This is a genomic window from Chenggangzhangella methanolivorans (assembly GCF_042648545.1).
In the GTDB taxonomy this organism is placed as follows: domain Bacteria; phylum Pseudomonadota; class Alphaproteobacteria; order Rhizobiales; family Methylopilaceae; genus Methylopila; species Methylopila methanolivorans.
On record NZ_JBHRXS010000003.1, the window covers coordinates 494673 to 717873 of the forward strand.

The following is a 223201-nucleotide window of genomic DNA, read 5'->3' on the forward strand; positions in this document are numbered from 1 at the left end:
GCCTCCCCTCGCCTCGCCGAGGCCGTCCGCGAGGCGATCGGGCGCGGCGCGCCTGTCGGGGCGGCAGGCTCGCGGCTCCTACGCGGCAACCATCCGGAGCACGAGGCGCTGGAGGCGGAGGCAGCCGCCTTCTTCGGCGCGGAGAAAGCGCTCTATTTCGGGGCGGGTTTCTCGGCCAACGTCGCTCTTATCCAGACGCTGCCCCAACGCGGCGACCTCGTCGTCCATGACGAGCTGATCCACGCCTCCGTCCATGACGGCCTGAAGGGCTGCCGCGCCGAGACCGTCGCCTTCGCGCACAACGACGCCGGCGCCGCCGAAGACGCGATCCGCGCCTTCCGGGAGCGCGGCGGGACGGGCGCGCCATGGATCGCGGCCGAGAGCCTCTATTCGATGGACGGCGACCGCGCGCCCGTCGCCGAGCTGATGGCGCTTGCGGAACGCAATGACGGCTTCCTGCTGCTCGACGAGGCGCACGCCACCGGCGTTCTGGGCGCCCGCGGGCGCGGCCTCGGCGAGACCTTCGAGGGACGCGAGGCGCTCGTCTCGACCCACACCTGCGGTAAGGGGCTCGGCTGTTCGGGCGCGCTCGTGACGGGACCCGCGGCGATCGTCGACTTCCTCGTCAACCGCGCCCGCCCCTTCATCTACGCCACCGCGCCCTCCCCGCTCGCCGCCGCCGCCGTGCGCGAGGCGCTCCGCATGGTGGAGGACGAGCCGGCGCGCCGCGCGGCGCTCGCCCGCCGCGTCGCCATCGCCGAAGGCAAGCTCGCCGGGCTCGGCCTTCGAGGTTCTGGCTCGCACATCCAGCCCGTCATCCTCGGCCGCAACGCCCGGGCGCTGCGGGCGGCGCGCGCGGTCCGCGCCGCGGGCTTCGACTGCCGCGCGATCCGTCCGCCGACCGTGCCCGAGGGTACGGCGCGGCTCAGGATCTCGCTCACCCTCAACGTCGCCGAGGCCGACGTCGCCGCGCTGATCGACGCGATCGGCGCGCAGATCCAGGAGGAGGCCGCGTGAGCGCGATCGTCGTCACCGGGACCGACACCGGCATCGGCAAGACCGTGTTCGCCGCAGGGCTGACCGCCGCGCTCGGCGCGACCTACTGGAAGCCGGTCCAGTCGGGCCTCGAGGGCGAGACCGACAGCGAGACCGTGGCCCGGCTCGCGCGCCTTCCCCCGGAGCGCGTGCTGCCCGAAGCGTGGCGGCTGAGGACGCCCGCCTCGCCCCACCTCGCCGCCGAGATCGACGGCGTCGCGATCGACCCCGAGGCGCTCAATCCTCCCGCGGTCAACGGCCCGCTGGTGATCGAGGGCGCGGGCGGCCTGTTCGTGCCGCTGACGCGGGAGACGCTCACCATCGACGTGTTCGCGCGCTGGCGCCTGCCGGTCGTGCTCGTCGCCCGCACGGCGCTCGGGACCATCAACCACACGCTGCTGTCGCTCTCGGCGCTCAAGGCCCGTGGGATTCCCGTGCTGGGCGTCGCCTTCGTGGGCGAGGAGAACGTCGACTCCATCCGCGCGATCGCGACCTTTTCGGGCGCCAGGGTGCTGGGCCGGCTGCCGCCGCTCGCGCCTCTGTCGCCGCGCACGCTCGCCGAAGCCTTCGGCAAGGCGTTCCGCACGCGGGACTTCATCGCCTGACAACCCAAGATGGTACGTAGTCGCCCGAATGGCGACGAAACGGACTTTCATCCATCACGCGCTTGTCCTCTTCTCGGTCAGGAGCGTGCGATGCCGATTGGATCTCTTCGTTCAGCGGCTGCGGCCGCTTTGTGCCTCTGCGGGCTGGCCGCTTCCGCCGTCGCCGCGCCGGACGCGCCGCTTTCGGGACTGCCGATCCTGGTCGACGCGGCCGGCAAGGCGATCGGCCCCTATCTGCCCAACAATGCGGGCACGAATTCGGCGCTGATCTCGGTCGACAAGCGCATCCTCGCCGTTCCGGCCAACAATCTCGGCTTCTTCGAGGCGAGATACATCCTCTACTACAAGACCAAGAACTGCTCCGGCGAAGCGCTCATGAGCGCCAACACGCTGCCGCTCGCCGGCATGCAGAAGGGCGTCCTCTACTACCCTGCCGAAGAACGCGTCGAACCGAAGATCAAAAGCCGGAACGAGTTCGTCCCGAACATGGGCATGTCGCCCTGCGGTCTCATCCAGACCACCGGAGGATCGTTCGCGAAGGTGAAGACGCTGAAAGTCGACGAGCTCGGCTTCAAGGCGCCGTTCTCACTGAAGACGACGCTGCCCTGATCGAAAGACGGCGACCGGGCGCGGGCTCAGAGCCCGCGCTTGGCCCAGCCGTCGGTCATCGCCACGCCGCGGTCGAGATCGGCGGGGAAGTCGAGCTCGCTCCATTCCTTGCCTTCGATCGAACGCACGCCGACGACCTCGCCGTGATAGCGGGCGATGCCGTCGATGGCGGACAGATACCAGCGCTTCAGCCCGTCCTCGGAGCGCAGCAGGCGCTCGATCTCGGCGACGAAGATCTTGGCGCCCTCATCGGTGAAGCGCAGGCATCCGATCGACTCGCCGGTGACGAGGTCGAGCGGCAGCGTCTTGCCGATCGCGAACAGCCGGCCGTCCTTGTCGCGCACCTTCATGTCGTCGCTGTCGTAGTCGCCCTTGCGGTCGATCGTCACCGTGATGGGCGCGACCGGCGGATCGGCCAGAACGGCCTTCGAGATCTCCGGCTCGATCAGCGTGTCGCCGTTCAAGATCAGGAACGGCTGCTTCATCTCGTGGCGCGCGATCCAGCAGCTCGCCAGATTGTCGGCGAGTTCGAAGAACGGGTTGTGGGTCGTGCGCAGGCTGACGCCCGACAGCTTGATGGCGTCGAGCGCCGCGTCGACCTTGGCGGCCTCGAAGCCCGTCACCACCACGATCTCGGTGACGCCGGCGGAGGCGAGCGAGCGAACCTGCCATTCGAGCAGCGGCTTGCCCGAGAACGGGATCAGACACTTCGGGGTCTCGGCGGTCAGCGGCAGAAGGCGGCGCCCCTGGCCGGCGCTGAGGATGATGGCTTTCACTTGGCTGTCCTCCGGATGTCCAGGCGGGCGCGAACTGCGGGCTTCGAGACGGCTCTCCGGGCTTCCTCGGCATGAGGACCGTTTGCGCATCCTCCACGCTCCTCATGCTGAGGAGCGCGCCGCAGGCGGGCGTCTCGACGCACGCAGTTCGCCTTCCCTGGAACCGACTTCAGAAATCAAGATCCGCGTAATGCGGCGCGGGGGCGGTGCCGGGAACGGTCTCGCCCAGCAGCGGACGGAAGGACGGACGCGACTTCACCCGCGCGTACCAGTTGCGCGCCGTCTCGTCCTCCTCCCAAGGCACGTCGCCGAGATAGTCGACGACGGAGAAATGGGCGGCGGCCGCGAGATCGGCGTAGGTCAGCCGGTCGCCCGCCAGCCAGCGGCGCTGGCGGATGAGGTAGCCGACATATTTGAGGTGGTAGCGGATGTTGGCGCGGCCGGCGCGGATGGCCGCCATCTCGGGCGCGCCGCCGCCGAGATTGGTCGGCATGAAGCGCTTGTAGATCTTCTCGGTGACGAGGTGGCTCGAGACCTCCTCGAAGAACTTGCGGTTGAACCAGTCGGTCAGCCGGCGGGTCTCGACGCGGTCGCGGGGCGAGTCCGGCAAGAGCCGCCGGTCGCCGAGCGCGAGGCCACGGGTCTCGTCGAGATATTCGGCGATCACGTCGGCGCCCGGCACGGAAGGCATCGAGGCCTCGACCAGCACCGGGGTGGAGCCCGCTGGGTTGAGCGTCAGGAACGGTTCGCGCCGCTCCCAGATCCGCTCTTCGACCAGATCCGCCTCGAGCCCGTATTCGCTCATGACGAGGCGCACAAAGCGCGAATGCGGGCAAAGCGGGTGGTGGTAGAGGATCGCCATGGATGCCGGGGGGTCTCGCGGCGCTCGGAGAAAGTGTGGCCGGCGCGCGTCGCACGCGCGCGGAACGCCGCGGTTGAGATGGCGCGGCGCGGGCGCCCCGTATAGAACCGCACCGCCCGCGCGACAACACCGAATCGGCCGCGGGCCCTCGGGGGAGACGGGGCGCGATGGATCTGCACCAACTGTTGGAAGCCGCCCTGCTCGGCGTCGTCGAGGGGCTGACCGAGTTTCTGCCGGTCTCCTCCACCGGCCACATCCTGCTGCTCGGCCATTTCCTCGGCTTCGAGTCCGCCGGGAAATCCTTCGAGGTGCTGATCCAGCTCGGGGCGATCCTCGCGATTCTCGCGGTCTATTCCGGCAAGCTCATCAACATCGCGATCCGCCTGCCGCACGATCCGACGGCGCGGCGTTTCGTCATCGGCGTGCTGGTCGCCTTCCTGCCCGCGGCCGTCATCGGCGCGGCGCTGCACGGCTTCATCAAGACGGTGCTGTTCGAGAGCCCGATGACGATCTGCGTCGCGCTCATCGTCGGCGGCCTGGTGCTGCTGTGGGTCGACATGCGCCACCAGCCGCAGTCGATCCCGGTCGGCGCGACCGACGGCCCCGCGCATGGCTGGACAGGCGCGCCACAGGCGGCCGTCGCCTATGACGACGCGATGCAGTTTCCGCTGCGCATGTGCCTCGTCATCGGTTTCTGCCAGTGCCTCGCGATGATCCCGGGCGTCTCGCGCTCCGGCTCCACCATCGTCGGCGCGCTGCTGCTCGGCGCGAGCAAGCGCGCGGCGGCGGAGTTCTCGTTCTTCCTCGCCATGCCCACCATGGCGGGCGCGTTCGCCTACGATCTCTACAAGAACCGCGACACGCTGAAGTTCGACGACCTCGCGCTTGTCGGCGTCGGATTCGTGTGCGCCTTCATCGTCGCGCTCATCGTGGTGCGCTTCGCGCTCGACTTCATCTCGCGCCACGGCTTCGCGCCCTTCGCCTGGTGGCGGCTGATCGTCGGCGCGGCCGGCCTTGCGGGCCTCATGGTCTACGGGTGACGATGAGGTGAGGCCGCGTTCGGCCCGCTGGAGCCTTTGACGCTTGGCCGCGATCGTCGTCACCCACGTCACCCGAACCCTGAGAGGCGGCCGCAAGGCGCTCGACGACGTCTCGTTCGAGGTCCCGGCGGGGTCCTCCTGCGCGCTGATCGGCCCGGCGGGCTCCGGCAAGTCGACGCTCCTGCGCCTCATCGCGCGGCGCGAGAAGCCGGACGCCGGCGTGATCGAGATCGGCGAGGACGTCAGCCAGTCCTGGCGGATCGGACGGCCCGAGCTCGCCGAACTCGTCGATCCGGACGCGCTCGAGCCTGGACGCAATCTCTATGACAACATCGTCCGGGGGCTCGGCGCCCGCGGCCTGAAGCGCAGGGACGCGCAAGAGGCCGCCCTGCGCGCAGCCGACGCCTTCGGCCTCGGCCCATCGCTCGCCCGCCGCGCAGGCCGAGTCTCCTCGGGCGAACGGGCGCGGACCGCGCTCGCGCGCGCCTTCGCGGCCCGGCCGGCGGCTTTGCTGTTCGACGAGCCGTTCCGCGGCCTCGACGCCGCCGAGCGCGCGGCGCTGCGCTTCAAGCTCGCGGCGCTGCGGCGCGAGACCGGCGCGGCCGCGGTGTTTTCGCTGCAGGACCAGGCCGAGGCGCTGGCGCTCGCCGACAGCCTCGTGCTGCTCGACGGCGGCCGGGTCGTCGCCGCGGGCGGCGCCGACGAGCTCTACGCCCGCCCGCCGACGTCGGCCGCCGCGCGCCTTCTCGGGCCCTCGCCCATGAACCTGCTTCCCGTGCGCGCCGAGCGGACCGGCCTGTCGCTCGAGGACGGCACGCATCTTGGCGGCGCAAGCCTGCGGACCGGCTTCGTCTTCGCCGTTCTCGGCGTGCGGCCCGAGGATCTTTTCGCGCCGGGCGAGGGCTCTCTGCCCGCCGCCGCGACGTTTCCCGTCACGGTCGAACTCGCGGCGCGCGCGGGGCGCGAAACCCTCGTGCACGGGCGGGTCGGAGCGTTCCCGTTCCTCGCGCGGCTCACCGGGCCGGTCGATGTTCCGGCCGTCGGCCCTCTCACTCTCGGCGCCCGTCGCGAAAGCCTGCATCTCTTCGACGCGGCGACAGGCGCGCGGCTCTAAGGCGCCCATTGGCGGAAGGTCGCGGTTTTTGGAACAGCTATAAGCTCGTATCCTCGGCTGGCTTCGAAAGAGCAGAACGGTGACGTGCGATGGCATGGGAACCGAAGCCGGAAGTCGTCGAGGTGATGGCGCGCTGGCTCTATCGGAAAGAACATCCCGACGTTCTCGATTAGGAAGCGGACGAACAGGCGGCCGCGCCGAAGCGCCCGGCCTCAACCTCGAAAGACAAGGACGTGCGCACTGATTATGAGGCGCGCGCGCGGCAAATGCTGATCATCGCACGCTCAAACAGCGGCAGCGGCGGGTAGCTGCGGTGCCCCACAAAGGGGGCGGTGCTTTACTCACCGATCATCATCAGCCTATCAGTGACACTAGCAGGCCGGCGGCGCGCCTGCCTTTCGCGTTTTCTGGCGACCTGATCAATGAAGCTTTCGAATGAGTCTATTCGTAACAAAATAAATCGAGGCCAACTTTCCTTTATCGGCTTCGATCAGAAACGGCTTCATAAGCGACTTGAACGAACTCAGAACATCATTGGTCGACCGGAGCGCCGCACCCTTAATTTTGCGCTCGCAGCCAAGAATTCACAATGCCTGCATTCCGAGGATGGCGCACGCCTTGATTATACCGGACGAATAATCATACCGAGCGGATCACTTATTCCAGACGACACGAAAACGACTCTGTTTCGGAAGGCCTACGCTTACTCTCCGGAACGGATATCGACGGACACAGAGTTGGAGATTCACGAGCCGGTTGTTTTCGGCGGCGCTATGATCCATCATTTCGGTCACTTTCTAACCGACACGCTCTCGCGGCTTTGGATCCTTCGGGAACTTCCGCCCGAGATAAGAATTGTCTTTCTGACCCACGCCGGCCAGACGCTCGATTTCTTCCTGAAGCGCGCTTGGATACGCGATACGCTTTCAGCCTTCGGCATCAATCATGAAAGAATTATACTCGTTGATCGTCCAACTATATTTCGTAATATTATTGTTCCTCAACCTGCCATAGAACATGCATTCCGCATCTACAGCGCTTATACCACCTCCTACGAATATGCTGCAGAGCGATTTGAGACAGCTTCCGCAAACGGACCGTATATCTACCTGTCTCGATCTATGCTCGCCTCCGATCCTCGCGGATGCCGATCCGACGAACAGGCGCTTGAGCAACGTTTGGCGGCGAACGGTTTCAAGATTCTTCACCCAGAGACCATGACAATCGCCGAACAGGTTTCAACCTTCAGGTCTGCTTCCGTCGTCGCCGGAATGATTGGCTCTGCATTTCACAACAGCCTATTTGTCGAAAACCCTAATCTACAGATAATATACCTCGCGGAAGAAAATATTTATGAACGATATCTTATCATAGACGGGGCGAAAATGTACAAATCCACTTATGTCAATTGCATACAAAGCGCTCGATTGGGATCCGAGCTAGTAAGAACTCTCGACGTCAATTCAGCATGTCACGAAATATTCGAGCGGATCTAAAAAACACAAAGTGAGATCCGCTCGCCGTTTACATGCACCTTCCGAGAGGCGTCGTCCCGAGTGGGCCGATAACCGTGTTAAAGCTTAGGCTTTACAGCCAGCCTCGGCTCGCCCCGATCCACGGAAGTCGACCTCCGATGACGGCCTCGCTCAAATACGACAATACTATCATAAACGTGGATCGAAATTGTATTCTTTGTAAACTGATCTACACCGCCCGAGTAATTATATCCGTTCAGCGCGTCGATCTTATTTTTGCAGTATTCGATAAAGGTGCCTGGAGCACGAAGCCCACCACCGTAGCGCTCTACGTAGCTCGTGTGCGTATCCTCGACTAAGTAAACGCCCTCTGGCGTCAAACGATTATATAAATGCTCGATGGTCACAACCTGATGATCATTGATATGACTTCCATCATCCAAAATAACGTCGAACGGGCCGAATTCCTCGCAAATCTCATCAAGAAACGCCGTGTCGGCTTGACTCCCGATCCTTACGTAAATCTGGTCCTCTTCAAACTCCTTGCATTTTTCGGCGATATCGACTCCCACGATCGTGGCGTACGGCCCAAGATATCGTTTCCACATCTGCAGGGAACCACCACGATTGACGCCAATCTCCAACATCGTAATCGACCTGTTCTGAAACCGGGCGACATGCCGCTCATATACGGGAATATACTGCGTCCATTTCTGAACACCGCGGCCTTCATGTGTCAAAAATTGCTCCCAAAGAGACATCGCTCTATAGATCCCCTCTGCTTCCACGGGAGATTATCAATATATCTGACGCCTGGCAACAACGAGACCTTTCGCCGCGCGCCTCTTAGAAGCGCGCGATCAAGACGTCGCTTGACAGTCGCGTCACTCTCCTGATGGATCGCTAATCACGGTCGTTCTGGCAAAATGCGGAGCCGTTGCATGAACTTGTTTGAGTTAATTCGCCGTAAGGATCGGAATGCGCTCGTCCGTGGCGAGGTCAAGGCCGTCACCAAGGCGCTGAACGGTCGCAAATGGTTTGGTGTATCCCTTGCCAGTGGAAGCGAAGTCCGAATTCCAAACGCCTCCCGGTTTTTTACTCTGCGGGGATGGCCTGATTTCTGTGGTTGGCATTCGCACGGGTCTTCATTGAGTCCTGATTTAGAGGTCGGTTTTGCTTTGCAGGGAACTGAGGCTTTGATCAGCTCGACCGAGATTCGCAGCGGAACAAGGCTTGTCCCGCTGTTCTTAAACTGGCCGAAGAGCGGGGAATTGGCTGTCGACCTTGTCATCCGCACGACCAAAGCCGAAGAGCCTTCCGACACGGTATTCGTGGCCACTAGCCGCGCCCTTTCACGGGACTGGCTTTACGCGCTCGCAAAAGGACGGGGCGTTGAAATCGGACCGGGACCAGTTCCGCAGATCCTGCCGGCTGACGACGTTCAAGTCTCCTATGTCGAACAGATGCCTCCGGCGGAATGGAGTCGGCTTTACAATCAAGGTGGCAAGTATCCGGAGAATCCAGAACTATGGGACTCATATGTTGTTGGCGATGCCTGCGATCTCCCAGTAGACGACAAATCTCTTAACTTCATTTTCGGTAGCCACGTTTTCGAACATCTTGCGAACCCATATGGGCATCTGCAACGCTGGCATCATAAGTTAAAGTCGGGCGGGCGCATTCTTTGCGTTATTCCCGACCTTTCCGGCACGAAAGACGCGGTGCAGAAGCCAAGTACGCCTGCCGAATGGGCGTCTGAATTCGAACGGGCGATCTGGGAGCCGACGATAGACCATTATGTCCGCCACATGCATCGTAAAGCAGACGATCCACGGCTTCAAAAAGCAATATCAGACAAAGAGTCGATCCATGTGCATTACTACACTAACAGCAATTGCCGTGAGCTGATGGATTGGGCCTGCGCCGAAGGCGGCTTTGCGAAATTTAGCCTCAACTGGACCGCGAACACCAAGGATTTTCACTTCATGCTCCAAAAGGCATGAGCTTAAATTCGACTGGCCAGCAGACTGTAGAACAGCCCTGGCTAGAGCCTGTCCTGCCCGAACGCCCGCCCTTACGGCTCGAGCTCGCTGTCCCAGTAGAGATAGTCGATCCAGCTGTCGTGGAGGTAGTTGGGCGGGAACAGCCGGCCGTTGCGGTGCAGGTCGTGCACCGTCGGCGGGAACGGCTCCTGGGCGGGATGCATGCCGCAGTCGGCCGGCATCTGGCCGCCCTTTTTCAGATTGCAGGGCGAGCAGGCCGCGACGACGTTCTCCCACGTGGTCAGGCCGCCCCTCGACCGGGGGATCACGTGGTCGAAGGTCAGATCCTCGCGCGTGCCGCAATACTGGCAGGAGAAGCGGTCGCGCAGGAAGACGTTGAAGCGGGTGAAGGCGGGATGGCGCGCCGGCTTCACGAAGGTCTTCAGGCACACGACGGACGGCAGCTTCATCTGGAAGCTCGGCGAGGAGACCCGCCGGTCGTAATGCGAGAGAACGTTCACCCGGTCGAGAAAGATGGCCTTGATGGCGTCCTGCCACGACCACAGCGACAAAGGGTAGTAGCTGAGCGGACGGTAGTCCGCGTTGAGCACCAAGGCCGGACACGCTTCAGGCGACACGACGACCGTCACCGCGCACTCCTCATCGGCGCGCCGGCGCATCGGCCTGCGCTTGAGGAATAATCTATCTGTTGTGCGTCAGCCTTGTGAAGATGCTCGAAGACTTGTCCTCCGCGGTTTGAGCGCGCTCGCCACGAAGGCCGCGCCCTGGCGCAAGCCCTCGCCGTCGATGCCGTGGCCGAGCCCCGGCGACAGATGCCACTCTACAGGAATTTCAGCCGCCGCAAGCCCGTCTGTCGCGGCGAACAGCGCATCGACCGGAATGACGTCGTCGCGCTCTCCGTGGATCAGCAGGATCGGCGGGCGGCAGGTCGCCTCCTCCTTCAGCGCCTCCGGGCTCACCAGCATGCCCGAGAAGCCGATGATGGCGGCGGGCGGCGCCTTGCGGCGCAAGCCGGCGTGCAGCGCCATCATGGCGCCCTGGCTGAAGCCGATCAGAACCAGGCGGTCGTCGGAGAGGCCGTGGCGGGCGAGCTCGGCGTCGAGGAAGGCGTCGAGCGTCGGGCGCGCGGCGATCACGCCGCGACGGCGCTCGTCGGGGTCGCGGAACGTCAGCGGAAACCACTGGCGTCCCGTCGGCGCGGCCATGCAGCGCTCGGGCGCGTGAGGAGACACGAAGGCGACGTCGGGCATCGCCCTGCGCCATTCCGCGCCGATCGCGATCAGGTCGTTGCCGTCCGCGCCGAAGCCATGGAGAAACACGACGAGCGCCTTCGGGACTCCGGAGGCGGGGGCGAGGCGCGGGCCGTCGATCGTCGGCAGGCTCATGTCGTCTCCTCGGCGCTTTCCGGCCGGTTGGGGGCTGGCGCGGCGTCCCTGCCGCCGCGCTTGCGCAGGTAATAGGCCCACAAGAGCTGCGCGGCCACTCCCCGTAAAGGCCGCCAGCGTTCGGCGATGCGTTCGGCTTGCGCGCGGTCGGGGCGCGCCTCCAGCGCGAACGCCTCTTTCATCGCCGCCTGAACGGCCACGTCGCCGCCCGGAAAGGCGTCGGCCCGGCCGTGGGCGAAAAGCAGGAACACGTCCGCCGTCCAGGGCCCGACGCCCGAAATCGCGACGAGGCGCGCCCGCGCCTCGTCCTCATCGAGTCGGCTGAGCGCCGCGATGTCGAGCCCGGCGTCGACCGCCGCGCAAAGCGCCCGAACCGTCCGGAGCTTGACCCGCGACAGGCCGGCGGCGCGGAACGTCTCGTCGGGCGCGGCGGAAAGGCTCGCATGGTCGATGACGCCGAGCGCCGCCTGCAGGCGGCCATGGATCGCGCGCGCGGCCGCGACCGAGATCAGCTGCGAATTGACGATCCAGACCAGCCCGGCGAGGTCGGCGGTCAGCGTGCGGAGCGGCGGCTCGGCGGCCTCCCGGCGCAGCGCGGCCATGCGCGGGTCGAGCGCGCAGAGCGCGTCGAGCGCTGCGTCGAGCTCAGGCTTTGTGAGAATCCGGTCGGTCGTCACGGCGACGCGACGCTAGCGCGCGCGCCCGACGAATTGAAGCCGCCAGCCTTGCGCAGCTTGGCGAACGAGGTCCGGCCGCCGACTCAAGCGGCGCGCAATTGGGCGCCCGGCGAGGTTCCCCGCGGCCGCCGCTCTGCTAGATCTGTCGGCGCCCCTCAGAACGCAAAGGCCCGAATGGCCGATTTCCTCCCCGCCCGCTCCTATTACGCAGCCGCCAATCCCGCCCCTGCTTCCCGGCCTCCGCTGGAAGGCGCCGTCCGCGCCGACGTCGCGATCATCGGCGCCGGCTTCACCGGTCTGTCCGCCGCGCTTCACCTCGCCGGGGCGGGGCTCAAGGCGGTGGTGCTCGAACAGGCGCGGATCGGCTGGGGCGCCTCAGGGCGCAACGGCGGGCAGCTTCACACCGGCCAGCGCCACGATCAGGACGAACTCGAACGCGTGGTCGGGCTCGACGACGCCCACAAGCTCTGGGACATGGCGGAGGACGCCAAAGCGCTGCTGCGCGGACTGATCGACCAGCACGACATCGCCTGCTCGCTCGAGACCGGGCTGATCCACGTAGATCATAAGCCGGCTTTTGTTCGCCATTCGCACGCCTACGCCGAGAAGCTCGCGCGCGACTACGACTACCCGCATGTGGAGCCGCTCTCGCGCGAGGAGCTTTATGAGCTGGTGAAGAGCGAGGGCTATCACGGCGGGTCGATCGACCGTCGCGGCGGGCATCTCGATCCGCTCGCCCTCGCCTACGGGCTCGCGCGCGCGGCGGAGACGGCGGGCGCGACGATCCACGAGGGCGCGCGCGTGAGGCGCCTGACGGGCGGCGCCCGGCCGACGCTCGAGACCGAGCGCGGCGAGGTTTCGGCCGAGGCCGTGCTGATCTGCACCGACGGGCTGCTCGAAGGGGTTGAGGCGACGGTCGAGTCCCACGTCATGCCGATCGCGAACCACATCGCGACCACGGCGCCGCTGGGCGAGCGCCTCAACGACGTGCTGGCGAGTCGCGCCGCGGTTTCCGACAGCCGCTTCGTGGTGCGCTATTTCCGGCCGACGCCCGACGGGCGGCTGCTGTTCGGCGGCGGCGAGACCTATTCGACGACCCTGCCGCCCGACGTCGCGCCGATCGTGCGCCGCCACCTGCTCGAGGTGTTTCCGCAGCTCGCCGACGTGCCCATCGAGCACGCCTGGGGCGGGGTGCTGGGCGTCACGCCGACGCGCCAGCCCTTCGTGCGCTCGGTCGCCAGGAACGTGTTCGCGGCGGCCGGGTACTCCGGCCAGGGCGTGCTGCTCGCGCCGATGTTCGGCCGGATCCTCGCGGAGGCCGTGCAGGGCCGGTTCGAGGGCTTCGACCTTCTGTCGCAGCTGCCGGTCCCGTCCTTCCCGGGCGGGACATGGCTCAGGAAGCCGATCCTGGTGGCCGCCATGAGCTATTTCGCGCTCAGGGACCGGCTGTAGAAACGAGACGCTTACCGCTCGCGGAAGATCTCGCGCTTGCCGGCGTGGTTCGCCGGTCCGACGATGCCTTCGTTCTCCATCCGCTCCATCAGCGAGGCGGCGCGGTTGTAGCCGATCTGCAGGCGGCGCTGGATGTAGGAGGTCGAGGCCTTCTTGTCGCGCAGCACGACCGCGACTGCCTGGTCGTAGAGGTCGCCCGACTCCTCGCCGAAGTCGCCGGCGTCGAACACCGCCGCGTCGTCGCCCTCCTCGGCGGCGCCCGCCGCCTCCTCTTCGTCGGCCGTGACGGCGTCGCAATATTCAGGGCGCCCTTGCGTCTTCAGGTGGTCCACCACCTTCTCGACCTCGGTGTCGGACACGAACGGCCCGTGGACGCGCACGATGCGGCCGCCGCCGGCCATGTGCAGCATGTCGCCCTGACCGAGGAGCTGCTCGGCCCCCATCTCGCCGAGGATCGTGCGGCTGTCGATCTTGGACGTCACCTGGAAGGAGATGCGGGTCGGGAAGTTGGCCTTGATCGTGCCGGTGATGACGTCGACCGACGGGCGCTGGGTCGCCATCACGATGTGGATGCCGGCCGCGCGCGCCATCTGCGCCAGGCGCTGGATCGCGCCCTCGATCTCCTTGCCGGCCACCATCATCAGGTCGGCCATCTCGTCGACGATGATGACGATGTAGGGCAGCTGGGTGAGGTCCATGACCTCGTCCTCGAACACGCCCTGGCCGGTCTCGCGGTCAAAGCCCGTCTGCACCTGCCGCGTCACCGTCTCGCCGCGCGCCGTGGCTTCCGCCGCCCGGGCGTTGAAGCCGTCGATGTTGCGCACGCCGAGCTTCGACATCTTGCGATAGCGGTCCTCCATCTCGCGGACCGCCCATTTCAGCGCGATCACCGCCTTCTTCGGGTCGGTGACGACGGGCGTCAGCAGGTGGGGGATGCCCTCATAGACCGAGAGCTCCAGCATCTTCGGGTCGACCATGATGAGCCGGCACTTCTCCGGGGCGTGCCGGTAGAGCAGCGACAGGATCATGGTGTTGATCGCGACCGACTTGCCCGAGCCCGTGGTGCCGGCGACCAGCAGGTGAGGCATCTTGGCGAGATCGGCGATCACCGGCTCGCCGCCGATGGTCTTGCCGAGGCAGACCGGCAGCTTCATCGGCGAGGATTCGAAGCTCTGGTCCTCGAGCAGTTCGCGCAGGTAGACGGTCTCGCGCTTGGCGTTCGGCAGCTCGATGCCGATGACGTTGCGCCCCTCCACCACCGCGACGCGGGCCGCGGTCGCGCTCATCGAGCGGGCGATGTCGGAGGCGAGCGCGGTGACGCGAGACGACTTCACGCCGGGCGCCGGCTCGAGCTCGTAGAGCGTGACCACGGGGCCGGGATTGGCGTCGATGATCTCGCCGCGCACGCCGAAGTCGGCGAGCGTCTGCTGCAGCTTCACGGAGTTGCGCTCCAGCGCCTCCTCGGAGAGCTCGGGAGACGGCTCCTCGGTGGCGGCGGGCGTCAGGAGCTCGAGCGACGGCGGCTCGTACTCGAGCGTGACGGGCGGCCGGGCCGAGGCGACCGCGTGCTGGCGCACCGCCGGCTCGACGCGGTTCGCCGCGGGCGCGGACGGCTGGACATGGACGACCGGCGCCGGCTGCGGCGCGTCGACGTTCTGGCGCTGGCGCTCCGCGCGGGCGGCGGCGCGGGCTTCGGCCGCGAGCAGCGGCTTGCGGGCCGGGACGACAGGCGCAGGGACGACAGGCGCAAGGACCGGCGCGGGTTCGACGGCGACGGGCGCCGGCGCCGCGACCGGCGCGGGAGGCTCGACGCTCTGCGTCTGCTGTTCGCCCCAGCCGAAGGAGGCGCGATAAGTCACCGGCGCGAAGCTGACGAAGGGCTGGCCGAGCGAGCCCGTGAAGCGCGAGCCGACGATCTCGGCGAGCGGCTCCGGCTCGGGCGCGGGCGGCGCGAGCGGGACGTTGTCCTGGTCGACCGGCGAAACCGACAGCTCGCCCACATGGATCGTCTCGGCGAGGCGCTGGATGGTGAGCGGGGCCGGACGGCGCACGACGCGCGCGGCGCCTGGAAACGCCATGCCGGCGATCGCGTCGGCGGCCGCCTCGGGCTCGATCGGCTGCTCGTCCTCGGGCTCGCCCGCGACGCGGTTGCGGCCGCGCAGGATGCTGTCCGGGGTGCGGGTGAAGCGGGTGTTGGGGCCGCTTGCGAACGGCTTCAGCCAGCTCGGCGTCTCGCTCGGCTCCGGCAGCGCCGAGACCGGGCGCTCGACGGTGGCCGACAACGCCTCGTCCAAGCCCGCAAGCCCTGCGCGGCGGGCCTGGAGGACATGGTCGGGCGTGCGGACCGAGCGCACCTCGGACGACGCCGCGGGGCGGTTGGAGGGCTGGCCCCCGCGCGTCGCGTTCGAATCGTCGGAGGCGGGCGGACGGCCTGAAAAACGCATGATCGAAGAACCCCGGAGCCGGGCGGATCCGCCGCCCTGTCGCGCGCTCTCAGTAAGCCGCCGTCAGCGTTAACGAAGGGTGGAGCGGACCCGGTTTTCCCCACCTCAGGGTCCCCCTCGCCGGACCGCTCGACCGCGCGCGTTCGTGAACGCAGGGGCGGACCTCAGGGCGCGTTTGAAGGCGCAAGACCAAGGCTTCGGGCCACGATCGCGCGAGCGACGTCGCGGTCAGCGTCGAACGGGTCTAAACTCGGGAAACGTCGATCGACGCTGTCCCCCTCGAACCGGCGGAGCGCTCGCGCATGACGACCGACCCCCGCGACCTTTCGGCGCTCAACGCCTTCGCCCGCTTCGGCCTTGGACCGAAGCCCGGAGACCTGCGCCGCGTCGCCTCCGATCCGCGCGGCGCGGTGAAGGCTGAGCTGATGAGGCGCGACGTCGCGCTGCTCCCCGACCCCTATCTCGACTCGACCGAGGAGATCGCCCGCTCCTTCATCGAGCGGAAGACGCTGCGCCGCATGCGCAACGGCCGCGAGCTGAAGGGCCGCCGCGAGACGGTGGCCGAGATGATGCGCGCCGAAGGCCGGCTGCCCGCGGAGAAGCCCAAGCCCGTCAGGGCCTCGCCGGACGACGGCGGGATGGCCGGGAACGACATGGGCGGAAACGACATGGGCGGCGGCAAGAAAGGCGGCCGGCGCGACGACAAGGTAGAGCCCATGACCAACATCCCCGACCCCGCCAAGTCGCCGATGCCGGACGAGATCGACGCCCGGATCGTGCGGGCGCGCAACTGCGACATCGGCTTCGTGGAGCGCTGGGTGTCGTTCTGGGGAGACCATTTCACCGTCTCGTCGAAGGGCGGCAAATATGTCGGCTGGCTCGGCGGCGCCTATGAGCGCGAGGCGATCCGCCCGCATGCGCTCGGCCGCTTCTCCGACCTGCTGCTCGCGGCGAGCCGTCACCCGGCGATGCTGATCTATCTCGACCTCGACGATTCGCGCGGGCCGAACAGTCCGGCCGGCGGCAAGAAGGGCAAAGGCTTCAACGAGAACCACGCCCGCGAGCTGCTGGAGCTCCACACCGTCGGGGTCGACGGCGGCTATACGCAGAAGGACGTCACCTCGCTCGCCTACGCCCTCACCGGCTGGCGGACGGTGCGGCGGCCGAAGGCGGAAAATCTCGGAGGCTACGAGTTCGACTCCGACGCCCACGAGCCCGGCGCGCAGACCGTGCTGGGCAAGTCCTATCCCGACACGGGCGCGGAGCAGGGCGCGGCGATCCTCGCAGACCTTGCGAGAAAGCCCGCCACCGCCCGCCACGTCGCGCGGCGCGTCGCGGTGGCGTTCGTCTCGGACGATCCGCCGCCGGGGCTCGTCGCCCGCCTCGAAAAAAGCTTCCGCGACACCGACGGCGACCTCAGGGAGCTCGCGCTCGCGCTGATCTCGTCCGACGAGGCCTGGAGCGCGCCTCGCACGAAGATGCGCTCGGCGAAGGAGTTCGTGTTCGCCTCCGCCCGCGCGCTCGAGCGGCCCGACACCAAGCTCCTGATCAAGGGCCTCCAGGCGCTCGGCCAGCCGATGTGGGGCGCGCCCTCGCCCAAGGGCTTCTCGATCTACGGACGGGACTGGATCGCCCCGGACGCGCAGACCAACCGGCTCGACCTCGCGGTCGACCTCGCCGAGGAGCACGGCCCCCGCATGGATCCGAACGCGCTCGCCGACGACCTTCTGGGCGACGTCATGAGCGACGAGACCAGGACCGCGGTGAAGCGGGCCGGCTCGCGCGAGCAGGCGCTCGCCCTTCTGTTGATGTCGCCCGAAATGCAGCGGAGATGAGCATGACCGACGCCTCCCGCCGCGCCGCCTTTCGCGACGCCCTCGCCTGCCCTGACCGCCGCGGCTTCCTGATCGGCGCGAGTTCGCTCACTGCCGCGCTGATGATGCCGAAGATCGCAAGCGCCGCCCGCGCGCGCGACCCGAGGCTCGTCGTCATCGTGCTGCGCGGCGCGATGGACGGGCTCTCCGCCGTGCCGCCTGTCGGCGACGCCGCCTATGAGGGTTTGCGGCCCGACATTTCGCTGAAGCTCGCGAGCCAGAAGGGCGCGGCGCTGCCCCTCGAAGGGCCGTTCGCGCTGAACGGCGCGATGACGCGCTTCCACGGGCTTTACAAGTCCGGCCAGGGCCTCGTGGTGCACGCGGCCGCGACCGGCTATCGCGACCGCTCGCATTTCGACGGGCAGGACGCGCTCGAGAACGGCACGTCGGCCGCCAAGGCCGTCGACACCGGCTGGCTCAACCGCGCGGTTGCGGCGATGCCTTCGGCCGGGCAGGTCAAGCCGATCCGCGGCCTCGGCATCGGGGCGAACGTGCCGCTGATCCTGCGCGGGCCCTCGCCTACCATGACCTGGGCCCCGCCCCGCCTCGACGCCGCCAAGGTCGACACGATCGATCGGCTCGCCGCGCTCTACGCCGCGCGCGACCCCGAACTCGCCAAGGCCTTCGAGGCGGGCGTCGAGACCGACCGCCTCGCGCTCGCCGGCATGGCGGACGACAAGTCGGCGCCGGGCCTCAGCCGCCTCCAGCAGAATTTCGTGGCGCTCGCGCAAGGCTGCGCGCGGCTGATGGCCGACGACGAGGGGCCGCGCGTCGCCGCGCTGTCGTTCGACGGATGGGACACCCACACCAAGGAGGGCGCGGCCACCGGCCGCCTCGCCGGCCTCCTCGGCGGCCTCGACGTCGCGATCGACACCCTGCGCACGGGCCTCAAGGACAAGTGGAAGGAGACCGCGGTCGTCGTGGTCACCGAGTTCGGCCGCACCGCCCATGAGAACGGCGCCGACGGCACCGACCATGGCACCGGCACCGCCGCCTTCCTCGCCGGCGGCGCGGTGAAGGGCGGACGGGTCATGGCCGACTGGCCGGGGCTGAAACCCAATGAGCTGTTCGAGAACCGCGACCTCGCGCCGACCACGGATCTGCGCGCCGTGCTGAAGGGCGTTCTGGCCGACCATCTCGGCGTGCCGGCCGGCGTGCTGACCGAAAAGGTGTTTCCGGGCAGCGAGACGGTCACGCCGGCCAAGGGGCTGATCGCCTGACGGCCGGAGCGGCTGAGGCCGCTCCGCCTCGTCGCGCGAGCCTCAGTCCAGCGCCGCCGACTGGTCGGGAGCGCTTGCGGCCTTCTCCAGCTTCGCGACGCATTTCTTGGCGTTGGTCTCTTTCAGCGCCGGCAGGATGCGCGGCAGCGGCCCGATCGCGGTCGAGCGGTCGCCGCCCTGCTTGACGCCGCCCTTGATCAGCGCCTTGCGCATCGCGCTCGGGCTGAGCGGATCGAGCTTGCAGGCGAGGCGCACGCCCTGGATCGCGATCGCGGCTCCCGTGACGATCGGCGTCGCGCTCGAGGTCCCGCTGAAGCGCACGGTGTAGCGCTGCCGCTCGTCTGCAGGGTTGAACAGATCGCCATATCCTGTGGTGACGACGTTCTGCCCCCAGCCCTGCACGTCGACGCGCGAGCCGTAGCTCGAGAACGACAGCCGCGAGCGGTCCGTGGAGGAGCCGGCTCCGACGATGATGGCGCCGGAGTCGCGCACGTTCCGGTCGAATTGGCCGGCGCATTCCGGCGCGTCGAGATTGACCGCGCCGTTGCCCGCGGCCGCCAGCACGATCACGCCGCGCGCAGTCAGCGTCGAGACGGCGTCGAACACCTCCTGGAGCGTCTCCAGCGGCCCGTAGCGGTTCTGGCTCGTCGGGTAGCCGCAGACCCAATATTGTTGCTCGATGATCAGCACGTCGCCGCGTCGCAGCGTGCCGCCCGCCGCGACGATGGCGCGGGACGGCGAATAGTTCGACTCGACGGTGTTGGCCGGAGCCACATAGGCGGTCGCCTTCGGCGCGATCCCCGTGACGCCGTATTTGTTGTCCTTGCCCACGATCTCGCCGAGCACCGCGGTGCCGTGATTGGCGTCGTTGAAGGGATCGCGCGGGGTGTCGCCGCCGGTGATCACCCGATCGGCCGGGATCTCGAGATCCTCGTGGTCCAGCCGCCAGCTGTATTCGAGGTCGACGACGCGGATTCCCTCGCCCTCGCCGCCCGGATACTTCTTCGACGACAGCGCGCCGACGCCGAGCTTGTTGTTCTTGAGGTAGCCCTGGTCCTTGAAGAATTTCGGCGTCTTGGGCGCGATGTCGACCGGCAGCGGCGCGGGAACCGGCGCGGGGGCGGCGAACTCGACGAAGGGCAGCGCGTTCAGGCGATCGGCGACGGCGGCGGCGTCCGATCCGGCCGGCAGCGACAGCGTGAAATAGAGGTTGAGGTCGGCCATCTGGCGGCCGCTCTCAGCCTCCGCCTCGGCGCGCTGGCTGTCGAGCGTGGCCTCGGGCAGGGAGTGGAGCCGCTTGAGGTTCGCGTCTGAGACGCCGAGCGTCGCGAGCGCCGCCTTGAGCGCCGAGGCTTCGCCCGACGACAGACCCGAGAGGCCCGCGCTCTGGACGCGGAGCCGGCGGCCTTCGCGGAACTTGACGGTGACGCGGTCGCTCGCGCCCATGGCGCGCATCGACTGGTAGCTTTGCTTGGCGACCGGCGCGCGGGGCGCGAGCTCTGCGGCGACGCCCGGTCCCGCCGCGATCACGGCGAGCGCCATTGCGCCAAGCGTGGCGTGAAGCTTCATCGACGTCCCCGCCCCTATTCGCTCCGGTCGTCACGGACCGGAGCGGCAGCTTGACCTTGGCGTCCGCGCCGTCAACTCACGACACGCGGATGCGTAGTCTTACTTATGGGACAGAGGCGGCCGCAGAGCGCGGCCCAGGGGCGCCGGCAGGTCAGGCGAGCCGATCGACGGTCCCGCCGACGCCGGCCTGGTTCAGCGCCTTGGTGGTCTCGGCGGACTGCGTGACCATGTCGGCGATCATCTGCTGCTGCTGGTTCGCGATCTTGAGAGCCGCGATCTGGAAACCGTCGCGGGTCTGGCTGGCGTTGGATGCGACCGCGCTGGCGGCGAGGGACGAGATCTCCATGGGCGCTTGGCCTCCGGTTGGATCGGACGCCGCGACCATAACCGCCGCTTCTTAAGCTTTGGTCAATGTGATCGATCGATTGCGAGAGACCGGCCTAACGGGTCGGGACCGGGTGTTCGCCGCGATAATCGTAGAAGCCGCGCTGGGTCTTGCGGCCGAGCCAGCCGGCTTCGACATATTTCACCAGCAGCGGGCACGGCCGGTACTTCGGATCAGCCAGGCCCTCATGCAGCACCTGCATGACCGAGAGCAGCGTGTCGAGGCCGATGAAGTCGGCGAGCTGGAGCGGTCCCATCGGATGGTTGGCGCCGAGCCGCATCGCGGTGTCGATGGCGTCGACCGAGCCCACGCCCTCATAGAGCGTGTAGATCGCCTCGTTGATCATCGGCAGCAGGATGCGGTTGACCATGAAGGCCGGAAAGTCTTCGGAGACCGCGACCGTCTTGCCGAGCTTGTCGATCAGGTTCTTGGCGTAGTCGAAGGTCTCGTCTTCGGTCGCGATGCCGCGGATGAGCTCCACGAGCTGCATCAGAGGCACCGGATTCATGAAATGGATGCCGATGAAGCGCTCGGGCCGATCGGTCGAGGCGGCGAGCCGAGTGATCGAGATCGACGACGTGTTGGTCGCCAGCATCGTCTCGGGCTTCAGCAGCGGACAGAGCTCGGTGAAGATCTTGCGCTTCACCTGCTCGTTCTCGGTCGCGGCCTCGATCACGATCTCGCACTCGTCGAAACCCTTCAGGCCCTCGACCGGATGGATGCGGCCGAGCGCGGCCTTGCGGTCCGCCTCGGTGATGGCGCCCTTGCCGGTCTGACGCTGCATGTTGCCGTCGATGATCTTCAGGCCGGCCTCGGCCTTCTCCATCGAGACGTCGCTCAGCACGATGTCGAGGCCGGCGAGCGAGCAGACATGCGCAATGCCGCTGCCCATCTGGCCGGCGCCGATCACGCCGATCTTGCGAATGTCGTCAGCCATGTCTTTCGCCATCTGCGGCCCGTGGGCCGCCTCCGTTGCATGCCAGTCGAAAATGAGCGCCGATCTTACGTACTGCGGCGCACAAAGCCAGCGCCGCCGGCCCTCACCCGACCAAAGTCGGCCCGCGAGCCAAGCCTGCGGGCCGTCCGCCGCTTACCTGCCGACCTTCTTGAGCTCTTCCTGCAGCTCCGGCACCGCCGTGAAGAGATCGGCCACGAGGCCGTAGTCGGCCACCTGGAAGATCGGGGCCTCCTCGTCCTTGTTGATCGCGACGATGACCTTGGAGTCCTTCATGCCGGCCAGATGCTGGATCGCGCCAGAGATGCCGAGCGCGACGTAAAGCTCCGGCGCCACGACCTTGCCGGTCTGGCCGACCTGCTGGTCGTTGGGCGCGTAGCCTGAGTCGACGGCGGCGCGCGAGGCCCCGATCGCGGCGCCGAGCTGGTCGGCGAGCGGCTCGATCACTTCCTTGAACTTTTCGGCCGACCCCATGGCGCGGCCGCCCGAGACGATGATCTTGGCCGATCCGAGCTCCGGACGGTCGGACTTGGTCAGCTCCTCGCCGACGAAGCTCGAGATTCCGGGATCAGCCGCCGCGGCGACGTCCTCGATCGAGGCCGAACCGCCCTCGCCGGTCGCCTGGAATGTGGAGGTGCGGACCGTCACCACCTTCTTGGGCTCGGAGCACTTCACCGTCTGGATGGCGTTGCCGGCGTAGACCGGGCGCTCGAAAGTGTCGGGCGACACGACCTTCTGGATGTCTGAGACCTGCATCACGTCGAGCTTGGCGGCGACGCGCGGCAGGATGTTCTTGCCCGTGGTGGAGGAGGAGGCGACCAGCGCGTCGTAGCCGTCCATCAGGCCGAGGATCAGCGCCGCGAAGGGCTCGGCGAGGCCGTGGGCGTACTGGTCGCCGGAGGCCACCAGCACCTTCTCGACGCCCTCGAGCTTGGCGGCGGCCTCGGCCGCCCCCTTCGGGCTCTTGCCGGCCACCAGAATGTGGACCGGGGTTCCGATCTCCTTGGCGGCGGTCAGCGCCTTCACGGTCGCGTCGCCGAGCGTGTCTTCGTGATGATCCGCGAGCAGCAGGGTCGCCATCACTTGGCTCCTTCGAGACATGTGGCCTGCATCGGCCGAGTGCGTGCTTCGAGACGCCGTCCAGCGGACGGCTCCTCAGCATGAGGGGCGTGGATGGATGGCAGGCTCACACCGTCCTGATGCTGAGGAGCCCGCGCGAGCGGGCGCCTCGAAGCACGCAGTCGGTCTGGCCCAGCCAGAGCCATCAGATCACTCCGGCTTCGTTCTTGAGCTTGCCCACGAGTTCGGCCACCGAGCCGACCTTCGCGCCGGCCTGGCGCTTGGGCGGCTCCTCGGTCTTCACGACCTGGAGGCGGGGGCTGAGGTCGACGCCGAGATCGGCCGCCGACTTCTCGTCGAGCGGCTTCTTCTTGGCCTTCATGATGTTGGGCAGCGAAGCGTAGCGCGGCTCGTTGAGGCGAAGGTCGGTCGTGACGATCGCGGGAAGATTGAGCTTCACGGTCTGCAGGCCGCCGTCGACTTCGCGCGTGACCGAAACGCTGTCGCCTTCCGGAGCGACCTTCGACGCGAAGGTGCCCTGCGGCCAGTCGAGCAGGGCGGCGAGCATCTGGCCCGTCTGGTTGCAGTCGTCGTCGATCGCCTGCTTGCCCATGACCACGAGGCCGGGCTGCTCCTCGGCGACGATCTTGGCGAGCGCCTTGGCGACGCCGAGCGGCTCGGTCGGGCCGTCGACCTTCACGAGGATCCCGCGGTCCGCGCCCATCGCGAGGCCGGTGCGGATGGTCTCCGCCGCCTGCGCCGGGCCGACAGAGACGACCACGACTTCCGTGGCCTTGCCCGCTTCCTTCAGGCGCAGAGCCTCTTCGACCGCGATCTCGTCGAACGGGTTCATGGACATCTTGACGTTGGCGAGCTCGACGCCCGAACCGTCGGATTTCACCCGGATCTTGACGTTGTAGTCGACCACTCGCTTGACGGGGACGAGAACCTTCATCGCGGCGTTCACCTCGGGAGACTGGCGTCGCGCGAGCCGGACAGGGCGGGCGACGGGCGGGCGAATTGCGGGCGCCTGATAGATAGGCGGCCAAGCGCGGCGGACACTATTGTCCGGCCCCGACCTTCGTCAACGCCGAGTGTGCAGTGCGAAAAGGTCCGAAGGTCTTAGTCGAAAAGACGGATCGGCCGCCGGAAGGCGTTCAGGCGGGCTCCTGGCCCGTCCGCTCGCTGCGGCGCTGGATGCGGGCGCGCAGATCGTGATCGAACAGGCGCACGTCCGGGCGCTTCAGCGCCACGACCAGCACCGCGCCGGTGACGAAGCCGCCGACATGGGCCCACCACGCGACCTGGCTCTCGCCGGCGATCAGCGCGTTGCCGGCCTGGAACACGACCCAGGCCCCGATGATCCAGAAGGCGCGCAGCCTCAGGGGCAGGCGGTAGAACAGCAGCACCCAGACCTTCACCTGCGGGTGCAGCATCACATAGCCGGCGACCACGCCCGCCACGACGCCCGAGGCCCCGACCAGCGGGGCGTCGGGGTTCTGGGCCCCGACCGCATGGGCGATCCCCGCGCCGACCCCGCAGAGCAGCAGGAAGACGACGTAGCGGAGATGGCCGAGGTCATCCTCCACATTGTCGCCGAACACCCACAGGAACAGCATGTTGCCGGCAAGGTGCAGGAAGCCGCCATGCAGGAACAGCGACGTCACGAGCGTCGTCCAGGCCGGCGCGACTTCGTAGCCCGCAGGCAGCACGGCGTCGCCGAACAGCACGCTCGGGATCAGTCCGAGCGAGACGACCGCGCCGGCCCGCTCCGGGCCGAACCAGCCGGACTGGAACACGACGTAGATCAGCGTGCAGGCGGCGAGGAAGCCATAGGTCACCCACGGCCGCTTGATGCGGCGCACGGGGGCGTCGTCCAGAATGGGGACGAACATCGGCGCTTCGTCTCGCTGGCGTGGGTCGCGCGCCCGCGCGCCCTTCTCAGACCAATGACTATGACGACCGGGCCGTGGAACTCCAAGGCCCCGCAGGACGACGCTGGAGCGATCGTTCGCTCAGCGTGTCTTTCCGGGCGCCCAAAGCACGTCGCCGGGGCCGAGATTGGCGACGCGCGCGGCGACGAACAGGAAATCGGAGAGCCGATTGACGTAACGCTTGGCCGCTCCCGACACCGGCTCGCGCTCGGCGAGCGCGGTGACGAGCCGCTCGGCCCGGCGCGCGATGGTGCGGGCGGCGTGGAGATGGGCGGCGAGCGGCGTTCCCGCCGGCAGCACGAAGGATTTCAGCGGCTCGAGCCGGGCGTTCAGCGCGTCGATGTCGGCCTCGAGCCGCGCCACCTGGCTGTCGACGATGCGCAGCGGCTCGTAGCCGAGGTCGCTGCCGTCATCGAGCGTCGCGAGGTCCGCGCCAAGGTCGAACAGCTCGTTCTGGACGCGCGCGAGGATCTCGTCGGTCTCGGGGTCGGCGTGGAGCCGCGCGAGGCCGATCGCGGCGTTGGTCTCGTCGACCGTTCCGAAGGCCTCGATGCGCAGGTCGTGCTTGGGCCGACGCGGGCCGACGGCGAGCCCCGTGGTGCCGTCGTCGCCGGTGCGGGTGTAGATCTTGTTGAGCTTCACCATCAGGGCCGGATCCCCATCACGTAGAGGGTCGCCATGATCACGACGATGGCGACGAACTGCAGGATCACGCGCCAGCGCATCAGCTTCTGGGACGTGTTCTGGTCGCCGCCGCGCATCATGTTGATCAGGCCGAGGATCAGCACGATCGCCACCGCGCCGATCGCGATCGGCACCAGAATTCCCGACATCGCAGAAGCCATTGGCAGGATCCGAATGCGCCGGCCGCGCGGAAGGCCGCGTCAGCCGTTGAGACTGAGGATGGCGGCGTTCAGCACGGCCGCGAACGCCACCCAGGCTGCATAGGGGCAAAGCAGCGCCGCCGCGACCCCGTCGATCGGACGAAACGCGGCGATGGTCCAGAGAATCGATACGAGGAAGGGGACGATCTCGATCATCCCCAAGAGCGGCGACTGGGCGGCGAAGAAGGCGAACGACCAGCCGACGTTCAGCGCCAGCTGGACCGCGAAGGCGGCGAGCGCCCGCCGCCGCGCCGCGCCCTCGCCCAGCATCGCCACCCGCCAGAGCGCGAAGCCCATCAAGGCGAACAGGATCGACCAGGCGATCGGAAAGGCGGCGTTGGGCGGCGTGAACCAGGGTTTGGCGAGCCCCTCATACCAGGGCGCGAGGTTCGGGACGGTGGCGATCGAGCCGAGCCGGGCGGCCAAGAAGCTGAGCGCGAGCGCGCCCAGCAGGACGAGCAGCGAGCGCGGAGACAGCGGAGGATGGCGGGGCGCTGCGGGCGTGGTCATCGCGAAAATATAGGGCGGCGGTTCGCGTGCAGGGAGGCGGCCCTTGTTCCGGACGTGATCCGGGACAAGGAACCGATGCGCCTTCCAGACGTCGCTCAGACGGCCGCATCTTTCCTCGACCGGCGTCGGCTCTGGGTCCCGGATCAAGTCCGGGACAAGAGGGAGAGTTGGTCCCCTTTCCCCTCAGGTCGTGACGCCCTCGGCGGTCACCTCGGCCTCGGGGTTCTCCTTGTCCTGCTTCGGCGGCTCTTCGCCATAGATCATCGCCTCGAAGCCGCGCAGACGCTTGTAGACCGACATCAGCTCGACGATCGTGGTCCAGGAATTGACGAGATACTGGAACGAGTTGCTGACCTGATTGAAGGCGCCGGCGATCTGCTGGAAGATGCCGAACGAGATCTTGCCCGCCACGATGGTCGGGGCCAGCGCGACATAGATCAAGATGTTGTCGGTCTGCAGATAGACCATGCGCGCGACGTTAAAATACATGTAGTGGAAATAGAGCGTGAAGTAGTTTGTTCGGACGTTGCTAAACAGCTCCTTCACGGTCGGCGGCTGCGCTCGGTCAGCATGGTCCTCGCCATAGACCAGCTCCTTGCGGTAGGCCGCCTCGACGCGCTGGTTACGGAATTCAAGGCCCGGCAGCTTGATGCCGACAAGCGCCAGCAGACCGGTGCCGAACGCCGCCCAGGCGATCGCGAGGAACACCAGCGGATAGGGAATGGCGCCGACGATCGGCAATTCGGAGACGTGGCTCGACAGGCCCGCCAGCACCGGCAGGAAGGCGATCAGCGTCATCACCGCGTCGATCAGGCTGACGCCGAGCGTCTCCATCTGGGTGGAGAAGCGCATCGTGTCTTCCTGCACGCGCTGCGAGGCGCCTTCGACGTTCCGCGCCTTCGGCCAGTGCGACATGTAGAAGTCGTTCATCGCGGTCCGCCAGCGGAAGATGTAGTGGCTGACGAAGAACCGCATGAGCACGTAGACCACCACCGCGACCAGCGCGATGCTCATGAACTGGTAGATGCCGGTGTAGAATTCCTCGATGCCGACGGGGCGGGTCTTGGCCATCGCGGCCTGGATCATGTCGAAGAACGGCCCGCGCCAGTCGTTGATCGCGACCGATACCTGCACCTGGAAATAGGTGACGAAGATGATCAGGGCCGAGCCGAGGATCGACCAGGCGGCCCAGGGGTGGGGCCGCAGCGTCATCCACGCTCCGGCGAAGATCGCGACGGCGACGGCGTAATAGACGTAGAACCAGAGGAACGGCCCGGTGACGAAGGTTCCGGGCCCGATGATCGGGGCTGCGTCCGGCGCGGGATAGGCGAAGATCGCCCGGCCCCACCCCTCGCCCCCCGCGTACCACGTCCCGATCGCGATCGCGGTCCAGATCGCGACCGAGAGGAAAAACGTCCGGGTCGGGTTGGGGAAGAAGGACTGGAACATCGAACGCGTCCGCCTCGTCTTTCGGAAAATCAGGCGCGAGCGTTAGACCCGGCGGCCCGGCTCCGCAAGTTACGGCCGGGTAAGGCGGAGCGACCTCAGTCCATCTGATAGGTCCAGCCGGACGCCTCGAAGCGGCGCGCCGCGAGGTCGTCGGCCCTGATCATGTGATAGGTCGTGCCGTCGCCCTTGCCGTCGGAGCCCATGCGGCGCGTGCCGCCGTAGAATTCGCCCGCATAGGCGAAGATCTGCCGCCAGTCCGTCTTGCCGGGCGTCGTGATCCTGACGCCGTCCATCTCGGTCTCGACGTCGCCCTGGATCGGGTGCGGCCAGCCGCCGAGCCGGTCGCCGAAATAGCTCGCCTGCGGCGGATTTTCTCCATGGCCCGAGAAGTCGGGCGCGGCGGGCGCATACTCGCCGTCGCCCGACTGGAACCAGTTCCAGATGCGGCTCCATTCCGGCCCGCCCTGGGGAAAGGCGAACTTCCAGTGGTGCGGCACGGAGAAGGCCGAGAACGGAACCAGCGTCTCGGCCATGTCGAGGGTGGCCCACGGCGTATCCTGCCCGAGGCCGTAGCTGCCGCAGAGGTCGACATGGGCCACAAGGCTCTCGGGCGGCGGCCGCCGCTTCAGCGCCTCGCGCGGGACGTCGTGCCAGAACAGCGCCGGGGTCTCGGCGAGGTCTGAGTCCGTGACGTCCTCGAAGACGCTGAGGAGGCCAGTGCGCGGGAGATCGGCGTCGAAGCCGGGTTCGGAGGCCATCGCCGCCAGATCGATCTGGCCGACGAAGGCGAGCGGGAACGGCTCGCCGAAGGCGCGGGCGCGCGCGTCTCCCGCCGTCTTGAGCCGGTCGATCTCTTCGCGCGGAATCCGCCGCTGATGGGGCTCGAGCGGGCCGTCGACCTGCTTCTCCCATTTCGCGGCCGTGTCGCGCGCGAAGTCGAGCGCCCGCCTCGCCCGCTCGGCGGCGTCCGGATAGGGCCCGCGCGTTGGCCAGGCGAAGCCGTCCGGCAGGTCGGGGACGCCGCCCATCTTGCTGGCGGCGACCGGCAGGCCGTCGTCCTGCGCCTGCACGCGCAGGAACAGGATCACGGGCTTGACGGAGCGCGCGATGGCGTCGGCGTAGGTCGGGAGCTTGGCCCGCCAGAGCGAGGCCTTCAGGTGTTCGACGGTCCGATAGGCGGTCATGGAGAACCGTCTAGCAGACCGCCGCCAGCGTCAAAATGACGATCAGGCGCCGCCTTCCAGCAGGCGGCGCGCGATGACGTGCGCCTGGATCTCGGCCGCGCCCTCGAAGATGTTGAGGATGCGGCTGTCGCAGAGCACGCGGCTGATTTGATATTCGAGCGCGAACCCGTTGCCGCCGTGGATCTGCAGCGCGTTGTCGGCCGCGGCCCACGCCACGCGGGCGGCCAGCAGCTTCGCCATGCCGGCCTCGAGGTCGCAGCGGTGATCCTTGTCCTTCTCGCGCGCGGCGAAATAGGTGATCTGGCGCGCGATCTGCACCTCGACCGCCATCATGGCGAGCTTGTCGGCGACGCGCGGGAAATCGGCGAGCGGCTTCTTGAACTGCACGCGCTCCTCGGCGTAGCGCAGGCCGATGTCGAGCGCCGACTGGGCGACGCCGACCGCGCGGGCGGCGGTCTGGATGCGGGCGCTCTCGAAGGTCTTCATGAGCTGCTTGAAGCCCTGGCCCTCGACGCCGCCGAGCAGGTTCTCGGCCGGCACCTCGAAGCCGTCGAAGCCGATCTCGAACTCCTTCATGCCGCGATAGCCGAGCACCTCGATCTCGCCGCCCGACATGCCCTTGGCCGGGAACGGATCCTCGTCGGTGCCGCGGGGCTTCTCGGCCAGCAGCATGGAGAGGCCGCGATGGCCGGGCTCGTTCGGATCGGTGCGCACGAGCAGCGTCATCAGGTCGGCGCGGACCGGATGGGTGATCCAGGTCTTGGCGCCGTTGACCCGATAGGTCTCGCCGTCGCGCACCGCGCGGGTCTTCAAGGACGCGAGGTCCGAGCCGGTGTTGGGTTCGGTGAAGACGGCGGTCGGCAGGATCGAGCCGTCGGCGAGCTTGGGCAGGTACTTCTGCTTCTGCTCCTCGGTGCCGCCGCCGATGATGAGTTCGGCCGCGATCTCCGAGCGGGTGCCGAGCGAGCCGACGCCGATATAGGCGCGCGAAAGCTCTTCGGAGACGACGCACATCGCCTCCTTGCCGAGGCCGAGGCCGCCGTATTCTTCTGGAATCGTCAGGCCGAAGACCCCGAGCTCGGAGAGCTTCTGAACGGTCTCGAGCGGGATGTAGCTGTTGGCGAGATGCCAGGCGTGGGCGTAGGGGATGACCTCGGCTTCCGCGAAACGGCGCATCTCGTCGCGGAACTGGCCGTGGGTCTCGTCGAGGCCTGAGTCGCCGAAGCCGAAGCGGCCGTCGGCCTTGCGCATCAGCTCCACGAGCGCGGCGCGCGCCTCGGGCGTTCCGCCGTCGGCGATGAGGTCGGCCGCCGCCTCGCCCAGGATCTCGGCCGGACGGCCGGGGGCGAGGCCGAGATCGCCCGCGCGGACGATTTCGCCCTGGTTCATCGGCACGCCGCCGATGAGCTGCGCGAGATATTCGGCGGCGCCGACGCGCAGCACCAGCTCCTCGATGTCGCCGTAGCGGCCTTCCTGGGCGAGGCGCTCGGACCAATGGTGCAGCTCGCGCAGCGCCATCCGGTAGGTCGCGAACCATGCGAGGCCGTGGCCCGCGCGCTGCTCGCGGTCGAGCGCGGCCGAATCGATCCGGCCGTCCTTGAGGACTTTCCGGCGGACCGCGTCGGTGGCTTCGCTCAGGAGTTTGTCCAGCGCCGGCAGCACCTGTTCGAGGCGGGCGGCCGGCGTTTCGGCCGCGGAGGCGGCGGCGGGCTGGGCGGTCATGAAGCAGTCTCCGGAGTCGCGCGCACGGCTCCGACTTCACGCGCATAACGCGCAATCGATCAGGCGGGCCGACGAAAAGTTTCGGCCGCATCCTCGTCATCCGGCGGGTTCGCCGCAATGCACCCTTCGGCGGACGCGGGCCGTCCGGTTCCGTTCGCGAGCACGACGCCGACCGCCGCGAGCGCCATGCCGGCGATCTGGATCACGCTCAGCGTCTCGCCGAACATCGCCCAGGCCTGCAGCGCCGCGACCGGCGGCACGAGATAGATCAGCGCCGCGACGCGCGACACCTCGCCGCGTTCGATCATGACGAGCATCAAGGTCACGGCCGCGATCGACAGCACCAGCACCGACCAGGCGAGCGCCCCGAAGGCTTCCGGCGTCGCGTCGAAGCGGAACTCGCCGAAAAGCGCGATGGCCGGAACGGTGACGATCAACGCCCCGACGCATTGCGCCGGCGCGAGCGCCTTCAGGTCCATGCCGGCGAGCGCGCGCTTCTGGTGCAGCGTCGCCGCCGTGACCGCCACCATCGCGAGCACGTTGACCGCGAGCGGAAGCCCGAGCGGAAGCCCGCCCGCGAGCTTCGGCGCGACCACGAGCGCGACGCCCGCGAAGCCGAGGCCGACGCCGCCCCAGCGCGCCGCGCTCAGCCGTTCGCCAACGAGCGGCCCTGCGGCCAGCGCCGTGAACAGCGGCTGGAGCGCGGCGATCAGCGCCGAGATCCCGGCCGGCACGCCGTGGGCGATCGCCCACCACACGCCCCCGAGATAGACGCCGTGCAGCATGACGCCGCTGAGCAACGCATGGCCCCAGAGCCTCAGGGTCGCGGGCCAGCGCGCGCCAAGCAGGAACGCCGCCGGAACGAACAGCGCGAGCGCGCCGAGATAGCGCAGCGCGAGGAACGCCAGCGGGTCGGCGTGCGGGACCGCGTATTTGCCGACGATCCAGCCGGTCGACCAGATCACGACGAACACGACGGCGATGAGGGGAACCTGCATGGGCGGTGCTCGAGACAATCGCCGGAGACGAACTGCGCGGGTTTGCGCCCGCGCGCGCGCCGACGCAAACGCCTTTCCGTGATGGCTCGATCAACGCGGCTCATGGATCGAGCCGCCCGCCGCCCAAAATCCGTGCGAGCGTCCGGACTCCTCCTTGGCCATGATCGCGCTACCTTTTCGCCACATGACGTCTCGGCCCTACGCCCTGTTCCGGAAGCTCATGCCGCTGACCTTCGACGTGCTGCGGCGCTTCGAGGCCCATTACGGCTGGGCGATCGCCGCGCATGTCGCGATGTCGGCGCTGCTCGCGATCTTCCCGTTCCTGATCTTCGTCACCGCGCTCGCGGCCTTCCTCGGCGCGGGCGACGCCTCGGCGTCGATCGTCCACCTCATCTTCGACACCTGGCCCTCGGGCGTCGCGGGGCCGCTCGCCGGCGAGGTCGACAAGGTGCTGAACACGCCGCGCGGCGGGGTGCTCACCGTCGGCGTGCTGCTGACGCTCTGGGTCACGTCTTCGGCCGTGGAGTCGCTGCGGATCGCGCTCGGCCGCGCCTACGACTCGCCGACCTCGAAGCCCATCTGGCTGTCGCGGCTGCAGAGCATGTGGTTCGTGGCGCTCGGCGCCTTCGGCCTGGTGATGGTCGCGGTGTTCATCGTCGCCTGGCCGATCCTGTGGGGCGTCGCGCTCACCTACATCTCCAACTACTTCCCTGAATACGCCGCCCAGTTCGTCTCCTACGAATTCATCAGCGACGTCGCCCGTTACCTGCTGACCATCATCGTGGTGATGGGCGGGCTCACGCTGACCCATCTGTGGCTGCCCGGCGGACGGCGGACGATCGCGCAGGTCATGCCCGGGGTCGCCCTGACGGTCGGGTTCTGGATCCTGACGGCGACCGGCTTCTCGATCTACCTGTCGCATTTCGCCAACTACGCATCGACCTATGCCGGGCTGGCCGGCGTCATGACCGCGATCGTGTTCCTGAACGCGAGCGCCGCGATCTTCATTCTCGGCGCCGAGGTCAACGCGGCGGTGATGGCGCGCAGAAAGATCCGCGCTCAGGCCGGCGCCGAGGACGCGCTCTCGCATCTCGGCGCGGACATGAAGACCGCCTGAGCGCAAACCGGATTTCGCGCACTCGATTTTCCGGGGGCCTGACGCCCGCCCCGCGACGCCCTATGTCGCGGTCGAAGCCGCGACCGAGCGGCGCAACCAAGACTTCCGAGGAGACTGGCTCATGAAGCGCACCGGCAGCGCCGTCTGGAACGGCACCGTCAAGGAAGGATCGGGCAAGATCTCGACCGAAAGCGGCGCGCTTTCGGACCTCAATTATTCCTTCAAGAAGCGCTTCGGCGACGAGAAGGGCACCAACCCCGAAGAGCTGATCGGCGCGGCGCACGCCTCCTGCTTCTCCATGGCGTTCTCGCTGATGCTCGGCGAGGCGGGCTTTCCGCCGGACGAGATCAAGGCGTCGTCCGCGGTCTCGATCGAGCAGCAGGGCGGCGGCTTCACCATCACCACGATCGATCTCTCGGTCACCGCCAAGGTGCCGGGCATCGACGACGCCAAGTTTCAGGAGATCGCCAAGAAGGCCAAGGAAGGCTGCCCGGTCTCCAAGGTACTGAACGCGACGATCAACTTCGAGGCGTCGCTGGCGTAAGTCCGGGGCGATCGTTCGGCGCGCTCGTCCGACGATGCGGCGGGCGCGCCGGGCTGCGTCAAAGCAGGCGGCTTAGAGCACCACCACGCGCGCGCCGACCGGAACGCGGTCGTAGAGGTCGATGACGTCCTCGTTGCGCATGCGGATGCAGCCCGACGACACCCGCTCGCCGATCGTCTCCGGCTCGTTCGAGCCGTGGATGCGGTAGAGCGTGTCGCCGAGATAAAGCGCCCGCGCCCCGAGCGGGTTTTCGGGTCCGCCCGCCATGTGGACCGGAAGGTCCGGCCGGCGCGCCAGCATGTCGGCCGGCGGACGCCAGTCCGGCCATTCGCGCTTGGCGGAGACGCGCTGGACGCCTTTCCACTCGAAGCCCTCGCGGCCGACTCCGACGCCATAACGGATCGCGCGGCCGCTCGCCCCGACAAGCGTCAGCGTGCGCGCCCTGGTGTCGACGATAACGGTGCCGGGCTTCTCGGCGCCCGCATAGGCGACCTCCTGGCGCGGCGTCTCGCGCACCTTCAGGCTGCGCTGCAACGCGACCGGCGTCAGGCGGTCCGCGCCGGGATGCGCGCGCACCCATTCGGGCGCGCGGACATAGACGCCCGAACGCGTGGAGCGTCCCTCGGTGGTCGCGCGGCGGCCGAGATGGCCGTCGCCCACGGGCCCGACATAGACCTCGTCGGGCGCGAGCCGCGGCGAGCGGTGGTGCCGGCCATAGAGGAAGTTCACGTAATCCGAGCCGATCGCCGCGTGGGTCTCGTCGTGGTCGACATGCTGGGGCGGCGCGTCGGCGTCGAGCGTGACGGGAAAGTCCCGCCGGTTGAGCTGATCGATCTGGGACGGCGTCGCGGGCGCGATCTCCGGCTTGCCGTCGCGCCAGCGCTCGGCGCGCGAGGTCCTCTCCTGCGCGAGAACGGGCGCTGCGGCCGAGGCGAGTGCGAGCGCGGCGACTGCGAGCGCGGCGACCTTCATTCCCGGCATCTCCCGAATCTCCCGCAAGGCGTTCACGACGCCAGACGTCCGACACTCTGCCACATATTGGCCTACCGCACAGTTTCGGCGAGGCGCCTGCGGCGCCGTTTCCGCCGAAGCCGTTGCCCGAAGGCCTCGTCGAAAGCCCGCGCCGATTAAGGGTTGTGGCCTCTGTCCCGGTCATGCAGAGTGCGAAGTGCGCGATCGATCACCAAGGTGTGAGCCTGAAGGGGAGACGCTGGCATGAACTTTCCGGTGGGAACTCCGGTCTACACCCCTCCGCCGCCTCCGCCGCGCACAGCAGAACAAAGACGCCTCGACCAGGCGATCGCGGCCGCCGCCGCAGACCGAAGCGCAGCCGGCGGATCCGGCGAGCTCGGGGTCGGCGAGATCCCGCATCCGATCCAGGTCGGCGACACCATGACCGGCGTGTCAACCACCTATGACTCCCCTCTGCCCGGCCTCATCGGGGCCAACCCGCAGGTGAGGGATCCCAACCTCATCTATCCGGACCAGGTGCTGTTCGTTCCGACCAGCGACGGGGAGGTCGTCGAACAGCGCACCGACGTCCAGGAGGCCGAACAGGCCGACGCCGCGGTCGAGTCCTACGAGGAGATACAGCGTGACCCGCAGTCGAGCCCGGGCGACCGCAAGATGGCGGCGATGGAGCTGCCGACGGCGCGCAGCAACGCCTCCGCGCGATGGACCGAGGTGCGCTCGGGCGTCGAGGAAGAGCTCCGCCATGTCGGGGCCGCCTCGACCTTTCCGGTCAACGACAAGGTGCAGGACGCGCTCGCCGACATTCGCGCTCGCGCGCCCGAAAGCGACGGCTTCCAGCGGGAGGTCGACGCCGCTTTCGAGACCGTTTCGGCCGAGTGGCGCGAGAACCGCACGACCGGAGACCAGCTCGAACAGCTCGTGGGCGACGCAAGGCGGCAGGACGAGGCCGTCCGCTCGCTCGAGGAGACGCTCGCCTCGCCGGACCTCGGGCCGGAGCGGCGCCTCTACCAGATGGAGCTCGGCGACGCCCGCTCGGCGGCGTCGCAAAACTGGGGCCTCGTCGAGGACGCGGTCGGTCGCGAGCTGACCCATGCGGGCGGCGCCGGCCTCTTCCCGGACGAGGCGGCGCGGCCGACGCTCGAGGCCCTGCGCGAGCTCTATCCGAACGACGCGCAGTTCCAGGAGCAGGTCACCGACGCGCGCGAGACGCTCGGCGAGGCGTGGCGCGCGGCCGGCACCACCACGCCGGAGCTCGCGGGGCTGGTCGAGAACTACCAGTCGGCCCGCAGCAACCTTCAGTCGCTGGAGGAGTTCGCCGCGAGCGGCGAACCGGGCGCGCGCAACATCGCCCGCGCCGACATTCCTGACGCCCAAAGCCAGCTGAGCACGACGCGCAGCGAACTCTCGCAGGAGATCCAGGGGACGCTGCGCACGCTCGGCGAGGGCAAGCCCTATCCGGAAGAGGCGATGCGCGCGACCTACGACCAGCTGCGCGCGCGCCTGCCGAACGACCCGGATGTCCGCGAGATCGCCGACGAGGCCTGGACGTCGGTCACGGAAGAATGGGCCCAGCAGGGCTGGACGCGCGAAACGCTCGGCGCGGTCATCGGCGAGTATGAGGATTACGCCGGCGCCCAGCGCTCCGTCGAGGCCGCGCAGGACGCCGGCCCCGCGGGCCGCGCCGACGTGCCCGAACTCCAGCGCATCGCAGGCGAGCGCCGCGGCGAGGCGGTGGACGAGGCGCGCGAGCAGATCCAGGCGGCCGCCGACGCCGTGCCGGAAGAGCAGAAGGAAGAGGCCGCCGTCGCGCGCGCCATGCTCCTGTCCAATCACGGGCCGCAGGACGAGGCCTATCAGCAGATCGTCGCCGACGCCGTCGACGAGGTGCTAGTGACGCCGCGGGTCGAGGCCGTCGAGGCGGCCTATGAGGAGGGCGGCGCTTCGGCGGCCGCGGCCGAACTCGCGGCCCAGACCGAGGCCGTCTCGCCCGAGACCGCGTCGCGGGTCGTGGAGGGCTCCTCGTCCACGATCGACCGCATCGCGCAGGACATCGGCGCCGGGACCGCCGACTATGACGGCGGCGTCGAGACCGGCCGGACCTATGCGGATCTCGCCATCGCGACCGACAAGGCCTCGCAGGCCGCGGACGGCCAGGAGGTCGTCGACGGCGTCGCGGAGGCGATCGCGGAGCACGTCCCCGACGAACTCATGGTGGGGTTCGACTATTCCGAGGGCGCGCGGCTCTCGGTGATGGAGGGCGGCGGGGCCGCGCTGTCGCTGTCGCTCGCCAACGCCTTCAAGGCCAAGGGGCAGAACGACAACGCGATGATGATGCTGGGCTCGGTCCAGGGCGGGCTGCGCGAGCTCCAGTATCAGTCCGAGGAGGCGGTCAAGGACTTCCAGGAGGCGACCGCCGTGCCGGTCCAGCTTCAGCGCGACTGGGGCGGGATCATGTCGCCGGAGCAGGCCGAGGCCGCGATGGCGGGCTATGTCGAGCAGAACCCCGAGGTGCTCGAGGACTTCAACCGCACCTATGGGCGGCTTGAGGAGCTGGGCTACGCCGCCGAGCGCACCATGCTGACCCTCGACGACGAGGCGCTCGCGAGCGTCGACGGGATTGAGACCGCCGGCGAGCTCAAGGACCTGCGCGACGAAATCGTCAACGACGACAACGTCACGTTGGTCCGCGCCGAAAGCGAGCCCGCCCGCACCGAGGTGATCGAGCAGGTCATCCGCGAGGAGACCGAACGCATCGTCGCCGAGGAAGAGGCGGCGGGCCAGGTCGGCGAGGGAGAGGACGGAGCCTCCGCGCCCTCGCTGCCCAAACAGGCGCAAGGGTCGCTCAAGGAGCTCGGCAACTCGCTGATGGTGGTGTCCTCCGCCTCGGCGGCCGCCGACGCCGCCGACGTCAGCGCCAATCCGCGCGTGACGCCGCTCGCAGCCGTCGACGACTTCTTCGGCTCCGGCCGCGCCGTGTCGCTCGAGCCCACGAAGGTCACCAACTTCGGCGGCGCCATGAACGGCCTCGGCGCGGCGTTCAATGGACTTGCGGCCTATTCGGCCTTCGACACGCTGGCGAGCGGCGAAGGCGCGCTCGGCGACCGGGTGAAGGCGGTCTACTACAGCACCGGCGTCGCCAAGGAAGCGGCCGAGGGGCTGGCCTTCATGACGTCGCGCGGCTGGCTCGGCCGGGTCTCGGCGAGCCCGGCGGCGCAGCGGCTCGCGACCTCCGTGCTGCCGAGCATCAACAGCAGCGCGTCGGGCCTTGGCCACATCACCCAGCAGCCCGGCTGGATCAAGTTCGGCACTTTCGTGAAGACCGCGGGCGCGCTGATCGACGCCGGCTACGCGATCGACTCGGTGGCGAACGGCGACTATCCGGCCGCCGGCCTCTACACGGCGAGCGCGGCGGGCGGCGGCCTCATGACCCTTTCGGGCGTCGGGGCGATCGGCGCCTGGGGCGGGCCGGTCGGCGCGGGCGTCGTGCTGGTGGCCGGCGGGGCGCTCTATTTCTACAAGGACGCCAAGGAGAAGGCGAAGTTCGAGGAGCCGTCGCGCGAGTATCTCGAGGCCGCGGGTCTCGACCCGGACCTCGCCGAAAAGCTCGCGAACTATTCCGACAGCGACGGCACGCCCGCCGGACCCGGCATCGCGGCGACGATCCGGCAGTTCGGGGTCGACCCCGGCACGATGATCGACACGCTGAACGGCATGTCGACCGAGGAGATCGAGGTGATCACAGAAGCCGCCCATACGGTGACGCCGAACGACCAGGGCGACTTCCAGGTGACGGCCGAGAACGACTACGAGGTCTGGGGGCCGGAGGGGAAGGATCCGCAGTTCGGCGGACACTACCTCTACGACCCCGACAACACGCGCTATCGCGGCGAGTACGGCGCGAGCACGGCCGGCGTCACCTACCTGACCGATCCCAATCCCCGCAGCCTGACCGCGCTGCGCGACATGGCGCGGGCCGCGACCGGCGAGCAGCCGTTCGGCTGACGCTCAAGCCCTCGGATCTCGGGCCGCGGACGCCTGCGGCTCAGATCAGCTGGGCGGCGACGAGAAGGTCGGCGACAGGCTGGAACTCCGTGTCCGGCACCGGCTCGCCGATCGCCGCCTTCTTGAGGATCGCCTCGGCGAGCGGGCCGTCGTCGACGACCGGGATGCCGAGCAGGTTCGCCTCCGACATCAGCACGTTGGCCTGCTTGCCCTCGGCGCGGCACACCACCGCCGGCACCGGCGTCTCGCCGCGCACGAAGCGCAAGCCCACCACCACCTTGCCGGTCCGCCCGATGAGCAGCGTCGCGTTCTTGACGCCGACCTTCACCGACCCCGCCCCGACGAGCTCCTGGCTGCGCTTCCTGCGCTCGCGCCGGATCATGGGGTCGCCCTCCATGTCTTTGAACTCGCGCTTGGCCTCGGTCTTGGTCATGCGCATGTCGCGCAGGAACAGCTGGCGCTGCAGCAGCACGTCGATCGCCCCGACGACGAAGAACACGATGATGGCCGTGATGACGATCGGCTGCAGCAGCTTGACCGACGTGTCGTACACGCAAGGCATGCCGCAGGACGGCGACTGCATCAGCGCCTGAAGGCCGATGGCGAACACCGCCACGAAGGCCCCTGCGAGCGCCACGACCTTGACGATCGACTTCAGGAGCTCGACCACGCTGCGCATCGAGAACACGCGCTGCAGCCCCTTGGCGGGATTGATGTTGTCGAAGTTTGGCCGGATCGGCTCGACCGAGAACACGAAGCCGCGCATCACCACCATGTTGGCGAGGATCGCGGCCCCGGCCACGATCGCGAGCAGAGGCGCGACCACGCTGATCATCATCGCCGAGACCACGCCGAACACGCGCGGGACCAGGGAGGCGAAGTCCTGGACGTAGACCTGCCCGGTCAGCTCCATCAGCTCGCTGACGCGCGACAGAAAACCCGGATAGGCGGCGATGACGTAGAGCGTCGCGGCGAACAGCGCGAAGGCGGCGACGAGATCCTGGCTCTTGTTGACCTGCCCCTTCTTGCGCGCGTCGTCGAGCTTCTTGCGCGAGGCCGGTAACGATTTTTCTTCGCTGGTGTCGTTCATCGCGTCTCGGAGCCCGGCGAGCAGAACGGATGATCACTTTAGCGTTCGGCGTCGACGAGGTCACCCGTCGGATCGCTCCGGCGGTTCCTTGGCCTCTCGAATTCATGTAGGTGTCGAGGCGCGGCAAGGTTCGGGGACATCGCGATGAAGCGCACGGGCGTCGTGCTTGTTCTGTGTTCCGTCGCGGCGCTCGCCGGCTGCAAGACGACGTCGCCGACGGCCGAGGTCGTGGGCACGCCGGAGGAAGCGCGCCTCGTGCAGCTTGCGCGCGACATCGAGGCTCGCGGCGAGCCCGGAACCGCGGTCGCGCTCTATGCGCGCGCCATCGAGGCGTCGGGCGGCTCGGCGGCGGCTTACGTCCGGCTCGGCGACGCGCAGGCGAAGGCCGGCGACCCGGACGGCGCCCGCGCGGCCTATCAGGAGGCGCTTTCGCGCGACCCGAAACACCCGGGCGCCCTGCTCGGCGTCGGGACGGCGGACCTCAACGCCGGCGCGGCTGAAGCCGCGGCGCGGCGGCTCTCGGAGGCCGCGCCGCTCGTCAACACCGCGACCGCCTACAACCGCCTCGGCGCGGCCTATGTGATGGAGGGTCGGGCCCAGGAGGCGGCCGCGGCGTTCCAGAAGGCGCGCGCGCTCGATCCGTCGAACATCGACATCGCGGGCAATCTCGCGCTCGCGCAGGCGCTTGCGGGCCAGACCGAGGCCGCCGTCGCCGGCATGCAGGCGGCCGCCCAGTCGCCCGCCGCGAAGGGCCGCCACCGTCGCAATCTCATCGTGGTCCTGTCGCTCGCCGGCCGTTACGACGAGGCGCAGGCCGTCTCGGTTCCGGACATGAGCGCCAAGCAGAAGATCGATCTTCTGGCGCGCGTCCGCAAGCTGCAGACGATCAGCGACCCGGTGGCGCGGGCGCGGGCGGTCGGACTGGTGGCGAACGCCTGACGCCGGCTCCGTCAGCGTCCGGTCGTCGTCTCGCCGCTGACCGACCCGCCCGAGAACACCTGCGTCCCCGACGAATATTCGCTGTTGAGCCTGCCGCGGCGCTCGTCGTCGCCGGCGCCGTCGATGTAGCGGCGCGCGGCGCGCGCGGAAGGCGCGGCCATCGAGGGTCCCGGCTCGCGGCCGCGCTCGAGATCCTCCTCGCGCTCGGCCATCTGCTGGAGGTTGACCGCGTTGGCGCAGCCCGACGGCAGGTACATGGGGTCCGGCGCGGTGTCGGGCGTGACGCAGGCGTCCGGCAGCAGCGCGGTCTGGCGCGCGCGGCCCGCCTGGTCGTAGCCCTTGCGCACCTTCCCGTCCGCCCCGCCGTCGGCGAGCGTGACGCGGCTGTAGCCCGGCGAATAGGCGTTGGGCGCTTCCGGGGCGCAGGCGGCGAGCGACAGCAGGGCGGCCCCGACGGCTACCGGGCGGAGGATGGCCATGCGGGTCTCCTGTGCCATGACGTGCGGCCTCATCTCGTCAGTCCACCACGAAGCCGTAGGCCCCGTTCTGGGCCGGCTTCTTGCCCGAGGGGCGTCGCGGCACGGCCGCGGCGCCGGTCGGACTGTCGAGCGGGGTCTTGAGCGACTTCTCCGACACCGGCTTCACGAGATAGGGCGTGATCAGGATCACGAGCTCGGTCTCGTTCTTCTGGTAACGGGTCGACTTGAACAGTTCGCCGAGCACCGGCACGTCGCCGAGCACGGGGAAGCGGTCGAGATCCTGCGTCATGTTGCGCTGGAACAGGCCCGCGATGGCGAAGGTCTGGCCGCTCGCGACCTCGACCGTGGTGTCGGCGCGGCGCACCTGGAGGGCCGGCACCTGGATGTTGCGCAGCGTGATCGCGCCGGCGTTCGAGAGGCTCGACACCTCCGGCCGCACCTGCAGCGCGATGCGCCGGTTCGGCAGCAGCGTCGGGGTGAACAGCAGCGAGACGCCGAACTGCTTGTACTGGATGCCGATCTGGTCGTTGGCGACCGGCACAGGCACCGGGATCTCGCCGCCCGCCAGGAAGCTCGCGGTCTGGCCGGTGATGGCGGTGATGTTGGGTTCGGCCAGAACCGTCAGCACGCCGTTGCGCTGAAGCGCCTCGAGCAGCACGTCGATGTTGACGTTCTTGGTGTGGAGCCCGAGCCCGACCCGGTAGGAGCCGTTGGTGAGCCCCCGGCCGCCGCCCGCGCCCGAGCCGTTCATGAGGCCGAAGGAGAACGAGCCGGGATTGGCCATCGCGTCCCAACTGACGCCGTAGGCCAGCAGGTCGTTGCGCGACACTTCGGCGAAGCGCACGCGGATGTTCACCTGCTGGGTGCCCTGGATGACCGTGTTGTTGATCGGCGGCGAGCCCTGCGGCGCGAAGCTCTCGGCGACGGCGGCGGCGTCCATCGCCTCGCCGACGTTGCGCACCGGGCCGGTCGCGACCGGCTTGGCGCCGAACATCTTGATGGTCATGGCGGTGGTCGGCTGGACCGCCCGCGCCGCCTCGTTGGCGGGCCGCGGATCGGCCGTCACCTGGATCTGCATCGACCCGCGCATCGACTGGTCGGGCGAGAGCGCGATCAGGTTGGTGCGGCCGATCTTGGTGGCGTAGAGATAGACGACGCCGGGCGATACGACGCGGACGTCCGCGATCTGGGTGTCGGCGACGAACACCGATTCCGCCGGCTGGTCGAAGCGCAGGATGCGGCCCTGCCCGGCCGGAACGACGATCGGCTGGCCGGCGTTGGCGTCGACCTCGATCTGCTGCGCGGAGAGGCGCGCGCCGAAACTCTCGACGCCCGTCAGTGCGATAGCCAGAAGCATGACGCTTCCAAGACGGCGCAGAACCGCACCTGCCTGTCTCATTCGTCCCCCGACGAAGCCGTCCCGGCGAGGCCCCGAGGGCCGCGCGGCTTCCGAATTTGCTGATCCCTCAAAGGGATTCACGATGAAACGCTAGCACGCCGAACTGTGGCGCGCCTATCACACGCGGTACTTTGCAACCGATCATTCGGCCGCGATCTGGGTCTCGCCGCGCCGCTGCCTCGGCGTCGCGGCCGCGATCGAAGCGAGCGCCTGAACGCTGAACTCCGGCGCCAGCTCCTGATAGGACAGAACCGGCAGGTCGATGTCGTTGCGCGCCAGCAGGTTCCGCACATGGCGGCGCACGTCCATGGAGACCAGGACCGCCGGCGAGACGTCGCCCGCCGACGCCTCGTAGGCCGTGCGGATCTGCCCGATGATTGAGCGCGAGACGTCCTCGGGCAGCGACAGCAGGCTTCCCACCGCGGTCTGCCGCACCGAGGAACGGATCTGGTCCTCGACGGGGCGCGCCAGCACATAGGCCGAGATCACCCGGTTCATCTCGGCGTGCCGGTAGCAGATCTGCCGGGCGAGCGACGTCCGAACATATTCGACCAGCATCACCGGGTCCTGCTCGCGCGGGCCCCATTCGACCACCGCCTCGAGGATCGAACGGAGGTTGCGGATCGGCACGTCCTCCTCGACGAGGCGGCGCAGGATGTCGGAGATCTTCTGGAGCGAAGCGACGCGCTGGGCTTCCTTCACGAGGTCGGAGTAATCCGCCTCCATCCGGCTCAAGAGCTCCCTCGTCTCCTGGATGCCGATGAAATGGGCGGCGTATTTCCGCAGCGTGGCGCCAAGCGCCTCGGCGAGCGCCTCCACCGGGGCCGCGAAGCCGATGCCCGCCTCGGACATCGCCGGGACATGGCGCTGCTCGACCCAGTGGGCGGGCTTGCGCCGGAACAGCGGCGCATGGGTCGCGTAGGGCACGTTCATGAGGTCGAGATGGACCGGCTCGTCGCGTAGCAGGACGTGGCCGACCAGGATCTCGCCGTCCGAGACCGGAACGTCCTCGAGGTCGATGCGGAAGCGGTTGGGCTCGGCGGCGCGGTCGATGCGCAGCTCGACCGCCGGCGGATCGACGCCGAGATCCTGGAACAGATCCTGACGGGCGCGTTCGACGAACTGCTTGAACTGCTGCATCGGGACTGCGACCGACAGCTCCGAGCCGACCCAGGTCGTGACGCGATAGCGCGAGCCGGAAGCGACTTCGGAGAAGGCGACGTCCTCCGGCTCCTCGCGCTCGTTCGGCAACACGTCGTAGACCGGCGGCGCGTCCTTGGCCTGTTTGCGGCGATGGAGAAGCCAGGCGCCGCCCGCAAGCGCCGCCGACAGCGCGAAGAAGACGAGCGTCGGGAAGCCCGGCACCAGGCCGGCCCCGAAGGAGAGCGCGGAGGCGAGACCGAGCGCGCGCGGGTCCGCCACGATCTGGCGGGTGATCTCAGTGCCGAGATCGACATTGTCCTCGGAGGTGACGCGCGTCACCACCGTGCCGGCCGCGACCGACACCAGCAGCGCCGGGATCTGCGCGATCAGGCCGTCGCCGACCGTCAGCAGTGAATAGGCGTGGCCGGCCTCGCTGAACGACATGCCGCGCTGAACCATGCCGATCAGCAGGCCGCCCACGAGGTTGATCAGGACGATCACCAGCCCCGCGATGGCGTCGCCCTTCACGAACTTCATGGCGCCGTCCATCGCGCCGTAGAGCTGGCTTTCGCGCTCCAGCCGCCGCCGCCGGCTCGCAGCCTCCGACTTGTCGATGTCGCCGTTCCGCAGATCGTTGTCGATCGCCATCTGCTTGCCGGGCAGCGCGTCGAGCGAGAACCGGGCCGCGACCTCCGCCACGCGCTCGGCGCCCTTGGTGATGACGACGAACTGAGCGACCGTGATGATCGTGAACACCACGAGGCCGACCACGACGTTGCCCGCGATCACGAACTCGCCGAACGCCTGGACGATCTGGCCGGCGTCCGCCTCGACCAGGATGAGGCGGGTGATCGCGATCGACAGCGCGAGCCGGAACAGCGTGCCGAGCAGAATGACGGACGGCAGCGACGAAAACTCGACCGGGCTCGAGATGTAGAACGCGACCACGAGCACCAGCAGGCTGAACACCATGTTGATGCCGATCAGCACGTCGATCATCCCGGTGGGCAGCGGGATGAAGATCATGACGATCGCGAGCATCATGAAGGCCGCGACGACGACGTCCGACCGCCGCGACGCCATCACCGCGACACGCTGAAGTCCGCCGAGCGCCGTCATGTGGGCTCCTTCTCGCGCGTCTCGACGTCGGCCCGCGGCTCGGGCTCGGCGTTGCGGTCGACCACATAGTCGCGAAAGGCCTGCCGGGCCTCGATCTTGCGCCCGCCCGCCCACAGGGCGCGGCTGCGCAGCAGCGCGAGCGGCGACGACAGGCCGCCCTCGATCTCCGCGACCCGGTCGATCACGGCGAGCGCCCTGTCGCCCGCCCCGGTCGCGATGAAGGCCGCGGCCAGCGTCTTCAGGACGCCGGGATCGTCCGGGGCGATCCGCGCGGCGATCAGCATCAAGGCGAGCCCGCGCCGCTCCTGGCCGTGCTGGCCGTAGATGTAGCCGAGGGAATGAAGCAGTTCGGCGGCTTCACGCGGCAGGACGCTCATCCCACCTCCGCGGCGGCCGTGATGCGGTCCTGGAGATCGCGGTGGCGCTCGGCCTCCTCCTCGATGACGAGGGCCGCGATCTGGCGCGCCTCCTCGTCGACGTCGAGATCGGGAAGCACTTCGGCCAGGACGTGATCGAGGATGTCGAGATAGCGCGCGCTCTGGAAGATCCCGCTGTCGGCGATGCGGGGCATGACGAAATCGGCGATCTCGGCATGCAGCGAGCCGGCTTCGCGGAACCCACGGCCGCGATAGCGCGTGCGCAGGATCGCCTCGAAGGCCTCGACCTGGGCGCGCGTCGCAGGATCGGTCGCGCGGCGCGCCACCTCCTGAAGCGCCACGTCGAGCCTCTGTCCGGAAATTCGTCGTTCAGGCGTCAGCGCCAATGCCGAAATGTCCTCCCGCAGACGCCGGGTTCGGGTCCGAGCTCAGTAGCTCAGGGTCATTTCCTCGCCGGCCTTGGAGACCACGACCTTGTCCTGGCGGACCTCTTTCAGCACCCAACCGTCGCCGAGCGTCGCGCCCGCGTAGCGGCGCTGGCCGTCGGCGGTGACGACATAGGGCGAGGGGCCGAACCAGATCGCCTGCAGCTGGATGCGCGGGCGCGCCTGCGCGGACTTCGCGCCGATCTCGCTCGCGAGCACATACTGCCCGCCATAGGTCTCGTCGAACCAGCGCTGCGCGGCGGCCCAACGGGGCTTCGCGACGTCCTCGATCGCGCCCTTGGCGACGATGCGGTCGCCGACCGCCTCGATCGTCACGCCGTCGACGCCGGCGGACGCGACTCGTTCGCGCAGCGCCGCGACCGGATCGTCCGGCTGCGCGCCGGCGACTGCGGACGCCGCTTCGGGATTGGAGGGGCGGGCGTCGGTCGCGGCGTCGCCGAAGCCGGCCTGGGTCGCCACGATCGAGCCGACGAGCAGCAGCGCCACGCAGGCGACCGCCGCCATCGGCGGCTGCAGCCACGGGGCCGGCTTCTGGAGGCCTGCGAGCCGAATGACGCTCGCGCCGATCCGGATGTCGGCCGGCAGCCTGACGCCGGCGCCCTGGCCTTGGGGAATCTCGAGCCCGTCCTTCAGCCCGACAGGGCCGCCCTGGGCTTCGATGAAGAGCTTTCCGCGCTCGAACTTCAGCGCCGCATGGGTCTCGGCGACGTCGCGGTCCGACAACACGATGTCGGAGTCGGGCGACGAGCCGATCCGGCATGTCGGGGCGTCGAGCGGAAGCACCACCCCGCTGTGCGGCCCGGCCGTGATGTTGAGCAGCGCGACGGCCGAATTCGGGGCCGCGGCGCGATGTGAGGAGGCCACGTCTTGAGCCATATCGCTTCGTCTCCTTGGCGACGCTGGCGGCTCGCCGGCGGATGAGGCTTGGTGCGGCGGTCCGGGGAACGGTCCGCCCTGTCATGATGCGCCGGCAGGGGGCCGGCGCGGCGGTCCGGGGCGTCGAGCCGCCCCGGACGCTTCGCGTGAAACTTAGTTCTGCGGACGCTGCTTGGCGGCGTCGAGCTGGGCTTTCAGCTCCGTGGTCTTTTCGGTGACCTCAGCCGACAGCGAGATCGCCCGGTTGAAAGCCTCTTCCATCTTGGCGATCGCGCCTTCAGCTCCGCCGCTGCCGCCGGCGCCGACGCCTCCCACTCCAACTTCAGGCATCTTCGTCTCCTGTTTGCCGAAACGATTGCTCGGGAGTCCGCCCGCGAAGCAGCGGCCTCCTCCGGTCGCCGGCGCTGGCCAAAAAGCCCGCATTCGCAGACTGGCGCCCGCTCGACGACCTAGTGATCACTTGACAAAGAATATGGCCATTTAATGGCTGATTGTGATTAGATGCCACGAAAGTACGATTAGCCAGATACAGATACAGGATATGACGACATCCAATGAAATAATTTTGTCATCACCTGAAGGGTAACGAAAGCACAAGCGACTTCGGCAGGCTCAACTAAGCCTGCTAAACAAATCATACGCCACGCGAATTCAGTCTTTGTCACATTTGCGCCGCTTTTTATACGGCGTATAACGATCACGACGTTGATCCGATCACGGACCGATCACAGCCGCTAATGCTCGCCATTGTAAGGGAAAATACGTACTCGTCGACCCCCCGGGCGCCAAAGCGCCTCACGGGAGCGGCATCTGCGTGCCTCATCGGCCTTGCGGCCGCCTCGTTCTGCTGGTCGGCCGCGCGAGCCGCGCCGAGCCCCGTCTGGGCTGCCGCCCCTTACCACTACGTCGTCGTCGACCAGGACGTTCGCGGCGTTCTGACCGAGTTCGGCCGCAATGTCGGCGTGCCGGTCGTGCTCACCGACAAGGTCCGCGGCCGCGCCCGCGGCGAGATCAAGGCCGCGACCGCCGGAGAATTTCTTCGAAAGATCTGCGAGGCCCAGGATCTCACCTGGTATTTCGACGGATCGATCCTGCATGTGAGCGCCGACGAGGAGTTCGCGACCCAGGTCATCGACGTCGGGACCGTGGGACCGCAGGCGCTCGAAAAGGAACTGGACCGGCTCGGCGTGCGCGACGAGCGCTTCGCGGTCCGCGCCACGGGCTCGAGCACGCTCGTGGGCGTGTCGGGCCCCCCCGCCTTCCTGGCCGTCGTGCGGGAGACCGCCGAACGCATGAAGCCGCCGCCCCGCGTTTCGGGCGACGATCCGCGCGTTCGGGTGTTCCGCGGCGGCGCCCAGGCGGAAGTCGTGCGCACCCCGCCCTCCACGGACGGCGGCCAGTCGCCGAACGCATCAGCGAAGGAGAATTGACATGGCGATTCCCCCGATCAGCGCCGCTTTGCCCGCAGCGTCAGTCGCCAGCGACGTCGCGAGCGGCGACTTCGCCGGCGCGCTCAACAACGCGCTCGGGCTCGGCGGCGGCGCCGACGCCAAGCTCGAGGAGATGATCACGCAAGGCTCGGTCCAGATCATGGGCCAGATGATGATGCGTCACGCCGGCGAGATCCTGAACGAGGCGATGGCCGACGACGAGGGCTGATCGCCCCGCCGTCGTCCTGAAGCGAGCGGAGACAGACACGTCATGACGCCTTCTATCGCCCCCGTCGGCGCGGCTCCCGTTCCGGCGACGCCCGCGACGGCGCCGTCCGGCATCGACCTCTTCGAATATCTCGCCAGCGTGAACCCCTCGGGCACGCCCGCGGCCCCGAGCCCGGGCCAGCTCGGCGGCGCGATGGTGGAGAACCTGACCGGCTTCCTGGAACGGAGCCAGTCGCTCAGCTCCCGCGCCCAGTCCCTGACGAGCCGCGCGCCCGACGCGCCCGGCGCGACGCTGGTGCATCGCGGATCGGACGCGCAGACGGTGTCGCCGCAAGCCTTCGGCGCCGCCCCGCGGCCCGAGCGGCAGCCGGTGAACGGCGATCAGATGGACAAGGTGATCCAGTCGCTCGGCATGATGTTCGACTACTCGATCGAGACCCAGATGGTGGTGCGCGGCACCACGCAGGTCTCCGGCGCCGCCAACACGCTGCTCCGCGGACAGTGACGGGAGGAGCCTGATGGCGCTCCGATCCGTGCTGAAGACCGGCCGGCTGGCGCTTGCTCTTGCGGGCGCGCTGCTGCTCGCGGCCTGCGACACCGACCTCTACACCAATCTCGACGAGCGCGAGGCGAACCTCATGGTCGCCGCGCTCATCGACCGGGGCATCCCGGCGAGCCGCGTCGTCGAGAAGTCCGGCAAGATGACCATCACGGTCGACAAGGACCGCTTCGCCGAAGCCGTGAAGACGCTGAACGACGCGGGGCTGCCGCGCGAGCGCTTCGCCAATATGGGCGAGGTGTTCAAGCGCGACGGCCTCGTGGCCTCGCCCGTGCAGGAGCGGGCGCAGATGATCTACGCGCTGAGCGAGGAGCTCTCGCGCACGGTCTCCGAGATCGACGGCGTGGTGTCGGCCCGCGTCCATGTCGTGCTGCCCGAGAACGACCCGCTGAAACGCGACGCCGCGCCGTCTTCGGCCTCGGTGTTCATTCGCTACGACCCGTCGATGAAGCTCAACGAGCTCCTGCCGCAGATCAAGACGCTGGTGGCGAACGGCATCGCGGGCCTCAGCTACGACAAGGTCTCGGTCACGCCCGTCGCCGTCCCGACCGCCAAGCTCAACGAGAGCGCCAGCCCGACCCCTTACGTCAGCGTGATGGGGATCTGGGTGCATCAGGAAAGCGCCGGCCGCCTGATGTGGATGCTGCTCGGCCTCGCGGCGATCGCGATCGTCGCGGCCGCGGCGCTTGCGGCGCTGCTCTGGCGCAACCGCAAGCCCACGCTGAAGCTCCAGCCGCTCGTGCCGGCCAAATGAGCGCGGGATCGAACGAGACCGCGGCGGACGTCTGGGGCCGGTTCGTCCGGACGCCCTCGCTCGGCGCGCATCCGGCCTGGATCGCCGGCATGTTCGACGGCGCCTTGCCGCTCGAAGCCGCCGGGCGGCTCGCCGCCCATCCGCGCTTCGCCTCGCGCGTCTCGAGCCTGATGGCGGCGCGCCATGGCTTCGGCGACATCGACGCGCCGGCCGAGCCCGCCGACCAGGCGATCGCATTGTCCGACAGCCAGACCCTCGGCACGATCATCCGGCGCGCGGGCGCCGTCTGCTGGGCCGACCCGATCGCGCGCGAGATCCGCGCCCCGGAGGTCGCGGCGCTGAAGTCGGCGCTCGGGGAAGACGCCTATCAGGCCGCGCTCGCGCATCGCATGGAGGCGTTTTCGCCGGCTGCGCTCGGCGTCACGCAGGACGAGATGCGCGCGCTCGGCCATGCGGCGCTCGCCGCCGCGGCGATCGGCGCCGGCCGCGCCTGTCTCGCCGCCTGGCTCGAGCAACAGCCCAGAGGGGTCGCGGACCGCGTCTCCCTTCGCTTCGACCCGCAGGACGCCCTGCCGGAGCCGCAGGACGCGCATCGCGCCTATGGACCGGGCGTCGTCCGTCTGGTGGCCGGATGAGCGAAGCGCCGGCTTCCGCCCTTCCGAGGACCCCGCCCGGCCCCATCCTGAAGGCGGAGCAGGCGCAGGCCTGGATCGACGGCTTCTCGTTCCGCGACGAGTCCCGGCGCGAAGCCGAGGCGCTCAAGGCCGACACGCAGCGGGCCTATGACGAGAAGCGCGCAGAAGGTTTCGAGACCGGCCGCCGCGAAGGCGCCGGAGCCTCCGCCGAGCTGCTCGCCGCCACGAGCCGCGACGTCGACGCCTATCTCGGCGGGCTCGAAAGCGAGATCGCCAAGCTCGCGCTCTCGATCGTCACGCGCGTGGTGGGCGAACGCCCTCCAGCCGATCTGGTGTCGCGTCTCGCGCGCGAGGCGCTCGCCGGTTTCCGGCGCGACCAGCGCCTGACGCTCACCGTCGCGCCCGACAATTTCGACGAGGTCCGGCGGCGGCTCGGCCTCGACGAGCCGGGTTTCGCCGAGCGCGTGACGCTGTCGACCGATCCGGCGCTCGGGCCCCTCGACTGCCGGGTCGCGAGCCCGTTCGCGACCGTCGACGCCGGGCTCGACGCCCAGCTCGACGCGGTGCGGCGCGCGCTTTCGGGCGGAGACGCCGCATGAGCGCGGCGACCGACGCGCAAAGGAGCGACGTGCAAGGGACCGGCGGCGCCGATCGGCTCTCGGCCATCCTGCCGGGGCTGAAGGGCCGCATGCGGGTCGCCGATCCCCGCCCCGTCCGCGGTCGGGTGAAGCGCATCCTCGGGGTCGTGGTGCACGCCAGCGTGCCCTCGGTCTCGATCGGCGAGCTCTGCCTGCTGCGCGACGTCCGAACGGGGCGCGAGGCGGCCGCCGAAGTGATCGGCTTCCAGGACTCCGAGGCGCTCCTCACGCCGATCGGGGATCTCACCGGCCTCTCGACCGAGGCGGAGGTGATCCCGACCGGCCGGGACCTGAGAATTCCGGTCGGGCCGGGCCTGCTCGGCCGGGTGATCTCGCCGCTCGGCGAGCCGCTCGACGGACGGCCGCTCGATCCGGCGCTGACGCCTGCGCGCCGTCCGGTCCACCGCGAGCCGCCCTCGGCGCTCGACCGCGACCTGATCGACAAGCCGATCCAGCTCGGCGTGCGGGCGATCGACGGACTGACGACGCTCGCCCGCGGGCAGCGCGTCGGCGTGTTCGGCGAACCCGGCGTCGGCAAGTCCTCGCTGCTCGCCAGCATCGTCAACGGCGCCGAGGCCGACGTCATCGTGGTCGGGCTGATTGGCGAACGCGGCCGAGAAGTGCGCGAATTCGCCGAGCGCCAGCTCGACGCCGCGGGCCGCGCCAAGGCGGTGCTCGTGGTCGCGACCTCCGACCGGCCGGCCATGGAGCGCGTCAAGGCCGCCTATGTGGCGACCGCGATCGCCGAGCATTTTCGCGACGAGGGCAAGAGCGTCCTGCTGCTAATGGACAGCGTCACGCGCTTCGCCCGGGCCCAGCGCGAGATCGGGCTCGCCGCCGGCGAACCGCCAACGCGGCGCGGCTTCCCGCCGTCCTTCTTCGCGGCGCTGCCGCGGCTGCTCGAACGCGCCGGCCCCGGGATCGGCGGCGGATCGATCACGGCGCTCTACACGGTGCTGACCGAAGGCGACGGCACGCTCGATCCGGTCGCCGAGGAGACCAAGGCGATCCTCGACGGCCACATCGTGCTCTCGGCCGAACTCGCGCAGCGCAACCATTTTCCGGCGATCGACGTGCTGGCGAGCCGCAGCCGCCTGATGGAGACGGTCGCGACGCCCGAGCACAAGGCGGCGGCCGCCCGCGTCCGCGCGCTGCTCGCCCACTACCGCGACGTCGAGCTGCTCGTGCGGGTCGGCGAATACCGGGTCGGCTCCGACCCGCTCGCCGACGCCGCGATCGCCCGCAAGCCCGCGATCGACGCCTTTCTGGCGCAGACCTTCGGCGAACGGGAAGCCATGGCCGGAACCATCCGCCGGCTGAAGGAGGCCGCCCAGTGAGACGGGACGACGACCTCTCCCGGCTGATCGCGCTGCGCAAGGTCAGGCTCGACCGCGCCGTGGCCGCCGCCGCCGAACGTCAGGCCGCCTGCGAGGCCGCGCGCGCCCGTCTCGACGCGGCGAGCGCCGAGGCCGCCCGCCAGGGCGAACGCCGGATCGCGCGCGAGGACGCGTTGCTCGAACGGCTCGCGATGCGCCCCCTGACGTCCGGCGAGATCGGCCGCGCCCGTGACGCGCTCGCGCATCTGGAGCAGGAGGGCGCCGAGCTCGACCACGCCGAGCAGGAGGCCCGCAGGTCGCTCGCCCACGAGACCGAGCGGCGCGCCGAGGCCGCGCGCGAACGCCTGCGCTTCGAGCGCGAACGCGACAAGCTGCTGACGCTTGCGCGCGAACGGTCCGGAGCCGCGCTCCGCCGGGCGGAGCTGCTGGCCGAACTCGACGCCGACGACGGACGGGGGAGCCGCCCCCGTTGACGATCCCGATCTCCGCGACCGCCCCGGCCGGCGACTGGCTCCCCCATGTCGCCGCGAGCGATCTCGCCGGGCTGAACGCCATTCACCGCCGCCGCGGGCCGATCCGCATCACGTTCCGCGGCGCGCCCGCAAGCCTTTTGGTGGTTCCCTTCGACGCCGCGGCGCAGTTCGACGGGCCGGCGTTCCGCGTGACGATCGGGGGCGCGCATGGGCTCGCGCGGGCGCCGCAGACGCTCCTCGACGACCTGCTGGCGCCGCTCGGCCTGCTCAGGCCGCCCGCGGAGCTCGCGCCGGAAGCCGCGGCGCTTCTCATCGAATTCGCCCTCGCCGACGAGGTCGCCCAGGTTGAGGCCGCTGCCGGCGGTCCTTCGTCGATCGACGCCCGCGTCGACGGCGCGATCGGCCCGGACGCCCATCGGGTTTCGCTGCTGTTCAAGACGCAGGGCAAGGCGCACCGGATCGCGCTCTGGCTCGACCGCGACGGGCTGGCGCGGCTCGGCGCCGCGCTCGACCGCGCCGCCGCTCCGGCCGCCGACGTCGCAGCCGGGATCGCGATGCCGGTCCGGGTCTGCATGGGCTGGGCGGGAGTGAAGTTCTCCGACCTCAAGGGCCTGTCGCGCGGCGACGTGATCCTGGTCGAGAGCGGCCGGGAGATGGCGGGGCCGATCGCGGTCGTGGCCGATCATCTGGCGATGCGTCTCACGGCCTCGTCTGGACGTCTCGCGGCGGCCGCCGTTCCGGTGAAGCTGCGCGGATCGCATTGGGAGTGGTGCATGGAAGGAAATGACGGCGACGGCGCCCGCGCCACGGTGGCGGACGCCGAGATCGACGCGCTCCCCGTGAAGCTCGTGTTCGAGCTGGGGCGTTCGGAAATGCCGCTCGGAGACGTCCGGCGGCTCGCGGCCGGCTCCGTGGTGCCGCTCGCGCGCGCGCTCGACGAGGCGGTCGACATCATGGCCAACGGCAAGCGGATCGGCCGCGGCAGCATCGTGCGGATCGGCGACGCCGTCGGGGTCCGGGTCGAGCGCCTGACCGCGGATGAGTGACTTTCAGCCCAATCTCGTCGCGATCATCCTTCTGGTCTCGACGATCGGGCTCATTCCGCTCGCGGTCGTCACGCTCACGGCGTTTCTCAAGATCTCCGTGGTGCTGTTCCTGATCCGGAACGCGCTCGGGGTCCAGCAATCGCCGCCGAACCTCGTGCTCTACGGCATCGCGCTGATCTTGAGCGTCTACGTCACGACGCCGCTGATCGGCGAGATCTACCAGCGCTTCGAGAACGCGCCGATCGACCTTCAGTCGGTCGACGGGCTGAAAGCTGCGGCCGAACATGTCCGCGAGCCGCTGAAGGCGCATCTGCTGCGCTTCGCGTCGGAGCGGGAGCGCGAGTTCTTCCTGAAGTCCACCGAGGCGGTCTGGTCGGAGGAAGCCCGCCAGGGCCTGCGCAACGACGACCTGGTGGTGCTCATCCCCGCTTTCGTGTCCTCGGAGCTGACGCGCGCCTTCGAGATCGGCTTCCTGCTCTACATCCCGTTTCTGGTGATCGACCTCGTGGTCGCGAACGTCCTGATGGCGATGGGCATGATGATGGTGTCGCCGACGCTCATCTCGATCCCGCTCAAGATCTTCCTGTTCGTCGCCGTGGAGGGCTGGTCGCGGCTGATGCACGGGCTGATCCTCAGCTACGGCGGAGGCTGACGCGATGGGCGGGGATCTCATCGTCTCCCAGCTCAACGGCGCGCTACTGACGACGCTGCTGATGTCGGCGCCGGCGCTCGGCGCCGCGATCGTCGTCGGGCTCGGCGTCGGGCTGGTGCAGGCGCTGACGCAGATCCAGGACCAGACGCTGCCCCAGGCCGTGAAGCTCGTGGTGGTGATGGTGGTGCTGATCCTGGTGGGGCCGCTGCTCGGCAGCCAGATCCTCGAGCTCGCGCGCCAGAGCTTCGACCAGTTCCCGATCGTGACGCGCTGAGCCCGCGGAATGATCGAGGCCACCGACTCTCTTCTGGCCTTCCTCTATCCGATGCTGATCGCGACGGCGCTCGCGACCGCCCGCGCCATCGGCATGGTGATGATCACGCCCGCCTTCACCCGCACCGGCGTCACCGGCCTGCTGCGCTCCTGCATCGCGGTCGCGATCGCAGCCCCCATGGTGCCGCCGACCTTCGACCAGATCAGCCTTCTCCAGGGCCTCTCCACGCTGACGGTCGTCGGCCTGATGGTGAAGGAGGTGGTGATCGGCGCGCTGATCGGCTTCGTGTTCGGCATCCCGTTCTGGGCGGCGGAGACGGCCGGCGACATCGTCGACCTCCAGCGCGGCACCACCGCGGCGCAGCTCGTCGATCCGAACGCGATGTCGGAGTCCAGCATCACCGGCACGCTGTTCTCGATCGTGGCGGTGGCGATCTTCTTCACGAGCGGCGGGCTGGGGATCCTCGCCGACGCGGTCTACCGCAGCTACGAGCTCTGGCCCGCCTCGAGCTTCCGCCCGGTGGTCTCGCAGGCCTCGGGTCTGGCCCTGCTGAAGACGCTCGACGGCCTCATGCGCATCGCGGTGCTGCTGGTCGCGCCCATCATGGTGGCGCTCCTCATCGCCGACGTCATGCTGGGCTACCTTTCGCGGCTCGCGCCGCAGATCCACGTCTTCGACCTCTCGCTCGCGGTCAAAAACCTCCTCTTCGCCTTCCTGATCGTAGTTTACGCGATGTTCCTGGCTCCCTCGCTCATGCGGGAGATCGGGGGGCTGGCCGGCGGATTCGATCTCCTGCGCTCTCTCGCCGAAGGCCGCTGAGCGTCGAAAACACGGCGAAAAGTGATCGATCGGCCACAAAATGGCCCCATAACGGCCCGAGCCTCGGAAACGGCGCGACGCCGCCATCCGCCCGCAAAGCCTCAAGCCGGACGCGAAGGACGGCGCGATGTCGCTGATCGGAAGTGTCTCAGGCCTCCTCGGGTCGCTGACCCATTCGCTCCAGCAGGGCGGCGACCGCAACGCCACGACCGCGCTGCGCAACGCCGGCGAGGAGCAGGAGACCGACCGCATCGCGCGCATGCGCCGCGAGTCCGAGGGATCCGACCGCCAGCAGGGACGCACCGCCGACGCCGCCGCCTTCGACCGTTCGGTCAATCGCGGCGCCGAACAGGGCGCCGGCGTCCGTCCCTCCGCGACCGGGGCGGCGGCCCGCGCGGAAGCGCCCGGCGCCGCGCCGGACCTCGCCGGCCCCATGCGGGACGCCCCGTCGATGCGCGCGGCCGATGGTTTCGGCGGACGCCAGCAGCCCGGCGAAACCGGCGCCGTCGCGCGCGGTCCCGTGGCGGACGCCGGCTCCCCGGCCCGGCTCGACGCAACGCGCACGGCGACCCCGGGCCGCGGACCGGAGATCGGACGCGGACCCGAGACCACGGCGGCCCCCGCGACGCAGACGCCCGCCCGGACGAGCGCCGCGCCCCCCGCCTCCCTGCCGGCCGGCCCGGCCTCGCCGCCCCAGCAGTCCGGCCCCGCCAACACCCTCGCGCAACCGCCCGGGGGACAGGCGCCCGCTGCGCAGCCGCCCGGCGCATTGCAGCCCGCTGCGCAGCTGCCCGCCGCGCTTGTGCAGACCGCGACCCAGGCCGCAGCGGCTGCGACGCAGATCGCGGCGAACGCCGCCCAGCTGAACCCTGCAGCCCCTGCGCCTCCGGGCGCTGCGGCGGCCCAGGCGGCGCCGGGCGCCCAACTCGCCCAGCCGACCGGCGCGACGCCGACGTCCGGCCTGACCTCCCAGCCTGCGATCGCCATCGGCGTCCAGCCGGGCGGACCAGCTTCCGGCCTCCAGCAGCCCGCCGCTCCGCCGAGCGGCCTCAACGTCTCCGGCCCCGCGTCGTTGACGCCGCCTCCGCAGGCGCCCGTCACGATGATCGGCCACGCCTCGATCGTGGCGGCGGCGCAGGCGCAGGGCGACTCCGCCTTCTCCGCGGTCGCCCCCATCGTCGCGGCCTCGGCGCGAAGCGCGGGCGAGAGCGTCGTCTCCCGTCACGTCGCCACGATCGCCCAGACCGAGCGCACCGAGGGTCCGGCCGGGGCCACGAGGGAGTTCCGGGCGCGGGCGCGCGATCTTCCCTTTGGATCCGCGGCCGAGATCTCCAAGGGTTCGCAGCCGACGCTCGAGCGCGCCGCCAGGACGCTGTCGAACGGCGGCGCGGCGGTCGAGCGGATCGAGGGCGTGGCGGGCATGCTCGAGAAGGGCGCGCCCAACGCCGCCAAGATGTTCGCCGACCTCGCCTCCGGACTCGACGCCGGCGCTGCCGACGGCCGCGGCGCGCATGTCGCCCGCGATGTCGCCCAGACCATCGCCAATGGCGAGCGCATGACGCCTGAGCGCATGATCGCGTTCGGGCAGGGCGTCGCCTTCGGCACCGGCGTCGCGCTGCCGATCGCGCTGGTCGACGCCTATCGCGGCCGCGGCGACGGCGAGACCGCGGACCAGATCGCGACCGCGATCCTCCAGGGCTTCGGAAAACTGCTGCGGCGCGTCGGCGACGCGGTCGCGGCGCTTGCGCGCCGGGTCGGGCCGATCGGCTTCGACTGGGCGGCGTGGCGCGCGTCCGGCCTCGAGGGGCAGGACATCGAGAAGAGGTTGCGGGCGCGCCTTTCGGGCTCGCTTGGCCTGCTCGAGGAGATCGACGCCGCGCTCGAGGCGGTCGACGCCGCCGGCCACGACGCGCTCAACGCGCTCGAGCGCCTGCGCCGCTGGAGCGGAACCTCGCCCGGCCTGCGCGACGCGATGAACGCCGCGGCCGCGTCGCCTGAGCTCGTTTTCGCCATCGCCCAGAGCGTCGGAGCCCAGCACGTCGTGGTGCAGATCGTCGTGCCGGGCCATGACCGCGAGCCGCCGGAGCGCGCCGACGCGCCGTTCGACCGGGAGGCCGCGCGCCGGTTCTACGCCGCGCTCGGCTTCGATCCGGACGCCGCCGAAATGCTCGCCCAGGTGACCCTCGTGCGTCACACCGAGGTGCTGATGGGAGGCGGCTGGATGCGCGCGCGCCGGACGCGCGACCGCACGCAGGAGGCAGCCTTCGCCCGGCTCGTCGCCTATCTCGAGGGCCGCGGCGTCCCGGCCAACCGCCACATCGAGACCATCACCTTCGCGGATCTCGATCCCGACGGCGAGCGGCCCGAGACGTTGACGGGCGCGCCGCTGATGCGCCGGCTCGAACTCGATCTCACGGCCCGCCACGTCGATTGACGGCCGTCGGACGCAGCGCCGGTCGCCGGCTAAGAATAAAAGTTACTGATCAACGACAATTTCGTTGATTTTGACGGCGCTTCCAAGCAACATCGCCTCGTTCCTCACTGCGACGGGCCTCAGTATCAGAGTTTAGTTCCCAACGCGGGCGCAATCCGGCGCCGCGCGGCAGGGTTCACGTGCCCGTCATAAACGGCTCATCTGGCCTTAAGCCTCCATAGAGGCGCCGGGAGCCGCAGACCGCTGATGGGAGACGTCGGAATGTCTGTTGAAAGCGTGTTCAGGTCGATCGCCGGGGCCGATTGGGATCGAACCCAGGGGGGCGGCCTGTCGGGCGACGAATTCAAGGCCTTCCTCGGCCAGGAAGCAGGCGCGGACAGCCGCTTCAACAGCGCCGAGTTCAGGGAGGCGTCCTCGCGGCTCGGCCTCTCCAGAGAAGACTCCGACGCCGTCATGGAGGCCTTCGGCAAGGACGGCGAGCTGCCGGCCGACCGCCTGCAGGAGCTGCTCACCCGCTCGGCCGGCTCCGATGGAGCCTTCAATCTCGATGAGCTGAAGGGCGGCCTCGAGAGCCTCGTCGAACGCGCCAAGACCCGCAACGAGGAGGCGGACGAGGCGCCCTTCGCGGAGTTTGGACGCGACGCAGGCGCCGACGAGCAGATCGACGACGGCGAGTTCAAGGCGATGGCCGAGAAGGCCGGCATCAGCGAGGAAGACGCCGGAAAGGCCTTCGAGAAGGCGGCCGGCGCCGACGGCAAGCTGTCGAAGGAAGAGTTCGAGGAGGCGTTCGGCAAGGGCGACGTCTCGGAAGGCCAGTTCAAGAAGGGCGTCGACGAGCTTAACGGCGTCGAGGAGCCGTTCGCGAAGTTCGCCCGCGAGGCCGGCGCCGACGAGCAGATCGACGAGAGCGAGTTGAAGGCCACGGCCGAGAAGGCCGGGATCAGCGAGGAGGACGCCGGCAAGGCGTTCGAGAAGGCCGCCGGCGCCGACGGCAAGCTGTCGAAGGACGAGTTCAAGGAGGCGTTCGGCGACAGCCAGGTCTCTGAGGACGAGTTCAAGCAGGGCGTCGAGGATCTCAACAGCGACGACGAGCCCGCCGCCTCCTTCGAGCGCGACGCCGGCGCCGACGGCGCGATCGACCAGGCCGAGTTCACGGCGCTCGCCGAGCGGGCCGGACTTGACGCCGAACAGGCCGAAAAGGCGTTCGAGAAGATCGCCGGGGCCGACGGCAAGATCTCCCGCGAGGAGTTCGAGGCCGAGGGCGGACTGGGCGCCGGCGAGCTGTCCAAGGACGAGTTCGCGTCCCGCGTCGAAGAGCTGGCGCAGGAAGACGCCGCCGGCTGATGAGGCTTGGCGCGGGTTCGATCGGAGCCCGCCTCGCCTGCGCGGCGGCCGCCGTCTCGACCGGCGGCTGCGCGCTGTCGCCCGGCCAGGAGGGGATCCCGATCGTGCCCATCGTCATGATGGCCGCGGGTCTCGCCTTCCTGGCCTACGGCGTCACGCTGACGCCGGCCTATCGCCGGCGCTTCCAAGACGCGCCTCCGGCGGCCGATCCGGAGTCCGGGTCCGCCGGACGCCAGCCCCCAGACCAGGAGACGCGATGAGGCCGAGCCGACAGGCTGCGGCGCCCGCCTCCTATATCGAGGACTTGCCTGCATGCGCGTCGGTCAGCAGTTCCTGAGCCCGTCTCCCTCGCCCGGCTCCCCGGGGCCGGTCGACGCGCAGGATCTGTTCCTCGCAATGCTGCGGCGCTCGGGCGCCGGGAACCGTGACGGCCAGCAGCGCGAGCACAGCGAGGCGGTCGAGGACAGCGTCGCGGACGGCTACGATTTCCAACAAGGACGAGGTGAAGGCCAAGCTCGAGGAGACCCTGCTCGGCAAGGACGACCAGGACACCCGCTTCCTCGACTACATCCAGGACCTGAAAGCGCAAGGGCTGGGGCATGCGGCCCAGACCGAGATGTCGTCGCTGATCCAGAGCCTGACGCTGCTCGATCCCGAGAAGGGCAAGCTCGCGGCCCAGACCATCCAGAAGGACGCGCTGACCGCCGACCTCAACGAGCTGGTGGGCGACCCGGGCAAGGTGTCGGAGGCCAACAAGGATCTCGCCACCAAGGACCTGTTCGGCCTCCTGAAGGGCATCATCAAGTCCGAGACCTTCGACGTGCCGCGCCGGACCGTCGAGACCATCGACAAGTTCATGAACGAGTTCCTGGCCGGCAAGACGGACTCGAAGAAGGTCGTCGAGGCGATCACGGAAGCCGCCGACGCCGCCAACGCCAATGGCGGCAAGCTGAGCCAGGCCGATCTCGACCGCTTCTCGGCCTACGTGCCGGTGAAGGACCGCGAGGGCCTCTCGGGCCTGCTCGGGACGCTCAGCACCAACGGCGTGCTCGGCTCGCTAGGCGGCGGCGTCTCGCTGTTCTCAGGCGTCTATCAGCTCGTCGGCGAGGGCGGAAAGCTCGCCGACAGCCCGACCGAGCGCCTCGCGGTCGCCAAGGACTTCATCTCCTTCGCCGGCGCCTCGTCGCACTTCATCCGCACCGGCGACGCGATCATGGAGACGCTCGGCAAGGGCGGGCTCGTCCAGACGCTCGGCCTCGACAAGTCGCTGCCGGAGATCTGGGGCAAGCAGGGGCTCTGGGGCGGAGAGATCGAGAAGGTCCAGACCGCGCCCGGCGGCGGGCTGCCGGAAATCCCGGGCGGCGTCGCGGACGAGTTCCGCAGCCAGATGGGGACCGAGATCAACCGCATCTTCGCCGACGCGCAAGGGTCGACGCCCGACGGCCCGCCCAAGAGCGCGCCCGGCGTCAGCGACGACATGTATGACGGCATCGCCAAGATGTTCGACGACGAGGCGGCCAAGGCCGGCGCGGCGTCGGATCCCTCGCGCTCGGCCAAGATCGCGGGCTCGACGGTGAAGGTGCTCGGCGCGCTCGCCGACGGCGCCGCGGGCGTCGCCGACCTCGTTCTGGGCGCGCTCACGATCAAGTCCGGCGTCGAGAGCGGCAGCGCGCTGACCAAGGCGCAGGGCGCGCTGCAGGTGGTGAGCGGCGTGGCGGGCGGGGCCGCGGGCGCGATCGGCATCGCGGGCCTGTTCGGAACGCTCGCGCCGGCGCTCTCGGCCGCGAGCGGCCCGCTATTCCTCGTCGGCGCGGCGCTCGCCGGCATCGGGGCGATCATCGGCTTCTTCGTCGACCACGAGAAGAAGCAGAAGGCGACCGACGCCGAAGGCCAGTGGTTCAAGGATCTCGCGAATGACGGGCTGCTGCAGGACGACTGGGGCGACAAGGTCGAATACGCCCGCTACTCGATCCACCACTATGGCGGCCGCATCGCGCCCGAAGACGTGAGCCTCTACGAGTTTCAGCAGGACGAGTGGGACCATTTCCGCAACACCCCCCAGGAGGACGGATCCTCCTCCAACCGCCTGAACGAGGACCTCCACAAGGAAGTCGCCTGACGGGCCGAGACCCCGGGGCGGCGCGGGTCCGAGAGGCCATCGTCGCTCCGGTCGAGACGAGAGAGACGCGACCATGGCGTTCGAGGAATTTTTGACCGGGCCAACCCCGCCGGCGCCGATCCAGGTCCTTCCGCCGCCGCCGCCGCCACCACCCCCGCCGCCGCCTCCGCCGTCGCCTGAGTCGCAAAGAGCCTTCAACGCCGGCGTCCAGCTCGCCGAGGAGCGCCGCATGATGCGCGGCGGACCCGCCGATCTGGTTCCGGCGGCCCCCGACATCAGGCCGACCGAAGTGCCGCGCGCGGTCGCCCCCGGCGACACGCTGACCGGCATCTCGCGCACTGCGAACGCGCCGGTCGGCGGCACGATCGCCAACAACGCCCAAATCCAGAACCCCGACCTGATCCGGCCGCCGGAAGTCGTGCTGGTCCCGACCAGCGACCCGGCCACGATCAACACCCGCACCCAGGTCGCGACCGCGGAAGCCGCCGACCGCCGGGCCGCGGTGTTCGACCGGACGCCGACCGCCCGCATGCTTTCCGAGGACAGGGCCGCCGTCACCGAGGCGCGGACCAACGCACGGGACGCCTGGACCACCGTCGAGACCGGCGTGGCGGGCGAAATCCGCCAGGCGGGCGAGACCGCGCGGTTCCCGGTCGACGAGACGACGCGGCCGACCGTCGAGGCCATCCGCGCCCGGGTTCCGGAGAGCCCGACCTTCCAGGAGCGCGTCACCTCCGCCAACCAGACCGTCGACCGGGAGTGGCGAGAGACCCGCGCCACCGGCGCGCAACTGCAGGAGCTGACCGATGCGGCGCGCCAGCGCGACGCCGACCTCGCGAGCCTCAAACGGAGCGCCATCGATCCCGCGCTCACGCCGCAGGAGCAGCGGATCGCGCGCGACGACGCGGTCGCGGCCCGCGCCCTGTCCGACGAGGCCTGGGGCGGCGTCCGCGACGCGGCCCAGCGCGAGCTCACGCTGTCGGGCGGCGCAGAGCCCTTCGCGGACCGGACGGCGGCGCCGACGCTCGACGCCATCCGCGCCACCAACCCGAACGATCCGCGCTTCCAGCAGGCGGTGACCGAAGCGGCCGATGGCTCCGAGGCGGCCTGGCGCGCCGACACCACGACCTCGACCGAGCTTTCGGCGCTCGCCACGCAGGCGAGCGACGCCGATCAGGAGCTGACGGCGCTGCAGACCGAGATCACGAACCCCGATCCCTCGGCCCCGACCCGCAGCCCGATCGCGACGCTAAGCGCGCTCAACGCAGCCGAACAGAACGCCGACGGCGCGCGTCAGAACCTCGAGACGGAGCTGACGAGCGGCCTGTTGGATCTCGGCGAGGGCGAGGCCTATCCGGAAGAGACCACGGTCGAGCGCTACGACCTGCTGACGCAGGAGCTGCCTGAAAATCCGACGGTCGAGCGGGCCGTGGCGGACGCCCGCGAGGGCGCGGTCGAGACCTGGCGCGCCCAGGGCGTGACCCGCGACACGCTCGGCGTCGTCGTCTCCGAATACGAGCAGGCGCGCGACGCGCAGGCGGCGCTCGACGCCGCCCGCGCCAGCGCCGACCCGGCCGACGCCGCGCGCATCCCCGAGCTCGAGGCCGCGGCCGCGCGCGAGCTCGGCGAGGCGGACGCCGAGGCCGAGCGCCAGATCCAGGGCGCGCATGACGCGGTCGAGCCCGAGATGGCGGTGACGGCCGGCGTCACGCGCGCCGCCACCATGCAGACGCTCGGCCTTCAGGACGAGACCTTCCAGGCCGGCGTCGACGAGGGGCTGACCGCGGTCGTGATCGACCCGCGCGTCGAGGCGGTGCGCGACGCCTATGGCGCGGGCGGACCGAACGCGGCGGTGGACGCGGCGGCCGAGCTCGAACGGGCCACCAGCCCGGATCTCGGCGTGCCGCCCGAGATCGCGCGGCGCGTCGTGGACGGCTCGCTCCCGACGATCCAGAGCATGGGCCGCGATCTCGGCGACCGCATCAGCTGGACGCAGGGCGGTCCCGGCGGAGACAATCAGTCGATCCAGTCGTCCCCCGCACGGCGCGAGGTCTTCAGCAACATCGCGCTTGCGACGGACCGCGCTTCGCTCGCGGTCACGGGCGGTCCCCAGACGACGCGCTCGGTGGCGCAGGCGATGGTGGACGGCGCGCGCGGCGGCGCCTTCGCGAATGGCGGGGACTACAGGGAGCTCGCAGCCCTTGCGATGGAGGACGGCGCGGGCGCCGGGCTCCAGGTCGCGATGGCGGGCGTGCTTCACGAGCGCGGCGACGCCGACGGCGCGACGAATGTCGTGGAAGGCGTTGCGGAGGGCTTCGAGCGGCTGCGCGAAACCGCCACCGAGCGGCTCGACGAGTTCCGTCAGGTGGCCGACCCGCTTGTGACGGTCCGTCAGGACTTCAACGACCTGATGACGCCCGAGCAGGCCGACGCGGCGACGGAGCGCTATCTCCAGGAGCATCCGGAGTTCGTCGCCGGGTTCGACGCGGCCTATGAGGCGCTTGCGGAGGCCGGCGCCGACATCCAGCGCGCAGCCTTCACGGCGAACGACCCCGCGCTGGCGCCGCTCGCAGGGATCGAAGGCGTGCGCGACCTCCGCGACGCCCGCAACGGCGCGGTCAACGATCCGGGCGTCGCCTCGGTCGTGAACGAGAGCCCGGAGGCGAGGAGCGAAGCGGTCCATCGCACGCTCGTGGCGGAAGCGCGCGCGATCGCGGACCCGAACGCGATCGTCAATCCCGGCAGTCTCGTCAACGCCACGCGCGGCGTCGCCAAGGAGGCGTTCCAGTCGATCATGGGAGCGGCGCTCTCGGATCCGTCGCGGCTCGTCGGCCAACACGGCGCCGGCGGCCTCGCGACAGTCGCGCAGATGACGAATCTGGCGGACCGGGTGCCTTTCCTGAGCAACGGCCCCGTGACGGCGGACGTCCGTCGCACGTCCTACACGGGCGGCTTCCTCAACGCGGGCGGAACGGTCGCAGGCGGCGTCGCGCTCTGGCAGACGATGAACGCCTTCGCGAGCGACAGCGGCAGTTGGCGCGACGCCCTGAGGGGCGGCTTCCTGGCGGCGGGCGTCGGGCATCAGGCGGCGGAGCTCAGCGGCTTTCTCGCCAACCAGCCCGCGGGCCGCGCGGCGCTCCAGAGGCTCGGCTTCAGCATGCCGGGCGTCGACAGCTACGTCGCCTCGCTGCTTCCGCGCACCAATCCGCGGGTTCCGGCCGACACGATCACGGACGCGCTTCCGAAAGGCGTCGCGCGACCGGTCGGAACGCAATTCTACGACCAGCCCGGATGGGTGCGCGCATCGTCGTTCCTTCGCGCTGCGAGCGTCCTCGTCGACGGCGCTCTCCTGGGCGACGCGATCGCGCGGGGAGACAACGCCGAAGCGTTCATCTTCGGCGTGAGCGCGACGGGCGGCGCGGTCGTGCTCGCCGCCGGCGTCGGCTATGGCGGCGCGGCCGCCGGGCCGATCGGCGCGGGGCTCATGCTGGGCGCCGGCATCGCCCTGACGGTAAAGCGCGATTTCGACGCGCAGCGCCGCTACGAAGGCGCGGCGGCCGATTATCTCGAGACCGCAGGGCTTTCGCGCGAACAGGCGGAGGCGCTCGCCGACTATGATCGCTCCGGCCACGTCTCCGCCGGGCCGGCGATCGCGCAGGCGATGGAGGCGGGCGGGCTCGATCCGTCCACCTTCCTTGACACGGCCCGTGACCAAAACCTCGATCCCGAGGGGCTGAGCGATCTCGTTTCGGCCACCCACGAGATGGAGCCTCTGGAGGGTTCGGAAGGCGCGGAGGTCTATTCCGACCGTCTTGCGCCAGACGACCGCGAGCGCGACAGGGTCGGCCCCCGCGGCGTGGTGATCCGAGCGCCCGAGGTCCAGGATCTCGCCGACCTCCGCGAGCATGCCGAAGAGATCTACGGACGCCCGGTCTTCGGCGTCGGATGAATGATGATCGGCGGCCGTTTCCGAAGGCGGCCGCCGACGCCCGCAGGAGAGGAGACCGGGGAGCGAAGCCGCAACCTGCGGCGTCAACCGCATGAAAATCCAAAATCCCCGGTTCCCGACGCGGCTATATCGTCATACGATCACAAAGACGTCACGCGATCGCCCAGGAGGATTTCATGACGCTTTCGGTCCCAGGTTCCGTCCCGCCCGGATCCACGACGCCGGAAGAAGCGCCTCCGACAACCGATCCGGCATGGGACGCCGCGCTCGTCAACGCCCAGGCGGCGCCGCCCCCGACGGAGGACGCCCCGCCGGCTGAAGCCGAGGCCGAGGGGCAGGAGCCCGAGACCGATCCGACCTCGATGAGCGAGAGCGAGATCCGGGACGAATACGACATCCCCGACTTCGCCGGCGACGGCGTCCTCGACATCAAGGTCGAGGGTGACACCACGGTCGCGACCAAGGCGACCGAGGACTTCGTCCAGGGCCTCCGCGACGACCTCGAAAGCGGCAAGATCGAGAAGGGCTCGGACGAGGCCAAGCTCCTCGACCTGATCGACGCGCAAGGGGCGATCGACAACGGCTACGACCTCTACGGCTACGCCGAGGAGATCCAGACCGGGGCCGGCACCTATCGCGAGAGCCAGGATTCCCCGACCCATCTGAACGGCCTCGACGTCAAGGAGATGGTCGACGAGAAGAAGGTCGCCGAAGGCATCTCCGAGCTGATGGGCAAGGAGGGCATCGCAAAGCGCTACGACGACGCGCTGAAGGCGACGATCGACGGCGTTCCGTCAGAAGCCCTCGACGGCATCAAGTCCAAGACCATGGAGGGCCTGTTCAAGGACGGCGAGCCCAACACGGCGTTCGAAGACTACGTCATCGACATGAAGGAGAAGGCGACCGCGGCGGGCGACGAGGAGCTCGCCGACAAGATCGACAAGGAGGTCGGCAACTACTTCGACGCGCTGAACTACTTCGAGCCTGAGAAATTCGCTGATCGGAAACAGCAGTTCGATCAGAACATGATGACGCATCAGCTCGACGAGTATGTGTCCGACCCCGAGTCGATCGACCCCGAAAACCTCGACGCCGGGCTTCGCGCCACCGTCGACGTCTGGCAGTCGGCGATCAACGGCGGGCTGCAGATCGCCGACAAGGGCAGCAAGGCCTACAAGGAGGCCGAGGCGCTCAACGCCTACTTCAAAGACTTCGCCGACATGTCGAAGAACCTCAGCGCGGAGGACAGCGCCAAGGTCAACATGGCGTTGCGCAGCGTTTGGATGGACCTCAAGCCCGTCGGCGGCGGGCCCCTGTCGGAGAGCGACCAGGCCCGTCTCAGGGAGATCTCCGACAAGGTCATCGGCGAGAAGCTCGACAGCCTCTCCACCGACGACCGCAACGCCTTCCGCAAGTTCGTGGACGGGGGCGCCAAGACCGGCACGTTCGGCGCGCTGACCGGGACGATGGGCTTCGTCAGCGCGGGCGTCCAGCTCTCGAACGGCGGCTGGAGCGAGATGACGAGCGACGAGCAGATCGCGGCGGTGCGCGATCTCGTCGGCGGCCTCAGCCAGGCGAACGACTTCTCGAAGTTCGGCTCGAACCTCGTGAACCTCGGCACAAAGTCCGACGCGACCGCCTGGCTCGGCCTGCTCGACGACAACTTCCCGGACATCTGGAAGGGCGAGTCGAAGGTCGACTCCGAGATCGCCAAGGGCGTGACCAAGGAGATCAACACGGCGTCCGACAAGCTGGCGAACAGCGACCTCGGCCTCGACCTCGGCAATCTCAGCGAGGACGACAAGAAGGAGTTCGACAAGGCGCTCGAAAAGCTCGGCGACAAGATGGGCGATGCGCCCGACGCCTCCACGGCCAAGAAGCTCGGCCGCACCTTCGTGCGCTTCATGGGCGGCGCCGGCCTCGACGTCACCGGCGGCGTGATGGACATCGTGACCGGGGTGCGCACGCTGCAGAAGGCGGACACCGAGCTCGAAAAGGCGGGCGCCGGCCTTTCGATCGGCGGCGGCTCAGCCACCACCGCCATGGCGACGATGAACACGATCAAGATGTTCGCGCCGAACGGCTCGAACCTCGCGGCGCGCCTTGGCGGCAATATCGGCGCCCGCGTGGTTCAGGGGCTCGCGATCGGATCCCGCGTGCTTGGGCCGGTGCTCGGCGTCGCGGGCGCGGTGTTCGGCATCGCGGGCGCGCTCATCGCCGAAGCCGTCGCGCATCAGAAGATGCAGAAGCTCACCGACAGCCAGGGCGAGTTCTTCGGACGCCTCGCCGACCAGGGCGTCGCCGCCGGCGACTGGGGCGACAAGCTCGAATACGCCCGCTACGCCAGCTTCATGTATGGCGGCCGCGACGCGCCGGACGACCGGTCGATGTTCGACTTCCAGGCCGAGGAGTGGAAGCACTTCCAGGAGACCGAAGGCGAGCGCGGCAGCTCACTCAACCGGCTCGCCCCCTACCTCCACGTCGACAGCAATCTCAACGAGAAGAACCTGTTCGAGAAGTATCTCGCAGGCCAGACCTCGCGGCCTGGCCCGCGCGGCTACAGCTTCGAGACCGACGACGCCCGGCCGTGGGACGACACCGACATGGAGGCCGGCACCGAAGGACTCGAGGGCGACAAGGGCTACATCTCGACGTCGGACTACTACCGGATCAACGTCGGGCGGGTCTACGACGCCAAGTTCTACGACGACCACCGCAAGGACCTCGACGTGATCGTCGACCGCTGGGACGACTGGAACGGCTCGGACTCGATCGTCAGCGAGAAGGACCTCAACAAGATCGTCGAGGAGACCGACAACGACGACGAGCGCAACGCGGCGCAGTTCCTGTTGAACAACGCCGACTTCCGCCGCGCCGTCGACGGCATCCGCGAGAGCGGGAACCAGGACACCAAGATCAGCTCCAAGGACCTCAACGCGTGGCTCGAAATGGTCACGACGAACGTCTCGGTCTGAGCGAGGCGCCCGCCGTTCCGCGACGGCGGGACTGACGGCGGGCCGGCGACAGCCGCTTAGCGCTTCGCCATCCGCATCTTCCAGCGGCGCTCGATCTTGGCGTTGAGCGCGGCGATGCGGGTCTCGTGGCGCTCCCAGAAGCGGGCGTTGTCGGAGGCCGTATGACGCCCCGGCCGCCAGCCGAGATAGGGGCCGGCCTTGCGCGTCGTGGTCTTCGGCTGGTCGCCGTCGATCTCGCGGATCGCCACCACCTCCGGCGCGACGCCGTCGGCGAGCGGGGATCCGAGCCGGGCGAGATAGGCCTTGGCGCGCAGGCAATAGGTGGCGGACAGCGGCGACATCGTCTCCGCGCCATGGCCCGCGCGGTATTTCATCAGCGCGCGGCAGAGATCGCCATTGGCGAGCTTCCAGGCCTTCGCGAGATAGCGCACCGCGAAGCGCGCATTGGTCTCGGGATCGAACAGCGCCAGCGCCCCGCCGTCATGGCCGAGCATCTCGGCGGTCGCGGGGCGGATCTGCATCAACCCGATCTCGCCCACCGCTCCCACGGCGTCCGGCCGGAACCCGGTCTCGACATGCGCCACCGCCTCGGCGACCTCGGGCGGAAGCCCGCGGGCCGAAGCCTCGCGGCGCACGATGTCGACATAGCTCTGGCGCTCCGAGACCCCGTGGGGCACCTCGAGCGGGCGCGGCGCGTCCTGCGCGTGGGCGGTCGGAAGCCAGGCGAGAAGCGCGAGCGCGAGACCGATCGTTCGTGTCATGTCGCCCTCGCGGCATCGTCGCGAGCGAGACTAGCGGCGAAAGCTGAACGATGCGCTGACGCCGGGCGAACCGCCGGCCGTCATCCCGGCCTTGAGCCGGGATCCGGGAACTCGGTCGGTCCGAGATTTGTCCGACGGGCTCGGCGCGTCTGAATCCCGGCTCTTCGGCCGGGATGACTGTCGAGCGCGCCCCTGCCGCTAGAAGCTCACCTTCGGCGCGCCCTGGTTTTCCGGCGCGGTCTCGAACGTCGCCATCGGCTTGGCCTCCGGATAGAGGAAGCCTGCGATCCACTTGCCCGGAATGGTCCTGAGCTCGGTGTTGTAGGCCTGGACCGCCTGGATGTAGTCGCGCCGCGCCACCGCGATGCGGTTCTCGGTGCCCTCGAGCTGGGACTGGAGCGCGAGGAAGTTCTGGTTCGACTTCAGGTCCGGATAGTTCTCCGAGACCGCGAGCAGCCGGCCGAGCGCGCCCGAAAGCTGGGCCTGGGCCTGCTGGAACTGCTTGACGGCTTCGGGGTCGGAGAGCTTCGAGGCGTCGATGGTCACCTGCGTGGCCTTGGCGCGCGCCTCCACCACCTCGGTCAGCACCTTCTCCTCCTGGCGCGCGAACCCCTTCACGGTCTCGACGAGGTTCGGGATCAGGTCGGCGCGGCGCTGATACTGGTTCTGCACCTCGGACCAGCGCGCCTTGGCCTGCTCCTCCAGCGTCGGAACGTTGTTGACGCCGCAGCCGGCGAGCGAGACCGCAAGCGCGAGAAGCGCCGCAAGGGCGAAGAGCCGGCGGAACGGCGCTGAAAGGGCGATGGCCATGGAGTCCTCCCGGGCGGCTGGCGGCGAAGAGGGTCGATTTGCGCAGGCGAATGTCAAGGGCGGGCGCGTCGATCAGGTCCGGCGGAACGCCAGATAGGTTCCCCGCCGGCCCTCGCGGATCGCCTTGCGCTCGTAACGGGTGCCGGGCCAGCCGGCGAACGGCTCGCGCCAGTCGGCGGGGCGCTCCGCGGTCCAGACGAAGTCGGGCGAGCGCGCGACATGCGCCAGCGTCCAGGACACATAGGTGTCGATGTCGGAGGCGAAGCGGAACAGGGAGCCGGGCTTCACGACCCGGGCGAGGCGGGCGAGGTTGCGGTCGTTGACGAAGCGGCGCTTCCAGTGGCGCGTCTTCGGCCACGGATCGGGATAGAGCAGGTCGACGCCCGTGAGCGAGGCCTCCGGCAGCCGGTCGAGCAGCAGCGTCGCGTCGTCGCCGAAGAGGCGCACGTTCTTGAGGCCAAGCCGCTCGACGCCCGCCACGCCCTTTGCGAGGCCGTCGAAGAACGGCTCGACCCCGATGAAGCCGACGTTCGGGGCCTCGCCGGCGCGATGAAGCAGATGCTCGGCGCCGCCGAAGCCGATCTCGAGCCGGACCTCGCCGACGGGAGAGTCGAACAGGTCCGTGAGGTCGGTCGGGAGCGTTTCAGGGTCGACGGACAGACGCGGCAGCGCGTCGGCCATCGTCTCGGCGCGGCCCTTGCGAAGCTGCTTGCCGTGGCGGCGGCCGAAGAACGAACCGTCGTAGCGGGGGGCTTCGGTCATCGGGGGCGTCTTGTGGAGATGCTGGCGGATCACGGGGTTCCGCCGCCGTCATTCCGGCCGAAAAGCCGGGATCCAGATCCGCGACGGGTCCGCGAACATTTGCGATGTCGACGTTTCCGGATCCCGGGTCAAGCCCGGGATGACCGCCGGCGCGCAGCTCGCCCGGCGGTCAACCGTTCTCGTGTCAGGCCAGCGCCGACTTCAGTTCGTCGACGAGGTCGGTCTTCTCCCAGGAGAAGCCGCCGTCGGCGTCGGGCTCGCGGCCGAAATGGCCGTAGGCCGCGGTGCGGGCGTAGATCGGCTTGTTGAGCGCGAGATGGGTGCGGATGCCGCGCGGAGAGAGGCTCATGACCTCGCCCAGCACCTTCTCGAGCTTGGCCTCGTCGACGCGGCCGGTGCCGTGCAGGTCGACATAGATCGACAGCGGCTCGGAGACGCCGATCGCGTAGGAGAGCTGGATCGTGGCGCGGTCGGCGAGATCGGCCGCGATCACGTTCTTGGCGAGGTAGCGGGCCGCGTAGGCCGCCGAGCGGTCCACTTTGGTCGGGTCCTTGCCCGAGAAGGCGCCGCCGCCGTGCGGGGCCGCGCCGCCGTAGGTGTCGACGATGATCTTGCGGCCGGTGAGGCCGGCGTCGCCGTCAGGGCCGCCGATCACGAACACGCCGGTCGGGTTCACGTGCCAGACGGTCTCGTCGGAGATCCAGCCCTCGGGAAGGGTCTCGCGGATGTACGGCTCGACGATCTCGCGAATGTCCTTCGACGACTGGTTCTCGTCGGTGTGCTGGGTCGAGAGCACGATCGAGGTGACGCCGACCGGCTTGCCGTTGGCGTAGCGCACCGTGACCTGGCTCTTGGCGTCCGGGCCGAGCGTCGGCTGCTCGCCCGAGTGGCGCACTTCGGCGAGGCGCTTCAGGATGCCGTGCGAGTAATGCAGCGGCGCCGGCATGAGGCTCGGCGTCTCCTTGCAGGCGTAGCCGAACATGATGCCCTGGTCGCCCGCGCCCTCGTCCTTGTTGCCGGAGGCGTCGACGCCCTGCGCGATGTGCGCGGACTGGGCGTGCAGATGGCAGGCGATGTCGGCGTTCTTCCAGTGGAAGCCGTCCTGCTCGTAGCCGATGTCCTTGATGGCGGCGCGCGCCGCCTCGATCAGCTGCTCCTTGGTGATGGAGTCAGGACCGCGCACCTCGCCCGCGATCACGACGCGGTTGGTGGTGCAGAGCGTCTCGCAGCCCACGCGGGCTTCCGGATAGGCGCCGAGATAGATGTCGACCACCTCGTCGGAGATGCGGTCGCTCACCTTGTCGGGATGGCCCTCGGAGACGGATTCAGACGTGAAAAGATAGTCGGCGCGGGCCAAAGGACGTTCTCCCCTCGATCGGCCGAACGACGGAAACGTTCGGTCTTACGAACGATGATTGTCATCCCAGAAGGGCGGAGCAGGGTCAAGCGGTTGCGCGCGTTCGCCGCAACCGCGAAGCCGGCGGATCAGTTGGCCGGCTGGTCCGCGAGGGCGGCGACGAGGTCGACGATCTTGCGCCGCACCTTGGGATCGGAGATCCGCACGAAGGATTTGTTGAGCTGGAGGCCTTCGGTCGTGGTCAGGAAGTCGACCACGTAATCCGACCCCTGGGATTCGCCGAAGCCGCCGGCCTTGATCTCGGAGCCGGGAGCGTCCTCGAAGAAATAGGACACTGGCACGCCCATGACGGTCGAGATCTGCTGCATCCGGCTCGCGCCGATGCGGTTGGTGCCTTTTTCGTATTTCTGGATCTGCTGGAAGGTGATCCCGAGCGCTTCGCCCAGTTTTTCTTGGCTCATGCCAATCAAGACACGCCTCATTCGTACCCGAGAACCGACGTGCTTGTCGATCGGGTTGGGCGTTTTCTTAATCATCAAGTTCTCCTCGCAACCTGATCGTGCGGCGTCGCCCCCGCCGAAGATCTCCTCGTCCAGACGCCCGCGCGAACAGGCCGCGGGCGCAACCCGCGCCGCCCTGCGGCATGTGGCGTACATGGTCATTTCGTCTAAGCCTTGTCAAACGCGAGATCGTCTTGCGAAGACAAGACACAGAAAAACGACCGGGAAAGCCAAATGAAGCAAACCATGGGTCGCGACGAACACCGTCGACTCAATCGGAAGAGGCAGCAACGCGTCGACGACGCGGCGTTCGCCGAGTTTCGCCGCGGCGACGATTCTGCCGTGTGAATCGACGATCGACGAGATCCCGCCATTCGCCGAGCGCACCATCGGCAGGCCCTGCTCGATCGTGCGGACCCGCGCCTGGGCGGCGTGCTGATAGGGGCCGGGCGTGCGCCCGAACCAGGCGTCGTTGGTGACGTTCAGCAAGAAGTCGGGCCGCTGGTCGCCCTCCACCTCCTCGGGAAAGATCGCCTCGTAGCAGATCAGCGGCCGGAAGCGCTTGCCGTCCGGCAAAGCGATCACCGCGCGCCGGTCGCCGGTGGCGAAGCCGCCGCGCTGGCGGGTGAGCGCCTCGAGCCCGATCGCCTCGAGCGCGGACTGGAACGGCAAGTATTCGCCGAACGGGACGAGGTGGATCTTGTCATAGGTGCCGCGGATCGAGCCGTCGTCGCCCACGACGTGGATCGAGTTCCAGAAGTCCGCCTCGCCGGACTCGTCGGGCCGGCGTTCGCCCCGCACCGAGCCGGTGACGAGCGCGGCCCCGGGCGCGAGGCTCGAGCCGATCCGGGCGAGCGCGTCGGGCGTGCGGGAGAGCATGAAGGGGAAGGCGGATTCCGGCCACACCACAAGGCGCGCGTCTGAGAAGCCGCGGTGGCGCGGGTCCTTCGCCTCGTCGGTCAGCGCCATATAGGCGTCCATGATGGTGTCGCGGGCGCTGTCCTGGGACTTCATGTCCTGCGGGATTTCGGGCTGAAGCACCCGGACGGTCATCTTCTCGTCGAAGGCCGCAGGCGACCACGCGAGCCGCGCCGCGCCGAAGCCCGCCAGCGCGACGAGCGTCGCGAGCGCTGTGACGAGATATGATTTCGCCGGCTTAGGATCGGCGAGCAGCGCCGGCGCGGCGAAGATCGCGAGCGCCAGATAGGTCAGCCCCTCGACCCCGATGACCGAGGCGAACTGGCCGAACCACGCCTGGTCGGCGAGCGCATAGCCGAAGGAGTTCCAGGGAAAGCCTGTGAAGACATGCCCGCGGGCGAGTTCGCCGAGCCCGAGCGCGGCCGCGAAGGCGAGCGCGCGCCGACAACCCGGCGTCCAGATCAGGCGCGCGAAGGCGAAGGCGGCCGCATGGAAGATCGCAAGAAGCGCCGGCAGGCCGGCGACCGCGAACGGCAGCAGCCAGCCGAACACGTCGGCGTCGACGAGAAACGCCGAACCGATCCACCAGAGGCCTGCGAGGAAATAGCCGAAGCCGAACGCGAAGCCGATCGCGGCCGCCGCGCGCGCGCTGCTCCAGCGGCTTGGTCCCGACGCGCCGTCGATCAGCCAGACGGCGACCGGAAAGGTGACGAACAGCACCGGCCAGGCCGAAAAGGGCGGCATGGCGAGCGCCGACAGCGCGCCGGCCGCGAGCGCGATCGCGGCCGACATGCGGCCTCGCGCGAGCGTCACTCGGGCGGCGAAGGCGGAGACCGACTCGAGAATGCGGCTCATGCCGGGCCCCGGAACGCGCGAGAACGTCAGGCCGCGTCGGCGGCGTCTCCCGGCCTATCCGATTCGCCGGCCTCGCGCTCGGGCCCTGCGGCGATCCCGACTTCGATCACGCGCCTCGGATCGGCCGCGCGGACCGTGAGCCGGTGGCCGCCCGGGCCCTCGATCTCGTCGCCCTCGGCCGGCACGCGGCCGGCGAGCGTCACCACGAGGCCGCCGATCGTGTCGACTTCGTCCTCGAAGGCCGCGACGTCGAAGCTCGGGCCGACGGCCTCGGCCACCTCGTCGAGCGGGGCGCGCGCGTCGGCGATGAAGCCGCCGTCGCCGTCGGCGCGGATCGAGGCCACCGCCTCGTCGTCATGCTCGTCCTCGATGTCGCCGACGATCGTCTCGACCAGATCCTCGATCGTCACGAGACCGTCGACGCCGCCATATTCGTCGACCACGAGCGCGAGATGCTGGTGCATCGACTGCATGCGGGTGAGCAGGTCGGTCGCGGCCATCGAGGGCGGGGCGAAGATCACCGGCCGCACCACGTCGCAATCGGCGATGCGGGCGCCGAGATCGACGGCGGCGGCGTTGAATTCATGAGCCGCGCCCTGCGCCCCTTGGGCGAACAGCGCGAGCGCGTCCTTCACATGGACCATGCCCTTTGGCTCGTCGAGCGAACCGTTGTGCACCGGCAGCCGGGAATGGCCGCCTTCCGCGAAGGTGAGCAGAAGCTGGCCGAGCGTGACCTCCTCGGACACCGCGACGATGTCGGCGCGATGCACCATCACGTCGTCGACGCGGGTGCCGCGCAACGCCAGAACGTTGCGCAGCAGCGCGCGCTCCTGGGCCGAGACCGAAAGGTCGTCGGCGTCGCCCTCGAGCGCCTCGGCGATGTCGTCGCGGGCGGTCGGATGCGTCCCGAGCCCGACGAAGTCCCGGAGCCGTTCGAACCAGTTATCCCTGATTTCAGGTTCGGCGATGAGAGCGGCGCCGGGGCGCAATGGTCGGTCTGTCGAAGACATCTGGTCCGTGCGGATCGGGTCTGGTCAGGTCAGCGCGTCGAGCGCGTAAGGGTCGGGAACGCCGAGGCGCGCGAGCGCGCGGGTCTCGAGCGCCTCCATCTCCTCGGCCTCGTCGTCGTCGAGATGGTCGTGGCCGAAGAGATGCAGCACGCCGTGGACGACGAGATGGGAGACGTGGTCGGAGAGGCTCTTGCCCTCCTCCCGCGCCTCGCGCTCGACGGTCTCGAAGGCGAGGATGACGTCGCCGAGCATCGGCGCGTCTGCCGTCTCGTCGGGCTCGACGGCGGGGAAGGTCAGCACGTTGGTGGGGGTCGGCTTGTCGCGCCATTCGCCGTTCAATTCGGCGACGCGCGCGTCGTCGGACAGCGTCACGGCGAGTTCGGCGTCGGGAAGCGCTTTCAGCTTCGCTTCCGCGAAGGCCGCGACGACCGCGGCCGCGACGACGGCCTCGGCTTGCGGAAGAGCGTCCCAAAGGTCTGTGTCGCGCACGGTCTCGAGCGCGACGGGAGTAGATCGGTCCGGGCTCATGGCTCGTCGTTCAAGGTCTTCTTGGCCGCGCTCAAACTTTCGGGCTCTGGTGCGCGCCCTCATAGGCTCGCACGATACGCGCGACCAACTCGTGACGTACCACGTCCTGCGCTGAAAATCGCGTGACGCCGACGCCTTCGACGTTTTCGAGCAGGCCGATGGCCTCGGCGAGGCCCGACACCTGGCCCGGCGGAAGGTCGATCTGGGTCGGGTCGCCGGTGATGATCATGCGGCTGTTTTCGCCAAGGCGCGTCAGAAACATCTTCATCTGCATGGACGACGTGTTCTGCGCCTCGTCCAGCAGCACCACGGCGTTTGCGAGCGTGCGGCCGCGCATGAAGGCCAGCGGCGCGATCTCGATCATGCCCGAGGTCATGCCGCGCTCGACCTTTTCGGGCGGCATCACGTCATAAAGCGCGTCGTAGAGCGGGCGGAGATAGGGATCGACCTTCTCCTTCATGTCGCCGGGCAGGAAGCCGAGCCGCTCGCCGGCCTCGACGGCCGGACGCGAAAGGATGATGCGGTCGGCCTCGCCGCGCTCGATCAGCGCCGCGGCCCAGGCGACGGCGATGTAGGTCTTGCCGGTGCCGGCGGGGCCCGTCGCGAAGCAGAGCTCGTGCTTGCCGAGCGCGCGGATATAGGCGTCCTGGGCTGCGGTTCGCGCAACGATGGTCTTCTTGCGGGTCGAGACCTGCGCGAAGCCGGGCCGGGCGAGATCGCCCTCGGCGGGCGGAAACAGCGACCCTTGCGAGAGCGTCATGCGGATCGCGCCGTCGACGTCGCCGAGCGCCACCTGCTCGCCGCGGCGGACGCGGTCATAAAGGCTCTCGAGCACCTTCTTGGCCTGTTGGCAGGCGTCCGCCGGGCCGCGGATCGCCACGTGATTGCCCCTGACCGTCGCCTCGACGCCGAGCCGGCGCTCGAGGAAGGCGAGGTTCTGGTCGTGGCTGCCGAACAGGCTCGAGGCGTGCCGGTTGTCCTCGAAGGCGATGGTGACTTCGGCGGGCGACGCCTCGGTCTCCCGGGCGAAGCCCGGCTTGCGCGGCCGGGCCGCGGCGCTTGCGCTCTTCAAGGGGTCGAAGCCCCGCACATTTGTCTCCGCCGTCAAGCGGTGGCCTCCGCGAGCTGTGGAATTGCTCCGCGCGCGCCGCCCGCGGGCGCGGCGAACAGGCTGTTGGCGCCGGCGCCCGTCACGTCGACTTCGACGAGGTCTCCGGGGGCGGCGTCGCAACTCTCGATCTGGACCGGGATGAGGTAGGGCGAGCGCCCGCCCATCTGGCCGGGATGGCGTCCGGCCCGCTCGACCAGCACCTCGAGCCGGCGTCCGACCAGCGAGCGCTGGAACGCGGCCTGCCGCTCGGAGATGCGCGCCTGAAGCCTGGCGAGCCGCTCGCTCATGACCTCGTCGGGCACCTGCCCGGCGCGGCCGGCCGCGGGGGTGCCGGGCCGCGGGCTGTATTTGAACGTGAAGGAGGCCGCGTAGTCGGCCGCCTCGACGATCGCCATCGTGTCCTCGAAGTCTGCGTCGGTCTCGCCGGGGAAGCCCACGATGAAGTCGCCCGAAAGCGCGAGATCGGGCCGAGCCTCGCGGATGCGGCCGATCAGCTCGACATACTCCGCGCCGGTGTGCCGCCGGTTCATGGCCTTGAGGATGCGGTTAGAGCCCGACTGCACCGGCAGGTGCAGATACGGCATCAGCTTGGGCAGGTCGCGATGGGCCGCGATCAGGTCGTCGCCGAAATCGCGCGGGTGGCTCGTGGTGTAGCGCAGCCGCGCGATCCCATCGATCTCCGACAGTCTTTCGAGCAGGCGCGCCAGCGTCCATGGCCGCCCGTCCGGACCTTCGCCGTGATAGGCGTCGACGTTCTGGCCGAGCAGGGTGATCTCGCGCACGCCCGAACCGGCGAGACGCTCCGCCTCGCCGAGCACCTGGGCGACCGAACGCGAGACTTCAGCGCCGCGGGTGTAGGGCACGACGCAGAAGGTGCAGAACTTGTCGCAGCCTTCCTGCACCGTGAGGAACGCGGAGACCGCAGGCGCGCGCGCCGGCCGCATGGCGGGCCTGGCGAGCGCCTCGAACTTCTTCTCGACCGCGAATTCCGTGTCGACCGGCCGCTCGCCGGCGCGGGCCTTGGCGATCAGCTCGGGCAGGTTCTGGTAGCTCTGCGGCCCGACCACGAGGTCGACGATGGGCGAGCGCTTGAGGATCTCGGCGCCTTCGGCCTGCGCGACGCAGCCCGCGACCGCCACGATCGGCCGGCGTCCGGCCTCCTGGGCTGCTTTGCGGATGCGGCCGAGCTCCGAATAGACCTTCTCGGCCGCCTTCTCGCGGATGTGGCAGGTGTTGAGCACGATGACGTCGGCGTCGTCGGCGCTCTGCGTCGTCGAGAAGCCTTCCGCGCCGAGCGCGTCCGCCATGCGGTCCGCGTCGTAGACGTTCATCTGACAGCCGTAGGATTTGACGAAGAGCTTTTGGGTACGGGCTGTCATTCGGCTCTGCGGGTCGGTCCTTCAGGCTGGCGCGGGCGTCATCGCGCCGTTCGACCCCAAAGCCTTAACCTGAAACGCATGACGAGAGAATAGCGCCGGCGCCGCTCGTCACAGGCGTGGGTGAAGTGAGACAGCGCAAGTTTATGGAAAGCGCGGCGCTCGCCCCCTCCCCCGTCCTCCGGACGGTCCCCCTCCCGCGTCTTCGACAGGGGAGGATCCGCGCACGATGCGCCGCGCCCTCTTGATCCTCCTCTGCGCAGCGGAGGAGGGGGACCATCGCGATAGCGATGGGGGAGGAGGCGAACGCCGCCCTCACTTCCCGATGCAGAACGACGAGAACACCCGCCCCAGGACCTCCTCCACCCCGATGCGGCCGGTGATGCGGCCGAGTTCGGCGGCGGCGGTTCGCAGGCGTTCGGCGAGAAGCTCCTCGGGCAGCGCGCTCCACCGTCCCAGCGCCGCGTCGAGCTCGGCCGCGACGGCGCGCAGCGCGTCGCGATGACGGGCGCGGGTGAGGCCAGGGGCCTCGGCCGTCCCGAGCGCCGTCGAGGCCGCTCGCCCCAGCGCTTCAGCGAGTTCGTCGAGCCCCTCGCCGGTCTTTGCGGACACGCGGCGGCGATCGTCGGCCGGTCCGGACGCGAGATCCGCCTTGCCGGCGATCCGCCACAGTTCGCGAGCCTCGATCGCCGGCGGCTCCTGCGGCGCGGCGGCGTCCTCGAGCCAGAGCACGAGATCGGCCGCTTGGCCTTGCGCCTCCGCGCGGCGAACCCCCTCGCGCTCGGCGAGATCCTGCGCGTCCCGAAGTCCGGCGGTGTCCGCCACGACCACCGGGTAGCCGCCGAGATCGAGCCGCGCCTCCAGAACGTCGCGGGTGGTACCGGGCGCTTCCGTGACGATCGCGATCTCGCGCCGCGCGAGCGCGTTCAGAAGCGACGACTTTCCGGCGTTCGGCCGTCCCATCAGCGCGACCCGGAACCCCTCGCGCAGGCGCTCGGCCCGGGTGTCGGCGAGCGCGGCGGCGATCTCCTGCGCGAGCGCCTCGACGTCTTGGCGGGCCGCGGCGCGCGTCTCTTCCGGGACGCCGTCCTCGTCGGAGAAATCGATCCCGGCCTCGACCAGCGCCATCGCGCCGACGAGCCGTTCGCGCCAGCCCTCGACGAGCGCCGACAAGGCCCCCTCGCTCTGCAGGATCGCCTGCCGGCGCTGGGCCTCGGTCTCGGCCTCGAGCAGATCGGCGAGCCCTTCGGCTTCGGCGAGGTCGAGACGCCCGGCCGCGAAGGCTCGGCGGGTGAACTCGCCGGGTTCGGCGGCCCGCAGTCCCGGCAGCGCGAGCAGCGCGTCGAGCGCCGCCGCCACCACCGCTCGGCCGCCATGGAGATGGAGTTCGGCGAGATCCTCGCCGGTGGCCGACGCCGGACCCGGGAACCAGAGCGCGAGTGCGCGGTCGATCAGCCTTTCGTCACGCGGGTCGCGCAACGCCCGAAGCGCGGCGCGGCGCGGTTCGGGCCGCCGTCCCGCGAGCGCGTCGAGCGCCTCGCCGGCGGCCGGACCCGACACGCGGATGACCGCGATCGCCGCGCGCCCCGGCGCGGTCGAGACGGCCGCGATGGTGTCGCGGGAGGGAGAGAGCCGATCGTTCATGCCGAATAGGCTGTGACGGTTTGGAGAGCCTCGCGCCAGCCCCCTCCGCCGCTTCGCAGGGGAGGATCCCCGCACGGATGGCAGCGCCTTCCTTGATCCTCCTCTGCGAAGCGGAAGAGGAGGACCATGGGCGAAGCCCATGGTGGAGGAGGCTGGAGCCGCGTTTTCCGGCGGCCGACAGCTTTACGCCCGGGCACCCCACCCGACCCCGCAGTCGCGGGGCCGCCCTCCCCTCTGCGAGGGAGGGAAAAACGAGCGGGGGAGACGCGCGTTCTTATCGAGGCGCCGTCACATCCCACCCTTACAAAGCCCAAAAAGTCGGGACAGCATTCGGACGACGTCACGTTCTGAAACCGATCCCGGCTCGGCCTCCGGCCGCCCGGGATGACGCTTCGTCGCTCACCGCATCGACTGGCGAACCCGCGGCGCTTCGGGCACGAGGCGCGGGGCCGGCAGCGGGTCCATCCCGCGCGGGCGCTCCTCGACGACCGGCGCCGGTTCGTCGAGCGGGGCGGACTCCCGGCCGAAATCCTCGACCAGCGCGCGGCCCCGCTCGGGCGCCGCCGGCACCTCGGCCATCGGCTCGGCGTCGGGCGCGACCATGCCCTCCGGCTCCTGGAAGTCCACCTTGACGCCCGGAGACACCATGCCGGCGAGTTCGCGCGCGTCCCAGTTGGTCAGGCGCACGCAGCCATGGCTGTTGGTCTTGTCGATCTTGGACGGCTCGGGCGTGCCGTGCAGGCCGTAGGTCGGCTTGTCGAGCCCGATCCAGGTCGCGCCCACCGGGCCGTTGGGTCCCGGCGGCAGGCGAAGGGCCTTGGTGTTGGTCCCCTGCACGAAATTGACCTTCGGCCGGTACCAGTAGTCCGGATTGAGCGCGATCGCCTTCACCGCGTGGTGGCCGGTGGGGGACGGCGTGTCGGACGAGCCGATGGTCGCCGGATAGGCCACGATCAGCCGGTCCTGCGCGTCGTAGCCGCGGAGCTGCTTGCGCGCCTTGTCGGCCACGATGTGCGCGACCTTGGCCTTCAGCGGCTTGCCGACATTGGCCACCACGACGTCGACGCCGGCCTCGGCGAAGGTGACGTCGGGATTGAGGCGACGAAGAAAGGCCTCGTCCATGTGGAAGCGCTCGGCCAGCATCTCGGCGGCGTCGCGGTAGGACAGGCCCGGGAGCGCGGCCTGCTCGGCGTAGTCGTGCGGCATCGTCGGCACGAAGGGCCCGGCGACGTCCTCGGGCGTGATGGTGTAGGAGGCCAGAACCGGCTCGGCCGAGGTCGCTTCCAGCGCGGCCCACATCTCGGCGTCGATGACGCCGGTGACCGCGTGGCCCTTCATCTCCTGAAACGCCTTCACGGCCTTGACGACGTTGTCGCCCGCAAGGCCGTCGATCACGCCCGGCGAGGCGTTATTGCGGTCGAGCAGGACCTGCAGCTTGATCATGCGCGGGTCGGACTGCTGGCCCTTCGGATAGGGGTCCTTGGTGAACACGGCGTCGTTGGCGAGCGTGATCAGCAGGTCGACCGGATAGCCGGCCGGCTGCGGGCTTGCGGCGCGGCGCGGCGCGGGGGCGTGCTGGGCGGGCGCGGCCGGCGCCGCGACCGGGGACTGAGCGGGAACGACGGGCGCCTGGTCGATCGCGCCGGTGTAGTCGACGTCGCGGACGCGGGCGCGGCGGGACTCTCCCGCCTCATGGGTCTCGCGCGACAGCAGGCCGCCGATCAGGTCGAGCGGCTCGGCGGTCGCGGGGCTCGCGCCCCCGATCGCGAACAGGGCCACGGCGATCCTCGAAAGTCGGCTCGTCATGGGCGTCGGTCCTCCGTCAGCGCGAGCCTTTTCGCGCCGGCAGGTCCGACAATCGCCCGACAAGGTAAACAAATTCCCGCCCCGCGCGAGGCGCGCGGCGTGCTCCGCGCCGCGATCCAGCAGGTCGACGGCGCGCGCCCACGTCGAAGTGATCGACGCCCTCGCGCGCCGGGAAGACGAGCGCGACGACGAGCGCGGGCATGATCGCGACGTTCGCCGCGGCGCCGATCTGGATCGGACCGCCGCCCGCCCCATATTGACCGAACGGTTCGGTCAATCGCATTATGCGCCGAAGATCCGTGCTTTGGGTTCGATCGCGCGCCTGCCCGGCGAGACGCCGCCCTCGCTGGCTTCGTTGCCGGCCTGCGCCGGATCGGCGAGATCGGGACGGCCAGTTCGAAGGAGTGACGCGCGGGCTCGCCCGCGCATCGAGACGAGATGCAGACCACGTTGGAAAAATCGTCCTCCGTCGAAGACGCGCTCGACAGCGCGAAGCGCCGGCAGGTGCTCGACGGCGCGCGCCAGGTGTTTCTGGCCCACGGCTTCGACGCCGCCTCGATGGGCGAGATCGCCAAGGCGGCCGGCGTGTCCAAGGGCACGCTCTACGTCTATTTCGAGAGCAAGGAAGAGCTCTTCGCCGAGCTCGTGAAGCGGCAATGCGCGCTCACCGCCGAGCGGCTGTTCGAGCTCGACGCCGACAATCACGACGTCCGCGAGGTGCTGCGGCGGCTCGGCGAGAGCTTCATCCACGCCATGATCGAGCCGAGCCACGTCTCGACCGTGCGCATGGTCATCGGCTCGGCGGAGCGGCGCCCGGAGATCGGCCAGCTCTTTCTCGACGCCGGTCCGCGCGCCGGGATCAAGCGGCTGTCGGTCTGGCTCGCCGCGAAGGTGGCGCATGGCGAGCTCGACATCGACGACGTCGAGGTCGCGGCCGCGCAGTTCCTCACCATGTGCCACTCCAAGGTGATGATGCCGGTCCTGATCGGCGGCGAGGCTCCGCCCCCGCCCGAGCGCCTCGCCTATCTGGTGGAGCGCGCCGTCGAGGTGTTCATGCGGGCCTACGCGCCTGCGGGACCGCAAGGCTGAGCGGCGAAATCGGCGTTTGACCTTGCCGCCGCGAAGGCCGATGTCGCGCCCCATGAACGTTCGCAGCCGCCCGAAACTCCCGAAATGCTGAAGATCTGCCGCGATCTCGTCCTGACGTTCGGCGTCGCGGCGCTCGGGGCCGTGCTGTTCTTCGCGATCGGCATGCCGGCGCCGGCGCTCGTCGGCTCCGTGGTGGTGACGAGCGCCGCCGCGCTCGCAGGCTTCGTGCGTCCGATCCCGCGCAAGCTGCGCGAGGTCGTGTTCGTGGTGCTCGGCGCCTCGATGGGCTCGGCTGTGACGCCCGACACCATCGAGGGCGTGATGAAGTGGCCTGGCAGCATGGTGGCGCTCGGGCTCGCGGTCGCCGCCATGGTGGCGGTCTCCTACCTCACCTTGCGCCGCGGCTTCGGCTTCGACCGCACCACCGCCTTCTACGCCTCCCCGCCCGGCGCGCTGTCGGCGATCCTCGTCATGGCCTCGACGACGGGCGCCGATATGAGCAAGGTCGCGGTGGTGCAGGTGTTCCGCGTGTTCGTGCTGGTGGCGGCGGTGCCTGCGGTCGTGACGATGACGGGCGCGCAGCCGGCCGTCGTCCACAGCCTGCCGCAGGCCGGCGCGCTGATGACCGCCGCGATCCTCGCGCTCGCCGCCGTCGGGGCCACGGTCGCCTATGTCATCCGGCTGCCCGGCGGGCTGATGATCGGGGCCTTCATGGCGAGCGCCGCCGCGCATGCGACCGGGGTCATCGGCGTGAAGCTGCCCGACGTCGTGACGCTGCCCTCCTTCGTCGCGCTCGGCGCGATCGTGGGGACGCGGTTCTCGGGCCTGAAGCCGCGGGACATTCTGGCGCTGCTGAAGCCGACCGTCGCGTCCTTCCTCGCGGTGACGGCGCTCGCGCTCGTCTTCTCCTTCGGCGTCGGCTGGGCGCTCAATCTTCCGGCCGCGCAGGTCTTCGTCGCCTTCGCGCCCGGCGCGCTCGAGGCCATGATGCTGACCGCCTATCTGCTCGGCCTTGATCCGGCCTATGTCGGGGCCCATCACGTCGCGCGCTTCATCGCGCTGTCCTTCGCGGTGCCGATCGTCGCGCGCCTCATCGGCGCGGCGGCGGCGCGGCCCGACAAGTCTCCGCCCGTCGACGAAGACGTGTGAGGCGGAAGAGGAACTGTCCGCCGATCTGAAGCCTGAACCGGAAGCGTCTCACAGGCGGGTTCGCCTGAAGGCCGCTTCGTGCTATGTCCCGGCCACAAACGGCCTGAAGGCCCAGACTTCGACCTGTCTCCAGACCCCATGACCAACCTCGACATCGCCCATAGCAGCCGGCCGGCCCCGACCGTCGCGCCCGTCGCGGAGCCCGCGGCGAAGCCCTCGCTCGTCGGGATGACGCGCGCGCGGCTCGGCGAGGCGCTCGTCGAGGCGGGCGTGCCCGAGCGGCAGGTCAAGATGCGGTCGGCGCAGCTCAACCACTGGCTCCACAATCGCGGCGCGACCTCGTTCGACGCGATGACCAACGTCTCCAAGGATCTCCGCGCGGCACTCAGCCAGCGCTTCACGCTCGAACGCCCCGAGATCCTCACCGAGCAGATCTCCAAGGACGGCACCCGCAAGTGGCTGCTGCGCCTGCCCGCCCAGGGGCCGCGCCAGCGCCCGGCGGACGTCGAGGTGGTGTACATCCCCGAAGAGGGGCGCGGCACGCTCTGCGTCTCGAGCCAGGTCGGCTGCACGCTCACCTGCACGTTCTGCCACACCGGCACGCAGGTGCTGGTGCGCAACCTGACCGCGGCCGAGATCGTCTCGCAGCTCATCGTGGCGCGCGACCGGCTCGGCGACTGGAACGCGGCCGCCCCGGACGGCGCGGTGGTGCCGACCGACGGCGGGCGCTTCGTCACCAACATCGTCTTCATGGGCATGGGCGAGCCGCTCTACAATCTCGACTCCGTGCGCGACGCCATCGAGGTGATGGCGGACGGCGAGGGCCTTGGCATCGGCCGCCGCAAGATCACGGTCTCGACCTCGGGCGTCGTGCCCGAGATGCGGCGCCTCGGCGAGGAGACCGGCGCGCAGCTCGCGATCTCGCTCCACGCGGCGCGCGACGAGCTTCGCGACGTCATCGTGCCGATCAACCGCAAATACGACATCAAGACGCTGCTCGAGGCCTGCCGGACCTATCCGGGCGCCTCGAACGCGCGCCGCATCACGTTCGAATACGTGATGCTGAAGGGCGTGAACGACAGCCCGGCCGAAGCGCGCGAACTCGTGCGGCTGCTCGCGGGGCTCCCCGCCAAGATCAACCTCATTCCTTTCAACCCCTGGCCGGGCTCGCCTTACGAGTGCTCGGACTGGGAGACGATCGAAAAATTCTCCGAGATCGTGTTCCGGGCGGGCTACGCCAGCCCCGTGCGCACGCCGCGCGGCCGCGACATCTCGGCGGCCTGCGGCCAGCTCAAGTCCGAGTCCAAGCGGCTCCGGGCGAAGGAGCGGGAGGCCATGGAGGCCGCTGAGTGATCGGCGTCCCGCGCATGCGCGACCGGACCGCCGCGTGAACGCCGACCGCGTGCTCGCGCGTCTCGCCGCCCGGCTGATCTTCGCGCCGCTCGGCTTCTGCTGCGGCGTCGTCGCGGGCTTCGTGTTGCTCGCGCTTGTCTCCGCCGAGCATTTCGACGCCATGTCGCTGTTTCCCGAGGACGTCATGATCCTCGGCTACGACCTCTCGGTGAACGCGCTTACGGTGATGCTGCTGTTCGCCCCGCTGATGGGCGCGCCCGCGATCGTCGCGGTGCTGATCGCCGAGATGTTCTCGATCCGCTCCTGGATCTATCACGCGGCGGCCGGCGCGGGCGCGGCGCTGATGCCGTGGTCGCTCGCGCCCACGAGCTTCGAGGGTCCGGCCTTCACGGCGCCCGAGATCCTCGCCGCAGGCTTCGTGGGCGGACTGACCCACTGGCTGATCGCCGGGCGCAGGTCGGGGCTCGGAGATCTGGAGACCGCTGCGGCGGACTCTGGAGACAAGCGCGGCTGAGCCGCAGCCCCTCATCCCGGGCTTGACCCGGGATCCAGAACCGACGCCGCAGCAGGATCTGGATCAAACGCCTCGGTTCTGGATCCCGGCTCTGCGGCCGGGATGACGACGAGGATCGCGCGCGAAACCGCAGCCCTTTGAGAACCGACGCGCCGGAACCACAGCCCTTCATCCCGGGCTTGACCCGGGATCCGGAACCGCCCCCGCGGCAGGATCTGGATCGAACGCCTCGGTTCTGGATCCCGGCTCTTCGGCCGGGATGACGGCGAGGATCGCGCGCGAAACCGCAGCCCGTCATCCCGGGCTCGACCCGGGATGACCCCAACGGCTCGCCGTCCATCGCGCAAACAAAAACGGCGCAGCTCGCGCCGCGCCGTTCGAAACACTGGCAGGAAGCAGAAGCTTACTCGGCGGCGGCCGCCGCAGCCTTGCCCTTCGGGGCAGAACCCTTCTGGCTCTTGTCCTGCTTCTCGACGATGCGGGCCGACTTGCCGCGGCGATCGCGCAGGTAATAGAGCTTGGCGCGACGGACCTTGCCGCGGCGCACGACCTTCACGCTGTCGATGAGCGGCGAGAAGAACGGAAACACGCGCTCCACGCCCTCGCCGTAGGAGATCTTGCGGACCGTGAAAGTCTCGTTGAGACCGCCGCCGGACTTGGAGATCACCACGCCCTCATAGGCCTGAACGCGGACGCGCTCGCCTTCCTTGACCTTGACGTTGACCGTCACGGTGTCGCCGGGAGCGAAGTCCGGGATCTCGCGCTTGGAGGTCACGGCCTCCATCTGCTCGCGGTCGAGCTGTTCGATGATGTTCATAGCGTTATGTCTCCGCGTCTCCCGCGAAACGCGGGACGCACGAGAAGTTTCAGGGGAATCTCGTGATCGGCGGGTCTCCTACTCGGTTTCTCGCCGTTTGTCGACGCCTCCTGTAATGGATGCGACATATTTCGCCCAGAGGTCGGGCCTGCGCGCGCGCGTCGCCTGCAGAGAGGCGAGCCTGCGCCAGCGCGCCGTCGCCTTGTGGTCGCCCGAGACGAGCTCCGGCGGCACGCTGCGGCCCTCGAACTCCCGCGGCTTCGTGTAATGCGGGTGCTCGATCAGCGGCGCCTCGAAACTCTCGCTGTCGCCCGACGCCTCGTGGCCCATGACGCCGGGCAGCAGCCGCACGCAGGCGTCGAGCAGCAGCTGCGCCGCCGCCTCCCCGCCCGACAGCACCACGTCGCCGACCGAGACCTCCTCCAGCCCCCTCGCCTCGATCACCCGCTCGTCGACGCCCTCGAAGCGTCCGCAGACGATCACGACGCCCGGGCCGCTCGCGAGTTCGCGGATGCGCGCCTGGGCGAGCGGCGTTCCGCGCGGCGTCATGAGAAGCCGAGGACGGCCGTCGTCGCCGCCTGCATCGAGCGCGGCGGCCAGCACGTCGGCGCGCAGCACCATGCCGGGGCCGCCGCCCGCCGGCGCGTCGTCGACGGTGGCGTGGCGGTCGATCGCGTGCGCGCGGATGTCACGGGCGTCGAGCGACCAGGCGCGGCCGAGCGCCCGGCCGGCGAGCGCGTGGCCGAGGACGCCCGGAAACATCGCCGGGTAGAGTGTGAGGACTGCGGCGCGCCACATGGGTTCGGGGGTCGGCTTTCACGCGAAAGGGAACTTGGCGGGCCTCTATCGCCCGAAGCTTCCGCGTCGTCCACAGCATGGCGGGGCGGCTTTGTCCTCCCTCACGATTTCGACGCTTGTCGCGACGCGCGGGACCGGCTTACTCTCTCCATGTGAGCACGGCAGCAGCGATCGAGATCCGGCCTGCAAGCGCGGCGGACGCCGCATCGATCGCCGACGTTCACGACGCCGCCTGGCGCAACGCCTATCGCGGCCTCATCCCCGGACGAGAGCTCGAGCGTATGATCGAGCGGCGCGGCCCCTCCTGGTGGTCGGGCGCGATCCGCCGCGGCAGCCGGCTCAATCTTTTGATGTTCGGCGGCGAGACGGTCGGCTACGCCTCGTCGGGCCGCAACCGCGCCTCGACGCTCGCGGTCGGCGGCGAAGTCTACGAGCTTTACCTCAAGCCCGAATATCAGGGTCTTGGCCTCGGCCGGCGCCTGTTCAATTCGGCCCGGCAGGACCTTGCGGCCCGCGGCCTCTCGGGCGCCGCCGCCTGGTCGCTCGCCGGCAACGACCCGGCCTGCGGCTTCTACGCCCGCCTCGGCGGCAAGCTCGCGGCCCGCGGCGTGGAGCACTTCGGCGACGTGACGCTCGAGAAGTTCGCCTACGTCTGGCGCTGACCGCGCGTCTCGAACTCGTCCAGTCTGATCCCGTCGCCGTGAGGCGCCCTCGCTTCGCGGTCTGGTCGCTGGCGAGCCGCCATGCTCCGCGCTAGACCTTCGCGCCAACAGCTTTTCGAGGATGCGCCCATGTTCGTCGCGATGAACCGCTTCAAGGTGTTCAAGCCGGAGGCCGAGGCCTTCGAGACCGTCTGGCGCGAGCGCGACCGGCACCTGAACGAGGTCCCGGGCTTCGTGGAGTTCCACCTGCTTAAAGGCCCCCCCGACGACGAGACAGTGCTCTACGCCTCTCACACGATCTGGCGCTCGCGCGGCGACTTCGAGGCCTGGACGAAGTCCGAGGCCTTCCGCAAGGCGCACGCCTCGGCCGGCTCCAACAAGCCGATGTATGCCGGCCACCCGCAGTTCGAAGGTTTCGAGGCGGTGCTGGTCGAGAAGAAGGAGCGCGAGGCGGCCTGAGGACGCTCCCGGACGGTTCGGGCCTGGATCAGCCGCCTGCGCGCTTCGAGACGCCTGCCGAAGGGCAGGCTCCTCGAGCCATGAGGATCGTTGGAGCACGCCAAAACCCAACTGACCGGAACCACAAGCCTTTCTCATGCTGAGGAGCCGTCCGCGAGGACGGCGTCTCGAAGCACGCAGTCGGGTTCAGCCGAGCCTCAGTCGTCCGCGAGCTGAAACCGCTCGAAGCGCCCGAGCTCATCCTCGATCGCCCGCCTCAGCTCGCCGGTCTCCCCGGCGATCCACGTCCATTTCTGGATCAGCAGCTTCTTGGCCTTGCGATCCGTCTTAAGGTCGAGCGCGGCGACGATCCGGTCGCCGGCGAGCACCGGCAGCGCGAAATAGCCCAGCACGCGCTTGTCGGCCGGCGCATAGGCCTCGAAGCGGTGCTCGTAGCCGAACAGCGCCGCGAGGCGCTTGCGCTGGATCACCAGCGGGTCGAAGGGCGACAGGATGTGAACGCGTCCCGGATCGACGTCCGGCGACGGCGCCTCCAGATCCTTGGCGTCCGCCCAGAGCGCCGGCGCCTTCGCGCCCTCCATTTGGATCGGAACGAGCGTCCGGCGCTTCACGCCCGCCTCGATCAGCGGCGCGACGCCGGCCTTGGCCTTGGCGTCGCCGTAGCAGATCGAATCGAGGCTCACGAGGCTCTGGGCGCGCAGACCGCGGGCGAGCAGATACTGCGCCGTCTGCGCGTCGCTCGCCGGCCGCGGGCGGCGCTCCCAGCCGAAATGGCGGGCCGCGATCTCATAGGTCTTCAGCATGCCGTCGCGCCGGCTGATCGCGAGATCGCCGGCGTAGAAGCCGAAGCGCAGCGCGCCCTTGGACGGTTTCCGGCTGCCCCAGGGATGGGTCTTCTCCACCAGCACATCGTCGTCGATGTCGCGGATCGACAGCGCGCCCTCACGGCGGATGCGGGCGAGCAGCGCGGAGTAGGCGCGCGCGTCGGTCTCAGCCGCAAACGCCTTGGCCGGGTTCGCCCGATAGGCCTCCATCGCGCGGATGAAGAAGCGGAAGTCGGCGGTCGGCACATAGGACAGCGCATGCGTCCAATATTCGAACACCGACTTTTCATCCGTCTGCGCGGCCGCAAGGTCCGAGCGCCGGTACGCCGGGATGCGGCTGTAGAGGATGTGGTGGTGGCAGCGCTCGATGACGTTGATCGTGTCGATCTGGACATAGCCGAGATGTTCCACCGCCCGGCGCACGGCCTGCGGTCCCTCGCCGAACGGCGTCGCCTCGTCGAGCCGCTGCGCGCGCAGCCACATCGCGCGGGCGCGCAAGACGTCGATGGTCACGGGCTTGGCCTTCGCCATGGAGAACCTCGCGGGCTGGTTCAGGAGAGGCGTGACGACGCCCGCGGTCTAAGCTAACGCTGCGCCCCGGACAGACGACCCGGAGACCGCCATGATCGAGCCCGCCACCCTTCCCGCCCGCGATGCCATCGGCCGCCGGGTGGCCCGCATGATGCTGGAAGTCGGCGCGATCCATGTGCGGCCCGAAGAGCCGTTCATCTTCACCTCCGGCTGGGCGAGCCCGGTCTACACCGACTGCCGCAAGCTGATCTCCTATCCGCGGCTCCGCCGCCAGCTCATGGACGACGCCGCGGCCACCATCCTGCGCGAGGCCGGCTATGAGAGCCTCGACGCGGTGGCGGGCGGCGAGACCGCGGGCATTCCCTTCGCGGCCTGGATCGCCGACCGGCTGATGCTGCCGATGCTGTATGTGCGCAAGAAGCCCAAGGGGTTCGGGCGCAACGCCCGCATCGAGGGCGCGGTCGAGGACGGCAAGCGCACCATTCTCGTCGAGGATCTCGCGACCGACGGCGGCTCCAAGGTCGCGTTCTGCGAGGCGCTGCGCGAGGCCGGCCAGATCGTCGAGCACGCCTTCGTGGTCTTCCACTACGGCATCTTCCCCGAAAGCCGCGCCACGATGGAGCGGATCGGCGTGAAGCTCACCGAACTCGCGACCTTCTGGGACGTGCTCGCGGTCATGAAGGAGGACGGCAAGGTCGACGCCAGCAAGCTCGCGGACGTCGAGTCGTTCCTGAACAAGCCGGCGGAATGGTCGGCGGCCCATGGCGGCAAGTCGAGTTTTGGAGACAAGTGACGGCGTCGCGCCAATAGGCGCGGCGGCGTCATCCCGGCCAAGCGCAGCGCGAGCCGGGATCGTCGTCCAGATAAGGCGTTCTTCGTTAATGGCGCCGCCGGCCCCCTCCACCGTCCTGCGGACGGTCCCCCTCCCCCGCTAACGCAGGGGAGGATCGGCGCACGAAGCGCCGCGCCTTCTTGATCCTCCTCTGCGAAGCGGAGGAGGGGGACCATCGCGAAAGCGATGGTGGAGGAGGCGCGGCGGCGACGTCTCACTCTCGCGAGCGCTAAGACCGCCCTCTTCCGGAGCACGATCCCGGCTCGCGCTGCGCTTGGCCGGGATGACGCCTCTGCCCTACTCCGCCGCCTCGCGCCGCAGCGGATTCGGCAGCGCCTGCGGGCCTTCGCCGAGCTCCATCTGCTCGAGCCTAAGACCCCGCCGCGAAATCTTGTCGGTCGAGATCGCGATCTGGTCGAGATCGCCCACCACCTGCCCGAAATGGGCCTTCAGCTTCTCCACCCGCTCGCCCACCCGGCGGACGTCGTCGAGCAACCGCCCGACCTCGGCCTGCAGGAGATGCGCCTGCTCGCGCATCGCGGCGTCGCGCGTCAGCCCCTGCACCACCTGAACCGCGAGCATCAGGAGCGACGGCGAGACGATCAGCACCCGGGCGCGATGGGCCCGGGCCACGACATCGTCGAAGCGCTCGGCGAGCTCGGCGTGGATCTGTTCCGACGGCACGAACAGCAGCGCGACGTCCTGGGTCTCGCCCGCCAGAAGATACTTCTGGCTCACGTCCGAGACGTGCTTGCCGAGATCGGCCCGCACCTTCGCTTCCGCCGCCTTCACCGCCTCCGGGTTCTCGGCGACGCGCAGGCGCTCGAAGCCCTCGAGCGGAAACTTGGCGTCGACCGCAAGGCCGCGCGGGTCGCCCGGCAGGCGGATGATCGCGTCCGGCCGCACGCCCGTCGAGAGCTGCGCCTGAAAGGTCACCGCGGACGGGGGAAGCGCGTCCTTGAGGATCGCCTCCATGCGGCCCTGCCCGAAGGCGCCGCGGGCGGGCTTGTTGGCCAAAATGGCTTTCAGGTCCGTGACCTGCCCCGCGAGCGCGCCGATCGAGGCGCCGGCGGCGTCGATCACGGCGAGCCGGGCCTCGAGCTTCTTGAGCTGCTCGGCGGTCGCCTCGCCATTGGCGCTCAGCCCGTCGCCGACCCGCTGGCCGACCGCGTCGAGCCGCTCGGCCACCCCGCGAGCGAGGTCCGACTGGCGCTGGCCGAGCGCGGAGGCGAAGGCCTGCAGCCGTCCCGCGGCTTCCGCCTGAAGCCGTTCGATCGCCGCGAGCCGCTCCTCGGCCTCCCGCGCCTCGCGCCGTCGCGCGGCGCTTGAAGACATCAGCGTCAGCAGCACGAGCAGCAGCGCGCCCACCGCCGAGGCGGCCGCGAAGGCGAGGACCTCGGCGGTCGAAACCGGGTGGCCGGAAAGCGTGAAAAGGACGTCGCTGGTCATGTCGGGGCAAGCATCACAGGGAACAAATTAAGAACATGTTGACGCCCGCGCCGCAAGGCCTTAGTCGCGGGCGTCCTTTCCCATCGAACAGGTCGCGACCTCATGGCCGCCGAAAAACTCGTCTACCTGCCCGACCCGAAGCTGCGCCGCGTCTCCGCGCCGGTCTCGCGCTCGGACGCCGAGCTGAAGGCGCTGGTCCAGACCATGTTCGACACGATGTACGACGCCGCCGGCATCGGGCTCGCGGCGATCCAGATCGGCGTCGAGAAGCGCGTGGTGACGATCGATCTCGCGGGCAAGGACGAGGAGCCGCAGCCGCTGGTGCTGGTCAATCCCGAGATCGTCACCGTGTCGGACGAGCTCTCGGTCTATGACGAGGGCTGCCTGTCGATCCCGGACTATTACGAGGAGGTCGAGCGCCCGGCCAAGGTTCTGGTGCGTTATCTCGACGTCGAGGGCGAGACCCGCGAGCTTGCGGCCGAGGGGCTGATGGCGACCTGCGCGCAGCACGAGATCGACCATCTGAACGGCGTGCTGTTCATCGACCACATCTCGCGCCTGAAGCGCGACCGGGTGGTGAAGAAGTTCGAGAAGGCCCGGGCGATGGGCGAGCTGCCGAGCTTTCCCAAGCGCGGCCGCGGCGGCGAGCCGGACGGCGACGAGGGCTGAGCGGCCATCGAGCGCCCGGCGCGGGAGACGCCGCCGTAGTCCCGGGCTTGACCCGGGACCCAGAACCGAAACGGTCGGCCGGTTTCGGCAAGGCCGGCGTTCATAGATCCCGGCTCTTCGGCCGGGATGACGGCTGAGGTCTCCGCGACTCCAAGGATCAAGCGATGCGCCTCGTCTTCATGGGAACGCCCGACTTCGCGGCCCCCGTCCTCTCCGAACTGGTCGGCCACGGCCATGAGATCGCAGCCGTCTTCACCCGCGCGCCGAAGCCCGCCGGGCGGCGCGGCATGGAGCTGACCAAGACGCCCGTGCACCAGCTCGCCGAAGGCTTCAATTTCCCGGTCTACACGCCGAAGACGTTCCGCGATCCCGAGACCATCGCGGCGTTCCGCGACCTCGAGCCGGAGGCCGCGATCGTGGTCGCCTACGGGCTGATCCTGCCGCCCGAGGCGCTCGCCGTCCCGCCAGCCGGCTGCCTCAACCTCCACGCCTCGCTGCTGCCGCGCTGGCGCGGCGCCGCGCCCATCCAGCGCGCCGTGATGGAGGGCGACGCCGAGACCGGCGTCATGGCGATGCGCATGGAGGAGGGTCTCGACACCGGCCCCGTGGCGATGGCCGAGCGCCTCGCCATCGGCCCGGACGAGACGTCCGGCGAGCTTCACGACCGGCTGAAGACCGTGGGCGCCGACCTGATGGCCCGCGCGGTCGCCGCGCTGGGCAAGGACGCGCTGTCGTTCCGCGAGCAGGCGGCGGACGGCGTCACCTATGCGGCCAAGATCGAGAAGGCCGAGGCGCGGATCGACTGGGCGAGCCCGGGTGCGGAGGTCCATGACCGCATCCGCGGCCTGTCGCCCTTCCCCGGCGCCTGGTTCGATCTTGGCGGAGAGCGCGTGAAGGTCCTGCGCTCGACGCTCGCCGACGGCGCCGGCGCGCCCGGCGAACTGTTGGACGAGCGCCTCACCGTCGCCTGCGGATCGGGCGCGGTGCGGCTTCTCGAGGTCCAGCGCGCCGGCAAGGGGCCGGTCCCGGCGGCGGCCTTCCTCAACGGCGCGCGTCTCGCGCCCGGGACGCTGCTCGGCTGATGCGGACGCCCCAGACCCAAACACGGCGTCTCCGCCCCCTCCCCCTTGTGGGGAGGGTAAGGATGGGGGTGGCCCAGAACAGAGCGACCCCGTCGCGCGCAGAGCGCCGTCGCCCTTTTCGCCTCTTTCGGACCCCCCCCCACCCCCGACCCCTCCCCACAAGGGGGAGTGGGGAAGGAAGGGGCTGATGCCGCGCTACCGGCTCATCATCGAATATGACGGCGGCCCCTTCGTCGGCTGGCAGCGGCAGGCCAACGGCGCGTCGGTGCAAGGCGCGCTCGAAGCCGCCATCGCGGCCTTCGCGCATGAGGCGGTGACCGTGAAGGGCGCCGGCCGCACCGACGCCGGCGTCCACGCCTCGGGCCAGGCGGCGCATGTGGACCTGACGAAACCGATCCGCCCCGACAAGCTGCGCGACGCCGCAAACGCCCATCTGCGCCCCGCGCCGATCGCCGTGCTCGAAGCCGAGGAGGTCGCGGACGATTTCGACGCGCGCTTCTCGGCGATCCGCCGGCACTACGTCTACCGCATCGTCGACCGCCGCCCGCCGCTCGCGCTGATGGCGGGGCGGGCGTGGCGGGTGCCCAAGCGCCTCGACGTCGAGGCGATGGACGCGGCCGGCAAGCGTCTGCTCGGCCGCCACGATTTCACGACCTTCCGCTCCGCCGCCTGCCAGGCGCTGAGCCCGGTGAAGACGCTCGACCGGCTCGACGTCCTGCGCGAGGGCGAGAGCGTGCTGATCTTCACCGACGCGCGCTCGTTCCTGCACAACCAGGTGCGCTCGATAGCGGGCTCGCTCGTCGAGGTCGGGCTCGGCCGCTGGAGCGCGGACGACATGGGCGACGCGCTCGCGCGCGCGGACCGCGCCGCCTGCGGCCCGGTCGCGCCGCCCGACGGCCTCACGCTGGTCCGGGTGGATTATCCGGAGGCGGAGAGCCCGCCCGTCTGACGGGCGCGGCGCGCCTTCAGCGCCTCAGCCGCGCCAGAACCTCGATCTCGATCTTCATCTCGGGCTTCAGCAGGGCGCAGAGAATGGTGGTGTTGGCGGGACGGATCTCGCCGAAGATCTCGCCCGTGACCTTGAAGAGGTCGGCGGCGCCGTCCGCGTCGACGAGATAGTAGCGGGTCTGCACCACGTCCTCGAAGGTCGCGCCGGCTTCTTTGAGCGCCTTCTCGATCGTGGCGAAAGCGTTGCGGGCCTGCGCCTCGACGCCCTCGGGCATCGACATCGAGACATAGTCGTAGCCGGTGGTGCCGGAGACGAAGACGAGGTCGCCGTCGACCACGGCGCGGCTGTAGCCCGCGGACTTCTCGAAGGGCGAGCCGGTGGAGATCAAGCGGCGGGTCATCTTGAGCCTTCTTGCGGAAGAGAGTGGAGAGGTCAGCGTCGGCCTCCTCCACCACCCTGCGGGTGGTCCCCCTCCTCCGCTCACGCAGAGGAGGATCAAGAAAAGGCGAAGCGCGTCGTGCGCGTATCCTCCCCTGCGAAGCGGGGGAGGGGGACCGCTTTAGCGGTGGAGGGGGCCCGCGTTATGGCCGGAACACGATTCCGGATCGGCCCGATGGACCGTCCGGAATGACGTCGCGCGGCTCACGCCCAGGGGCGGTCGGCCGCGAGCTTGTCCTCGAAGGAGGAGATCGTGTCGGCCTTCTGCATGGTGAGGCCGATGTCGTCGAGGCCTTCCAGCAGGCAGCGCTTGCGGAAGGGATCGATGTCGAACCTCACCACGCCGCCGTCCGGGCCGCGGATCTCCTGGGCTTCCAGATCGACGGTGAGGCGCGCGTTCGCGCCGCGCTCGGCGTCGTCCATCAGCTTGGCGTGGTCTTCCGGCGTCACGATCACCGGCAGAATGCCGTTCTTGAAGCAGTTGTTGTAGAAGATGTCCGCGAACGAGGTCGAGATTACGCAGCGGATGCCCTTGTCGAGCAGCGCCCAGGGCGCGTGCTCGCGCGACGAGCCGCAGCCGAAATTGTCGCCCGCCACCAGGATCTGCGCGTCGGCGTAGGCCGGCTTGTTCAGCACGAAGTCCGGGTTCTCGCTGCCGTCGGCGTTGTAGCGAAGCTCGGAGAACAGACCTGCGCCGAGCCCCGTGCGCTTGATCGTCTTGAGATACTGCTTCGGGATGATCATGTCGGTGTCGATGTTGATCAGCGGCAGGGGCGCTGCGACGCCGGTCAGCGTGGTGAAGCTCTGCATTGCTCGTTCTCCTGAAGCCGCACGTCTTGCTACCGCGCGCGTCCGAGGTCAACCTCGCGCCCCGCTCACGACCGCTTCGGACGCCGCGCCGCAGATATGATCTTCTCGATCCACATTCCCAAGACCGCCGGCACCAGCTTCCGCCACGCGCTCGAGGCGCGCTACGGCGACGGGCTCGCTCTCTATTACGGCGTGCTCGACCCGAAGACGACGGACGGCCTGCGCGTGCGGCGCGAGGAGCTCGCCGAGGCCGCCGCGAGGCTGCCCGAGCGCGGTTTCGAGGTGCTGCACGGCCATTTCCACGCCGCCCATGTCGCGCCGCTGGTCGAAAGCCCGTCGCAGGTCTGGACCTGGCTGCGCGACCCCGTCGAGCGGACCTTGTCGCATTATGAATTCTACCGGCAGGAGCCGCTGGAGCTGAAGGCGCTGGCCGACCGGGTGAAGTCCGGCGACGTCGGCCTCGGCGCCTTCGCCCGGACCAAGGAGATCCAGGAGATCCAGAGCCGGTTCCTGAAGGGGCTCGCGCTCTCCGAGCTCGGCTTCGTCGGGATCTCGGAGCATTTCGAGCTCGGGCTCTCGCTGCTCTTCGGCGAGGACGCGCCCCAGCTCAAGCGGCGCTACAACACGACCGACCGGGACGACCCCGTGCCGGACGGAAAGCGCGACAGGATCGCGGCCGCGAACATCCGCGACATGCAACTCTACGCCGAGGCGCTGCGGCTCTTCGTGGCCCGCGTCGCGGCCGGCAAGGCGGCCGCCCCGACGCGTCCGGGCCTCGTCGGCCGCCTGTTGCGGCCGGCCGGCTGAGGCGGCTCAGGCCGACCTGTCGACGCCCGGCGTCGCAGGGGCCGGCTTCGGGCCGCCGCGCGCCACGCCCACCATCGCGGGCCGAAGGATGCGGTCGCCGATCATGTAGCCGTCCTGCATGACCTGGACCACCGTGCCGGTCGGCACGCTTGAGTCCGGCGCCTCGAACACCGCCTCGTGGCGATGCGGATCGAACAGCTGGCCGTGCGGCGCGAGCCGCGTGACGCCGTTCTTCTCGAGCGCCTTCAGAAGCTCGCGCTCGGTGAGCTCGACGCCCTGCAGGAAGGCGGTGAGCGCGGGATCGGCGCCGTCGTCGACGGATTCGTCGTCGGGCTTGCCGGGCGCCGCGGAGTCGATCGCGCGGCGCAGATTGTCGGCGACGGCGAGCAGGTCGCGGGCGAACGCCGTGTTGGCGTAGCGCTTGGCGTCCTGCGTCTCGCGCTCGGTGCGGCGGCGCAGGTTCTCCATCTCGGCGTGGGCGCGCAGCAAACGGTCGCGCAGATCCGCGACCGCGGCTTCGAGCTCGGCGGTCCGGTCCGGCGCGGGGGCCGCGACCTCGGGCTCGACGCCCTGGTCTGCGCGCTGCTCCTCGGTGAGGGCCTCGGCTGCGGTCGCGTCGGTCTCGGCCGTGCGGCTTTCGGTCTTGGGCGTGTTGTCGGCCGACATCGGATCCGGCATGAGCGGCTCTGGTCCATCGCTAAGGGGGCTGGAAACGTGCCGGATATCAGGCGCGGGGGCGCAAAAATCAAGCCGTGACGGACGAGCCGTCACTCGATCCGCACGCTCGACGAGGCGCTCGCGCCGGTCGCGTCCATCACGGTGACGCGGGCGAAGCCGGGACCCGGCGCGCTCCAGAACGCCTCGCGGCGGCGCTCCGGCGGCAGCGGGCGGCCGTCGACGAGCCAGCGGAACGGCGCCACGCCGCCCGCGGCCTTCAGCGACAGGTCGCCGCCCGCAAGCTCCACCCGCGCGCCGTCCGGCGGGAAGGCCACGGCGAGCGGCGCGGCCTCGCGGACGCCCGCCACGGGAAGCGGCGCGCCAGCGGGACGGAAACGCTTCAGCGGTTCGGGAAGATCGGCGAAGGCGAGCAGAGCCGATTGAGGCGCCGGCGGCAGCGGCGCGACGCCCTCGCCGATGCGCGCGAAGGCGTCGAACAGGATCGGGGCCGCGGCGTCGCGGCCGACGAGCCCCGCGCTCGAGGCGCCGTCCGGCCGCCCGGCCCAGACCGCCACCACGCGGCGGCCGTCGAAGCCGACCGCCCAGGCGTCGCGATAGCCGTAGGAGGTGCCGGTCTTGAAGGCGAGCCGCCCGCCGAGCGCGGCCTCGGGCGGCGGGCTCTTCAAGAGCGCCTGCGCGACGGCTGCGGCGGCCACGGGATCGCAGAGCCTGCGGCCGGGAGACGCCGGGTCGGCGAGATCGGCGGGGTCGATCGCGAGCGGAATGGTCGCGCCGCCGCGCGCAAGGCCGGCATAGAGCGTGGCGAGATCGACGAGCCGGATCCCGACGCCGCCGAGCGCGACCGCGAGCCCCGGGGTTTCGCCCGCGGGAAGCGCCAGCGGCCCGCCCGCAGCGCGAAGCCGCGCGGAAAACCGCGCCGGGCCGACCGCGTCGAGCAGCGCGACCGCCGGGATGTTGAGCGAGAGCGCGAGCGCCTGGCTCGCGCTGACGGTGCCGTGGAAGCCCTCGTCGAAATTGCGCGGCGCGTAGTCGCCGAAGCGCGACGGCCGGTCCTCGATCAGCGTCGCGGGGGCCGCGACGCCGTTCTCGAAGGCGAGCGCGTAGATGAAGGGTTTGAGCGCCGAGCCCGGCGAGCGGATGGCGCGGGTCTGGTCGAGCGCGCCGGCGCGGGTGGCGTCGAAATAATCCGCCGAGCCGACCGAGGCCTCGATCGCGCCCGTCCTGTGGTCCACGGCCACGATCGCGACCGAGAGGCCCGGCCCGAGCGAGCGCGCCCGGTCGCGCGCAAGCTCCTCCAGGGCGCGCTGGAGATCGCGCCGGACGGTGAGGCGCGCGACCCCGCCGGCGCCCACGCGCCGCGCCGCGGCCTCCGCCGCGTGGGCCGCAAGGTTCGGGAAGTCGCGCCGGGCGTCGGGGACCGGTTCGTCGCGGGCGTAGGTCGCTTCCGCCGTCGTGATCGCGCCTGCGGCCGCGAGCCTGTCGAGCACGCGATCCCGCGCGCGCTTGGCCGCCGCGGCGTCGCGGTCGGGCCTGCGGGTTTCGGGCGACTGCGGGATCGCGACCAGCAGCGCGGCCTCGGCGATCGAGAGCCGCGCCGGCTCCTTGCCGAAGAAGGCGAGGCTCGCGGCCCGCACGCCCTCGAGATTGCCGCCATAGGGGGCGAGCCGGAAATAAAGGTCGAGCACCCCCTCCTTGCCGACCCGCCGTTCGAGCGCGAGCGCGGCGCCGGCCTCGCGCCACTTGCGGGTCAGCGTCCTCGAGCGATCCGGATTGAGCAGGCGCGCGACCTGCATGGTGAGCGTCGAACCGCCCGACACCACGCCGCCATGGCGCGCCGCCTGAAGCGCCGCGCGAACCGCCGCCACCGGATCGACCCCCGGATGGGCGAAAAACCGTTTGTCCTCATAGGCGGTAAGGAATTTCAGGAAGCGCGGATCGACCTCGCTGCGCGCCACCGCCAGCCGCCACGCCCCGTCGGCCGCCGCGAAGGGGCGCAGAAGCCGCCCGTCGCGGTCGTTGACGAGGGTCGAGAGGAGGCTTGCGCGGCCGGGCTCGGGCGCGGGGTACGAGGCGAGCGAGATCGCGGCCGCGGAGCCGGCGACGAGAGCTGCGACAGCCGCGCAGCCGGCGATGCGGATCAAGAGGCGGGACATCTCAGCCTCCCTCCCCTGGGACAGGGGAGGGTAAGGGTGGGGTGGGGTGGGCCCCAGAATGGAACGGCGCCGCGCTACGCCCAGCCACCCCACCCGTCACGCCGCTTCGCGGCGCGCCTCCCTCCCCTCTGGGAGGGAGGGAGAAAAGCGGTTGATCCGGCCGCCATGGTCTGAAAAGGCGGCGGCGCCGGCCCCCTCCACCGCTTCGCGGTCCCCCTTCCCCGTCCTGCGGACAGGGGAGGATCCGCGCACGAACGCCTGCGCCTCCTTGATCCTCCTCTGCGAAGCGGAGGAGGGGGGCCACCCGAAGGGTGGCGGTGGAGGCCAGCGGCGCCCTTTCCGGAAGACGATCCCGGATCGGCCGACGGGCCGTCCGGGATGACGCGCTGGCCAAGGCCCGGCTCATTTGGCCGCCGTCACCTCGACGACGCCCGCGCCCGTGCGGGCGAAGCGATCGGCGCGGTACATGTCCTCCACCGTCGCCGCCGGCTGGGCGTAGCGCCCGGGCGCGACGGCCCTCACCACATAGGCCGCCGAGTAGGTGGAGGAGGCCTCAGCGCCCCGGTCGAAGGCCGCGATGAAGCGGTCGTCGCGGAACTCGGAATGGACCGCCTCCGGCTCCTCGCCCAACATCGAGAGCGCCGGGAGCTTGGCCGAGCTGACGAGCTCCGGATTGTCGATCTCGAAGCCGGCAGGCAGGCGATCGACGACGAGGACGCGGCCCGGGCGGGGCTCCGGTTCGGTGACGGTCACCACCACCACGAGCCGCGTGTTCTGCGCGACCGAGGACGCGTCGACCTCGACGCCCGCGGTCGTGTAGTAGCGCCGCTCGAGATGGAAGCCGGCCTCGGCCGCAGGCTCGGGCGTCAGCGGCGCTCCGCGGACGGTCACCACGGCCTCGAGCGGCGTCTGTCCGGCGTTCGCCACCGTCACCGGCTTCGCGCCGAGCGCCGCGCCCGAATAGGTCTCGTCGAGCGCGCCCTTCTTCGCCGCCCCGTCGACGGTGAGCGCGAGGTCGGCGCTCTGGCCCTTCAGCGCGCGGGCGGCGAGCAGCAGCCAGGCGTTCTCCTGCGTCGTCAGATACGGCCGGTCGCGCCGCGCCTGCCCGATGCGCCGGAGCGCCGCGGGCGTCACGGCGGCGTCGATCCGGTTCTCGGCGCCGAGCGCCACGATCGCGGCCTGGTCGCGCAGGACCGAGCCGAAATCGGAGCGGGCGGCGTCGTCGGGCGCCGCGATCTCGGCGGCCGCGAAGGCCTTCGAGGCCCGCGCGAAATCGCCGGTCTGGGCGAGCGCCGCCCCGATCTCGGCGCGCGCGAGCGGGCTCGCGAACTCCTCGATCTTGACGTCGGCGAGGTAGCGCAGGTCGCCGAGCAGCGCGCGGCCGTTCTTGGCGAGCACATAGTGGGCGTAGGCGAGGTCGCTCTCGGTCTGGTCCTGACGCAGGCCGATGGCGTTGCGCAGGTTGTCGAGCGCGGAGGCGAAGGCCCGATCGGGCACCGCGAAGCCCGCGCCGCGGGCGCGGCCGAAAACGTCGGCCACGTAAGAATCGAGCCAGAGGTCGCCCCCCTCGGCCGACCAGAGGCCGAAGGAGCCGTTGGAGTCCTGACGCGCGAGGATGCGGGCGATCATCTCGCCGGCCTGTCGCTTCACCTCGTCGGGCGAGACGCCGGCGACCTGCGACGACATGCCGAGCTCCGAGCCGTAGACCAGCGCGAGCAGGCGGCTCGAGAGCTGTTCGGAGCAGGCGTAGGGGTAACCGTCGAGCGCGAGCTTGAAGGTGGCGGCGTCGAGCGCGCCGGGCTTGCCGACCGAAAGCGCGACCGAGCCGGTGCCCGGAACGATGTCGGCCAGCATGTCGCGCGACACGGTCACGCCCGCGCCCTTGGCGAGCGCGATGACGTTTCGGCGCACGACCGGCGAGGTCTGCGGCTTCGTCTCGAGCGCGAGCGCCTGGACGTAGGCGCGCCCGTCCGGCCCCTTCACCGAGACTTCGACGCGGCCGGCGCCCACGCCCTTGGCGGCGAGCGGAACCTCGACGGCGGCGCGCGCCTTCTGGGCGAGCTTCACCGTCTTCGCGCCGCCCTCGATCGCGAGCGGCCCGGAGACCGCGACTTGGACCTGATGGTCGCCGGCCGGGCCCGAGACGTTGTCGAGGTCGAGCCGCAGACGCGAGCGGTCGCCGTCTGCGAGGAAGCGCGGCAGCGCGGCCGTCACGACGACCGGATCGGCGACCACGACGTCCCGAGCCGCGTGGCCGAGCTTCTGGCCCGACCATGCGACGGCCATCAGTTTCACGGTTCCGTTGAAGGCCGGGATCTCGAACGGCGCGGAGACAAGCCCGTCGGGGCCGACCTTCACGATGCCCGAGAACAGCGCGAGCGGGGCCTGGGTCGGGGTGTCCTGCAGGCCGCCCGAGCCCGCGCCGTCGCCGCCCGAGCGGATCTTGCCCTTGGCGGCCGTCATGCCGTCGATGAGCTGGCCGTAGAGGTCGCGGATCTCGGAGGCGAGCTTGCGCTGGCCGAAGACCTCCGTGTCCGGGGCCGGCGGCTTGTAGCCCGTGAGGTTGAGGATGCCGACGTCGACGGCGGCGATCGTCACATAGGCCTGCTCGCCCTGCGCGACGTTCGAGAGTTTCAGGCCGACGTCGAGCGTGCGGCGCGGCTCGATCCGCTCGGGAACGTCGATCGCGACCCCGACGGTCTTTTCAGCCGCGTCGATCTGGGCGTGCGCGACGCCGACCGCGCGGCCGGGCATGCGGCTCGCCTTGGCGTCGAGCGGGCGGTGGACGAACGCCACCACATAGGCGCCCGGCCGCCATGCGTCGGAGACCTTGAAGCTCGCGGTCGCGCCGTCGGCTGCGACGTCGACGATCTTCTGGTCGATCACGCCCGAGGCCACGACGAGCACGGTGGCGCGGCCTGCGAAGCGCGAGCCGAGCCGCACCGTCGCGGTCTCGCCCGGCCGGTAGGTCGGGCGGTCGAGCGCGACGTCGAGCAGGTCCGGCGTGTCGGCGGAAGCGGCTGCGAAATAGCCGGCGTCGAACGCGACGCTGGCGGCCGGCCCCTTGGGATCGGCGCTCGCGACCTCGAGCCGGTAGCGGCCATAGTCGACCTTGGCCTCGACCTTGCCCGGCGCGTCGGCCGCGACGTCCAGCTTGCCGTCGGCGACCCGGCGTGTGCGGGTGACGGTCTCGAAATTCCAGCGCCCGTCGGTCGCGTACCACTGGTAGCTGGTCTCAAGCCGCACGAGCTGCCAGCTTAGGCCTTGCGCGGCGGCGGGCTTGCCGTCCGCGCCCGCGAGCCGAACGTCGAACTTCGCCACCTCGCCGTTTCCGAGCGCGCCCTTGAAAGCGGGGCGAACGCCGATGCGCGCGCCGGTGGCCGCCACGGGAAGCGTCAGAGTGCGCTCGAGCGTGCGGCCGGAGGGTTCGGCGAGACGCAGCGCGACCGTCGCCTCGAGCGGGCGCGTCGCGTCGGGAAGCTCCGGCTGGGCGACGCGGACGTCGGCGTGGCCCTTGGCGTCGGTGCGGCCGAGCCCGTCGAGCGGGGTGCGGACCGGGGCGACAGTCTCGTCCGAGAGGCCGAACTGATAGCCCTCGAAGCCCGCCAGGCCGCCGTCGCGCGCCTTCACCGTGACCTCGCCCTCGATCGCGAGGTCGCCGGCCGGCGCGCCGTAGAGCCAGCGTCCGTCGACCGAGACCGTGGCGCCCGACGCCCCGAGCTCGGCGGCCTTCGAGGCCACCGTCATGTCGAGCTTTTCTGGCACGTAGTCGGCGACGAGGAAGCTGGTCTCGCCGATGGGCTGGCCCTTGGCGTCGGCGAGCGCCTCGACGCGCCACGTGCCGCCCATCGCCTGATCGACCAGCGCCACGTCGAGCGTGCGCCCGCCGCCGCCGGCGTCGACAGTGACGACCCGCCGGTCCTCGACGCCGTCGGGGCGCTTCACCACCAGCGTCAGCGGCAGGCCCTCGACGCCCGCGCCCTTGTCGTCCCGCAAGAGCGCGGTGAGATGCACGGTCTCCTTCGAGCGGTAGACGCCGCGCTCGGCGAAGAGCTGGGCGTCGAGCGGGCCGGGCGCCGCGCGGCCGCCAACGCCGCGGTCGGAGAGGTCGAAGCCGGGCTTGGTGAGGTCGAGGAAGCCGTAGTCGGCGCCCGCGGAGGCCGCGATCATCGCCGGGGCCTGGCCGCCGGTCCCGCGCGCAAGGCCCGGCTCGAAGGTGACGAAACCGTCGGCGTCGGTCGCCTTGGTCGCCAGCACCTCGTTGTTGCGGGCGATGAGCCTGAGCTCGACGCCCTTCAACGGCGCCGCGGAGGCGAGCGAGCGCGCAAACGCCTTGACGCCGTCGGTTCCCGAGACGGCCGTGAGGCCGAGATCCGAGACCACGAACCACTGGGTGGCGCGCGAGTCCCACGGCTCAGCCTCGGTCTCGCCCTTCGGCCGCGCCGACATGACGTAGACGCCGGGCTTCAGGTCCGGCACGGCCTCCTGCACGGGGAAGGCGGTGACGACGTCGGCGTTCTGGCGACGCTCGACCGCGAGTTCGCCGGAAAAGATCATCGCGCCCTGGTCGTCGCGGAGCTTGTCGAGCTCCTCGCCGTCGAGCTGCTTCTGGAAGTCGCCGGAGGTGACCGCCTGGGCGAGGCTGCGGTCGTTGATGCGGTAGACGTCGACGAGCGCGGCGTCGGCGTTGACGGTGACGACCGGCACGCCCTGCTGGCCGGTCGAGGGCAGCACGTAGTTGCGCCCCGTGAACCGCGCCGCGGGCTTGCGGTCGCGGACGTAGATCCGGAAGTCCTTGTTGGCGGGAAGCGTCTCGTCGACGTTCGACGGCAGGCCGGCGCGGATCGTGAGGTCGTAGGTCTCGCCGTGCTTCAGGCCGTCGACGCAGATCTGCTGCGCTTCCGCCGTCACGGCCGGCTGGTCCACGCCCTTCAGCGCGACGAAGGGCGAGAAGTCGACGCGGCCCTTGGCGAGATCTTCCGAGAACTGGACGCAAGCGCGCGGCGCCGCCGCGTCGGCGTCGATCGAATAATCGAGCGCGCGAAAACCGTGCTCGGCCCGCAGCGTCGCGTAGGTCGCGCGGGCGTCGGCGTTGTCGGCGAGCGCAAGGCTCGCCTTCAGCGCGTCGATCGCCGGGCGCCAGTCCTCGCTGGTCGCGAGCGCGTTGGAGAGCACGGCGAGCGCGCGGGCCTTAGTCTTGGCGTCGGGCGAGACCTGATAGGCCTGCCACGCGGCGCCGACCGCTTGGCTCCGAAGGGTTTCCTTCTCCGAATAGTCGTCGGTCTCGACCTTGGTGAGCGCGACCGAGAGGTTGCGCCAGGCCTGCTCGTTCCTCGGATCCTTGCCGGCCGCGAGCGCGAAGGTCACAGAAGCCTCCCGCCAGCTCGAGGAGCGGATTTGGGCGACGCCCTGCTTGACGAGCTCGGCGACCGGCCGCGAGTCCCCGCCGGCCTCCCGCTTCAGCTTGGCCTCGAGCTTGAGGCCGCTCTCGGAGGCCGTCCGATTCTGGAAGCCTGCCGCCGTCTGCGCCGAAAGGCCCGGAGCTGCAAGAAGCGACGCCGCGAGCGCCAACGCTCCGACCGCGTGAGAAAACCGAAGACGCGCCATCGCCATTTCCCCCGCGCCCGATCTGCGCCGGGCGCTCGACGATAGCTCCGCGGCGTCCTGGGCGGAACGAGTTTCTTGCGCGTTCACGGCTTCGCAAGGCCCGCCATGCGAACCTCCCTCGAGGCATGTCTCAACGAGGCGGAAACGGGATGGCGATGACCGAGGCTTCGGCGCGCGCGACGGGCGTCGGCGCACGCCCCGCGCTGTTCGCCGACGCGGGCTGGCCGCTCGTCGTCTTCATCTGGGCGGTCTACGCCGCGGCGACGGCGTTCTCCGCGTTTCCGACCGTCGTCGAGCAGCTCTCGACCGACGACGCCATGCGGCTCGTCGAGGTGCGGGACCTCCTCGCAGGCCAGGGATGGCTCGACCTCGTCCAGCATCGCCTTAACCCGCCGGACGGCGTGACCATGCACTGGTCGCGGGTGATCGACCTGCCGATCGCGGCGCTGCTCGCAGGCTTGCGGCTCGTCGTATCCGAGGATCTCGCGACGCGGCTGACGATCACGATCTGGCCGCTCATCCTGTTTCTGCCGGCGCTGCTCGCCGCGGCCTCGGCCTGCCGGACCCTCGCCGGGCCCGCCGCCGGCGCCATCGGCGCATTCATGATGGTGATGTCGCCGGGCGTCGCCTCGCGCTTCCAGCCCGCCTCGATCGACCATCACGGCGCGCAGATCGCGCTCGCGCTGCTGCTGCTCGCCTGCGCCATGCGGCTCGACAGGTCGGTCCGGGCAGGCGTCGCCGGGGGCCTCGCCGCCGCGCTGATGATGGCGATCGGCATGGAGACCGCTCCCCATGTCGCGGCCGCCGCCGCGCTCGTGGCGCTGCGCTGGGCGGCGTCCGACGACGCCGACGAGCGCGCCGGGCGCGGCGTCGCCGCCTTCGGGCTCAGCTTCGCGGCCGGAACCTTCGGCGTCGCGGTCCTGACGCTCTCTCCCGAAAGCTGGCTCGCGCCGGTCTGCGACGCGCTCGGCGTCGGGCATATCGCTGTCGCCACGCTCGGCGGGCTCGGCCTGGCGGCGGCCGTGCGCTACGCGGGACCGGGCCGGATCGCCCGCTTCGCGGCGCTCGGCCAGGTCGGGGTCGCGGTCGCGGTCGGCCTGCTGATCGCCTCGCCCAACTGCCTCAACTCGCCCTACGGCGCCCTGCCCGAGCAGCTCAAGACCGGCTGGCTCGACAAGGTGCAGGAGGCGCAGAACATCGCCGCCTCCTCGATCGCCGAGCCGACCGCCACCCTCGCCATCGGCCTGCCGCTGTTCGCGCTGGTGGCCGTCGCGATCTGGGCCGTGATCGCGGCCCCGCGCGAGAACCGCTGGCCGGTCGCCATCGCGGCCGCGATGTGCGCGGCCTCGGTCGCCGTCACCTGCTGGCAGATCCGCGGCGCGAGCCTCGCCTTCGCGCTCGGCGGCGTGCTGCTTCCGCTCGCCGTGCTCGCGATCGGCCGGACCGGCGGGCGGCTCAGGACGGTTCTCGCGCTCGTCGCCTTCAGCCCCGCGACGCTTGCGCTCGCAGGGCTCGGCGTCGCCGACATCGCGGGCCTTCCCGCGATCCGCGACGGCGGCGCGATGGGCGGCATGTGCCGGTCCGCCGACTACCGGGCGCTCGCGGCCAAGGCGCCGCAGGGTCTCGCCCTCAACACGATCGACGTGGGCCCGGCGCTTCTCGCCCACACCGGCCTGTCGGTCGTCGGCGCGCCCTATCACCGCAATGTCGACGGGCTGACGGCGGCGCTCGACGCCTTCGGCGGCAGCGAGGAGACCGCCCGCTCGGTCGCCCTGTCGCGCGGCGCCGCCTTTGTGGTGGTCTGCGCGACCGACGGCGGCGTGACCCCTTACGCCGAGGAGAACCCCGGCGGCTTCTCGGCGAAGCTGCTGTCTGGACCCGCGCCCGCCTGGCTCGAGCCGATCGATCTCGGCCCGGACGCCAAGCTCAAGGCGTGGCGAGTCCTCCGCGGGCGCTGAGCGCTCTTCGCCAAGGCTCTTGCGCGCTCTCCGCGGGCCGCTAGTTTCGCCGCCATGGCCTCCGACGCGTCCAGCAAGTCGAACCGAACCGCCGAGACGCAGGCCCGCGAGGCCGAGCGCAGGAAACGGCTCGCCGCCGCGCTGCGCGACAATCTGAAACGCCGCAAGGCTCCGGGAGCGGAGCCGCCCGCCGCCGCCGACGAACCGAAGACCTGATCACCAGCCTGCGGGCGTCCGCCCGTCCCAACCGCCGCGAGGACCGCCATGCCGCGTCGCGTCGATGTCTATTTCTCCGTCATGTCCCCCTGGGCCCATCTGGGCAACGTCCCGTTTCTCGCAGTCGTGCGGAGACACGGGCTCGAGGTCGCGTGGCGGCCTGTCCCGCTCGGAGAGCTGTTCGCCGAGACCGGCGGCCTGCCGCTCGCGAAGCGCACGATCGAGCGGCGCCGCTATCGCGACGTCGAGCTCTCCCGCTGGTCGCAAAAGCGCGGCCGGCCTGTGAAGCTGCGGCCCGCCCATTGGCCGTTCTCGCCCGCGCTCGCCGACCGCGCGGTCATCGCGGTCGCCGCCTCGGGCGAGGATCCGGCGGATTTCGTCGTCCGCGCCGGGCGGGGCGTCTGGGAGGAAGACCGCGACCTCGCCGCCCGCGAAACGCTCGCCGAACTGCTTCTGGCCTGCGGCCACAACGCCGAACGCGTGCTGGCGCGCGCCGAAAGCGAGGAGACGGCGGCCGCCTATCAGGCGAATTTCGCCGCGGCCCGGGCGGCGAGCGTCTTCGGATCGCCCACCTATGTTCTCGACGGCGAGGTCTTCTGGGGGCAGGACCGCATCGACCTGCTGGACGACGCGCTGGCGAGCGGCCGGCGACCCTACACGGCGTCGGAGTGAGGCCTCGGCCGCAGCGTCACGCCGGCCGGGCGGCGCGGGAGCTTGCGTAAAACTCCCTGAAGGAAATCAGCCTCTGGCTGGTTTCATCCCACAGCGTCAGGGGAACGCACTTCAGGCTCTCCCACAGCGTCAGGCGGCCGATGTCGCGGAGCTCGGGAAACTCCCGGAGCACTTCCGGCAAGCGGTAGAACGGGATTCGGCTCGACAGATGGTGGACGTGGTGGATGCCGATGTTCGCCGTCAGCCAGCTGAGCGGCGCGGGCATGTGATAGTAGGAGCTGCCGTAGAGGGCCGCTTCCGAGGCGTTCCATTCGTCGTTCTTGCTCCAGTGCGTCCGGTCGAACTGGTGCTGGACGAAGAACAGCCACACGCCGATCGTGGCGGCGAGAACGACGATCGGCAGCTGGATCATGAAGAACGTCGCGGGCCCGACCGCCCACGCCAGCAGCGCCGCAAGGACGAGGATCGCGGCGTTGGTGGTCATCGTGCTCACCCAGAGCGCCCGGCCGCTGCGCATGAAGCCGACCGGCAGGCGGCCCTGAAGCAGGAAGACGTAGCTCGGTCCGATCCCGAACATCACGAGGGGGTTGCGGTAGAGCCGATAGGCGAGCCGCTTCAGGCCCGGTAGCGCGCGATATTCGTCGACCGTCAGCGTGTCGATGTCGCCGACCCCACGGCGGTCGAGGTTGCCCGACGTCGCGTGATGGATCGCGTGGCTTCGCCGCCAGTGCTCGTAGTCCGTCATGGTGAGCACGCCGACGACGCGGCCGACCCAGTCATTGGCTTTGCGCGTCGCGAAGAACGATCCGTGCCCGCAATCATGCTGGACCATGAACAGACGAAGGAGAAGCCCGGCCGCGGGAGGGATCAGCAGCGCGTAGAGCCAGCCGAGCTCATAGCTCAGCGCGATCGCCATGGCGGCCCACGTCGCCGCGAACAGGACGACCGTCAGGCCGAACTCGAACGCGCTGCGGAGCGTGTCCGGCGTCTGGAACGCGCGCAGGGATCGCCTCAGTCCGTCCGCGTCGACGCGTGTTATCTCGATGTCGGCCGCAGCCATGCCGCACTCGCTTTCGGGGCGCCAAGACGATCGGCGCGGAACCGTTTCATTCAGATTGCACGCCGCTTCCGGCGCAGCTTGGCGGGCAGGCGAGCCTTTCGGCGCCAGCGTGACTCGCGCGGCCAGCCCTATCACACTCTCGACCGGCGAATAGGATCGTTTCGTCGAAGCGGCAGGCGGCGCGACTATACCTTTTGCTTGCGCGGCAACGGCGCCGCAGGGCGCCGGGCGCGGCGCCTCTCTTGCCTGAACGGAGACGCCGTCCGACGCCGCTTCAGCAATTTGTGATCGACCCAGATCGCTTCTGGGGCGGAAGACGATCGCGTCGTAAGGGAAAGCGTCGGGACCAGTTAGTCGGGGAAAATGCTGATGGCGGCCGCAGGCCAAAGCGAACTTGTTCAGGTGGTGGCGTTGCTGGGAGCCGGCGTCGTCGCCGTGCCCATCTTCAAGCGGCTCGGCCTTGGCTCGGTGCTCGGCTATTTCGCCGCCGGCCTCGTGATCGGGCCGTTCGGCCTGAAGCTGTTTTCCGATCCCGCCACCATCCTGCACATCGCCGAATTCGGCGTGATCATGCTGCTGTTCGTGATCGGGCTCGAAATGCAGCCCTCCCGGCTGTGGGGGCTGCGGCGCGAGATCTTTGGGCTCGGCGCGGGGCAGGTCGCCGCGAGCGGCGCGCTGCTGACGCTCGCGGGCTATCTCTCGGGCCTCGACCTGAGCGTCGCCTTCGTCGCCGGAATGGGCTTCGTGCTGTCCTCGACCGCGGTCGTCATGCAGATGCTGGACGAGCGCGGCGAGACCTCGACGGCGCAGGGGCAGAAGGCCGTCTCGATCCTTCTGCTCGAAGACCTCGCCATCGTGCCCCTGCTTGCGATCGTCGCCTTCATCGCGCCGGCGGGAGCCGCCGAGACCTCATCGGACCGCGTGCTCGAGATCGGGATCGCGATCGGCGCGATCGCGGGGCTCGTGCTCGCCGGCCGTTATCTGCTCAACCCGATGTTCAAGATCCTCGCCAAAGCCCAGGCCCGCGAGGTGATGACGGCGGCGGCGCTGCTCGTCGTGCTCGGATCGGCGCTGCTGATGGCGCTCGGCGGCCTCTCGATGGCGATGGGCGCGTTTTTGGCCGGCGTGCTGCTGTCGGAATCCACTTTCCGCCATCAGCTCGAGACCGACATCGAGCCGTTCCGCGGCATCCTGCTCGGCCTGTTCTTCCTCGCCGTCGGCATGTCGCTCGACCTGTCGGCGATCGCCGCGCACTGGCCGACGATCCTGGGCTTTACGGCGCTGTTCATCGCGGTGAAGTCGACGGCGATCTTCGGCGTCGCCCGCGCGCTCGGCTCTTCGAACCGCGAGGGGATCGACCGCGTCGCGCTGTTCGCGCAGGGCGGCGAATTCGCCTTCGTGCTCTACTCGGCCGCCGCCGCGGTCGGGATCATGGACGCGCCCACCAACGCGATCTTCACCGCGGTCGTGATCCTGTCGATGGCGCTGACCCCGCTCACCGCCCTCGCGCTGAAGCGCCTGATGCCGCCGGCCAAGCAGTCGCTCGACGGCGTCGACGCGGCCGAGGGGCTCACCGGCCAAGTGCTCGTCATCGGCTTCGGCCGCTTCGCGCAGGTGGCGAGCCAGTCGCTGCTCGCGCGCGGCTTCGACATCTCGATCATCGAGACCGACGTCGAGATGATCGAGGCGGCGGCGACCTTCGGCTACAAGGTCTATTACGGCGACGGAACGCGGCTCGACACGCTCCACGCCTCGGGCGCCGGCGAGGCGGGCGCGATCCTCGTCTGCGTCGACAAGCAGGAGACGTCGGAGAAGATCGTCGAGCTCATCAAGGCCGAGTTCCCGATGGCCAAGCTCCTGGTGCGGGCCTTCGACCGCGGCCACGCGATCGACCTGATCCGGACCGGCGTCGACTACCAGATCCGCGAGACCTTCGAGTCGGCCATGACGTTCGGCGAGGCGGCCCTGGTCGCGCTCGGCGTGCCGGAGGACGAAGCCGCGGAGATCACCGAGGACGTCCGCCGCCGCGACGTCGAGCGCCTCGACCTGCAGGTCGCGGGCGACATCCATTCCGGGCTCGACCTCCTGAAGGGCAACGCCCCCGTGCCGACGCCGCTCACCAAGCCGCGCAAGGAAGGCAAGATCATCGACCAGAAGCCCGCCGGCGCGGAGGCTCCGGCCCCCGCGGTCTGAGCTTCGGCGCAGCGGCCTTCGGGCGGCTCCAGCGTCCCGGGTCGGTCGGCCGGCTCTCGTCTCCATCTGCGAGCGGGAGCCGGCGAAGACCATCGTCGCGGAAATCCGAGAGCGGCGAATTTCGCGTTGCAGCGCAGCATTCCATCTGCATAGATGGCCTTACTCGCTCGGACCCGGTGCAAGCCCGGGTGGCTCTTCCGGCCGCCGATCCGCCGGACCACGCAATCGACCCCATGAGCTTTAACGCCCCCGCGCTCCGCGGCGGCGAGCGCTCGCGTCTTGCGGAAACCTCCATGTCTCAAACGTCTCCCGCAGCCGGCCGGCTGTCGCGCGTTCGCGCCGACGTCCTGTCCGGCCTCGTGGTCGCCATCGCGCTGATCCCGGAGGCGATCGGCTTCTCGGTCATCGCCGGCGTCGATCCCAAGGTCGGCCTCTACGCCTCGGTCGTGATCGCGATCGTCATCTCCATCGTGGGCGGCCGGCCCGCGATGATTTCGGCCGCCACCGCCGCCACGGCGGTCGTCATGACGCCGCTCGTGAAGGAGCACGGCGTCGAATATCTGTTCGCCGCCACCATCCTGATGGGCGTGTTCCAGATCATCGCGGGGCTGCTGAAGCTCGGCCGGCTGATGCGCTCCGTGTCGCAGTCGGTGATGACCGGCTTCGTCAACGCGCTCGCGATCCTGATCTTTCTCGCCCAGCTTCCCGAGCTCGTTCACGTCACGTCCGCGACCTATGCGCTGATCGCGCTCGGCCTCGCCATCATCTACGCGCTGCCGCGGCTCACCACCGCGATCCCGTCGCCGCTCGTCGCCATCGTGGTCCTGACGGGGCTGACCGGATGGCTCGGCCTCGACGTCCGCACCGTCACCCATTTCGGCGAGTTGCCGTCGACGCTTCCGGGCTTCGGACTTCCGCAGGTTCCCCTCACCTTCGAGACGCTTCGGATCATCGCGCCCTTCGCGCTGACGCTTGCGGCCGTAGGGCTGCTGGAGTCGCTGCTGACCGCACAGATCGTCGACGACATGACGGACACGCCCTCATCGAAAAACCGAGAATGCCTCGGCCAGGGCGCGGCCAACATGGCCTCGGCCGTCTTCGGCGGCATGGGCGGCTGCGCGATGATCGGCCAGTCGGTGATCAACGTCTCGTTCGGCGCGCGCGGGCGGCTCTCGACCTTCACAGCCGGGGCCTTCCTGCTGATCCTCCTCGTCCTGCTTCAGGACCTGCTCAAGCTCGTTCCGGTGGCGGCCCTCACCGCCGTCATGATCATGGTGTCGCTCAACACCTTCCAGTGGGGCTCGCTGAAGCGGCTCGCCACCAATCCCTGGCCGTCCTCGGTCGTGATGCTGGCGACCGTCGCGACCGTGGTGGCGACCCACGATCTCGCCAAAGGCGTGATCGTGGGCGTGCTGCTGTCGGGCGTGTTCTTCGCCGGGAAGGTCTCGCGCCTCAACCGCGTGACCTCGTCACTGTCGGACGACGGAAGGACGCGGACCTACCGCGTCGCCGGCCAGGTGTTCTTCGCATCCGCCGGCGCCTTCGCGGACGAAATCGATCTTCTCGAGGACGTCGACCGACTCGTAATCGAAGTCTCGGCGGCGCATTTCTGGGATATCTCGGCAGTCGCCGCGCTCGACCGCGTCGTGATCAAGGCGCGCAGCCGAGGCCTCGAGGTCTCGGTCGTCGGCCTCAACGAGGCGAGCGCCACCATGGTCGAGCGGTTCGGCGAGCATGACAAGGAGAGCGCGGCGCCGCGGCCGGCCCACTGACGCGGTCCGGCGCGACGACCTTCAGTGCAGCGTGCGGCGCGCGAAGGGGCTTTCGAGCGCGAACGCCGGGATCGCGACGTCGAAGGGCTGACCCGCGTCCGTCATCATGTGGTAGTCGCCGACCATGATGCCGGAGGGCGTCGGCAGCGGCGCGCCGCTCGTATAGGTGAAGGACTGGCCCGGCCCCAGCGTCGGCTGCTCGCCGACGACGCCCGGCCCCCGCACCTCCTCGGTGCGGCCGCGCCCGTCAGTGATGCGCCAGTGCCGCGCGATCAGACGCACGGTCTCGGCGCCCTCGTTCACGATCTCGACCGTGTAGGCGAAGACGTAGCGGTCCTCGGCGGGCTCGGAGTCCGCCGGCAGGAAGCGCGGCGTCACCGTCACCCGGATCGCCCGCGTGATCGCGGTCCAGCAGTGCTCTTCGGCCTGGGGTGCGGCGGGCGTCTCGGACATGGTCCGCAGAGCTTAAGCGCCTGAAACAGCAAGGCGTCAAGCCGACGAAGCCGCGGCGATACTCGCAGATGTGATCGACGCCGGGCGCAACTGGCGTGTGGCGCGCCAAAATCGGCTTGATCGGCGTCGAGCGCTCGCATTTACTTGATGAGGGCCAGCAAACGACAAAAACGACGACCGGCCCGAGGAAACGCAAACGCGCCCACGAAAAGAAGGCGCGTAAACACGCCGCTGCGCTCAACAAAAGGGCCCGCGCGCGACCAAGGGGAGACTTCCGTGAACAGCAGCGAAGACCCGCCGCTCCCGGCGGCAGAAGCGTCGAATTCCGGCCGGCGTAAGTTTCTCGCAGGCGCCGCCGTGGCGGCTGCGGGCCTGTCGACGCCGAGCGTCGTCCGCGCCCAGGCGGCGGTGCGGCTGAAGTTTCAGTCCACCTGGCCCAACAAGGACATCTTCCACGAGTTCGCTTCGGACTTCGTGAAGCGCGTCAACGAGATGGGCGCCGGCCGCATCCAGATCGAACTGCTGCAGGCGGGCGCCGTGGTGCCGGCCTTCCAGCTGCTCGACGCGGTCTCGACCGGCGTGCTCGACGGAGGCCACGGCGTCGCGGCCTACTGGTACGGCAAGAACAAGTCGTTCTCGCTGTTCGGCACCGCCCCGCCCTTCGGCTGGAACGCCAACCAGCTCCTGTCCTGGGTGCGCTACGGCGGCGGCCAGGAGCTCTATGACGAGCTGACCCAGCAGGTGCTGAAGCTCAACATCCGCGGGTTCCTGTCGGGGCCGATGCCCACGCAGCCCTTCGGCTGGTTCAAGAAAGAGCTCGACGGCCCGGAGGCCTTCAAGGGCCAGAAGTACCGCACCGTGGGGCTCGGGGCCGACCTCGCCAAGGAGATGGGCGCGGCCGTCACGATCCTGCCGGCCGGCGAGATCGTGCCCGCGATCGACCGCGGCCTGATCGACGGGGCGGAGTTCAACAACCCGTCGTCCGACAAGGTGCTGGGCTTCCCGGACGTGTCGAAGGTCTACATGGTCCAGAGCTACCACCAGGCGCTGGAGTGTTTCGAGATCCTCTTCAACAAGAGGAAGTTCGAGGGGCTTCCGGCCGAGGTGCAGGCGATCGTCAAATACGCCGCGGAGGCGGCCTCGGCCGACATGTCGTGGAAGGCGCAGGATCGCTACTCGAAGGATCTCGAGGCCATCAAGGCGGCGGGCGTCAAGGTGATCCCGACGCCGAAGTCCATTCTCGAGGCGCAGCTGAAGGCCTGGGACAAGGTGATCGCCAACACCCAGGACCCCTTCTTCCAGAAGGTCATCGAGAGCCAGAAAACCTTCGCCAAGCGCGTCGTCGGCATGACGCGCGAGATGGAGGCCCCGCGCGACCTCGCCTACGAGCACTTCTTCGCTCAGGCGTAAGCGACAAGAGGGCGGCCGCCGTCTGACGGCCGCCCCTTCATCCAGCCTGTCATGTCCGGCGCAGCGGGGCATTCACGACCTGGACGCAAGGCGCAGCGCCCTGCGGACACGTCGTGGACGCCCGCAAGGCGCGGGCATGACGGCTGAGGTTCCAGCGTCCGCGTCGGGGAAAGCGCATGCAAAGCTGGCTTCTGGCCGTCGACCGCTTCAACGCGGCGATCGGCAAGTTCTTCGCGTGGTCGATCGTCGTCCTGACCTTCATCATCACCTACGAGGTCGCGTCCCGACGCATCTGGGGGCAGCCGACCACCTGGGCGTTCGACGCGAGCTACATGCTCTACGGACTCCTGTTCATGTCGGCGGGGGCCTACACGCTCTCGCGCAACGGGCATGTGCGCGGCGATTTCCTCTACCGGCAGTGGAGCCCGCGCGTGCAGGCGGGGCTCGATCTCGCCCTCTACATCCTGTTCTTCTTCCCCGGCATCCTGGCGATGGTTTACGCCGGCTTCTGGTTCTTCGAGCTCTCCTACGAGACGCAGGAGACCAGCTCCTTCTCGCCCGACGGCCTGCTGCTGTGGCCGTTCAAGATGATCATCCCGATCACCGGCGTGCTGATGGCGCTGCAGGGCGTCGTCGAGGTGCTGCGCTGCTGGATCTGCTTGCGGACCGGCGAATGGCCCCAGCGGCAGAGCGACGTCGAGGAGACCGAGAACCTCATTCTCGCCGAGGCCGAGGCCAACCGCGTCAAGGTCGATCCCTCCAAGCTCAACGTCGACGAGGCCAAGCTGTGAGCGCGTATATCTCCGATCCCGCCATGGGCGTGATCATGCTCGCGCTGTTCGTCGCGCTGCTGATGCTGGGCTTCCCGATCGCCTTCACGCTGATGGCGCTCGGGGTCGGCTTCGGCTTCTACGCGATGGGCGACACGGTGTTCCAGCTGTTCGTCCAGCGCACCTATTCGGTCATGTCCTCCGACGTGCTGATCTCGGTGCCGCTGTTCCTGTTCATGGGCTACCTCGTCGAGCGCGCCAACATCCTCGACCGGCTGTTCCGCTCGATCCAGCTCGCGGCCGGCGGCCTTCCCGGCTCGCTCGCGATCGCGACGCTCGCGACCTGCGCGCTGTTTGCGACCGCGACCGGCATCGTCGGCGCGGTGGTGACCCTGATGGGGCTGCTCGCCTTCCCCGCGATGCTGCGCGCGGGCTACGACACCAAGCTTTCGGCCGGCGTCGTCTGCGCGGGCGGGTGCCTCGGTATCCTGATCCCGCCGAGCGTCATGCTCATCCTCTACGGCGCGACCGCGGGCGTCTCGGTGGTCAAGCTCTACGCCGCCGCCTTCTTCCCCGGGCTGATGCTGGCCGGCCTCTACATCGTCTACGTGGTCATCCGCGTGCTGCTGAACCCCTCGCTCGCCCCGAAACTGCCGCCCGAAAAGCGCGCCGACAGCTATCTCGCGGTGATGTGGGCGCTCCTGACTTCGTTCATGCCGCTCGCGCTGCTGATCTCGGGCGTGCTCGGCGCGATCATCGGCGGTTTCGCGACGCCCTCGGAAGCCGCCGCCATCGGCGCCATGGGCGCGATGGTGCTCGCGGTCGCCTATCGCCAGCTCACCTTCAAGAAGCTGCAGGAGTCCGTTTACCTGACGGCCCGAGCCTCCGCGATGGTGTGCTGGCTGTTCGTCGGCTCCTTCGTGTTCTCGGCCGTGTTCGCCTATCTCGGCGGACAGTCGGTGGTCGAGAATTTTATCATTGGGCTCGATCTCACGCCGATCCAGTTCCTGATCCTGACGCAGGTGATCATCTTCATTCTGGGCTGGCCGCTGGAATGGACCGAGATCATCGTGATCTTCCTGCCGATCTTCCTGCCGCTGCTCAGCCACTACAACATCGACCCGCTGTTCTTCGGGATCCTGGTCGCGCTGAACGTTCAGACGTCGTTCCTGTCGCCGCCGGTCGCGATGGCGCCCTTCTACCTCAAGGGCGTCGCGCCCAAGCACGTGACGATCAACGAGATCTTCGCCGGCGTGATGCCGTTCCTCGCCATCGTGCTGTTCTCGATGGTGCTCTACTACACGTTCCCGGCAATCGGCCTCTGGCTCCCGAACTACCTCTATGGAGGCGGAGCGGGCTAACCCGGTGGAGGGATCCTTCGCCGGGAACCCAATATCGAGATACGACGTTTGACCTCTTGCATAATGGTGCAATGCAGCGTTGGATTATGCGTTGCGGCAAGAGGCGTGAGACGATGGCGTTTGTGGTCCAGTGGACCCCGATCGGTCCTGAAATGTCGGTCAGTCTGTCGACCTCCGAGGAGGTCGCGGAGTTGATGCGCGAACTCGAGGCGCCCGGCCGGGCGCTCGACATCCGCATCGTCGAGGAGGGCGAGCCTTCAGCGGCGGGCGCGCCGAAACCGACGGCGTCGCGCTAGAGCACAATCGCTTCGGAAAAACGCTTCGTCATGCCTCGGCTTGTCCGGGCATGACGCGACGGCAGGCGCGCGGACGTCAGCCGATCTGGACTTCGCCCGTGCCGTCCGGCGCCTCGCGGTCGATCTCCGCCACCTCCTCGACCGAAAACCCGTAGCGCGACGAGCAGAAGTCGCAGGTCACCTCGATCGAGCCGTCGTCGGCGCGCATGTCGCGGCGGTCCTCGGCGGTAAAACTCTTCAGCATTCCGAGCACCCGCTCGCGCGAGCAGCGGCAGGCCTCGCGCACGCCACGGCTCTCGAACACGCGGATCTCGCGCTCGTTGAACAGGCGAATGAGCAGTCGCTCGGGCTCGAGCGTCGGGTCGGTGAGTTCGTGGTCCTCGACGGTGCCGACGAGCGACTGCGCCTCGACCCAGGCGTCGTCCTCCTCCTGATCCGCCGGCTCGACGCCGTCCGGCGCGTCGCCCGGATCGAGATCGGCGACCCGCATGCGCTCCGGCGCCTCGGGCAGGAACTGCACGAGCATGCCGCCGGCCCGCCAGGCATGGGCGTCGCCAGGCTTCAGGCTCTCGGCGACCGCGAGACGCACCTTGGTCGGGATCTGCTCGGACTGCCGGAAGTAGGCGTGGGCCGCGTCCTCGAGCGTGCCGCCGTCGAGCGCGACGACGCCCTGGTAGCGCGACATCTCCGGCCCCTGGTCGATCGTCAGCGCCATGTGGCCATGGCCGAGCAGCGCGCCCGCGCCGCGCACGTCGTAGAGCCGCTCCTTGTCGAAACGCGCGCAGGCCCGCACGCGATCGGGCGCCTCGAAGTCGACCACCAGCATGCCCACCGGCCCGTCGGAGCGGGTCTGGAGCTGGAAGCGCCCTTCGATCTTAAGCGCGGAGCCGAGCAGAATCGTCAGCGCCACGGCCTCGCCGAGGAGCTTTGAGACCTGCGGCGGATAGGCGTGGCGCTCGATCACAGCGTCGATCGAGGGGCCGAGCCGGACCACGCGCCCTCGGACGTCCAGCGCCTCGATCTGGAACGGCAGGATGCGGTCGTCGCCGTCCTCGCGGAGGCTCATGGAAGCTTGCTCTGTCATGATCGCAGCTATGTAGGCGAGGAGGGCGAGAAGCGGAAGACGTCGCGGCGACAGGCTGGATTGTTCAGGCGCGACGGCGGCCGGCTCCTTCTCCCGCTTGCGGGAGAAGGTGAGGATGAGGGCGAGCGGCGAAATCTCAGAATGGGTGCGTCCGCTTGGGAAGCGCTTCTCCAAGACGCGGAAGCGCTATCGTCCCTCACCCTTACCCTCTCCCGCAAGCGGGAGAGGGGCGGAGACGGCGGTGAACTCGAAACCCGCTTCATGTTCCCACGGGCCGCCGAGGTAGCGCCAGAGATCGAGACCCGGGCTCTTGAACGCGCTCGGCGAAAAGTCCGGCGACAGGTTGGACAGCAGAGCCTTGGCCTCGGCGGCCAAGACCTTGTTCTGGACGGTGACGTGGAGGCGGCTCTTCCCTCGGTCCTGCGGCGTCAGCCAATCGCGCCAGTCCTGCGCGAGGTCGCGACGGAGCGCGTCCGCGGCCGGCGAGGCCAGTCGAAACGCGACGCCGCGCCCGATGAGGTAGGGCGCCTCGACCTTGACTTCTGGGGGCGGCGTTCCTTCGGCGAGGCGCGAGAGCCGAAAGACGATCGCCGAAAGCGCGTCGCCCGGCAGCTTGTGAAACAGCGTGACGTGAGCGGCGAGGAAATTCCGCTCAGGCGGGAAGTACATCGCGCGCAGGGCGTCGAAGCGGGCCTGACGGTCGGCGTCGAGGCGCAAAGTGAGGATGAGCGGGGCAGGATCGGTCATAAGCGCCGAGACGATCAGTGCGTGCTTCGAGACGCCGCCCCCGGCGGCTCCTCAGCATGAGAACCGTCGAGGAGAGCACAAGAGGAGCCGCCAACCGTCCCCATGCTGAGGAGGCCCGCAAGGGCCGTCTCGAAGCACGCAGTCGGGGATCCAATGCACGTTGTTGCGTCTCGTCCCGGCTCACGTCCGGGACGAGAGCACGGCGCCTTACGCCACCGCCCCAAAGCACCAGGCCAGCACGCCCTTCTGGGCGTGGAGCCGGTTCTCCGCCTCGTCGAACACCGCCGACTGGGGACCGTCCATCACCGCGTCGGTGACTTCCTCGCCGCGATGGGCGGGGAGGCAGTGCATGAAGATCGCGTCTTTTCCGGCGCGGGCCATCATGCGCTCGTCGACCCGGTAGGGAGTGAGCAGGTTGTGGCGGCGCTCCCAGTCGGCGTCGCCCATCGAGACCCAGCTGTCGGTGATGACCGCGTCCGCGCCCTCGACCGCCTCTTCGGGCGAGCGCCCGACGATCACGTCCGCGCCCTGGTCCTTGGCCCAGGCCACGAGGTCGGCGCGCGGCTGCAGCTCTTCGGGCGTCGCGATCGCGAGCTGGAAGTCGAAGCGCGCGGCGGCGTGCATCCAGGAGGCCAGCACGTTGTTGAAGTCGCCCGTCCAGGCGATGCGGCGGCCCTTGATCGGCCCCTTGCGCTCCTCGAAAGTGAGGAGGTCGGCCATCACTTGGCAGGGATGGGAGCGCTTGGTGAGGCCGTTGATGACCGGCACGGTGGCGTAGGTCGCGAGCTCCACGAGCTGATCGTGGTTCAGCATCCGGATCATGATCGCGTCGACGAAGCGGGAGAGCACCCGCGCGGTGTCGGCGATCGCCTCGCGCTCGCCAAGCTCGATCTCCTTGCCGGTCACCATCACGGGCTCGCCGCCGAGCTCGCGGATGCCGACGTCGAACGACATGCGGGTGCGAAGGCTCGGCTGCTCGAACACCATGGCCACGACCTTGCCGGCGAGCGGCTTGTCGCCCTCGGCCGCGGGCGTGCGCCGGCGGGCCTTGATGTCGCGGCCCGCGTCGAGCATCGAGCGGAGCGACCCTTGCGAGAAATCCGACAGGTCGAGGAAGTGGCGCAGTCCGCCGGCGGTCATTCTGCGGCGCTCCGCTGTTCAAGCTTGGAGAGACCCGCCTCGAGCCGGGACACGGCCTCGTCGAGTTCGGCCTCGGTCACGATCAGCGGCGGGATCAGCCGCACGACGTTGTCGCCGGCTCCGACCGTCAGGAGCTTGGCGTCGCGCAGCGCGCCCGCGACCTCGGTGTTGGGCACGCGGCATTTGAGGCCCGTGAGCAGGCCCTCGCCGCGCACGTCCGCCAGCAGATCCGGATGGCTGTCCACGACGCCCGCAAGCTTCTGCTTCAGCAAAAGCCCCATGCGGCTGACGTTTTCGAGGAAGCCCGGCTCCAGCACGACGTCGAGAACGGCGTTGCCCACCGCCATGGCGAGCGGATTGCCGCCGAAGGTCGAGCCGTGAACGCCGGCCGTCATGCCGTCGGCGGCCTCGCGGGTGGCGAGGCACGCGCCCAGCGGAAAGCCGCCGCCGATGCCCTTGGCGAGCGCCATCACGTCGGGGGTGACGCCCGAATGCTCATGCGCGAACAGTTTTCCGGTGCGCCCGACGCCGGTCTGGACTTCGTCGACCACCAGCAGCAGATCGTTGTCGTCGCAGATCTGGCGGAGCGCCCGCATGGTCGCGGGCGGGACCGCGCGCACGCCGCCTTCGCCCTGCAGCGGCTCGACCAGCACGCCCGCGGTCTCCGGCCCGATCGCGGCCTTCACGGCCTCAAGATCGCCGAACGGAACCTGGTCGAAGCCGTCGACCTTGGGTCCGAAACCCTCAATGTATTTCTGCTGCCCGCCCGCGGCGATGGTCGCCAGCGTCCGGCCGTGGAACGCGCCCTCGAAGGTGATGAGGCGATAACGCTCGGGCTGGCCGTTGTGCGCGAAATGCTTGCGCGCGAGCTTGATCGACGCCTCGAGCGCCTCCGCGCCCGAATTGCAGAAGAACACGACGTCGGCGAAGGAGGCCTCGCACAGTCGCTGCGCCAGCCGCTCTCCGCCCGGGATCCGGTAGAGGTTCGAGACGTGCCAGACGGCCTCGGCCTGAGTCTTCAGCGCCTCGACGAGATGCGGATGCGCATGGCCAAGCGCGTTGACCGCGACGCCGGAGCCGAAATCGAGATAGCGGTCGCCGTTCTCGGCGATCAGCCAGCAGCCCTCGCCTCGCTCGAAGGCGAGCGGCGCACGGGCGAAGACGGGCATGAGCGCGGACTGGTCGGACACGGGCGTCACCTCGACGGGCGGTCCTCGCCGCCCCCTTTTCGACAGGGGCCGCGGCGCCAGGCCGCGGCCGAAAAAAGAAAAGAGCCGCTCCAGCCGGGGCGGCCCTTCCTGCGCGCGGATAATCGTGAAGCCAAGGGCCGCTGTCAATCGTCCAGCGCCTTCAGGTCCTTGAGGCTTGACGCTCAAGTCCCGATCAGGGACGCCGCCGACGCGGCCCGGACCAACCACCTGGGGAAAACCCCAGTGTTGCATTCCGGACTCTTTACGCTGAGTCGGGCCCTATCATAGTTTACCGAGCGTTAAGCACGACGGGTCGTGCAGAGGTTCGTAACCCAACGAATCAGGCGGCGAAGCGTCCGGACGCCCGAAAGGCGCGCTCGGCGAGGGACGTCGGATTCCGCGGGTGGACTTCGACCGAGCGGAGGATCCCATGCAGTGGACCGATGAGCGCGTCGAACTGTTGAAGAAGCGCTGGGCCGAAGGCCTGAGCGCCAGTCAGATCGCGGCCGAGCTCGGCGGCGTCACCCGCAACGCGGTCATCGGAAAGGTGCACCGGCTCGGCCTGTCGGGCCGCGCCAAGGCCCCGACATCGACCGTCTCGCGGATGCGCCCGAAGCCCGCGCCGGCCGCGAACCAGCCGCGCCGGCCCGTCTCGGCCCCGGGTCAGGTCCATCGCCCGACCTACGCCACTCAGGGCGGCGCAGCGCTCGCCATGTCGGCGGCCCCCGCGCCGCGCCCGACTCCGGCTCCCCGCATCGTGCCGATCGAGGTCGTCGAGACCGAGTTCGTGTGCGAACGCGTCACCATCATGGAGCTGCGCGAGAACATGTGCCGCTGGCCGCTCGGCGACCCGAGCCAGCCCGAGTTCCGCTTCTGCGGCGGACGCTCGACCCCGGGCACGGCCTATTGCCCGCACCACGCCGGCATCGCCTATCAGCCGGTCAACGACCGCCGCAACCGCCGGGTCTCGGTCCCGACGCACTGAGATTGCCGCGACTTTCGAGCCGGCGCGCCCGATCGGGCGCGCCGGCTTTTTCATGTCCGGACTTCAGGCCTCCGGCTTCACCCGCCAGGCCCGCTCGAACGGCAACCGCCACGCGTGGGGCGCCACCAGCTGGTGGATCGACTTCGGCCCCCACGAGCCAGGCTCGTAGAGCCTGACAGGCGGCGGCGTCTCGAGCAGCGGCGTCGAGACCTCCCAGAGCCGCTCGATGCCCTCGGCGGTGGTGAACAGCGTGTGGTCGCCGCGCATGGCGTCGAGGATCAGCCGCTCATAGGCCTCCAGCACGTCGCCCACGAGCCCGGTGTCGCTCATCGCGAACTGGAGCGAGAGCTTGTCGAGCTTCATCCCCGGACCCGGCCGCTTGCCGTAGAACGACAGCGACACCTTCGAGGCGTCGGCGAGGTCGAAGGTGAGGTGGTCGGGCCCCTGCGCGCCGACGCCGGATCCGGCCGGAAACATGCTCTTGGGCGGCTCGCGGAACGCGATCGAGATGATGCGGCTTCCTTCGGCGAGGCGCTTTCCGGTGCGCAGGAAGAACGGCACGCCGGCCCAGCGCCAGTTGTCGATCTGGCATTTGAGCGCCACGAAGGTCTCGACGTCGGACTCCGGATCGACGCCCTCCTCCTGGCGATAGCCGCTGTACTGGCCGCGCACGACGTTGGCCGGATCGAGCGGCGCCATCGAGCGGAAGACCTTGTTCTTCTCCTCCGAGATCGGCTTCGGCTCGAGCGAGGTCGGCGCCTCCATGGCCATGAAGCCGAGGATCTGGAACAGGTGCGTCACCACCATGTCGCGGAACGCGCCGGTCTGCTCGTAGAAGCCGGCGCGGCTCCCGAGACCGAGCGTCTCGGGCACGTCGATCTGGACGTGGTCGATGAAATTGCGGTTCCAGATCGGCTCGAACAGGCCGTTGGCGAAGCGGAACGCCAGGATGTTCTGCGCCGGCTCCTTGCCGAGGAAATGGTCGATCCGGAAGATCTGGCCTTCGGAGAACACGCGGTGGAGCTGCGCGTTGAGGTCGATCGCGCTCGCGAGATCGGTCCCGAACGGCTTCTCCATGATGATGCGGGCGCCCTCGACCAGCCCGGCGTCCTTCAGCATCGAGACCGCCGACAGCGCGGCTTTCGGAGGAACGCTGAGATAGTGCAGCAAGCGCGCGTCCGCGCCGAGCGCCTCGCCCGCGCGGCCGACCGCGGCCTTGAGCGCCTCGGGACCGGCCGAGATCGGCACGTAGTCGATCAGCTCTGCGAAGGCGCTCCAGTCCGCCTCGCCGACCTTGCGGGTCGCGAACTGGTCGAGCGAGCCCTTGGCGATCCCGAGAAAACCGTCGCGGTCGAGCTCGTCGAGCGAGACGCCGACGATCCGCGCGCCCGGCAGAAATCCGGCCTTGGCGAGATGGAACAGTCCGGGGATCAGCTTGCGGCGGGCGAGGTCGCCGGTCGCGCCGAACAGCGCCACGACTTGCGGGTGCTTCGGCCCGACGCCTGGAGGAATTTTCCTGGACATGCCCGCGCCCCCATGTCGGGGCGCCGTCCCGTGAGACGCCCGCGGAACATAAGGCTAGGGCGGCGTCGCAGGTTTTGCGGCGCCGCCCGCTGTCGCAGGCCTTGGGGAGAAGCTCAGTCGTTCACCACCAGCTGGCGGTTGAGGTAGAGCGAGAGCAGCGTGCACACCGCGCCCGACAGCAGGTAGAGGCCGACGAAAGCGAGGCCGAACTTCGACGAGACGCTGAGCGCCACGAGCGGCGCGAAGCCCGCTCCGATCAGCCAGGCGAGGTCGGAGGTCAGCGCCGCGCCGGTGTAGCGGTACTTCGAAGCGAAGTTCGAGGTAAGCGCGCCCGACGACTGGCCGAGCGCGAGGCCGAGCAGCGTGAAGCCGATCAGGATGAAGGCGACGTCGCCGGCGTAGCCCGCGCCGAGAAGCGCCGGGATCATGAAGCTGAAGATCGCGATCAGCGTCGCGGCGACGCCGATCAGCGTGCGCCGGCCGATCTTGTCGGCGATCACGCCCGACGCGACGATCGCCGCCGCGCCGAAGCAGGCGCCCAGAATCTCGATCGGCAGGAACTCCTTGGCGGTCACGCCCTGGAAGAGGGTGACCCAGGAGAGCGAGAAGATCGTCACGAGGTGGAACAGCGCGAAGCTCGCGAGCGGCGCGAAGGCGCCCAGGATCACGTTCTTCCACTGGAAGCGCAGCAGCTCGAACACGTTTACGGGCGCGAGCTGGCGCGTCTCGAACTGCTGCTCATAGGCGTCGGAGAGCACGAGGCGAAGCCGCGCGAACAGCGCCACCACGTTGATCGCGAAGGCGGTGAAGAACGGATAGCGCCAGCCCCAGTCGAGGAAGTCCTCGACCGAGAGGACGCTCACGAAGAAGGCGAACAGGCCCGCCGCCATGATGAAGCCGAACGGCGCGCCGAGCTGCGGCATCATCGCGTACCAGCCGCGCTTGCCGGCCGGGGCGTTGAGCGAGAGCAGCGAGGCGAGGCCGTCCCATGCGCCGGCGAGCGCGAGGCCCTGGCCGATGCGGCAGATCGCCAGGATGACCACGGCCGCGACGCCGATCTGGCCATGCGCGGGCAGGAAGCTGATCGAAGCGGTCGACGAGCCGAGCAGGAACAGCGCGATCGTCATCTTCACGCCGCGGCCGTGCTCGCGGCCGATCCACATGAACAGCACCGAGCCGAAGGGACGCGCCACGAAGCCGAGCGAGAAGATCGCGAAGGAGTAGAGCGTCGCGTCGAGCGGGTTCGAATTGGGGAACAGCAGCGCCGGGAACACCAGCACCGAGGCGATGCCGTAGACGAAGAAGTCGAAGAACTCCGAGGTGCGCCCGATGACCACCGCAAGCGCGATCTCGCCGGGCGAGATCTTGTGATCGGCGTGGGCGCCTTCAGCGCCGGCCGGCAGGGCGACGTCGTGGCTCATCTCGTCACATGCTCCTTCGCGAGCGGAACGGTCCCTCTTGCGGGACCGCCCGCATCGGACACAATGCCTCCGCAACCGCCGCGGTTCAAATCCGATTGCTTTCGCGCGCGGATGTCTAATGCGGTGGACGCATCGCCGCCGATAGGACAAACCGTCCAATGTCGGTCGAAGGTCGAAAAGGCCTAGTCCGGCGTCGACGCCCCAAAGCCCGTTCGAACCATGGGTCCGCCCGTGCGCGCATTCAAGCTCCTTGCCCTCCTGCCGCTCTCGCTGCTGCTCGCCGGCTGCGAAATGGTGGTGATGAATCCATCCGGCGACATCGCCGTCCGACAGCGCGACCTGATCCTGGTCTCGACCGCGCTGATGCTGCTGATCATCATTCCGGTGATCGCGCTGACGCTGCTGTTCGCCTGGCGCTACCGCGCCTCGAACAAGGAAGCGAAATACGATCCCGACTGGCACCACTCGACCTCGCTCGAGGTGGTGATCTGGGCGGCGCCGCTCGTCATCATCATCGCGCTCGGCGCGATCACCTGGGTGTCGACGCATCTGCTCGACCCCTACCGCCCGCTCGAGCGGCTCGACGCCAATCGCGCCATTCCGGAGAACGTGAAGCCGCTCGAGGTCCAGGCGGTCGCGCTCGACTGGAAGTGGCTGTTCTTCTATCCCGAATACGGCGTCGCGACCGTCAACGAACTCGCGGCTCCGGTCGACCGGCCGATCACCTTCAAGCTCACCTCCTCGACGGTGATGAACTCGTTCTACGTGCCCGCGCTTGCCGGCATGATCTACGCGATGCCCGGCATGGAGACGAAGCTCCACGCGGTCATCAACAAGGCGGGCGACTACGAGGGCTTCTCGGCGAACTACAGCGGCGCCGGCTTCTCCAACATGCGCTTCCGCTTCCACGGCCTCGACGACGCCGGCTTCGACGCCTGGATCGCAAAGGCCAAGGAGGCCAACGCCACGCTCGACCGCGCCGGCTACACCGAGCTCGAGCAGCCGAGCATCGCCGACCCGGTGAAGCGCTGGTCGGCGGTCGAGGACGGCCTCTACGACGCCGTCCTCAACCGTTGCGTCGACCGCGCCAAGATGTGCGTCAAGGACATGATGGCGGCCGACAAGCGCGGCGGCGGCGGACGCGAGGGCGTCAACAACGTCATCGCCTTCGAGCAGACCCGCCCCGACGGCACGACCGCAAAGAAGCGCTTCGTCTCGGCCGTCTCCTGCACCACCGACGCGCCGCGCGACGGCCTCACCGTCGAAGCGCCGCTGCCGGCCCCGCTCGGCCGCCGCGCCGACGCCTCCTCGACCACGGCCGTCGCCTTCGCGCGCGCCGAAGACACTTCCGAGCGGCCCTCCGCCCGCAGCCCCGAGTGACGCCATGACGCCCGCACCGACCTCAGAAAGCGTGCTGTTCGGCAAGCTGACCTTCGCCGCGCTTCCGTTCCACGAGCCGATCCTGATCGCGACCTTCGCCGCGGTGGCGATCGGCGGCGTCGGCGTCCTCGGCGCCATGACCTACTACCGCGTCTGGGGCGTGCTCTGGCGCGACTGGCTGACCTCGATCGACCACAAGAAGATCGGGATCATGTATGTGGTCCTCGGCCTCATCATGCTGCTGCGCGGCTTCGCCGACGCCGTCATGATGCGCATTCAGCAGGCGATCGCGCACGGCGGCGCCGAAGGCTACCTGCCGCCGCACCACTACGACCAGATCTTCACCGCCCATGGCGTGATCATGATCTTCTTCGTGGCGATGCCGCTCGTCACCGGCCTCATGAACTACGTGGTGCCGCTGCAGATCGGCGCGCGCGACGTCGCCTTCCCCTTCCTGAACAACTTCTCGTTCTGGATGACGGCGGGCGGCGCGATCCTCGTGATGGCCTCGCTCTTCATCGGCGAGTTCGCGGCGACCGGCTGGCTCGCCTATCCGCCTCTGTCGGGGATCCACGCCTCGCCAGGCGTCGGCGTCGACTACTACATCTGGGCGCTGCAGATCGCGGGCGTCGGGACGCTGCTCTCGGGCGTGAACCTCGTCGCCACCATCGTGAAGATGCGCGCGCCCGGCATGACCATGATGCGCATGCCGGTGTTCACCTGGACCGCGCTCTGCACCAACGTGCTGATTGTCGCCGCCTTCCCGGTGCTCACCGCAGTCCTGGCGCTGCTCAGCCTCGACCGCTACGTCGGCACCGCGTTCTTCACGAACGACTTCGGCGGCAGCGCCATGATGTACGTGAACCTGATCTGGATCTGGGGCCACCCGGAGGTCTACATCCTGATCCTGCCGGCCTTCGGCATCTTCTCCGAGGTCGTGTCCACCTATTGCGGCAAGCGCCTCTTCGGCTACGCCTCGATGGTCTACGCCACCGTCGTCATCACGATCCTGTCCTACCTCGTGTGGCTCCACCACTTCTTCACGATGGGGTCGGGCGCGAGCGTGAACTCGTTCTTCGGCATCACGACGATGATCATCTCGATCCCGACGGGCGCGAAGATCTTCAACTGGCTGTTCACGATGTATCGCGGCCGCATCCGCTTCGACGTTCCGATGCTGTGGACCATCTCGTTCATGGTGACGTTCGTCATCGGCGGCATGACCGGCGTGCTGCTCGCCGTGCCCCCGGCCGACTTCGTGCTGCACAACTCGCTGTTCCTGATCGCGCACTTCCACAACGTGATCATCGGCGGCGTGCTGTTCGGCCTGTTCGCCGGCATCACCTACTGGTTCCCCAAGGCCTTCGGCTTCAAGCTCGATCCGTTCTGGGGCAAGGTCTCGTTCTGGTGCTGGACGATCGGCTTCTACATCGCCTTCATGCCGCTCTACGTGCTCGGCCTGATGGGCGTGACCCGCCGCATGTCGAAGTTCGAGGATCCCTCGCTCCAGATCTGGTTCGTGATCGCGGCGCTCGGCGCGGCGCTCATCGCGGCCGGCATCGCGGCCTTCCTCTGGCAGCTCTTCGTCAGCTTCCAGAAGCGCGAGAGCCTGCTGGACGTCACCGGCGATCCCTGGGACGGCCGCACGCTCGAGTGGTCGACCTCCTCGCCGCCGCCCGCCTACAACTTCGCGTTCACGCCGGTCGTCCATGACCTCGACGCCTGGCACGACATGAAGAAGCGCGGCTACGTGCGGCCGACCGAGGGCTTCATCCCGATCCACATGCCGAAGAACACCTGGGCGGGCATCGTCCTCGCCGGGATCAGCGTCGTGTGCGGCTTCGCCCTCGTGTGGCACATCTGGTGGCTCGTCGCCGCGAGCTTCGCGCTCCTGCTCGCGACCGTCATCCTGCACACCTTCAACTACGCCCGGGACTTCCACATCCCGGCCTCGGAGGTGATCGAGACCGAACGCGCCCGCACCCGCCTCCTCGCCAGCGCCAAGGCCTGACCCGATGACCGCGACCACCTTCGAAGCCGCCCACAAGGACGCGGCGCTTGAGAAGCCGGACGACGGCCGGGTCTTCTTCCTGAAGACCGAGCACCACCCCGAGAACGGGACGCTGCTCGGCTTCTGGATCTATCTGATGAGCGATTGCCTCATCTTCGCGGTCCTGTTCGCCTGCTACGGCGTGCTGGGCCGCAACTACGCCGCCGGCCCTTCGGGCAAGGACCTGTTCGACCTCGGGCTGGTGGCGCTCAACACCACCTTCCTGCTGTTCTCGTCGATCACCTACGGCTTCGCCATGCTGGAGATGGCGAAGAACCGGGTCGGCACCACGCTGTTCTGGCTCGGCGTCACGGGCGTGTTCGGCGCGGCCTTCCTGGGCGTCGAGCTCTATGAGTTCCACCACCTGATCCACGAGGGCGCGACGCCGCAGCGCTCGGCCTTCCTGTCGAGCTTCTTCGCGCTCGTCGGCACGCACGGCCTGCACGTCACCTTCGGCATGATCTGGCTCGTGACGCTGATGTTCCAGGTCGCGCAGCGCGGCCTGATCCCCGAGAACCGCCGCCGCCTGCTGTGCCTGTCGATGTTCTGGCACTTCCTCGACGTCGTCTGGATCGGCGTCTTCACCTTCGTCTATCTGATGGGGACGCTGTGATGGCGACGCACGCCGAGACCCCCGCGCACGACGCCCACGGCCATGGTCACGGCCACGACGACCACCACCATGAGGGCGGCGGCCATCACGGCACGATGCGGGACTATGTGACGGGCTTCATCCTGTCCGCGATCCTGACCGCGATCCCGTTCTGGCTGATCATGGGCGACGTGTTCCGCTCGCCCACCACCGCCGCGGTCGTGGTCCTGCTGTTCGCGGTCGCGCAGATCTTCGTGCACATGATCTACTTCCTGCACATGAGCCCGAAATCCGAAGGCGGCTGGACCATGCTCGCCATGATCTTCACCGTGGTTCTGGTGGTGATCACGCTCGCGGGCTCGTTCTGGGTGATGTTCCACCTGCACGCCAACATGACGCCGGGTCTCCATGAGATGAACGGCACGACCCCGCTCGTTCAGCCCGAGAACGGCGCGAGATGAGCTCCCCGGCGCTCGCGGCCGTTTCGCCGTCCGGCGACGACGCGAGCGCCGGCCGGCGGCCGCGATCGGCGGCCGCGCTCGCCGCGATCGGCCTCGCGGCGCTTGTCATCTTCGGCGGGTTCGTTTCGCTGGGCGTCTGGCAGCTCGAGCGCCGCGTCTGGAAACTCGACCTGATCGAGCGCGTCGACGCCCGCATCCATGCAGCGCCCGTCGCCGCCCCGGGTCCGGCGGAATGGCCCGAGACCTCCGCCGACCGCGACGCGTATCGCCGCGTGATCGCCGCGGGCGCGTTCATTCCCGGCAAGACCGCGCTGACCCAGGCCGTGACCGAACAGGGCGCGGGCTTCTGGGTTCTGGCCCCCCTCAAGACCACGCAGGGCTTCACCGTGCTGGTGAATCGCGGCTTCGTGCCCGCGGACAAGCGCGGCGAGGCCGAGGCGATGACGCCCGCCGGGCCTGTCGCGGTGACTGGGCTCCTGCGCGTCTCCGAACCCGGCGGCGGCTTCCTGCGGGCCAACGACCCCGGCGCCGAGCGCTGGACATCGCGCGACGTGGCGGCGATCGCCGCCGCGCGCGGGCTCGAAGGCGTGGCCCCTTACTTCATCGACGCCGACGCGACGCAAAATCCCGGCGGACTGCCCGTCGGCGGCCTCACCGTGGTCTCGTTCCGCAACAGCCACCTCGTCTACGCCCTTACCTGGTTCGCTCTCGCCGCGATGGTCGCGGGCGGGGCCGCGATCCTGTTCGCCCATGAACGCGCGCTTCGACGCCGCTGACGCGCCCGGCGCCGCACGCGCCGACGACGCCGCGATCCGCAAGAACATGCTGCAGCTCGTCGAGCTGCGCTGGATCGCGGTGGTGGGCCAAGTCGCGACCATCGCGCTGGTCGAGTTCGGCATGGACATCCGCCTGCCGCTCGTCGCCATGGGACTGGTGGCCGCGAGCCTCGTCGCGCTCAACCTCCTGACCCTGTCGCGCCTTCGCTGGCGCGCGCGCGCCACCAACGCCGAGCTCTTCGGCCAGCTCGCCTTCGACGCGCTCGCGCTCACCGCCCAGCTTTATCTGAGCGGCGGGGCCACCAATCCGTTCGCGTTCCTGTTCCTGCTGCACGCGATGCTGGGCGCGGTTCTGCTCGAGGCCTGGTCGGTCTGGGCGATCGTCGCGATCACCGTCACGGCTTTCGCCTTCCTCACCCGCTATCACCTGCCGCTCATCCTGCCCCAAGGCGGCGTGGAGGAGCTGTTCCGCCTGCATGTGCAGGGCATGGTGGCGTGCTTCGCGCTCAACGCGGCGCTGCTCGTCGTTTTCGTCGCGCGCATCGGGCGGAACCTGAAGCAGCGCGACGCGCGCCTCGCGGCGCTGCGCCAGCGCGAGGCGGAGGAGGACCACATCGTTCGCATGGGGCTGCTGGCCTCCGGCGCCGCCCATGAGCTCGGAACGCCGCTCGCGACCCTCGACGTCATCCTGAGCGACTGGCGGCGCATGCCCTCCTTCGCCAAGGAGCCTGAAATCCTGGACGAAATCGCCGACATGCAGGCCGAGGTGCGTCGCTGCAAGTCGATCGTCTCCGGCATCCTGCTGTCGGCCGGCGAGGCGCGCGGCGAGGCTCCGGAGGCCACGACCGTGCGCGCCTTCCTGGCCGAAGTGCTCGACGACCGCCGCTCCGCCCATCCCGGCACGCTGATCGAGTTCGTCGAGCGCATCGAGGAGGACGTTCCGATCCTCGCCGATCCCGCGCTCAAGCAGGTCATCGCCGTCGTCATCGACAACGCTGCGGAAGCCTCGCCCGAAAAGGTCACGGTGACGGCGGTGCGCGAGGACGACCTGCTGGCGCTGCGCGTGCTCGACCGGGGCCCGGGATTTTCGTCGCAGGTGATCGCGAACCTCGGAAAGCCTTATAACTCGACCAAGGGTAAACCTGGCGGGGGGCTCGGACTGTTTCTCGTCGTCAACGTGATGCGCAAGCTCGGCGGCGCGGTCGCGGCGGCCAACCGGGAGGCCGGCGGCGCGATCGTGACGCTGACCCTGCCGCTCGCGACGCTTGCGATCGAACCGGAAGACGCCGATGCCGCCTGAACGCCTGCTGGTGATCGTCGACGATGACGAGAAATTCGCCAAGACGCTGAAGCGCTCCTTCGAACGCCGGGACTACGAGGCGTTGACCGCCGGAAGCCTCGAAGAGCTCAAGGTCCTGATCGCGACGCGCACGCCCGGCTACGCCGTGGTGGACCTGCGCCTCTCGGGCGGCGCGTCCGGCCTCGCCTGCGTGCAGGCGCTGCACGCGCATGATCCCGACATGCTCATCGTGGTGCTGACCGGCTTCGCCTCGATCGCGACGGCCGTGGAGGCGATCAAGCTCGGGGCCTGCCACTACCTGGTCAAGCCCTCCAACACCGACGACATCGAGGCGGCGTTCAGCCGGGCCGCGGGCGACGTCGACGCCCCGCTTGTGGTGCGGCCGACCTCGATCAAGAACCTCGAATGGGAACGCATCCACGAGACGTTGATGGAGACAGGCTTCAACATCTCCGAGACCGCTCGGCGGCTCGGGCTGCACCGGCGGACGCTGGCGAGGAAGCTCGAGAAGCAGCGGGTGAAGTGAAGGGCTAAGACGGAGTGCGTGCTTCGAGACGCCTTGGCTGTTCGCCAAGGCTCCTCAGCATGAGGACCGTTTGGACGCTGAAACATCCCTCATGCTGAGGAGCGGCCCGAGGGCCGCGTCTCGAAGCACGCAGTTCGTTTCAGCCTTCGCTCACCCCACCCGCGCGAGGCCCACGCCCCCCGGGGCCGTGCGCCAGCCGAGGTCAGGCAGCGTGACGATGCGCGCGCCCTTGAGGTCCGTCGCGGTCTGGATGAAGCCGCGCTCTTCCATGTAAGCGAGCAGCCGCCGGGCCCGACCGGAAGAGCGCGTGCCGTAGGCGCGGGCGATGTCGTCGTCCGACGGGCACGGGGATTCGCCCAGCGCGGCCTTGGCGATCAGCAGGAAGACGCCGCGCATGTCTTCGGGGAGCGAGGCGGCGATGAGCGTCGCCTGGCTCCAGTCGTCCTCGGTCGCCGAGCCTTGCTCGACGCCGGCCTTTGCGAGCGCCAGCGCCTTGCGGAAGCGCGGCAGGTCCGGAGCCTCGCCGGGTAGCCGCGCGATGCGGCAGCGGACGAGAAAATCCTGATAGAGCATCGCGACCGGCTGAAACCCGGCGTCGGGCTCCTGCATCATCTCGGCGATGATCTTTGCGATCGTCTCGTCGCGCTCGGCGCCGGCGAAGAGATCGGACGGCGCCGGCGGCTCGGCGTCGCGGCGGGCCTGATCGATCTGCGCCATGACGTCCGGCGCGGCCGGACGCGGCGCCACGCGCGCCGGGCGCTGCTCGTCGGCGCCGGCGCGGAATATGAGGCCGGCGGCGTCCTCGACCGCGGTTCCGGGGAGCGGCGTCAGCTTCGGGCCTCCGCCGCGCGCAACCGTCTTCACCGCGCCGATCTTCACCGGTTCGGGCTTGCGGCCGATCGCCGGCCCGAGCGAGACGAAGCGCCCGCGCTCGAGATTGCGGAAGGTCTCGGCCTGCCGGCGCTCCATGCCGAGAAGATCGGCGGCGCGCGCCATGTCGATGTCGAGAAAGGTGCGGCCCATCAGGAAGTTCGAGGCCTCGGCCGCGACGTTCTTGGCGAGCTTTGCGAGGCGCTGCGTGGCGATGACGCCCGCGAGCCCGCGCTTGCGGCCGCGGCACATGAGGTTGGTCATGGCGGCGAGCGACTGGCGGCGCGCCTCCTCGTCGGCGTCGCCCGAGGCGGCCGGCGCGAACAGCTGCGCCTCGTCGACCACCACTAGCATCGGGTACCAGAGGTCGCGGTCGGCCTCGAACAGCCCGTTGAGGAACAGCGCCGCGGCCCGCATCTGACGATCGACCTCGAGCCCCTCGAGGTTGAAGATCACCGACACCCGATGGCGCCGCACCCGGTCCGCGATCTGGACGAGCTCCTTCTCGCAGGCGGCCGCGTCGATCACGACATGGCCGAAGACATCCGCGAGCGTCACGAAGTCGCCCTCGGGATCGATGACGCATTGCTGCACCCAGGGCGCGCTCTGCTCGAGCAGGCGCCGCAGCAGATGCGATTTTCCCGAGCCCGAATTGCCCTGCACCAACAGGCGCGTCGCGAGCAGCTCCTCGAGGTCGAAGGCCGCCGGCTGGCCGTTCGCCTTCTGGCCGATGTCGATCGCGATGGTCATGCCGTTCCCAAAACGCGCCGGCCCGCCCGCACGACAGGCCGCGAAAGACCCTGTCTGATCAGGGCTCGAGAGTCCAAGCGCAGCCGCAGCTTGTCCCCAAGAAGCGCCTCATCGGTCGCCATGCCGCGGCGGCGATGACGAAAGAGTGACATTTTTCTGAAACTTCGCGCCATTCGCCCGGCCCGCGCCTTGCTTTCGAACTCCTCGGGCCAATGATCGAAAGACCAGCGCGCAGATTGCGCTGAGAAATCACGCACATCCCTGCACGCGCGTGCCCGCCACGCGCCTCCGTGGAGGACCGGGAATGAACGCGTCGACGCTGACCATCCGCAAGAAGCTCGAAGATCTCACCGGCGACGAGGACGGCCATTCGCTCTCCAAATCGCTGAACGCGTTGTCGATCGTCGCGATCGGCATCGGCTGCATCATCGGCGCAGGCATCTTCGTGCTGACCGGCACCGCGGCGGCGAAATACGCCGGCCCCGGCATCATGCTGTCCTTCGCGCTCGGCGGCGTCGCCTGCGCGTTCGTCGGCCTCTGCTATGCGGAGCTCTCGGCGCTGATCCCGGTCTCGGGATCGAGCTACACCTACACCTACGCCACGCTCGGCGAGTTCTTCGCCTGGATCATCGGCTGGGACCTCGTGCTCGAATACGCCATGGGCGCGGCGACCGTCTCGGTCGGCTGGTCGGGCTACATGGTGTCGATCCTGCGCGACCTCGGCGTCTTCCTCCCGCCTCAGCTGACCAACTCGCTCGGCGCCACGGTGAAGCTCGCCGACGGTTCGGAGGCGACCGGCATCTTCAACCTGCCGGCCGCGCTCATCGTGATGACGCTCACCTTCCTGCTGGCGCGCGGCACGAAGGAGTCAGCGCGGCTCAACAACATCATGGTGGTGGTGAAGCTCGCGGTCGTGGTCGGCTTCATCGTGATCGGCGCGTTCTACGTCGACACCTCGCACTGGGCCCCGTTCATCCCGGAAAACAAGGGCGAGTTCGGCGAGTATGGCTGGTCGGGCGTGCTGCGCGGCGCGGGCGTCGTGTTCTTCGCCTATATCGGCTTCGACGCGGTCTCCACCGCGGCCTCGGAAGCCAAGAAGCCCCAAACCGACATGCCGATCGGCATCCTCGGCTCGCTCGCCATCTGCACCGTGCTCTACATCCTCGTGGCCGCGGTGCTGACGGGTCTGGTGCCTTACGCCGACCTCAACGTGCCGGACCCGATCGCCAAGGGCGCGGACGCTGTCGGCATGGGCTGGTTCTCATGGCCGATCAAGATCGGGGCGATCGCGGGCCTCACCACCGTGATGCTGGTGCTGCTCTACGGCCAGAGCCGCATCTTCTTCACGATGTCAAAGGACGGCCTGCTGCCGCCGGTGTTCTCGAAAATCCACGAGAAATACGACACGCCCTATGTCAGCCAGTACATGATCGGCGGCTGCGTGGCGCTGATCGGCGGCCTTCTGCCGATCGGGCTTCTGGGCGAGATGGTGTCGATCGGCACGCTGTTCGCGTTCATCCTCGTCTGCGGCGCGGTGATCTATCTCCGCCGCAGCGAGTCCGACGCGCACCGCCCCTTCAAGGTTCCAGGCGTTCCCGTGATCCCGATCCTCGGCATCCTGTTCTGCCTCGCGCTGATGGCGGGGCTGCCGCTCGACACCTGGATCCGGCTCATCGTCTGGATGGCGATCGGCTTCGTGATCTACTTCGCCTACAGCCGCCACCATTCGACGGTGCAGAAGCAGGCGGGGACGGCGTGAGGTTCTTCGCCGGAACATAAGAAAAGGCCGGGATCGCTCCCGGCCTTTGCTTTGATGCGAGGCTTCCTGAACCTCAGTCGTGGATGCCTCGCTTCGCCGGGCATGACGGCTCAGGCGGCCGCCTTCATCGCGTCGGCCTTGTTGATCAGCGCCTCGGCCATGCGGATCGACGCGATGTCGATCAGGCGGCCGTCGAGCGAGACCGCGCCCTTGCCGGCCTTGGCGGCCTCTTCCATCGCCACGAGGATGCGGCGGGCCTTGGTGACTTCGGCTTCCGACGGCGTGAACACGTCGTTGGCGAGCTCGATCTGCGAGGGATGGATCGCCCACTTGCCCTCGTAACCCGCGGAGGCGCAGCGACGCGCCGCCGAGAGGTAGCCGTCCGGATCGGAGAAGTCGCCGAACGGGCCGTCGACCGGGCGCAGGCCATAGGCGCGGCAGGCCACCAGCATGCGCTGCTGGGCGAACAGCCACGGGTCCTGCCAATGGGTCTCGCGGTTTCCGGCCTCGTCCTTGTCGGTGAGCACGGAGTAGTCCGGGTTCACGCCGCCGATGACGGTCGAGCGGGTCCGGCAGGAGGCGGCGTAGTCCGCGACGCCGAACGACATGGCCTCGAGCCGCTTCGACGAGGTCGCGATCGCCTCGACGTTCGCCATGCCGAGCGCGGTTTCGATCAGAACCTCGAAGCCGATCTTCTTCTCGCGCTTGATCGACTGCTCGACCTGCGTGGTCAGCATGTCGACCGCGTAGACGTCGGCCGCGACGCCGACCTTCGGGATCAGGATCATGTCGAGGCGCGGGCACTTCTCGACGATGTCGATGACGTCCCGGTACATGTAGTGGGTGTCGAGACCATTGATGCGGATCATCATGGTCTTGGTTCCCCAGTCGATGTCGTTCAGCGCCTGGATGATGTTTTTCCGCGCCTGCTCCTTGTCGTCCGGAGCGACCGCGTCCTCGAGGTCGAGGAAGATCACGTCGGCGGCGGACTTGGCCGACTTCTCCATGAAGGTCGGGTTGGAGCCCGGCACGGCGAGTTCCGAGCGGTGCAGGCGCGGAGTGGCCTGCTGGATCAGGGTGAAGCTCATTGGTCGTCCTCCTCAGTCGTTCGGTTCTTGATTGGTTCAGCCAATCGGGCGCTTAAGGACGGCCTTTAGGGCGGCGTCCCGCGGCGCGCAATTCGGCCTTAGAAGGTCATCGCGTCACCCCGTCGCGCCGAAGCCGACCGAGATGCAGTTGATGGAAAGCAGCAGCGCCGACTTGATCTCGTCGCGCTTGAACTCGTCGGTCTCGCCCCGGTAGAGGCGCAGCAGTTCGACCTGCTCGCGGCTCACCTGGTTGATGACCGGCAGGCGCTCGGCGAGGCGCTCGCGGAACGCGGGGTAGCGGAACGCGATCTCGCCGCCGCCGGAGACGCGCAGGCACATCTCGCAGGTGAGCGCGTATTCGGCTTCGATGAGGCCGAAGACCTCGTCACGGGTCTTCTGGTCGGGCGCGAGCTTCGAATATTCACGGGCGATCGAGAGATCGACCATCCGCAGCGTCTTCTCGACCTCATCGAGGATGAGCCGGAAGGGCTTCGATTTCTCGAACATGCGCTTCAGCAGCTCTTCGCCCTGCTCGCCCCGCACCTCGATGAAGTTCTTCAGCCCCGAGCCGATGCCATACCAGCCGGTGATGATGTGCCGGTTCTGCGCCCAGGCGAAAACCCAAGGAATGGCGCGCAGGTCCGAAAGCGAGCGCGCGCCGAAGCGGCGGGCGGGACGCGAGCCGATGTTGAGGAGCGCCAGCTCGTCGAGCGGGCTCGCGTTCTGGAAATATTCGACGAAGCCGTCGTGATTGATGAGCTGCGTGTAGATCGCGCGCGAGGCGCCCGAGAGCGCCTCCATTGCGTCGTCGAACTCCGCCTTCCAGGGCTGGACGTCGCGCATCGACAGGAGCGCGTGCTCGAGCACGGAAGCCGCGGTCAGCTCCATCTGGTAGGCGGCGGTGCCGCGGTTGGAATATTTGAACGAGACGACCTCGCCCTGGTCGGTGACGCGGTACTGGCGGTTGATCGAGCCCTGCGGCAGCGCCTCGATGGCGCGGGCGGTCGGCGCGCCGCCGCGCGACACCGAGCCGCCGCGGCCGTGGAAAAAGGCGATCGGCACGCTGGCCTGCTCGCCGACCTCGGTGAGCTTGGCCTGCGCCTTGTAAAGCTCCCAGTTGGACGCGAAGTAGCCGCCGTCCTTGTTGCTGTCCGAATAGCCGACCATCACCTCCTGGAAACCGCCCTGCCAGCGCACCGAGCGGCGAACCAGCGGGATCGCCAGCAGCTCTTTCATGATGGCGGGGGCGGCGCGCAAATCTTCGATGGTTTCGAACAGCGGCACGATCGGTAGCTGGCAAATCTCCACGCCCGGGCTGTCCAGATAGATCCGGGCTTCCTTGGCCAGCAGATAGACGCCGAGGATGTCGTTCACCGAGCGCGTCATCGACAGGATAAAGCAGCCGACCGCCTCGCGGTCGATGCCGGCCCGCATCTCGCCGACGAGCGCGAAGGTCGCGAGCGTCTCCCTGCTCTCTTCGGAGAGCTTCGGCAGGTCACGGAGCTTGGTGCGCGGCTTCGACAGCTCGGCGGTCAGCCAGGCGCGCCATTCGGAGCTTTCGAGATCCGGCGCCTCGTCCGGCTCGCCGCCTTCGATCGAGGCCCAGATCTCCTTCAGCGCGTTGGTGGTGCGCGTCGAGTTCTCGCGGATGTCGAGGTGGCAGGTGGAGAAGCGGAACAGCTCGACCATGCGCCGCACGGGACGCACCTGATTGACCGCGAGCGAGCGGCAGTCGCCCTCGATCAGCCCGTGCTCCAGGGTCTTGAGATCGCCGATGATCTGGTCGGCGTCGGCGTACCAGGCGCCGGGCAGGATGATCGGCTCCTCCTTGTTGCGCTCGATCGTGGCGTCGAGCTTGCGCAGGACGCAGGTGAGGAACTGGCGGAAGTGTTCGCCCGGGTTCCGCGCCGCGATCGCCTCGCCGTCGCCCGACTGGTCGAGCAGCGCCTTCAACTCCTTGCGAAACGCGACCGGCGTCGGCAGCACGCGCTCGGTGATCGACAGGTGCTTGCCGAGATCCGAGATGCGGGTGCGGAAGCGGCGCATCGAGGCGCGCGCGTTGCGCTTGAGCGTGGTGCGGGTGACGTCATGGGTGACGAAGGGGTTGCCGTCGCGGTCGCCGCCGACCCAGCAGCCGAACTGGAAGAAGGGCGGCGCCTCGAAATTGTCGTCCGGATAATGCTCGGCGAGCGAGGTCTCGAGCGAGGTCAGCACCTCGGGCAGCATCTCGAACAGGCTCTCGTCGAAGAAGTGCAGCGCCCACGAGACTTCGCGCACCACCGTCGCCTTTTCGAGCTGCAGCTCGCCGGTGAGGAAGATGAGTTCGATCTGGTCGCTGAGGTCGTTCACCAGCGCGTTGCGCTCGCGCTCGGTCCAGCGCGGCAGCTCGAGCTCGAGCAGCAGCAGATAGATCTTGCGGAGCTTCTCCAGCACCGTGACGCGCTTCGACTCCGTCGGATGCGCCGTGATGGTCGGGCGGATGCGCAGGCCCTTCAGCATCGTCTGCACTTCGGCGGCCTTGACGCCCGCGGCCGCGGCCTGCGCCAGAACCTTCGAGAAGGTGCCGTTGACCTCGGCCCGGCCGTGATTGCGCTCCGCATGGCGGCGGCGGCGCATCGCGGTGTTCTCTTCGACGATCGACAGCAGCCGGAACCAGATCCCCTGAAGCTGAAGCGCGCGGCTCATCAGCTCGGGCGTCAGCTTGGCGATGTCCGCCTCGCCTTTGAGCACCCGCTCGAGCTGCGGCTCGTGGCGGCGGCAGATCTGCAGCAGGGCGTGGAACAGGATTTCGGTCGCGGCGGTCGGCTCGGTGCCGGTGATCACCGGCGGCTCGAACGGGGCGGCCTCTTCGACCGGCGGCGCTGCTTCGGCGAGCATCGTCATCGCTTCACTCCACGGCTTTTCGGGCGGGCCGCCGACGCGGGCGCCCGGGGGGCGGGACGTTCGATGACCCGGCGCGGCGGTGGTCCGGAGGCCGCCGCGCCGATCGGACGGGCGGGCGGCCTCAGGCGGCCTTGCGGGTCTTCCCGAGCACTTCAGCAACCGTCGTGCCAAACGAGCCCGGGTCGGGGGCGACGGTCAGGCCGTATGACCGCATGATCTCGGCCTTCTCGGCGGCGCTGTCGCCGGTCGCCGAGATGATCGCCCCGGCATGGCCCATGCGCCTGCCCTTCGGCGCCGTCAAGCCCGCCACGAAACCGATCACGGGCTTCGAGAAGTTCTCCTTGATCCAGGCCGAAGCCTCGGCTTCCTGCGGGCCGCCGATCTCGCCGATCATCAGAACCGCATGGGTGTCGGGATCCTCTTCGAAGAGCGCGAGATGGTCGAGGAACGACGAGCCGTTGATCGGATCGCCGCCGATGCCGACCGAGGTCGAGATGCCGATGCCGAGCGCCTTCATCTGGGAGGCGGCCTCGTAGCCGAGCGTGCCGGAGCGCGAGATCACGCCGACATTGCCCTGCTTGTAGATATGGCCCGGCATGATTCCGAGCATCGACTTGCCCGGCGAGATGATGCCGGCGCAGTTCGGGCCCACCACCATGGTGCGCTGGCTCTTCGGGTACCGGTAGAGGTAGCGCTTCACGCGCATCATGTCCTGCGCCGGGATGCCGTCGGTGATCGAGCAGACGAGCTTTAGGCCCGCATCCGCCGCCTCCATCAGCGCGTCGGCCGCGAAGGGCGGCGCCACGAAGGTGATCGAGGTCGTGGCTCCGGTCTCCTGCACGGCTTCCTTGACCGTGTTGAAGACGGGCAGGCCGAGATGCGTCCGCCCGCCCTTTCCGGGCGTCACGCCGCCGACGACGTTCGAGCCGTACTCGATCATCTCCTTGGCGTGGAACGTGCCCTTATCGCCGGTGACGCCCTGCACGATGATCGGGGTCTTTTCGTCGATGAGAATGCTCATGGTCGTGTCCTCCCCTGTTCCTCAGGCCGCGTTCTTCTTGACGCCCTGGCAGGCGGCGACGGCCTTGCTCGCGGCCTCCGACAGCGTGTCGGCGGTGATGAGGTCGAGCCCGCTCTCGCTCAGGATCTTCTTGCCGGCCTCGACGTTGGTGCCGGCGAGCCGAACGATCAGCGGCACCTTCATGTCGACTTCCTTCGCCGCCTGAACGACGCCCTGGGCCACCCAGTCGCAACGGTTGATGCCCGCGAAGATGTTGACCAGGATCGCCTTCACGTTCTTGTCCGACAGGACGAGGCTGAAGGCGGTCGCGACGCGCTCGGGAGAAGCGCCGCCGCCGACGTCGAGGAAGTTCGCGGGGCTGCCGCCGGCGTGCTTGATCATGTCCATGGTGGCCATCGCGAGACCTGCGCCGTTCACGATGCAGCCGATCTCGCCCTCGAGCCCGATGTAGTTGAGGCTGTGCTCGGCGGCTTGAGCCTCTCGCGGATCGGACTGCGAGGGATCGTGCATGTCGGCGACGTTGCGGCGCCGGAACAGCGCGTTGTCGTCGAACGACATCTTGGCGTCGAGCGCCAGCACCCGGTCGTCCTTGGTGACGACCAGCGGGTTGATCTCGAGCATCTGGCAGTCGGTGTCGCGGAACGCCCGGTAGGCGTTCATGATCGTCTTCACCGCGGCCGAGACCTGCTTGATGTTGAGGCCGAGCCTGAAGGCGATCTCGCGGGCTTCGAACTGCTGGAGGCCGACCGCGGGCTCCACCACCACCTGGATCAGCGCCTCGGGATTCTTCTCGGCGATCTCCTCGATCTCCATCCCGCCCTCGGTCGAGGCGATGACGCGCACGCGCTCGGCCTTCCGGTCGAGCACGTAGCCGAGATAGAGCTCGCGATCGAAGGGATCGGCGACCTCGATATAGACCCGCTGGACGGGCTTGCCCTCGGGGCCCGTCTGCTTGGTCACGAGCTTCTTGCCGAGCATGCCCTTGGCGGCGTCGCGCACCTCGTTATAAGTGCGGCAGAGCTTGATGCCGCCGGCCTTGCCGCGGGCGCCGGCATGGATCTGGGCCTTGACCGCCCAGTAGGATCCGCCGAGCTCCGTGGCCGCATAGACCGCCTGGTCGGGACTGAACGCCACGGCGCCCTTCGCGACGGCCACTCCGAACCCCGAAAGCAACTCTTTCGCCTGGTACTCGTGAACGTCCATCTCGGCCTCCTCTGGTATTCAGTATGTCTGAATCTCTTGTCTTGCTCCGAAAGCAATTCTTATACGCCGGCGATCGTCCGGTCAGTCCCGACTTTCGTAAAACGCCTGATGAATCAGACTGATCGGACGATCGATCCAGTCGATCAGCCGAGCTTGTCCTTGACCACGCCATAGATCAGCTTGGTCTCGCTCCGCGCCTCGGAAAGCAGCTCCTCGAGCTCCGCCAGCCGCTCCTCGGCGAAGTCGCGGTCCTTGATCGACTTGGCGTTGACGCGCACGTTGAGCGCCGCGCTCATCAGCCCGGCATAGGCCGACTGCACCGCGACGCCGGCGTCCGACACCACGTTGAGATTGCCCTTATGGGCGACGACCTTCGACAGTTTGACGACCTCGGCGCAAAGCCGCGCGCATTCGAGCGGCACGTCGGTCGCCTCCTTCAGCGCCGCCTGGATCTTGGCGGTGCGGGCGGCCTTCTCGTCGTCGGTCTCGCCCTTCGGCAGGCCATAGGCCCCCATCACGGCGTCGAAGGCCTTCACGTCGTCGCCGATCGCGGTGGTGAGCTCGGCCCGAAGACGCTCGGACTCCGCCAGCACCTCCTTCAGCTCGGCTTCGACCTCGACATATTTCGGCTTGCCGATGGTGAGGTTGCAGACCATCGAGACGAGCGCGGCGCCCATCGCGCCGGAGATCGCGGCCGCGCCCCCGCCGCCGGGCGTCGAGCGCTCGGAGGCGAGGTCGTCGAGGAAAGCGCCGATGCTTTGCGTCTCGGCCATCACGCCATCTCTTTCGCGAGCGCGTAGATCTCGTCGGCGTCGAACGACTGGTCGGCGGCCTCGAACAGCTTGCCGATCAGCGTGCGGTGGAGCTTGAGCTTCAGACCGCCGAGGCCGAGCGCGCCGATCGCGAGCTTGCCGTGGCGCTCCTTGGCCTTGTCCATGGCGTCGATGCCGCCGATGCCGAGCGGGGGCTGGGCGTTGTAGTCGACCAGGATCTCGATCGACTTCTCGTTCTTCCAGACGTCTTCGGCGAGCAGCTCGAGGCCGATGGCGCCGGCCGAGAACACGAGGTTCGCGCCAGCGACCGCCTTGGCGCGGTCTTCGCCGGACTTGGCTTCGATCGCCTCCACCTTCACGCCGAAGCGCTTCTCGATGTTGTCGGCGGCCTTCTGGGCCTTGTCCAAAGCGCGGCCCACGACAGCGACGGTCGCGCCCTCCTTGCCGAGCATCGCGGCGGAGCGCATGCCGACCGGACCGGTGCCGGCCAGGATCACGGCGCGCTTGCCCTGAACCGAGCCGCCGGCGGCTTTGACCGCGAGCGCGACGCCGGCGGCGGCGGTCGTGTTCGAGCCGTTGGAGTCGAGCATGGTGGAGACGCGGAACGGGCCGAAGAAGCGCTTCTGGACGGCGTCGTAGACCGCCTCGCCGGCCGCCATGTCGCCGCCGCCGACGAAGATCGCGGTCGACTGCTTCTCCTTGCCGCCGCGGGTGTAGATCGTGCCGTCCACATAGGCGCCGACGTTGTCGGGCGTCACGCCGCCGTAACCGGTGATGTGGTCGGCGCCGCCGTCATAGCCCACCACCACGTCGAAGACGCTCGGGGTCGGGTCGGTGTCGAACTGGAAGAGCAGCTTCTTGGTCATCGCCTGTCCTTGGGGCCCTTGCGGCCTCGCTTGTGCGGGCCGCTACGGCCCTCGGGGCCCGTCTTCGGAGCCCGCTGGTGTTCCTAAATCTCCGGCCGGCGGGATGTCAGCCGGCCGTGTTCGCGTCCTGCTCGCCGGCGGATTGCGCGGCTGCGGAGGCGGCAAGCGCGCCCGCGACATACGGGCGATCCGCGTCGGACTGCGGGGCCGCGGCGTCGTCGCCCCGGCCCGCGTTCTCGATGAACGCGTTCTTCAGCGCCGCGAGGTCGGCCTCGCGGCGGCGTCCGCGCTCAGCCTCCGTCATTCGACGACGTTGGACGGCTTGCCCGCCACGAAGTTCTCGACGTTGTCGATGAGCTGGTCGGCGAGGATCTGCATCGCCTCCTTGGAGGCCCAGGCGACATGCGGCGTCACGATCAGGTTCGGCAGGTCGGCGTCGCACAGGATGTTGCCGTCCTTCGGAGGCTCCTGCGCCACGACGTCGAAGCCTGCGCCGCCGATCTCGCCGCTCTTCAGCGCCTCGAGCAGCGCCGCCTCGTCGACGAGGCCGCCGCGCGCCGTGTTGATGAGAAGCGCATGCTTCTTCATCTTCTTGAACTGCTCGGCCCCGAACATGTTCTTGGTGTCGGGCGTCAGCGGCACATGGATGGTGATGGCGTCCGACTGGGTCAGCACGGTCTCGAAATCGACCAGCCCCTCCTGCGGGAAGACGTCATAGGGCAGGATCTTCATGCCGAGCGCTTCCGCGCGCTTGCCGATCGACTTGCCGAGCGCGCCGTAGCCCACGATGCCGAGCGTCGAGCCGGCGATGTCGTAGATCGGATAGTCGAAGTAGCAGAACTGCGAGGACTTGTTCCAATCGCCGCGCTTCACCGAGTTGGCGTAGGGCACGATCGCGCGGCGCAGCGAGAACAGCAGGCCGATGACGTGCTCCGGCACGGTGTTGAAGGCGTAGCCGCGGATGTTGGAGATCGTGATCCCCTGCTCCTTGGCCTGCTTCTTGTCGACGATGTCGGTGCCGGTCGCCGCGACCGCGATCAGCTTGAGCTTCGGAAGCTGCTTCAGCGTCTCGGCGCGCATCGGCACCTTGTTGATCAGCGCGATGTCGGCGTCCTTGAGACGCTCCACAATGTCCTCTGACGTCCAGGTCGAGTCATATTCGACGTAGTCGTGCTCGAAATTCGGACGGCGGACGTTGGCGTCGACGCTCTCGCGGTCGAGAAAGACGATCTTGCGGCTCACGGCGTTTCCCCGGTGTTGGGCCGCGGGTTGGCTCCCGCGGCCAGGTCGTGATGGCGGACATTATGGCGCGCGCGCAGCCCGTGGCACACTGGCGTGCCACGGGCTGCTGAACTTTCGCGCGATCAGGCCGCCTTGGGGGCCGGCTCAGCCTTGGCGAGCGGGTTGTCGCGCAGATATTCCTGCGCGGCGCCGACGCCCGAGCCCGCTTGGATCTTCACGCCGTTGTCGAGCATCGACATCTCGGCGCCCGAGAGCGCGCCGAGCAGCATAAGCTCGTTCAGGTCGCCGATATGGCCGATGCGGAACACCTTGCCGGCGACCTTCGAGAGGCCCGCGCCGAGCGCGAGGTTATAGCGGTTGTACGCGTGGCTGATGATCTTGGCGGCGTCGATCCCTTCCGGAGCCAGGATCGCCGACACCGTGTCGGAGTGCCAACGGGGCGACTTCGCGCAGAGCTTGAGGCCCCAGGCGTCGACGGCCGCGCGGGTCGCCGAGGCGAGCACGTGGTGGCGGTGGAAGATGTTCTCCAGACCCTCGTCCTCGATGCACTGAAGCGCCTCGCGCAGGCCGTGCAGCAGGGGCGTGGCGGGCGTGTAAGGGAAGTAGCCCGAGGGGTTGGTGTTGATGTGGTCCTGGAAGTCGAAATAGACCTTGTTGAGGCCCGCGTTCTTGCGCACGCCCAGCGCCTTCTGGCTGACGCAGACGAAGCCGAGGCCGGCCGGGAGCATCAGGCCCTTCTGGGAGCCCGACACCGCGCAGTCGACCTTCCATTCGTCGAAGCGGAAGTCGATCGAGCCGAGGCCCGAGACCGAGTCCACGAACAGCAGCGCCGGGTGGCCGGCGGCGTCCATCGCCTTGCGGATCGCGCCGATGTTGGAGGTGACGCCCGTCGCGGTCTCGTTGTGCACGACCATGACGGCCTTGATCCGGTGCTCCTTGTCCGCGACCAGAGCCTCCTCGATCTTCTCCTCATGGGCGCCCGTGCCCCATTCCTCTTCCTGGACGACGACGTCGAGGCCGAGGCGCTGGGCCATGTCGGTCCAGAGGTGGGAGAACTGGCCGAAGCGCGCGGTCAGCACGCGGTCGCCGGGGGCGAGCGTGTTGGTGAGCGCCGCTTCCCAGCCGCCGGTGCCGGAGGACGGGAAGATGAAGACCTGGCCGTCCTTGGTCTTGAAGACCTTCTTCAGGCCCTCGTAGAGCGGCTTGGTCAGCTCCGGGAAGATCGGAGAACGGTGGTCCTCCTGGCTGACCACCATGGCGCGGAGAACCCGCTCCGGAACGTTGGTCGGACCGGGGACGAAGAGAAAATTGCGACCGGGGCGTCTCGCCATGGTTTCCTCCTTTGGAGCCTTCTTGGCCGGCAAGATAGCCGGTGCGTTAAGTTTGACTATGCGACAGCTAGTCACGGATTTTGAAAAACTGAAACCTTCAGACATTCTGTCTCAAGGTTTCAGGCCGGTTGTTCTCCCGCCCGATCTGATCGCCTACTTGTCTATAATCGCTTGATAGAACGCGTCTATCTAACTGATCTTGCAAGGACGTTCGGCGCGCAGTCGGCGTCTGGCGCACCATGAGCCTTTTGGCGCGCGAGTTTCGACCGATACTTTTGGATAGGTCCAGGCTGAGAGCGTGCTCAGCGGCGCAGGACGGGCGGCGTCAGCGGGCCGTGGAGACCCGCTCGAACGGGCGCACGACGCCCATCAGCGCGCCGTAGGGCGCAAGCAGAAGCCCGGCGCCGACAGCCTTCACGACGAAGTCGAACACCGCGAGGCTCAGCCACAGCGGAACGACCGCGAGGCCAAGCAGAGGCGTGGCGCCCGACATCGCCGGATCGCCCCAGAAAGCCAGAGAAAAGAACAGGAACGTGTCGAGCAGGGAACCGAGCAGGCTCGCGACCAACGGCGCGCGCCACCACGTTCCGCGGCGCAGCTTCGCGAACACCGAGACGTCGAGCAGTTGCCCGAGCAGGAAGGCGGTTCCGGACGCGAGCGCGATGCGCGGGGTCGCGAGCATCAGCGAGAGGACGACCGCGATCGCGAAGCCCGCATAGACCGCGCGACGCGCGGCCGCAGGCCCGAAGCGGCGATTGGTGAGATCGGTGACCAGGAACGCGACCGGATAGGCGAACGCGCCCCAGGTCAGCTTGTCCTCGAGGCCCGAAATGGTCACGGGATGCTGGACAAGAACGTTCGACGCCGCGACGAACAGGGTCATCGCGGCGACGGGCAGGATCAGATCCTTGAGCGATGCGGCCGGGGGCGCGGCCCCGCGATCCGCGTCGGCGTCGATCAGGACGCCGCCTGCTGCTCGGAGCCGGTCTCGGCGCCAGCCTTGGCGATCTTGCGCTTCAGCTCGCGCGCGCCCTGGCTGAGGTCGGTCTCGGAGGCCTTCGTAAGGAAGGCGTCGAGGCCGCCGCGATGCTCGACCGAACGCAGGGCGTTGGCCGACACGCGCAGGCGCACCGACTGGCCGAGCGCTTCGGAGATCAGCGAGACCCGCACGAGGTTCGGGCGGAAGGTCCGCTTGGTCTTGTGGTTCGAATGGCTGACCTTGTGGCCGACGAGGACGGCCTTGCCGGTCAATTCGCAACGCCGCGACATGGGGCGTACTCCTGAAAGTCGTTTCGCCGTCCGAAGACGGCGTCTGGCGTCCGTTCCGGCCGGAACCGGACGGGCGCGCGCCCGCGGACGGTGAATGAGAAGGCGGCGCTATAGATGAGCGCGGCCGCGCGGTCAAGGAAGCTTGCGGACGCCGGCCGCCGAAACTGCTGTTCGCGGCGGCTTCCGCGCGCCTTGGGAGAGCCTCACAATGGACCGAATCAGCGGTACGCTGCCGTCAAAGATCAGCGGCCGGCCGATCCTGGCGCCGCATCGTCAGTCGAAGAGCACCATGCAGTTCGCTTTCCCGGCCGCAAGGCCCCGCCATCGGCGCGTCGCCGCGACGCTCGCTTTCATGGCGGCGCTCGGCCCCGCTTTCGCCCTCCCCGCCGCGGCCGAAACCCGCGTGCGCGCCCGCTACGCCGTCTCGGTCGCGGGGTTCGACATCGGAACCGCCACGATGCAGACCGGCATCGGCACGTCGACCTACGACATCAATCTCAGCGTGCGCATGAGCGGGCTCGTCAAGTTCATCACCGGCGGCAAGGCGGCGGCGACCTCTCGCGGCTCCTACGGCGAGGCGCGGGTCGTTCCGGCCGCCTACGCCATCAACACCCGCGCCAAGGACAAGGGCCAGGTCATCCGCTTCGCCCTCGCCGGCGGCTCGGTGCGCCAGCTCTCGGTCGAGCCGCCGCCGAAGCCGAACAGCAACGTCATTCCGGTGACGGAGGCCGACAAGCGCAACATCGTGGATCCGCTGAGCGCCGTCATGATGCCGGTGTCGGGCGGCGGAGACCCGCTCTCGGAGAAGGCGTGCGACCGCACGCTGCCGGTGTTCGACGGCCGCCAGCGCTACGACGTCGCGCTGCGCTACGACCGGATGGAGACGGCCAAGCCCGACACCTCCGAAAACGCCGACCCCAACGCCAAGGGCAACTACGAGGGCAAGCTCGTGGTCTGCCGCGCGAGCTACAAGGCGATCGCCGGCCACCGTCCCGACAAGGACAACGTGAAGTTCATGGAGAACAACAAGGAGATGGAGGTCTGGATGGCGCCCGTGGCCGGCACGCGCGCGCTGATGCCCTGGAAGATCTCCGTCCGCACCCAATACGGGCTCGCGGTGATCACCGCGACCTCCTTCGTGGTCGACGAGGGCAAGGTCGGACAAGGCAAGGCCGGCGGCGGCAAGGGCGTCGATCTCTAGAGATGACGGGCGGCGGGGCTGATCAGACGAAGACCCGCCGGATCCGCAAATGGGCGATGACCCCGAGCGTCTGGCAGGCGCTGGCGCTCCTCGCCTGCGCGGCGCTCGCGGCCTGCGGCGAGGCCAGCCCGTGGACGGCGCTCGTCGTCGCGCCGCGCAAGGACGTGGCCGGACAGCCGGAATCCGTGGGACTGTTCCGATCGCTCGAAGACTGCCGCGCCGCGGCGGTCGCCAAGCTCGCCGAGCGCGGCTGGAGCGGCGACGGCTCCTACCATTGCGGATACCGATGCGAGCCGCATCGGGACGCCTTCGTCTGCGAGAGCATGCAGCGCTAGCGTCAGGAATGCTAGTCGAGGCGTTCCGGCCCCGGCTGGGCGCACGAGCGAGGTCCGCCGCCACGTCGGAGACCCTTAACGAAGCGTTTCGGCTAAACCCTTGGAACGAATCAGGAATCGACCCCGGGTCGTCGATTCGCCCCGTGTTCGTTCCGCGGCCGTTCGCGAAATCGCGGCTTATGTCGCATCGCCTCGCGCCGGACCGCCGGTTAAGGAACGGTGCATGACCGACGTCGCCGAGCTTGCGCCGGCCCCCGCCTCCGAAATTCTCGCCCCCATGCGCGGCCGGGGCGTGACGGCGGTTCTCGGCCCCACCAACACCGGCAAGACCCATCTCGCCATCGAGCGCATGGCGGCGCACGGCTCTGGCCTCATCGGCCTGCCGCTGCGCCTGCTGGCGCGCGAGGTCTATGGTCGGCTGGTCGAGAAGGTCGGGGCCGAGAAGGTCGCGCTCGTCACCGGCGAGGAGAAGATCAAGCCGCAGGGCGCGCGCTTCTGGGTCGCGACCGTCGAAGCGATGCCACGCGACCTCGACGTCGATTTCGTCGCGATCGACGAGATCCAGCTCGCCGCCGATCTCGACCGCGGTCACGTGTTCACCGACCGCCTTCTAAACTTGCGCGGACGCTACGAGACGCTCGCGCTCGGCGCAGCCACCATGCGCCCGCTCGTCGAGCAGCTTTTGCCCGGCGCGAACGTCGTCACGCGGCCGCGGCTCTCCAACCTCGTCTTCGCCGGCGAGAAGAAGCTGTCTCGCCTGCCGCGCCGGACCGCGATCGTGGCGTTCTCCTCCGAGGAGGTCTACGCCATCGCCGAGCTTATCCGCCGGCAGCGCGGCGGGGCCGCGGTGGTGCTCGGCGCTCTGAGCCCGCGCACTCGAAACGCCCAGGTCGCGATGTATCAGGCGGGCGACGTCGACTACCTGATCGCGACCGACGCCATCGGCATGGGACTCAATCTCGACGTCGACCATGTGGCCTTCGCGGGCGACCGGAAGTTCGACGGCCACCAGTTCCGCCGCCTCAATCCGTCCGAGATGGCGCAGATCGCCGGCCGGGCCGGGCGACATTTGAGGGACGGCAGCTTCGGCACCACCGGACGCTGCCCGCCCTTCGAGCCGGAACTCGTCGAGCGGCTCGAAGGCCACAAGTTCGAGAGCGTCAGGGTGGCGCAGTGGCGCAATCGGGCGCTCGACTTCTCGAGCGTCGAGCGGCTGATCGACAGCCTATCGCGGCCGCCCGCGGAGGCCGGCCTCACCCGCGCGCCGGACGCCGACGACCTCAAGGCGCTCATGAGCCTCGCGCGCCAGCCCGAGATCCGGGACGCCGCACGCGGCGCGCGCGCCGTGTCGCTGCTCTGGGACGTCTGCCTCGTTCCGGACTACCGCAAGATCGCGCCGACGCAGCACACGGAACTTCTCGCCGACCTCTATGGTTTTCTGGTCCGTTTGGGTAAGGTTCCGACCGACTGGTTCGCGCGGCAAGTCGCCGTCACGGATCGGACGGACGGCGACATCGACACATTGTCAGCCCGGATCGCGCATGTCAGGACGTGGACATTCGTCGCGAACCGGCCCGACTGGCTGGACAACCCGGAACATTGGCAAGGGGTGACCCGCGCCGTCGAGGACAGGCTCTCCGACGCGCTTCACGACAGGCTCGCCCAGCGTTTCGTCGACCGGCGCACGAGCGTGCTCATGCGCCGCCTCAGGGAAAATGAAAGAATGGAAGCGGAAATCGACAAGGACGGCGGCGTCAAGGTCGAGGGGCACCATGTCGGGCGCCTCGCCGGCTTCCAGTTCGCGCCGGAGATTTCCGGCGATGGGCCGGACGGCAAGGCGCTGCGCGCCGCCGCCGCCAAGGCGCTGAGCGGCGAGATCGAGACGCGCGCGAACCGCTTCGCCAACTCCTCCGACGGCGACATCGTGCTGGCGGCCGACGGCGCCGTGCGATGGCAGGGCGAGCTCGTGGGCCGCATTGCGAAGGGCGACAAGACGCTTGCGCCGAAGATCCGCGTCTTCGCCGACGACCAGCTGACGGGGACCGCGCGCGAGCAGGTCGACAAGCGTCTCGACCAGTGGCTGCGCGCTCATGTGACGAAGCTGCTCGGGCCGCTCGCCGCGCTTGAGACCGCCGAAGACGTCACCGGGGTCGCGCGCGGAGTCGCGTACCAGCTTGTGGAGGAGCTCGGCGTGCTCGACCGGGCGCGCGTCGCGGAAGAGGTGAAGGGCCTCGACCAGACCGCCCGCGCGGCGCTGCGCAAGCACGGGGTCCGGTTCGGCGCGCATCACATCTATCTGCCGCTGCTGATGAAGCCCGCGCCGCGCGCGCTCGCGGCCCAGCTCTGGGCGCTGACCCACGACCTCGACACGGACTCCAATGTCGGGGACGTGGCGCATCTCGCCGCCGCGGGCCGCACGTCGATGCCGGCCGACCCGCAGATCGACAAGGGCGTGTATCGCGCGCTCGGCTACCGGGTCTGCGGAGCGCGGGCGATCCGCGTCGACATTCTCGAGCGCCTCGCCGACCTCATCCGCCCCGCGATCGCCTGGAAGCCCGGCCAGCCCGGAACCCCTCCCCCCGGCGCGACCGACGGCTACGGATTTACGGTGACGGTCGCCATGACGTCGCTCGCCGGCTGCTCGGGCGAGGACTTCGCCGCGATCCTGCGCGCGCTCGGCTACCGCATGGAGCGCAAGCCCAAGCCGGCGGCTCCGGAGCCTGCGGCGGCGGCCGCGCCAGCCGCCGAGTCGACTGCGGAAGCAGCCGCGGGCGAGATCGCCGAGACGGTCGAGACCTCCGTTCCGGATTCCGGAACGATCGACGCCTCCAGCGAAGCCGTCGATGCGGCTCCTGCCGAGGAACCGGCCGCTGAGGCGGTGGAGTCTGAGACTGCGTCAGCGGAAGAACCCGCCGCGGAGTCGGCGCCCGTGGCCGACGCCCCGGTGTTCGACGCAGCGGAAGACGCGCCCGCCCTGCTCGATCCCGCCGCGTCGGACGACATCGCGATCGAGACCGCCGCCGAAGCCGTCGAGGAGGCGGCTCCCGGCGCCGAGCCGACTGCAGAAGCCGCTGAAGCCGTCGCCGAAGCCAGCGTCGAGGCCGCCGAGGAGGCCGCTCCGGACGCCACGGCCACGCCCGCGGCCGACGCCGCGGCGGTCGAGCCCGAATTCATCGAGGTCTGGCGTCCCGGCGGCTTCGGCCGTCGCGAGCAGCGTCCCGGTCGCGACAACCGCCGCGGTCCCGGCAGGCCCGGCGAGCCGCGGCCCGAGGGCGAGGCGCGCCCCGGTGGACGGCCGGGCGGCGATCGCCGGCATTCCGGCCCCCGCGCCGGCGGAGACCGCGGCCCCCGTCAGGGCGAACAGAGGACTGGCGACCAGAAAGCTGGCGAGCAGCGTTCCGGCGAGCCCCGCCAGGGCGATCAGCGCGGCGAGCGGAAGTTCGGCGGCCGTCCAGGCGGGACGGGTCGTCCCGGCGGCGAGGGACGCCCGGGCGGCGGCGACCGCCGCGGTCCGCGGCCAGAACGCGGCGACCGCGGCAAGCGCGGGTTCGACGGCCCGATGCAGGCCGGGCCTAAGCGGCCCGAGCGGGCGCTCGATCCAGACTCGCCCTTCGCCAAGCTCGCGGCGCTGAAGGCTCAGCTTGAAGGCAAGGGGCCGGGCAAGGGCAAGGGGCCCGACGGCGACGCCTGAGCGGGGCAGTCGAAGAACTGGCCACGACTCAGGGGCTTCGCCTGCCTCGCCGCCCACGACCTCGGCGCGCGTCGACGTCTGGATGTGGCGCGCGCGGGTGGTCAAGACGCGCAGCCTCGCCGCGAAGCTTGCGCAGTCCGGACATGTGCGCCTCAACGGGCGGCGGATCGACGCAGCCGGCCGCGCCGTGCGGGTCGGCGACGTCCTGACGATCGCGCTCGATCGATCCGTTCTCGTCCTGGAGATCGTCGATCTTGGCGAGCGGCGCGGCCCTGCGGTCGAAGCCCAAATGCTCTACCGCAATCCCGATGCGCGCGATTGATCCTGCGTCGCACAATACATTGCGCGCGTTTTATTTCTGCAGTTTTGACATTTCCGCGCCTTATTCATCGCGCCTGAGCAGTTGATTCGCACACATTTCGGCCACGACCTTCTCAATGAGTTTTAATCGGACCTTCAACGCGCCTTAATGAGAAGTTGTTAAACTGCGGACACTGAGCAGTTTGGTTTCCGTGTGGCACAACTACGTTCAGTCGCAGATCTGTGATCGCTCATTACGCAGCGGTGCTCATTTTTTAGTTTGTCACGAGCGCGTGAGTTCGGTTGTCAGCCGATCATTTTCGGCAAACTCTCATCATGCCTTGTGCAGTGCGGGAACACTTCACGACCATCCAAACCCTCTCAAGGAGCCGCAAATGGCCGACATCATCCACGCCGCGTCGCGTTTTCAGGGCGAAGTCTTCAGCCGCGACAGCGCTCTCTACGAGCGTCTTGCCCGCGAAGGACAGAGCCCCCACGCCCTCGTCATCGCCTGCGCCGACAGCCGCGTCGCGCCCGAGCACCTCACTCAGGCGCGCCCCGGCGAGATCTTCGTGACGCGCAACGCCGGCAACATCGTGCCGCCCTTCGCCCAGATGAACGGCGGCGTCTCCTCCGCCATCGAATACGCCGTGGTCGCGCTCGGCGTGACCGACATCGTGGTCTGCGGCCACTCCTGCTGCGGGGCCATGAAGGCGCTGCGCAACCCCGCCAGCCTCGAGCCGATGCCGAACGTCGCCGCCTGGCTGAAGCACGGCACCGCCGCCCAACGCATCGTCTGCGAGGCTTATCCGGCCGACATGGACGAGGACGAGGCCGTCAAGGCGCTCGCGCTCGAGAACGTGCGCGTGCAGATCGACCACCTGCGCACCCACCCGTCGGTCGCCGCCAAGCTCGCCCGCGGCGAGCTGCGCCTCCACGGCTGGTATTTCGAGATCGAGACGGGACGGATCCTCGCGCTCGACGGAGACGCCAACGAGTTCCTGCCGATCATGGGCGACGACGCGCCCGTGGCGGTCGCGCCGGCGCCTCGCGCCTCGACCCTCTCCGTCGCGGCCGAATAAGGAGAAGCTCCCATGAAAATCGGACCTGTCTCCGCCGGCTTGCCGGCCACCCTTTCGCGCGACCTTCTGAGCCGGGATCTGCCGGCCTCCATCGTGGTCTTCATGGTCGCGATTCCGCTTTGTCTCGGCATCGCGCTCGCGTCGGGCGTCCCGGCCGAGCTCGGCATCATCTCGGGCGTCGTCGGTGGCGTTCTCGTCGGCCTGATCGGCGGCGCGCCGCTGCAGGTGTCCGGCCCGGCCGCCGGTCTCGCCGTCATCATCTTCGAGATCGTGCGCGAGCACGGGATCGCGGCGCTCGGGCCCATCGTGCTCGCCGCCGGCGCGATCCAGGTCGTGGCCGGCATGCTCGGCCTCGGCGCGTGGTTCAAGGCGATCTCGCCCGCCGTGGTGCACGGCATGCTCGCCGGCATCGGCGTGCTGATCGTCGTCGTCCAGCTCCACGTGCTGATCGACGCCGCGCCGCTCCCCAACGCGCTGCAGAGCCTCATCGCGATTCCGCAGGCCTTCGGCGACGTCGTGAGCCTGTCGACGCCGCAGGGCGCGACCGCGCTCGCGGTCGGCCTCGCCACCATCGCGGTGATGCTCGGTTGGGAGAAGTTCCGGCCGGCCAAGCTGAAGGTGCTGCCCGGCGCGCTCGTCGGCGTCGTGGCGGGTTCGGCCATCGCCGAACTGCTGGCGCTGCCGATCAAGCACGTCGCGGTCCCCGAGGACGTGTTCGCCAACGTCTTCGCGCTGCCGGGCCTGTTCGAGTTCGGCCAGCTGGCGAGCCCGAGCGTGCTTCTGGCAGCCCTTGTGATCGCCGTGATCGCGAGCGCCGAAACGATGCTGTCGGTCGCCGCTGTCGACAAGATGCACGACGGGCCGCGCGCGAAGTACAATCGCGAGCTCGGCGCGCAGGGCGTCGGCAACGCCGTCTGCGGGCTCTTCGGCGCGTTGCCGATGACGGGCGTGATCGTGCGCTCCTCGGCCAATGTGCAGGCGGGCGCCAGATCGCGCTGGTCCGCGATCCTGCACGGGCTGTGGCTGCTCGCCTTCGTCGCGGCGCTGCCGCAGGCGCTTGAGCTGGTGCCGACGGCGGCGCTCGCGGGCATTCTGATCGTCACCGGCTGGCGACTGATCCAGTTGGAGCACGCCCGCGGCCTGTTTCAGCGCCACGGCGCGCTGCCGGCGGCGGTGTGGGCCGCGACGCTGATCCTTGTCGTGGCGGTCGATCTCCTGACCGGCGTCCTCGTCGGCCTGGCGCTCGCGATGGTCGAGATCGTGCCGCATCTCAGGAAGCGCTATCTCGTCGTCCATACCGGCGAGGAGAAAGACGGCTCGGTCTCGGTCCGCCTCGCGGGCTCGGCCACCTTCCTGCAGCTGCCGCAGCTCGAGAAGGCGCTGGCGGACGTGCCGGCGGGCACCGACGTGAAGCTCGAGACCCGCCGACTCGACTACATCGACCACACCACGCGCGAGATGCTGACCGAATGGGCGGACCGCCGGTCGAACGGCGGCGGCGCGCGCGTCCACCTCGAACGACCCTCCGCGCGCCACGAGGAACGGCTCGCGGCGGCGCTCGCTCAGCCTGAAAGGTAACCCCTCGTTGCGCCGGGACCCTTGCGCGGTCCCGGCGCCTTCGCTACGTCGAGCGTCTTGAGTACGGGAGACGCCGATGACCTACGTGGTCACCGATAACTGCATCCGCTGCAAATACATGGACTGCGTCGAGGTCTGCCCCGTCGACTGCTTCTATGAAGGCGAGAACATGCTCGTCATTCACCCCGACGAATGCATCGACTGCGGGGTGTGCGAGCCGGAATGCCCGGCCGAGGCGATCAAGCCGGACACCGAGCCTGGGCTCGAATCTTGGGTTAAGCTTAACGGCGATTACGCCCGCACGTGGCCCAACATCACCATCAAGCGCGACCCCCCGGACGACGCCAAGGAGTTCGACGGCAAGACCGGCAAGCTGGAGACGTATTTCTCTCCGGAGCCCGGCGAAGGCGACTGACGCGGCCTCTGGGCTGCGCCGCCGGGCATGCGCCGTCAACCGCGCTCTGATTGATTTTTAAGACCGTTCGTGTTACATACGACACAACGGTCGAACACGACGCCGCACCGTCCGTCCTGTGACGGAATCTTTCGGCACTCATTCTGGAACAAGCGATTTTCCGCAGCCGACGGCGTCGGACGGGAAGCCTCTTGCGCTGTCGAAAGACTTGAACGCCCGCTCGCCGCGGGCGCTCGCCTTGCGCGCCTTCCGACCGGAGCGCCGGCCCTTTTGGCCGGATCAAGTCGATGCTCCGGACGCTTCTGTCCGGCGCGGCAAGGAGTGCGGACCGGCATGACCACCAAGAAAACGTCGCAGGGCAAGCAGGGCTTCAAGACCGGAGAGCACGTGGTCTACCCGTCGCACGGCGTCGGCCGCATCGTCGCGATCGAGGAGCAGGTGATCGCCGGGCATACGCTCGAGCTGTTCGTCATCAACTTCGAGAAGGACAAGATGACCCTGCGCGTTCCCGTGGCGAAGATTTCTTCGGCCGGCATGCGCAAGCTTTCCGAGCCGGACCTCGTCGCCAAGGCGCTCGAGACGCTGACCGGCCGCGCGCGCGTGAAGAAGACCATGTGGAGCCGCCGCGCCCAGGAATACGAAGCGAAGATCAACTCCGGCGACCTCATCTCGATCGCCGAGGTGGTCCGCGACCTGTTCCGCGCCGACACCCAGCCGGAGCAGTCCTACAGCGAGCGCCAGCTCTATGAGTCGGCCCTCGACCGCATGATGCGTGAGGTCGCGGCCGTCCAGAAGCTGTCGGACATCGAGGCCCAGAAGCTCATCGAGGCCCAGCTCGCCAAGGGCCCGCGTCGCGGCAAGGCCGAAGAGGCCGAGGCCGAGGCGGACTCCGAGGGCGAGGCCCAGGACGAGGCGGCCTGACAAGACCCCTCTTTCTTCGAACGACGAAGCCCGGCGCCTGCGCCGGGCTTTTTCGTTTCAGCTCCCGGCGCGCGATCGACACAGCTTGCGCCTTGCCGCCACCGCATCGTGGCGACGAGCGCCGATCGGTCGGGCCGTCGCTCGCATATCTGTCAGCCGACCTCGCCGTCATCCGCGCCGAAGAGGCGGAATGGGGCGTCTGACTCCCAGCTGATGGGCGGTCGACGAAACCAGCCGCCGGACCGGCGTTGCGTTCGGCGATCTCCGACTGCGCGGCGTCTTGACCTTGACGTTCGAAAATGACGGTCGACGTGTGGGTCGCATCCCGACGCCGACAAGGCCTTGAAACGCTTGATCACGAAACCGTGATCGCGATTCTCCATTTTTCGTCCGTCCTTTTTGGCTCCCCGCGCGTTGGAGATGGGTGAACGTCGTCCACCGGCGGCGTCCGAGGGGAGTTGCAAAATGTCCCAAATGGCCGGCGTCCGCCGTCGTTTCGTTCGCGCCGCGATGGAGGCGCCGTTTCTGGAACGGGACGAAGAGCATCAGCTCGCCGTGCAATGGAAGGACGACAAGGACGAGCAGGCGCTGCACCGACTGGCCGCCGCTCATATGCGGCTGGTGATCGCGATCGCGGCCCGCTTCCGTCACTACGGCCTGCCGATGCCCGACCTCATCCAGGAGGGACATGTCGGACTGCTGGAGGCCGCCGCCCGCTTCGAGCCGGAACGCGAGGTGCGCTTCTCCACCTACGCCACCTGGTGGATCCGCGCCGCGATCCAGGACCACATCCTGCGCAACTGGTCGATCGTGCGCGGCGGCACCAGCTCCGCCCAGAAGGCGCTGTTCTTCAATCTGCGCCGCCTGCGCGCCCGCCTGTCCAAGAACGGCGAGCCCATGGCCCCCGGCGTCCTGCACGGCAAGATCGCCGAGGCCGTCGGCGTTTCGGTGAACGACGTGGCGCTGATGGATTCGCGCCTGTCCGGTCCCGACATGTCGCTCAACGCCCCGATGATCGACAGCGACCCGAACTCCTCCTCCGAACGCGTGGATTTTCTCGTCGACGGCGCGCCGCTGCCCGACGAGACGGTCGGCGACTCGATCGACACCGAGCGTCGCGTGCGCTGGCTCCGCGCCGCGCTCAGCGTGCTGAATGAGCGGGAACTGAAGATCGTGCGCGCCCGCCGCCTCGCCGAAAGCGCCGTGACGCTCGAGGCGCTCGGCGAAAAGCTCGGGATCTCCAAGGAACGCGTCCGCCAGATCGAGAACCGCGCGCTGGAAAAGCTCCGCCGCGCGCTGGTCGAGCGCCATCCGCAGGAAGCGATGGGCGTCGCCGCGCACTGACGGACCGGCGGCCCGACGCCGCACAGGTTTAAAAGCCCCGGTCGCCGCAAGCGGCCGGGGCTTTTTCATGCGCGCGTCCGGTCCTTCGGAAAAGCGGAGGCTTCTCCACCGTCGTCCCCGAAGACCCGGGATGGCGGCTGAACCGCCCGTCTCGCGATCGTCAGGCGACGAAACGGCGCCAGGCTTCAGGGATTGGCGGGCGGCGCTGGCGAGGTGGAGGCGCTGCGCCAGGCCGAAAAGGCCTCCTGGAACGCCTGCGAGCCCGGCGTGCCCTTCTCAAGCGTCAGCACGGCGCGGCGGCCGTTGTCGTAGAGGATCGGGATGTCGATCCAACCGCGGTCGCGCAGCAACTGCTCGTTCACCGAGCGCTCGGTGTCCATGTTCGACAGGCCGATCAGAAAGAAGCCGCTCGTCACCCGCACCGACAGGCCGGAAACCGCCGCGCCGCGGGCCGCCTCGTCGGCCTTCATCAGCACGCCCGGCACGTTGGAGATGCCCGCGTTCGGGAAGTCTTCCGGCAGGGTGAACTGGATCTCGATCGTGTGGCTCGCCGGCAGCGTCGCGTCGGCGTTGCGGCGGATCGTCAGCGTCGCGCGCAGCTTGCGGCCCGGGATGTCGATGTCGCCGCGCAGCGCGGTCTCGAGCGCCTGGTCAGGGCCGCCGCTCACCGATTCGGTGCGCCACGTCACCGTGCCCTGCGAGGCCTCGCCGGACTGCTGGTTGGGCCCTTCCTCGTAAAGAACCGCGCGCTGGGCGACCAGCGGACCGGCCTGGCCGGCGTCTTCCTGCGCCGGCTGGGCGGGCGTCGCCGGCTGGGCCGCGGGCGCGGCCTCGCTCGGCGGCGGCGCGGTCGGCTCGGGGGCGCGGGCGACGTCCTGCTCGGGCTGGGCCGCGGGCGCGGACGGCTCCGCCTGCGGGGCGGGCGTCTCGGCGCCGTCCTGCGTCAGGCGGTCGGAGGCCTTCTCATCGCTCGTCGCGGCGGGCGGCTCGGACGTCTGCGGACGCTCGGCCGTCTGCTGCGTGGACGGGGTTCCGCCCCCGAACAGCGCCGCGATCTGGCCGCGGGCGGCGAACAGCCCGGCGCCGACCGCGATGACGGCGAGCGCCGCGATCGCGACCATCGGCCCGGAGCGCTTCGTCCCCTGCTGGTCGCGCGCGGCGGCGCCGGACTGGATGATGGGGCGCCCGTCGGCGCGCACGGAGGGGCGCGACTGGGCCGGACGGTCGGCGGCGGCATCCGGCGCGGGCTTTTCGCGGCGTGGTTCGGGCTTCGGCGCGGTGGAGGCGGAGGGCCGCGCCTCCGCCGCGTTGGCGGGCGGCGGCGGAGCGGAGGGGCGAGGCGGCGGAGCCGGGGCGCGCGGCGCGGCGGGAGCCGCGGCGGCGGACGCAGGCGCGCCGGCCCCCGTCTCGATCCGCCGGATCGCCTCTTCGAGCTGCGACTGCTCGCGACCGATGTCGTCTTCCGACAGCGGCGGCTCGATCGCCCTTAGCTGACGCGTGATGGCCGCCCGCGCGCGTTCATAGACGGCGCGGCGCGCTTCGGGCGTGTTGTTCTCGAGTCCCGCGACGGCGCGCGAGAGGACTGGGAAATAGTCGGCCATAGATCACGACATAAGCCAGCGCCCGCTCTGCGTCGAGGGCGAGAAAGCCACGGGGGTCAGGGTATTCCCGAAGGTTTTTCTTCAGTCCTCGAAGGGATCGGCGACGAGGATGGTGTCTTCCCTTTCCGGCGAAGTGGAGACGAGCGTGATCGGACAGCCGATCAGCTCCTCGACCCGGCGGACATATTTGACCGCCTGCGCCGGCAGCGCGCCCCAGGAACGGGCGCCCGCGGTGGTGCCCGACCAGCCTTCGATCGTCTCGTAGATCGGGCGGATCCTCGACTGCGCGCCCTGGCTCGCGGGCAGCCGGTTGATGGTCTGGCCGTCGAGCTCGTAGCCCACGCAGACCTTGATCTCGGACAGCCCGTCGAGCACGTCGAGCTTCGTCAGCGCGATGCCGTCGATGCCGGAGATGCGCGCCGTCTGGCGCAACGCCACAGCGTCGAGCCAACCGCAACGGCGCGGGCGGCCCGTCACGGTGCCGAACTCGTGACCGCGCTCGCCCAGGCGCCGGCCGATCTCGTCGGTGAGCTCGGTCGGGAACGGCCCCTCGCCGACGCGGGTGGTGTAGGCCTTGGCGATGCCGAGCACGTAGCCGACCGCGCGCGGGCCGAGGCCCGAGCCCGTCGCCGCCTGGCCCGCGGTGGTGTTGGACGAGGTCACGAACGGATAGGTGCCGTGGTCGACGTCGAGCAGCGCGCCCTGCGCGCCTTCGAACAGGATGCGCTGGCCGGCGCGCACGCGCTCGTCGAGGATCTCCCACACCGCCTCGACGTAGGGCAGCACCTTGGGAGCGGCGCTCGCGAGTTCTTCGTAGATCGACTCGCGGGTGAGCTCCTCAAGGCCGAAACCGCGGCGCAGCGCATTGTGGTGGCTGAGCAGCCGGTCGATCTTCGGGCCGAGCGTCGGCAGATTGGCGAGGTCGCGCAGGCGGATGGCGCGGCGGCCGACCTTGTCCTCATAGGCCGGGCCGATGCCGCGCTTGGTGGTGCCGATGCGGGTGCCCTCGTTGGAGCCCTCGCGCAGCGCGTCGAGCTCGCGATGGACCGACAGGATCAGCGTGGCGTTGTCCGCCACCTTGAGGTTCTCGGGCGTGATGGCGACGCCCTGGCCCTTCAGCTTCTCGATCTCGCTCGCCAGCGCGTGCGGGTCCACCACCACGCCGTTGCCGATGATCGAGAGCTTGTCGGGCCGCACCACGCCCGAAGGCAGCAGCGAGAGCTTGTAGACGTTCTCGCCGATGACGAGCGTGTGGCCGGCGTTGTGGCCGCCCTGGAAGCGCACGACGACGTCGGCTTTCTCCGACAGCCAGTCGACGATCTTGCCCTTGCCCTCATCGCCCCACTGGGCGCCGACGACCACGACGTTGGCCATGCGACCTCACCTTTCACGCAGCCCCTTCAGGGCGCGGACAATAAAAAACCCCGGCGGGAAGCGCCGGGGTCTTCCCGCGGCTTGCTAAAGGATCGGCGGGTGAGTGGCAAGGCTTCGACGGCGAGACTGCATGCGAAGACTTGCGTCGGCCGTTTCGCCGTTGCGGCGGCGGCCGCCAATCCCGATCTCTGCGGTCCGAACGGTCCCCCCGAGGTTCCCAGATGTCTCAAGACGCCGCGCCGCTTCCAGCCCTCTCGCTCGAGCTTGCGGAGCTCGCCGTCTCCGACCTCGCGCGCTCGGCCGGGTTCTATGAGCGGGCGGTCGGCCTCCGGCGTCTTCGCGAGACCGCGGACATGGTGGAGCTCGGCGGCGAAGGCGGGCGCCCGATTCTGCGGCTGACGGAAAGCCGCGACGCCCGGCCGAAGCCCGCGGACGCCGCCGGCCTTTTCCACGTCGCCTTCCTGCTGCCCGACCGCGCGGCGCTCGCCACCGCCTTCGCGCGCCTCGCCAACGCCGGCCTTCTCACCGGCGCCTCCGACCATCTCGTCAGCGAGGCGATCTATCTCGACGACCCCGACGGCCTCGGGATCGAGATCTATCGCGACCGCCCGAAGTCCGAATGGCCCTACGCCGACGGCCGGCTGAAGATGGCGACCGAGCCGATCGACCAGCGCGGCCTCGTGGCGGAGCTTGCGCGCGACGCAGCCCTCGACGCGCCGGCGCCGGCGGCGACGACCGTGGGGCATCTGCATTTCCAGGTCGGCGATCTCGACGAGGCGCGCGCCTTCTGGGTCGACGCGGTCGGTCTCGAGCTCATGACCACCTATCCGGGCGCGCTGTTCATGAGCGCCGGCGGCTATCACCATCATGTGGCCGCCAATGTCTGGCGGTCGCGGGGACGCAAGCCCGCTCCCGAGGATTGCGCCAGGCTCGCCTCCTTCGAGGTCACGATCCCGGCCGGGACGCTCGCCACGACGGCGACGAGGCTCGACGCAGCGGGAGTCGCGTTCGAAAGGCGCAGCGAGACGTTGCTCGCCCGCGAGCCGTCCGGCGCGATCGCCGTCATGCGCGAACCGGCGCGATGACTTCAGCACCAGGCAACAAATTTTCCAGAAACCGCGTTCAATCCGGCCCTAACCGTCACAACGGCCTTGGAAAATTGGACTGACTCCAAAATTGTAGACGGATTTATCGTTTGCAAAACTCGCCGTGAGGAAATAAATGGCTCTCATCGATTTTGCTGGCTGGTTGCAGCGTCGACAACAGACGCTGAAGATCTCTTTCAAATTCGGTTGAACGACGCGGGCGTTCCGCGCCGAAAATTATCGCCTTGAAAGGGCTCATCATGCCGGTCGGCACGGTCAAGTTTTTCAACGTCCAGAAGGGTTACGGCTTCATCGCCCCGGAAACCGGCGGCGGGGACGTGTTCGTCCACATTTCCGCGGTCGAGCGCTCTGGGCTGCACACCCTCGTCGAGGGTCAGAAGGTCTCGTTCGAGGTCGTGCAGGACAAGCGTTCCGGAAAGAGCGCGGCCGAGAACCTTCAGGCCGAGTGATCGGCCTCACACATCTCGCGCATCAAGGCCGGGGCGATCCCGGCCTTTTTGTTTTTGCGCCGCCCGTTAGCGGCGCTGACGCCATGTCTTTCATTGATTTCAAAAAATAGGAGATTTCATTGCTGGTTCATGTCCGCGACAACAATATCGACCAGGCTCTCAAGGCGCTGAAGCGCAAGATGCAGAAGGAAGGCGTGTTCCGTGAAATGCGGGAGCGCCGCGCATACGAAAAGCCGTCCGAGCGACGCAATCGCGAAAAGGCCCAGGCGATCCGTCGGGCCCGGAAGCTCGCCAGGAAGGCGGCCCAGCGGGAAGGCCTGCTGCCCATGCCCAAGCCCAAGGTGAAAGCGGCCGGGCGCCGCTGATCCGGACGGACGAACCGACGGACGCCAGAGATGGTGGGGTCGAGGTCATGGCGACGGATCGCGACATGACCGACCCCGTCTCCCTGTCGGCCCCGATCCCGGTGCTGCGGATGTTCGACGTCGACCGGACCCGCGCGTTCTATCTCGACTTCCTCGGATTCGCGCTCGATTGGGAGCATCGGTTCGAGCCGGACCTGCCGCTCTACATGCAGGTCTCGCGCTCGGGCGCGACGCTCCACCTCAGCGAGCATCACGGCGACGGCTCTCCGGGCGCGGTCGTGTTCGTTCCGATCGTCGGGATCGAGGCGTTTCGCGACGCCCTGCTCGCGAAGGGCTACGCCTACGCCCGTCCCGGCGTCGAAACCGCGCCCTGGGGCCGCGAAATGACGATCGCCGACCCATCAGGCAACCGCCTTCGCTTCTGTGAGCGACGCAAAGCCTAGGCTGTCTCGCGCTTGTCACGTCCTTAAAATCGGTCTAGCGCTTGGCGACTTCTCAACAGACTTGGAGCGTCGTGATGGTTGCGCGTGATGGGCGTCCGACCTGCTTTATTCACATCGGACCTCCCAAGACCGGCAGCAGCACGATCTCCCATTTCGTGGAAGGCAACGCCGAGGCGTTCGCCGAACAGGGCCTCTACGTTCCCAAGATGCCCGCGCTGAAGGGCCGGCCGATGAACGGCCACGGCATCTTCGCCAATGTCGACGAACTCGACGCGCGCGGCGAGCTGAAGCCCGCAGCCAAGCTGTGGCCGGAACTCGAAGAGATCGCGTCGCAGGGCCGTCAGAACATCGTGCTGACGAGCGAATCCTTCGCGCATGCGTTCCGCGACGGCGTGGTCCTCGACCGGATCCTCGCGTTCTTCGAGCGGCACGGCTACGCGGTCGTGATCATCGCCTATCTGCGCGACCAGCCGTCCTCGCTGAACTCGTCCTACGTCCAGAGCCAGAAGCGGCTCGTGAAGCGGATGACGTTCGAGGAGTTCGTCGACGAGGCGGCGCGCACCGGCAAGGTCGATCCGTGGCGCTATCTCGAGCACATCATCGACAATCCGCGGCTCACGCTTGACGCGGGCTGTTTCGAAACCGCGGTCAAGTCGGGCCTCGAGAAGGACATCTCCCGGCGCCTCGGCCTGCCCGACGAGTTCGAGCTCGCCTATCCCGAGGTTCGCAACCGCAACGCCGGCGCCAAGGCGGTGTTCGCGGCGCAGATGATCCTGCAGCAGATCGGCGACATCCGCGCTTCGAAACTTGCCGCCTACAAGAAGATCAACCGCCGCTTCAAGAGCCACTTCGAGGAGCGCGGCTGGACCGAGGCTCCTTATGTGGGCCTCGACCAGGATCTCTACGGCCGCATTCGAGACTACTACAGCGAAGGCAACGAACGGTTCGCGCAGCGCTTCTTCGGCGCGTCCTGGAAGGAGCTGTCGCCCGACCGCGACTACGCCAGGAAGGTGTTCGATCCGGCGACGGCCTCCGAGGAGGAGCTGGCGGAGATCGAGGAGGTCGTGACGGACATGGTCCGCATGATCCAGCGCCTCAACCGCAAGCAGCAGGCGGCCGCCGCGACCGCCGCCACCGCCGAGACCGACGCCGGCGCGCAGGCCATCGAAGACGCGCCCGATCCTCTCGAGGAGAAGACGCTCCGTGAGATGAAGCGAAAGCGCAACGCCCGCGCGGCGAAGGCCATGCAGATCATCGCCGAAGGCGAGCAGGCGGCGGAAGGGAAAGGCGACGCAAAGTCCGGCGGCGGCAAGGGACAGGGCGCCGGCAAGAAGGCCGGCCAGGGCGGCGCCGGCAAGAAGGCCGGCGGGGCCGGCAAGAAAGCCGGCCAAGGCGGGGCCGGAAAGGCCGGAGCGGGCAAAGGCGGCGCCGGGAAGGGCGCGGGCAAGGGCCAGAACAAAGGTCAGGGGCAGGCCGGGAAGACCGGCAAAGGCCAGGGCGGAAAGAGCGGCGGCGCCAAGACGCTGAACATGAAGGCGGGCGCAGGCGCCAAGGCTGGGGGCGCGGGCGCCAAAGCTGGGGGCGTCAAGGCCGGCTTGGCCAAGGCCAAGGGAGCCGACGCCGAAGGCGCCGGGAAAGCCAAAAAGGCCGGCGGCGACACCAAGGCTTCCGACCGGCCGCAGAACAAGGCTGCGGCGAAACAGGCCGGCGCCGGCGCCGCGAAGCGGTCGGCCGGCGGTCCGGGCAAAGCCAAGGGCGGGCCCGGAAAAACCCAAGCCGGACTTGGCAAGGGACCTGGCAGAGGACTTGGCAAGGGACTTGGCAAAGGGCCCGGCAAGGGCAAGAAAGCTCAAGCGGGCGAGTGACGCCTGCGGGCGCTTTCAGCGCCCATGGAAAGCGCCCCGGCGATTGCGAAAACGCCCGCGCGGAGACATCCGGCGCGGGCGTTCTTGTTCTTGTGCGCCGGACCCGCAAGCGGGTCCGGGCGATCACATCGCGTGGGCTTCGATCGCCGCGACGTTCTTGCGGACCGCGTCCTGAACCTTCTCGAAGGCCCGGACCTCGATCTGCCGCACGCGCTCGCGGGAGACGTTGAACTCGCCCGAGAGCTCCTCAAGCGTCAGCGGCTCGTCGGCGAGGCGACGCGCCTCGAAGATGCGCCGCTCGCGGTCGTTCAGCACCTGGAGCGCCTGGCCGAGCGCCGAGCGCCGGTTGTCGAGCTCCTGGCTGTCGGCCATGCGGGTCTCCTGGCTCTCGCTGTCGTCGACGAGCCAGTCCTGCCATTCCGAAGAGCCCTCGTCTTCGCGCAGCGGCGCGTTGAGCGAGGCGTCGCCGCCCAGGCGACGGTTCATGTCCACGACGTCGGTCTCGGTGACGCCGAGCTTTGTCGCGATCTGCTTCACCTGGTCGGGGCGCAGATCGCCTTCCTCGAAGGCCGAGATCTGGCTCTTGGCCTTGCGCAGGTTGAAGAACAGCTTCTTCTGGTTCGCGGTGGTGCCCATCTTCACGAGGCTCCACGAGCGCAGGATGTATTCCTGGATCGACGCGCGGATCCACCACATGGCGTAGGTCGCGAGACGGAAGCCCTTCTCGGGCTCGAAGCGCTTGACCGCCTGCATGAGGCCGACATTGCCTTCGCTCACGACTTCGCCAATCGGCAGGCCGTAGCCGCGATAGCCCATGGCGATCTTGGCCACGAGACGAAGGTGGGATGTGACCAGTCGATGCGCCGCGTCGCGGTCGCCATGCTCGCGCCAGCGCTTGGCGAGCATGTACTCTTCCTGCGGCTCGAGCATCGGGAATTTGCGGATTTCGTCGAGGTAGCGGCTAAGGCCGCCGTCGCTGACGAGAATTGGAAGTGCGGCTGACGCCATGATTCGCGCCTCCTTCGGCAAGGCCCCCGGCTTTCTGCGGCAGGCCCGGTTCGCGACCGCGGTAAGCCGATCGCTTGTGTGCACTATAACGCAATTCGCGGAATGCGCGCTCAGCGTTACGTGAGCGGCTGCCTTGCATCTCTGCATGATGGCTCACATGACGCCCCGCTAGCGTCATGCACGAAAGCTAACATCTTTTCCTGCGTTACGTTCCAAGCGCCTCAATCAATCCCGCGAGATCGGCGGGCGGCTCGCTTTCAAACATGAGCGTCTCGCCCGTGACCGGATGCGCGAAACCGAGCGTCGCCGCGTGCAGCGCCTGCCGGTTCAGCGCCTCGAGCGCGGCGCGCGCCGCGTCGGAAAGTCGCGAGGCCTTGGTGCGGTGGCCGGCGCCGTAGACCGCGTCGCCCAGCAGCGGGCTGCCGATCGAGGCGAGATGGACGCGGATCTGGTGGGTGCGCCCGGTCTCGAGCCGGCACTCGATGAGCCCCGCGCCCGCCTCCGGGTAGCGCTCCAGCATCTCCCAGTGGGTGATGGCCTCGCGGCCGTCCTGGCGGATCGCGATCTTCTCGCGGTTCTTCACGCTGCGTCCGAGCGGCGCGTCGATCGTCCCGCGCGGCCGGTCCGGCGGGCTCCAAGCGAGCGCGAGATAGGCGCGGACGAGCGGCCCGGTGCGGCCGTGGTCGGCGAACTGGGCGCTGAGCGACTTGTGCGCGGCGTCTGTCTTGGCCACCACCATCAGGCCGCTGGTGTCCTTGTCGAGCCGGTGCACGATGCCCGGCCGCGCCACCCCGCCGACGCCCGACAGGCTCTTGCCGCAATGGGCGATGAGCGCGTTGACGAGCGTGCCGTCGGCGTGGCCCGCCGCCGGATGGACCACGAGCCCCGCGGGCTTGTCGATGACGATGAGCTGCTCGTCCTCGAACACGACCTCGAGCGGAATGTCCTGCCCGACCGGCTCGGCGGGTTCGGGCGGCGGCACGTCGACGAAGATCTCGCCCGCGTTGATTTTGGCCGAGGGGTCTTCTAGCGTCCGGCCCGCCGCGCTGACCGCGCCCTGGCGCATCAGCGCCTGGATGCGGGCGCGCGACAGATCCGGCAGGCGGCTCGCGAGAAAGCGGTCGATCCGCTCTCCGACGTCCGCCTGTTCCGCCACCACGACGCGGCGGTCGACCGGCTCGTCCAGTTCGAGGAATTCGTCAGCCATGACGGCGCAGCCCCGTTCCCAATCGCCGTCGCTCGACGAGATCGCGGACGACGACGATCCCCGCATCCAGCAGGTCTATCGCCGTCTGCGCGTGCTCACGCTTATCGGCGCCCTCACCATGGGCGTGGGCTTCATGGCCGTGATGTCGGTGATCGCCTATCGGCTCGTCAAGTCCAGCCCCGGCGCGCAGGGGCCGGTCGCCGGCCATCTGTCGATCACGCCGGGCGCGAAAGTGCTGTCGACGGCGGCCGGCGACGGCAAGCTGCTGGTCACGGTCGAGGACGGCGGCCGCATCGTGATCCACGTGCTCGACGCCGCGACGCTGAAGGAGACAGGCCGTCTCGACGTCGCCCCGGGAGGTCCGGCGGCCGCGCCGATGCGATGAAAGCGACGCGCAGACAGCGCGAGACGGTATTTCGCTAGCTCGTTTAATGTATTCGCCTGTAGATTACTAGGAAAATTCCCCTATTATACGTAAAACTACGCATTGCTGATGGATGTTGTCGGCGGATAGCAGATCCGTGACAACATTCATCAGGGCCGCCTCGTGATCCGTCTGCTTCTCGCCGGCATGGCGCTTGTCTCCACCTTGGGCAGCGCCGCTGTTGCTCAAAGCTACCAGGCGTCGCGCGACTTCACTCGCGACAACCCGACCGGCGTCTGGCTGTTCGGCTATGGGACGGCGAGCTCCCGCAGCAGCCTCAAGCCGCTGCCGTTCCAGGAGAATTATCCGGAAGACGGTTTCGACGCGTTCTACACGCGCTACACCGTCAAGCGGGACGGGCCATTTCCCCCGCTCCATCGGGTCGGCGTCGGTCTCGGGCGCAACAGCGTGACGGTTGCTGGCGAAGACTCCGGCGTGCTTGCGCCCAACATGCTCGCCATGCTGTCGAGCCGAAGAGCCGGATCCTCCCCTGACACTTACGACACGATCGTCAGGTTCAAGGCTCCGGAGAGCGGCGTCTACGCCTTCGAAGGCTATTACGCGCTGATCGACGATCAGGCGGATCAAGGTTTCACGCCGCTGATCTATCTCGGCGGGCAGAACCTGTCGCGGGAGGCCTTCGGAAAGACCGGCTTCGTTCTGGCCGGGGAACCGGCGGATCCGGCCGCCCGGAAACTCGGCGCGACGAAAAACTTCAAGTTCAGCCTGAAGATGAAGAAGAACGCTCAGGTGTTCTTCAGCGTCCGGCATGCGACCCGGTACATCTACGCGAATGCGCGAGGCGTCGGTTTCGACGTGCGCGTGACGCCCCAATAGCCGCCGACGCCCTGAAACCGACGGCGCGCGTCCGAACCGCCGCGCCGGCCCCGCGCAGTCGCTCCGGAACCGACCCTTCCATGATCAAGCACCTGATCGGCGCCGCCGTCGCGGCCCTCGTCTCCTCCTCGGCCTTCGCGCAGGAGCCGAGCGACATCGCCAGCCGCGATTTCTCGTACGTCAACCCGAACACGATCTGGAAATACGGCACGGGCGTCGTGACCGACCGCCTCAGCCTGGTCCCGTTCGAGGGGCTCAAGGACAATTGCGAGGGCGCCGAAGCGTTCGACTGCTTCAGCGACGCCTTCGGCGCGCTCGGCGTGAACAGCCGCACCAAGGTCTCGGCGACGGCGACCTATGTGCTTCCGCTCAAGGATCTCATCCTCGTGCCAAAGGACGCCGCCAAGGACGTCATCGTGTCGTTCCGCGCGCCGCGGGCCGGAACCTACGTGTTCACGGGCTACTACCGGCTGCTCGGCGCGGCCCCGACGGGCGTCTCGCCGCGGATCTTCGTCGGCGGCAAGGAAGTGACCGCGGAGGCGTTCGGCGAGACCGCGCCCGTCCTGTCGGGCCCCGGCGGCGACCTGACGGTGAAGAAGGCGGGCCAGACGAAGACCTTCACCTTCACGCGCACGCTCAAGGCCTTCGACTTCGTCTCCTTCGGGCTGAACCCGAACGGCGACCCTGCGGGCGACGCCACCGGCTTCGACGTTTCGGCGACGACGCAGTAAGGGCCTGACGGCGCGCGCTCGCCGCGCGCCGGCCGCAGGCGACGCCCGGGGGACGGGCGAGCGTCTCCGTTGGGGGCGCCGCCTCGCCTATGCCCGGACGAGGCACCGCGCCGACGGGCGCATGGCCTCGCGACGTTCCGGCGTTTCGCCCGACCGCCTGAGCCGCTGGCTCGCGCGCGCCGCGCCGTCCCCACCGATATCGGCGCAGACGATGCGTGAGGAAGCGCTCGCGTCGCCCTCTCTGGCGACGTCCCGCCGCGCCGGAGATGGCGGGGAAAACCCAAACTTATCCGTCGTCGCTAACCAGCCGGCAAGGCTGACGCCCTACACTCGGCGAACTTATTGACCGAACGGTTCGGTCAGACCTTGCCGAGCGCATGGCGACGCTGTAAATGCTCATTGACCGAACGGTTCGGTCAATGACGTTTGCGACGTCGGGACGATCGAACCAAGGGTGGACTGCGACGCCGGCCTGAAGCCGGCGCGGGGGCCAGGAGCCTTGATGTGGCGATAGCTCGGACATCGCAGGCGACGGAAGAGACGCCGCGCCCGCGGCTGATTTCCTCCTCGCCGGACACGACCGCGGAGGTCGCGCCGGATCGGCATGAGGCGGAGACGTCCGAGGCCGAGCCGCAGTCGCGCGCCGCCCCCGAAACCCCCGCCGCGGCGCCTGGCGCCCCCGTCCAGACCCCTGACGCCGCCCCGGCGACCGACGCCGTGAAGCCCAAGCGCGGCCGCGCCAAAAAGCTCGTGCTGTCGGCTGTCCTTCTCGCCGCGCTCGCGGTCGCCGGCTCCTACGGCTACGACTGGTGGATCGACGGTCGTTTCCTGGTCGAGACCGACGACGCCTATGTGGGCGCCGACATGGCGACCATGGCCCCCAAGGTCTCCGGCTACGTGGCTTCGGTCGCGGTGACCCAGAACCAGCGCGTGAAGGCCGGCGACCCGCTCGTGACCCTCGACGCCGCCGACTACCGCCTCGCCCTTCAGGCGGCGGACGGCAAGATCGCGACCCAGCGGGCGACCGTCGCGCGCATCGACCGGCAGGTCGCGGCCTCAGAAGCGCAGATCCTTCAGGCGCGCGCGCAGGTCGACAGCGCGGCCGCCGACCGCGCGCGCGCAGCGGCCGATTTCGAGCGCGCCCAGACGCTCGCCAAGTCCACCTATGGCAGCCGGCAGGCGCTCGACCAGGCGACCGCCGACAAGGCCCGCACGGCCGCCTCGGTCGAGGCCGCGACCGCCGGCGTCACCGCCGCCGAAGCCAACCGCGACGTCCTCGCCGCGCAGAAGGCCGAGGCCGAGCATCTGCTCGACGAGCTCGGGACCGCGCGCGCCCAGCGCCAGCGCGACCTCGACGCGACCGTGATCCGCGCGCCCTTCGACGGGGTCGTGGGCAACAAGGCCGTGCAGGAGGGCGACTACGTCACCCCGGGCAAGCGCGTGATGGCGGTGGTGCCGCTCGACCGCGTCTATGTCGACGCCAACTTCAAGGAGACCCAGCTCGGCGAGATCGAACCCGGATCGAAGGTCCGGCTCTCGGTCGACGCCTATCCGGAGCACGACGTGACGGGCGTCGTGGACAGCCTCGCGCCGGCCTCCGGCGCGCAGTTCTCGCTGCTGCCGCCCGAAAACGCGACCGGCAACTTCACCAAGATCGTCCAGCGCGTGCCCGTGCGCATCCGCGTCGCGCCCGAGGACGTCGCCCGCGGCCGCCTCCGGCCGGGCCTCTCGGTGATCGCCTCGGTCGACACCCGAACCGCGCCGACGGACAGCTCGCAGACGAGCGCCGCCGACGCCCCCTCCAGCGCCGCGCCCTCCCCCGGGCGGCGCTGATCGACCCCCGCGTCCGATTTTCCGAAGATGAGCGGCGGCGCCATGAGCGACCGATCGACCGCCGATCTGGCCCGTGTCCCCCCAGGGCCGGCGGCCGGCTCTTCCTCCGGATCTTCGGGCGCGGGGAACCCTCCGGTCGAACCGCAGGTCACCGCCCGCAGGCTGATCGCGTTCTTCGCGCTCGTCTTCGGGATGTTCATGGCGATCCTGGACATCCAGATCGTCTCGTCCTCGCTCGCCGAGATTCAGGCCGGCCTCTCCGCCAGCCCTGACGAGATCTCCTGGGTCCAGACCAGCTATCTCATCGCCGAAGTCATCATGATCCCGCTCTCCGGGTTCCTGGCGCGCGCGATGTCGACCCGGGTGCTGTTCTCGATCTCGGCCTTGGGCTTCACGCTCGCCTCCGCGCTCTGCGCCACCGCCACGACGCTCCCCGAGATGATCACCTACCGGGCGCTGCAGGGCTTCATCGGCGGCGGCATGATCCCGACGGCGTTCGCGGCCGCCTACACCATCTTCCCGCGCCGCCTGCAGCCCGCGATCATGGCGGTGGTCGGCCTGACCGTGACGCTCGCCCCGACCATCGGCCCGACGGTCGGCGGGTACCTGACCGAGCTCATGTCGTGGCACTGGCTGTTCCTGATCAACATCGTGCCGGGCGCGGCCGCGACGCTGCTCGCCTGGACGCTGGTGGACTTCGACGAGCCCGACTACGCGCTCCTGAAGAAGCTCGACTATGTCGCGCTCGCCGCCATGGCGATGTTTCTCGGCAGCCTCGAATACGTGCTCGAGGAAGGCGCCAAGGACGACTGGTTCCAGGACGCGACCATCCGCACGCTGAGCGTCACGGCGGTCGTCGGCGGGGTTCTGTTCTTCTGGCGCAGCTTCACGGCCGAGACGCCGCTGGTGGACCTGCGGGTCTATCGCGACCGCAACTTCGCGGTCGGCTCGATCCTCACCTTCATCATGGGCATCGGCCTTTATGGCATGACCTATCTCTACCCGGTCTTCCTCGGCCGGGTGCGGGGCTACGACAGCCTTCAGATCGGCGAGACCGTGTTCGTGTCCGGCCTCTTCATGTTCCTCACCGCGCCGGTGGTCGGGATCCTGTCGCGCCGCGTCGATCCCCGCTATCTCATCGCCATGGGGTTCTGCGGCTTCGCGCTCTCCTGCGCGGACCTCACCTGGATCACGCGCGACTGGGCTTTCTGGGAGCTGTTCGTGCCGCAGGCGCTGCGCGGCTGCTCGCTCATGCTCTGCATGGTGCCGATCAACGTGGTGTCGCTCGCCACCATGCCGCCGCCGATGCTGAAGAACGCCTCGGGGCTCTTCAACCTGATGCGCAACCTCGGCGGCGCCTTCGGGCTCGCCTTCATCAACACCTTCCTCAACGAGCGGCAAGACCTCCACATGCTGCGGCTGCGCGAGCACGTGGTGTGGGGCCGGCAGGTCGCCGAGGAGCGGCTTTCCTCCATGACGCAGAGCTTCTCGGGCCGCCTCGGCTCCGACGCGGAGCTCGCCGCGATCAAGCAGCTCGCCAATCAGGTGCGCAGCCAGGGGCTGGTGATGTCCTTCATCGACCTGTTCTGGGCGCTCTCGATCCTGTTCGTCGCGATCGTGATCCTCGTGCCGCTCGTGAAGCGCCCGCAGCTCGGCGCCGCCGCGCCGGCGGGTCATTGAGGCGGGACGGAGCGGCACGAGCGTCATCCCGGGCTTGACCCGGGATCCAGAACCGAGGCCGCGGCAGGAACTGGAGAAAACGCATCGGTTCTGGATCCCGGCTCTCCGGCCGGGATGACGGCGGAGGATCAACAGGCCCACGCGCCTTAGCCGCCTACGGGTTCCTACGGATCTGGACGAACGGCCCCGAAGCGCGCCTCATTGTTGCAGCGCACTCGGGGGAGTTTCGTCGATGAAGCCGATCGGATCCGTCTTCGCCGCCGCGGTTCTGGCCGCGGTCCTCTGGCAGCCCGCCGCGGCGCAGGACGCCGAGGCGCTCGCGGTCGCCCGCGAGCTCGTGGCCGAGACCACGATGGACGGCATGGTGGGCGACATCGTCGCCCGCACCTGGCCCGCCATGGAGCCCGAAATCCGCCGGCAGCTGCCGGACGCGAGCGCGGAGGCGATGAAGGGCTTTCGCGCCGACTATGTGCGCATCGTCACCGAGCGCACCGGCGAATTGATGGCCGAGACGCCCGCGGTCTACGCCCGGCACTACACGGCCGAGGAGCTCCGCCAGCTCGTCGCATTCTACCGCAGCCCGGTGGGCCGCAAGTCGCTCGCCGTGATGCCGGCGATCGTCGGCGACATGGTCAAGATCGCGACCGCCCGGATGCCGATGGTGACCGCGGAGATCAACGAGGCGTTCCGCACGAAGATGCGCAAGAAGGGCGTCGAGATCCCGATCTGAGGCGGCGCTGCAGCGACCGCCGCCGTCATCCCGGCCTTGAGCCGGGATCCATGAACGCGACGCGTCCCGCTTTGTCGCAGGCGTCGCGGTTCTGGACGCCGGCTCTTCGGCCGGCATGACGGCGTTGCGTCGCTTCCGCCCTTACATGTGAATGGCGCGGCCTTCCACGGCGAGCGCGGCTTCCTTGACGGCTTCCGACAGCGTCGGATGCGCGTGGCAGGTGCGGGCGATGTCCTCGCTGGACGAGGAGAACTCCATCGCGACCGCGACTTCGCCGATCAGCGTGCCGGCGTCCGGACCCACGATGTGGACGCCCAGCACCTTGTCGGTCTTGGCGTCCGCAAGGATTTTCACGAAGCCGTCCGTGGTGCCGTTCGCCTTGGCGCGGCCGTTCGCCGTGAAGGGGAACTTGCCGGCCTTGTACTCGACGCCGTCCTTCTTGAGCTCCTCCTCGGTGCGGCCGACCGAGGCGACTTCCGGATAGGTGTAGACGACGTTCGGGATGACCTCGTAGTTCACATGACCGGATTTGCCGGCGAGCGTCTCCGCGATCGCCACGCCCTCGTCCTCGGCCTTGTGGGCGAGCATCGGGCCGACGATGACGTCGCCGATGGCGTAGATCCCGTCGACAGTGGTCTTGAAGTGGCCGTCTGTCTTCACCCGGCCGCGCTCGTCGAGCTCGACGCCGGCCTCCTTGAGGCCGAGGCCTTCGGTGAAGGGCGTGCGGCCGATCGCGACCAGCACGACGTCCGCCTCGATCTCCTCCGCCGCGCCGCCCGCCGCCGGCTCGATCTTGACCTTCAGGCGCTCGCCCGCCTTTTCGGCGCCGGTGACCTTGGAGCCGAGCTTGAACTCCATGCCCTGCTTGGCGAGGATCCGCTGGAACTGTTTTCCGAGCTCGACGTCCATGCCCGGAAGGATGCGGTCGAGGAACTCGACCACCAGGACTTCCGAGCCGAGCCGGCGCCACACCGAGCCGAGCTCGAGCCCGATCACGCCGCCGCCGACGACGACCAGCTTCTTCGGCAGGGTTTTCAGCGCGATCGCGCCGGTGGACGAGACGATCTTGGCCTCGTCGATCTCGAGGCCCTTGAGCTTGGCGACGTCGGAGCCCGTGGCGATCACGATCGCCTTGGTCTCGAGCGTCGTCTTCTCGCCGCTCTCGGGGCTGACCTCGACCTTGCCGGCGCCGAGAATCTTGCCCGTCCCGTGGAAGGCGTCGATCTTGTTCTTCTTGAGCAGGAACTCGACGCCCTTGGTGTTGCCGGCGACGCCCTCGTCCTTGAAGGCCATCATCTGCGAGAGGTCGAGTTCAGGCGCGGGCACCTTGATGCCCATCTTGGCGAAGGCGTGGCCCGCCTCCTCGAACAGCTCCGAGGCGTGCAGCAAGGCCTTGGAGGGGATGCAGCCGACATTGAGGCAGGTGCCGCCATGGGTGGCGCGCTTTTCCACGACCGCCACCTTCAGGCCGAGCTGCGCCGCGCGGATCGCGCAGACGTAGCCGCCGGGTCCGGTGCCGATGACGACGAGATCGTAGGCCATGGGTCTCTTTCGGTTCTTTCTGTCGAGGAATATGCGGCGCGGCTCTTCGGGTCCGCGCCTCATATAGGGTTCAGGGCGTCGGCTTCGCGCCCCCGGGAGGGGCGGAGGCGGGACCGTCGGAGGCAGGCGCGATCGCGCCCGCGTCCCAGCGCGCGAGCACGTCCTTGAGCGCGGCCGAAAGCTTCGGTGGCTGCTCGTTCAGGCCCTCGATCGGCTTCTCCAGAGAGCCTGCATAGTCCGCATAGGTGCGGAGCTCGAAGACGCGCGCGGTCTCGGCGTCGACCTCGCGGCGCGCGCCATAGCGGATCAGGGTCTCGAGCGCCTTCGGCTTGTCGCCGCGCACCGCCTCGAGCGTCAGGGTCTCGCCGGTCTCGGGCGCGAAGGCTTCGGGCGTCGCGACGCCTTCGATGAGCACGGCGCGCAGCGCCGCCTCGTCGTCGCGCTGGATCGCCGCATGGGCCCGGCCGGCGGCCTCGCGCTGCTCCGGCGACATCGCCGCGACGCGGCGCTGCTGCAACGTGCGGCCGTCGCCGTCCTCCAGCACGCCGAAATCGGTGACGAGCGCGAGCGCTTGGCCGCTCTCGTCCTCGCCCCAATAGGTCGCGTAGAAGCCGTCGCCCCAGCCGCTGGAGAACACCGCGACGTTGGCGTCCTCGTCCTTCATGGGCAGGTGCATCGCGTAGTCGTCATTGTTGGCCGCGAGCTCGTCGGCGAGCACGCAGTCGTAATAGTTGTCGCACTTGGTCTCGCGGCCGCGCCAGCGCATCGCCCGCACCGCCTCGTGGTCCATGAAGGAGCCGAGGCCCGCGTCGACGCCATAGCCGAAGATCTCGCCGTCCTTGAGCTTTCGTGCGTCCTGGCCGGGCGTGGTGGCGATCCGCCATCTCGCGATCTTGCCGGGCGCAAGCCGCAGCATCGCGAGCGCGACGCGCTCCTGCGCGAAGAACAGCGTGACCGGATAGCTGCCCGGCGCGACTGTGCGCCCGAACGGCGGATGATCGGGATTGACCAGGGGATCGGCCGCGATGATCCGGCCGGTCGGCGCGACGAGGTCGCCGATGGCCTTGGGCGCGATCATCCGCTCTTTCAGCGCCTCGGCGTCGAGGTCGACGACCGAGAGGTTGGCGGCCTGCGGGCCCTCTGCTGCGACCGCGGCCGCTGTCCCCGCGATGAGGGCGAGCGCGCCGAGCCAAAGTCGGACTGCCAGAAAAACGCTCAGGACGCTGCGATGCATGTTCGCCCCCGATCCCTCGAACCTTGTTCGCCCCTAAGCGCCGCCGGCCTGACGGAAATCGCGCCGCAACGCCTTGGCCTGGATCGCGAAGGTCCAGCGGTTGAGCACGAAGATCGCGATCGACAGGCCGACGAGCCAGGGCAGGATCTGGACGATCCCGTCGAGCGAGCGGCCGAAGTCCTTCAGGTCCACCACCATGACGGCCGCGACCACCACGAGGCCGAGGATCGCCATCACGGTCTGGCGGTCGAGCGTCTTCTTGCGCGCCGCCAGCGCGGCCGCCACGTCCGGCGCGTCGACTTCTGCGTCGGAGCGGGTCAGGCCGAGCCCCCCTGTTCGATGCGCCAGGTGGTGACAACGTCGGGATTGATCACGACCTCGCCCGTCGCTTTCAGCTTGTACTCGCCGGGATGGGCGTGGCCGAACCAGCCGGTCGCGGGCGGCATCACGAGGGTCTCGCCCTTTGAGCCGCCCTCGCACTCGATCGTGATGCCGGCTTGCGGATCCGCCGAGACGATCCGGCCGTGATACTGGCCGCTTCGCTCGCCGTCGCGACCGACGAAGGCGATCCCCACAAGCGCGTATTTGCCGACGAGCCAGTCGGCGGCCGCCTGGTCCCACGGCTCGGGGAACTCGGCCCCGGGCGACGGGACGAAGCGCGGCGGGCCCTCCATCGAGGCGCTCCCCTGCTTAGAGGTCCATCACCAGCCGGGCCGGATCCTCGAGGCTCTCCTTGACGCGGACGAGGAAGGTCACGGCCTCCTTGCCGTCGACGATGCGGTGGTCGTAGCTGAGCGCGAGATACATCATCGGCCGCACCTCGATCTTGCCGCCGATCGCCATCGGCCGCTCCTGGATCTTGTGCATGCCGAGAATGCCGGACTGCGGCGCGTTGAGGATCGGGGTCGACATCAGCGACCCGTAGATGCCGCCGTTCGTGATCGTGAAGGTGCCGCCCTGCATCTCCTCGATGCCGAGCTTGCCGTCGCGGGCGCGCTTGCCGAAGTCGGCGATCGTCTTCTCGACGCCCGCAAGGCCGAGCGTGTCGGCGTCGCGCACCACGGGCACGACGAGGCCGCGGTCAGTGCCGACCGCGATGCCGACATGGTAGTAGTTCTTGAAGATGAGATCGGTGCCGTCGATCTCGGCGTTGACGCTCGGCAGGTCTTTCAGCGCCTGGACCACGGCCTTCACGAAGAAGCCCATGAAGCCGAGCTTCACGCCGTGCTTCTTCTCGAAGGTGTCCTTGTACTTCGACCGAAGCGCCATGACTTCCGTCATGTCGACCTCGTTGAAGGTCGTCAGCATCGCGGCGGTGTTCTGGGCGTCCTTGAGGCGGCGCGCGATGGTCTGGCGCAGCTTCGTCATCCGCACGCGCTCTTCGCGGCTGGCGTCGTCGGCCGGCGACGGCGCGCGGACCTGAGCGGGCGCGCTCGGCGCGGGAGCCGACGGCGCCTTGGCTTGCGCGCTGCCCTGGGCCGAAAGCATGTCGCCCTTGGTCACGCGGCCGTCCTTGCCGGTGCCCTCGACCTTGGCCGGGTCGACGCCGGTCTCTTCGGCGAGGCGGCGGACCGACGGCGCGAGGCCGGCGTCGGCCGGCGCGGATCCGCCGTTCGCCTTCGGCTTGGTCTCGTTCGCGGTGTCGGCGACGGGCTTGGCCGCCTCCTTCGAGCCGGCGGCGGGCTTGGCGTCGTCCTTCTTGGCCGGAGCCGCGCCGGCTCCGCCCTCCTCGATCGAGCCGAGCAGCGCGTCGACGCCGACCGTGTCGCCTTCGTTGGCCTCGATCTGGCCGAGCACGCCGGCGGCCGGCGCCGGAACCTCGAGCGTGACCTTGTCGGTCTCGAGCTCGACCACCGGCTCGTCGGCCTTCACGGCCTCGCCGGGCTTCTTGAACCAGCGGCCGATGGTGGCCTCGGTGACGGATTCGCCGAGCGTCGGAACGCGGATCTCAGTGGCCATCAGCTCGCCCCCTTCGCGCGAAGGGGCCTCCCCTGTTCTTGAAGCGTCGCACCGGCGGCGCAGTCGGGTGCGTCGCCCGGCGGACGACGATCGGATTTTCCGGCCACGTCATAGACGATTTCATTCGAGGCCGGTCAGAAACTTCACGTGACGTCAGCTATGCCGCCGACGCAGCGCGCCAAGGGGCGCGCCGCCGGAACCTGCCCGCCGACGCCAAACGCCCGGCGTCAGCCGAGCGCCTCGTCGAGGAACGCCTGAAGCTGCGCGAGGTGCTTCGACATCAGGCCCGAGGCCGTCGCGGCCGAGGCCGGGCGGCCGGCGTAGCGCGGACGCCGGTTCTCGGCCCCGATGTTGTTCAGCACCCACTCGATGTAGCTCTCGACGAAGAACCAGGAGCCCATGTTGCGGGGCTCCTCCTGGCACCAGACGACCTCGGCGTGCCTGAAGCGCCCGAGCTCGCTGACCGCGGCCTTCACCGGGAACGGATAGATCTGCTCGACGCGCAGCAGGTAGACGTCGTCGATCCCGCGCTTCTCGCGCTCCTCGAGCAGGTCGTAATAGACCTTGCCCGAGCACATCACGACGCGGCGGATCTCGGCGTCCGGCTTCAGCTTGACGACCGAGTTCGGATCGAGCTCGGCGTCGTCCCAGAGCAGGCGGTGGAACGAGGTTCCCTCGTCCATCATCGAGAGCGACGAGGTCGCGCGCTTGTGGCGGAGCAGCGACTTCGGCGTCATCAGGATCAGCGGCTTGCGGAAGTCGCGGACGAGCTGGCGGCGCAGGATGTGGAAGTAGTTCGCCGGCGTGGTGCAGTTGGCGACCTGCATGTTGTCCTCGGCGCACATCTGCAGATAGCGCTCGAGACGGGCCGATGAATGCTCCGGACCCTGGCCCTCATAGCCGTGGGGCAGCAGCATCACGAGGCCCGACATACGCAGCCACTTGCGCTCGCCCGACGACAGGAACTGGTCGACGATGACCTGCGCGCCGTTGGCGAAGTCGCCGAACTGGGCCTCCCACAGAGTGAGGGCGTTCGGCTCGGCGAGCGTGTAGCCGTATTCGAAGCCCAGCACGGCCTCTTCCGAGAGCATCGAGTTGATGACCTCGAAGCGCGCCTGATCCTCCGAGAGATTGGAGAGCGGCGTGAAGCGGCCCTCGTTCTCCTGGTCGGTCAGCACCGAATGGCGCTGGGAGAAGGTGCCGCGCTCGACGTCCTGGCCGGAGAGGCGCACCGGTCTGCCGTCGGTCAGCAGCGACGCGAAGGCGAGCGCCTCGCCCATCGCCCAGTCGATGCCCTCGCCGTCCTCGACCATCTTGCGACGGTTGTCGAGCAGGCGCTTCACCGTGCGGTGGACCGCGAAGTCGTCCGGCGCGGAGGCGATCTTGCGACCGAGCTCCTTCAGGCGCTCGATCGGAACGCCGGTCTTCCCGCGGCGCGGATCGTCATAGTCGCGCGTCGCCTTCAGGCCCGACCAGCGGCCGTCGAGCCAGTCGGCCTTGTTGGGCTTGTAGGCCTGGCCGGACTCGTACTCCGTCTCCATCCGGTCGCGGAACGCCTGGCGCATCTCGTCGACTTCGCCCGGCTTGATGACGCCGCCGTCCAGCAGGCGCTTGGCGTAGCTCTCGAGCGCGGTCGGATGGCTGCGGATGATCTTGTACATCCGCGGCTGGGTGAAGGCCGGCTCGTCGCCTTCGTTGTGGCCGAAGCGCCGGTAGCAGAACATGTCGATGACGACCGGCTTGTGGAACTTCTGCCGGAACTCGGTCGCGATCTTGGCCGCGAAGGTGACGGCCTCGGGGTCGTCGCCGTTCACGTGGAAGATCGGCGCCTCGATCATCTTGGCGACGTCGGACGGATAGGGCGAGGAGCGCGCCATGCGCGGCGCGGTCGTGAAGCCGATCTGGTTGTTGATGATGAAGTGGATCGAGCCGCCGGTCTTGTGGCCGCGCAGGCCCGAGAGGCCGAAGCACTCGGCCACCACGCCCTGGCCCGCGAAGGCCGCGTCGCCATGGATCAGCAGCGGCATCACCTTCACGCGGTCGACGTCGGTGTGCTGGTCCTGCTTGGCGCGCACCTTTCCGAGCACCACCGGATCGACGATCTCGAGGTGGCTGGGGTTGGCGGTCAGCGAGAGATGCACGGTGTTGCCGTCGAACTCGCGGTCCGACGAGGCGCCGAGGTGGTACTTGACGTCGCCCGAGCCCTCGACCTCGTCCGGGGTCCAGGAGCCGCCCTTGAACTCGTGGAAGATCGCGCGGTGCGGCTTGCCGAGCACCTGGGCGAGGATGTTCAGGCGCCCGCGATGGGCCATGCCGAACACGATCTCGCGCACGCCGAGCGCGCCGCCGCGCTTGATGATCTGCTCGAGCGCCGGGACGATGGACTCGCTGCCGTCGAGGCCGAAGCGCTTGGTGCCGGTGTATTTGACGTCGAGGAACTTCTCGAAACCCTCGGCTTCCACCAGCTTGTTGAGAATGGCCTTCTTGCCCTCGTTGGTAAAGGCGACGCCCTTGTCCGGCCCCTCGATGCGCTCCTGGATCCAGGCCTTCTCGGCCGGATCGGAGATGTGCATGAACTCGACGCCGAGCGTGCCGCAATAGGTGCGGCGCAGGATCGCGAGCATCTCGCGGACGGTCGCGTACTCCATGCCGAGCACGTGGTCGATGAAGATCTTTCGGTCCAGATCGGCTTCCGAGAAGCCGTAGGACGCAGGGTCGAGCTCCTCGCGCTCGGGGCGCTTGTCGAGCTTCAACGGGTCGAGGTCGGCGGCGAGATGGCCGCGGATCCGGTAGGCCCGGATCATCATCAGCGCGCGGGTCGAGTCGCGGGTCGCGGCCTGGATCTCGGCCTCGGAGACCGGCGCGCCCTTGGCCGCGGCCTTCGCCTTGACCTTGTCGCCGACCACGACCTCGATCCGGCCCCAGTCGCCGTCGAGCGCGGAGACGAGTTCGCCGTTCGCCGGGATCGGCCAGTTCGGCTTCTCCCAGGACGGGCCTTCGGCGGCGATCTCGACCGCGGCGGCTTCGTCGCCGAGCTCGTCGAAGAACGCCTTCCAGGCCGGATCGACCGAGGAGGGATCCTTCAGGTAGCGCGCCTGCAGATCCTCGACGTAGGCGGCGTTCCCGCCCCAGAGAAAGGATGTGCGCGAGAAACCTTCGTTCGCCGCCTGGCGTGACATGGGAAAAAGCCTTGAGATCGGATCGGTTGCTGGCGTTTCGCGCTGCAATATAGGCGCGGCGCGCTCGGATTAGAACGACGGAAATGCGAAATCAGCGTGGCGCCAAAGTCAGATTGGCTGAAAGCCTGCGTCAATTCGGCTGAATTTAGTCGATTCGAACGCAAAAGGGGACCGGCCTCGCGGCCGATCCCCTTCAAGCACCGACGCTGAGAAGAGCCTCAGCCCTTCAGCAATTCCACGAGCGTCTTGCCGAGGCGCGCGGGCGAAGGCGAGACGCGGATGCCGGCCTTCTCCATGGCTTCGATCTTGTCCTCGGCGCCGCCCTTGCCGCCCGAGATGATCGCGCCGGCATGGCCCATGCGGCGTCCGGGAGGGGCCGTGCGGCCCGCGATGAAGCCGACCGTCGGCTTCTTGCGGCCGCGCTTGGCCTCGTCGGCGAGGAACTGCGCCGCGTCCTCCTCGGCCGAGCCGCCGATCTCGCCGATCATCACGATCGACTCGGTGCGCTCGTCGGCGAGGAACAGCTCGAGCATCGAGATGAACTCGGTGCCCTTGACCGGGTCGCCGCCGATGCCGACCGCGGTGGTCTGGCCAAGGCCCTCCTGCGTGGTCTGGAACACCGCCTCATAGGTCAGCGTGCCGGAGCGCGAGACGACGCCGACATTGCCTCGGCTGAAGATGTTGCCCGGCATGATGCCGATCTTGCACTCGCCGGCGGTGACGACGCCCGGGCAGTTCGGGCCGATGAGGCGCGACTTCGAGCCTTCGAGAGCGCGCTTCACCCGCACCATGTCGAGGACCGGAACGCCCTCGGTGATGCAGACGATCAGCGGGATCTCGGCCGCGATCGCCTCGCAGATCGCGTCGGCCGCGCCTGGCGGCGGAACGTAGACCACGGAGGCGTCGGCGCCGGTGGCCTCGCGGGCTTCAGCCACGGTGTCGAACACCGGCAGGTCGAGATGGGTCTGGCCGCCTTTGCCCGGGGCCACGCCGCCGACCATCTTGGTGCCGTAAGCCACCGCCTGGGTCGAATGGAAGGTGCCGTTCTTGCCGGTGAAGCCCTGGCAAATGACCTTGGTGTTCGCGTCGATCAGGATGGACATCGGCTCAGTTCCCCTTCACGGCCGCGACGATTTTCTGGGCAGCGTCGTCGAGGTCGTCGGCCGGCAGCACGTTCAGGCCGCTCTCGGCGATGATCTTCTTGCCTTCTTCGACGTTGGTGCCCTCAAGCCGCACCACCAGCGGCACAGAGAGGCCGACCGCCTTCACGGCCGCGATCACGCCATTGGCGATCACGTCGCACTTCATGATGCCGCCGAAGATGTTGACCAGAATGCCCTTCACCTGCGGGTCGGCGGTGATGATCTTGAACGCCGCCGTGACCTTCTCTTCCGAAGCGCCGCCGCCGACGTCGAGGAAGTTCGCCGGCTCTTCGCCGTAGAGCTTGATGATGTCGAGGGTCGCCATCGCGAGGCCCGCGCCGTTCACCATGCAGCCGATCGTGCCGTCGAGCGCGATGTAGGCGAGGTCATACTTGGACGCCTCGATCTCCTTCTCGTCCTCTTCGGTGAGGTCGCGGAGCTCGGCGAGTTCGGGGTGGCGATAGAGGGCGTTGGAGTCGAACGAGACCTTGGCGTCCAGCACCCGGATCTTGTCGTCCTTGGTGACGATCAGCGGGTTGATCTCGAGCATCGACATGTCGAGGCCGACAAAGGCCGCGTAGAGCTGGTCGACGAGCTTGGCGGCCTGCTTGGCGAGGTCGCCCTTGAGCTCGAGCGCCTGCGCGATCGAACGCCCGTGATGCGGCATGACGCCGGTGGCGGGGTCGACGGTGAAAGTGTGGATCTTCTCGGGCGTGTCGTGCGCCACGTCCTCGATGTTCATGCCGCCTTCGGTCGAGACCACGAAGGCCACATGGCCGCTCTCGCGGTCGACCAGCGCCGAGAGATAGAACTCCTTGGCGATGTCGGAGCCTTCCTCGACGTAGAGGCGGTTGACCTGCTTGCCGGCGGCGCCGGTCTGCACGGTCACCAGCGTCTTGCCGAACATCTGGCCAATGAATTCCTTGGCCTCCTCGCGCGACTTCGCGAGGCGCACGCCGCCCTTCTCGCCGGCGTCGGCTTCCTTGAACTTGCCCTTGCCGCGGCCGCCCGCATGGATCTGGGACTTCACCACCCAGACCGGGCCGGGGAGGCCGGCGAGCGCCTGATCGGCGTCGGCGGCCGAGAGGATCGGGAAGCCGACAGGCACCGGCGCGCCGAATTTACCCAAGAGGGCCTTCGCCTGGTATTCGTGAATGTTCATCTCGCTTCCCTCATGGGCGTCCCGAAACACCGGCGGCCGGCCGCGGACGTGATGGATGAAGAACTTTGGTCGAACGGGGCCCTAGCGTCCGGCGAAGAGCCGGTCAACGCCGACCGCAATGAGACTTGCGACGAAGTAGAAGACCGGAAGGCCCAATCCGGCCACGACGAGCAGCATGAACGTCGAGGCGGCGAACTCGCCATAGGCGGCCGGAGAAGCGGCCCCGAAGGCTCCGATCAGAAGCGCCGCGCCCGCGCACGTTGTCGCGAGCGCGCCTGAGCCGAGCGCGATCCAGTCGACCGCGCGCCGCGCGGGACCGTTGTCGCCGCGCGGCGCCTCGGGCCAGTGCGCGAGGCCGTTCAGGACGTCGAGCAGGTCGCCGATCGCCACGACGCCTCCCGTGGATCGAGAGAGGAGGCGCGGCGCGCGCCCATTCGGAGACGCGCCGCAGCCTTCGCGCGTTTTTACTTGCCGAGGTTCGGGGCGATCGACTTGCAGACCTCGATCAGGCCCTTCACGGCGCCGACCGACTTTTCGAACTCGGCCTTCTCCGCGCCGTTCAATTCGATCTCGACGATCTTCTCGACGCCGCCGGCGCCGATGACCACCGGCACGCCGACATAAATGTCGCTCTGACCGTACTGGCCGGTGAGATGCGCGGCGCAGGGCAGCACGCGCTTCTTGTCCTTGAGGTAGCTCTCGGCCATCGCGATCGCCGAGGCCGCAGGCGCATAGAACGCCGAACCGGTCTTGAGCAGCGCCACGATCTCGGCGCCGCCGTCGCGGGTGCGCTGGACGATCTTGTCGAGCTTCTCCTGGGTGGTCCAACCCATCTTCACGAGATCCGGCAGCGGGATGCCGGCGACGGTGGAGTAGCGGGTGAGCGGCACCATGGTGTCGCCGTGGCCGCCCAGCACGAAGGCGGTGACGTCCTCGACCGAGACGCCGAACTCTTCGGCCAGGAAGTAGCGGAAGCGCGACGAGTCCAGCACGCCCGCCATGCCCACGACCTTCTCGGCCGGCAGGCCCGAGGCCTGCTGCAGCGCCCACACCATGGCGTCGAGCGGGTTGGTGATGCAGATCACGAAGGCGTCCGGGGCGTATTTCGCGATGCCGGCGCCGACCTGCTCCATCACCTTCAGGTTCGTGCCGATGAGGTCGTCGCGGCTCATGCCGGGCTTGCGCGGCACGCCGGCGGTGACGATCACCACGTCGGCGCCGGAAAGATCCTCGTAGGACGAGGTGCCCTTGAGCTTGGCGTCGAAGCCGTCGACCGGCGAGGACTCGGCGAGGTCGAGCGACTTGCCCTGCGGCACGCCGTCGACGATGTCGAACATCACCACGTCGCCGAGCTCCTTCAGGCCGACGAGATGGGCGAGCGTGCCGCCGATCTGGCCAGCGCCCACGAGTCCGATCTTGCTGCGCGCCATTGGTCCTCTTCCTTCAAATTCTAAGGCTGAGCGGGGCCTTGTCGCGGCCCGGGACGAGAGGCGTTTCGACTAGCCCGATCGAAGACGCCGTTCAAGACATGGAGGCCGCGAATCGCGGTTTCGGTCCGTTGCGCCGCACAAATGGGTTGATCTCAGGTCTCGACCAGTCCCGTGGTTTGGCCGCTCGCGGCGCTCGAGCCCTGGCCGTGGGGGCGCGACAGCCACTCGTCGGAGCCCATTTCGGCCAGCCGCGAGGCGGTGCGCACGAAGCCGAAGGCCTCGTAGCCTTCAGACCCCGTCCAGATGCCGTCCCGCCCGGTCTCTGCGGATGCCGCGAGCTTGACGTTGCGCTCGTAGAGCGCGTCGATCAGCGTCATGAAGCGGCGAGCCTCGTTGCGGCGGGTCTCGTCGAGCTTCGGCACGCGGTCGAGCACCAGCGTGTGGTAGCGCCGCGCGATGGCGAGGAAGTCGCCGGGCCCCAGCGGCTTCGCGCAAAGATCGTCGAAGCTCGCCCGCGCGACGCCGTTGGCGGCGAGCGGAATCGCGATCTTGCGGCCTGCGACCTCGATCGTCTCGGGCGAGCCCTTTTCGCCTGCGAGCGCGAGGAAGATCTCGCCGAGCGCGGTCTCGGCCGCGGCGTCCGGCGGCGTCAGCCAGACCTTTCGGTCGCCGAGCTTCTCGCGCCGGAAATCCGTGCGCGCGTCGAGCCGGAACACGTCGAGGCGCTGCTCCAGCATCTTGATGAAGGGCAGGAACAGCGAGCGGTTGAGGCCGTCCTTGTAGAGGTTTTCGGGCGGCACGTTCGAGGTCGCCACCACCACCACGTCGCGCTCGAACAGACGCTCGAACAGACGGCCGAGGATCATGGCGTCGGCGATGTCGGTGACGTGGAACTCGTCGAAGCAGAGCAGCGAGGCCTGTTTGGCGATGGCGTCGCCGACGCCCGGGATGACGTCGCCCGAGCCCTTGCCGGACTTCGCCTCCTGCCGCGCCGCATGGATGCGGGCGTGGACGTCCTGCATGAAGTCGTGGAAATGCGCGCGGCGCTTGGCCTCGACCGGGGCGCTTGCGAAGAACAGGTCCATCAGCCGCGTCTTGCCGCGCCCGACCTCGCCCCAGACGTAGAGGCCCTTCGGCGCGGGCGCGTTGGACCGGCCGAACAGCCAGCCGAGCGGACCGCGGCGGTCGCCGACGCGCTCGCGCAGGGTCTTCTCGAGGGCGTCGAGGCGGGCGGCGAGCCTCGCCTGACCGGGATCGGGATCGAGCGCGCCCGAGCGGACGAGCGCCTCGTAGCGCTTGAGCGTGGCGTCTGTCATCGGCGCTCGCTAGGGATCCCGCGGGGGAGGAGCGGGCCGGCGCCTGATGCGGAAAAGGGCTTTCCGCTGCGCCGCGAATGCGCTTAGCAGAGCCTCCCGCGGCGCGTCAAAGACGGGCGGCCATGCGCGGAGCGCGCGTCACGGCTGCGTCATCGCAAGCCCGGCGCGGGAACGGCGGGCGGGGACGGCGCGTTTCCCGGCGTCGAACAGCGGAGATCGAAGCCGATGAAGATCCTCATTGCGAGCCTTGCGCTCGCCGCCGCAGGTCTATGGGCGTCGGCCCCGCAGGCGAAGGCCGAGTCGACCTATTGGCAGGACCGCTGGGAAGGCCGCGGCTACTACGACCCGCAAGCCTATCCGCGCCATCGCCGCGACCATGTCGACATCCGCGTCCGGAAGCGCGCCCGCGCGGAGGCCTATGGCTCCGAGCCCTTCGCCAAGCGCAGCTACAACGGGCCGGTCTATCAGAGCCAGGAAGAGGTCCAGCAGTCGGTCTACGACTTCTCCACCGGCGGCTTCGGCAACATCAAGTCCTATCGCTGACGCCAAGGGTTCGCCGCAGACGCGTTGCGGGCGGCAAGGCGACGGGCGATGCTGTCCCGATGATCCTTCGCGCGCTCACGCTGCTCGCATTCCTGGCCGTGTTCGCGGTCCAGCCGAACTGCTGCGCGCACGCCTCGCCGGCCGCCGCCGACCCCGCTGCGACTCACCAAGGTCATGAATACGGGCGCGAGGAGGCCGACTCCGGACGCGACGCGCACGCCATGCATGGCGACGCCGCTCAGCCTCCGGCGGGCGACGCCGTCCACCCCCCGGCGACCGCGGCCTGCGTCATGTCGCTTGGCCTCTCGGCCGCGACCGAGACCATGGCGGCTCCGGAGATCACGGGGCTTTCGACCGAGGCGAGGTCGGCCCTGACCGCAGAAGGCGTCTTTCACGGCCCCTCAGCGCCGCCGCCAAAGACCGCGTGACGCCAGGCGCCGACCGGCGCCGCCTCGCCCACTCGATCTTTGATTTTCAAACGGAACACCCGAATGCGTCACGTCACGCGCGGCCTTGCGGCCGCATGCCTTCTCGCGCTCGCAAGCGCGGCCTCCGCCCAGCAGGCCGGCCACGACCACGGAGCGATGGATCACTCGGCCCATGGCGGGGCCGACGCCTCGCCTTCGACCAAGGCCTTCGAGGAGGCGGCCTCCGCCATGCACGGCTCGATGCGCCAGACCTACACCGGAGACGCCGACCGGGACTTTCTCGCCGGCATGATCCCGCACCACCAGGGCGCGATCGACATGGCCCGGGTCGTCCTGCGCTACGGCAAGGATCCGGCGGTCCGGAAACTGGCGCAGGAGATCGTCGCCGCGCAGGAGCGCGAGATCGCCGACATGCGGCGTATGCTCGAGGCCCATGGCGGGGCCCCCACGGCGAAATGAGCCTGCGGAGCCTGCGGCGGACGCTTGCCGCAGGCTCCGCGTTCCTAAAGAGGATCCGATGGCCGAGTTCTGCACGGTGACGACCACGACGGACGATCGCGCGGCGGCCGAACGCATCGCGCGCGCCGCGGTGGAGCGGCGGCTCGGCGCCTGCGCCCGGATCTATCCGGCGACAAGCCTCTATCGGTGGAAGGGCGCGATCGAGACCGCGGAGGAGACCGTGCTCGAGATCAAGACCACGGCGGCCCGGCGCGACGGCCTCGAGGCGCTGATCCTCGAGCTCCACCCCTACGAGCTGCCCGAGATCGTGGTCCACCCGATCGTGGACGGATCGGAGGCTTATCTGGCCTGGCTGTCCGAGGAGACCGGCGCGGGCTCGGGGTGAGCGCTGAGCGGCTTCGGCACGCGGGTTCCCCAGGCGATGTGGGCCCAGCCGCGCTCGTGGAAATAATAGAGGATGATCTTGGTCACGACCTCGGCCGAGGCGATCGAGCCGGCGGCCTTGAGCGACCCGGTGAAGATGTAGCCGAGCAGCAGCGTGTCGAGCGAGCCGAGCACGCGCCAGCTGATCGTCTTGGCGAGCGAACGCGCCGGTGACGCGCTCGCCGTGGTGATGAGTTCTGTCACGTCGGAAAACTCCCGGTCGCGGAGACGCGTCGGCCTATGGCCCGGACATGGCCGCCATGTCCACCCGGCGCGTCAGAGGCCGCTGGTTTGCGCCGCGGATTAAAGCTTTGCTCAGACTCTTCGCGTTTTCTTGAGACCGCCCGAGGCTCTCGCGTTGTTTCCGGTTCTGCTGTTGCGGAAAAGACGCAAGCGCCCCGCCGCTCATGTTGCGTATCGAGTGGAGTTTCGCCTTGTCAGGACGACCGTCGGCGGCTTCGCTCCGCGCCCTCGCCGTGATGGCGATCGCCTCGATCGGCCTTGCGGGCTGCGCCCAGAAGGTGACGGTCACCAAGGTGCGGCTGAGCGAGCGCGAATGCCTCGCCCGCGCGATGTATTTCGAATCGAACCGCTCAAGCGACGCCGGCATGCTGGCGGTCGGCACGGTCGTGATGAACCGCCACAAGTCCGGCAAATACGGCGCGACGGTGTGCGAGGTCGTGGGCGCGCCGCGCCAGTTCGCCCCTGGAGTGCTGACCCGGCCGATGCTCGACAAGGGCGCGCCGCGCGCCCGCCGCATGGCCGACGTCGTGCTCGCGGGCAAGCGCCATCCGGGCGTCCAGAACGCGCAGTTCTTCCACACGGCCGGTTACAAGTTCCCCTACAACAACATGCGTTACGTGCTGGTCGCGGGCGGCAACGCCTTCTACGACAAGACCAAGCCGCCGAAGACCTGGTACGGCGGCGAAGGCCGCTGGGGCCCGCCGCCCGCGCCCGACGAACGCGTCGACGGCGTGATGGTGGCCAAGGTCGACATCATCCACGACGAGCCGCAGCCCGAGGTGCGCACGGTCGCGGCCGCGCCGCGCAGGGCCGAGGTCCAGGTCGCCGACGCCCGTCCGGCCCGCGCCGAGGGCGGAGCTTATGGCGGCGTGCCGACCTATGAGCCGCTTCCGGGGCAGCGCTCGGCCCGCGTCCGCGAAACGCAGGTCGCGGCCCTCGAGCGCCCGATCCCGGCGCGCCCGGTCGCCCGCGCGCAGATCCAGGAAGACAACGGCCTGCGCGAGGAAGATCGCTGGCGCGACCAGGAGCTCGCCGAGGACGCCGGCCGCCAGCCCGCCTCCGACGTCGACTGGCGCGAGCGCCGCGACTCGGGCGTCGAGAGCGCGCCGCTGCCCGTCATCGAGACGCGCCCCGACCCGGCCCCGCGCCGCCAGACCCGCGTCGCCTCGCGCGACGACTACGGCTATGGCGCGCCCGCGCCGCAGGCCGAGGCTTACGAGCCGCGCCCGGCGCCCGCCCGCCGTCAGGTCTCGGCCCGCCAGCAGCCGGTCGCGGCCGATCCCGCGGCCATGGGCTGGCACGCCGGCCCGCAGCCCGTGCGCATGGGCGAGGGTTATGACGCAGCGCCCGCGCCGCAGGGCGGCTCGCAAGGCGAGATGGACGGCTACCAACCGCTGTCGCGCGTCGGCGAGGAGGCGATGTCGGCCCCGCCGGTCCGCCGCGCTCCGGCCCGCTCCGCCCAACGCTCCTATGGCGGGGCGACGCTGGAGCAGGACCGCTACGGCTATCGGTGAGGTCGGACCTCGACAGGGCTTCAGCTGGCTGAACCGAACTGCGTGCTTCGAGACGCCCGCGAAGAGCGGGCTCCTCAGCATGAGGATCGTCTTTGCAGCCTCACCCTTCCTCATGCTGAGGAGCCGTCCGTCAGGACGGCGTCTCGAAGCACGCAGTTGGTTCAGCAGTCGCCATCGTTGGACGAGACGCTCAGTCGCCCACGAGCGCCTTCAGCGCCCGCGCCGAGATCGACTGCTTGGCGGCGGTCGCATAGCCCTTCCACGGGTCGGCGGCCGCGATCCTTTCCGCGTCCGTGATCTGGAAGGCGTCGGCGCGGTCGAGGCGCCGCAGCTCCTCCCACGTGACCGGACAGGCGACCGGCGCGCCGTCGCGCGCCCTCAGGCTGTAGGGCGCGATCGCGCTCGCGGCTCGGCCGTTGCGAAAGTGGTCGATGAAGATCTTCCCGCGGCGCTTGGCCTTGGTCATCGTCGCGACGAAGCGCTTCGGCTCGGCCTCCGCGAAGCGTTCGGCGAGCGCCTTGGCGAAGGCCGAGACCTCGTCCCAGCCGCGCTTGCGGGCGAGCGGCGCGACGACGTGCACGCCCTTGCCGCCGGTGAGCAGCGCGAAGCTTTCCAGCTCCAGCGCGAGAAGCGCCTCCCGCAGCTCGAACGCCGCCTCCTTCACCTCCGCAAAGCCGACCGTCTCGTCCGGATCGAGGTCGAACACCACACGGTCGGGCTTGTCGGGACGATCAAGCCGCGCGCCGTTGATGTGGATTTCGAGCGCGGAGACCTGAGCGGTCGACGCCAGCCCCTCGGCGTCGGCGACGAAGAGCGCCTCGAAGGGCTCGCCCTTGCCGTCCTCGATCATTCGGCGGCCGACGGCTTCCGGGAGCCCCGAATGCGAGTGCTTCTGGAAGAAGCGCTCGCCCGCGATCCCTTCCGGACAGCGCACCAGGCTGAGCGCCCTGCCCTCCGCGAAGGGCAGCATCCTGGGCGCGACCGTCTCCAGATAGGCCGCGACGTCCGCCTTCGTGACGCCCGGATAGAGCTCCCGTTCGGGATGGGTGAGGCGCACATGCGGGGCAGGCGCCGCCTCGCTGCGCTTCGACGACCCCGAAGCGGCCTTGGCGGCCGCGGCCCGCTCCCTTTTCGCCGCGCGCGCCGGCTTGTCCTCCCGAAGTCCGAGGAAACGCCCGTGGCGCACCTGTCCGTCGCGGGTGAAGCCCGCGAAGGCGACTTCGGCGACGAGATCGGGCTCGAGCCAGCGCGCGTTACGGCCGATCGCGCCAGGCGGCGGCTTGATCGGGGGAGCCTCGCGCCAACGCGGCGAAAAAGCCTTCGTCAACCGTTCGAAATCGGCGTCGGAGAACCCCGAGCCGACCCGGCCGGCGTAGACGAGGCGTCGTCCCTCCGTCAGCCCGACCAGCAGCGAGGCGAAGGGCCGGTCCTTTTCCGACGGAGACACCCCGAGGATCGCGAACTCCTGGCGATGGCCGGCCTTGATCTTCAGCCAGCCCTTGCCCCGGCCCGACCGGTACGTCCCGGACCGGCGCTTGGCCACCACGCCCTCGTAGCCGGCTTTTGACAGCGCCTCGAGGCCGCCTGCGCCGTCCTCGAAGTCGTCGGCGTAATGGACAGGGCCCTTCGAGAAGCGCAGCCGCTGCTTCAGCCGCGCCTTGCGCTCGGTCAGCGGCAACCGGCGGATGTCCTCGCCGCCGTCGAACAGCAGGTCGAAGGCGAAGAGGCTCAGGGACCGCGAGCGGCCGTCTTCGAGCGCGCCTTGGAGCGCCCCGAAGTCGCTGACGCCGTTCTCGTCGAGCGCGACGATCTCGCCGTCGATCAGGCAGCCGTCGAGCTTGAGCTTCCTGGCCGCCTCGGCGATCGCGGGAAAGCGGGAGGTCCAGTCGAGACCGCTGCGGGTGTAGATCGCGACCTCGTCGCCCGCGGCGGCGACTTGCGCGCGGTAGCCGTCGAACTTCACCTCGAACAGCCAGTCGTCGCCGTCCGGCGTCGTCTCGACCAGCGTCGCCAGCATCGGCTCGACGAAACCCGGCGCGCCTGACTTCCGCGCGGAGCGCTCCGCGGGCGCCGCGCCCTTGGCGATCTGGTTCATCGTGCGGCCGCTCGCGACGCTTTTCACATGCGTCTTCAACACGTCGCCGCGGCGGGAGACGTGCTCGTCCTTCTCCTTGATCAGAAGCCAGTTCTCGCGGCTCTCGTCCTTTCTGGGCTTCATCCGCACGAGCGCCCAACGACCGACCAACCGCTCGCCGTGGATATGGAAAGCGAGCTTGCCGTCCTTCAGCCCCTGGCGCGGATCGCCCACCGGCTCCCACGAGCCATGGTCCCAGAGCATCACCGTCCCGGCGCCGTACCCTTCCGGAATGACGCCCTCGAACGTCGCGTAGTCGACCGGGTGATCCTCGGTGCGCACCGCGAGGCGCTTTTCGGACGTGTCGCGGCTCGGGCCGCGCGTCACGGCCCAGCTCAGCAGCACCCCGTCAAGCTCGAGCCGAAGATCGTAATGGAGACGCGTGGCGTCGTGCTTCTGGATGGCGTAGCGCCATCCCGCCTCGGTCTCGGCGTCGCCGCTCGGCTCCGGCGTCGCGTCGAAGCGGCGCTTGGCTCGGTACGAGTCGAGCGCGGAGGCGCGCGCCATCAGCCCGCCTTGCGTTTCGACGTCTTGGAACCTGAAGCCGTCTTCGCTGGGCCGCCCTTCGGCTCGTCGCCGCCGCGCACGCTGCGCTTCAGGGCCTCGACGAGGTCGATGACCTTCGCGCCGCGGCCGTCGTCGAGCTCGTCCTCCTCGATGTCGACCGGCGGCTTCTTCTTCCGCTTGGCGTCGATCAGCGCCTTCACGGCGTCGGTGTAGCTGTCGGAGAACGCCTCGGGCTTGAACGGCTTGGCCTTGCGGCCGATCAGCTCCTTAGCGAGGTCGAGAAGCTCCTCGTCCGGCTCCTCGTCGGCGACGTCGGCGAACAGCGGCGCGGCTTCGCGCACCTCGTCGGCGAAGCGCAGCGTCTCCAGCAGCAGCCCGTCGCCGCAAGGCTTCAGCGCGCCGACATATTCGCGGCCCCGCATCACGAACTGGCCAAGGCCGACCTTCTTGGTCGCGCGCAGAGCGTCGCGCAGAACTGCGTAGGCCTCCTCCGCGAGGTCGCCGTCGGCCGCGGCGTAATAGGGCCGGTCGAACCAGATCGGATCGATTTCGTGGTGATCGACGAACTGGATCAGGTCGAGCGTCTTCTTCGCCTCGATCTTGAGGGCGTCGAGCTCCTCGTCCTCCAGCAGCACGTAGCGGCCGGACGAAATCTCGTAGCCTTTGACGATGTCGTGCGCCTCGACCGGTCCGACGCCCGGCACGACCTTCTCGTAGCGGATGCGCTTGCCGGTCGGCTCGTGCACCTGGTGAAACGAGAGCCGCGCGCCCGACTTCGTCGCCGGATAGAGCTTGACGGGCACCGACACGAGCGCGAGGCGCAGTTGCCCGGTCCAGACCGGGCGGCGCGACGAGCCGGAGCTCTCGTGCCCGGCGGCGGACGATTTCGAAGACGATCCGCCCGTCGAGCGGGAAGACGATTTCGTCCCGCCTTTCGACGACCGCTTGGCGGAAGATGTGTTGGCGCTCTTCGCGACCGCTTTTCTCGCCATGACGCCGGACTCGCATTGGTTGAGACACGACAGAAACATCGCGCCCGCCCCTTGAGTTCCGAGTCGTTTCCGCGACTTCGACTCAGCGGTCCGCCAGCCAGCGTCTCGCCTCGCGGTCGTCGCAGAGCCGCATGGCCTTGACGCCGCGCCCGCCGCAGGAGCTGCAGACGAGCCGCGTGGAGACGTCGTCGTCGGACAGCCTCGCCTCCGCGCTCGTCGAGCCGAACACGGACTTGCGGCCGCAGCGGCGGCACTGGACGCACAAGGGGCGCCGGATCAGCGCCCCGATGTCCATGGCCGCTGGCTCGGCCATGCCGGGTCAGGCCGCCTTCTTGAACTCGGCCTTGCCCTGCGCGTCGAGGGCCGCGAAGTCCTCGTCGGAGAGCTCGATGCCGGCGGCCGCGACGTTCTCCTTGAGATGGGCGACGCTGGACGTGCCGGGGATCGGCAGCATCACGGGGCTGCGCTTCAGCACCCAGGCGAGCGCGACCTGGCCCGGCGTCGCGCCGATCTTCTTCGCGATCTCGCTCAGCACCGAGCCGTCCTTGGCGAGCGCGCCGGCCGCGAGCGGGAACCACGGGATGAAGCCGATGCCGCGCGCCGCGCAGAAGTCGAGCACGTCCTCGCTGGTGCGGTCCACGAGGTTGTAGCGGTTCTGCACCGTCGCGACCTTGAAGTACTTCTGCGCGAGCGAGATGTCGGCGACCGAGACCTCGCTCAGCCCGACATGCTGGATCAGCCCCTCGCTCTGCATGTCGCGGATCGCCTCGAACTGCTCCTTGCGCGGCACCCGCGGGTCGATGCGGTGAAGCTGCCAGAGGCCGATCTTCTTCACGCCGAGCCGGCGCATGCTCATCAGCACGCACTGGCGCAGATATTCGGGACGGCCGAGCGGCAGCCAGACGTTCGGGCCGTGGCGCACGAGGCCGCCCTTGGTCGCGACCAGCATGTCCTTGGGATAGGGCTTGAGCGCCTCGCGGATCATCGTCTCGCTGACGAAGGGGCCGTAGGAGTCGGCGGTGTCGATGAAGTTGACGCCTAGCTCCGGCAGCCGCTTCAGCGTCGCGGCCGCGGCCTTCGGATCCTTGGGCCGGCCCCAGATCCCCTCGCCGGTGATGCGCATCGCGCCGTAGCCGAGACGGTTGATCGCGCGCTTGCCGATCGAGAACTGACCGGACGCCGCAGCGTTCGCTTCGCTCATCGTCTTCTGTCTCCCGCCCTGAAACGCCGCTGTATCCGCGCCGTTCCAAGCTCCATCGCCGATCCGCGGAGCGGCCGTCAAGCGCCCTGCGAAGAGGCGCTCAGCCCCGCCGTCCGAGCGCGCGGCGGTAGAGCGTCGAGCGGCTGACGCCGAGCCGCCGCGCCGCCGCCGCGACGTTGCCGCCGCAGTCGTCGATAGCGGCCAGCATCGCGCCTCGGGCCATGGCGCCGAGCTCGCCTTCCGGCGCGGACAAGGGCGCGGCGACCGCGCGCGGCGGCAGGCCGACGCTCGCCGGCAGGAGCTCTGGGCCGATGGCTTCGCCGGGGTCCGACAGCGCGACCAGCGCCTTCAGCACGCCGGCGAGTTCGCGGTGGTTGCCCGGCCAGTCATGCGCGACGAGGGCTGCGAGCGTCGCGGGCTCGAGCGTGCGGCCCTCGCGCGGCAGCCGCTCCCAGATCGCCCGCACGACCCCCGGCCGGTCGGCGAGCTCGCGAAAGGGCGGCAGCGCGAAGGTGAACTGGGCGAGGCGGAAATAGAGGTCGGCGCGGAACGTCTCGCAGGCCGCGAGCGCGGTCAGGTCTCGGTGGGTGGCGCAGACGAGGCGGATGTCGATCGCGGTGGGCTTGCCGCCGCCGAGCGGCGTGACCGCCCGGTCCTGCACCACGCGCAGCAGCCGCGCCTGCAGGCCGATCGGCATGTCGCCGATCTCGTCGAGGAACAGCACCCCGCCGTCGGCCTCGCGCAGCACGCCTTTCGAACCGGAGCGCCGTGCGCCTGTAAAAGCGCCGTGCTCGTAGCCGAACAGCTCGGCCTCGATCAGTCCCTCGGGCAGCGCCGCGCAGTTCACCGCCACGAACGGCTTCTGGGCGCGTGAGCTCTGCGCGTGAAGCGCCCGGGCGAACATCTCCTTGCCCGAGCCGGTCTCGCCCTGGATCAGGATCGGCACGTCGCCGTCGAGCAGCCGCACGGCGCGCTTCAGCGACTCCTTGGTCACGGCGTCGAACACCGGCTCGTCGGAGGCCGGGCGGACCGCGGGACCCGCGGTCGGGGTTTCGGCGAGCGCCGGCGCGCGAACCGGGACAGGTCGCGGCTCGTTGCGGGCGAGGCGCGCATGCAGCACGCTTCCCGACCGCGTGCGCAGCCGCGCGGTTTCGGAGGGCGAGAGCTTCCCGCCGTCGAACAGGTCGCCGAAGGAGCGCGCGCCGAGCGCGTTCCAGTCGAGCTCCAGCAGCTTCAGCGCATGTCGGTTGGCGGCGACGAGCCTCGCGCCCTCGAACACCAGCACGCCCTCCTGCGCCGCGCCGAGCAGCGCCGGATCGGAATGCAGCCGCACCACGTCGCGGCCCTCGAAGCCCTCGGCGAACATGCGGTGCTCGATCTGGTCGACGCCGAGCCGGATCAGCGACAGCGCATGAAGCTGCGGGATCGAGGCGTGTCCCGAAATGTCGAGCGCCCCGATCATCGAGCCGCGCGGATCGAAGATCGGCGCGGCCGCGCAGGTGAGGATGCGGTGGCTGTCGAAGAAGTGCTCCGAACCGCGCACCTCGATCGGCCGCCGCTCGACGAGCGCCGCGCCGATCGCGTTGGTGCCGGCGGCGGCTTCCGCCCAGGGCACGCCCTGCTGCAGCGAGACGCCCGCGGCCTTGCCGGCGAAGTCGCGGTCGCCGAAAGCGTCGAGCACGAGGCCGGAGGCGTCGGTCAGGATCGCGAGGCTCGCGGTGTCGCGCGCTTCCGCCGCGAGCGCCTCGAGCTCCGGACGCGACAGGCGGATCAGCTCGTCGTTGCGCTCGTGAAGCTCGCGCAGCGCGCCGCGGCCGACCGGCTCCGCGCGCGGCTCCTTGTGGGAGTCGAAGCCGCGCTCGGCGCAGCGCAGCCACGAGCGGAAGATCGCGGGCGACAGCCCGTGCGGTTGCGCGCCGCGGTCGAAGAAATCGCGGCGGGCTTCGGCGAGTTCGGCGCGTTCGGCCGGCTCCATCTGCGTCCCAATCCCGGAGGCGTCGCAACTTGCGACAGGTGTCGCAGCGCGCTTCGTGTCTCTCGGCGACATCCTTTCACCAGGATCGCCCAAGAGTCCACTGGCGCAGTTTGGAGCCTTGATTAGGCTGCTGCCCCATTCCAGCGCAGGCAACGACTTGCCGCGCTGCAGCATAGCCCGCGCAGTCATCTTCGAGCCTTTGGCACGAAGGCTGCGACAGCGCGGCCAGGAGAATGAGCCCGGGCCTGAAATCACCGGGACGTCATTGGGAGGACTTCGCATGAACGCCCCAGAACGCATGGCCACCTTTGCGCGCTCGCCCTTCAAGGAGCGCTACGACAACTTCATCGGCGGCAAGTTCGTCGCGCCCGTCGGCGGCCGCTATTTCGACAACACCTCACCGATCACCGGCCAGAAGGTGTGCGAGATCGCCCGCTCGCAGAAGGAAGACGTCGACCTCGCGCTCGACGCCGCGCACGCCGCCCGTGAAAAATGGGGCGCCACCGCCCCGGCGCAGCGCGCCGCGCTGCTGCTCAAGATCGCGGACGTGATGGAGCAGAACCTCGAGCTCATCGCGACCGCCGAGACCTGGGACAACGGCAAGCCGATCCGCGAGACGCTTGCGGCCGACATCCCGCTCGCGATCGACCACTGGCGCTACTTCGCCGGCTGTCTCCGCGCCCAGGAAGGCGCGCTGTCGGAGATCGACGAAGACACGGTCGCCTACCACTTCCACGAGCCGCTCGGCGTCGTCGGCCAGATCATCCCGTGGAACTTCCCCGTCCTGATGGCGGTCTGGAAGCTCGCGCCTGCGCTCGCCGCCGGCAACTGCGTGGTGCTGAAGCCCGCCGAGCAGACCCCGGCCTCGATCATGGTGCTGATGGAGCTGATCGGCGACATCCTGCCGGCCGGCGTGCTCAACGTCGTGAACGGCTTCGGCCTCGAGGCCGGCAAGCCGCTCGCCTCGTCGAACCGCATCGCCAAGATCGCGTTCACGGGCGAGACGACCACCGGTCGCCTCATCATGCAGTACGCGTCCCAGAACCTGATCCCGGTCACGCTCGAGCTCGGCGGCAAGTCGCCGAACATCTTCTTCTCGGACGTGGTGGCCCAGGACGACGACTTCTTCGACAAGGCCGTCGAGGGCTTCGTGATGTTCGCGCTCAACCAGGGCGAAGTCTGCACCTGCCCGAGCCGCGCGCTCATCCAGGAGTCGATCTACGACAAGTTCATCGAGAAGGCGATCGGCCGCGTCAACGCGATCAAGCTCGGCTCGCCGCTCGATCCGCAGACAATGGTGGGCGCGCAGGCGTCCTCCGAGCAGCTCGAGAAGATCCTGAGCTACATCGATATCGGCAAGCAGGAGGGCGCGGAAGTGCTCGCCGGCGGCTCGAAGAACGAGCTCGATGGCGATCTGGCCGGCGGCTACTACATCAAGCCGACCGTCTTCAAGGGCCACAACAAGATGCGGATCTTCCAGGAGGAGATCTTCGGCCCGGTGCTCTCGGTCACGACCTTCAAGGACGACGCCGAGGCGCTCTCGATCGCCAACGACACGCTCTACGGCCTCGGCGCCGGCGTGTGGACCCGCGACGGCACCCGCGCCTACCGCTTCGGCCGCGCCATCCAGGCCGGCCGCGTGTGGACCAACTGCTACCATGCCTACCCGGCCCATGCGGCCTTCGGCGGCTACAAGCAGTCGGGCATCGGTCGCGAGACCCACAAGATGATGCTCGACCACTATCAGCAGACCAAGAACATGCTGGTCAGCTACTCGGCCAAGAAGCTCGGGTTCTTCTGAGCCTCTTAGCCTCACTGGACACATCCCCGACTGGGCGGCCCTCGGGCCGCCCATTTTTTTGCGCCGGGGTCAGTCGCCCTCGGCCGCGCCCGCGCCTGAGGGCGGCGCGCTCTTCTCCGTCAGTCCGGCGACGTTGCAATTGAAGCTGACGCTTCCCCCCGCCCAGAAGGCCGAGACCCTCGGCGTCGCGCCGTGGGAGAGATAGACCGGCCCCTTGAAGCTTGCGGCGAACAGGCGGCCGTCCTCCGGATAGGAGATCGTCATCACGTCGAGAAAGAACGGCCCGTCGCCCTTGTCGGAGCCGAACTCGACCTGCGAGAAGATCGCGGTTCGCGACGTCACGAAGACGCGGCACGACACCGAGTTCACCTTGAGGATCCGGTCGGCCGGGATCGCGGGATAGGTCGCCGTGCAGGCGATGCCGCTGCTGCACTGCCGGAAGACGTTCTCCTGGTAGAACTTCGACGACAACGTCTGGGCTTGCGCCGTCCCAGAGAGCGCGCCGGCGGCGAGACCGAAGGCGATGACGCGGAATGCGATGCGCATGGGCAGGTCTCCTTCGGGGACGGTTTCGCCCATGGTGATCGTCCGGGAAGCCGGCGCCAAGCGTCTCAACGCTTGCATGGAAATCGGCCCGCCGACGCTGCGGCAGCGTCAAAGCGCGAGTCAGATCAACGACTTACTAAGCTATTGTTTTTAAAAGCGTAATCTGACATTATCCGCAGATGGACGGGACCCCACGCTATCTGCCGAATGTCGCCAAGGCGCTTGAGGTCGCGCTTTGGATCGCTACCGATCAGCCGAAGATCGACATCTACCATCTGGTGAAGGCGTCTTATTTCGCTGACAAGCACCACTTGGCGGAGCATGGCCGCCCGATAATGGGCGATGCGTATCAGGCGGCTTGGTTCGGGCCTTTGCCTCAGGTCATTTATAATCTGGTCCGGCATGAGCCGATGGAACTGCTTGCGCTCGGTAATCACGGGCCGCTGCCGATTCGACTCGACGACGATAAATGCGTTCTTGCCGAGCGAAGCGCGAACCTTTCAGCGCTGTCGGAAAGCGACGTCGTTTCTTTGCGTCATGGGGTCGACCACGTGAAAGCGCGGTCGTTCAGGGATCTCTACCGAGAGACCCACGCTGACCCCGCATATCGCAACGCTAAGGGCGGGTTGATCGACTATCGCGACTTTCTCGACGAGGCAGATCCAGATCGCGAGGCCAAGGCCGCCTATATAGCTGAAGCCGCGCCGCACGCTGTGTTCTGATATGGAGCTTCGGCCCGGCGACGTCGTCCGGATCTGGGATCGCTCGACGACACCCGAGAAGGTGAAACGGCATATCTGCGTTTGCCCCGAAGCGCAGTTGTTTCTACGCATCAACTCGAAAGCTTACTGGCCGCCCTATCACGTGCTCTATGCTGACGAGTGCGACTTCCTAGACCACGACAGTTATGTGGAGCTGCAGCAACTTTGGCATCATGTGCGCTCCGAGGTCCGGAGCGTCGAGATTATCGGCAGGCTTACGTCGAGGCAGACGGATGCGCTCTGCGAGTCCGCCGCCGCCGCTCCGACGCTGAACGCAAACCAAAGAGATCTCATCCGGGACAGGCTGGCTCCGACCGACGGCGCGTGACATGGCCCGTCGCCGTTGCGCCCCCGGGGCGCACGGGCTAGACCCCAGAGATTCGCGCGCGGCGTCCCCCCGCGGCTCCCCCCGCAACTCCCTGAGGACATCGATGGACCGCATCCGCATCGTCGGCGGCGCCAAGCTCGAGGGCCGCATCCCGATCTCCGGCGCGAAGAACGCCGCGCTGCCGCTGATGATCGCGAGCCTTCTGACGCCCTACACGCTCACCCTCGACAACCTCCCCCGCCTCGCCGACGTGGTGCTGCTGAAGCGCATCCTCGGCAATCACGGGGTCGAGGTCACCGTCGCGGGCAAACGCGCGTCCCAGGACGAGTTCGAGGGCGACAGCGTGCGCCTCACGGCCGGCGAGATCGTGGACACCACCGCGCCTTACGATCTCGTCTCCCGCATGCGCGCGAGCTTCTGGGTCATCGGCCCGCTCCTCGCCCGCATGGGCGAGGCCAAGGTGTCGCTCCCGGGCGGCTGCGCGATCGGCACGAGGCCGGTCGACTTCTTCCTCGACGCCTTGAAGGCGCTCGGGGCCACGATCGACATCGAGGCCGGCTACGTGCTCTCGAAGGCCCCTTCGGGCGGGCTCAAGGGCGGACGCATCACCTTCCCGAAAGTCTCGGTCGGCGCGACCCATGTGGCGCTGATGGCCGCGAGCCTCGCCAAGGGCGAGACCGTGATCGAGAACGCCGCCCGCGAGCCCGAGATCGTCGATCTCGCCGACTGCCTGATCAAGATGGGCGCGAAGATCGAGGGCGCGGGCTCGTCCACGATCCACATTCAGGGCGTCCCCTCGCTCTCGGGCGCGCGCCATTCCGTCCTGCCGGACAGGATCGAGACCGGCACCTACGCCATGGCGGTGGCGATGACCGGCGGCGACATCACGCTCGAAGGCGCGCGCCGCGACCTGCTGGGCTCCGCGTTCGACGTGCTTGAGGAGGCCGGGGTCACGGTCGAGGTCACCAATGACGGCGTGCGGGTGGGCCGCAACGGCGCGGGCCTCAGGCCGATGAACGTGACAACCGAGCCGTTCCCGGGCTTCCCGACCGATCTTCAGGCGCAGCTGATGGCGCTCGCCTGCCGGGCCGAGGGCTCCTCGAAGATCACCGAGACGATCTTCGAGAACCGCTTCATGCACGTTCAGGAGCTCGCGCGCTTCGGCGCGAAGATCCACATCGACGGCCGCACCGCGACCATCGAGGGCGTCGACACGCTGAAGGGCGCGCCCGTGATGGCGACGGACCTGCGCGCCTCGGTGTCGCTGGTGATCGCAGGCCTCGTCGCCGAGGGCGAGACGATCGTGAACCGCGTCTATCACCTCGATCGCGGCTTCGAGCGGCTCGAAGCCAAGCTCTCGCGCTGCGGCGCGACCATCGAACGCCTGACGGGCTGAGGACGCGCGATGGCGGTCCTCTTCGAGGGCGAGCTCTTCGCCGACTACCACCAGATCTACGTCGCGGACTCCAAGCTCGACTTCGTCGCCGACTATCCGACGCAGTGGACCGACGAGATCCTGGCGCAGGGCGTCAATCCCGGCCCCGGCGTCGTCATCGTCTGCACCGCCCGCGACATGAACACGGCGTTTCGCGTCGAGCTCCACGAGTCCGAGCCGGCGATCGACCTCGACGCCGCCGACCATGCGGCGGAGTGCGGCATCGTCACCGCGGGCGAGATCATCGTCGGCGGCTGCACCTCCCACGAGGGCCAGGACTCGCCGATCGCCGTGCCCGCGGGGCCCTTGCGCGCCCTCGTCGTCGCGAGCGGCTTCGGAACGATCAGCGAGGACCGGTTCGACGGCGACGACCTCTACGTGGTCCACCTCTGGCCCGGCGAGAGCGCTGGCGTCGTGGTCCGCAAGCAGTGGAAATGGCTCTGACCGGTCGACGCGATTGCGTCGCGGATGCGCCCCGGCTACCTCTCAACCGACCTCGCCGAACCTGATCCACGCTCAAGCCGCATCGAGTTCCATGCCCGACCCTTCCGCCGACGCGCCCCTGCGTCTCGTCGCCCTCGACGCCGAGGATCTCGAGGTGCTGTCGGCGCATCTTCAGGACTTCGTCGTGCGGGTGGGCGACCTCGTCTTCCTTCCGCGCGACAAGCGCTTCGCATTCGTGGGCAACCGGATCGACCGCAGGGTCGACGGCGAGACCCGCCGCCGCCGCGCCGCCGGCCATTTCGACCGCGTGCTGAAGGTTTCGGCCAGGGGCGTCGACCGCTCCGCGCCCGAGACCGTGCTGAACCTTCTGGCGATCGCGTTTTCGCCGTCCGAGGAGCCGTCGGGCGTCGTCGAGCTGCTGTTCTCGGGCGGCTCCTCGCTGCGCCTCGAGGTGGAGTGCATCGAGGCGCAGGCCGCCGACCTCGGCCCCGTCTGGGCCGCCAAGGCCTCGCCCGCGCATGAAGGAGAGGCCTGATCCATGGCCGTGAGGCTCTCGTCCAAGGACGCCGATTTCGAAGCCCGCTTCGCGGATCTGCTCGCGCAGAAGCGCGAGGTCTCCGAGGACGTCGACCAGGCGGTCGCCGCCATCCTCGACGACGTGCGAAAGCACGGCGACGCGGCGGTGATCGACTATTCGAAGCGCTTCGACCGCATCGACCTCGACAAGGTCGGCATGAAGGTCACGGCCGCGGAGATCGCGGCGGCCCGCGCCGAGTGCGATCCCGCGACGCTCGACGCGCTGACGCTCGCCCGCGACCGCATCGAGGCCCATCACGCCAAGCAGATGCCGTCGGACGAGACCTATATCGACCCGATCGGCGTCGAGCTCGGCCATCGCTGGACCCCGCTCGATTCGGTCGGCCTCTATGTGCCGGGCGGCACCGCGGCCTATCCGTCCTCGGTGCTGATGAACGCCGTTCCCGCCAAGGTCGCGGGCGTCGCGCGGCTTGCGATGGTGGTGCCCTCGCCTGACGGCAAGCTCGCGCCGCTGGTGCTCGCGGCCGCCGAACTCGCGGGCGTCGACGAGGTGTTCCGCATCGGCGGCGCGCAGGCCGTCGGGGCGCTGGCCTACGGCACCGAAACCGTCGCGCCCGTCGCCAAGATCGTCGGCCCCGGCAACGCTTATGTGGCGGCCGCCAAGCGGCGCGTGTTCGGGACGGTCGGCATCGACATGATCGCCGGCCCCTCGGAAGTGCTGGTGGTGGCGGACGGATCCGCGAACCCCGACTGGATCGCCGCCGATCTTCTCGCGCAGGCCGAGCACGACGCCTCGGCGCAGTCGATCCTCATCACCGACGACGAGGCGCTCGCCGCCGCCGTCGAGCGCGCCGTCGAGGGCCAGCTGAAGACGCTGCCGCGCGAAGAGATCGCGGGCGCGAGCTGGCGCGACCACGGCGCGGTGATCGTGGTCGCGGCGATCGACGACGCCGTGCCGCTCGCCAACCGCATCGCGGCCGAGCACCTCGAAATCATCGCGGAGGACGGCGACCGCCTTTCCCGCGAGATCCGCCACGCCGGCGCGATCTTCCTCGGCGGCCACACGCCGGAGGCCATCGGCGACTATGTGGGCGGTTCGAACCACGTGCTGCCGACGGCGCGCACCGCGCGGTTCGCCTCGGGGCTCGGCGTGCTGGACTTCGTGAAGCGCACCTCCATCCTGCGTTGCGGGCCGGAGCAGCTTCGGCTGATCGGCCCGGCCGCGATCGCGCTCGGCGAGGCGGAGGGGCTCCAGGCCCACGCCCGCTCCGTCGCGATCCGCATGAACCCCGGCGGCTGAAGGAGCCTGCGATGACGGACGGAGCGAACAACCACCGCCTCGTCGCCGTCACGCTCGACGGCGGCTCGATCGGCGCGGCCGCCTCGCCCGACGCCGAGCACGAGCGCCGGGTCGCGATCTACGACCTCATCGAGGACAACAGCTTCGCGCCGGAGGGCGGCCATCAGGGGCCCTTCACGCTGCACATCTCGCTCGTCGACCAGAAGCTCTCGCTGAAGGTCGCGCCGGAAGGCGGCGAGGAGGCGATGACGCATCTCCTGTCGCTGTCGCCCTTCCGGAAGATCCTCAAGGACTACTTCTTCGTCTGCGAGAGCTACCGCGAGGCGATCCGCTCCGCGAGCCCCGGCCAGATCGAGGCGATCGACATGGGCCGGCGCGGGCTGCACGACGAGGGCGCGGACGTGCTGGTCGAGCGCCTCAGGGGCAAGATCGCGATCGACAAGCAGACCGCGCGGCGTCTCTTCACACTGATCGCAGCCCTGAGCTGGAAGGGCTGAGGCGGGCCATGGCGGACGACAGCCCGCCGGGACAGTCCCGACCTCAATCGGTGCTCTTCATGTGCGGGCAGAACGTCATCCGGTCGGTGATGGCCGAGATGCTGGCCCGGCACTATTTCGGCCGTTCGCTCTACGTCGCCTCGGCGGGCGTGAGGCCTGGCGAAAACGATCCGTTCGTATCGGCCGCGCTCGACGAGATCGGCCTCACGATCGGCAAGCACCGGCCGCATTCGCTGGAAGACCTCGAGGACCTCAACTTCGACCTGATCGTCACGCTTGCGCCGGAGGCCCACCACGCGGCGCTCGACCTCACCGCGCGCTACGCCGTCGAGGTCGAATACTGGCCGACGGTCGACCCCACGATGTTCGCCGGCGGATCGCGCGACCAGACGCTCGAAGCCTACCGCAACGTCCGCGACACGCTCGACGACCGCATCCGCGACCGCTTCCGCTTCGCGGCCAAGGCGCGGGTCTGAGACGTCGAAGCGACGTCCGGCGCTTGGCGTTCGCGGCCCCGGCGCCTATCTCAGGCTGTCGCCGCGCGCCGGCCGCTGTTGTGGCGGCGGGCCGTTTCGGCTATCAGGCCTCAATTCTCCGTCCATCGCACGAGCCCGCTCCGTCGAGCCGCGCGCGCCGACCGACGGCCTTTCAACCGGTCATCTGGGGCGACCGGACAGCGACACGACACATCGAGACCACATGTCCAAAGAAGAACTGCTCGAATTCCCGGGCACCGTCATCGAATTGCTGCCGAACGCGACCTTCCGCGTGAAGCTCGAGAACGACCACGAGATCATCGCCCATACGGCGGGCCGCATGCGCAAGAACCGCATCCGCGTTCTGGCCGGCGACAAGATCCTCGTCGAGATGACGCCCTACGACCTGACCAAGGGCCGCATCACCTACCGGTTCAAGTGAGCGGTCGCTGACGCGACGCGCCGTACGGGACGCCCATGGCCAAGGACCGCCCGAAGCTCGTCCTCGCCTCCGCGAGTCCGCGCCGCCTCGCCCTGCTCGAGCAGATGGGCGTGACGCCCGACCAGCTTCTGCCGACATCGCTCGACGAGACCCCGCGCCGCAACGAACGGCCGCGCACGCTCGCGCTGCGGCTCGCCGAGGAGAAGGCGCAGGCCGCCCACCGGATGATCGGCCAGGATCCGGCGCTCAAGGGCGCGCTGATCCTCGCGGCCGACACCGTGGTCTCGGTCGGTCGCCGCATCCTGCCCAAGGCCGAGACGGTGGAGGAGGCGACGGGCTGCCTCGAGCTGCTGTCGGGCCGCGCCCACAGGGTCTCGACGGCGCTGTGTCTCACCACCGTCAAGGGCTCGTTCCGCAGCCGCGTGGTCGAGACCCGTCTGCGCTTCAAGCGTCTGTCGGATCTCGAGATCGAGGCCTATGTCGCGGCCGGCGAATGGCGCGGCAAGGCCGGCGGCTACGCGATCCAGGGCCTGGCCGGCTGCTTCGTGGCCAAGCTTTCGGGCTCCTACGGCGCGGTGGTGGGCCTGCCGCTCTACGAGACCGCCAATCTTCTGGTCGGCGAAGGCTATCCGATCCACAAGGATTGGCTCGCGCGGAGCTGAAGCGATGAGCGAGCCGCCCCGCCCGACCGACTCGCGACCGGCCAAGCCCCCAAGGCCCTGCCCGATCTGCCGCAAGATGTCGCTCGCGCCCTATCACCCGTTTTGCTCGAAGCGCTGCGCCGACGTCGACCTGTCGCGATGGTTCGCGGGCGTCTACGCAGCGCCTGCGGCCGAGCAGGACGACGACGAGACCGAGACGCCGCCGCGGGCCCTCGACGAGGGCGATCGTTAAGGCTTGATGATTTCAAGTCGGACCGCTGCGTCATGCCCGAGCTTTGCTCGGGTATCCACGACTTCGGCGTAGAGCTGGACGATCCAGAAAGTCGTGGATGCCCGGCTGCCGCCGGGCATGACGACGGTGAGCCGGATCGACCTCAGAAAAGCCTAGCGCTCGAGCTTCGACGCCTCGCCGCGCGGCGCGCGGCCGGAGAGGTCGGGACGGAGCTTGGGCGCGAACAGCGGCCCCTCGACGCGCACAGGCAGCGTCCAGCCGCCCTCGGACGGCTTCACGAAGCCCTGGAGCGCGACCGTGCGCTCGATCAGCGACGCCTCGCCCGCCAGCGCGAAGGAGGCGCGCGGCCCCTCGACGGTGACCGGATCGGCCTTGGCCACGCCGTTGGCGACCGTCATCCGCGCCTCGGCGCGCGAGAACGCGATTTCGCCCGTCAGGCCGGCGAGCGCGAGCGTGCGGCTGCGGCTCACGCGCTCCAGCGCGCCATCGGCGAGACGCGCCTCGATGCGGCCGGCGAGCGCCGCCGCGAGCTCCACCGGCGAGGCCCCGCGGCCCTCCAGCGAGATCTCGGCCGTCATGCGGCCGGCGATCGGCTTGCGGCCGAACACAGCCTCCAGCGCGTCGCCGAGCGCGACGTCGCTCGCCGCGCCCTCGACGCGCATCACAGCGCCGTCCCCGTCCGGTTCGAGCGACAGCCGGCCGCCGACCGCGCCGCCATAGGCCGAGGCCTCGCCGATCGAGAGATCAAGGCCGCCATTCGCCACCACGGCCGTCACCGCAGGCTGCTCCAGCCTGAGGCCGCCGAGCCTCAACGCGTCGGCCGAGAGCCTGAGATCGAGCGTCCAGCCCCGCAGGCTGCCGAAATTGAGCGAGGCGACGCTCCAGCGGCCGTCGTCGGCGAGCGCGTCGGGGGCGACGAGGTCGAAATAGGGGCCGAGATCCACCGATCCCGCGTCGAGCGTCGCCTCGACCGCGAGCCCGCCCGCGCCCGAGGTCAGCCGCCCCGCCCCGAGAAAGGTCTCGCCGCCGAGATCAAGCTCGGCGTTGGAGATCTGGAGCCCGGCGCCGTCGAGCTGGCCCTGGCCGGCGAACGACACCTCCGCCCCCAACGCGCGGTCGAGCCGGGGGCCGAAGCCGAACCAGCGCAAGGTCGAGGAGAGGGCGTCGGCCCGGAAGCTCACGTCGCCCGTCAGCCGGACGCCCGCGCCGTCGTCGACCGCCTCGCCGTCGAACAGCACGCGCGCGCCGCCGCCCTCGAACCGGCCGCGGAACGGCGAGCTGTCGCGCCGCGCGAACGCGCCGACGTCGGCGAGCTGAATCATGCCCTCGACCTGCCGGTCGGCGAAGCGGCCGTAGCCCGACAGCGCGAGCGGCCCGCCGTCGCGCGGCAGCGCGAGCCCGGCCTCGATCTTGTCTACCACCCGGCCGCGCCATTCGAGGCGGCCGTCCGCGAGACGGATGGCGGGCGGCGTCGCGGCGGTCCGCGCCCTCAGCGCGGTCGCGACATTGGCGAAGGGCGCGCGGTCGAGCGCGATCTGCGGCTGGTCGAACGTCACTTCCGCGAGTTCGATCCGGCCCAGCAGCAGAGCCGAGAGGCTGATGCGCCCGACGAGCCCGCGGGCGGCCGCGAACGGCGCCTCGCCGGGGCGCGCGAGGCTCACCCCGTCGACCCGCACCCGCGGCGACGGGAACAGCTCGACCGCGGTCGCGCCGTTGACGCGGACCTCGAGTCCGGTGGCGTGCTGGAGTTCGGCGATCAGCCGGTCTCCCGCTCCGTCGAGCGGCGCGCGAGAGACGGCGAACGAGGCGGCCGCGGCCGCGATCGCCACGGCCCCGGCCAGACCAAGGGCGGCGCGACGCATGTTGCGGGCTCCTCCGCGAGCGATTCTCGAACCGCTCGACGTGCTGGCAGGCCGCCGCTTATATCGCAGCGCACCGCACTGGCCAACTTTGAGGCGCCGAACGCCGTTACCGACCTCGCCGCCGCGCCTATAACGAGCCCGAAGCCCACTCGCCTCAACGGATTTCGCCCATGACCGAAGCGCCCGCCAGCCCGCTCTGGGCCCCGTCTCCCGAACGCGCGGCGGCGAGCAACACGGCGCGCTTCGCAAGGGAAGCCGCGCGTCGGTCGGGCCGGACGCTCGACGATTTCCCCGCGCTGCACGCCTGGTCGATCGAGGACCGCGAAGGGTTCTGGGACCTCGTCTGGGATTTCTGCGGGATCATCGGCGAGAAGGGCGAGGGCGTGCTTGAGAACGGCGACGCCATGCCCGGCGCGCGGTTCTTCCCCAATGCGAGCCTCAACTACGCCGAGAACCTGCTGCGACGTCGCGGGAGCGATGACGCGCTTGTGTTCCGCGGCGAAGACAAGGCCGAAGCGCGGCTCTCCTTCGACGAACTCCGCGCGCTGGTCTCGCGCATCAGCCAGGCTCTGGAAGCGGCGGGCGTGGGCGAGGGCGACCGCGTCGCCGCCATGATGCCGAACCGGCCCGAGACCATCGCGTTCCTGCTCGCGGTCGCCTCGCTCGGCGCGATCTGGTCGTCCTGCTCGCCGGACTTCGGCGAGCGCGGCGTGCTGGACCGCTTCGGCCAGATCGAGCCGAAGGTGTTCGTGACGGTCGACGGCTATTGGTACGCCGGCAAACGAATTGAAATCGCCAGCAAGCTCAAGCCGATCGTCGACCAGCTGCCGACGGTCGCGAAGACGGTCGTGGTCCCCTATCTCGGCGCCGCCGACGAGGTGGCCGGCGGCCTCAAGAACGCGGTCTCGCTCGACGGCTTCCTGGAGGGCTTCGAGGCCAAGGAGCCGACGTTCAAGCCGATGCCGTTCTCGGCGCCGCTCTACATCCTGTTCTCGTCCGGAACGACCGGCGTGCCGAAATGCATCGTGCATTCGGCCGGCGGCAGCCTGCTCCAGCTCGTGAAGGAGCATGTGCTGCACGCCGACGTGCGGGAAGGCGACCGCGTCTTCTACTTCACCACCTGCGGCTGGATGATGTGGAACTGGCTGGTCGCAGGCCTCGCCGCCGGCGCGACGCTGCTGCTGTTCGACGGCTCGCCGTTCCATCCGAGCCCCAACGTGCTGTTCGACTTCGCCGACGCGGAGGGCATGACGTTCTTCGGCACCTCGGCCAAGTGGATCGACGGCGTGAAGAAGCAGGCTCTTCGGCCCCGCGACACCCACAGCCTCGAGACCGTGCGCGCCATGGCCTCGACCGGCTCGCCGCTCGCCGACGCGAGCTTCGACTGGGTCTATGAGGCGGTGAAGACCGACATCCAGCTCGCCTCGATCTCGGGCGGCACCGACATCTGCTCCTGCTTCGTGCTCGGCAACCCGATGCAAGCCGTCTGGCGCGGCGAGATCCAGGGGCCGGGGCTGGGCTTGGCCGTCGCGACGCTGGACGACGACGGCGAGCCGATGGCGCGCGGCAAGGGCGAGCTCTCCTGCGTGAAGGCCTTTCCCGCGATGCCGATCGGTTTCTGGAACGATCCGGACGGCGAAAAATACCACGCGGCCTATTTCGACCGGTTTCCGAACGTCTGGGTCCATGGCGACTTCGCCGAGTGGACCGAGCATGGCGGCATGATCATCCACGGCCGCTCGGACGCGACGCTCAATCCCGGCGGGGTGCGCATCGGAACGGCGGAGATCTACGCCCAGGTCGAGAAGATGGAGGAGATCCTCGAGGCGCTCTGCATCGGCCAGGATTTCGACGGCGACGTCCGCGTGGTGCTGTTCGTGCGGCTCAAGGAGGGCGTCGTTCTCGACGACGATCTCATCAAGCGCGCCAAGACCAAGATCCGCGAAGGCGCCTCGCCGCGGCATGTGCCGGCCAAAATCGTGGCGGTGAGCGACATTCCCCGCACCAAGTCCGGCAAGATCGTCGAGCTCGCGGTGCGCGAGGTGGTGCATGGCCGCCCGGTGAAGAACAAGGAGGCGCTCGCCAACCCCGAGGCGCTCGACCTGTTCGCCGACCTCGAGGCGTTGAAGGGCTGAGACCGCCGTCATCGCGAACTTGGGCGCGGGAGCCTCACCCGGTCATCCCGGGCCTGACCCGGGATCCAGAATCGACGCCGGCGCACGAGTTTGCTGGCGGTCGTGTTCATGGATCCCGGCTCTTCGGCCGGGATGACGGCGGCGGCTCCTCCGCAAGGCTTGGGAGAAACGCATGCCTGTCTTCGTCGCGCTCATCCGGGCGATCAATGTCGGCGGAGCGGGCAGGCTCCCGATGGCGGAGTTGCGCGCCGCCTGCGAGGCCGCAGGGCTCCAACGCGTCGCGACCTATGTGGCGAGCGGAAATCTCGTGTTCGAAACCGGCCTCTCCGAGCAGGAGGCCAAGGCGCTGCTCGTCGAGCTTCTGCGCGAGCGTTTCGGGCTGACGCAGAACCACGTGATCCTGCGAACCCATGGGGACCTCGCTGAGGCGATCGCCCAGAACCCCTATCCCGAGGCGGCGTCGGCGCGGCCGAACCTGCTGCATGTGGCGTTTCTGGAGGACGAGCCCCGCGCCGGCGCAGCTGACGCGCTCGCCGGCTGGGAGGGACCCGAGCGCGGGCGGCTCGACGGGCGGCGCGCCTATCTCGATTATGAGGGCGGGGCCGGCCGCTCGAAGCTGACGCCGGCCGTGCTCAACAAGATGTTCGGCTGCCGCCACACGAGCCGCAACTGGAACACGGTGCGGAAGCTCGCGGAGATGGCGGCGCCGTCGGGGTGATCGGATGACGCGCGAACAGGCCGAAGCTTTGATGAAAGGCCTTCTGGCGCTCGGCGATGCGATGGACGCAGTCGGCGTCGCCCTCGACGCGCTCGGCGACACTGAGGAACGAGCCGCGCTCCGCAGGCCGCTCGGCGGAATGATGGCGGACCTCTACATCGAACTGCAGCATCCGATCATCGAGCAGTTTCCGGATCTCGACCCGGACAAAAGCTGAGAGATCCGGACGCTCGGAAGGCGCCGCCTGACGTTGAGGACCCGCGCCTGCCCCCTCCACCACCCTTCGGGTGGTCCCCCTCCCCGCTTCGCGGAAGAGGATTAAGAAGCTGCGCCGCTCGTGCGCGGATCCTCCCCTGCGCAGCGGGGGAGGGGGACCGTGCGGAGCACGGTGGAGGGGGCGAGCGCCGCCCCTACTCCAGCCTCGCCCCCGACAACCTCACCAGCTCCTTCCAATACGGGTTCTGGTCCGCGATCACGCTTGTGAAGGCTTCCGGCGAGGCGTCGACCAGCGGCGTGAAGCCGCCGGGCTCCAGCTTCCCGCGCACGCCGGCGTCGGCCATCGCGTCCCTCGCCGCGGCGAAGATCGCGTCTCGCGCCTCCTCCGGAAGGCCCTTCGGTCCGGCGAGCGCGTACCAGGTCTGGATGTCGACCTCGCCGAGGCCGATGTCGGAGAACTCCTTCATGGAAGGGACGTCCGGAAACGCCGCGATGCGCTCGAGCGAGCCCACGCCGAGCGGAACCACCCGGCCGTCGCGCACCAGCGGGGCGAGCGCCGGGGTCACGTCGAACATGATGTCGATGACGCCGCCGAGCAGATCGACGATCGCAGGGCCGCCGCCCTTGTAGGGCACGTGCAGGATCGAGGCGCCGGTGCGCGCCTTCACGAGCTCGATCCCGAGATGGCTGATCGTGCCGACGCCCGACGATCCCATCCGCGTCTCGTCGGGATGGGCGCTCGACCACGCGATCATGTCGCGGAACGAGCCCCAGCGCTTCGCGCCCGCCGCCTCCTTGTTGGCGACGCACAGGATCGTGCCGGTGGCCAACCGGGTGATGGGGGTCAGGTCGGCGTCGGGATCGTAGGGCAGCCGCTCGTAGAGGTATTTGTTCGCGATCATCTGGGTGACGTTGAGGAGGCCGAGCGTCTCCCCGTCGGGCGCGGCGCGGGCGAGCGCGCCGGTCCCGATCGAGCCGCCGGCTCCGCCGCGGTTCTCCACCACCATGGTCTTGGCCAATCTCGGCTCCAGCGCCCCGGCGATCAGCCGTCCCAGAATGTCCACCGCCCCGCCGGGCGGATAGGGCACGATCAGCGTCCCCGTGGCGGCCCGGGCCGGCGAGGCGGCGAGCGCGGCCGCGGTCAGCGCCAGAAGCGTCCGGCGGTCGATCGCCGTCATGGCGTCCGCCTGTTCAGCTTCAGGAACTCGCGGCCGACCTTCACGAGGTCGAAGCTCTTCCAGCCGCCCTGCCCGTCCGGCAGTTCGTAGCGCACGATGTCGGCGGTGGCGTAGGCGCGCGAGAGCCGCGAGGGCAGGAACGAGCCGGTGCCCACCATGTCGACCGGGACCGAGAGATTGCCGAACACCCGGCATTTCAGCGTGTCGAAGCCCGAGGAGGCGACGATTCTCGGCTCCTTGAACCCGGCGTCGTCCAGCGCCTTGCGGAAGGCGATGACGGCCGCCGCGGTGACGCCTGTGCCGAACAGGAACTTGTCGCGCACCTCGTCCGAGGTCATGCCGTCGAGCTCCTCGAGGTCGAAGCCGGCGAGCGCGAGCTTGGCCACCTCGCCCGGCGTGTGACGGTGGGTCCACTTCATGAGGGTTTTGACGCTCTCGTCCCAGTCGAGCCCCTCGAGATGACGGCCGCCATGGGTGTCGATGCGGAAGGCGAGGCGCTTGCCCGAGGCTGCCGAGCCGTCCTCGCCATAGAACCAGCGGCAGACCGCGAGGGCGTCGCTGACCTCGCGGCCGTCATAGTCGACCAGCACCGTGTAGCTCGCCTCGTCGGGAAACTGGGCGACGTAAAGCTTCGTCGCCTCCAGCGTCGCGCTTTCCGCCGCGGGGTCTCGGTCCTCGGCGAGCATCCGCGCCTTGGCGTAGCCGATCAGCGAATGCGGCATGGTGCCGATGCCGCGCGGGGTCTCGAACAGCGGCGCGGCGAGATCGGTGGACGTGCCCACGAACCCCTTCGCGCCCATCAGCTTGGCGATCCTCGAGCCGACCGACGCGCCATAGGAGGCGGACAGATGCATGTCGTCGCCGCTGGTGTGCCGCGCCTCCATGGCCATGAACTCGGTCTCGGGCAGGGCCCGGCACATCGCGAAGGCGTTGTAGGCGGAGACGCAGGAGAAGCCGACGCGTTGCAGCAGCAAGGTCTCGATCGGCGAGAGCGCGACGAGCGAGCCGGCGACGTAGAGCATCGGCTTTCCCGAGGCGAGCAGCGCGCCCTCAGGCGCGGGCCGCGTGATCTCGAGCGGGATGGCGGCGGCGGCCGGATAGGCCTCCTGAAGAAACGCGATCGCCCGGTCGAGGGCGACGACGGCGTCGGAGCGCAAGAACACCGCATAGGTGACGCGCGCGTCGCCGAGGCCTGCGACGATGTCCGCGGTTTTCAGGAAGTAGGCGTCGGCGCGCTCGGCGACGTAGGGCGCGGCGGCGGCTGTCATCGATGCGGGCGCTCCGGATCATCGGGAAGGGTAGCCGCATTTTCGGGCGCGAAACGCTTCAGGCAATGGCCGTTCAGCATCCCTCCCCTGAGACAGGGGAGGGTAAGGGTGGGGCGGGTCTCAGGGAAGGCGCGACGGATCCCGACTGCGTGCTTCGAGACGCGCCTTCGGCGCTCCTCAGCATGAGGTCGGTTGAGCAATACAAACAGTCCTCATGCTGAGGAGCCCGCCTGAAAGGCGGGCGTCTCGAAGCACGCAGTTCATTTCCGCTCGGCCGCCCTCACCCGAGCGTCACCGCGGTGCCGGACGCCGTCACCATCAGCATGGAGCCCTCCTTGCCGACGGTTTCGTAGTCGAGATCAACGCCGATCACCGCGTTGGCGCCGCGGGCGCGGGCCTCCTCGACCATCTCCTCGATCGCGATGTCGCGGGCGCGCTTCAGCTCTTTCTCATAGGACCCCGCTCGGCCGCCCACGACGTCGCGGATCGCCGCGAACATGTCGCGGAAGATGTTGGCCCCGAGGATCGCCTCGCCGGAGACGAGCCCCTGATACTCGACGATGCGGCGGCCCTCGACGGTGGTGGTTGTGGTCACCAGCATGCGTGTCTCCCTGACGGATCGGCGTCGCGCGGGACATAGGTCTGCGGCGCCCGTCCGTCGCCCCGCGAAGAAGCGCTTTCACGCAGGAATTTTCCGCGGCGTCATGATGCCTGCCCGGCGTGATGGGCGCGTCATCGCATTCCGCGGCCTGTCCAGGGTCGCGACGTTTTCCACGCGATCCAGGACGCTCCCCATGCCCAGCCAACGATTTTGGCCCGCTTTTTTCTGCGCGCTCGCGACGACGGCGGTCGGCGCGCCGGCTCGGGCCGCGGAGTTCACCGTCTTCGCCTCGCCGATGCTGGGCTACGTCATCGACGCCAACGCCACGTGCTATCTCAGCAATGTCGGCAAGCGCACGGTGAGGGTGAAGGGCCAGCGCATCCTCGACTCTTCGGGAGCCGTGCTGACCCCGGACGCGACCACCTGCGGAAGCCCGGAGGGCTTCGACCTCGCCCCCGGCGCGACCTGCTACCTCGGGCGCAACACCACCGTGTCTCCGCTCGCCTGCGGAGCGTTCGTCAGCAACAGCACGTTCATGCGCGGCACGCTCGAATGGCGAAAGGCGCCGACGGACGCATCATACGCGGTCGGCCGGATCGAGCTGACGGCCAAGACAAGCTCCGCGCCGGTCGACTGACCTCGCCGCCGGGCCCGCCGCTCAGGTGGGGCGATGCGCCTCGGCGATCGCCGGCGGCAGCGGGGCGAGCTTGCGGTCGAGCGCCTCGGCGAGGAACGCGCCGACGCAGGCGTGGCCCTCGTCGTTCATATGCAGGCGATCCTTCGAGATCATCGCCGCGCCGCCGGCCTTGGCGACCGCGCGCATGGCGTCGAAGCGGCGCGCCACCGGCACGCCGGTTTCGGCCGAGATCTTGGTGATGGCCTCGAGATAGGGGCTGTAGGCGGCCTCGTCCTGGGGAACGTATTGCGGGTCGAGCAGCGCGACGTCGACGCCGGCCGCGGCGATGTCCGCGAGGCCCTCGCGGGCGGTGTTGGTGAAGGTCGCGAGGTCGATCTTGCGATAGACGTCGTTGGTGCCGATCTGCCAGATCACGAGGTCGGGCTTGGCGGCCGCGACTTCCTTGGCCATGCGGGCCTCGGCGCCGAGCGAGGTCTCGCCGCCCACGCCCTTGGCCACCACGTCGACCTCGACGCCCGGCAGACGCCGCTCGAGCTCGGCCTCGAGGCGCTTGGTGTAGCTGCGGGCCGGTTGGGTGGCGCCGACGCCCGCGGTCGAGGACGAGCCGACGACCAGGATCCTGAACGGATCGCCGTCCTTCAGATGCCTGGCGGCGCGGTCGAGCTTGCCCTGAAGCGAGAGAAACTGGTCAGCCACCTTGCAGGGGGCGACGAGAGGCTCGGTCGAGGCCGAACCCGCGACGGCGGCGAGCAGAACGAACGACAGGCCAAGACGGGCGATCGACACGGCGGACGTCATCAGGCGGGTTCTCCACCAACAGAGACATCGGGAAAAGGCGTTGCGCCTCAATGCGAAAGGGTCCCCCGATCCCTGAAGTGGCGTTTAGCACGCCAAGCCCGGCGGAGTCAGGTCCGCAAGACTACGTATGATCACATGATCATTAGGAGGCGAGCGACGAACAGGCGCGACGCCTGCCGGTCCCTCTCCCGCTCGCGGGAGAAGGAAGCGGAAAGCTCCGTGCGCTTTCCTCAGTGCCGGAAATGCCTCACGCCCGTGAACACCATCGCGAGACCGGCTGCGTCGGCGCGGGCGATCACCTCGTCGTCGCGCATCGAGCCGCCCGGCTGGATCACCGCGGTCGCGCCCGCCTCGATCGCGGCGTCGAGGCCGTCGGCGAAGGGGAAGAAGGCGTCGGAGGCGACCACCGACCCCCGGGTCAGCGGTTCCGAAAGACCTGCGGCCTCCGCCGCGTCGCCCGCCTTGCGGGCGGCGATGCGGGCCGAGTCCACGCGGCTCATCTGGCCTGCGCCGACGCCGACCGTCGCGCCGTTCCTGGCGTAGACGATCGCGTTCGATTTCACGTGCTTGGCCACGCGGAACGCGAATCGCAAATCGGCGAGCTCCTGCTCGGTCGGCGCCCGCTTGGTGACGACCGTGAGCTCGCGGTCGTCCACCACCGCGTCATCGCGTGACTGCACCAGGAAACCACCCGCCACCGTCTTGATCGAAAGGCCTTTTGCGCGCGGATCCGGCAGGTCGCCGGCGACGAGGAGGCGGAGGTTTTTCTTCGCCGCCACGATCGCGCGGGCGTCCTCGTCGGCGTCCGGCGCGATGATCACCTCGGTGAAGATCTCGACGATCTTCCTCGCGGCCTCCGCGTCGAGCCGCCGGTTCAGCGCCACGATGCCGCCGAAGGCCGAGACCGGATCGCAGGCCAGCGCCTTCTCATAGGCCTCGGCGAGGCTCGCGCCCTCCGCCACGCCGCAGGGGTTGGCGTGCTTGACGATCACGCAGGCGGCGGTGCGCTTGGGATCGAACTCGCCCACCAGCTCATAGGCCGCGTCGGTGTCGTTGATGTTGTTGTAGGACAGCTCCTTGCCCTGGAGCTGGGTCGCGGTCGCGACGCCGGGCCGGAGTTCGGCCGAGCGGTAGAAGGCCGCCTGCTGGTGCGGGTTCTCGCCGTAGCGCAGCCCTTGCGCCAGCGTCCCGCCGAGCGCGCGGAACGCGGGCGTCGTCTCGCCGGCGACGCCCGAAAGCCAGGTCCCGATCGCCGCGTCGTAGGCGGCCGTGCGCGAAAACGCCTTGGCGGCGAGGCGGCGGCGGAGCGCCGCGGTGGTCGCGCCGCCATGCGCCTCCATCTCGGAAATGACCGCGCCGTAATCGGCGGGCTCCACCACTACGGTGACGAAGGCGTGGTTCTTGGAGGCGCCGCGGATCATCGCCGGGCCGCCGACGTCGATGTTCTCCACCATGTCGTCGAACTCGGCCTTGCGGGCGAGCGCGGCCTCGAACGGGTAGAGGTTCACGACCAGAAGATCGATCGGCGCGATGGCGTGGTCGGCCATCGAGGCCTCGTGGCCGGCGTCGCCGCGGATCGCGAGCAGCCCGCCATGAACCTTCGGGTGCAGCGTCTTCACCCGCCCGTCCATCATCTCGGGGAACCCGGTGAGGTCCGAGACGTCCTGAACCTCCAGGCCCGCATCCGCGATCGCCTTGGCGGTGCCGCCGGTCGAGACCAGCGCGACGCCGAGATCGGACAAGGCGCGCGCGAAGTCGATCAGGCCGGTCTTGTCGGAGACCGACAGGAGGGCGCGGGCGATGGGACGTTCGGACATTTGTGGCTCCGGGGGGCGGCGTCGGGGGAGCCGGTAGCACTTTGGCGCGGGGGATTGAAGCCGTAGCGGGTCCGGTTCCCCCTCCCCCTTGCGGGGAGGGGTGGTTCCGAAGAAGGCGAAGAGCGCGATGCAGCTCTAAGCCGACAGCCAGCGCTCCATCCTGAACCACCCCCACCCTCACCCTCCCCACAAGGGGGAGGGAACGGGAAGGCCGCGCCTCATTCCGGCGCCGCTGTCCTTAAAGCGGCAGCGCGTCGAACTCTTCGGCCACAGGCATCCGGCGCTTCGGCGCGGGCTCGCCCGGCAACCGCTCCAGCGTCCAGGCGATCGAGGGCGCGCCGCGGGCCGTCGCGTGGATCACCGCCTGCTCGGAGCGCCGCGCGCCATGGGCGGAGGCGAGATAGACGCTCTCCTCGAGCGTGACCGAAAAGCACGGAGAGGCCAGCGTCCAGCCGACGCCGCTCGGAAGCTGAAGCACCACGCCCTGGCCGTCCTGCCGCTGGCTGGCGCGCACCGACGGATGCAGGTGAAACCGCACCGCGACCTTCGGATCGCCCTCGATCGTCCGCCCCTCGACGGCGCGGAACAGGTCGACGCCCGACAGCGTGCGGCCGTCCGGCGACAGCGTCAGCGCCCGCTCGTGGACAAGGCCGAAGCGCTCGACATAGCCGTCATGGCTCGCCGTCACGGTCACGCCGCGGTCGTCGGTCGCGCGGCGCGCCTCCACCTTGGACGGTCCGTGGGTGATGCGCGCGCCGATGAAGTGCCGCAGACCGTCGGGCGCGAAGCGGCACGAGGAGGCCTCGCCCACCGTCGCGGTCGAATGGGCGGCGGTCGCGCGCGCGGCGTCCTCCCAGTCCTTGCGGCCGAAGCGCGGCGCGCCGCAATTGACGACGATGCGCTCGGCCCCGCTCGAAAACTCGAACGAGAGACAGCCCGCATGGGCCTCCGACGACAGCGCGAAGGGCGGCGGCGCGCCGGCGTCGATCAGCGCGAGCGCCTCGCCCGCCGCGACGCGCTGGTAGCCGGAGTGCGGCGCGTCGTCGACCGGCAGCCCGCGGGCGTCGTCGTAAGCCAGGATTGTCGCCACGAGATCGGTCGGCGTCGGGCCGGCGCCGTTGAACTGCGCGAAGTCGCCGTCGCCGTGGCGGAAGAAGCGCAGCATCGGCGTCATGCGGTCGATCGCGGTGAGAAGCTGCTGCGGCGGCTGGGCGTTGCGCGCGGCGAAGGCCTGCCGCAGCGGCAGGAAATCCAGCAGCAGGTCGATGAGCGTCGCAGGGTTGCGGGAGGCGTGGCCGCCATCGGCGAGGATCTGGCGGTCGATCTCCTCGCCGAGCGACCGGGAGGCCGATTTGAGCAGCCGCGCCTCGCCCGCAAGGCACAGGCCCGCATAAGCGAGCGCCGCCTCGCATTGCAACCGCGGCGCCCCGTCGGAGGCGGAGGAGGCGATCGAGCCGAGCTGCCGCGCCTGGCGCGCGAGGCTCTTCAGGAAGCGCCGGTAGAAGGCCCGGTCCGCCCCGTCGAGGATCAGCGGCGAGTGGCAGAACCACGAGATCAGCCGCCGCGCCTGCGTGGCGGGGGCGGCGGCCGCGGCGTCTCGTCCTGCGCGGGTCGTCATCCACTCGTCGACGAGCGAGCGGGCGTTGGCGCGCGCGAGCGCGGTGTCGGCGGCGCGCAGGTGCCGCAGCCAGCCGAAGCCGTGGAGGGCCGAAGCCCATTCGCGCGTCGGCGGCTCGATCAGGAAGGGCGAACCGCCCCCGACCTCGACGAGCCTGCCGGCGAACGCGAAGGTCCCGGCATAGATCTCGCCGGCGCGGGTCGGGTCGGTGGTGCGAAGGTCCTGCGGGGCGATCAGCAGCTTTTCAGGCGTGCGCCCGGCGCTCGCCAGCGGCGCGCGCGTGAGCGCCGCAAGACGGCGCCGCCCCGCGCGCGCGCCCTCCGCGGCCACATACCCGGCGAGGCGGAGATTTTCGCCGAGCCCGGCCAGCCGACTGCTCCCATGATCTGCGCGGCCGCCCCCGGCGACCGTCGCGAATCATCGCATACCAGCGCGGTCATGTCGCGATTCGTCGACGCGGACGGCGCGTCAGCCCACGCGCAGCCGGGCCGCGAAGAAGCCGTCGAGACCGGACATCCGGGCGTCCGCGCCGACGAGGTGGCAGGGCAGCGTGCGCACGAAACCCTCCGCGGTGATCGCCTCGGACAGGCCCGGCAGCTCCGCCTCGGCGACCGGCTCGACCGACACGCGCGCATCGCGGGCGAGCAGCGCGGCGATCTGGTTCTCGCCCTCCTCCGGCTCGAGCGAGCAGGTTCCGTAGACGAGCACCCCTCCGGGCTTCACCAGCTTCACGGCGGCGTCGAGGAGCTGCGCCTGAAGCTTGGCGAGCGAGGCGACCTCGTGCTCGCGCTTCATCCAGGCGACGTCGGGATGGCGGCGGATGGTGCCGGTCGCGCTGCAGGGCGCGTCGAGCAGGACGGCGTCGGCGGGCTCGAGCGCGATCGAGGCGGCGTCGCCGACCCGTGCGGAGGCCGAGAGCTTGAGACGCGCGAGGTTCTGGTTGAGGCGGGTCAGGCGTTCGGCCGACTTGTCGACCGCGACCACCTCGGCGCCCGCCGCGGCGAGCTGGGCCGTCTTGCCGCCCGGCGCGGCGCAGAGGTCGATCGCGGTCTTGTCGGTCAGGTCGCCGAAGAGGCGCGCAGGGATCGCGGCGGCGGCGTCCTGCACCCACCACTGGCCGTCTCCGAAGCCCTCGAGATCCGGGATCGCGCCATGGGCGGCGAGCCGCACGCTCCCGGTCGGAAGAACGACGCCGCCGAGCCGCTCGGCCCATCGCTCGGGCTCGGACCGCACCGTCAGGTCGAGCGCGGGCTCGCAGACCAAGGCCTCGGCGATGCGCGCGACGGCGTCGGCGCCGTAAGCGCGCTCCCATCGGGCCTTCAGCCAGGGCGGGAGGTCGCCCCCCGGCTGCGGCTCGGGCGCGCCCTCGGAGGCGATCCGGCGAAGCACGGCGTTGGCGAGACCGGCGAAATGGCGCGCCTCGGGATCGGCGCGCACGGACGCGACGCCGAGGTCGACCGCCGTGTGGGCGGGAACGTCGAGATAGAGCGCCTGGGCGGCCGCGGTGGCGAGGATCGCCTCGAGCGATCCGCATTTCTTCGGAAGTCCGCGCTCGAGCTTTTCGGCGATGAGCCCGCGCAGCGTTCCGAAGCGCCGCAGCGTCACCCCGGCGATCGCGCGGGCGAGCGCGCGGTCACGCGGGTCGAGGGCGCGAAAGCCCGACGGATCATGCTCGGCGTCGAGCGCGGCGTCGAGCGCGCGCGTTCGGGTCAGCGCGGCGTCGACGAGCTTGGCGGCGGCGCGGCGCGGGGCGAGGCCCGGCGGGTCCGGCTGCGGCTGACGCGACGACGGGCTCGGCCGCCGGACGGGCCCCCGCCCGCGGATCGGAGGGGGGGTCAGGCCCAAGGTCCTTCGCGACGGTCTCCGGACCTGCCCCAGGGGTCGGACGAGCGGTCCTGGCTTTTGGCCGGACGGCCGCCCCAGGGACCCGAGGACTGCTGGCCGTTCGCCGCGCCGCCCCACGGGCCCGCCGCAGGCGGAGTGTTGGCCTCGTAGCGCCGGGGCTCGGGCGCCTGCTGCGTCCAGCCGGCCGAACCCATGGAGCGGGAAAGCTCCATCAGAGCCGCGATGCGGTTTCCGGTGTCCGGATGGGTGGAGAACAGATTGTCCATGCGCGCGCCCGAGAGCGGATTGATGATGAACATATGCGCGGTCGCCGGGTTGCGCTCGGCCGCGTAGTTCTCGGTGTGCGCGGCCTCGCCCGCGATCTTCTGCAGCGCGCTCGCGAGCCAGTCGGGCCGGCCGCAGATCTCCGCGCCGATCTTGTCCGCCTCGTATTCGCGCGCGCGGCTGATCGCCATCTGCACGATCATGGCGGCGATCGGCGCCAGGATCGCCATCGCGATCGTGCCGACCACGCCGAAGGGGGAGCCGCCGTTCTCCCGGTTGCCGCCGCCGAAGAACATGCCGAAATTCGCCAGCATCGAGATCGCGCCGGCGATCGTCGCGGTGATCGTCATGATCAGCGTGTCGTGGTTCTTCACATGCGCGAGCTCATGGGCCATCACGCCCGCCACCTCCTCGCGGGTCAGCGAGTTGAGCAGGCCCGTGGTGGCCGCGACTGCGGCGTTTTCGGGGTTCCGGCCGGTCGCGAAGGCGTTCGGCTGGTCCTCGTGCATGATGTAGACCTTGGGCATCGGCATGCCGGCGCGCTGCGCGAGCTCGCGGACCATGCCGTAGAATTCGGGGGCGGAGCGTTCGTCCACCTCCTCGGCGCCGTGCATCGACAGCACCATGTTGCCCGAGTTCCAGTAGCTGAACGCGTTCATGCCCAGGGCGACGACGAAGGCGATCATCATGCCGCCCTTGCCGCCGATCAGGAAGCCGACGCCCATGAACAGCGCGGTGAGGCCTGCGAGCAGGACCGCCGTGCGGAAGTAGGAACTCATCGGGCTTCGGTCTCCAAAACATCGCGGGTCGCGCGGGGGCCGCGCCGCACCTATATGTGCAGCCTTCCCCGGCGCCGCCAGCCGGACCATTCACGATCCGATCATCCGGACCCTGCGATGACCGACGACGAGACCCCGAAAAACCCGCCCGAGGGCCCCGCGGCCCGCGCGCTCGCCGAAGCCGCCGAGCGGCGCAAGCTCCAGGCCGAGCGCGAGGTCGAGCTCGCGAAGATCCGCGAGCTCGACGGCCGCAAGGGCCCCGACCCCGTCCGCTACGGCGACTGGGAGGCCAAGGGGCTGGCGAGCGATTTCTGAGGACGGCGCCACCGGCCAGCCGCCGAAGCCTCGGCGCGCGTCCGTAACGGGACGGCTCGTCGGGCGCGCGATCGTCGGCGCGACGCTGGTGCTCGGCGTCTTCGCCGCGATCGTCTGGTCCGATCCCGACGCCTACTGGCCGCTCGACCTCGACCAGCCGCCGGGGCTTTTCACGCAGTGGCGCATCCGCCTGCTCGCCGACGAGCCGCTCGCCTGCCAGCGCACGCTGGCGCGCGCCGACATCGCCGCAAGCCTCGCGCCGGAACGCCCGCAGAGAAACGGCTGCGGCTATGACGACGCCGTGGTCCTGTCCGGCGGGGCGCTCGCCGAGACGCCGGCGATGCGCTGCGCGACGGCCGCCGCCTACGCCTTGTGGCTGCGTCATGTCGTGCAGCCCGCCGCCGAACGGCGCCTCGGCGCGCGTGTCGCGCGGGTGCGCACCTTCGGCGCGTTCTCGTGCCGCGACATCGCCGGGAGGCCCGGCCGCCGCTCCCAGCACGCGACCGCCAACGCGATCGACGTCTCGGGCTTCGAGCTCGCAGACGGACGCACGGTGACGCTCTCGCGCGACTGGAACAAAGGCGAGCCCGGCAGGTTCCTGCGCGAGGTCCGCGACGGGGCCTGCGGCCTGTTCGCCGGCGTGCTGTCGCCGGACTGGAACGCGGCCCACGCCGACCATTTCCACCTCGATCTCGGCCGCGCGCAGATCTGCCGCTAGACCGGCCGCAGCCAGCCGGAGTAGCGCACGAGGCGCCCGCCGAACGGCAGGTCGATCGCGACGTCGAAGCCATAGGCGCCGTCATCACGCGCGAAGCCGCGGGCGTTCGACCGTGGTGCCAGCGCGCGCGGAGCCCGCACGCCGAAGATCCGCCAGCCCGTGACCTCCATGGCGAAGCC

General features: G+C 69.2%; 208 protein-coding genes and 1 other annotated feature (2 of these 209 only partly in view). Of the genes, 105 read left to right on the forward strand and 103 right to left on the reverse strand.

Features of this window, described 5'->3' with window-relative positions; translation table 11 throughout:
• From ACFOWB_RS02705 to ACFOWB_RS02715, 3 genes are all read left to right on the forward strand, one after another.
• Window positions 1–1017, forward strand: partial view of an 8-amino-7-oxononanoate synthase gene (locus ACFOWB_RS02705; RefSeq protein ID WP_378145531.1) — the 3' portion only. It extends 120 nt beyond the left edge of the window; only the last 1017 of its 1137 coding nucleotides appear in the window; its start codon lies beyond the left edge, outside the window; it ends in the stop codon at window positions 1015–1017.
• Window positions 1014–1640: a dethiobiotin synthase gene (gene bioD / locus ACFOWB_RS02710; RefSeq protein ID WP_261401429.1), complete on the forward strand. Its 627-nt coding sequence runs from the start codon at window positions 1014–1016 to the stop codon at window positions 1638–1640. The genes ACFOWB_RS02705 and bioD overlap by 4 nt, the downstream gene beginning before the upstream one ends.
• Window positions 1641–1730: 90 nt before the next feature.
• Window positions 1731–2249: a hypothetical protein gene (locus ACFOWB_RS02715; RefSeq protein ID WP_261401428.1), complete on the forward strand. Its 519-nt coding sequence runs from the start codon at window positions 1731–1733 to the stop codon at window positions 2247–2249.
• A gap of 26 nt (window positions 2250–2275) precedes the next feature.
• On the opposite strand, the gene ACFOWB_RS02720 is transcribed toward ACFOWB_RS02715, so the two are convergent.
• Window positions 2276–3025, reverse strand: a complete 750-nt coding sequence (locus ACFOWB_RS02720) for a phosphocholine cytidylyltransferase family protein (RefSeq protein WP_378145534.1) — start codon at window positions 3023–3025, stop codon at window positions 2276–2278.
• A 169-nt stretch (window positions 3026–3194) separates the two neighbouring features.
• Window positions 3195–3887: a glutathione S-transferase family protein gene (locus tag ACFOWB_RS02725; RefSeq protein ID WP_378145536.1), complete on the reverse strand. Its 693-nt coding sequence runs from the start codon at window positions 3885–3887 to the stop codon at window positions 3195–3197.
• A gap of 167 nt (window positions 3888–4054) precedes the next feature.
• Here ACFOWB_RS02725 and ACFOWB_RS02730 point away from each other — a divergent pair, with 167 nt between their 5' ends.
• From ACFOWB_RS02730 to ACFOWB_RS02740, 3 genes are all read left to right on the forward strand, one after another.
• Window positions 4055–4927 (forward strand): undecaprenyl-diphosphate phosphatase, encoded by an 873-nt coding sequence (locus ACFOWB_RS02730; RefSeq protein WP_378145538.1) that lies wholly within the window; start codon window positions 4055–4057, stop codon window positions 4925–4927.
• Between the two features lie 43 nt (window positions 4928–4970).
• Window positions 4971–6041 (forward strand): ATP-binding cassette domain-containing protein, encoded by a 1071-nt coding sequence (locus tag ACFOWB_RS02735; RefSeq protein ID WP_378145540.1) that lies wholly within the window; start codon window positions 4971–4973, stop codon window positions 6039–6041.
• Between the two features lie 422 nt (window positions 6042–6463).
• Entirely contained in the window at window positions 6464–7537 is a 1074-nt protein-coding gene (locus ACFOWB_RS02740) for a glycosyltransferase family 61 protein (protein ID WP_378145543.1), read from the forward strand.
• 77 nt (window positions 7538–7614) lie between these two features.
• On the opposite strand, the gene ACFOWB_RS02745 is transcribed toward ACFOWB_RS02740, so the two are convergent.
• Window positions 7615–8277 (reverse strand): class I SAM-dependent methyltransferase, encoded by a 663-nt coding sequence (locus tag ACFOWB_RS02745; protein WP_378145545.1) that lies wholly within the window; start codon window positions 8275–8277, stop codon window positions 7615–7617.
• Window positions 8278–8457: 180 nt separating this feature from the next.
• On the opposite strand from ACFOWB_RS02745, the gene ACFOWB_RS02750 reads away from it, so the two are divergent.
• On the forward strand, window positions 8458–9519 hold the full coding sequence (locus tag ACFOWB_RS02750) for a class I SAM-dependent methyltransferase (RefSeq protein WP_261401421.1): 1062 nt from the start codon (window positions 8458–8460) through the stop codon (window positions 9517–9519).
• A 71-nt stretch (window positions 9520–9590) separates the two neighbouring features.
• Here ACFOWB_RS02750 and ACFOWB_RS02755 read toward each other — a convergent pair whose 3' ends face one another.
• From ACFOWB_RS02755 to ACFOWB_RS02765, 3 genes are all read right to left on the reverse strand, one after another.
• Complete coding sequence (locus tag ACFOWB_RS02755; RefSeq protein ID WP_261401420.1) at window positions 9591–10148, reverse strand: HNH endonuclease; 558 nt, start codon at window positions 10146–10148, stop codon at window positions 9591–9593.
• A gap of 66 nt (window positions 10149–10214) precedes the next feature.
• Window positions 10215–10898 (reverse strand): alpha/beta hydrolase, encoded by a 684-nt coding sequence (locus ACFOWB_RS02760; RefSeq protein WP_378146070.1) that lies wholly within the window; start codon window positions 10896–10898, stop codon window positions 10215–10217.
• 2 nt (window positions 10899–10900) lie between these two features.
• Window positions 10901–11581: a DNA-3-methyladenine glycosylase family protein gene (locus ACFOWB_RS02765; RefSeq protein WP_261401418.1), complete on the reverse strand. Its 681-nt coding sequence runs from the start codon at window positions 11579–11581 to the stop codon at window positions 10901–10903.
• Window positions 11582–11755: 174 nt separating this feature from the next.
• Between ACFOWB_RS02765 and ACFOWB_RS02770 the strand changes: the two genes are divergently transcribed.
• Window positions 11756–13033, forward strand: a complete 1278-nt coding sequence (locus ACFOWB_RS02770) for an NAD(P)/FAD-dependent oxidoreductase (RefSeq protein WP_261401417.1) — start codon at window positions 11756–11758, stop codon at window positions 13031–13033.
• Between the two features lie 11 nt (window positions 13034–13044).
• Here the strand turns inward: ACFOWB_RS02770 and ACFOWB_RS02775 are convergent, their stop codons facing one another.
• The gene (locus ACFOWB_RS02775; protein WP_378145548.1) at window positions 13045–15477 is read right to left on the reverse strand and encodes a DNA translocase FtsK; all 2433 of its coding nucleotides are present in this window, start codon (window positions 15475–15477) and stop codon (window positions 13045–13047) included.
• Window positions 15478–15779: 302 nt separating this feature from the next.
• Here ACFOWB_RS02775 and ACFOWB_RS02780 point away from each other — a divergent pair, with 302 nt between their 5' ends.
• Together ACFOWB_RS02780 and ACFOWB_RS02785 are read left to right on the forward strand one after the other, a co-directional pair.
• Entirely contained in the window at window positions 15780–17312 is a 1533-nt protein-coding gene (locus ACFOWB_RS02780) for a DUF1800 domain-containing protein (RefSeq protein ID WP_378145550.1), read from the forward strand.
• Window positions 17309–18571 carry a DUF1501 domain-containing protein gene (locus ACFOWB_RS02785; RefSeq protein ID WP_378145552.1) on the forward strand — a complete coding sequence of 421 codons (1263 nt, stop codon included), beginning with the start codon at window positions 17309–17311 and terminating at the stop codon, window positions 18569–18571. The genes ACFOWB_RS02780 and ACFOWB_RS02785 overlap by 4 nt, the downstream gene beginning before the upstream one ends.
• Before the next feature lie 42 nt (window positions 18572–18613).
• Here ACFOWB_RS02785 and ACFOWB_RS02790 read toward each other — a convergent pair whose 3' ends face one another.
• The 13 genes from ACFOWB_RS02790 to ACFOWB_RS02850 form a co-directional block, all read right to left on the reverse strand.
• A complete protein-coding gene (locus ACFOWB_RS02790) occupies window positions 18614–20140 on the reverse strand; it encodes a S8 family peptidase (RefSeq protein ID WP_378145554.1) in 1527 nt (508 codons plus the stop codon).
• 151 nt (window positions 20141–20291) lie between these two features.
• Window positions 20292–20486, reverse strand: a complete 195-nt coding sequence (locus tag ACFOWB_RS02795) for a hypothetical protein (RefSeq protein ID WP_261401412.1) — start codon at window positions 20484–20486, stop codon at window positions 20292–20294.
• Window positions 20487–20580: 94 nt separating this feature from the next.
• Complete coding sequence (locus ACFOWB_RS02800; RefSeq protein WP_378145556.1) at window positions 20581–21462, reverse strand: 3-hydroxybutyryl-CoA dehydrogenase; 882 nt, start codon at window positions 21460–21462, stop codon at window positions 20581–20583.
• A gap of 153 nt (window positions 21463–21615) precedes the next feature.
• On the reverse strand, window positions 21616–22560 hold the full coding sequence (locus tag ACFOWB_RS02805) for an electron transfer flavoprotein subunit alpha/FixB family protein (protein ID WP_261401411.1): 945 nt from the start codon (window positions 22558–22560) through the stop codon (window positions 21616–21618).
• Window positions 22561–22744: 184 nt separating this feature from the next.
• On the reverse strand, window positions 22745–23494 hold the full coding sequence (locus tag ACFOWB_RS02810) for an electron transfer flavoprotein subunit beta/FixA family protein (RefSeq protein WP_261401410.1): 750 nt from the start codon (window positions 23492–23494) through the stop codon (window positions 22745–22747).
• A gap of 202 nt (window positions 23495–23696) precedes the next feature.
• Window positions 23697–24434, reverse strand: a complete 738-nt coding sequence (locus tag ACFOWB_RS02815; RefSeq protein WP_378145559.1) for a rhomboid family intramembrane serine protease — start codon at window positions 24432–24434, stop codon at window positions 23697–23699.
• A 120-nt stretch (window positions 24435–24554) separates the two neighbouring features.
• Window positions 24555–25118 carry a cob(I)yrinic acid a,c-diamide adenosyltransferase gene (locus ACFOWB_RS02820; protein WP_261401407.1) on the reverse strand — a complete coding sequence of 188 codons (564 nt, stop codon included), beginning with the start codon at window positions 25116–25118 and terminating at the stop codon, window positions 24555–24557.
• Window positions 25118–25318, reverse strand: coding sequence for a twin transmembrane helix small protein (locus ACFOWB_RS02825; protein ID WP_378145562.1), 201 nt, complete (start codon window positions 25316–25318; stop codon window positions 25118–25120). Before ACFOWB_RS02825 ends, ACFOWB_RS02820 begins: the two co-directional genes overlap by 1 nt.
• Before the next feature lie 39 nt (window positions 25319–25357).
• Window positions 25358–25867: a TspO/MBR family protein gene (locus ACFOWB_RS02830; RefSeq protein WP_378145564.1), complete on the reverse strand. Its 510-nt coding sequence runs from the start codon at window positions 25865–25867 to the stop codon at window positions 25358–25360.
• 183 nt (window positions 25868–26050) lie between these two features.
• Window positions 26051–27316 carry a peptide antibiotic transporter SbmA gene (sbmA, locus tag ACFOWB_RS02835; protein WP_378145565.1) on the reverse strand — a complete coding sequence of 422 codons (1266 nt, stop codon included), beginning with the start codon at window positions 27314–27316 and terminating at the stop codon, window positions 26051–26053.
• A gap of 95 nt (window positions 27317–27411) precedes the next feature.
• Window positions 27412–28500: a YwqG family protein gene (locus tag ACFOWB_RS02840; RefSeq protein WP_261401406.1), complete on the reverse strand. Its 1089-nt coding sequence runs from the start codon at window positions 28498–28500 to the stop codon at window positions 27412–27414.
• A 42-nt stretch (window positions 28501–28542) separates the two neighbouring features.
• The gene (locus ACFOWB_RS02845; RefSeq protein ID WP_261401405.1) at window positions 28543–30222 is read right to left on the reverse strand and encodes an acyl-CoA dehydrogenase family protein; all 1680 of its coding nucleotides are present in this window, start codon (window positions 30220–30222) and stop codon (window positions 28543–28545) included.
• Between the two features lie 59 nt (window positions 30223–30281).
• Window positions 30282–31220, reverse strand: coding sequence for a DMT family transporter (locus ACFOWB_RS02850; RefSeq protein WP_261401404.1), 939 nt, complete (start codon window positions 31218–31220; stop codon window positions 30282–30284).
• A 160-nt stretch (window positions 31221–31380) separates the two neighbouring features.
• Here ACFOWB_RS02850 and ACFOWB_RS02855 point away from each other — a divergent pair, with 160 nt between their 5' ends.
• A complete protein-coding gene (locus ACFOWB_RS02855; protein ID WP_378145568.1) occupies window positions 31381–32337 on the forward strand; it encodes a YihY/virulence factor BrkB family protein in 957 nt (318 codons plus the stop codon).
• A 121-nt stretch (window positions 32338–32458) separates the two neighbouring features.
• On the forward strand, window positions 32459–32881 hold the full coding sequence (locus tag ACFOWB_RS02860) for an OsmC family protein (RefSeq protein WP_378145570.1): 423 nt from the start codon (window positions 32459–32461) through the stop codon (window positions 32879–32881).
• Window positions 32882–32953: 72 nt separating this feature from the next.
• On the opposite strand, the gene ACFOWB_RS02865 is transcribed toward ACFOWB_RS02860, so the two are convergent.
• On the reverse strand, window positions 32954–33853 hold the full coding sequence (locus ACFOWB_RS02865) for a L,D-transpeptidase (RefSeq protein WP_378145572.1): 900 nt from the start codon (window positions 33851–33853) through the stop codon (window positions 32954–32956).
• A gap of 243 nt (window positions 33854–34096) precedes the next feature.
• Here ACFOWB_RS02865 and ACFOWB_RS02870 point away from each other — a divergent pair, with 243 nt between their 5' ends.
• Window positions 34097–37855, forward strand: a complete 3759-nt coding sequence (locus ACFOWB_RS02870; protein WP_261401403.1) for a hypothetical protein — start codon at window positions 34097–34099, stop codon at window positions 37853–37855.
• A 40-nt stretch (window positions 37856–37895) separates the two neighbouring features.
• On the opposite strand, the gene ACFOWB_RS02875 is transcribed toward ACFOWB_RS02870, so the two are convergent.
• A complete protein-coding gene (locus ACFOWB_RS02875) occupies window positions 37896–38945 on the reverse strand; it encodes an EscU/YscU/HrcU family type III secretion system export apparatus switch protein (RefSeq protein WP_378145574.1) in 1050 nt (349 codons plus the stop codon).
• Window positions 38946–39089: 144 nt separating this feature from the next.
• Between ACFOWB_RS02875 and ACFOWB_RS02880 the strand changes: the two genes are divergently transcribed.
• Entirely contained in the window at window positions 39090–39884 is a 795-nt protein-coding gene (locus ACFOWB_RS02880) for a tetratricopeptide repeat protein (protein ID WP_261401401.1), read from the forward strand.
• Window positions 39885–39895: 11 nt separating this feature from the next.
• On the opposite strand, the gene ACFOWB_RS02885 is transcribed toward ACFOWB_RS02880, so the two are convergent.
• The 7 genes from ACFOWB_RS02885 to ACFOWB_RS02915 all read right to left on the reverse strand — a co-directional run bounded on the left by ACFOWB_RS02885 (window position 39896) and on the right by ACFOWB_RS02915 (window position 46053).
• Window positions 39896–40363 (reverse strand): hypothetical protein, encoded by a 468-nt coding sequence (locus ACFOWB_RS02885; protein ID WP_261401400.1) that lies wholly within the window; start codon window positions 40361–40363, stop codon window positions 39896–39898.
• Window positions 40364–40400: 37 nt separating this feature from the next.
• A complete protein-coding gene (locus ACFOWB_RS02890) occupies window positions 40401–41720 on the reverse strand; it encodes a type II and III secretion system protein family protein (RefSeq protein WP_261401399.1) in 1320 nt (439 codons plus the stop codon).
• A gap of 183 nt (window positions 41721–41903) precedes the next feature.
• Window positions 41904–44024, reverse strand: coding sequence for a type III secretion system export apparatus subunit SctV (sctV, locus tag ACFOWB_RS02895; protein WP_378145577.1), 2121 nt, complete (start codon window positions 44022–44024; stop codon window positions 41904–41906).
• Window positions 44021–44401, reverse strand: coding sequence for a type III secretion apparatus assembly chaperone SctY (gene sctY, locus ACFOWB_RS02900; protein ID WP_261401398.1), 381 nt, complete (start codon window positions 44399–44401; stop codon window positions 44021–44023). Before sctY ends, sctV begins: the two co-directional genes overlap by 4 nt.
• Window positions 44398–44742: a hypothetical protein gene (locus tag ACFOWB_RS02905; protein WP_261401397.1), complete on the reverse strand. Its 345-nt coding sequence runs from the start codon at window positions 44740–44742 to the stop codon at window positions 44398–44400. Before ACFOWB_RS02905 ends, sctY begins: the two co-directional genes overlap by 4 nt.
• A gap of 87 nt (window positions 44743–44829) precedes the next feature.
• Window positions 44830–45723 carry a SctD/MshK family protein gene (locus ACFOWB_RS02910; protein ID WP_261401396.1) on the reverse strand — a complete coding sequence of 298 codons (894 nt, stop codon included), beginning with the start codon at window positions 45721–45723 and terminating at the stop codon, window positions 44830–44832.
• 153 nt (window positions 45724–45876) lie between these two features.
• Window positions 45877–46053, reverse strand: a complete 177-nt coding sequence (locus ACFOWB_RS02915; protein ID WP_261401395.1) for a hypothetical protein — start codon at window positions 46051–46053, stop codon at window positions 45877–45879.
• 407 nt (window positions 46054–46460) lie between these two features.
• Here ACFOWB_RS02915 and ACFOWB_RS02920 point away from each other — a divergent pair, with 407 nt between their 5' ends.
• The 18 genes from ACFOWB_RS02920 (at window position 46461) to ACFOWB_RS03005 (ending at window position 67389) form a co-directional block, all read left to right on the forward strand.
• Window positions 46461–47153: a type III secretion protein gene (locus ACFOWB_RS02920; RefSeq protein WP_261401394.1), complete on the forward strand. Its 693-nt coding sequence runs from the start codon at window positions 46461–46463 to the stop codon at window positions 47151–47153.
• Window position 47154: 1 nt separating this feature from the next.
• The gene (locus tag ACFOWB_RS02925) at window positions 47155–47382 is read left to right on the forward strand and encodes a hypothetical protein (RefSeq protein ID WP_261401393.1); all 228 of its coding nucleotides are present in this window, start codon (window positions 47155–47157) and stop codon (window positions 47380–47382) included.
• A gap of 42 nt (window positions 47383–47424) precedes the next feature.
• Window positions 47425–47886, forward strand: coding sequence for a hypothetical protein (locus ACFOWB_RS02930; RefSeq protein WP_378145582.1), 462 nt, complete (start codon window positions 47425–47427; stop codon window positions 47884–47886).
• 13 nt (window positions 47887–47899) lie between these two features.
• The gene (sctJ, locus tag ACFOWB_RS02935; RefSeq protein WP_261401391.1) at window positions 47900–48694 is read left to right on the forward strand and encodes a type III secretion system inner membrane ring lipoprotein SctJ; all 795 of its coding nucleotides are present in this window, start codon (window positions 47900–47902) and stop codon (window positions 48692–48694) included.
• Window positions 48691–49329, forward strand: a complete 639-nt coding sequence (locus tag ACFOWB_RS02940; protein ID WP_378145585.1) for a hypothetical protein — start codon at window positions 48691–48693, stop codon at window positions 49327–49329. The genes sctJ and ACFOWB_RS02940 overlap by 4 nt, the downstream gene beginning before the upstream one ends.
• Complete coding sequence (locus ACFOWB_RS02945; RefSeq protein WP_261401388.1) at window positions 49326–49928, forward strand: FliH/SctL family protein; 603 nt, start codon at window positions 49326–49328, stop codon at window positions 49926–49928. Before ACFOWB_RS02940 ends, ACFOWB_RS02945 begins: the two co-directional genes overlap by 4 nt.
• Window positions 49925–51304, forward strand: coding sequence for a FliI/YscN family ATPase (locus ACFOWB_RS02950; protein WP_378145587.1), 1380 nt, complete (start codon window positions 49925–49927; stop codon window positions 51302–51304). The genes ACFOWB_RS02945 and ACFOWB_RS02950 overlap by 4 nt, the downstream gene beginning before the upstream one ends.
• Window positions 51301–51777, forward strand: coding sequence for a type III secretion system stalk subunit SctO (gene sctO, locus ACFOWB_RS02955; RefSeq protein WP_261401387.1), 477 nt, complete (start codon window positions 51301–51303; stop codon window positions 51775–51777). Before ACFOWB_RS02950 ends, sctO begins: the two co-directional genes overlap by 4 nt.
• A complete protein-coding gene (gene sctQ / locus ACFOWB_RS02960) occupies window positions 51774–52823 on the forward strand; it encodes a type III secretion system cytoplasmic ring protein SctQ (protein ID WP_261401386.1) in 1050 nt (349 codons plus the stop codon). Before sctO ends, sctQ begins: the two co-directional genes overlap by 4 nt.
• Window positions 52816–53475: a type III secretion system export apparatus subunit SctR gene (sctR, locus tag ACFOWB_RS02965; RefSeq protein ID WP_261401385.1), complete on the forward strand. Its 660-nt coding sequence runs from the start codon at window positions 52816–52818 to the stop codon at window positions 53473–53475. The genes sctQ and sctR overlap by 8 nt, the downstream gene beginning before the upstream one ends.
• Window positions 53476–53479: 4 nt before the next feature.
• Window positions 53480–53749: an EscS/YscS/HrcS family type III secretion system export apparatus protein gene (locus tag ACFOWB_RS02970; RefSeq protein ID WP_261401384.1), complete on the forward strand. Its 270-nt coding sequence runs from the start codon at window positions 53480–53482 to the stop codon at window positions 53747–53749.
• Window positions 53750–53758: 9 nt separating this feature from the next.
• Window positions 53759–54568 (forward strand): type III secretion system export apparatus subunit SctT, encoded by an 810-nt coding sequence (gene sctT, locus ACFOWB_RS02975; RefSeq protein WP_261401383.1) that lies wholly within the window; start codon window positions 53759–53761, stop codon window positions 54566–54568.
• 127 nt (window positions 54569–54695) lie between these two features.
• Entirely contained in the window at window positions 54696–57002 is a 2307-nt protein-coding gene (locus tag ACFOWB_RS02980) for a hypothetical protein (protein WP_261401382.1), read from the forward strand.
• 261 nt (window positions 57003–57263) lie between these two features.
• On the forward strand, window positions 57264–58346 hold the full coding sequence (locus ACFOWB_RS02985) for a hypothetical protein (RefSeq protein ID WP_261401381.1): 1083 nt from the start codon (window positions 57264–57266) through the stop codon (window positions 58344–58346).
• Entirely contained in the window at window positions 58346–58606 is a 261-nt protein-coding gene (locus ACFOWB_RS02990) for a hypothetical protein (RefSeq protein WP_261401380.1), read from the forward strand. Before ACFOWB_RS02985 ends, ACFOWB_RS02990 begins: the two co-directional genes overlap by 1 nt.
• 242 nt (window positions 58607–58848) lie before the next feature.
• Window positions 58849–60465, forward strand: a complete 1617-nt coding sequence (locus ACFOWB_RS02995) for a hypothetical protein (RefSeq protein ID WP_378145592.1) — start codon at window positions 58849–58851, stop codon at window positions 60463–60465.
• 229 nt (window positions 60466–60694) lie between these two features.
• Window positions 60695–64414, forward strand: a complete 3720-nt coding sequence (locus ACFOWB_RS03000) for a hypothetical protein (protein WP_378145594.1) — start codon at window positions 60695–60697, stop codon at window positions 64412–64414.
• Between the two features lie 176 nt (window positions 64415–64590).
• Window positions 64591–67389, forward strand: coding sequence for a hypothetical protein (locus ACFOWB_RS03005; RefSeq protein WP_378145596.1), 2799 nt, complete (start codon window positions 64591–64593; stop codon window positions 67387–67389).
• Window positions 67390–67445: 56 nt separating this feature from the next.
• Here ACFOWB_RS03005 and ACFOWB_RS03010 read toward each other — a convergent pair whose 3' ends face one another.
• From ACFOWB_RS03010 to ACFOWB_RS03070, 13 genes are all read right to left on the reverse strand, one after another.
• Window positions 67446–68150 carry a lytic transglycosylase domain-containing protein gene (locus ACFOWB_RS03010; RefSeq protein ID WP_261401375.1) on the reverse strand — a complete coding sequence of 235 codons (705 nt, stop codon included), beginning with the start codon at window positions 68148–68150 and terminating at the stop codon, window positions 67446–67448.
• A 198-nt stretch (window positions 68151–68348) separates the two neighbouring features.
• Entirely contained in the window at window positions 68349–68960 is a 612-nt protein-coding gene (locus ACFOWB_RS03015; protein WP_378145598.1) for a LemA family protein, read from the reverse strand.
• Between the two features lie 72 nt (window positions 68961–69032).
• A complete protein-coding gene (trmB, locus tag ACFOWB_RS03020; protein ID WP_261401373.1) occupies window positions 69033–69722 on the reverse strand; it encodes a tRNA (guanine(46)-N(7))-methyltransferase TrmB in 690 nt (229 codons plus the stop codon).
• A gap of 184 nt (window positions 69723–69906) precedes the next feature.
• Window positions 69907–71079 carry a methionine adenosyltransferase gene (gene metK / locus ACFOWB_RS03025; protein ID WP_261401372.1) on the reverse strand — a complete coding sequence of 391 codons (1173 nt, stop codon included), beginning with the start codon at window positions 71077–71079 and terminating at the stop codon, window positions 69907–69909.
• Between the two features lie 128 nt (window positions 71080–71207).
• Complete coding sequence (locus ACFOWB_RS03030) at window positions 71208–71615, reverse strand: helix-turn-helix domain-containing protein (RefSeq protein WP_261401371.1); 408 nt, start codon at window positions 71613–71615, stop codon at window positions 71208–71210.
• A 141-nt stretch (window positions 71616–71756) separates the two neighbouring features.
• On the reverse strand, window positions 71757–73352 hold the full coding sequence (gene lnt / locus ACFOWB_RS03035; protein WP_378145602.1) for an apolipoprotein N-acyltransferase: 1596 nt from the start codon (window positions 73350–73352) through the stop codon (window positions 71757–71759).
• Window positions 73353–73378: 26 nt separating this feature from the next.
• Entirely contained in the window at window positions 73379–74362 is a 984-nt protein-coding gene (locus ACFOWB_RS03040; protein ID WP_378145605.1) for a hemolysin family protein, read from the reverse strand.
• 24 nt (window positions 74363–74386) lie between these two features.
• Window positions 74387–74890: an rRNA maturation RNase YbeY gene (gene ybeY, locus ACFOWB_RS03045; RefSeq protein ID WP_378145607.1), complete on the reverse strand. Its 504-nt coding sequence runs from the start codon at window positions 74888–74890 to the stop codon at window positions 74387–74389.
• Between the two features lie 31 nt (window positions 74891–74921).
• Complete coding sequence (locus ACFOWB_RS03050) at window positions 74922–75998, reverse strand: PhoH family protein (protein ID WP_378145609.1); 1077 nt, start codon at window positions 75996–75998, stop codon at window positions 74922–74924.
• Window positions 75995–77380 (reverse strand): tRNA (N6-isopentenyl adenosine(37)-C2)-methylthiotransferase MiaB, encoded by a 1386-nt coding sequence (miaB, locus tag ACFOWB_RS03055; protein WP_378145611.1) that lies wholly within the window; start codon window positions 77378–77380, stop codon window positions 75995–75997. The genes ACFOWB_RS03050 and miaB overlap by 4 nt, the downstream gene beginning before the upstream one ends.
• A 312-nt stretch (window positions 77381–77692) precedes the next feature.
• A complete protein-coding gene (gene mnmE, locus ACFOWB_RS03060) occupies window positions 77693–79021 on the reverse strand; it encodes a tRNA uridine-5-carboxymethylaminomethyl(34) synthesis GTPase MnmE (protein ID WP_378145613.1) in 1329 nt (442 codons plus the stop codon).
• A 399-nt stretch (window positions 79022–79420) separates the two neighbouring features.
• Window positions 79421–80827, reverse strand: a complete 1407-nt coding sequence (locus ACFOWB_RS03065) for a L,D-transpeptidase family protein (RefSeq protein WP_378145615.1) — start codon at window positions 80825–80827, stop codon at window positions 79421–79423.
• A 16-nt stretch (window positions 80828–80843) separates the two neighbouring features.
• Window positions 80844–81104, reverse strand: coding sequence for a hypothetical protein (locus ACFOWB_RS03070; RefSeq protein ID WP_378145617.1), 261 nt, complete (start codon window positions 81102–81104; stop codon window positions 80844–80846).
• Window positions 81105–81265: 161 nt separating this feature from the next.
• Between ACFOWB_RS03070 and ACFOWB_RS03075 the strand changes: the two genes are divergently transcribed.
• The 4 genes from ACFOWB_RS03075 to ACFOWB_RS03090 all read left to right on the forward strand — a co-directional run bounded on the left by ACFOWB_RS03075 (window position 81266) and on the right by ACFOWB_RS03090 (window position 84932).
• On the forward strand, window positions 81266–81916 hold the full coding sequence (locus ACFOWB_RS03075) for a TetR/AcrR family transcriptional regulator (RefSeq protein ID WP_261401367.1): 651 nt from the start codon (window positions 81266–81268) through the stop codon (window positions 81914–81916).
• 84 nt (window positions 81917–82000) lie between these two features.
• On the forward strand, window positions 82001–83065 hold the full coding sequence (locus ACFOWB_RS03080) for an AbrB family transcriptional regulator (protein WP_378145620.1): 1065 nt from the start codon (window positions 82001–82003) through the stop codon (window positions 83063–83065).
• A 138-nt stretch (window positions 83066–83203) separates the two neighbouring features.
• Window positions 83204–84418, forward strand: coding sequence for a 23S rRNA (adenine(2503)-C(2))-methyltransferase RlmN (gene rlmN / locus ACFOWB_RS03085; protein ID WP_378145622.1), 1215 nt, complete (start codon window positions 83204–83206; stop codon window positions 84416–84418).
• 34 nt (window positions 84419–84452) lie between these two features.
• Window positions 84453–84932 (forward strand): hypothetical protein, encoded by a 480-nt coding sequence (locus ACFOWB_RS03090; protein WP_261401363.1) that lies wholly within the window; start codon window positions 84453–84455, stop codon window positions 84930–84932.
• Between the two features lie 403 nt (window positions 84933–85335).
• Here the strand turns inward: ACFOWB_RS03090 and rplS are convergent, their stop codons facing one another.
• Window positions 85336–85749 carry a 50S ribosomal protein L19 gene (gene rplS, locus ACFOWB_RS03095; RefSeq protein WP_378145624.1) on the reverse strand — a complete coding sequence of 138 codons (414 nt, stop codon included), beginning with the start codon at window positions 85747–85749 and terminating at the stop codon, window positions 85336–85338.
• A 78-nt stretch (window positions 85750–85827) separates the two neighbouring features.
• Window positions 85828–86547, reverse strand: coding sequence for a tRNA (guanosine(37)-N1)-methyltransferase TrmD (gene trmD, locus ACFOWB_RS03100; protein WP_261401362.1), 720 nt, complete (start codon window positions 86545–86547; stop codon window positions 85828–85830).
• 152 nt (window positions 86548–86699) lie between these two features.
• Here trmD and ACFOWB_RS03105 point away from each other — a divergent pair, with 152 nt between their 5' ends.
• Together ACFOWB_RS03105 and ACFOWB_RS03110 are read left to right on the forward strand one after the other, a co-directional pair.
• Window positions 86700–87209, forward strand: a complete 510-nt coding sequence (locus ACFOWB_RS03105) for a GNAT family N-acetyltransferase (RefSeq protein WP_378145626.1) — start codon at window positions 86700–86702, stop codon at window positions 87207–87209.
• 129 nt (window positions 87210–87338) lie between these two features.
• Window positions 87339–87668, forward strand: a complete 330-nt coding sequence (locus ACFOWB_RS03110; RefSeq protein WP_261401361.1) for an antibiotic biosynthesis monooxygenase family protein — start codon at window positions 87339–87341, stop codon at window positions 87666–87668.
• 197 nt (window positions 87669–87865) lie between these two features.
• On the opposite strand, the gene ACFOWB_RS03115 is transcribed toward ACFOWB_RS03110, so the two are convergent.
• Window positions 87866–89023, reverse strand: a complete 1158-nt coding sequence (locus ACFOWB_RS03115) for a winged helix-turn-helix domain-containing protein (protein WP_261401360.1) — start codon at window positions 89021–89023, stop codon at window positions 87866–87868.
• 91 nt (window positions 89024–89114) lie between these two features.
• On the opposite strand from ACFOWB_RS03115, the gene ACFOWB_RS03120 reads away from it, so the two are divergent.
• Window positions 89115–89816, forward strand: coding sequence for an orotate phosphoribosyltransferase (locus ACFOWB_RS03120; protein WP_378145629.1), 702 nt, complete (start codon window positions 89115–89117; stop codon window positions 89814–89816).
• A 336-nt stretch (window positions 89817–90152) separates the two neighbouring features.
• Here the strand turns inward: ACFOWB_RS03120 and ACFOWB_RS03125 are convergent, their stop codons facing one another.
• Window positions 90153–91304, reverse strand: a complete 1152-nt coding sequence (locus tag ACFOWB_RS03125) for a DNA recombination protein RmuC (RefSeq protein ID WP_378145631.1) — start codon at window positions 91302–91304, stop codon at window positions 90153–90155.
• 102 nt (window positions 91305–91406) lie between these two features.
• On the opposite strand from ACFOWB_RS03125, the gene def reads away from it, so the two are divergent.
• From def to truA, 3 genes are all read left to right on the forward strand, one after another.
• A complete protein-coding gene (gene def / locus ACFOWB_RS03130) occupies window positions 91407–91973 on the forward strand; it encodes a peptide deformylase (RefSeq protein ID WP_378145633.1) in 567 nt (188 codons plus the stop codon).
• Between the two features lie 164 nt (window positions 91974–92137).
• Window positions 92138–93055 carry a methionyl-tRNA formyltransferase gene (fmt, locus tag ACFOWB_RS03135; RefSeq protein ID WP_261401358.1) on the forward strand — a complete coding sequence of 306 codons (918 nt, stop codon included), beginning with the start codon at window positions 92138–92140 and terminating at the stop codon, window positions 93053–93055.
• Between the two features lie 187 nt (window positions 93056–93242).
• A complete protein-coding gene (truA, locus tag ACFOWB_RS03140; RefSeq protein WP_261401357.1) occupies window positions 93243–94004 on the forward strand; it encodes a tRNA pseudouridine(38-40) synthase TruA in 762 nt (253 codons plus the stop codon).
• A gap of 16 nt (window positions 94005–94020) precedes the next feature.
• Here truA and ACFOWB_RS03145 read toward each other — a convergent pair whose 3' ends face one another.
• Complete coding sequence (locus tag ACFOWB_RS03145; RefSeq protein ID WP_261401356.1) at window positions 94021–94404, reverse strand: RidA family protein; 384 nt, start codon at window positions 94402–94404, stop codon at window positions 94021–94023.
• 242 nt (window positions 94405–94646) lie between these two features.
• Complete coding sequence (gene leuD, locus ACFOWB_RS03150) at window positions 94647–95252, reverse strand: 3-isopropylmalate dehydratase small subunit (RefSeq protein ID WP_261401355.1); 606 nt, start codon at window positions 95250–95252, stop codon at window positions 94647–94649.
• A 96-nt stretch (window positions 95253–95348) separates the two neighbouring features.
• On the opposite strand from leuD, the gene ACFOWB_RS03155 reads away from it, so the two are divergent.
• Complete coding sequence (locus tag ACFOWB_RS03155; protein ID WP_261401354.1) at window positions 95349–96059, forward strand: hypothetical protein; 711 nt, start codon at window positions 95349–95351, stop codon at window positions 96057–96059.
• Between the two features lie 6 nt (window positions 96060–96065).
• On the opposite strand, the gene grpE is transcribed toward ACFOWB_RS03155, so the two are convergent.
• From grpE to ACFOWB_RS03170, 3 genes are all read right to left on the reverse strand, one after another.
• Window positions 96066–96725: a nucleotide exchange factor GrpE gene (gene grpE, locus ACFOWB_RS03160; protein ID WP_378146072.1), complete on the reverse strand. Its 660-nt coding sequence runs from the start codon at window positions 96723–96725 to the stop codon at window positions 96066–96068.
• 101 nt (window positions 96726–96826) lie between these two features.
• Entirely contained in the window at window positions 96827–98890 is a 2064-nt protein-coding gene (pbpC, locus tag ACFOWB_RS03165; RefSeq protein ID WP_378145638.1) for a penicillin-binding protein 1C, read from the reverse strand.
• Window positions 98891–99292: 402 nt separating this feature from the next.
• A complete protein-coding gene (locus tag ACFOWB_RS03170) occupies window positions 99293–104497 on the reverse strand; it encodes an alpha-2-macroglobulin family protein (protein WP_378145640.1) in 5205 nt (1734 codons plus the stop codon).
• A gap of 155 nt (window positions 104498–104652) precedes the next feature.
• Here ACFOWB_RS03170 and ACFOWB_RS03175 point away from each other — a divergent pair, with 155 nt between their 5' ends.
• The 3 genes from ACFOWB_RS03175 to ACFOWB_RS03185 are packed head-to-tail and all read left to right on the forward strand — an operon-like array spanning window position 104653 to window position 107343.
• A complete protein-coding gene (locus tag ACFOWB_RS03175) occupies window positions 104653–106455 on the forward strand; it encodes a hypothetical protein (RefSeq protein WP_378145642.1) in 1803 nt (600 codons plus the stop codon).
• A gap of 54 nt (window positions 106456–106509) precedes the next feature.
• Window positions 106510–106671, forward strand: a complete 162-nt coding sequence (locus ACFOWB_RS03180) for a hypothetical protein (RefSeq protein WP_261401348.1) — start codon at window positions 106510–106512, stop codon at window positions 106669–106671.
• Window positions 106672–106719: 48 nt separating this feature from the next.
• Window positions 106720–107343, forward strand: coding sequence for a 2-hydroxychromene-2-carboxylate isomerase (locus ACFOWB_RS03185; protein WP_261401347.1), 624 nt, complete (start codon window positions 106720–106722; stop codon window positions 107341–107343).
• A gap of 16 nt (window positions 107344–107359) precedes the next feature.
• Here the strand turns inward: ACFOWB_RS03185 and ACFOWB_RS03190 are convergent, their stop codons facing one another.
• Window positions 107360–108403, reverse strand: a complete 1044-nt coding sequence (locus tag ACFOWB_RS03190) for a fatty acid desaturase (protein WP_261401346.1) — start codon at window positions 108401–108403, stop codon at window positions 107360–107362.
• 369 nt (window positions 108404–108772) lie between these two features.
• On the opposite strand from ACFOWB_RS03190, the gene ACFOWB_RS03195 reads away from it, so the two are divergent.
• Together ACFOWB_RS03195 and ACFOWB_RS03200 are read left to right on the forward strand one after the other, a co-directional pair.
• Window positions 108773–110596, forward strand: a complete 1824-nt coding sequence (locus tag ACFOWB_RS03195) for a monovalent cation:proton antiporter-2 (CPA2) family protein (RefSeq protein ID WP_261401345.1) — start codon at window positions 108773–108775, stop codon at window positions 110594–110596.
• A 166-nt stretch (window positions 110597–110762) separates the two neighbouring features.
• Window positions 110763–110818, forward strand: a sequence feature (sul1 is cis-regulatory element that is thought to sense ions involved in sulfur or methionine metabolism; They are found in Alphaproteobacteria).
• A gap of 71 nt (window positions 110819–110889) precedes the next feature.
• Window positions 110890–112368 (forward strand): SulP family inorganic anion transporter, encoded by a 1479-nt coding sequence (locus tag ACFOWB_RS03200; protein WP_378145645.1) that lies wholly within the window; start codon window positions 110890–110892, stop codon window positions 112366–112368.
• 21 nt (window positions 112369–112389) lie between these two features.
• Here the strand turns inward: ACFOWB_RS03200 and apaG are convergent, their stop codons facing one another.
• Window positions 112390–112821, reverse strand: a complete 432-nt coding sequence (gene apaG / locus ACFOWB_RS03205; RefSeq protein WP_261401344.1) for a Co2+/Mg2+ efflux protein ApaG — start codon at window positions 112819–112821, stop codon at window positions 112390–112392.
• A gap of 276 nt (window positions 112822–113097) precedes the next feature.
• On the opposite strand from apaG, the gene ACFOWB_RS03210 reads away from it, so the two are divergent.
• The 4 genes from ACFOWB_RS03210 (at window position 113098) to ACFOWB_RS03225 (ending at window position 116658) form a co-directional block, all read left to right on the forward strand.
• Complete coding sequence (locus ACFOWB_RS03210) at window positions 113098–114231, forward strand: TRAP transporter substrate-binding protein (RefSeq protein ID WP_261401343.1); 1134 nt, start codon at window positions 113098–113100, stop codon at window positions 114229–114231.
• A gap of 176 nt (window positions 114232–114407) precedes the next feature.
• The gene (locus tag ACFOWB_RS03215; RefSeq protein WP_261401342.1) at window positions 114408–115022 is read left to right on the forward strand and encodes a TRAP transporter small permease subunit; all 615 of its coding nucleotides are present in this window, start codon (window positions 114408–114410) and stop codon (window positions 115020–115022) included.
• Window positions 115023–115045: 23 nt separating this feature from the next.
• Entirely contained in the window at window positions 115046–116362 is a 1317-nt protein-coding gene (locus ACFOWB_RS03220) for a TRAP transporter large permease (RefSeq protein WP_261405756.1), read from the forward strand.
• A 113-nt stretch (window positions 116363–116475) separates the two neighbouring features.
• Window positions 116476–116658, forward strand: a complete 183-nt coding sequence (locus ACFOWB_RS03225; protein ID WP_261401341.1) for a hypothetical protein — start codon at window positions 116476–116478, stop codon at window positions 116656–116658.
• Between the two features lie 76 nt (window positions 116659–116734).
• On the opposite strand, the gene ACFOWB_RS03230 is transcribed toward ACFOWB_RS03225, so the two are convergent.
• The 4 genes from ACFOWB_RS03230 to ACFOWB_RS03245 form a co-directional block, all read right to left on the reverse strand.
• The gene (locus ACFOWB_RS03230) at window positions 116735–117724 is read right to left on the reverse strand and encodes an Hsp33 family molecular chaperone (protein WP_261401340.1); all 990 of its coding nucleotides are present in this window, start codon (window positions 117722–117724) and stop codon (window positions 116735–116737) included.
• 204 nt (window positions 117725–117928) lie between these two features.
• The gene (locus ACFOWB_RS03235; RefSeq protein WP_261401339.1) at window positions 117929–118489 is read right to left on the reverse strand and encodes a 2'-5' RNA ligase family protein; all 561 of its coding nucleotides are present in this window, start codon (window positions 118487–118489) and stop codon (window positions 117929–117931) included.
• Between the two features lie 207 nt (window positions 118490–118696).
• Complete coding sequence (gene argF / locus ACFOWB_RS03240; RefSeq protein WP_261401338.1) at window positions 118697–119629, reverse strand: ornithine carbamoyltransferase; 933 nt, start codon at window positions 119627–119629, stop codon at window positions 118697–118699.
• Complete coding sequence (locus tag ACFOWB_RS03245; protein WP_261405755.1) at window positions 119626–120798, reverse strand: aspartate aminotransferase family protein; 1173 nt, start codon at window positions 120796–120798, stop codon at window positions 119626–119628. Before ACFOWB_RS03245 ends, argF begins: the two co-directional genes overlap by 4 nt.
• A gap of 451 nt (window positions 120799–121249) precedes the next feature.
• Here ACFOWB_RS03245 and ACFOWB_RS03250 point away from each other — a divergent pair, with 451 nt between their 5' ends.
• The gene (locus ACFOWB_RS03250; protein WP_378145650.1) at window positions 121250–121804 is read left to right on the forward strand and encodes a GcrA family cell cycle regulator; all 555 of its coding nucleotides are present in this window, start codon (window positions 121250–121252) and stop codon (window positions 121802–121804) included.
• A gap of 63 nt (window positions 121805–121867) precedes the next feature.
• Here the strand turns inward: ACFOWB_RS03250 and zwf are convergent, their stop codons facing one another.
• Both zwf and ACFOWB_RS03260 read right to left on the reverse strand, forming a co-directional pair.
• Window positions 121868–123328 carry a glucose-6-phosphate dehydrogenase gene (gene zwf / locus ACFOWB_RS03255; RefSeq protein ID WP_378145652.1) on the reverse strand — a complete coding sequence of 487 codons (1461 nt, stop codon included), beginning with the start codon at window positions 123326–123328 and terminating at the stop codon, window positions 121868–121870.
• 113 nt (window positions 123329–123441) lie between these two features.
• Window positions 123442–124749, reverse strand: coding sequence for an MFS transporter (locus ACFOWB_RS03260; protein ID WP_261401337.1), 1308 nt, complete (start codon window positions 124747–124749; stop codon window positions 123442–123444).
• Window positions 124750–124968: 219 nt separating this feature from the next.
• On the opposite strand from ACFOWB_RS03260, the gene cyoA reads away from it, so the two are divergent.
• From cyoA to ACFOWB_RS03295, 7 genes are read left to right on the forward strand one after another with little or no spacing between them, the layout of a single operon-like run.
• The gene (gene cyoA, locus ACFOWB_RS03265) at window positions 124969–126129 is read left to right on the forward strand and encodes a ubiquinol oxidase subunit II (protein WP_261401336.1); all 1161 of its coding nucleotides are present in this window, start codon (window positions 124969–124971) and stop codon (window positions 126127–126129) included.
• 4 nt (window positions 126130–126133) lie between these two features.
• A complete protein-coding gene (gene cyoB / locus ACFOWB_RS03270) occupies window positions 126134–128140 on the forward strand; it encodes a cytochrome o ubiquinol oxidase subunit I (RefSeq protein WP_261401335.1) in 2007 nt (668 codons plus the stop codon).
• A gap of 4 nt (window positions 128141–128144) precedes the next feature.
• Window positions 128145–128792, forward strand: a complete 648-nt coding sequence (gene cyoC / locus ACFOWB_RS03275; protein ID WP_261401334.1) for a cytochrome o ubiquinol oxidase subunit III — start codon at window positions 128145–128147, stop codon at window positions 128790–128792.
• Entirely contained in the window at window positions 128792–129232 is a 441-nt protein-coding gene (gene cyoD, locus ACFOWB_RS03280; protein ID WP_261401333.1) for a cytochrome o ubiquinol oxidase subunit IV, read from the forward strand. The genes cyoC and cyoD overlap by 1 nt, the downstream gene beginning before the upstream one ends.
• Window positions 129229–130008 carry an SURF1 family protein gene (locus tag ACFOWB_RS03285; protein ID WP_378145656.1) on the forward strand — a complete coding sequence of 260 codons (780 nt, stop codon included), beginning with the start codon at window positions 129229–129231 and terminating at the stop codon, window positions 130006–130008. The genes cyoD and ACFOWB_RS03285 overlap by 4 nt, the downstream gene beginning before the upstream one ends.
• The gene (locus tag ACFOWB_RS03290; RefSeq protein WP_378145658.1) at window positions 129983–131308 is read left to right on the forward strand and encodes an ATP-binding protein; all 1326 of its coding nucleotides are present in this window, start codon (window positions 129983–129985) and stop codon (window positions 131306–131308) included. The genes ACFOWB_RS03285 and ACFOWB_RS03290 overlap by 26 nt, the downstream gene beginning before the upstream one ends.
• Entirely contained in the window at window positions 131298–131834 is a 537-nt protein-coding gene (locus tag ACFOWB_RS03295; RefSeq protein WP_378145660.1) for a response regulator transcription factor, read from the forward strand. The genes ACFOWB_RS03290 and ACFOWB_RS03295 overlap by 11 nt, the downstream gene beginning before the upstream one ends.
• Before the next feature lie 150 nt (window positions 131835–131984).
• Here the strand turns inward: ACFOWB_RS03295 and ACFOWB_RS03300 are convergent, their stop codons facing one another.
• Window positions 131985–133454 carry a helicase HerA domain-containing protein gene (locus ACFOWB_RS03300; protein WP_378145662.1) on the reverse strand — a complete coding sequence of 490 codons (1470 nt, stop codon included), beginning with the start codon at window positions 133452–133454 and terminating at the stop codon, window positions 131985–131987.
• Window positions 133455–133758: 304 nt separating this feature from the next.
• Between ACFOWB_RS03300 and ACFOWB_RS03305 the strand changes: the two genes are divergently transcribed.
• Window positions 133759–135213 (forward strand): amino acid permease, encoded by a 1455-nt coding sequence (locus ACFOWB_RS03305; RefSeq protein ID WP_378145665.1) that lies wholly within the window; start codon window positions 133759–133761, stop codon window positions 135211–135213.
• Window positions 135214–135323: 110 nt separating this feature from the next.
• Here ACFOWB_RS03305 and ACFOWB_RS03310 read toward each other — a convergent pair whose 3' ends face one another.
• From ACFOWB_RS03310 to rpmB, 11 genes are all read right to left on the reverse strand, one after another.
• Entirely contained in the window at window positions 135324–136301 is a 978-nt protein-coding gene (locus tag ACFOWB_RS03310; RefSeq protein WP_261401330.1) for an HpcH/HpaI aldolase/citrate lyase family protein, read from the reverse strand.
• 114 nt (window positions 136302–136415) lie between these two features.
• Window positions 136416–139184 carry a phosphoenolpyruvate carboxylase gene (locus ACFOWB_RS03315; protein ID WP_378145667.1) on the reverse strand — a complete coding sequence of 923 codons (2769 nt, stop codon included), beginning with the start codon at window positions 139182–139184 and terminating at the stop codon, window positions 136416–136418.
• A 121-nt stretch (window positions 139185–139305) separates the two neighbouring features.
• A complete protein-coding gene (gene sucD, locus ACFOWB_RS03320) occupies window positions 139306–140205 on the reverse strand; it encodes a succinate--CoA ligase subunit alpha (RefSeq protein ID WP_261401329.1) in 900 nt (299 codons plus the stop codon).
• Window positions 140206–140226: 21 nt separating this feature from the next.
• Window positions 140227–141408, reverse strand: coding sequence for a malate--CoA ligase subunit beta (locus ACFOWB_RS03325; RefSeq protein WP_378145670.1), 1182 nt, complete (start codon window positions 141406–141408; stop codon window positions 140227–140229).
• Window positions 141409–141551: 143 nt separating this feature from the next.
• Complete coding sequence (fchA, locus tag ACFOWB_RS03330; protein WP_378145672.1) at window positions 141552–142181, reverse strand: methenyltetrahydrofolate cyclohydrolase; 630 nt, start codon at window positions 142179–142181, stop codon at window positions 141552–141554.
• On the reverse strand, window positions 142181–143047 hold the full coding sequence (locus ACFOWB_RS03335) for an NADP-dependent methylenetetrahydromethanopterin/methylenetetrahydrofolate dehydrogenase (RefSeq protein WP_261401327.1): 867 nt from the start codon (window positions 143045–143047) through the stop codon (window positions 142181–142183). The genes fchA and ACFOWB_RS03335 overlap by 1 nt, the downstream gene beginning before the upstream one ends.
• Before the next feature lie 106 nt (window positions 143048–143153).
• Window positions 143154–143351 (reverse strand): hypothetical protein, encoded by a 198-nt coding sequence (locus tag ACFOWB_RS03340; RefSeq protein ID WP_378145674.1) that lies wholly within the window; start codon window positions 143349–143351, stop codon window positions 143154–143156.
• Window positions 143348–144289 (reverse strand): D-2-hydroxyacid dehydrogenase, encoded by a 942-nt coding sequence (locus tag ACFOWB_RS03345; protein ID WP_261401325.1) that lies wholly within the window; start codon window positions 144287–144289, stop codon window positions 143348–143350. Before ACFOWB_RS03345 ends, ACFOWB_RS03340 begins: the two co-directional genes overlap by 4 nt.
• Before the next feature lie 122 nt (window positions 144290–144411).
• On the reverse strand, window positions 144412–145620 hold the full coding sequence (locus ACFOWB_RS03350; RefSeq protein WP_378145676.1) for an aminotransferase class V-fold PLP-dependent enzyme: 1209 nt from the start codon (window positions 145618–145620) through the stop codon (window positions 144412–144414).
• A gap of 325 nt (window positions 145621–145945) precedes the next feature.
• The gene (locus tag ACFOWB_RS03355; protein ID WP_378145678.1) at window positions 145946–146503 is read right to left on the reverse strand and encodes a queuosine precursor transporter; all 558 of its coding nucleotides are present in this window, start codon (window positions 146501–146503) and stop codon (window positions 145946–145948) included.
• A 74-nt stretch (window positions 146504–146577) separates the two neighbouring features.
• Window positions 146578–146889 carry a 50S ribosomal protein L28 gene (gene rpmB / locus ACFOWB_RS03360; RefSeq protein WP_261401324.1) on the reverse strand — a complete coding sequence of 104 codons (312 nt, stop codon included), beginning with the start codon at window positions 146887–146889 and terminating at the stop codon, window positions 146578–146580.
• A gap of 208 nt (window positions 146890–147097) precedes the next feature.
• On the opposite strand from rpmB, the gene ACFOWB_RS03365 reads away from it, so the two are divergent.
• From ACFOWB_RS03365 to ACFOWB_RS03405, 9 genes are all read left to right on the forward strand, one after another.
• Window positions 147098–148090 (forward strand): DUF3108 domain-containing protein, encoded by a 993-nt coding sequence (locus ACFOWB_RS03365; protein WP_378145681.1) that lies wholly within the window; start codon window positions 147098–147100, stop codon window positions 148088–148090.
• A 56-nt stretch (window positions 148091–148146) separates the two neighbouring features.
• Window positions 148147–148425: a hypothetical protein gene (locus ACFOWB_RS03370; RefSeq protein WP_378145683.1), complete on the forward strand. Its 279-nt coding sequence runs from the start codon at window positions 148147–148149 to the stop codon at window positions 148423–148425.
• Between the two features lie 223 nt (window positions 148426–148648).
• The gene (locus ACFOWB_RS03375) at window positions 148649–152116 is read left to right on the forward strand and encodes a helicase-related protein (RefSeq protein ID WP_261401321.1); all 3468 of its coding nucleotides are present in this window, start codon (window positions 148649–148651) and stop codon (window positions 152114–152116) included.
• Window positions 152067–152438 (forward strand): RNA-binding S4 domain-containing protein, encoded by a 372-nt coding sequence (locus ACFOWB_RS03380; RefSeq protein WP_378145685.1) that lies wholly within the window; start codon window positions 152067–152069, stop codon window positions 152436–152438. Before ACFOWB_RS03375 ends, ACFOWB_RS03380 begins: the two co-directional genes overlap by 50 nt.
• A gap of 373 nt (window positions 152439–152811) precedes the next feature.
• The gene (locus ACFOWB_RS03385) at window positions 152812–153498 is read left to right on the forward strand and encodes a carbonic anhydrase (protein ID WP_261401319.1); all 687 of its coding nucleotides are present in this window, start codon (window positions 152812–152814) and stop codon (window positions 153496–153498) included.
• Window positions 153499–153510: 12 nt separating this feature from the next.
• A complete protein-coding gene (locus ACFOWB_RS03390; protein WP_378145687.1) occupies window positions 153511–155076 on the forward strand; it encodes a SulP family inorganic anion transporter in 1566 nt (521 codons plus the stop codon).
• Window positions 155077–155152: 76 nt separating this feature from the next.
• Window positions 155153–155491, forward strand: a complete 339-nt coding sequence (fdxA, locus tag ACFOWB_RS03395) for a ferredoxin FdxA (protein ID WP_261401317.1) — start codon at window positions 155153–155155, stop codon at window positions 155489–155491.
• A 333-nt stretch (window positions 155492–155824) separates the two neighbouring features.
• Complete coding sequence (locus tag ACFOWB_RS03400) at window positions 155825–156412, forward strand: CarD family transcriptional regulator (protein WP_261401316.1); 588 nt, start codon at window positions 155825–155827, stop codon at window positions 156410–156412.
• 465 nt (window positions 156413–156877) lie between these two features.
• Window positions 156878–157756, forward strand: a complete 879-nt coding sequence (locus ACFOWB_RS03405) for an RNA polymerase factor sigma-32 (RefSeq protein WP_378145691.1) — start codon at window positions 156878–156880, stop codon at window positions 157754–157756.
• Between the two features lie 185 nt (window positions 157757–157941).
• Here ACFOWB_RS03405 and ACFOWB_RS03410 read toward each other — a convergent pair whose 3' ends face one another.
• Entirely contained in the window at window positions 157942–159357 is a 1416-nt protein-coding gene (locus tag ACFOWB_RS03410) for a hypothetical protein (RefSeq protein ID WP_261401315.1), read from the reverse strand.
• Window positions 159358–159438: 81 nt separating this feature from the next.
• Window positions 159439–160731 carry an adenylosuccinate synthase gene (locus ACFOWB_RS03415; protein ID WP_261401314.1) on the reverse strand — a complete coding sequence of 431 codons (1293 nt, stop codon included), beginning with the start codon at window positions 160729–160731 and terminating at the stop codon, window positions 159439–159441.
• A gap of 221 nt (window positions 160732–160952) precedes the next feature.
• On the opposite strand from ACFOWB_RS03415, the gene ACFOWB_RS03420 reads away from it, so the two are divergent.
• From ACFOWB_RS03420 to ACFOWB_RS03440, 5 genes are all read left to right on the forward strand, one after another.
• The gene (locus tag ACFOWB_RS03420; protein ID WP_261401313.1) at window positions 160953–161816 is read left to right on the forward strand and encodes a VOC family protein; all 864 of its coding nucleotides are present in this window, start codon (window positions 160953–160955) and stop codon (window positions 161814–161816) included.
• Between the two features lie 260 nt (window positions 161817–162076).
• Window positions 162077–162286 (forward strand): cold-shock protein, encoded by a 210-nt coding sequence (locus ACFOWB_RS03425; RefSeq protein ID WP_261405753.1) that lies wholly within the window; start codon window positions 162077–162079, stop codon window positions 162284–162286.
• A gap of 119 nt (window positions 162287–162405) precedes the next feature.
• Window positions 162406–162651 carry a 30S ribosomal protein S21 gene (rpsU, locus tag ACFOWB_RS03430; RefSeq protein ID WP_261401312.1) on the forward strand — a complete coding sequence of 82 codons (246 nt, stop codon included), beginning with the start codon at window positions 162406–162408 and terminating at the stop codon, window positions 162649–162651.
• A 65-nt stretch (window positions 162652–162716) separates the two neighbouring features.
• Complete coding sequence (locus tag ACFOWB_RS03435) at window positions 162717–163094, forward strand: glyoxalase superfamily protein (protein ID WP_378145694.1); 378 nt, start codon at window positions 162717–162719, stop codon at window positions 163092–163094.
• A 74-nt stretch (window positions 163095–163168) separates the two neighbouring features.
• Window positions 163169–164959, forward strand: a complete 1791-nt coding sequence (locus ACFOWB_RS03440) for a hypothetical protein (protein ID WP_378145696.1) — start codon at window positions 163169–163171, stop codon at window positions 164957–164959.
• A gap of 123 nt (window positions 164960–165082) precedes the next feature.
• On the opposite strand, the gene rpoH is transcribed toward ACFOWB_RS03440, so the two are convergent.
• Complete coding sequence (gene rpoH, locus ACFOWB_RS03445; RefSeq protein WP_261405752.1) at window positions 165083–165970, reverse strand: RNA polymerase sigma factor RpoH; 888 nt, start codon at window positions 165968–165970, stop codon at window positions 165083–165085.
• Window positions 165971–166172: 202 nt separating this feature from the next.
• Window positions 166173–167174 carry an RluA family pseudouridine synthase gene (locus tag ACFOWB_RS03450; protein WP_261401309.1) on the reverse strand — a complete coding sequence of 334 codons (1002 nt, stop codon included), beginning with the start codon at window positions 167172–167174 and terminating at the stop codon, window positions 166173–166175.
• Between ACFOWB_RS03450 and ACFOWB_RS03455 the strand changes: the two genes are divergently transcribed.
• From ACFOWB_RS03455 to ACFOWB_RS03480, 6 genes are all read left to right on the forward strand, one after another.
• Entirely contained in the window at window positions 167173–167559 is a 387-nt protein-coding gene (locus ACFOWB_RS03455; protein WP_261401308.1) for a DUF6476 family protein, read from the forward strand. The two genes, ACFOWB_RS03450 and ACFOWB_RS03455, sit on opposite strands and share 2 nt — an antisense overlap.
• 162 nt (window positions 167560–167721) lie before the next feature.
• Window positions 167722–168435 carry a hypothetical protein gene (locus tag ACFOWB_RS03460; protein WP_261401307.1) on the forward strand — a complete coding sequence of 238 codons (714 nt, stop codon included), beginning with the start codon at window positions 167722–167724 and terminating at the stop codon, window positions 168433–168435.
• An 80-nt stretch (window positions 168436–168515) separates the two neighbouring features.
• Entirely contained in the window at window positions 168516–169166 is a 651-nt protein-coding gene (locus tag ACFOWB_RS03465; protein WP_261401306.1) for a hypothetical protein, read from the forward strand.
• A gap of 504 nt (window positions 169167–169670) precedes the next feature.
• Entirely contained in the window at window positions 169671–170999 is a 1329-nt protein-coding gene (locus tag ACFOWB_RS03470; protein WP_261401305.1) for an HlyD family secretion protein, read from the forward strand.
• A gap of 42 nt (window positions 171000–171041) precedes the next feature.
• A complete protein-coding gene (locus ACFOWB_RS03475; RefSeq protein WP_378145700.1) occupies window positions 171042–172679 on the forward strand; it encodes a DHA2 family efflux MFS transporter permease subunit in 1638 nt (545 codons plus the stop codon).
• A gap of 232 nt (window positions 172680–172911) precedes the next feature.
• Window positions 172912–173409 (forward strand): DUF2059 domain-containing protein, encoded by a 498-nt coding sequence (locus ACFOWB_RS03480; RefSeq protein WP_261401304.1) that lies wholly within the window; start codon window positions 172912–172914, stop codon window positions 173407–173409.
• Between the two features lie 141 nt (window positions 173410–173550).
• Here ACFOWB_RS03480 and lpdA read toward each other — a convergent pair whose 3' ends face one another.
• From lpdA to zapE, 11 genes are all read right to left on the reverse strand, one after another.
• Window positions 173551–174951: a dihydrolipoyl dehydrogenase gene (lpdA, locus tag ACFOWB_RS03485; protein ID WP_378145703.1), complete on the reverse strand. Its 1401-nt coding sequence runs from the start codon at window positions 174949–174951 to the stop codon at window positions 173551–173553.
• 70 nt (window positions 174952–175021) lie between these two features.
• Window positions 175022–176185 carry a DUF4241 domain-containing protein gene (locus ACFOWB_RS03490; protein WP_378145705.1) on the reverse strand — a complete coding sequence of 388 codons (1164 nt, stop codon included), beginning with the start codon at window positions 176183–176185 and terminating at the stop codon, window positions 175022–175024.
• 33 nt (window positions 176186–176218) lie between these two features.
• Window positions 176219–176470 (reverse strand): hypothetical protein, encoded by a 252-nt coding sequence (locus tag ACFOWB_RS03495; RefSeq protein ID WP_261401302.1) that lies wholly within the window; start codon window positions 176468–176470, stop codon window positions 176219–176221.
• 32 nt (window positions 176471–176502) lie between these two features.
• A complete protein-coding gene (locus tag ACFOWB_RS03500) occupies window positions 176503–176859 on the reverse strand; it encodes a hypothetical protein (protein WP_261401301.1) in 357 nt (118 codons plus the stop codon).
• Between the two features lie 16 nt (window positions 176860–176875).
• Window positions 176876–178144: a 2-oxoglutarate dehydrogenase complex dihydrolipoyllysine-residue succinyltransferase gene (gene odhB, locus ACFOWB_RS03505; protein ID WP_378145708.1), complete on the reverse strand. Its 1269-nt coding sequence runs from the start codon at window positions 178142–178144 to the stop codon at window positions 176876–176878.
• A 227-nt stretch (window positions 178145–178371) separates the two neighbouring features.
• Window positions 178372–181323 carry a 2-oxoglutarate dehydrogenase E1 component gene (locus ACFOWB_RS03510; RefSeq protein WP_261401299.1) on the reverse strand — a complete coding sequence of 984 codons (2952 nt, stop codon included), beginning with the start codon at window positions 181321–181323 and terminating at the stop codon, window positions 178372–178374.
• 218 nt (window positions 181324–181541) lie between these two features.
• Complete coding sequence (gene sucD / locus ACFOWB_RS03515) at window positions 181542–182426, reverse strand: succinate--CoA ligase subunit alpha (RefSeq protein WP_261401298.1); 885 nt, start codon at window positions 182424–182426, stop codon at window positions 181542–181544.
• A gap of 4 nt (window positions 182427–182430) precedes the next feature.
• Entirely contained in the window at window positions 182431–183627 is a 1197-nt protein-coding gene (gene sucC / locus ACFOWB_RS03520) for an ADP-forming succinate--CoA ligase subunit beta (protein WP_378145711.1), read from the reverse strand.
• Window positions 183628–183708: 81 nt separating this feature from the next.
• Complete coding sequence (locus ACFOWB_RS03525; RefSeq protein ID WP_261401296.1) at window positions 183709–184017, reverse strand: hypothetical protein; 309 nt, start codon at window positions 184015–184017, stop codon at window positions 183709–183711.
• Window positions 184018–184091: 74 nt separating this feature from the next.
• Window positions 184092–185057 (reverse strand): malate dehydrogenase, encoded by a 966-nt coding sequence (mdh, locus tag ACFOWB_RS03530; protein WP_378145713.1) that lies wholly within the window; start codon window positions 185055–185057, stop codon window positions 184092–184094.
• A 152-nt stretch (window positions 185058–185209) separates the two neighbouring features.
• A complete protein-coding gene (gene zapE, locus ACFOWB_RS03535) occupies window positions 185210–186373 on the reverse strand; it encodes a cell division protein ZapE (RefSeq protein WP_261401295.1) in 1164 nt (387 codons plus the stop codon).
• 225 nt (window positions 186374–186598) lie between these two features.
• On the opposite strand from zapE, the gene ACFOWB_RS03540 reads away from it, so the two are divergent.
• The 4 genes from ACFOWB_RS03540 to cutA all read left to right on the forward strand — a co-directional run bounded on the left by ACFOWB_RS03540 (window position 186599) and on the right by cutA (window position 188188).
• Complete coding sequence (locus tag ACFOWB_RS03540; RefSeq protein ID WP_261401294.1) at window positions 186599–186916, forward strand: hypothetical protein; 318 nt, start codon at window positions 186599–186601, stop codon at window positions 186914–186916.
• Window positions 186917–186975: 59 nt separating this feature from the next.
• Window positions 186976–187344 (forward strand): hypothetical protein, encoded by a 369-nt coding sequence (locus tag ACFOWB_RS03545; RefSeq protein WP_261401293.1) that lies wholly within the window; start codon window positions 186976–186978, stop codon window positions 187342–187344.
• A 63-nt stretch (window positions 187345–187407) separates the two neighbouring features.
• Entirely contained in the window at window positions 187408–187803 is a 396-nt protein-coding gene (copM, locus tag ACFOWB_RS03550; RefSeq protein ID WP_261401292.1) for a CopM family metallochaperone, read from the forward strand.
• 58 nt (window positions 187804–187861) lie between these two features.
• Window positions 187862–188188: a divalent-cation tolerance protein CutA gene (gene cutA, locus ACFOWB_RS03555; RefSeq protein WP_261401291.1), complete on the forward strand. Its 327-nt coding sequence runs from the start codon at window positions 187862–187864 to the stop codon at window positions 188186–188188.
• Here cutA and ACFOWB_RS03560 read toward each other — a convergent pair.
• Window positions 188143–188430: a DUF2061 domain-containing protein gene (locus ACFOWB_RS03560; protein ID WP_261401290.1), complete on the reverse strand. Its 288-nt coding sequence runs from the start codon at window positions 188428–188430 to the stop codon at window positions 188143–188145. The genes cutA and ACFOWB_RS03560 overlap by 46 nt on opposite strands.
• A gap of 230 nt (window positions 188431–188660) precedes the next feature.
• On the opposite strand from ACFOWB_RS03560, the gene ACFOWB_RS03565 reads away from it, so the two are divergent.
• On the forward strand, window positions 188661–189983 hold the full coding sequence (locus ACFOWB_RS03565) for a cell wall hydrolase (protein ID WP_378145719.1): 1323 nt from the start codon (window positions 188661–188663) through the stop codon (window positions 189981–189983).
• A gap of 190 nt (window positions 189984–190173) precedes the next feature.
• On the opposite strand, the gene ligD is transcribed toward ACFOWB_RS03565, so the two are convergent.
• Both ligD and ku read right to left on the reverse strand, forming a co-directional pair.
• Window positions 190174–192627 (reverse strand): DNA ligase D, encoded by a 2454-nt coding sequence (gene ligD / locus ACFOWB_RS03570; protein WP_378146076.1) that lies wholly within the window; start codon window positions 192625–192627, stop codon window positions 190174–190176.
• The gene (gene ku, locus ACFOWB_RS03575) at window positions 192624–193433 is read right to left on the reverse strand and encodes a non-homologous end joining protein Ku (RefSeq protein WP_261401288.1); all 810 of its coding nucleotides are present in this window, start codon (window positions 193431–193433) and stop codon (window positions 192624–192626) included. The genes ligD and ku overlap by 4 nt, the downstream gene beginning before the upstream one ends.
• Here ku and ACFOWB_RS03580 point away from each other — a divergent pair.
• Complete coding sequence (locus tag ACFOWB_RS03580; RefSeq protein ID WP_378145721.1) at window positions 193417–193671, forward strand: hypothetical protein; 255 nt, start codon at window positions 193417–193419, stop codon at window positions 193669–193671. The genes ku and ACFOWB_RS03580 overlap by 17 nt on opposite strands.
• Window positions 193672–193698: 27 nt before the next feature.
• Here the strand turns inward: ACFOWB_RS03580 and ACFOWB_RS03585 are convergent, their stop codons facing one another.
• The 3 genes from ACFOWB_RS03585 to ACFOWB_RS03595 form a co-directional block, all read right to left on the reverse strand.
• Entirely contained in the window at window positions 193699–193929 is a 231-nt protein-coding gene (locus ACFOWB_RS03585; RefSeq protein WP_378145723.1) for a hypothetical protein, read from the reverse strand.
• A gap of 6 nt (window positions 193930–193935) precedes the next feature.
• On the reverse strand, window positions 193936–194817 hold the full coding sequence (locus ACFOWB_RS03590; RefSeq protein WP_261401286.1) for an aldo/keto reductase: 882 nt from the start codon (window positions 194815–194817) through the stop codon (window positions 193936–193938).
• A gap of 100 nt (window positions 194818–194917) precedes the next feature.
• On the reverse strand, window positions 194918–196792 hold the full coding sequence (locus tag ACFOWB_RS03595) for a sigma-54-dependent Fis family transcriptional regulator (RefSeq protein WP_378145725.1): 1875 nt from the start codon (window positions 196790–196792) through the stop codon (window positions 194918–194920).
• Window positions 196793–197072: 280 nt separating this feature from the next.
• Between ACFOWB_RS03595 and adh the strand changes: the two genes are divergently transcribed.
• Complete coding sequence (gene adh, locus ACFOWB_RS03600; RefSeq protein ID WP_378145727.1) at window positions 197073–198593, forward strand: aldehyde dehydrogenase; 1521 nt, start codon at window positions 197073–197075, stop codon at window positions 198591–198593.
• 69 nt (window positions 198594–198662) lie between these two features.
• Here adh and ACFOWB_RS03605 read toward each other — a convergent pair whose 3' ends face one another.
• Complete coding sequence (locus ACFOWB_RS03605) at window positions 198663–199139, reverse strand: hypothetical protein (protein ID WP_378145729.1); 477 nt, start codon at window positions 199137–199139, stop codon at window positions 198663–198665.
• 179 nt (window positions 199140–199318) lie between these two features.
• On the opposite strand from ACFOWB_RS03605, the gene ACFOWB_RS03610 reads away from it, so the two are divergent.
• From ACFOWB_RS03610 to yacG, 11 genes are all read left to right on the forward strand, one after another.
• A complete protein-coding gene (locus tag ACFOWB_RS03610; protein ID WP_261401282.1) occupies window positions 199319–199861 on the forward strand; it encodes a type II toxin-antitoxin system antitoxin SocA domain-containing protein in 543 nt (180 codons plus the stop codon).
• Window position 199862: 1 nt separating this feature from the next.
• Window positions 199863–200228 carry a hypothetical protein gene (locus tag ACFOWB_RS03615; protein ID WP_261401281.1) on the forward strand — a complete coding sequence of 122 codons (366 nt, stop codon included), beginning with the start codon at window positions 199863–199865 and terminating at the stop codon, window positions 200226–200228.
• Between the two features lie 103 nt (window positions 200229–200331).
• Window positions 200332–201624: a UDP-N-acetylglucosamine 1-carboxyvinyltransferase gene (gene murA, locus ACFOWB_RS03620; RefSeq protein WP_378145732.1), complete on the forward strand. Its 1293-nt coding sequence runs from the start codon at window positions 200332–200334 to the stop codon at window positions 201622–201624.
• Between the two features lie 9 nt (window positions 201625–201633).
• On the forward strand, window positions 201634–202107 hold the full coding sequence (locus ACFOWB_RS03625; protein WP_378145734.1) for a hypothetical protein: 474 nt from the start codon (window positions 201634–201636) through the stop codon (window positions 202105–202107).
• A gap of 91 nt (window positions 202108–202198) precedes the next feature.
• The gene (locus ACFOWB_RS03630) at window positions 202199–202642 is read left to right on the forward strand and encodes a DUF2948 family protein (RefSeq protein ID WP_261401279.1); all 444 of its coding nucleotides are present in this window, start codon (window positions 202199–202201) and stop codon (window positions 202640–202642) included.
• 3 nt (window positions 202643–202645) lie between these two features.
• A complete protein-coding gene (gene hisD / locus ACFOWB_RS03635) occupies window positions 202646–203944 on the forward strand; it encodes a histidinol dehydrogenase (protein WP_261401278.1) in 1299 nt (432 codons plus the stop codon).
• Window positions 203941–204441 (forward strand): UPF0262 family protein, encoded by a 501-nt coding sequence (locus tag ACFOWB_RS03640; protein ID WP_378146078.1) that lies wholly within the window; start codon window positions 203941–203943, stop codon window positions 204439–204441. Before hisD ends, ACFOWB_RS03640 begins: the two co-directional genes overlap by 4 nt.
• A gap of 8 nt (window positions 204442–204449) precedes the next feature.
• Window positions 204450–204917: an arsenate-mycothiol transferase ArsC gene (locus tag ACFOWB_RS03645; RefSeq protein WP_378145736.1), complete on the forward strand. Its 468-nt coding sequence runs from the start codon at window positions 204450–204452 to the stop codon at window positions 204915–204917.
• 223 nt (window positions 204918–205140) lie between these two features.
• Window positions 205141–205359, forward strand: a complete 219-nt coding sequence (gene infA, locus ACFOWB_RS03650) for a translation initiation factor IF-1 (RefSeq protein ID WP_128777136.1) — start codon at window positions 205141–205143, stop codon at window positions 205357–205359.
• Window positions 205360–205394: 35 nt separating this feature from the next.
• Window positions 205395–206021, forward strand: a complete 627-nt coding sequence (locus ACFOWB_RS03655) for a Maf-like protein (protein ID WP_261401276.1) — start codon at window positions 205395–205397, stop codon at window positions 206019–206021.
• Window positions 206022–206025: 4 nt separating this feature from the next.
• Complete coding sequence (gene yacG / locus ACFOWB_RS03660) at window positions 206026–206253, forward strand: DNA gyrase inhibitor YacG (RefSeq protein ID WP_261401275.1); 228 nt, start codon at window positions 206026–206028, stop codon at window positions 206251–206253.
• Between the two features lie 152 nt (window positions 206254–206405).
• On the opposite strand, the gene ACFOWB_RS03665 is transcribed toward yacG, so the two are convergent.
• Complete coding sequence (locus ACFOWB_RS03665) at window positions 206406–208115, reverse strand: AsmA family protein (RefSeq protein ID WP_261401274.1); 1710 nt, start codon at window positions 208113–208115, stop codon at window positions 206406–206408.
• A gap of 170 nt (window positions 208116–208285) precedes the next feature.
• On the opposite strand from ACFOWB_RS03665, the gene ACFOWB_RS03670 reads away from it, so the two are divergent.
• The 3 genes from ACFOWB_RS03670 to ACFOWB_RS03680 all read left to right on the forward strand — a co-directional run bounded on the left by ACFOWB_RS03670 (window position 208286) and on the right by ACFOWB_RS03680 (window position 211185).
• A complete protein-coding gene (locus ACFOWB_RS03670) occupies window positions 208286–210250 on the forward strand; it encodes an acetoacetate--CoA ligase (RefSeq protein ID WP_261401273.1) in 1965 nt (654 codons plus the stop codon).
• 172 nt (window positions 210251–210422) lie between these two features.
• Entirely contained in the window at window positions 210423–210968 is a 546-nt protein-coding gene (locus ACFOWB_RS03675) for a DUF1697 domain-containing protein (RefSeq protein ID WP_261401272.1), read from the forward strand.
• Window positions 210969–210999: 31 nt separating this feature from the next.
• Window positions 211000–211185, forward strand: coding sequence for a hypothetical protein (locus ACFOWB_RS03680; RefSeq protein ID WP_261401271.1), 186 nt, complete (start codon window positions 211000–211002; stop codon window positions 211183–211185).
• Between the two features lie 193 nt (window positions 211186–211378).
• Here ACFOWB_RS03680 and ACFOWB_RS03685 read toward each other — a convergent pair whose 3' ends face one another.
• The 3 genes from ACFOWB_RS03685 to ACFOWB_RS03695 form a co-directional block, all read right to left on the reverse strand.
• Window positions 211379–212362 carry a Bug family tripartite tricarboxylate transporter substrate binding protein gene (locus ACFOWB_RS03685; RefSeq protein WP_378145743.1) on the reverse strand — a complete coding sequence of 328 codons (984 nt, stop codon included), beginning with the start codon at window positions 212360–212362 and terminating at the stop codon, window positions 211379–211381.
• Window positions 212359–213630 (reverse strand): hypothetical protein, encoded by a 1272-nt coding sequence (locus ACFOWB_RS03690; protein WP_261401270.1) that lies wholly within the window; start codon window positions 213628–213630, stop codon window positions 212359–212361. The genes ACFOWB_RS03685 and ACFOWB_RS03690 overlap by 4 nt, the downstream gene beginning before the upstream one ends.
• Before the next feature lie 280 nt (window positions 213631–213910).
• On the reverse strand, window positions 213911–214231 hold the full coding sequence (locus ACFOWB_RS03695; protein ID WP_261401269.1) for a heavy metal-binding domain-containing protein: 321 nt from the start codon (window positions 214229–214231) through the stop codon (window positions 213911–213913).
• A 193-nt stretch (window positions 214232–214424) separates the two neighbouring features.
• Between ACFOWB_RS03695 and ACFOWB_RS03700 the strand changes: the two genes are divergently transcribed.
• Window positions 214425–214868, forward strand: a complete 444-nt coding sequence (locus ACFOWB_RS03700) for a hypothetical protein (protein ID WP_378145746.1) — start codon at window positions 214425–214427, stop codon at window positions 214866–214868.
• A gap of 21 nt (window positions 214869–214889) precedes the next feature.
• Here ACFOWB_RS03700 and ACFOWB_RS03705 read toward each other — a convergent pair whose 3' ends face one another.
• The 5 genes from ACFOWB_RS03705 to htpX all read right to left on the reverse strand — a co-directional run bounded on the left by ACFOWB_RS03705 (window position 214890) and on the right by htpX (window position 221989).
• Window positions 214890–215666 carry an SGNH/GDSL hydrolase family protein gene (locus ACFOWB_RS03705; protein ID WP_261401266.1) on the reverse strand — a complete coding sequence of 259 codons (777 nt, stop codon included), beginning with the start codon at window positions 215664–215666 and terminating at the stop codon, window positions 214890–214892.
• A 230-nt stretch (window positions 215667–215896) separates the two neighbouring features.
• Window positions 215897–217483, reverse strand: coding sequence for a bifunctional phosphoribosylaminoimidazolecarboxamide formyltransferase/IMP cyclohydrolase (purH, locus tag ACFOWB_RS03710; protein WP_261401265.1), 1587 nt, complete (start codon window positions 217481–217483; stop codon window positions 215897–215899).
• A gap of 238 nt (window positions 217484–217721) precedes the next feature.
• Window positions 217722–219431 (reverse strand): heparinase II/III family protein, encoded by a 1710-nt coding sequence (locus tag ACFOWB_RS03715; protein WP_378145748.1) that lies wholly within the window; start codon window positions 219429–219431, stop codon window positions 217722–217724.
• Between the two features lie 138 nt (window positions 219432–219569).
• The gene (locus ACFOWB_RS03720) at window positions 219570–220940 is read right to left on the reverse strand and encodes an RsmB/NOP family class I SAM-dependent RNA methyltransferase (RefSeq protein ID WP_378146079.1); all 1371 of its coding nucleotides are present in this window, start codon (window positions 220938–220940) and stop codon (window positions 219570–219572) included.
• Window positions 220937–221989, reverse strand: coding sequence for a zinc metalloprotease HtpX (gene htpX / locus ACFOWB_RS03725; RefSeq protein WP_261401264.1), 1053 nt, complete (start codon window positions 221987–221989; stop codon window positions 220937–220939). The genes ACFOWB_RS03720 and htpX overlap by 4 nt, the downstream gene beginning before the upstream one ends.
• A 117-nt stretch (window positions 221990–222106) precedes the next feature.
• Here htpX and ACFOWB_RS03730 point away from each other — a divergent pair, with 117 nt between their 5' ends.
• Entirely contained in the window at window positions 222107–222304 is a 198-nt protein-coding gene (locus tag ACFOWB_RS03730) for a DUF1674 domain-containing protein (protein ID WP_261401263.1), read from the forward strand.
• Between the two features lie 88 nt (window positions 222305–222392).
• The gene (locus tag ACFOWB_RS03735) at window positions 222393–223022 is read left to right on the forward strand and encodes an extensin-like domain-containing protein (RefSeq protein ID WP_261401262.1); all 630 of its coding nucleotides are present in this window, start codon (window positions 222393–222395) and stop codon (window positions 223020–223022) included.
• Here the strand turns inward: ACFOWB_RS03735 and ACFOWB_RS03740 are convergent.
• Window positions 223019–223201, reverse strand: partial view of a DUF4166 domain-containing protein gene (locus ACFOWB_RS03740; protein ID WP_261401261.1) — the 3' end only. Its footprint extends 357 nt past the window's final position; the window shows 183 of its 540 coding nt (coding positions 358–540); its start codon lies beyond the right edge, outside the window; the stop codon is at window positions 223019–223021. The genes ACFOWB_RS03735 and ACFOWB_RS03740 overlap by 4 nt on opposite strands.

Bases quoted from the DNA above. Each gene is read 5' to 3' on its own strand.
- ACFOWB_RS02715 (WP_261401428.1), top strand. From the start codon at position 1,731: ATGCCGATTGGATCTCTTCGTTCAGCGGCTGCGGCCGCTTTGTGCCTC.
- ACFOWB_RS02725 (WP_378145536.1), bottom strand. From the start codon at position 3,887: ATGGCGATCCTCTACCACCACCCGCTTTGCCCGCATTCGCGCTTTGTG.
- ACFOWB_RS02730 (WP_378145538.1), top strand. From the start codon at position 4,055: ATGGATCTGCACCAACTGTTGGAAGCCGCCCTGCTCGGCGTCGTCGAG.
- ACFOWB_RS02740 (WP_378145543.1), top strand. From the start codon at position 6,464: ATGAAGCTTTCGAATGAGTCTATTCGTAACAAAATAAATCGAGGCCAA.
- ACFOWB_RS02745 (WP_378145545.1), bottom strand. From the start codon at position 8,277: ATGTCTCTTTGGGAGCAATTTTTGACACATGAAGGCCGCGGTGTTCAG.
- ACFOWB_RS02750 (WP_261401421.1), top strand. From the start codon at position 8,458: ATGAACTTGTTTGAGTTAATTCGCCGTAAGGATCGGAATGCGCTCGTC.
- ACFOWB_RS02770 (WP_261401417.1), top strand. From the start codon at position 11,756: ATGGCCGATTTCCTCCCCGCCCGCTCCTATTACGCAGCCGCCAATCCC.
- ACFOWB_RS02775 (WP_378145548.1), bottom strand. From the start codon at position 15,477: ATGCGTTTTTCAGGCCGTCCGCCCGCCTCCGACGATTCGAACGCGACG.
- ACFOWB_RS02780 (WP_378145550.1), top strand. From the start codon at position 15,780: ATGACGACCGACCCCCGCGACCTTTCGGCGCTCAACGCCTTCGCCCGC.
- ACFOWB_RS02785 (WP_378145552.1), top strand. From the start codon at position 17,309: ATGAGCATGACCGACGCCTCCCGCCGCGCCGCCTTTCGCGACGCCCTC.
- ACFOWB_RS02790 (WP_378145554.1), bottom strand. From the start codon at position 20,140: ATGAAGCTTCACGCCACGCTTGGCGCAATGGCGCTCGCCGTGATCGCG.
- ACFOWB_RS02795 (WP_261401412.1), bottom strand. From the start codon at position 20,486: ATGGAGATCTCGTCCCTCGCCGCCAGCGCGGTCGCATCCAACGCCAGC.
- ACFOWB_RS02800 (WP_378145556.1), bottom strand. From the start codon at position 21,462: ATGGCTGACGACATTCGCAAGATCGGCGTGATCGGCGCCGGCCAGATG.
- ACFOWB_RS02805 (WP_261401411.1), bottom strand. From the start codon at position 22,560: ATGGCGACCCTGCTGCTCGCGGATCATCACGAAGACACGCTCGGCGAC.
- ACFOWB_RS02810 (WP_261401410.1), bottom strand. From the start codon at position 23,494: ATGAAGGTTCTCGTCCCCGTCAAGCGAGTGGTCGACTACAACGTCAAG.
- ACFOWB_RS02815 (WP_378145559.1), bottom strand. From the start codon at position 24,434: ATGTTCGTCCCCATTCTGGACGACGCCCCCGTGCGCCGCATCAAGCGG.
- ACFOWB_RS02820 (WP_261401407.1), bottom strand. From the start codon at position 25,118: ATGGTGAAGCTCAACAAGATCTACACCCGCACCGGCGACGACGGCACC.
- ACFOWB_RS02825 (WP_378145562.1), bottom strand. From the start codon at position 25,318: ATGGCTTCTGCGATGTCGGGAATTCTGGTGCCGATCGCGATCGGCGCG.
- ACFOWB_RS02830 (WP_378145564.1), bottom strand. From the start codon at position 25,867: ATGACCACGCCCGCAGCGCCCCGCCATCCTCCGCTGTCTCCGCGCTCG.
- sbmA (WP_378145565.1), bottom strand. From the start codon at position 27,316: ATGTTCCAGTCCTTCTTCCCCAACCCGACCCGGACGTTTTTCCTCTCG.
- ACFOWB_RS02840 (WP_261401406.1), bottom strand. From the start codon at position 28,500: ATGACCGCCTATCGGACCGTCGAACACCTGAAGGCCTCGCTCTGGCGG.
- ACFOWB_RS02845 (WP_261401405.1), bottom strand. From the start codon at position 30,222: ATGACCGCCCAGCCCGCCGCCGCCTCCGCGGCCGAAACGCCGGCCGCC.
- ACFOWB_RS02850 (WP_261401404.1), bottom strand. From the start codon at position 31,220: ATGCAGGTTCCCCTCATCGCCGTCGTGTTCGTCGTGATCTGGTCGACC.
- ACFOWB_RS02855 (WP_378145568.1), top strand. From the start codon at position 31,381: ATGATCGCGCTACCTTTTCGCCACATGACGTCTCGGCCCTACGCCCTG.
- ACFOWB_RS02860 (WP_378145570.1), top strand. From the start codon at position 32,459: ATGAAGCGCACCGGCAGCGCCGTCTGGAACGGCACCGTCAAGGAAGGA.
- ACFOWB_RS02865 (WP_378145572.1), bottom strand. From the start codon at position 33,853: ATGAAGGTCGCCGCGCTCGCAGTCGCCGCGCTCGCACTCGCCTCGGCC.
- ACFOWB_RS02870 (WP_261401403.1), top strand. From the start codon at position 34,097: ATGAACTTTCCGGTGGGAACTCCGGTCTACACCCCTCCGCCGCCTCCG.
- ACFOWB_RS02875 (WP_378145574.1), bottom strand. From the start codon at position 38,945: ATGAACGACACCAGCGAAGAAAAATCGTTACCGGCCTCGCGCAAGAAG.
- ACFOWB_RS02880 (WP_261401401.1), top strand. From the start codon at position 39,090: ATGAAGCGCACGGGCGTCGTGCTTGTTCTGTGTTCCGTCGCGGCGCTC.
- ACFOWB_RS02885 (WP_261401400.1), bottom strand. From the start codon at position 40,363: ATGGCCATCCTCCGCCCGGTAGCCGTCGGGGCCGCCCTGCTGTCGCTC.
- ACFOWB_RS02890 (WP_261401399.1), bottom strand. From the start codon at position 41,720: ATGCTTCTGGCTATCGCACTGACGGGCGTCGAGAGTTTCGGCGCGCGC.
- sctV (WP_378145577.1), bottom strand. From the start codon at position 44,024: ATGACGGCGCTCGGCGGACTTCAGCGTGTCGCGGTGATGGCGTCGCGG.
- sctY (WP_261401398.1), bottom strand. From the start codon at position 44,401: ATGAGCGTCCTGCCGCGTGAAGCCGCCGAACTGCTTCATTCCCTCGGC.
- ACFOWB_RS02910 (WP_261401396.1), bottom strand. From the start codon at position 45,723: ATGGCTCAAGACGTGGCCTCCTCACATCGCGCCGCGGCCCCGAATTCG.
- ACFOWB_RS02915 (WP_261401395.1), bottom strand. From the start codon at position 46,053: ATGCCTGAAGTTGGAGTGGGAGGCGTCGGCGCCGGCGGCAGCGGCGGA.
- ACFOWB_RS02920 (WP_261401394.1), top strand. From the start codon at position 46,461: ATGCTCGCCATTGTAAGGGAAAATACGTACTCGTCGACCCCCCGGGCG.
- ACFOWB_RS02925 (WP_261401393.1), top strand. From the start codon at position 47,155: ATGGCGATTCCCCCGATCAGCGCCGCTTTGCCCGCAGCGTCAGTCGCC.
- ACFOWB_RS02930 (WP_378145582.1), top strand. From the start codon at position 47,425: ATGACGCCTTCTATCGCCCCCGTCGGCGCGGCTCCCGTTCCGGCGACG.
- sctJ (WP_261401391.1), top strand. From the start codon at position 47,900: ATGGCGCTCCGATCCGTGCTGAAGACCGGCCGGCTGGCGCTTGCTCTT.
- ACFOWB_RS02940 (WP_378145585.1), top strand. From the start codon at position 48,691: ATGAGCGCGGGATCGAACGAGACCGCGGCGGACGTCTGGGGCCGGTTC.
- ACFOWB_RS02945 (WP_261401388.1), top strand. From the start codon at position 49,326: ATGAGCGAAGCGCCGGCTTCCGCCCTTCCGAGGACCCCGCCCGGCCCC.
- ACFOWB_RS02950 (WP_378145587.1), top strand. From the start codon at position 49,925: ATGAGCGCGGCGACCGACGCGCAAAGGAGCGACGTGCAAGGGACCGGC.
- sctR (WP_261401385.1), top strand. From the start codon at position 52,816: ATGAGTGACTTTCAGCCCAATCTCGTCGCGATCATCCTTCTGGTCTCG.
- ACFOWB_RS02970 (WP_261401384.1), top strand. From the start codon at position 53,480: ATGGGCGGGGATCTCATCGTCTCCCAGCTCAACGGCGCGCTACTGACG.
- sctT (WP_261401383.1), top strand. From the start codon at position 53,759: ATGATCGAGGCCACCGACTCTCTTCTGGCCTTCCTCTATCCGATGCTG.
- ACFOWB_RS02980 (WP_261401382.1), top strand. From the start codon at position 54,696: ATGTCGCTGATCGGAAGTGTCTCAGGCCTCCTCGGGTCGCTGACCCAT.
- ACFOWB_RS02985 (WP_261401381.1), top strand. From the start codon at position 57,264: ATGTCTGTTGAAAGCGTGTTCAGGTCGATCGCCGGGGCCGATTGGGAT.
- ACFOWB_RS02990 (WP_261401380.1), top strand. From the start codon at position 58,346: ATGAGGCTTGGCGCGGGTTCGATCGGAGCCCGCCTCGCCTGCGCGGCG.
- ACFOWB_RS03000 (WP_378145594.1), top strand. From the start codon at position 60,695: ATGATGCGCGGCGGACCCGCCGATCTGGTTCCGGCGGCCCCCGACATC.
- ACFOWB_RS03005 (WP_378145596.1), top strand. From the start codon at position 64,591: ATGACGCTTTCGGTCCCAGGTTCCGTCCCGCCCGGATCCACGACGCCG.
- ACFOWB_RS03010 (WP_261401375.1), bottom strand. From the start codon at position 68,150: ATGACACGAACGATCGGTCTCGCGCTCGCGCTTCTCGCCTGGCTTCCG.
- ACFOWB_RS03015 (WP_378145598.1), bottom strand. From the start codon at position 68,960: ATGGCCATCGCCCTTTCAGCGCCGTTCCGCCGGCTCTTCGCCCTTGCG.
- trmB (WP_261401373.1), bottom strand. From the start codon at position 69,722: ATGACCGAAGCCCCCCGCTACGACGGTTCGTTCTTCGGCCGCCGCCAC.
- ACFOWB_RS03030 (WP_261401371.1), bottom strand. From the start codon at position 71,615: ATGATTAAGAAAACGCCCAACCCGATCGACAAGCACGTCGGTTCTCGG.
- lnt (WP_378145602.1), bottom strand. From the start codon at position 73,352: ATGAGCCGCATTCTCGAGTCGGTCTCCGCCTTCGCCGCCCGAGTGACG.
- ACFOWB_RS03040 (WP_378145605.1), bottom strand. From the start codon at position 74,362: ATGTCTTCGACAGACCGACCATTGCGCCCCGGCGCCGCTCTCATCGCC.
- ybeY (WP_378145607.1), bottom strand. From the start codon at position 74,890: ATGAGCCCGGACCGATCTACTCCCGTCGCGCTCGAGACCGTGCGCGAC.
- miaB (WP_378145611.1), bottom strand. From the start codon at position 77,380: ATGACAGCCCGTACCCAAAAGCTCTTCGTCAAATCCTACGGCTGTCAG.
- mnmE (WP_378145613.1), bottom strand. From the start codon at position 79,021: ATGAACGATCGGCTCTCTCCCTCCCGCGACACCATCGCGGCCGTCTCG.
- ACFOWB_RS03065 (WP_378145615.1), bottom strand. From the start codon at position 80,827: ATGACGAGCCGACTTTCGAGGATCGCCGTGGCCCTGTTCGCGATCGGG.
- ACFOWB_RS03075 (WP_261401367.1), top strand. From the start codon at position 81,266: ATGCAGACCACGTTGGAAAAATCGTCCTCCGTCGAAGACGCGCTCGAC.
- ACFOWB_RS03080 (WP_378145620.1), top strand. From the start codon at position 82,001: ATGCTGAAGATCTGCCGCGATCTCGTCCTGACGTTCGGCGTCGCGGCG.
- rlmN (WP_378145622.1), top strand. From the start codon at position 83,204: ATGACCAACCTCGACATCGCCCATAGCAGCCGGCCGGCCCCGACCGTC.
- rplS (WP_378145624.1), bottom strand. From the start codon at position 85,749: ATGAACATCATCGAACAGCTCGACCGCGAGCAGATGGAGGCCGTGACC.
- trmD (WP_261401362.1), bottom strand. From the start codon at position 86,547: ATGTGGCGCGCCGCAGTCCTCACACTCTACCCGGCGATGTTTCCGGGC.
- ACFOWB_RS03110 (WP_261401361.1), top strand. From the start codon at position 87,339: ATGTTCGTCGCGATGAACCGCTTCAAGGTGTTCAAGCCGGAGGCCGAG.
- ACFOWB_RS03115 (WP_261401360.1), bottom strand. From the start codon at position 89,023: ATGGCGAAGGCCAAGCCCGTGACCATCGACGTCTTGCGCGCCCGCGCG.
- ACFOWB_RS03120 (WP_378145629.1), top strand. From the start codon at position 89,115: ATGATCGAGCCCGCCACCCTTCCCGCCCGCGATGCCATCGGCCGCCGG.
- ACFOWB_RS03125 (WP_378145631.1), bottom strand. From the start codon at position 91,304: ATGACCAGCGACGTCCTTTTCACGCTTTCCGGCCACCCGGTTTCGACC.
- def (WP_378145633.1), top strand. From the start codon at position 91,407: ATGGCCGCCGAAAAACTCGTCTACCTGCCCGACCCGAAGCTGCGCCGC.
- fmt (WP_261401358.1), top strand. From the start codon at position 92,138: ATGCGCCTCGTCTTCATGGGAACGCCCGACTTCGCGGCCCCCGTCCTC.
- truA (WP_261401357.1), top strand. From the start codon at position 93,243: ATGCCGCGCTACCGGCTCATCATCGAATATGACGGCGGCCCCTTCGTC.
- ACFOWB_RS03145 (WP_261401356.1), bottom strand. From the start codon at position 94,404: ATGACCCGCCGCTTGATCTCCACCGGCTCGCCCTTCGAGAAGTCCGCG.
- leuD (WP_261401355.1), bottom strand. From the start codon at position 95,252: ATGCAGAGCTTCACCACGCTGACCGGCGTCGCAGCGCCCCTGCCGCTG.
- ACFOWB_RS03155 (WP_261401354.1), top strand. From the start codon at position 95,349: ATGATCTTCTCGATCCACATTCCCAAGACCGCCGGCACCAGCTTCCGC.
- grpE (WP_378146072.1), bottom strand. From the start codon at position 96,725: ATGTCGGCCGACAACACGCCCAAGACCGAAAGCCGCACGGCCGAGACC.
- pbpC (WP_378145638.1), bottom strand. From the start codon at position 98,890: ATGTCCCGCCTCTTGATCCGCATCGCCGGCTGCGCGGCTGTCGCAGCT.
- ACFOWB_RS03170 (WP_378145640.1), bottom strand. From the start codon at position 104,497: ATGGCGCGTCTTCGGTTTTCTCACGCGGTCGGAGCGTTGGCGCTCGCG.
- ACFOWB_RS03175 (WP_378145642.1), top strand. From the start codon at position 104,653: ATGACCGAGGCTTCGGCGCGCGCGACGGGCGTCGGCGCACGCCCCGCG.
- ACFOWB_RS03180 (WP_261401348.1), top strand. From the start codon at position 106,510: ATGGCCTCCGACGCGTCCAGCAAGTCGAACCGAACCGCCGAGACGCAG.
- ACFOWB_RS03185 (WP_261401347.1), top strand. From the start codon at position 106,720: ATGCCGCGTCGCGTCGATGTCTATTTCTCCGTCATGTCCCCCTGGGCC.
- ACFOWB_RS03190 (WP_261401346.1), bottom strand. From the start codon at position 108,403: ATGGCTGCGGCCGACATCGAGATAACACGCGTCGACGCGGACGGACTG.
- ACFOWB_RS03195 (WP_261401345.1), top strand. From the start codon at position 108,773: ATGGCGGCCGCAGGCCAAAGCGAACTTGTTCAGGTGGTGGCGTTGCTG.
- ACFOWB_RS03200 (WP_378145645.1), top strand. From the start codon at position 110,890: ATGTCTCAAACGTCTCCCGCAGCCGGCCGGCTGTCGCGCGTTCGCGCC.
- apaG (WP_261401344.1), bottom strand. From the start codon at position 112,821: ATGTCCGAGACGCCCGCCGCACCCCAGGCCGAAGAGCACTGCTGGACC.
- ACFOWB_RS03215 (WP_261401342.1), top strand. From the start codon at position 114,408: ATGCAAAGCTGGCTTCTGGCCGTCGACCGCTTCAACGCGGCGATCGGC.
- ACFOWB_RS03220 (WP_261405756.1), top strand. From the start codon at position 115,046: ATGGGCGTGATCATGCTCGCGCTGTTCGTCGCGCTGCTGATGCTGGGC.
- ACFOWB_RS03225 (WP_261401341.1), top strand. From the start codon at position 116,476: ATGGCGTTTGTGGTCCAGTGGACCCCGATCGGTCCTGAAATGTCGGTC.
- ACFOWB_RS03230 (WP_261401340.1), bottom strand. From the start codon at position 117,724: ATGAGCCTCCGCGAGGACGGCGACGACCGCATCCTGCCGTTCCAGATC.
- ACFOWB_RS03235 (WP_261401339.1), bottom strand. From the start codon at position 118,489: ATGACCGATCCTGCCCCGCTCATCCTCACTTTGCGCCTCGACGCCGAC.
- argF (WP_261401338.1), bottom strand. From the start codon at position 119,629: ATGACCGCCGGCGGACTGCGCCACTTCCTCGACCTGTCGGATTTCTCG.
- ACFOWB_RS03245 (WP_261405755.1), bottom strand. From the start codon at position 120,798: ATGCCCGTCTTCGCCCGTGCGCCGCTCGCCTTCGAGCGAGGCGAGGGC.
- ACFOWB_RS03250 (WP_378145650.1), top strand. From the start codon at position 121,250: ATGCAGTGGACCGATGAGCGCGTCGAACTGTTGAAGAAGCGCTGGGCC.
- zwf (WP_378145652.1), bottom strand. From the start codon at position 123,328: ATGTCCAGGAAAATTCCTCCAGGCGTCGGGCCGAAGCACCCGCAAGTC.
- ACFOWB_RS03260 (WP_261401337.1), bottom strand. From the start codon at position 124,749: ATGAGCCACGACGTCGCCCTGCCGGCCGGCGCTGAAGGCGCCCACGCC.
- cyoA (WP_261401336.1), top strand. From the start codon at position 124,969: ATGGGTCCGCCCGTGCGCGCATTCAAGCTCCTTGCCCTCCTGCCGCTC.
- cyoB (WP_261401335.1), top strand. From the start codon at position 126,134: ATGACGCCCGCACCGACCTCAGAAAGCGTGCTGTTCGGCAAGCTGACC.
- cyoC (WP_261401334.1), top strand. From the start codon at position 128,145: ATGACCGCGACCACCTTCGAAGCCGCCCACAAGGACGCGGCGCTTGAG.
- cyoD (WP_261401333.1), top strand. From the start codon at position 128,792: ATGGCGACGCACGCCGAGACCCCCGCGCACGACGCCCACGGCCATGGT.
- ACFOWB_RS03285 (WP_378145656.1), top strand. From the start codon at position 129,229: ATGAGCTCCCCGGCGCTCGCGGCCGTTTCGCCGTCCGGCGACGACGCG.
- ACFOWB_RS03290 (WP_378145658.1), top strand. From the start codon at position 129,983: ATGAACGCGCGCTTCGACGCCGCTGACGCGCCCGGCGCCGCACGCGCC.
- ACFOWB_RS03295 (WP_378145660.1), top strand. From the start codon at position 131,298: ATGCCGCCTGAACGCCTGCTGGTGATCGTCGACGATGACGAGAAATTC.
- ACFOWB_RS03300 (WP_378145662.1), bottom strand. From the start codon at position 133,454: ATGACCATCGCGATCGACATCGGCCAGAAGGCGAACGGCCAGCCGGCG.
- ACFOWB_RS03305 (WP_378145665.1), top strand. From the start codon at position 133,759: ATGAACGCGTCGACGCTGACCATCCGCAAGAAGCTCGAAGATCTCACC.
- ACFOWB_RS03310 (WP_261401330.1), bottom strand. From the start codon at position 136,301: ATGAGCTTCACCCTGATCCAGCAGGCCACTCCGCGCCTGCACCGCTCG.
- ACFOWB_RS03315 (WP_378145667.1), bottom strand. From the start codon at position 139,184: ATGACGATGCTCGCCGAAGCAGCGCCGCCGGTCGAAGAGGCCGCCCCG.
- sucD (WP_261401329.1), bottom strand. From the start codon at position 140,205: ATGAGCATTCTCATCGACGAAAAGACCCCGATCATCGTGCAGGGCGTC.
- ACFOWB_RS03325 (WP_378145670.1), bottom strand. From the start codon at position 141,408: ATGGACGTTCACGAGTACCAGGCGAAAGAGTTGCTTTCGGGGTTCGGA.
- fchA (WP_378145672.1), bottom strand. From the start codon at position 142,181: ATGGCCGAGACGCAAAGCATCGGCGCTTTCCTCGACGACCTCGCCTCC.
- ACFOWB_RS03335 (WP_261401327.1), bottom strand. From the start codon at position 143,047: ATGACCAAGAAGCTGCTCTTCCAGTTCGACACCGACCCGACCCCGAGC.
- ACFOWB_RS03340 (WP_378145674.1), bottom strand. From the start codon at position 143,351: ATGACGGAGGCTGAGCGCGGACGCCGCCGCGAGGCCGACCTCGCGGCG.
- ACFOWB_RS03350 (WP_378145676.1), bottom strand. From the start codon at position 145,620: ATGGCGAGACGCCCCGGTCGCAATTTTCTCTTCGTCCCCGGTCCGACC.
- ACFOWB_RS03355 (WP_378145678.1), bottom strand. From the start codon at position 146,503: ATGACCCTGTTCGTCGCGGCGTCGAACGTTCTTGTCCAGCATCCCGTG.
- rpmB (WP_261401324.1), bottom strand. From the start codon at position 146,889: ATGTCGCGGCGTTGCGAATTGACCGGCAAGGCCGTCCTCGTCGGCCAC.
- ACFOWB_RS03365 (WP_378145681.1), top strand. From the start codon at position 147,098: ATGGACCGAATCAGCGGTACGCTGCCGTCAAAGATCAGCGGCCGGCCG.
- ACFOWB_RS03370 (WP_378145683.1), top strand. From the start codon at position 148,147: ATGACCCCGAGCGTCTGGCAGGCGCTGGCGCTCCTCGCCTGCGCGGCG.
- ACFOWB_RS03375 (WP_261401321.1), top strand. From the start codon at position 148,649: ATGACCGACGTCGCCGAGCTTGCGCCGGCCCCCGCCTCCGAAATTCTC.
- ACFOWB_RS03385 (WP_261401319.1), top strand. From the start codon at position 152,812: ATGGCCGACATCATCCACGCCGCGTCGCGTTTTCAGGGCGAAGTCTTC.
- ACFOWB_RS03390 (WP_378145687.1), top strand. From the start codon at position 153,511: ATGAAAATCGGACCTGTCTCCGCCGGCTTGCCGGCCACCCTTTCGCGC.
- fdxA (WP_261401317.1), top strand. From the start codon at position 155,153: ATGACCTACGTGGTCACCGATAACTGCATCCGCTGCAAATACATGGAC.
- ACFOWB_RS03400 (WP_261401316.1), top strand. From the start codon at position 155,825: ATGACCACCAAGAAAACGTCGCAGGGCAAGCAGGGCTTCAAGACCGGA.
- ACFOWB_RS03405 (WP_378145691.1), top strand. From the start codon at position 156,878: ATGTCCCAAATGGCCGGCGTCCGCCGTCGTTTCGTTCGCGCCGCGATG.
- ACFOWB_RS03410 (WP_261401315.1), bottom strand. From the start codon at position 159,357: ATGGCCGACTATTTCCCAGTCCTCTCGCGCGCCGTCGCGGGACTCGAG.
- ACFOWB_RS03415 (WP_261401314.1), bottom strand. From the start codon at position 160,731: ATGGCCAACGTCGTGGTCGTCGGCGCCCAGTGGGGCGATGAGGGCAAG.
- ACFOWB_RS03420 (WP_261401313.1), top strand. From the start codon at position 160,953: ATGTCTCAAGACGCCGCGCCGCTTCCAGCCCTCTCGCTCGAGCTTGCG.
- ACFOWB_RS03425 (WP_261405753.1), top strand. From the start codon at position 162,077: ATGCCGGTCGGCACGGTCAAGTTTTTCAACGTCCAGAAGGGTTACGGC.
- ACFOWB_RS03435 (WP_378145694.1), top strand. From the start codon at position 162,717: ATGACCGACCCCGTCTCCCTGTCGGCCCCGATCCCGGTGCTGCGGATG.
- ACFOWB_RS03440 (WP_378145696.1), top strand. From the start codon at position 163,169: ATGGTTGCGCGTGATGGGCGTCCGACCTGCTTTATTCACATCGGACCT.
- ACFOWB_RS03455 (WP_261401308.1), top strand. From the start codon at position 167,173: ATGACGGCGCAGCCCCGTTCCCAATCGCCGTCGCTCGACGAGATCGCG.
- ACFOWB_RS03450 (WP_261401309.1), bottom strand. From the start codon at position 167,174: ATGGCTGACGAATTCCTCGAACTGGACGAGCCGGTCGACCGCCGCGTC.
- ACFOWB_RS03465 (WP_261401306.1), top strand. From the start codon at position 168,516: ATGATCAAGCACCTGATCGGCGCCGCCGTCGCGGCCCTCGTCTCCTCC.
- ACFOWB_RS03475 (WP_378145700.1), top strand. From the start codon at position 171,042: ATGAGCGACCGATCGACCGCCGATCTGGCCCGTGTCCCCCCAGGGCCG.
- ACFOWB_RS03480 (WP_261401304.1), top strand. From the start codon at position 172,912: ATGAAGCCGATCGGATCCGTCTTCGCCGCCGCGGTTCTGGCCGCGGTC.
- lpdA (WP_378145703.1), bottom strand. From the start codon at position 174,951: ATGGCCTACGATCTCGTCGTCATCGGCACCGGACCCGGCGGCTACGTC.
- ACFOWB_RS03490 (WP_378145705.1), bottom strand. From the start codon at position 176,185: ATGCATCGCAGCGTCCTGAGCGTTTTTCTGGCAGTCCGACTTTGGCTC.
- ACFOWB_RS03500 (WP_261401301.1), bottom strand. From the start codon at position 176,859: ATGGAGGGCCCGCCGCGCTTCGTCCCGTCGCCCGGGGCCGAGTTCCCC.
- odhB (WP_378145708.1), bottom strand. From the start codon at position 178,144: ATGGCCACTGAGATCCGCGTTCCGACGCTCGGCGAATCCGTCACCGAG.
- ACFOWB_RS03510 (WP_261401299.1), bottom strand. From the start codon at position 181,323: ATGTCACGCCAGGCGGCGAACGAAGGTTTCTCGCGCACATCCTTTCTC.
- sucD (WP_261401298.1), bottom strand. From the start codon at position 182,426: ATGTCCATCCTGATCGACGCGAACACCAAGGTCATTTGCCAGGGCTTC.
- sucC (WP_378145711.1), bottom strand. From the start codon at position 183,627: ATGAACATTCACGAATACCAGGCGAAGGCCCTCTTGGGTAAATTCGGC.
- mdh (WP_378145713.1), bottom strand. From the start codon at position 185,057: ATGGCGCGCAGCAAGATCGGACTCGTGGGCGCTGGCCAGATCGGCGGC.
- zapE (WP_261401295.1), bottom strand. From the start codon at position 186,373: ATGACAGACGCCACGCTCAAGCGCTACGAGGCGCTCGTCCGCTCGGGC.
- ACFOWB_RS03540 (WP_261401294.1), top strand. From the start codon at position 186,599: ATGAAGATCCTCATTGCGAGCCTTGCGCTCGCCGCCGCAGGTCTATGG.
- ACFOWB_RS03545 (WP_261401293.1), top strand. From the start codon at position 186,976: ATGATCCTTCGCGCGCTCACGCTGCTCGCATTCCTGGCCGTGTTCGCG.
- copM (WP_261401292.1), top strand. From the start codon at position 187,408: ATGCGTCACGTCACGCGCGGCCTTGCGGCCGCATGCCTTCTCGCGCTC.
- cutA (WP_261401291.1), top strand. From the start codon at position 187,862: ATGGCCGAGTTCTGCACGGTGACGACCACGACGGACGATCGCGCGGCG.
- ACFOWB_RS03585 (WP_378145723.1), bottom strand. From the start codon at position 193,929: ATGGCCGAGCCAGCGGCCATGGACATCGGGGCGCTGATCCGGCGCCCC.
- ACFOWB_RS03590 (WP_261401286.1), bottom strand. From the start codon at position 194,817: ATGAGCGAAGCGAACGCTGCGGCGTCCGGTCAGTTCTCGATCGGCAAG.
- ACFOWB_RS03595 (WP_378145725.1), bottom strand. From the start codon at position 196,792: ATGGAGCCGGCCGAACGCGCCGAACTCGCCGAAGCCCGCCGCGATTTC.
- adh (WP_378145727.1), top strand. From the start codon at position 197,073: ATGAACGCCCCAGAACGCATGGCCACCTTTGCGCGCTCGCCCTTCAAG.
- ACFOWB_RS03605 (WP_378145729.1), bottom strand. From the start codon at position 199,139: ATGCGCATCGCATTCCGCGTCATCGCCTTCGGTCTCGCCGCCGGCGCG.
- ACFOWB_RS03610 (WP_261401282.1), top strand. From the start codon at position 199,319: ATGGACGGGACCCCACGCTATCTGCCGAATGTCGCCAAGGCGCTTGAG.
- ACFOWB_RS03615 (WP_261401281.1), top strand. From the start codon at position 199,863: ATGGAGCTTCGGCCCGGCGACGTCGTCCGGATCTGGGATCGCTCGACG.
- murA (WP_378145732.1), top strand. From the start codon at position 200,332: ATGGACCGCATCCGCATCGTCGGCGGCGCCAAGCTCGAGGGCCGCATC.
- ACFOWB_RS03625 (WP_378145734.1), top strand. From the start codon at position 201,634: ATGGCGGTCCTCTTCGAGGGCGAGCTCTTCGCCGACTACCACCAGATC.
- ACFOWB_RS03630 (WP_261401279.1), top strand. From the start codon at position 202,199: ATGCCCGACCCTTCCGCCGACGCGCCCCTGCGTCTCGTCGCCCTCGAC.
- hisD (WP_261401278.1), top strand. From the start codon at position 202,646: ATGGCCGTGAGGCTCTCGTCCAAGGACGCCGATTTCGAAGCCCGCTTC.
- ACFOWB_RS03645 (WP_378145736.1), top strand. From the start codon at position 204,450: ATGGCGGACGACAGCCCGCCGGGACAGTCCCGACCTCAATCGGTGCTC.
- infA (WP_128777136.1), top strand. From the start codon at position 205,141: ATGTCCAAAGAAGAACTGCTCGAATTCCCGGGCACCGTCATCGAATTG.
- ACFOWB_RS03655 (WP_261401276.1), top strand. From the start codon at position 205,395: ATGGCCAAGGACCGCCCGAAGCTCGTCCTCGCCTCCGCGAGTCCGCGC.
- yacG (WP_261401275.1), top strand. From the start codon at position 206,026: ATGAGCGAGCCGCCCCGCCCGACCGACTCGCGACCGGCCAAGCCCCCA.
- ACFOWB_RS03665 (WP_261401274.1), bottom strand. From the start codon at position 208,115: ATGCGTCGCGCCGCCCTTGGTCTGGCCGGGGCCGTGGCGATCGCGGCC.
- ACFOWB_RS03670 (WP_261401273.1), top strand. From the start codon at position 208,286: ATGACCGAAGCGCCCGCCAGCCCGCTCTGGGCCCCGTCTCCCGAACGC.
- ACFOWB_RS03675 (WP_261401272.1), top strand. From the start codon at position 210,423: ATGCCTGTCTTCGTCGCGCTCATCCGGGCGATCAATGTCGGCGGAGCG.
- ACFOWB_RS03680 (WP_261401271.1), top strand. From the start codon at position 211,000: ATGAAAGGCCTTCTGGCGCTCGGCGATGCGATGGACGCAGTCGGCGTC.
- ACFOWB_RS03685 (WP_378145743.1), bottom strand. From the start codon at position 212,362: ATGACGGCGATCGACCGCCGGACGCTTCTGGCGCTGACCGCGGCCGCG.
- ACFOWB_RS03690 (WP_261401270.1), bottom strand. From the start codon at position 213,630: ATGACAGCCGCCGCCGCGCCCTACGTCGCCGAGCGCGCCGACGCCTAC.
- ACFOWB_RS03695 (WP_261401269.1), bottom strand. From the start codon at position 214,231: ATGCTGGTGACCACAACCACCACCGTCGAGGGCCGCCGCATCGTCGAG.
- ACFOWB_RS03700 (WP_378145746.1), top strand. From the start codon at position 214,425: ATGCCCAGCCAACGATTTTGGCCCGCTTTTTTCTGCGCGCTCGCGACG.
- ACFOWB_RS03705 (WP_261401266.1), bottom strand. From the start codon at position 215,666: ATGACGTCCGCCGTGTCGATCGCCCGTCTTGGCCTGTCGTTCGTTCTG.
- purH (WP_261401265.1), bottom strand. From the start codon at position 217,483: ATGTCCGAACGTCCCATCGCCCGCGCCCTCCTGTCGGTCTCCGACAAG.
- htpX (WP_261401264.1), bottom strand. From the start codon at position 221,989: ATGAGTTCCTACTTCCGCACGGCGGTCCTGCTCGCAGGCCTCACCGCG.
- ACFOWB_RS03730 (WP_261401263.1), top strand. From the start codon at position 222,107: ATGACCGACGACGAGACCCCGAAAAACCCGCCCGAGGGCCCCGCGGCC.